Below are 230,686 nucleotides of genomic sequence, written 5' to 3' on the forward strand. Positions count from 1 at the left end.
AAAAGCTGACTCAGGCTGAACAGCGTGTCGAAATTTTGCTTCAGGCGGATGACAACGCACCACTAACCGACTTTGACCCAAGCGATGACTAACAGCCTTTCACAACAACTGGCCGCTTACGCGACCCGGAATAACGAACAACTGGAACGCTGGCTGGCCCAACTGCCGTTTGCCGATCAACCTTTAGTTCAGGCCATGCGTTATGGCGCGCTGCTGGGTGGAAAACGTGCCCGGCCATTCCTGACTTATGTCACCGGACAGATGCTGGGCGTGTCAGAAGCTGATCTGGATGCGCCGGCAGCGGCTGTTGAATGTATCCATGCCTATTCTCTGATCCATGACGATTTACCGGCCATGGATGACGATGAGCTGCGCCGTGGTCAGCCTACTTGCCACATTGCCTTTGACGAGGCCACCGCCATTCTGGCCGGAGATGCCCTGCAGACGCTGGCGTTTGAAATTCTGGCTTCCGGACAACTCAGCGATGCCGGCAACACCCAGCGCATTGCCATGGTCCGTGAACTGGCTCAGGCTGCCGGTGCTTCAGGCATGTGTGTCGGTCAGGCTCTGGATCTGGCTGCTGAAAAGAAAAAAGTGGGACTGGCACAGTTAGAGACGGTTCACCGCCACAAAACAGGCGCACTGATTCGCTGCGCCGTTCGGTTGGGGGCCCTGGCTGCCGGAGAGAAAGGGCTGGCGGTGCTGCCGCAACTGGATCAGTTCGCCAATGCAATTGGCCTGGCGTTTCAGGTGCAGGATGACATTCTGGATGTCATCAGCGATACCCAAACACTGGGCAAGCCGCAAGGATCTGATCTGGCGCTGGAAAAAAGTACTTATCCGGCACTGCTCGGTTTAGCCGGGGCGCAGGAAAAGGCACAGCAACTTTACCAAGAAGCCCTACACGCTCTGGAAGCTATACCCTACAATACAGATTCACTCGAAGTTTTTGCCCGATACGTTATCGAGCGCAACAACTAAAACAGTAAAAGCGCCGACTTGATATGACACTGGATATTTCAAAATACCCACATTTGGCTTTAGCCAATACACCGGATGAACTCCGCTTACTGCCTGTGGAGAGTTTACCTGCACTCTGTGAAGAGCTGCGGACGTATCTGCTCAACTCTGTGAGCCAGTCCAGTGGACACTTTGCCTCCGGGCTGGGCGCCGTCGAACTGACGGTCGCTCTGCACTATGTGTACAACACCCCTTTTGATCACCTGATCTGGGATGTCGGCCATCAGGCATATCCGCATAAAATTCTGACCGGACGTCGCGATCGTCTGAACACCATCCGCCAGAAAGATGGGTTGCACCCGTTCCCCTGGCGTGAAGAAAGCGAATATGACGTGTTGTCGGTCGGTCACTCCTCGACCTCGATCAGCGCAGGCCTGGGCATGGCGATTGCCGCAGAACATGAAGGCGCTGGCCGGAAAGTGGTCAGCGTGATCGGTGATGGCGCCATTACAGCAGGCATGGCATTCGAAGCCATGAACCATGCCGGTGATGTGCACCCGAACATGCTGGTGATCCTCAATGACAATGAAATGTCGATTTCTGAAAACGTCGGTGCACTGAATAACCATCTGGCCCGCCTGCTGTCCGGCAATTTCTACACCAGTATTCGCGAAGGCGGCAAAAAAGTCCTGTCGGGCGCGCCGCCGATCAAAGAACTGGTCCGCCGTGCAGAAGAGCACCTCAAAGGCATGGTCGTGCCCGGCACCATGTTTGAAGAACTCGGCTTTAATTATATCGGCCCGATTGACGGCCATGATGTCCAGGAACTGGTGCGCACCATCAGAAATATGCGTAACCTGAAAGGCCCGCAGTTCCTGCACATCATGACGAAAAAAGGCAAAGGCTATGCCCCGGCAGAAGCTGACCCGATTAACTACCACGCGGTGCCAAAATTCGATCTGAGCCAGAACCCGCTGCCGAAAGCAGCCAACAGCAAGCCGACCTTCTCGAAAATTTTCGGAGACTGGCTGTGCGATATGGCTGCGCAGGATGACAAGCTGATGGCGATCACGCCAGCCATGCGTGAAGGTTCAGGCATGGTTCGCTTCTCGAAAGAGTACCCGGATCAGTATTTTGATGTGGCGATAGCCGAACAGCACGCTGTCACACTCGCCACAGGGATGGCTATCGGTGGCTATCACCCTGTGGTCGCGATTTACTCCACCTTCCTGCAGCGCGGTTATGATCAGCTGATCCACGATGTTGCGATCATGGACCTGCCTGTGATGTTTGCCATCGACCGGGGCGGTCTGGTCGGTGCCGACGGGCAGACGCATCAGGGGGCTTTTGATCTGAGCTTTCTGCGATGCATCCCGAACATGGTGATCATGGCGCCAAGCGATGAAAACGAATGCCGTCAGATGCTCTATACCGGCCATCGCCATCAAGGGCCAAGCGCCGTGCGATATCCGCGGGGCAGTGGCACAGGCGTAACCCCCGACAGCATCATGACAGAACTGGACATCGGCAAAGGGATCATCCGCCGCGAAGGGGAGAACGTTGCGATCCTGAGCTTCGGCACCACGCTGAGCTATGCGCTGGAAGCCGCCGAGGCGCTCAATGCAACGGTTGCAGATATGCGATTCGTGAAGCCGCTGGATGAAGCTCTGATCCGTGAACTGGCATCAACGCATGATGTGCTGGTTACTGTGGAAGAAAATGCCATTGCCGGTGGCGCAGGTTCCGGAGTGATTGAGTATCTGATGCAAGAGAAACTGCTCAAGCCCGTGCTGCAAATTGGCCTGCCAGACCAATTTATTCATCAGGGCACCCAGGCAGAGCTGCACGCAGAACTGGAAATTGACGGTCCGGGGATCGAGGCGCAAATCCGCCGCTATCTGGCCAGATAATACCAATCAAAGTAAGTCAATGATCAGAAATAGCGCAGGGAAAATGTTTGAGAACAAGGCAGGTTTTTTAGATAAGTAGTTATTCTACAATCAAAAAATCTAACGCAGTGATCGAACATTTGAACAAGCTAGGATGACCAGTGATTGACTGCGATTGGTATACAACATCCGCTCGCTTGTGCAGGCATCCAAATAAACAAACGGACAGGTCTCGGCCTGTCCGTTGTTGTTTGTGGTGTACAAAGAGATTTGCTGGTCAGCAGCCAGTACGATTCATTCTCAGAACCAGCGCTCCAGGGATGCTCTGTCCAGCTGCTTGAACGCCCGGTTCAGCACTTGTGCCAGCTCCAGATAACGCGGCCGATCCTTCAAAGGTTGCATCGCGTGACCTTCACTCAAAATTTTATGATGAATTTCCCGGTACCAGTTTGCGAGCGACGGGGGCAAATCCGTTCGGCTCCGTTTCCCCAGCCACAACAGCCCTTGCAGCGGCATACTCAGCGCAAACAGGGCAACGGCCATCGCCAGCGGCAGGCCAGATGAATTATGAAAAGCCATCTGGCTCAGCACACTCATCACCGCAACAGCAGGCATCACCCGCACTGCAAATTTGGTCGCTTTAATATAGCGCTGCTCCGGGAACAAAACCGCCAGTTCTTTGCGCATCGGCCATACCGACATGTAGTGCTGGCCATGTTGGACCTGCTTCCAGATTTTTGTCTGATTCATATCGCACCAGCCTCAACAAATCTTATAAATTTTAAAATTAGGCAACAATCAATCTAACTCGAATTAATTTTTAAAAATTTTTTTGTGATATGACGCAACAAGGGCTATCCTATGCACGCCTTTGGTAATTGTTGGCCGATAACCCTGTTATCGCAACATTCAGGATGATTTACACCTCAGGTTCACATCCCTTCTACGGACAGAAGCGAATTTTACCTGGTTTAGCCGCCTTCAAAACAAGACGACTATTCTATGGGTAACGCTTATTCAATTGAATATCAACTTTCAGACAGATTATATAGGTAGTCACTCACATGTCTAAGCTGGTTCTAGTACTTAACTGCGGTAGTTCTTCACTGAAATTTGCAGTCGTTGACGCAGTCTCAGGTGATGAGCATCTGACAGGTCTTGCAGAATGTTTGCACCTCCCGGAAGCTCGTATCAAGTGGAAACTTGATGGCGCCAAACATGAAGCTCAACTGGGCAATGGTGCCGCACATGAAGAAGCACTGGCATTCATGGTAGAAACAATTCTGGCTTCCAAACCTGAACTGGCTGAAAACCTGAAAGCTATCGGTCACCGTGTGGTTCACGGTGGTGAGCAGTTCACTCAGTCTGCCCTGATTGACGACGCTGTTCTGAAAGGTATTGAGTCTTGTGCAACCCTGGCGCCTCTGCACAACCCAGCGCACATCATCGGCATCAAAGCGGCTCAGAAAGCTTTCCCAAGCCTGAAAAACGTGGCTGTATTCGACACGGCGTTCCACCAGAGCATGCCGGAAGAAGCTTACCTGTACGCACTGCCGTACAAGCTGTACAAAGAGCACGGCATCCGTCGCTACGGCATGCACGGGACTTCACACCTGTTCATCACTCGCGAAACGGCAAGCCGCATGGGCAAGCCAGAGAGCGAACTGAACATCATCAACTGCCACCTGGGTAACGGTGCATCGGTTTGTGCCATCAAGAACGGCAAATCCGTTGATACTTCAATGGGTCTGACACCGCTGGAAGGTCTGGTCATGGGCACCCGTTGTGGTGACATCGATCCTGCGATCATCTTCCACCTGCACGATACCCTGGGTTACACCGTTGATCAGATCAACACCATGCTGACCAAAGAGTCTGGCCTGGCCGGTCTGACCGAAGTGACTTCTGACTGCCGTTTCGTTGAAGACAACTACGGTGAGAAAGAAGAAGCGACCCGTGCAATGGACGTGTTCTGCCACCGTCTGGCGAAGTATGTTGCCAGCTACACGGCAACGCTGGATGGCCAGCTGGATGCCATCACTTTCACCGGTGGTATCGGTGAGAACTCTGCTCCAATCCGTGAAATGGTGCTGAACCGCCTGAAAATCTTCGGTATTGAAGTGGACAGCGAGAAGAACCTGAAGGCACGTTTCGGCGGCGAAGGTGTGATTACCACCGACAACAGCCGCATCCCAGCCATGGTGATCTCCACCAACGAAGAGCTGGTGATTGCTGAAGATACAGCGCGTCTGGCTGAAATCTAACAGACATCAAATGGCCGACTCTGTCGGTCATTTTCTATCCAGAAAGATGATAAGGAAGAAGGTTGCCCCGCAATCTATCTGACAACATTTTCTACCGTTTGCCATCAGTTTGAGGAATTGACTGTGTCACGTACCATTATGCTAATTCCGGTTGGTGCCGGAGTCGGCCTGACCAGCGTCAGCCTGGGTGTGCTACGCGCTATGGAGCGCAAAGGCGTCCGTGTTTCCTTTTTCAAACCTATCGCCCAGCCACGCCATGGCGGCGATCAGCCAGACCTGACCACCACCATCATCCGTGCGAACAGCGACATGCAAATCGCCGAGCCCGTTTCAATGGCGCAGGCGGACGAGCTGATTCGTAACGACCAGAGCGATGTGCTGCTGGAAGACATCGTTGCCCGCTTTAAAGAAGCGACCGAAGGCGCAGAAGTCGCTCTGATCGAAGGCCTGGTGCCAACCCGCACCCATCCGTTCGCGAACCAGATTAACTTCGAAATCGCGAAAACTCTGGATGCAGAAATTGTCTTCGTGGTTGCGCCTGGTACAGATAACCCGGCTCAGCTGAAAGAGCGTATCGAGATTGCCTGCTCGAACTTCGGCGGCATCAAAAACAAACACATCGCGGGTGTGATCGTGAACAAGCTGAACGCACCTGTCGATGCGGAAGGCCGGACACGTCCAGATCTGTCTGAAATCTTCGACGGTTCAGACTCTGTAATGCCAACACACGTTGAAGTCATGCAAGTGTTCAACTCCAGCCCGATTCGTGTGCTGGGTTGTGCGCCATTCAGCGCTGAACTGATCGCCTCCCGTGCGACCGACATCGCTCAGCACCTGAATGCAGAAATCATCAATGCAGGCGAAATCGACTCTCGTCGTATCAAGAGCATCACTTTCTGTGCCCGTTCGATTCCGAACATGGTTCAGCACTTCCGTCCTGGCTCACTGCTGGTGACTTCTGCCGACCGTCCGGACGTCGTGGTTGCGGCCTGTCTGGCTGCCATGAACGGTGTTGAAATCGGTGCCCTGCTGCTGACCGGCGGCTACGAGCTGCCAGAAGCGGTGAAAGCCCTGTGTAAGCGCGCTTTTGAAACCGGCCTGCCGGTGATGACTGCTCAGGGCAATACCTGGCAGACGTCTCTGAACCTGCAAAGCTTCAGCCTGGAAGTGCCTGCAGACGATAAAGAGCGTGTGGAAATGGTCAACGAATACATGGCCAGCCACATCGACGGTCAGTGGATCGAGTCTCTGTCTGAAGGGTCTGCCCGTGAGCGCCGTCTGAGCCCGCCAGCATTCCGTTACCAGCTGACTGAGCTGGCCCGTAAAGCGGCCAAGCGCATCGTGCTGCCAGAAGGCGACGAGCCACGTACCGTGAAAGCTGCAGCGATCTGTGCTGAACGTGGTATTGCGGACTGTGTGCTGCTGGGTAATCCGGCTGAAATCAAGCGTGTTGCTGAACAGCAAGGCGTCGTTCTGGGTGCGGGTGTTGAAATCATCGATCCGGAAAGCGTGCGTGAGCAATACGTTGCGCGTCTGGTTGAGCTGCGTAAGAACAAAGGCATGACGGAAGTTGTGGCCCGCGAGCAACTGGAAGACACCGTGGTGCTCGGCACCATGATGCTGGAGCGTGACGAAGTCCACGGTCTGGTTTCCGGTGCGGTTCACACCACAGCAAACACCATCCGTCCGCCGCTGCAGCTAATCAAAACGGCACCAAACGCGTCGCTGGTTTCTTCTGTGTTCTTCATGCTGCTGCCGGATCAGGTACTGGTTTACGGTGACTGTGCGATCAACCCGGATCCAAACGCAGAGCAACTGGCTGAAATCGCGATTCAGTCTGCCGATTCTGCCAAAGCGTTCGGGATTGAACCACGTGTGGCGATGATCTCTTACTCTACCGGTAACTCCGGTCAGGGTGCTGACGTTGATAAAGTGCGCGAAGCCACTCGCATCGCTCAGGAAAAACGTCCGGATCTGATCATCGACGGTCCGCTGCAGTACGATGCTGCGATCATGGAAAACGTTGCGAAATCCAAAGCGCCGGATTCACCGGTTGCCGGTAAAGCAACAGTCTTCGTGTTCCCGGATCTGAACACGGGTAACACCACGTACAAAGCGGTACAGCGTTCTGCAGATCTGGTTTCCATCGGTCCAATGCTGCAAGGCATGCGTAAGCCGGTGAACGACCTGTCCCGTGGCGCACTGGTTGACGATATCGTCTACACCATCGCCCTGACCGCGATTCAGGCGAAGCAAGCGGAAGAGCAGAAAAAAGCTTGATATAGCTTCGCTTAGATACAAATTTCAAACCCCGGTCTTCCGGGGTTTTTTACCTACAGATTTTCATTCTGAACTCACCTGCGCCATTATCGCGATCACATCAGCTCTGTCATACTCACTCAGAAGCATACAATCGTAATCAGAACGGCACCGAAAAAGCAAACCTATGCACCAACACACCAAACAAGTTGCATAATTCCAATTTGTTATAGCACGATAGAAACTTATCATTATACACCCCAATATATTTAGAATATATTCCTTCCGTCGTTAACAATAAAGTAAACTCTAATTTATATTATCAGTGGTTGGTAAAATTATATGTCTGCTATAACAAAAATCAATTTAGATGAATTTTCATGGGATATTATTAGCGACATCAAGTTATTACATAAAGAAAATGAAAGCGAGGTCTTTTTAAGAAAATGTAAATCCCTTAATGAGAATCATTTTTTATGTTCAGCATTTTTAAAAAACCAACATCCTTATTATAGTGATCACTCCATTCAGTCCTCAGATTTAATTTACCTTTTAGAGTGTGGGAGACAAGCTGAAACATACCTTGTACATCAGCACTACAACCAGCCATTAAACATAAATTTTATTCTTGAAGAGTGGTCTTTTAGCTTTGAAAATGAATTTCAACCAAACCGAAGTTTGGAAGGAAAAGAAATCCTAATTGAAGTGATTACAAAAAATCAAAGATGGGCAAAAGAAAGACTGCTCTATCAAGAATATGATATTTATTTCTTCATCAATCAGCTACAAGTGGCCAAACTCAATCTTCGTGTTAAATACATGAAAAGAGATGCTTACCTTGCCATTAGAGAGCGTACCAGAAAAAGTCGTCTCATCTATTCAAATCAGCTTAAATTTCAAGAGAGTGACCGAGTTGTCCCTAAAAACTCAAAATTTGGCCGAGAAAATAAATCCAATTTAACTCTCACAGACCTCAATAAGCATGAGGATAATATAACTGCGAGATTACTGATAGACTTTCATAACAAATCCTACTTCGATCACAAGCAGGATCATTATCCAGCGATGGTTTTAGTGGAAGCCGGTAAGCAAATTTCACATTATGTTTCATCGCTTGTTCATCAGGACAGTCAATTTGTACTCACTAGTATCAATTGTCATTTCAAGCTTTATGCCGAATTTGATCAGGATGTAAAAGTTATAGCAAAACTATTACATGAAGATCAAATCCAACAAAACACACATGTGATGGTTAATTTCATTCAAAATGAAAAAACCATTGCATGTGCAGAACTTAAACTTTCGAATTTAAAGGATTAAACCGATATGAAAAACAAGATTAAAGAGATCCTCATGAATGAATTTGGACTCAACGAAGAAAGCATCATGAAGAATGAAACTCTTGAAGATATGAATGTTGACTCAATTATCATGATTGAAGTCCAGTTAGAACTTGAAAGAGAATTTAATATCAGCGTACCTGATGGAGATATCTCACCTTCTTTCACGCTGACCGATTTAGTTCACTATGTCAGAGAAAAGGACGCAGTGAATGTCTGAAGCAGTGAATTTTACCGCTAAAAACCGAGCTGCGATTACTGGCTTAGGCTTGATCTCCGCAGGAGGTATTGGTGTACAAGAAAACTGGGAAACAGCTTGCAACGGCATTTCTACTGCTCAAAAAATTCCTGAACTGGAAGGCATGGAAGTCGAAATCGGTTGTCGCATTCCCAGCTTCGATCCGGACAAATTGCTAGGCAGAAGTGTAGCGAGACGAATCGACCGTTTTATTCAAATTGCAATGGTCGCTTACCGTGAAGCAATCAGCCACTCAGGACTTGATCCGAAAAACTGGAACGGAAAGCGTGTTGGGATTGTTGTTGGCAGTTCATTGGCAGGGATTGAGCGTTTTGTAGATGAGCAGCATGTCCTCGAAAATGAAGGCGACCGGATGGTTTCTCCATCAACCATTCCCGGGGCAATGATGAATATGGTCGCGGGTCAGATAGCAATTGATTGTCATGCGACTGGGCCCAGCTTAATTGTAAGTACAGCATGTGCATCCGGTCTGACAGCGCTTGGGGTTGGACGTGAGTGGATTAACAGCGGTCAATGTGATGTGGTCATCGCTGGCTCTTCGGAAGCACCGATTACGCCTTTAGTTGTCGCATCAATGAACCGATTGGGCGCGTTGTCGAAGCACCCGGATCATCGCCATGCAAGTAAGCCCTTTGATGAAGAAAGAGATGGCTTTGTGATTGCTGAAGGTGCAGGTTTCTTTGTACTTGAGCGCGAAGATTCAGCAATCAGCAGACAGGCTGAGATTCATGCTTTTGTCGATGGTTACGGGGCATCAACTGATGCCTACCATGTTACAACCCCGCGCCCGGATGGTGAAGGGCTCTCTGAAGCCATTCAAGCGGCTCTAAAAGATGCGGGAATTGAAGGCAAAGATATTCAGCATGTTAACGCGCATGGCACATCAACGCGTCTGAACGATATCACAGAATCTGGCGTGATTGCCGAAACTGTCGGCCTGCATCCGATTGTCACCTCGATTAAAGGCAGCATTGGCCATTCCTTAGCAGCCGCTGGGGCAGTAGAAAGTGTATTCACAGTAATGTCTTTAAAAAACAGCCTTGTTCCGCCCACTGTAAATCTTCAGAAAGTTGACGAGGGTATTCAACTGGATATTGCCATGCAACAGCCCAGAGAAATCAAAATTCAACATGCTCTCAAAGTTTCTCTGGGTTTTGGCGGTCATAATGCAGCTATCGTTTTCTCAAACAAAAATAGTTAACAGGAATAATAATGAAAGAGTTCAAAAAAATTCGCTTGATTGCACTCGATGTTGATGGGGTTTTATTGAATGATACCTATAGTCCAGCAATTCGATCTTTTGTGGAGTCGCATGGTGGTGTTTATACTGCTGAACTAGAGCGACAGGTTTGGGGGTCACCACATATTGCAGGCGGTCACAATATGGCACTAGCGTGTAAACTTCCCTGGTCTGCCCAAAAAACTATCGAAGCATTTTTTTCTCATCATGCGGAATATATAAAAAGCAATCCAATTCAAGTACTTCCCGGTGTAGAAGATTTTCTGAAAATGCTCAGTCAATATAATGTCAAAGTAACATCATACGGTGGAAGAACTAAAGAGTATATTTTTGATAACTACATGTCACACCTGAGACAATATTTCGACCACGACAAACCTTATATTGACACAAACTCTATTCGTCCAGGTGTGGACGAGATCACACGTGAGATCTTTGACTATAATTATGACGAAGTTCTGTTTATCGATGATATTAACCGAATGGCTGAAGTTGCAAAATACTTTAACACCGGATTTATTGGCACACCGGTGACTGAATTTCAGGTTAATCAAATGAAAGAAACTGGCACAAAATACATTGTTAATTCAATTTCAGAAATCACTGAAGACATGCTTCATGAAATTGATACTCATCTGGAAAAAAACACCACCTGGTAATACTTTATAAAATCAATCATGCCCATTTGTAAATTTATATGGGCATGCATTTCCATTCGAGCATTAGTATCGGTATTATCCTTTCAATTCACATAAAAGATATTATCTTATTCAAAGAGAGAGCGTATTATGTCGAAGGAACAAGTTTATAGCATTAATTATTCTGAAGACCGAATCCCAATCTTTAGCCTGTTAATTTTATCCACAGCACTATTCATTTCAATACTGACGGAAGCTCTTCCAGCTGGATTTTTATTAAGTATCCGAAATGAATTTTCTGTTTCCGAATCTGATGTTGGCCTTTGGGTGACTTTATATGCTATAGGATCACTCTTATCAGCAATTCCCTTGACGTTATTAACTCAACACTGGTCAAGAAAGAAATTACTGTTAGTAACTCTTTTAGGCTTTACTGTAAGCAATGGATTAACGTCTATTACTGAAAGTTTTGAAATCACTTTGATCGCTCGTTTAATTGCAGGGATTTTCGCTGGTCTATTGTGGGCTCTAGCGGCAGGTTATGCCAGTAGAATGGTAGCACCTGAACATCAGGGCAGAGCGATAACTATCGTAATGTTTGGTGTGCCAATTGCTTTATCTTTAGGTGTTCCAGCCGGAACCTTCCTAGGTAATATATATGGCTGGCGATTTACATTCCAATTAATTACTGTCATTTCACTGGCATTGGTTCTGATTGGATATTTTCTGCTTCCAGAAAAGGCCGGGACTAAACAAAGTAAATCATTTTCTGTCAACAAGGTTCTGGCATTACCCGGTATGAAGGCAGTGTTAGCTGTAAACTTTATGTTTGCCCTGGGACATAACATTCTGTACACATTTATTGCTCCATACTTGGATATGTCAGGCAATATCGGACAAGTTGAACCCTTCCTGCTACTCTTTGGCGTTATGGCTGTGGTTAGTATTTTTCTTGTTGGCTTGTTTATTGATAAACATCTCCGATTACTGGTGCTAATCAGCTTATTTCTGTTTACGGTCTCAAGCCTCATCTTATCCATTTTTTACATGAGCATCTATTCTGTGATGACAGGTGCACTTCTTTGGGGGCTCGCTTTTGGTGGTGGTGCAACACTATTTCAAACAGCATCCGCAAAAACATCAGGCGACGCTGCTGATGTTGCTCAGTCTTTAATGGTGACTGTATGGAATCTGGCGATTGCCGGAGGTGGCTTCTTTGGTGGTGTGATTCTGGAATCGTATTCAGCTTCAGCTTTACCTATCGCACTCACCGGTTTGCTGCTTGCATCTTTGGTGATTGTACTAAAGTCGAGACATCATGGTTTTACTCAAACAGAAATGGACTAAGTCTGGTATGAAAATCTACATTGATTTACATGCGCATACCCTAGCAAGTGATCACGCATACAGCACTGTTCATGAATATATTCAGGTCGCACAAAGTAAACAGCTGGAGATGATCGCCATCACCGACCATGGACCATCCCTACTGGATTCTCCACACGAATGGCATTTTTATAACATGAAATCCATCCCTCGTCGTCTAGATGGCATACGAATCCTGAAAGGAATTGAAGCGAACATTCAGCCAGATGGCACTATTGACTGTAATCCATCGATGGTGAAAGCATTAGACTTTGTCATGGCAGGATTTCATCCGCCGATTTATCCACCATCAGAGGATAAAGACAAAAATACCGATGTCTTACTCAAGGTTATTCAAAGCAATGAAGTGAGTATTATCACGCATCCAGGGAACCCACAATACCCGATTCATCATGAGATCATTGCTCAGGCAGCAAAAGAAAATCATGTCGCATTAGAAATTAATAATGCCTCAGATAATGCTAGACCTGGTAGTCATGATAATTGCAAAAGTATAATTGAAGCGGTGAAAAAAGTAGGAGGTTTAATTTCAATCGGATCAGATGCACATTACTGTAGTCAAATTGGCGAATTCAGCAATGCAATATCTTTATTAAATCATGCTGATTTCCCACATGAGCAAGTCGTCAATCATTCGTTAGAATTCACATTGGATTTTTTTAACATCCAATGAGAATCACCTCATTGGAAATATCCCATATCATCAGACTGGTGTTTTAAATCACCAGTCTGATCAAATCCGACCTTAGAATCAAAAACTAAATACTTCTTCATTACTCTGAATAATTTTCATGGAATGTCGAATAAAGTCTTGTCGAATCATACTATCTTTGTCATCATTCCATGAAAGCCCGAGTTTCCATTCACTATTCATACCCTGCAACTTGTTCTCTGACAAATCGATATTTAAAAAAGAGGTCAAACTATTCGGTAATATTGTAATACCTACCTGTGATTTTACTAAAGCCAGCACACTATAGATATTAGATACCTCCTGAACAACAAAGTTCTTTAAGTTACACTTATCTAAATAGTCGTTAATTGTTCGATTTAACTCAGAGTTATTACTTTCATTCAAAATAAAAAAAGAATGCTGTGAGGCAATTTCACTAAAACTCTGATTGACTGTATCAATATTTTTATGTGAAACAAGGCTGAGATGATCCGTACCTATGGGAGTAAAAAGTAAATTTTTATTATTTGGCGTTCTCATAAATCCGACATCAATACCACCTGCAAGCAGAAGTTCTTCTTGCTTATGAGAACTATGCTCTTCTATTTTCAGGTTCACATTTGGATAAAGGGAGCTAAAACTACTGATTATATCGGGAATGATATTTAGAAAGGAAGAAGTATAGGATATATTCAGATTACCTCTTTTACCAGCTCTTATTTTTCTGACAACACAAAGAAAATGACTCATTTGATGATCAAGCAATCGAGCATGCTGATATATCAAGTTCCCTTCTTCTGTTAAATGAGCCCCTTGATTATCCCTAAAAAAAAGTTTAACTTCTAACTCATCTTCAAGTTGTTTTATATGTTTAGTCAGCGTAGGTTGCGTAATAAATAATTTATTTGAAGCTTCATTATAGGTTTCACTTTCAGCCAATACTAAGAATGACTTCAGTCGACGGTTATCCATAATTCCTCTTTTCACTTGCAAGCTGTTTTTTCGTTATTTTGTTATTTATATATCAAATTGCTATATACTTTTAAATGGATAAAGCAATAACCACAATTTAACTTTGACAAAAACCAACGTAATTACTTGTCAAATATTTTTCAATAATATAATTTTACTCACTCATCAAATTACTCTCCTCTTTCAAAAATTGATTGGTTCTTATTGATAACATCCACTAAGAAATCTGCAACGGTTCTGACACGGCGAGAGTGAGCAAGATCTGCCTGAATAACTAAATAAATTGGCTGTTCGATTCCCATATCAGAACGAATACAAGAAAGTCCAGCCTTTTGAGCAATAAAGTGAGGTAAAACTGCTAGCCCTAAACCAGCCTGAGTCGCAGCAATCATCGAAGCAAGTGATGTTACTGTTAAGCTAGGTAAACGCCCTCTTAATTGCTTTTCAACCCATTCACCACCAGGCAAATGGCGATACTGCTCATCCCACATCACAAATTTTGTTTCCAGGTTTATTTCAGCATTTGTCTTATTTTTTCCATCATATAATCCAAACTCTAATCGACCTATCTGACGAAACGTAACGTGCCCCTGTGTAGGTCGAACCATACGAATCGCTAAGTCAGCATCATGACGGTGTAAGTTTGCCAATTGGGTATCAGTGACTAACTCAATCGCTAATTCTGGAAATTTAGACTGGAATTCAGGTAAAGCGGGCAAAATAATTTCATTCGCTAGATTCTCAGTTGTTGCCAGCCTAACTTTGCCAGAAATTTCAGTGCTTTTATTGAACCCGGAAGAAAGTAATGAAAAAACAGCTTGTTCAATAGTCTCTGCTTTTTCAACCAGACCACGCCCTTCTTCTGTCAGCTGATAGCCAGACTGTAACCGGATAAACAATGGTGCGCCTAAAGCATTTTCCAGCCGTTCTACTCTTCTGGATAACGTGGCAATCCCAACTTGGAGTAACTCCGCTGCCGCAGTCAGGGTGCCGAGCCTCGCAACAGCAAGGAATGCTCTCGTATCATCCCATATAAACGCTTTCGATTTTCCATCGATGAAAAATGGGTTCTGATTTTTATCTAAATATTTCATCTTTAGCGTATGGCATCCTTAACTATCGCTTAAGGAGGATTAATTATGAAATCTAAAATGCTTGGTAATACTTTAGAAGTGTCTTCTCTTGGTTTGGGATGCATGGGAATGAGTGAGTTTTATGGACCAAGAGATGATTCAGAATCATTAAAAGTATTAAGCAAATCGGTTGATCTCGGTATCAACTTTTTTGACACTGCTGATATGTATGGACCGCACCATAATGAAGAACTATTAGGTATCTTCCTAAAATCCACAAATACAAATGTTAAAATTGCAACAAAATTTGGCATTGTTCGTAAGCCGGGTGAGTATAATAGGAAATTAAACAACAGTGCAAGTTATGCCCAACAATCTTGTGAAAACTCACTGAAGCGGTTAGGCGTTGAACAGATTGATCTTTACTATGTTCATCGAATCAATCCCTCCCAACCGATAGAAGAAACAATCGAAGGCCTCGTCAAACTGAAAGAACAAGGAAAAATTGCACACATCGGTCTGTGCGAAGTGAGTGCTGAAACCCTACGAAGAGCCCATGCAGTTCATCCAATTACTGCTGTTCAGACGGAATACTCCTTATGGTCCAGAGAAGTTGAAAAGGATGTATTACCAACATGCCGTGAGCTTGGTATTGGTTTCGTTCCTTATTCACCGTTAGGCCGAGGCTTTCTGTCCGGACTATTTCAGACCCAGGCAGAACTGGCAAGCGGTGATGCCAGAATGAATTTACCCCGCTTCACATCAGATGCATTAAAAGCAAACCTCCCTATCGCACAGGCCGTCTCTGAGATGGCCAAAGTGAAAGGATGCACACCTGCCCAAATTTGCTTATCATGGTTGCTATCCAAAGGGGATGATATTGTGCCAATTCCCGGTACGAAGAGAGTGAGCTTCCTTGAAGAAAACGTTCAGTCCGTTGACATGAAATTAACTGATTATGAACAAACAGTTCTGGAAACAGCAGTTGAAAGATTTAAGGTCGTCGGTGACCGATACACACAAGAAGGAATGAAAGGCGTCAATGTATGACTCAGTAAAATCTTCTTACTTCGCCGCTGTATCATCAGCGGCTTTATCATCCTTACTTTATTTTCTCAAACACCTTCTGTCTTCCCCATCAGCACCGATGATCATGACACAAACAGTAAAGAACAGAACATCAAAGAATGGATTACTGACTTGTATGGCTGTTACCTTGACTTAAACACTGAATGAAGGCTGAATATCAATGATTCTGACCTGCTGAATATAACTACACTTTTTATGTAGTGTTCTCGAGAAAGCTGGCATCGAGGAATTGCATCAGTTGCTTCTTTAAAGAGATAATCATCGTCTATTTATGGTTGGCTCTGGTTGGTCGTTGGGCGACGATACGCAAATGATAAATGAAGCCTATTCTCTATCTAAAAAATGTGTCAGGAGTATAATTCTTGTCTATGTAACCCCTTTTAAAACCTGTAACCCGCTTAAACATCGGAACAAAACATCTTGCTCTCTGCAAGATTGTCTTTGGACTAAGATGCGTGAGAAGAGCTTAGATTTTCATCTTGAAATTATGTACTTCTCCGCTGTCATTTTTCCTATGGAATACATATTCTCAACATGGATGAACTCAATTCACTCGGGCTTTTCATCGGTTCCCTGCTTGCCAATACGCTGGCGTCATTGTCTGGCGGTGGTGCCGGACTGATTCAGTTTCCCCTGATCATTTTTCTGGGCCTGCCCTTTTCTGTGGCGCTGGCCACCCATAAAATTGCCAGTGTCGCGCTGGGACTGGGTGCAGCCATGAAGCATATCCGGACCGGCAAACTCAACTGGCCGATGACAATTTATGTCATCGCTGCCGGAACGCTTGGGGTTGTACTTGGTGCCAATGCCATTCTCTATGTCCCAGGCCGACTCGCAGAAGCAGCGCTGGGGCTGCTCATTCTGGGGCTTGGGCTGTATTCCCTGTATCAACCGAATCTGGGACAGGCGGAAACGCCCCGTCGGCGCGATACCACAGGTCTGCTTCTGGGCAGTCTTGGTCTGGCGGCGATTGGCATCGTCAATGGCTCTCTGACGGCGGGCAGCGGCTTGTTCGTCACACTATTTCTGATCCGCTGGTTTGGCTATGACTATAAACAAGCGGTCGCGCTGACCATGATCAGCGTCGGCCTGTTCTGGAATGGGACGGGAGCCATCGCCATGTATGCTGCCGGCGCGGAGATTTACTGGCCCTGGCTGCCCGTTCTGATCGCCGGGTCACTGCTTGGCGGCTATCTGGGCGCACATCTGTCGGTCCGACAGAGTAACAAACTGATCAAACGCTGTTTTGAAGTACTCACGTTCCTGATTGGGGCAAAACTATTATCTGGTCTTTGAGGTCATTTATGTCTGACAACATGCAAAACACGGCGCCTAAAGCCGTCATTGATATTTACTACTGCCGCCAGTGTAACTGGATGCTCCGGGCCAGTTGGATGTGTCAGGAACTGTTGCACACCTTCAGTGAAGATCTAAAAGCCGTCAGCCTGCATCCGGACACCGGCGGTCGCTTTGAAATCTTCTGTAACGGCACCCGGATCTGGGAACGGAAAGCCGATGGCGGTTTCCCCGATGCCAAGCAGCTCAAACAGCGGATCCGCGATATTCTGGATCCGGCTCGCGATCTGGGTCATGTCGATCGCTGAGGGGCAAAAACGCGACAGACTTCAATCCCTGCACCCCACTGAAAAGCAGTAGGGTTGTCTTTCCTTGGTTATAATTTATACAAAACAAGGATAAACCGACAATGACAACAGGAGAACGGCGATGAATATTCTGATCACAGGCGGCACCGGCTTTATCGGCAAAGCATTACTTCCGCATCTGAATCATGATCAGGTGACTGTTCTGAGCCGAAATCCCAACCGGGCCTATCAGCGCCTGGGACACCACATCAAAGTCCTCACCACACTCGATTCTCTGGACAATCTTGACGAGTTTGAAGTCGTCATTAATCTGGCCGGGGAGCCCATTGCAGACAAACGCTGGACAGACAAACAAAAAGATGAAATCTGCCGCAGTCGCTGGCAGCTGACCCGGCAACTGGTCGATAAGCTCAAAGCAGGTGCTGAACCACCGCATACTCTCCTCAGCGGTTCAGCCGTTGGCTATTACGGGGATCAGCAGCACACCGCTTTTGATGAGTCGCTGGAAGTTCAGGGCAACAAAAACAGCGACTTCGCCCACACAGTCTGTCGGAAGTGGGAAGAAGCGGCACTGGCTGCTCAGTCAGAACACACCCGCGTCTGCCTGCTCAGAACCGGTATTGTGCTCGGAAAAGGGGGCGGAGCTCTGTCGAAGCTGTTGCCGGTCTATAGAATGGGGCTCGGCGGCCCGATTGGTAGTGGCGAGCAATATTTCCCCTGGATTCACCTGCAGGACATGGTGAAAGGGATTCTTTTCCTGATGCGGCAGACTGATGCCAGAGGGCCTTATAACCTCACGGCTCCGAACCCGGTCACCCATAAAGAATTCAGCCAGACCCTAGCGAAAGTACTGCATCGGCCGCATATTTTAAGCACCCCGGAATGGTTGCTTCGGATTGGCATGGGCGAAGCGGCGCAGATGCTGCTCGACAGCCAGCGTGCACTCCCCGCTCGACTGGAAGCCCATGGCTTTCATTTTTGTTATCCAGAGCTGGAGCGCGCGCTGAAAAACACCCTGACTGAACAGGAAAGCCGGGTCACTCGCGTGGAATAACCCAGCCTTCGGTGCAGAACCATTGTGTTGCAGCCGTTATTTCCCCAGCGGGCGCAACAGTTGCTTCATCATGGAGCTGATAATCAGCAGGATCAGCAGTACAGACAACACCGGCAAGACCAGCCAGAGGCCCGGATGCAACGATACTGGCAGTTCAAATCCCCATTTGATCAGCGCGGCGACCAGCGCCTCGGCACCCACCACAGCAATCCCACCCGCCAGCACCGCCATCAGGCCATATTCACTCCAGATCGTTGAGCGGATGCGGCGACGGCTGGCACCGAGTGTGCGGTAAAGTTTGATTTCCTGCTGGCGCTGCGACAGGCTCAGACGAAGCAGCGTCAGAACCAGCAACAGCCCGCTGCATACCCCCAGCAAAGCCAGTACCGACAACGACAGAGACACTTGCTGCAAAATGGCCTGGATCCGGGTCGCCATAGTTCTCAGATCCAGCAGGGTGACTGTCGGATAGTCCCGGCCCAGCTGATTCACAATCTCACTCTGATCGGCAGCCACCCGGAAGCTGACCAGCCAGGTCGCCGGTAAATCCGCCATCACATCCGGCGTAAAAATGAAGTAAAAGTTCGGCCGCATGTTACGCCATTCAACCTCACGCAAGCTGGTTACCGTGGCGGTAAACGGCTGGCTGTTCACGTTGAATCCCAAGGTGTCACCAATCTTGATCCCGAGCCGCTGCGCGACCTCAGACTCGACAGAGACGCCGCCGGGTGTGTTCCGCCACTCACCTGCGACCAGCGTATTGTGGACCGGCAGCGTGTCGCGCCAGGTGAAATTCAGTTCACGGCGCAGCGATTCGTCGCCTTCCTGCTGATCATCCCCCGCCGCATCAGACGCCTGACCTTCCGCTCTCGGATTCACGCCGTTAATCGTCACCAGACGCCCCCGCACAATCGGATAACTGTCGGAGCGGATCAGGCCAGAGTCATCCAGCGCATCCACATACGGCTGCTGTTGCGTCGGACTGATATTGAGCGCGAACACATTCGGGGCATCCGGCGGAAGCGTCTGTTGCCAGTCTTGCAGCAAATCCGTGCGCAGCAACCAGATCACCGCCAGCAACATAAGAGAGCTGGTCAGTGCCGCCAGTTGCGCGCCGGTTGCCAGCGGGCTGCGTCCGATCCGGCTCAGTGCCAGCGTCATCGCCGGTCCCCAGTTGCGGCGACGCAGGCCCCTGACGATCAGTAACCCGAGTCCGGCCAGCACCACCAGTAATCCGGCCAGCCCCGCCAGTGTCAGCCACATCAGCGGATTGTCACCCACCCAGAGCAGCAAGGCGGCAACCGGCACCAAAATCAGCAAATAGCGGACGTTGGACGTTGCACCCATGGCCTGCTTCTGCATCACGGCCAGCGCGGGAGCGTCCAGCAGCCGCCATAGCGCGATGCCGATGCCCGGCACCGACACCAGAACCGCAACCAGCAAGCTGGCCAGCCAGGGCATGGCACCGGTATCTGGCAAAGGTTGTGGCAAAACATCGGTGAGCGGTAAACGAAGCAACCATTCCAGCAGCATGCCAAGGCTGAATCCGGCCACTGCTGCCATCGTAAATAGCAGGCCAAGCTGACGTGCCAGCCAGCGCCAGAGAAACCCTTTCCGGGCACCGAGACTTTTCATCATAGCCACGGTTTCGGTCCGGCTGGCGGTGTAATGCATGCAGGTCAGGACCAGCGTTGCGGTGGCCATCAAGATCACCAGAATCAGCGTCAGGGACAGATACTGCTGCACCCGTTCGATCATATCGCCGGTTCGCCCCTGTGAGGTTTCACTGATCCAGCGCTGATCCGGCGTCAGGGACACCTGCGCCTGCAACTGTTTCAGTTGGGCTTCATCGCCGTTAAAATAAGCCCGGTAACGCACCCGACTGCCCGGCTGAATCGCTTCGGTCGCCGCCAGATCAGACTGATGGATCAATACACCCGGCATCTGACTGAAGGGGTTAAAGGATAATTCAGGTTCAGAAACAATGGTCCCCGCCACGGTCAGTTCCGCATTCCCGATCGCAACCGGATCACCTGGTTTTACCGCCAGCAGCGCAAACAACCGCTCCGATAACCACAATTCACCGGGCTTTACTTCATGCTGCGTTTGCTGTGAGCTTTTCAGCACGAGTTCACCACGCAGCGGAAATGCACTCGATACCGCCTTCACACTGACGAGTTGCATCGCCTGATCACTGAACGCCATGGTGCCAAACCGGGTTTGCTCTGTGGTGGTCATCCCCAGTGCTCTGGCAGAATCCAGGACAGAATCCGGTACCGGATTGGCTGAACGCAGCACCAAATCCGCTGCAATCATGCTGCGTCCCTGATCAATCATGATTTTCTCAACCCGCACCACCAGCGATGCCAGCGCAAAGACACAGGCAATAATCAGCGTCAGGGCGACGGCTACCGGCCAGAGTTGTCCCTGCCATAACTCACGCCAGCTCCATTTCAGCAGCAGGGAGTGACCTTTCGGCTTCGCCGGGGTTTGGCTTTCACTCATCTCGGTCATGCCGCCTCCACACGTCCGCCATGAATCCGGATGACCCGATCGCAGCGCCCGGCCAACTGAGTATCGTGCGTGACCAGCACCAGTGTGGTGCCATGATCCCGGTTCAGCGCAAACAGTAAGTCAATGATGGTCGCGGCTGTGTGCTGATCCAGATTGCCGGTCGGTTCATCCGCAAACAGCACCTGAGGCGCTGTCATAAAGGCACGCGCGAGCGCAACACGCTGCTGTTCACCCCCGAGAGCTGGGCTGGCAAATGCGTTTCTCGCCCCTCAAGCCCGACCTGTCGTAAGAGTTCAGCGGCCCGGTCCGTATCGCCCGATTCTCCTTTGATGATGGCCGGTAGCGTGACGTTCTCCAACGCTGTCAGAGAAGGGATCAACAGGAAGCTCTGGAAGACAAAGCCGACAGCTTCACTGCGCAGCGCCGCTCTGGATTCGTCATCCATGGAAGCGAGCGACTGCCCCAGCAGTTCAATGTCTCCGTGACTCGGAATATCCAATCCGGCCAGCAGAGTCATCAGGGTTGATTTCCCGGCACCGGAAACGCCCACTAAAGCAATACTTTCCCCCTGCTCGACCTCAAGCGAAACATCCTGCAGAATGGTCAGAGTCGTGGTGGCTGTGGTCACCTGTTTGGAAACTGATTGCGCTTTTATCACGGATATAGACATGATGCGGATCCTTGCACTGTTATTACTTGTTATGACCCCGGTCAGCAGTTTTGCTGCGACCCTGATGGTCTTTGGAGACAGCCTGAGCGCTGGCTATCAGATGCGGGCCGAGCAAAGCTGGCCACGTCTGATGGAACCGATGCTGAATGGCGACGGATTGAAATTAAAAGTGGTCAACGCCAGTATTTCCGGCGATACCACAGGAAATGGACTGGCCCGTCTGCCTAAGTTACTGAAACAACATTCGCCAGATTACGTCATTATTGAACTGGGTGCGAATGATGGCTTGCGGGGTTTCCCACCAGCGACGGTGGAGAAAAACCTCACCGCAATCATTGACCTTATTTATAATAGCGGTGCTGAACCCATGCTGATGCAAATCCGCATCCCGCCCAATTACGGCAAACGCTATACCAGCCAGTTTGAAGCCATCTATCCGAAACTCAGTGCTTCCTTCGAATTGCCCCTGCTGCCATTCTTTCTGGAAGAAGTGATTTTACGGGATGAATGGATGATGTCAGATGGCCTTCACCCGACTGCCGAGGCGCAGCCTTGGATTGCACAATTCATGACAGAAGCCATCACACCTTTTTTGTAACCAGATTTTACAATCTCTGATTTTCCCGAGTAAGGACACAAGATGAAGCCTGCGATTCTCATTACCGGATGCAGCAGCGGTATTGGCTACCATTGCGCACACGCCCTCCATCAGGCGGGCTATCAGGTGGTGGCCAGCTGCCGCCAGCAAGCAGATGTCGACCGACTCCGACAGGAAGGACTGGCATGCGTCCGGCTGGATCTGGCCGATACCGCATCCATCGAACAGGGGCTCGCAAACACATTAGCCATCACAGACAATAGACTGGATGTGCTGTTTAACAACGGGGCTTATGGTCAGCCGGGAGCACTGGAAGATTTACCAACCGATGCACTACGCGAGCAGTTTGAAACCAATCTGTTTGGCTGGCATACCCTGACCCGTGCGGTCATCCCCGTGATGCTGCAACAAGGCCATGGCAAAATTGTCCAGAACAGCTCCGTACTGGGGTTAGTGGCTATGAAATATCGCGGGGCATACAACGCCAGCAAGTTTGCGCTGGAAGGATACACCGATACCCTGCGCCTCGAACTGGCCGACAGCCCGATTCAGATCAGTCTGATCGAGCCGGGCCCCATTGAAAGCCAGTTCCGGGCCAATGCCAAACGTCAGTTCGAAGCTCAGATTGACATGAACGCCTCGCGCCATCAGCAAAGCTATCAGAAAACACTCGACCGGCTGGGGAAGCCGTCACCATCCAACAAATTCACCCTGACACCTGAAGCCGTACTGAAACCCTTGCTGGAGATCCTTGAAAAAGACAAGCCAGCACCGCGCTATTACGTGACCCAGCCAACGTATATTTTTGGGTTCTTACGCCGAATCCTCCCCGTGCTATGGCTGGACAAAATTCTCGCAAAAAGCGATTAAATCTCAAACAATACGTTGAAAACTTGAGATTGATCCCACTTCACTGAAATCTGGGATCGCTTCCTACATTTTATTGCGCGATGTCATGAATGTGTCATCTGGGAATTCTACGCTTGTTCCCAAGTTGGTGCTTTCCTGCGCACGGGGGGGCCAGCGATCTCTATTCAAACCATTTTTCGGGGGAATCGGCATGACATTACGTCAGGTCAATGCGGTCTGTCTCTGTGTTGCTGTTGCTCTGCTTTTAACCTTCCACTTCTAGCGGAGAGCCAGGCTCTCCGTTTTTTTCAATGATCCCGGCGCTAACCCGCGTAATTCACCCTTTTCCCTTGATTTTCCTGCCAACAAGCCCAACATCTTGAACATCACTTTGTAAACGATCACGGAAACACCCGGTATGAATGACAAAACAGCGATTGAACTGAACGAATCCAATCTGCATCAGGTGATTGAGCAGTCAATGCAACAGTTGGTGGTGATCAGCTTTTGGGCGCCGTCAATGCCAGAAACAGCTGAAGTCAACACTGTGCTGGAACGTCTGGCCGCCCAGCGTCCCGGTCAGTTTGTGCTGGCAACCCTGAACTGTGAAACCCAGCAAATGGTCGCCGCTCAGTTTGGTGTCCGGAGCCTGCCGACGGTCGCCGTCTTCAGTAACGGACAGCCGGTTGACGGTGCTGCAGGACCACAAACGGAAGACAGCCTGCGCCAGATGCTGAACAAACATCTGCCCAGCGAAGAAGAAATGAAGCTTGATCAGGCCATTCAATTGGTCAGCCAGCAGGCTTACAACGAAGCCCTGCCTGTGCTGCGTGAACTGGCTGGCAGCCTGCCTGGCAACAGTCAGGTATTACTGGCGATGGCTGAATGTCTGCTGGAAACCGCACAGTTCGATGAAGCGGAAACCCTGCTGTCGCAGATCCCATTGCAGGATCAGGATGGTTACTACAAGAGCCTCATCGCGAAACTGGAATTACATCGTCAGGCCAGCGACTCCCCGGAAATTCGTCAGCTGGAAGAAAAACTGGCGGCAGATCCGGGCAATGGCCAACTGGCCTACGAACTGGCGATTCAGTACAGCCAGGTCAGCCGTCAGCAGGAAGCGCTGGACATTCTGATTGGCCTGCTGCGCAACGATCTGAACTTCGCCGATGGCAATGCCAAGAAAACCATGATGGATATTCTGGCCGCGCTGGGTCAGGGGAACGCGATCGCGGCTCAGTACCGTCGCCAGCTCTATTCTCTGCTTTACTGATCCAGACGTCCCTGCTGGCAGCAATCCTGCAGGGACGAAACTTCATCCGGTGCGTTGTCTTGCGTCAGCGCATCGATAATCGGACAGCCCGGCTGCTGATTCCCCGGACACTGACTGATCAAGCTCTGTAAACTTTGTTTCATCGCCAGCAGTTCCTGAATCTGATGATCAATCTCAGAGAGCTTCTGTTCCGCTTTGGCTTTCACATCCGCACTTTTTCGTTCCGGATCCCGGGATAAACTCAACAGCTCACGGCTTTCTTCAAGACTGAACCCTACCAGGCGGGAACGTTTGATCATTAGCAGCTCATTCACCTGCTTCTGACTGTATCGGCGGTAACCATTCTCGCCCCGCATCGGTTCACTGATCATCCCTTTGCTCTCATAAAAACGGATGGTCTTATTGGTCAGACCGGTCTGTTTTGAAACGTCACTGATGTTCATGTTCCCCCCCACTGAAAAAAGATGTATATGCGCCTTGACCTTCCATTAACTGGAAGCTTTATGCTTCAGCTTACATGAGATGACTGGTATAAAGGAAGCCCATGACAGTTTCAACACATTCCCCGACGCGCATTGAGATGACGCTGCCGCTCGGCAAAGTCCGTTGTATGAATTGCGCAGGTAAAATTACTCAGGCACTTCAGGCCCTTGAGGGTGTGGAGCAAGTCGATGTGAATACGCAGACAGCCCATATTACTGGCCCGGTTGCGCTCACAGAGGTGATCAGCACCATTGAGAAGCTCGGCTACGAAGCCGGCTATCATCACGACCTGCCGCTGGCTGGTTTATCCTGCGGCAAATGTGTCGCCAAGTTGACCAAAGCCCTGACAGAAGATAGCCGGATTGCCCGCGCAGAAGTCAGTAAAACACGAGCTCAGGTCGTCGGCGCCATCCCCCAAGATGAACTCATCGCTTTCATTCAGGCGACAGGGTATCAGGTGCCGGAAGTATCTGAAGAAGGCATCGCTTCTGAAGCAGCGCCTGACAATACCGTTGTTAGCGACACCTCTGCCCCGGCAGGCGTTACGCAACCGAAACCGGCGAACGCCCATGCTGCAAGCGATGCCGACAGCCGCTACTTCCTGATCTCCGGGATGACCTGTGCGAGCTGTGTCTCCTCCGTCGAGAAGGCAATCCGGCAAGTCGATGGCGTGACCCGTGTCAACGTGAACCTTGCGGAACGAACCGCGCTGGTTCAGGGCGAGATTGATCCGGAAACCGTTTCACAGGCCGTTTCAGATGCCGGATACGGCGCCGAACTCAGTGAAGATGAAGCCACCCGCAGAGAGCGTCAGCAGGCGCAGAATCAAGCCACTTACCGCCAACACCTGACCAATGCCACCCTCGGGCTGGCGCTGGGTGTACCTTTGATGGCCTGGGGCGTGTTCGGCGGCAGTATGATGATTGAATCAGCTACCAGCCAGTGGGCCTGGGGGGGATTGGTCTGCTGACGCTGGCATTGCTGGTTTACAGCGGCGGTCACTATTTCAAAGATGCCTGGAAAGCGTTCCGTCATCACAGAGCCAGCATGGATACTCTGGTGGCGCTGGGAACCGGTGCCGCCTGGTTCTACTCCATGTTCGTGGTGCTCAAGCCCGACTGGTTTCCGGCACAGGCGCGGCATGTGTATTTTGAAGCTTCAGCCATGATTCTGGGTCTGATTACGCTCGGTCACGCACTGGAAGCCAAAGCGCGGGGACGGACCTCAAGAGCGCTGGAAAAACTGATCGATCTTCAGCCGCAGACGGCCATTCTGGTTGACGCCTCCGGCGAACGCGAGGTGCCGCTGTCAGAAATCCAGCCCGGCATGCAGCTCAGATTACGCCCCGGCGCCAAAGTGCCGGTAGACGGCCTGATCGAAAGCGGCGAAAGCTATCTGGATGAATCCATGCTGACCGGTGAACCCGTGCCTGCCCATAAGAAACCGGGCGATAAATTACATGCCGGCACCATGAACCAGAGCGGCAGCCTGCTGTTTCGGGCTGAAGAAGTCGGGAATCAAACCCTGCTGGCCCGGATCATTGGCCTGGTTCGTCAGGCACAGAGCAGTAAGCCGGCACTGGCGAAAATGGCCGATACCATTTCAGCAATTTTTGTCCCGACCGTCATGATCATCGCGATCATCACGGCCACCCTCTGGTATTACCTGGGTCCGGATCCGGTCGCCATTTATATGCTGATCACCGCGACCACAGTGCTGATTATTGCCTGTCCCTGTGCGTTAGGCCTCGCAACGCCCATGTCCGTCACTGTCGGGCTGGGGCGGGCTGCTGAACACGGAATTCTGATCCGCCATGCCGATGCCATGCAGCTGGCTGCCAAAATCGACACTGTGGTGCTGGACAAAACAGGCACACTGACCGAAGGAAAACCGGTACTGACACACAGCCATTATTATGGCGAACACACTGAGGCAAAGGTGCTGACGCTGGCAGCCAGTCTTGAGCAGGGGGCCGAACACCCGCTTGCGAAAGCCATTGTGCAAGCCGCCAGAGACAAAGCACTGCAATTGCAATCCGCCGGAAACTTCGATGCAAAAGCCGGGTATGGCGTCATCGGTCAGGTCGGTACCGATCAGATTCTGCTGGGGAACCGAGCCCTGATGGTAAAATCAGGCGTGGAAACCGATGCCCACGAGGCCGATGCACACGCGCTGGCAGACGAAGGCGCCACGGCCATCTTCGTGGCCGTCAACGGACAGCTTGCCGCGATCCTCGGGATCAGTGATCCGCTGCGTCAGGATTCCAAAGCCGCGGTGGCACGTCTGAAAGACAAAGGGATTGACGTTATCATGCTCACGGGGGATACCGAGCGTACCGCGAAAGCCATCGCGCGTCAGGCTGGCATTGACCGTGTGATTGCCGGTGTGCTGCCAGACGGCAAATCAGAGCAGGTCGCTAGCCTGCAGCAATCCGGCAAGCATGTCGCCATGGTCGGTGACGGGATTAACGATGCACCGGCACTGGCACAGGCAGAGATCGGGATTGCCATGGGCAGCGGCAGTGATGTCGCAATCGAAAGCGCCCAACTGACGTTAGTTCGCCATTCACTGCACGGTGTGGCGGATGCACTGGAACTGTCTTCAGCCACGCTGCGCAACATGAAACAGAACCTGTTCGGTGCGTTTATCTACAACACTCTGGGTATTCCGCTGGCGGCCGGGATCCTGTTCCCGTTTACCGGCAGTTTACTCAGCCCGGTGATTGCGGGCGCGGCAATGGCGCTGTCCTCCATTACCGTCGTCAGTAACGCAAACCGGCTCCGGTTGTTCCGCCCCGGCAGTGCGACCACACAAACCCATTCAGCAAAGGAGGCCTGACATGATGGCATTACTTGCAGCCCTCGCCATTGGCTTGATTGTCTGGTGGTTCTGGCTCCATCCGGATAAATAAGCAAACTTGCGGCTGAAAGCTGATTTTCAGCCGCCTTTTCTCCTGTCAAAACTTGCCTGTCATCGCCGTTTTCCATACGCTGTCTGCACACCGGATCCAATGGACTGCATATGTTCAGATCGCTTCTTACCAAAGCCAGCCTGTTGCTGACTTTTTTCAGCACAGCAACCTCAGCAGAGCCGCAGGTCTGGCTGGCAAAAGACCCGCAACGTCAATTCGTCATGATGGGTTCCATCCATGTCGGCAATCATCAGCTTTACCCGCTGCCAACCGCATTCACCCGATACTGGCCGGATGCCGATGGCTTGATTCTGGAAGCCAATATTCAAAAGCACTTTGAAATGCCTGCGATCCCTGAAGCCCATTTCACCCGAAAGCTGCTGCCGCCGGACGATTTACGAAAGCTCAAAGATCTGGCTGCTGAATATCAACTGTCCACCTATCACTTACTGGAAGGTCCCCCCTGGCTGACCGCCATGCAACTGCAAATGGCGCAGTCGCTGAAATTGGGACTGACCCCGGATCAGGGCATTGACCAAACTCTCTTTTATCAGGCCCAGAAAGAGTCGCTTCCCATTTACGAACTGGAAGGTATTGCGGAACAATTCCGGATTCTGAACAGTTTGCCGGATCACGGGTTGGATCTGCTTCAGGTGACACTTCGGGAATGGCACTTGCTGGAAGAAGAGCTGCAATGCCTGCTCACCGCTTGGCAGACTGGGAATAACGCCGTTCTGACCGAGCTCAGTCAGGACATTGCCCTGTCTGACGACACTGAACAGCGACTGCTGATCCGTCGTAATCAGAACTGGGCCACGCAGTTAGCCCATGGATCACAATATCAGAAAGGGACATTTTTGGTCGTGGTGGGTGCGTACCACATGATAGGTGAATATGGATTACCGGCATTACTGAAAAAGCAGGGCTTCACCGTTGAGCAAATCAACACCGCGCAACCGGTCTCCTGCCAATCCGGCCTTGCTTCACAACCCCCACCCTAGCCGAGCCTCCCCTTGCCAAGGGGAGGGAAAAGTCACTGCGCGCATCAAACACGATCAGTTCCTCCCCCTTTTCAAGGGGGAGGTTAGGAGGGGGTTATCAGGCACCAACGCCAAAGCCAAATCTGTGCTCGCTTCGCGAACCCCACCCTAGCCCTCCCCTTGCCAAGGGGAGGGAAAAGTCACTGCGCGCAGCAAACACTATCAGTTCCTCCCCCTTTTCAAGGGGGAGGTTAGGAGGGGGGTTATCAGGCACCAGCGCCAAAGCCAAATCTGTGCTCGCTTCGCGAACCCCACCCTAGCCCTCCCCTTGCCAAGGGGAGGGAAAAGTCAGTGCTCACAGCAAACGCGATCAGTTCCTCCCCCTTTTCAAGGGGGAGGTTAGGAGGGGGTTATCAGGCACAAGTGCCAAAGCCGAATCCGTGCTCGCTTCACGAACCCCACCCTAGCCCTCCCCTTGCCAAGGGGAGGGAAAGTCAGTGCGCACAGCTAACGCGATCAGTTCCTCCCCCTTTTCAAGGGGGAGGTTAGGAGGGGTTATCAGGCACAAGTGCCAAAGCCGAATCCGTGCTCGCTTCACGAACCCCACCCTAGCCTTCCCCTTGCCAAGGGGAGGGAAAAGTCACTGCGCACAGCTAACGCGATCAGTTCCTCCCCTTTTCAAGGGGGAGGTTAGGAGGGGGTTATCAGGCACCAGCGCCAAAGCCGAATCCGTGCTCGCTTCACGAACCCCACCCTAGCCCTCCCCTTGCCAAGGGGAGGGAAAGTCAGTGCGCACAGCTAACGCGATCAGTTCCTCCCCCTTTTCAAGGGGAGGTTAGGAGGGGGTTATCAGGCACCAGCGCCAAAGCCGAATCCGTGCTCGCTTCACGAACCCCACCCTAGCCCTCCCCTTGCCAAGGGGAGGGAAAGTCAGTGCGCACAGCTAACGCGATCAGTTCCTCCCCCTTTTCAAGGGGGAGGTTAGGAGGGGGTTATCAGGCACAAGTGCCGAATCCTGCACATACAAAAAACCCGCTCAATGAGCGGGCTTTCTGAAAGTGGTCGGTGAAGAGGGATTCGAACCCCCGACCCTCTGGTCCCAAACCAGATGCGCTACCAAACTGCGCTATTCACCGATAATTCTGTTTTCGCCTTGAGACTGGTTCCAGAGGGGTCCTCTGGTCCGCTATTCCCAAGAGCCGGAGATGCGCGACCAAACTGCGCTATTCACCGATAATTCTGTTTTCAGCTTGAGACTGGTTCCAGAGGGGTCCTCTGGTCCGCTATTCCCAAGAGCCGGAGATGCGCGACCAAACTGCGCTATTCACCGATAATTCTGTTTTCGCTTTGAGACTGGTTCCAGAGGGGTCCTCTGGTCCACTATTCCCAAGAGCCGGAGATGCGCGACCAAACTGCGCTATTCACCGATAATTTGTTCAGACTGATGACAGCCTTAAAAACGAGACTTGTTACTATTGAAGTATAAGCCGACTTAACAGGCTAACCCAAGTCACGTTTGAAAGTGGTCGGTGAAGAGGGATTCGAACCCCCGACCCTCTGGTCCCAAACCAGATGCGCTACCAAACTGCGCTATTCACCGATAATTCTGTTTTCGCTTTGAGATTAGTTCCAGAGGGATTCCTCTGGTCCGCTATTCTCAAAATCCGGAGATGCGCTACCAAACTGCGCTATTCACCGATAATTCTGTTTTCACTTTGAGATTAGTTCCAGAGGGATTCCTCTGGTCCGCTATTCTCAAAATCCGGAGATGCGCTACCAAACTGCGCTATTCACCGATAATTCTGTTTTCGTTTTACCGATAATCATCAAAAAGCTGATTGCCCTTCGAGGTGGCCTATAATACTGCCAAATTTAACGAACGCAAGGGGATGGAAAAAAAATTTCCGCCCAAGCCTATCACTTGATTATGAAATCAACATTTCAGCCATTTTTTGTAGATGAATCACCAAATATGCATTCAAACGACCAATCGATAACGGACTTGATCCAGATCATCCAGCCGCTGTCCATGCTGATTTAAGCTTGGTTTTAGTTTCCTGACGGAGGATATCACATGGAATTTTGGCTAGATCTGCTCTTCGGTAACCCAGTCGGTTTGTCATCAATGATCGTGATTTTCGGCGCGTTGGGACTGATGATTTTTTATGGCGGCTATTTCGTCTATAAAGCAATGAAAGCTGATGCAAATCAGCAGTAATGTTCCCGTTATCTCCAACTTTGATTGAATCCTGCGGAAACTGACAGGCCCCAGGATTCTTTTTTTTCCCCGCCAGCCACGTATAATCGCTTTAAATTCCGCAGTAGAAAATACAGCACCATGTCTGATCAAGATGAACTGGATCTGTTCCGTGAAATGATGGCTGATGTCGCGCCTCTGGAACAGGACAAAGTGACCCTGGAAAAAAAGCATCACGTCTCTGAAGCTCAGCTTGCCCGTCAGGTCGCCGCGCAAAGTCTGGCAGACAGCGATCCGGAATATCTGTCGCTGGATTATGCCAACAGGGTCAAACCGGATGATATGCTGGATTTCAAACGCGACGGAGTTCAGGATGGCGTGATCCGCAAGCTGAGACTGGGAAAATACGACATTCAGGCCCGGCTTGATTTACACCGCAAAACCCTGAAAGAAGCCAGAGACGAGGTACTCAGTTTCCTGAAACAGTGTCAGCGAATGGATATTCGCACCGTGCTGATTGTGCACGGCAAAGGCGAACGTTCCAATCCACCTGCCCTGATGAAAAGCTATGTCGCGACCTGGCTGATACAAATCAGTGATGTGATGGGCTACCACTCTGCACTACGACAGCATGGCGGCAATGGTGCGCTTTATGTGATGCTGAAAAAAAGCCCGGAGAGAAAGCTGGAAAACAGAGAGCGACACCAGAAACGCCAGAGCTAAAACGCAGGCAATGATGCCTGCCAGATCACCCGCAACGCCAACGCCAGCAGCACGATGCCCGATAAACGGTCAATCAACTGTGCACGGTTTCGCAGCGCTTCCAGCACCGCAGGGCGCGATAATACCAGTGCAATCAGGGTGTACCACAGGCCATCAACCAGCAAAGGGGTGGCAACGATGATCGCGCGATCACTCAACTCACTGCCCACAGCCACAAACTGACTGAACAAAGCCAGAAAAAACAGGGCCAGCTTCGGATTCAGGATGGAAATCATCAGGCCATCCCGCGCGGCTTCTTTCAGACTGGCAGACTGACCCGCCGCCAGCTTCGCCGCGACGCCACCCTTGGAGCGCAATGCGTTCCAACCCAGATAGGCCAGATAAGCCGCGCCTGCGTACGTAATCACTTGAAATAACACCGGCGATTGCCTGAGTACGACAGCCAGTCCCAGCAAAGTGACCAGCGCATACACCCCGACTCCCAGCGCGTGCGCCCAGGACGTCGCTATCCCATGTAAACGGCCACCGGCCAGACTGTGTTTAGCCACCACAGCCAGGCTTGGTCCCGGAGACATGGCCCCCAGCATGCATATCATCAGCAACGATAGCCAGATCGATAAAGTCATCCGTGTCTCCTGTCAGGCAAGGGATGAAAAAATGAAACCGCTTCAGCGGGCCAGCGGGGCGAGTTCGCCGCCAGTCAGTTGCAACAGGTCGCCTGGTGCCAGCTCAATTTCAAGGCCGCGACGTCCGGCACTGACACAGATGGTGTCAAACTGCCCGGCCGAGTCATCCAGAAAGGTCGGCAGGCGTTTTTTCTGCCCCAGGGGACTGATCCCGCCGACAATGTAGCCCGTGGTTTTTTCCGCGATGGCCGGATCCGCCATGTCTGCTTTTTTGGCACCCGCTGCTTTTGCGGCAGCTTTGAGATCCAGCATGCCAGCGACAGGGACGATTGCCACCGCCAGCTGTTTCGGATCCCCATTACAGGCAAACAGCAGGGTTTTAAAGACTTTCGCCGGATCCTGTCCCAGCACTTCGGCCGCTTCCATGCCAAAGTTACTGTTATTGGGATCGTGCTGATACTGATGGACTTGATGAGCAATTTTATGTTTTTTAGCCAGATTAATTGCAGGTGTCATCCTTTCCTCCGACAGATTCATCGGCATCACTATATACCCAAGCGGCCTCACGGCGCCAGAATGAGCAGGAAATCGCTCGCGTCGCACCCATAAAAAAGCCCACCCGTCGACCGGATGAGCTTTCCCATTCAGGATGATACGCGATCAGCGGTAAACCACTTCACCTTTGGGTTCAAAAGCCTGAACATTGATTGGACGATTCGCCTCCAGATAATCTTTCAGCACTTCCGCATCCACAAAGCCTGTATTGACGTAACCGGCATGATTGGTCAGTTTCGGATAGCCATCCCCACCCGCTGCATTAAAGCTTGGTACGGTGAAACGGTATACCTGACTTGGGTTCAGCGCTTTGCCGCCAATTTTCACATGGTGAACCTGGCCGTCCTGAACTTCCATCGTCAGACCATAAAACTGCGCGTAAGCACCGGAATCCACCGGTTTGGTTGCCACTACATTCAGATAATCCAGCACTTCAGCACCGGTCATATCGGTATAAGTGACCATGTTGCCAAACGGCTGAACTTTCAGCACATCTTTATAGGTAATCGCACCCCCCGGAATCGAATCGCGCACACCACCGGAATTCATGACAGCAAAATCAGCTTTGGCACGCTGCATGTGTGATGCGGCAATCAAACGCCCCAGATTGGTTTGCTGGAACCGGACCACGTTACGATCCCCTTCCAGCTTGCCGTTCGACTCAGAAATCTGAATGTTGAGTTTTGCCTGGCCACGCTCCTGATAAGGGGTCAGGAACGCTTTAACGTCTTCATTCTGAGGGATTTCCTGCGCCACAAAGACTTTCTGAGAAGAGCCATCGGCCAGCTTAATCTTCTTCTTCAGATTCACCGGAATCAGGTTGTAGCTCACCAGATTCAGTTCACCATTTTTAAACTCGAAATCCGCACGACCGACGTACTTGCCCCATTCATAGGCCTGAACAATCCAGGTGCCGTTTTGCTGATCCGGCTGACATTCATCACCCGGTGCAAAGTTCGGCTTTGCCAGATTCTGGCCTTCCATGCACACCGGTTCCTGTGAGTGACCACCTACAATCAGATCCAGATCGCCTTCTTTCAGGAATCGGGCCAGAGCAACATCGCCCGGCGCATTCACGCCATGTTTGCCATTGGCGTAATGACCCATATGGGTTGTCGCAATAATCACATCCGGTTTTTCGTTCGCTTTCAGTTCAGCGATCACCTTTTGCGCTTCCGTTTTCGGATCGCGGAACTCGATGCTGCCGATGTACTCGGGGTTACCGATCTTGGCGGTATCTTCAGTTGTCAGACCAATAACGGCAATCTTGATCCCTTGCTGTTCAAAAATCTGGTACGGCTGAAACAGGCGTTCGCCTGTTGCCTTGTCATAAATATTGGCAGACAGCATCGGGAAGTTCGCCCAGCCTTGTTGCTTGCGCAGAACCTCAATTGGATTGTCGAACTCATGGTTACCCACCGCCATGGCATCGTAACCCAGCAGGTTCATGCCTTTGAAATCCGGTTCCGCATTTTGCAGGTCGGACTCAGGCACACCGGTATTGATATCCCCGCCGGATAACAGCAGGCTGGTGCCACCTTGCGCGGTTACATCAGTGCGAAGCTGATCAAGCAGCGTCTTGCGCGCCGCCATTCCATACTCGCCATCGCGGTTTGTCCAGAAGCGGCCATGGTGATCATTGGTATGCAGAATTGTAAATTGATAAGTTTGGTCTTGCTGCCAGCCGACAGCCTGCTCCTGACTTGCACACCCCGTCAGTGCCATGAACAGACCTGCAGCTAATGTTGTGCGGGTAAACAGTTTTTTTGTCATTTGTCTTCACCTTACGCAGTTTCAAGGTTGCCGCCCCTCCATGGTGGTGGCAGTACCAAAACAGCGCTCAGTGTAAAGGAATCACTCTTCGCGGTGGCAAGTGATTTCATCAGAGTGTTAGGGTGATCACTATGCAATCGATACCATTTTTTAATTTGAAGGAGATAGCAACAATATTACCCTTTTCAGGGATGATTTCATCGCGTTTATGAATCGAAATCACACTGCCTCAAGCTTCGCTCTCCGCAAGGTTATCCCAGCGGTTGGCAGAAATAGATAAGCACAAAATTGTACAAGTCACACATCTATCCGCAACCGTCCTGAAAATCGATGATTATTTGTGCAACTCAAAATTTGTGATTCATTTTTCTCAGGAAATCATCAGGTGTTTCACATCTTTCTAATGTATTGAATCAGGTGGAGTTATGCTCTGAAAGCACCGAAACATGCCTATGACATCACAACATTAGCCGCATCTAATATTTAAGTTTGGACATACAAGCGTCGTTTTACTCATTAGAATCTCTGCGTTGTTTCGTCTGTTTGTCACAGCTTTTGTGCAACCTGATGAGAAACACCGCCTATAGCATCCGTTCCTTCGTCGAGACCTAAAATGAAACTGACGCTCAAACAAAAACTCATTGGTGCCAGCTTGTCTGCCGTTGTGGTGATGGCCACCGCGCTGACCTGGCTGGCGGCAAGCCAACTTCATGAACAAACTCAAAACAGCATTTTTGACCGGGCGGACAGCCTGAGCAAAACTGCAACCAAAGGGATCAGTGACTGGATCCATATTCGCAGTAATATTACCGGGGCAATGAAGTCTTATATTGAGGCAGAAGATCCAGTGCCTTATCTGCAGCAAGCACGTGATGCCGGCGGGTTTGTCCTGACCTATTTCGGAACCCCCTCTGGCAACATGGTTCGTTCAAATCCAGAACGCAACCGTGCAGGTTACGATCCTCGTGTTCGTCCCTGGTATATCAGTGCTCAGTCTGAAAACAAACCGATCATCAGCGAGGCATATCATGATGCCGTGACCAATGCCCTGTTGGTCACACTGGCCGAGCCTGTGAAGAAAAACGGTCAACTGATTGCCGTCGTGGGTTCAGATGTTCTGATCGATCAGATGATTTCAGATGTCATCAGCCTGGATGTCGGTGAAAATGCTTATGCGATGTTGCTCAATACTCAGGACAACACATTCTTAGCACATCCCAACAAGTCGTTACTGCTGAAATCCATCAACGAATACGATTCAGCTTTAAATATGAGTATCATTCATCAGGCCGTCAGCACCCGGACCCTTGTGAATGAAACCATCAAAGGAAAAGAGAAGCTGCTCTACTTTACCGAAGTTCCCGGCACACCGTGGATTTTAGGTCTGGAATTGGACAAGGCGACGGAAGAAGCCAGCCAGAGCGAGCTGCTGACCCGGCTGATCCTTGCTTCAATCTTGATTACGCTGGCTGTACTGGCTGCGGTGGCCTGGCTGGTCGGTTACCTGTTCCGCGATTTGGGCCGGGTGTCTGAAGCGCTGGCGGAAATTGCCACCGGTGAAGGCGATCTGACCCAGCGCCTGGAGCCACGCAGCGATGATGAAGTCGGCCAACTGGCCCACAACTTCAACCGTTTTGTCGGTAACATGCACGGCATGGTGATGCGCCTGCGAGATGTCTCCCAGTCCCTGAATTCTCAGGCACATCAAACCGCTTCTCAGGCGGAAGAGCGCAGCACCCGCATCCGCCACCAGCAGGATGAAATCAATATGGTCGCCACGGCTATCAATGAAATGGCGGCCGCAACGCAGGAAATTTCCGGCAATGCCGATAACACCGCCCGCACGTCCACAGAAACTGTGCAAGCGGCGGAAGATGGTGCCGCACAGGTCGAACAGAGCCAGCATTCCACCACCAGTCTGGCCGGAGAAGTACAAACGGCAACCGGTGTGATTGGCGAGCTGAATCATCATGCGCAGAGCATCAACACCATTTTGTCGACCATTCAGAATATTGCAGAGCAGACCAACCTGCTGGCACTGAATGCGGCCATTGAGGCGGCCCGTGCCGGTGAACAGGGGCGTGGTTTTGCCGTGGTGGCCGATGAAGTGCGTGTGCTGAGCCAGCGCACTCATGCGTCCACGCAAGAAATTCAGCAGATGATTGAAACCCTGCAGCAGACGACAAGTCGTGCCGTCGGGATCATGGATGACAGCCGCCGTCTGGCGGAAACCAGTGTGGATGATGCCAACTCGGCTTCAGCCAGCCTGACTCAGATCATTTCTGCCATCACCAATATCAGTGATATGGCGACGCAGATTGCGTCGGCGGCGGAAGAGCAGTCTTCTGTAACTTCGGAGATCACCCGCAATACCGAAGGGATCCGGGATGTATCGAATGAGCTGGCGCAGGAAGCAACTGAAGCAGCCCAGCAGGCGGCGCAGTTGTCTGAACTGTCGCACGAACTGCAACAGGAAATCAGCCGATTCAAGCTCTGATTTCTGCCCTCGACGGCCAGTATTACGGATGATTCTGAACGTTTTGCAAAAACACCCCATATCGGGGTGTTTTTTTATGCCGGGTGATTCCGGCTTATGCTGTCGCGGCCATTCGCTGCTGATGCTTCACAAACACAGCAATCAAAGCGCTGGCTGCCAGGAAGAAGCAGTAATAAGAATGACTCACCACCGTCAGCGGTGACAACCCGAACACAGAGCCTAACAACAGCCCCTGTGCCCCATAGGGCAGGATTCCCTGAATCACGCAGGAGAAAATATCCAGCAGGCTCGCAGAACGACGCGGCGTGACGCTGTTTTGCTCCGCCAGCTCACGGGCAACGCTCCCGGCAACAATAATGGCGACCGTGTTATTTGCCGTACAGACATTGGTCAGGCTGACCAGGCCAGCGATGCCCAATTCACTGGCTCGCTGCGATGGCTCTCCGCCGTTGTTCTTGCTGAAAGCCCCAATCAGCTTGTTCATCAGTCGGGTCAGAAACGCCAGACCACCCTGACGACGCATCAGTTCCCCCAGCCCGCCAATCAGCATAGACAGCAGGAAAATTTCCTGCATATTGCCGAATCCGGCATAGATATCCTGCCCCCAGTTTGCCAGACCGTAATCGGACACCGAGAGTAATCCAACGCCCCCCGCCAGAATGAGTCCAAGGCTGAGCACCACAAACACATTCAGACCCGCGACAGCCAGAACCAGAATGGTCAGATACGGCATGACTTTCAGCCATTCAATGCGAGTAACCGTCGGCACTTCAGAAGGAGCTGAGTGAAACAGGAATAACAGAATCGCTGCTATCGCAGCCGGTATCGCAATGGCAATGTTCTCACGGAACTTGTCGCGCATTGCACATCCCTGCGAGCGCGTGGCTGCAATCGTGGTATCCGAGATGATCGACAGGTTATCGCCAAACATGGCGCCGCTCAGGACTACACCAGCCGTCAGGGCTTTATCCAACCCCGCGACTTCTGCAATCCCCAGTGCGACAGGGCCAACCGCCGCTATGGTTCCCATTGATGTCCCCATCGCCGTTGCAATAAAGGCCGCAATCACGAAAATCCCAGGCAGAATCAGACTGGCGGGTAACAGCGAAAGGCCCAGGTTTACCGTTGCATCCACACCGCCGGTGGCTTTGGCCACAGCGGCAAACGCACCCGCCAGCAGATAAATCATGCACATGGCAATGATGTCGCTGTGCCCGACTCCACGCATAAAACTTTCAATGCTCTGATTCAGCTTGTCTTTACTCAGCAAAATGGCCAGCAACACAGCCGGTAAAGCGGCAACCGGCGCAGGCAACTGATAAAAAGCAAAGTCAATACCCTGCCAGGTCAGATAACTCCCGACACCGATAAACAAAGCCAGAAAAACGGCCAGTGGCAATAACGCCAGCGCAGACGGTTTGATGGGGGCAGAAGAGGATTGTGTGTGGTCGTACGACATAATGACTACAGGGTATACTGATAAATGGGTCGCCTAGACTAATTGCTGCACTCACACGTGTCAACTTCTAGACGTCTAAACATCCATATGCATGGCATTGAAATTCACGCCGCCAAATTAACTTTTATGCATATCCCTCCGCATATATACAATACGCTGAATATCTGGCCGATTGACAGGAATGACAAATTTTTATCCTATTACTGTCAATTATCAGTCAGATCAAATCCTTAAATTTACATATACAACAGTCGTATAGCTATATAGAATTCTCAGGATTCTTTTTCTCCATTTGTCACATTTTTTGTGCAACAAATGAGAAAGCATCGATTTCAGCTTCCGTTCCATCCATCGAGACTCATCATGAAACTGACCCTAAAGCAAAAACTCATAGGTGCCAGCTTATCTGCCGTCGTGGTTATGGCAACCGCGCTGACCTGGCTGGCCGCGAACCAACTTTATCAGCAAACACAAAACAGTATTTTCAGCCGAGCAGACAGCCTGAGCAAAACAGCAACCGCAGGGATCAGCGACTGGGTAGAAATTCGCCGTGGCGTCACCAGCGCGATTAAACCCTATCTGGATACTGACGCGCCCGTGCCGCACCTTCAGCAAGCGCGAAACTCTGCTGGCTTTGATGAAATCTATTTCGGAACAGCGGAAGGCCGCATGGTACGTTCCTACCCGGAACGAAACCGTGCCGGATACGATCCCCGTCAGCGTCCGTGGTATATCGATGCACAAAAAGCCAACAAACCTATTATTACCACGGCTTACCGCGATGCCATTACCAATGCACTTTTGGTCACGCTTGCTGAACCGGTAAGCAAAAACGGGCGATTAACTGCTGTGATCGGCTCTGACGTTCTGATTGATCAACTGATTTCCGATGTGATCAGTCTGGATGCCGGCAAGAACGCGGAAGCCATGCTGATCAACACTCAGGACAACACGTTTCTGGCGCACCGCAATCAGTCTCTGCTGCTCAAACCAATCAGTGAATATGATGCTGCGCTCAGTATGAGCGTGATTCAAAAAGCTGTCAGCACCCGAACGCTTGTGAATGAAACCATTCAGGGGAAAGCCAAGCTGCTGTACTTCACAGAAGTGCCCGGTACACCATGGATTCTTGGGCTGGAAATGGACAAAGCGACAGAAGAAGCCAGCCAGAGCGAACTGCTGACCCGGCTCATCCTGACCTCAATCGTAATTACGCTGGCCGTGCTGGCCGCGGTGGCCTGGCTGGTCGGTTACCTGTTCCGCGATTTGGGCCGAGTGTCTGAAGCACTGGCTGAAATTGCTACCGGTGAGGGCGATCTGACCCAGCGTCTGGAGCCACGCAGCGATGATGAAGTCGGTCAGCTGGCCCACAACTTCAACCGTTTTGTCGGCAACATGCATGGCATGGTGTTGCGCCTGCGGGATGTCTCTCAGTCGCTCAGTTCTCAGGCGCACCAGACCGCTTCTCAGGCGGAAGAGCGCAGCACCCGCATCCGCCACCAGCAGGATGAAATCAACATGGTGGCCACAGCCATCAATGAAATGGCGGCAGCCACACAGGAAATTGCTGGCAATGCCGACAATACTGCCCGCACTTCAACAGATACCGTGAAAGCGGCCGAACATGGTGCGGAGCAGGTTGAACAGAGTCAGTCGTCAACAACCAGTCTGGCCGGTGAAGTGGAAACCGCAACGGATGTCATCAGCGAGCTGAATCATCACGCGCAAAGTATCACCACCATTCTGTCGACCATTCAGAATATCGCAGAGCAGACCAACCTGCTGGCACTGAATGCGGCGATTGAAGCGGCCCGTGCCGGTGAACAGGGTCGTGGTTTTGCCGTGGTGGCCGATGAAGTACGTGTGCTGAGCCAGCGCACTCATGCATCGACGCAGGAAATTCAGCAGATGATTGAAACCCTGCAGCAGACCACAGGCCGTGCCGTAGGCATTATGGATGACAGCCGCCGTCTGGCGGAGACCAGTGTGGATGATGCCAACTCAGCTTCAGCCAGCCTGACTCAGATCATTTCTGCCATCACCAATATCAGCGATATGGCGACGCAGATTGCGTCGGCGGCGGAAGAACAGTCTTCTGTGACGTCAGAGATCACCCGCAATACTGAAGGGATCCGGGATGTCTCGAATGAGCTGGCGCAGGAAGCCGGTGAAGCAGCCCAACAGGCCGCGCAGTTGTCTGATCTGTCTCACGAACTGCAACAGGAAATCAGCCGATTTAAACTGTAATGCCACAAGGCCGGTCAGTCACCGGCTTTCTGAACACAAAATAGAAAGGGGTGTCGTCAGACACCCCTTTTGTTTTTCTTGGCTTCACCTGTGTTTCAAGCGCGATTCGCACATGAAATTTGGGGCGATTTAGTCGATCTCAATCGCATCAAAGCCTTTGATCAGATCATCGAGCTGTTTGATTTGGCTCAGGAAAGGTTCCAGCTTGTCCAACGGGAATGCAGACGGGCCATCACAGCGCGCTTCATTCGGATTCGGATGCGCTTCCATAAACAGGCCAGCAATGCCAGCCGCCATTCCGGAACGCGCCAGCGTGACTGTTTGCTCACGACGACCACCGGATGCAGCACCCAGCGGATCACGGCATTGCAGTGCATGGGTAACGTCAAAGATAATCGGACTGCCTTTGGAAGCTTTCTTCATCACATCGAAGCCCAGCATATCAACCACCAGATTATCGTATCCATGCAGCGCACCACGCTCACACAGAATGATCTGATCGTTCTCACACTCAGCAAATTTCTCGACGATGTTGCCGACCTGCCCTGGACTCATGAACTGAGGTTTTTTCACGTTAATCACGGCACCGGTTTTTGCCATGGCTTCAACCAGATCAGTCTGACGGGCCAGAAACGCAGGCAACTGAATCACATCCACCACATCTGCCACGGGCTGGCACTGATACTGCTCATGGATATCGGTGATGATTTTCACGCCAAAGGTATCTTTCAGTTCCTGAAAAATTTTCAGGCCTTCTTCCATACCCGGACCACGGTAAGAATGAACCGATGAACGGTTCGCCTTATCAAAAGAAGCCTTAAATACATAAGGAATGCCCAGCTTTTCCGTCACTTTGACGTAATGCTCGCAGATCTGCATCGCCAGATCACGAGACTCCAGGACATTCATGCCCCCAAACAGGACAAAGGCTTTGTCATTCGCGACGTCGATATCGCCAATACGAACCACTTTCTGTTCCATGATGCTTCTCTTCTTTTCTTTGTGATTCTTTTCAGCCACCGGCACTTAGTGAAGCACCGGTGCCTGCGCATTCAATACTTTTACCTGAAGCTTCAACAGTTCCGCTGCGGGATCTTCCGGACACTGCTCAATGAAATAGCTGTAGTCCATCGCTGCGGCATGGCTGCATTCCAGTTGCTGATAAATATAGCCCCGATCACGGATTTCATGCGGATCACCAGGACGCAGCAGTAATGCCAGATCGCTGCAGCGCAGTGCATCGGCGTACTGTTCTTCACGCAGCAGCGCGCTTTTCAGCACCGTCAGCCAGCGAGCCAGCACATCGGTGTGGCTGGTCGGCGTCAGATAACTGTCGCGCCATGGCGCCAGCGGGCCTTTGTGGCCTTTCAGCCAGGACCCCAAGGTTTGCTGGCTCACGAACTCACCATCAAACGGATTGATGAACTGAACCGGTGCATCCGGCCAGTCGACACGCAAAATATACTGGGTCGGAAAAGCCACACCGGACACCGGCAATTCCAGATGCTGCGCAACATACATCAGCACTGCGCCCAGACTCACCGGAATGCCTTTACGACGTTCCAGAACCTTGTCGAGATAGGCATTTTCTGCCGCGTAATACTGATTGCGGTCCCCGCAAAAGCCCCATTCGTGATAGAAAAGGCGGATCAGCCCTTCCAAACGCAAATGCGGGTTGGTTTCCGTCATCAAAGCCGCTTCAGCTTCCTGAACCAGCTTATCCAGTTGCAGGCGAACCCACTGAGACGGAAAACCCGGCTCCAGATCCATCATGATATCGATGGCACCATCCACCAGCGTAATGGCTTCGTAATTGCGGCTGCTTACTTCAGTAAAGTGCATCTGTCTTACCCCAGCAGCGGCATTTTAGTGACCGCCAGTTTGCCGGCCATCGCCAGCCAGCCCAGTGCACCCAAAAAGGCAAAGGTCTTGAAGACTTTGTTCTTCCCAAACTTCAGCGCAAAAAAGCCCAATGCAATATAAGCCAGTACACAGGTCAGTTTCTCATTCAGCCAGTCCGCACCAGGGCTGAATGGCATGAAGCCGGTATAAACAATGAGTCCGACCCCACTGAGTAGCAGGAAGGTATCCACGACATGCGGTGTAACCTTCAGGACTTTTTTCTGCATCAGGGGCGAATCAGCCATCATCAGGCCAAAACGAACGACAAACAGCAGCACGCTCATCGCAATAATCGTTAAATGAAAATGTTTCAGTGCTATGTACATCTGGTTTTTCTCTTTATCGTTTCCATGAATGATATTGACCGGCAGGTCTCCATCAGTCCGACCAGCAACCTAAGCTTACTCTGTCCTGGCCTGCATAATCCTGAACGGTCATCACGTGCTGATAACCCAGTGTGTCAAATATTTCCCGGACGGCCGCGCCCTGCTGATAACCATGCTCCAGCAACAGCCAGCCCTCCGGATTTAAAAATCGTCTGCTATGGTCGCAGATCCAGCGAATATCCGCCAATCCGGCCTCTTCCGCCACCAGCGCACTGCGAGGTTCAAATCGAACATCACCCTGACTGAGATGCGGATCCGTTTCATCGATATATGGCGGGTTACTGACAATGACACTGAATCGCTCATCGTCAGGCAGCGGACTGAACCAACTGCCGCACAAAATCCGGACATGCTCATAGTGCAGACGCTGACGGTTTTCTTCTGCCAGTGCCGCCGCTTCCGGACGCAGATCAATGCCGGTAAAGCGACAATCCGGCCGCTCAGAAGCCAAAGCGAGCAAAATCGCCCCGGTCCCGGTGCCCAAATCCAGTACGGCAGCACCCGCAGGAATTTTCTCCAGTGCGAGTTCAACCAGCCGCTCGGTATCTGGTCTTGGTATCAGCGTATGCGGGGCCACTTTCAGGGGCAGCGACCAAAACTCGCGTTCCCCGACAATATAAGCCACCGGCTCACCTTGCTGACGGCGTGCCAGCAGCGCCTGAAATGCGGTATTTTCTGCATCCGTCAGCGCTTTTTCCGGCCAGGTCAGCAGGTAACTGCGCGGTTTGTCCAGAACATGGCAAAGCAAAACAGCCGCATCAATGTGCGGGCTGTCCGAACCGGATTGGGTCAGTTGGGTTGCAGCCTGTTTCAGGGCTGCTTCAATAGAAGGATTCATCAGCCCTGATCAGCCATCGCAGCCAGCAAGTCGGCCTGATGTTCCTGCAACACAGGGTCGATCAGACTGGCCAGCTCACCTTCCATGACTTCATTCAGGCGGTAGATGGTCAGGTTGATACGGTGGTCCGAGACCCGTCCCTGCGGATAGTTGTAAGTCCGGATCCGGTCTGAACGGTCACCAGAACCCAGCAGGTTGCGTCGGGTGCTGGCTTCTTCCGCCTGACGTTTCTCTTCTTCTGCTTTGATGATACGCGCTGCCAGCACAGACATCGCTTTTGCTTTGTTCTTATGCTGAGAACGCTCATCCTGACACTCCACCACAATGCCCGTTGGCAAGTGAGTGATCCGGATGGCTGAATCTGTAGTGTTGACGTGCTGACCACCGGCACCCGAGGCACGGAAGGTGTCGATTTTCAGATCACCGGCATTAATTTCAGGAATTTCGGCTTCCGGAATTTCCGGCAGCACAGCCACAGTACAGGCCGAAGTGTGCACACGGCCCTGCGATTCAGTTGCCGGAACACGCTGAACGCGATGACCACCGGATTCAAACTTCAGCACGCCATAGGCACCTTCGCCGCTGATCTTGGCAATCATTTCTTTATAACCGCCATGCTCCGCCTGACTGGCACTCATCACTTCGACACGCCAGCGACGGCTTTCCGCGTATTTGCTGTACATCCGGAACAGATCGCCCGCAAAGATCCCCGCTTCATCACCGCCCGCCCCGGCACGGATCTCAATAAAGCAGTTGCGCTCATCGTTGGGATCTTTCGGCAACAACAGCACTTGAAGCTCATCTTCCAGACGCTCAATCTCACTTTTGGCCTGTTTGAGTTCTTCCTGTGCCATCTCACGCAGCTCAGGATCATCCTCATCGGCCATTTCTTCTGCGGTGATCAGATCAGACTGAACCTGCTGGTAAGCCCGGAAACACTGGCTGACTTCTTCCAGCTGTGAATATTCACGGGACAGCGCACGGAATTTATCCTGGTTCGCAATAATGGTGGCATCACCCAGCAGGTGCTGCACTTCCTCGTGGCGTTCAACCAGAGATTCTAATTTCGCTAAAATGGACGGTTTCATCATGTTGACAACATCAGACCTAAATCACGGCCTGCGGCTGATCATCCAGCGGCAGGCCAATTTATCAATCAAATTCGGTTTACCGGCGTCAATCCGCCCGGTTAATCTTTCAGGACATCCAGCCCCAGGGTTTCGCGAATCACAGCCAGCTTTTCAGGCTCACCATCATGGGCGGCCTGCTGCATTGCTTTGGTTGGCGCATGAATCAGCTTATTGGTCAGCCGGTTACTGAGCTCAGCCAGAACCTTCTCAGGCGAAGTACCATTGGCCAGTGCCTGTAAGCTCCGGCTTAAGAGTTCGTTTTTCACATCATCCGCATAACAACGGTACTGACGGATGCTATCAACCGCTTCCAGTGAACGAAGCCAGCGCATAAAGGCTGCACTCTCTTCACTGACAATGGCCTCAGCCTGAATCGCCGCAACTTTCCGCTGTTCACGATTTCGTTCAACAATCGTTTGCAAATCATCCACCGTATACAGATAGGCGTCATCCAGTTCGCCAACCTCAGGTTCAATGTCTCTTGGCACTGCAATATCAACCAGCAGCATGGGCTGATGGCGACGCATTTTCAGTGCTTTTTCGACCATGCCTTTGCCAACAATAGGTAAAGGACTTGCCGTGGCACTAATCACAATATCTGCCCGATGGATATGCTCCGGGATTTCAGGCAGCGTCAGCACTTCGGCCCCAAACTCTTCGGCCAGTGCCTGTGCCCGCGACTGAGTACGGTTGGCAATCATCAGACTGCGACAACCATGCTCCACCATATGGCGTGCAACCAGTTCCGTGGTCTCACCTGCGCCAATGAGCAGCACGCGGGCTTCACTCATCGACTCAAAAATCTGTCGGGCTAACGTGCAGGCTGCAAAAGCAACCGACACCGCATTGCCACCAATTTCGGTTTCCGTCCGGACCCGCTTCGCCACGGAAAAGGCTTTCTGGAATAGTTTCTCCAGCATCCCGTCCATGGTGTCATAATCACGGGATTCAGAATAAGACTGCTTCACCTGCCCCAGAATCTGCGGCTCGCCTAGCACCAGAGAATCAAGCCCGCAAGCCACTCGCATCAAATGCCGGACTGCTGCCTGCTCTTCATGGTAATAAAGACTCGGCATCAGTTCTTCAGCAGAGATCTGATGAAAACGGCTGAGCCAGTCGATCATGATCCCCGGACCACGATGAGACACATCGCAGTAAATCTCCGTTCGGTTGCAGGTCGAAACGATCACACCGCCGTGAACCTCCGGGTGCTGAGCCAGCGTTTGCAGCGCTTCGGTCATTTTTTCCGGCGAAAAGGCAACACGTTCACGCAGGTCTACAGACGCTGTTTTGTGATTGATTCCTAATGCAAGCAAGGTCATGGAGATGGTGTTACCTACTTCTCGATGCGAAAGATCCAGCGGGGCATTTTACTTGATGACCCTGCGTAATAAAAGGATATGCGTTGATTCTGTCTGACTGAACACGTTTTCAGTGCATTCGCCAAGGATACAAAACCTGACTTTACAGACAATTTTCTAGAATGTCATGGTTGAACAAAGTGGAAAGATTCTGAAAAGAAAGTCATGTTATGATAACCACTTGATGCAATGATTAATCAAGAAAAATGAAATTCAGCATCGGCTGATCTTTCGGGGAAATGTATGCAATTGATGCAAAAAGTAACCGCACCTCTTTTTGCCCTCGCCGCTGGTTTTGTGGCAGGAAAACACCAATACACAAAAAGTGCAAGGGCGGGGAAAACACTCACCATCGGCAGTTTTCTGCTGATCTTATCGGGTTGCACCACCACCTCCCAATCCGGTCAGCCCGTCACGAGCTGGGACAGCCATCAACAAGCGCTTCAGACAATTTCTGGCTATCAGGCCACTGGCAAGCTGGGCTATATCAGTCCGGAACAACGGTTCACCGCCAATCTGAACTGGAAAAATGAGACCGGCGCGGATCACCTCCGGCTGACCAACTTTTTAGGAACCACTTTACTCAAACTGGATACGCAGCCGGGCCGGGCGGTCTTGATTGATAACGACGGCAAACGCTATCAGGGACCCGACGCCGCTGCACTGGTGCTGAAACTGACCGGCATTTCACTGCCCGTGAATCAAATGCGCGACTGGCTGATCGGCCTGCCGAGCGGTGCTGACACTTATCAGCTCAATGCGGAAAATCGTGTGGCTTATCTGGCCAAACAGGTCGGCAGTCAGCTCTGGCAACTGGATTACAACGTCTATGATGAATCCGCAACACCAGCCCTGCCGAGTCGTCTGGTCTTATCACAAGGCGACATTCGCATCACGCTGCTGATCAACCGCTGGCAAGTTCAACCTTAACCTTCATGGCATCCATCATGCATCTGACAACAACAACCTGGCCCTCACCCGCGAAACTGAACCTGTTCCTTTATATCACCGGGCGCAGGCCCAATGGCTATCATGAACTGCAAACCCTGTTTCAGTTTCTGGATTATGGCGACACGCTCACCATTACCCCCAGGGAAGATAACGTCATTACTTTGACGCCTGCAGTAGACGGGGTCAAACTTGAAGATAACCTGATTTACCGGGCAGCAGATGCGTTACGAAAGCAAGCCGGAATCACCGCTGGTGCCGATATTCAGCTCCATAAAGTACTGCCGATGGGCGGTGGCTTAGGCGGCGGTTCCTCCAATGCGGCCACCACGCTGGTTGCGCTGAACGCCTTGTGGCAAACCCGGTTTACCGCCGATGAACTGGCAGGGCTCGGGCTGGCGCTGGGCGCTGATGTGCCTGTGTTTGTCCGCGGTTTCAGCGCCTTTGCAGAAGGTGTCGGAGAATTATTGCAGCCTGCGGAACCGGAAGAAAAATGGTATCTGGTGGTGAAGCCACAGGTCAGTATCGCAACCGTAGATGTGTTCACTGCACCTGATTTAACGCGAAATACCCCGAAACGGCCGTTATCCGTGCTGTTGGACAGCCAATACGAAAACGATTGCGAAAAAATCGTGAGAAGAATTTACCCTGAGGTTGATATGGCGCTTTCGTGGCTGTTAGAATACGCGCCGTCTAGATTGACCGGCACTGGCGCTTGTGTTTTTGCTGAATTTAGCACTCAGCAAGCGGCTACTGCAACTCTGAACAAACTACCCGACTGGCTCCAAGGCTTTGTCGCCAAAGGGATGAATCAATCGCCATTGGTCCATGCCCTGAACGAACATGCTGCGGAAAGTCAGTAAATACAACTTGGACGCAACTGAGGTTTACCCCGTGCCTGATATGAAGCTGTTTGCTGGTAACGCTACACCAGAGCTAGCCCAACGCATCGCTGACCGTCTTTACATTTCACTTGGAGACGCGACAGTGAACCGTTTCTCCGATGGTGAAGTCTGTGTTCAGATTAATGAAAACGTTCGCGGCAGCGACGTCTTTATCATTCAATCGACCTGTGCCCCGACCAACGATAACCTGATGGAACTGGTTGTAATGATCGACGCCCTACGTCGAGCTTCCGCCGGCCGTATCACAGCAGTTATCCCTTACTTTGGTTACGCCCGCCAAGACCGCCGCGTTCGTTCTGCACGTGTTCCTATCACGGCTAAAGTTGTTGCTGACTTCCTGTCTAACGTGGGTGTTGACCGCGTCCTGACTGTTGATCTGCACGCAGAGCAGATTCAGGGCTTCTTCGATGTCCCTGTTGACAACATCTTCGGTTCTCCGGTTCTGCTGGAAGACATGCTGGCCAAAGACCTGCAAGATCCAGTCGTGGTTTCTCCGGACATCGGCGGCGTTGTGCGTGCCCGTGCAACGGCCAAACTGATGGACGACACGGACATTGCAATCATCGACAAGCGTCGCCCACGCGCCAACGTCTCTCAGGTGATGCACCTGATCGGTGACGTTGAAGGTCGCGACTGTATCATCGTTGATGACATGATCGATACCGGCGGCACGCTGTGTAAAGCTGCTGAAGCGCTGAAAGAGCGCGGTGCCAAGCGTGTATTTGCTTACGCGACTCACCCGGTTTTCTCTGGCAACGCACCGGAAAACATCAAGAACTCTGTGATCGACGAAGTGATCGTCACAGACTCGATTACGCTGTCTCAGGCAATGCTGGACACAGGCAAAGTGTCTGTATTGACCCTGTCCGGTATGCTGGCTGAAGCCATTCGCCGTATCAGCAACGAAGAGTCTATCTCTGCGATGTTCGAGCACTAATCGCTCAACCTCTGAGAAAGTTCTGTTACACGCCCCGCCCAGTGCGGGGCGTGTTTGTTTTTATTTATGCCCGCAGCAGTGGTAACATAGCGCGCGTTTTGATCCCGATGACATAGAGAGACCAGCGTGAGTCAAAAAATCCGTTTACTGGTTGGCCTGGCAAACCCAGGTCCGGAATATGCCAAAACCCGCCACAATGCCGGTGCCTGGGTTGTGGAAGAACTGGCAAGGATCCACAACATCACCTTGAAAAACGATCCGAAATATTTCGGTCTGACCGGCCGGATCCAATTAAATGGCGATGATCTGCGCCTGCTGGTTCCAACAACATTTATGAATCTGTCCGGGAAATCTGTGTCGGCGCTGGCCAACTTTTTCCAGATTTCACCCGAAGAGATTCTGGTTGCTCATGACGAGCTGGATCTTCCGCCGGGGATTGCGAAATTCAAACTGGGCGGTGGTCACGGGGGCCATAATGGTTTGCGCGATATCATCAGCAAACTGGGCAATAACAAAAACTTTTATCGTCTTCGGGTGGGCATTGGCCATCCGGGAGACAAAAACAAAGTCACAGGTTTTGTTTTAGGCAAAGCCCCGGTGGGCGAACAGTCAATGATTGACGCTGCCGTTGACGAATCTGTGCGCTGCCTTGATCTCTGGCTGAAAGATGGCCTGACCAAAGCACAAAACCGGCTTCATTCGTTCAAAGCCGAGTAAGATTAATCTGACTTTTTCACCATTCCGCAGCCATGCGGGATGCCGGAAGCATCACTATAGGGTTTCAAGCCATGGGTTTTAAATGTGGTATCGTGGGCCTGCCAAACGTAGGTAAATCCACACTGTTCAACGCGTTGACAAAAGCGGGCATCGAAGCTGCCAACTTCCCGTTCTGTACAATCGAACCAAATACAGGCGTGGTGCCTGTGCCGGATCTGCGTCTGGATAAATTGGCTGCGATTGTGAATCCGGAGCGGATTCTGCCAACCACAATGGAGTTCGTTGACATCGCTGGTCTGGTTGCCGGTGCGTCCAAGGGTGAAGGTCTGGGGAATAAGTTCCTGGCCAACATCCGTGAAACTGATGCGATCGGCCATGTTGTTCGTTGTTTTGAAAACGACAACATCGTGCACGTTGCCGGCAAGATCAATCCACTTGAAGATATCGAAGTCATCAACCTGGAACTGGCACTGTCGGATCTGGATACCTGTGAGCGTGCGATTCAGCGTTTAGCGAAACGTGCGAAAGGTGGTGATAAAGACGCAAAATTTGAAATCACGGTGCTGGAAAAAATGCTGCCAACCCTGACTGAAGGCGGCATGGCCCGTTCAGTTGAGCTGGCAAAAGAAGAAAAAGCAGCGATTGATTACCTGAACTTCCTGACGCTAAAGCCAACCATGTACATTGCCAATGTCAGTGAAGATGGTTTCGAAAACAACCCATATCTGGACACTGTCATTGAGCATGCCAGTAAAGAAAACGCGGTTGTTGTTGCTGTTTGTGCTGCCATCGAGTCTGAAATTGCAGAACTGGATGATGCGGATCGTGAAGAGTTTCTGGCTGATCTCGGCATTGAAGAACCGGGCCTGAACCGGGTGATCCGCTCGGGTTACGAGTTGCTGAACCTGCACACTTACTTCACCGCTGGTGTCAAAGAAGTTCGCGCATGGACCATTCCTGTCGGCGCAACTGCACCTCAGGCTGCCGGCAAGATCCACACCGATTTTGAAAAAGGCTTCATCCGCGCAGAAGTGATCGGCTACGATCACTACATCGAATTCAATGGTGAAAACGGTGCAAAAGATGCGGGTAAATGGCGTCTGGAAGGGAAAGATTACATCGTGAAAGACGGCGATGTGGTTCATTTCCGTTTCAACGTTTGATTCTGCTTCAAAAACGAACCGATTCAGGGCCAGCATTGCTGGCCCTTTTTCGATTCCGCACGTCGGATTGATGCTTTTTTACCCGCCAAATCACTCACCTAGCATGGCAATCGGCCATTTCGTCCAAATAAGCACCGAACAGGCAGATTTTGTAGGGATTCTTAAAAAAACTATTGACGCTCAAAGCTGGGGTAAGCATAATGCGCCCCGTTCCCGAGACAGTGCCAGTTCAATGGCAACAGCGAAATGCTGGCTGAATCGGCATGATGGCTACGTAGCTCAGTTGGTTAGAGCACATCACTCATAATGATGGGGTCACAGGTTCGAATCCCGTCGTAGCCACCATTCTCACTCAGTGAGAAACAAGATGTCATTCCATGCGGTGGTGGCGGAATTGGTAGACGCGCTAGCTTCAGGTGCTAGTGTCCGCAAGGACGTGAGAGTTCAAGTCTCTCCCTCCGCACCAATGACATCAGCCTGAAAGGCAACAATTTGCGGAAGTGGCGGAATTGGTAGACGCACCAGATTTAGGTTCTGGCGCCGCAAGGTGTGAGAGTTCAAGTCTCTCCTTCCGCACCATGTAGGGCTATCGCCAAGCGGTAAGGCAGCGGCTTTTGATGCCGCCATTCCCTGGTTCGAATCCAGGTAGCCCTGCCATATTCAAAACGTGGGTCTGTTGACCGGCGTTGGTACAAAATTGATGGCTACGTAGCTCAGTTGGTTAGAGCACATCACTCATAATGATGGGGTCACAGGTTCGAATCCCGTCGTAGCCACCATAAATTTGCTGAAAAGCAAATCGTTCACCCAGCGTATTGCGGTGGTGGCGGAATTGGTAGACGCGCTAGCTTCAGGTGCTAGTGTCCGCAAGGACGTGAGAGTTCAAGTCTCTCCCTCCGCACCAATCTCTGAGGTGGACAGAAAGAAATGGTTCTTAATCATTTCTTTCTTGAATTGCACAATTGTTTGTGACATTCTGCAGGGCTATCGCCAAGCGGTAAGGCAGCGGCTTTTGATGCCGCCATCCCCTGGTTCGAATCCAGGTAGCCCTGCCACATTTACAACGAAGGCAACGCCGGCGTTGAACACAAAGTGGCTACGTAGCTCAGTTGGTTAGAGCACATCACTCATAATGATGGGGTCACAGGTTCGAATCCCGTCGTAGCCACCATTCTCACTCAGTGAGAAACAAGATGTCATTCCATGCGGTGGTGGCGGAATTGGTAGACGCGCTAGCTTCAGGTGCTAGTGTCCGCAAGGACGTGAGAGTTCAAGTCTCTCCCTCCGCACCAATGACATCAGCCTGAAAGGCAAACAATTTGCGGAAGTGGCGGAATTGGTAGACGCACCAGATTTAGGTTCTGGCGCCGCAAGGTGTGAGAGTTCAAGTCTCTCCTTCCGCACCATTTAGGGCTATCGCCAAGCGGTAAGGCAGCGGCTTTTGATGCCGCCATTCCCTGGTTCGAATCCAGGTAGCCCTGCCATATTTTCAGATACCGAGTCTTACCAGCTCGATGTCTTTCCCGGTGAAACGGGATCAGGTGAGAAATCACCCAAACGAGAAGTTATTCACTGCGGTGGTGGCGGAATTGGTAGACGCGCTAGCTTCAGGTGCTAGTGTCCGCAAGGACGTGAGAGTTCAAGTCTCTCCCTCCGCACCAATAACTTTTCTGATGTCAGTGACATCCTACAATTTGCGGAAGTGGCGGAATTGGTAGACGCACCAGATTTAGGTTCTGGCGCCGCAAGGTGTGAGAGTTCAAGTCTCTCCTTCCGCACCATTTAGGGCTATCGCCAAGCGGTAAGGCAGCGGCTTTTGATGCCGCCATTCCCTGGTTCGAATCCAGGTAGCCCTGCCATATTTTGAAGGTACCGAGCGTTACCAACTCGATATCTTTCCTGCTTCGGCAGGAGAATGAATACCACGTGCGGTGGTGGCGGAATTGGTAGACGCGCTAGCTTCAGGTGCTAGTGTCCGCAAGGACGTGAGAGTTCAAGTCTCTCCCTCCGCACCAACTTTCGATCTGTTACAGATCACCTGCAGGGCTATCGCCAAGCGGTAAGGCAGCGGCTTTTGATGCCGCCATCCCCTGGTTCGAATCCAGGTAGCCCTGCCATTTTTCACTTCGTTCGGTTGAACGTTTGAAAATGGCTACGTAGCTCAGTTGGTTAGAGCACATCACTCATAATGATGGGGTCACAGGTTCGAATCCCGTCGTAGCCACCATTCTCATCCCCTGCCAAGGATTTGAATGGCAACAGAGTCAATACACGCGGTGGTGGCGGAATTGGTAGACGCGCTAGCTTCAGGTGCTAGTGCCCGCAAGGGCGTGAGAGTTCAAGTCTCTCCCTCCGCACCAATTGACTTCTGAAAATTTGAAATTTTAGGGCTATCGCCAAGCGGTAAGGCAGCGGCTTTTGATGCCGCCATTCCCTGGTTCGAATCCAGGTAGCCCTGCCATTTTGCTTCAGAAACACTTTTCAGGTGTTTTGAAAGCTCGAGAAGACCTTTGGGTCTGACTCACCATGTTGCGGTGGTGGCGGAATTGGTAGACGCGCTAGCTTCAGGTGCTAGTGTCCGCAAGGACGTGAGAGTTCAAGTCTCTCCCTCCGCACCAACTTTCTGGCTTTCCAGAGGTTGTAAAACAATCAGAAGTGACTCCGGTAACGTCGCAAAATGAGCCAGCATCATGCTGGTTTTTTTGTCCCTGAAATTTGCTGCCCCATAGAGTCATATCCGTCGCTCAACTTTCTTCGTTCACTGATCATAAAAAAAGCCACACGACGGTGGCTTTTCTGGCTGACGTTGTTGCGGTTTACAACCCAAGCGCGTATTTCAGAACCCGATGTTTTAACGGACCTGTATGGTCGGCCAGCTTCAATCCGACATTCCGTAACACGGCAAAAGGCAGCAAATCATTGCTGAACGCTTTGTAAAACACATCCATCCCCGTTTGCATTATCAGGTTATCTGGCCGGCGACGCCGCTCATACCGTTGCAGAACGCATGTCTCAAACCAGAAATCACCGCCATTGGCCATTTCATCCAGCAGAACATCGACATCTTTGAAGCCCAGATTCACACCCTGCCCCGCTAATGGATTGATGGTGTGTGCAGCATCGCCCAGCAGCACAATGCCGTTCTGAAAGTAAGTTTGCGCATGTCGCCGGGTCAGCGGGAAGCTGCCCTTGTTTTGCACCGTGATCTGGCCGAGTTCAGCCGGGAAAGTCTTTGCTATTTCCTGTGCCAGTTGCGGATTCGGCATCGCCGTTAATTGTTTGATGCGGGCCGGATGATCATACCAGACGAGGGATCCCTGATGGCCCGGCATGGGCAGAAACGAACGCGGCCCCTGCGGGGTAAATTGCTGCCAGGTGATCTCCTGCTGTGGCAGTTCTGTTTCAACACTGATCAACAGACAGTGCTGGCGGTAATCCCAGGCTGTGATGCCAATCTTTGCCAGTTGCCGGACTCTGGAATTGGCGCCATCGGCCCCGACCAGCCAGCGGCTTTTCAGACGCTGACCGTTATCCAGTTCGATTTCATAGCCGTCTTCCGCGGCCTGAAAATTTTCCAAACGCGCAGGACAAATCAGTGTCAGATTCGGCAGATCTTCAAATGCTTGCCACAAACCCAGCTGGATCAGGCGGTTTTCCACCATAAAACCCAATTCGGGCAATCCTAAATCTTTGGCGCTGAAACGGGTCCGGCATTCCGGGTGCTCCCAGGTCTCCAGACGCCGGAAAGGACACAAGCGCATCACCCGGATATGGTCCCAGGCTTTGAGTCGTTCCAGCAGTTTTACCGACTGGGCTGAAATCGCGGAAACCCGTAAATCCATCGGTTGCGATTCATGGTAAGCCTCGGGCTTTTCTCCTTCAATCACGGCGACTTTCCGGCCCTGACGGGCCATGCCCAGCGCTGCCGCTGCACCTACCATTCCGCCGCCGGCAATCACGACATCAAACTGTTCCATGCTGGTCTCTCAATGCTTAACGTTGACGACATTCTAACGGCTTTCCTCTGCTTGGCTACCTTCTGACATCAATCGACTGTTTTTTCCTGCTGAATCCATCCGTCCGGCCTTCATGTTTCAGCCACAAGACAGCCAGCCTGCCGATTTTATAATCAGCATTGATGATCTGGTCACACCGGGTCGAAAGCAGTACAATACGCGGCTTGCAATTTAAGCTGGCTAACAGAGAAGGGGCACAGCGCCTTCCAGGCACAGCCGACGCTGCATTCGCAGCATGAAATGCACCGAATTAACACACGAGTGAAGAGTGAGACATGGCGAAGAAACTGCTGATCAAAACCTGGGGCTGCCAGATGAACGAATACGATTCATCAAAAATGGCCGATCTTCTCAACGCGAATGGCGGTTATGAGTTAACAGAAGAACCAGAACAAGCAGATGTACTACTCCTGAACACCTGCTCCATCCGTGAGAAGGCTCAGGAAAAAGTTTTCCATCAGCTTGGCCGCTGGAAGACCCTGAAAGATAAAAAGCCAGATCTGGTGATTGGCGTCGGTGGCTGTGTTGCAACTCAGGAAGGCGACTCGATCCGCGAACGTGCGCCTTATGTGGATGTGATCTTTGGTCCGCAAACCCTGCACCGCCTGCCGGAAATGATTGCGAAGTCTCAGTCTGAAGAAGCGCCGGTGATGGACATCTCCTTCCCTGAAATCGAGAAGTTCGACCGCCTGCCGGAGCCCCGTGCAGAAGGCCCGACAGCTTTCGTTTCCATCATGGAAGGCTGTTCAAAATACTGCACCTTCTGCGTGGTGCCATACACTCGTGGTGAAGAAGTCAGCCGTCCGCTGGATGATGTCCTGTTTGAAATTGCACAGCTGGCAGAACAAGGCGTACGTGAAGTGAACCTGCTGGGTCAGAACGTGAACGCATACCGCGGTGTCACCCATGACGGTGAAATCGCTTCGTTTGCTGAGCTGCTGCGTCTGGTCGCCGCAATCGATGGCATTGACCGGATTCGTTACACCACCAGCCACCCCATCGAATTTACCGACGACATCATCGAAGTCTACGCAGACACGCCTGAAGTGGTCAGCTTCCTGCACCTGCCGGTCCAGAGTGGTTCCGACCGGATTCTGGCGATGATGAAGCGTCCGCACACGGCTATCGAATATAAGTCGAAAATCCGTAAGCTTCGCAAAGTCCGCCCGGAAATCACCATCAGCTCCGATTTCATCGTGGCTTTCCCGGGTGAATCCGATCAGGATTTCCAGGACACCATGAAGCTGATCCGCGATATCGATTTCGACATGAGCTTCAGCTTTATCTACTCTGCACGTCCGGGCACCCCGGCGGCGGATTACCCGTGCGATCTGCCGGAAGATGTGAAGAAGCAGCGTCTGTACGAACTGCAGCAACAGATCAACAGCCAGGCGATGCGCTACTCTCGCCAAATGCTGGATACCGAACAGCGGATTCTGGTAGAAGGTCCGTCGAAGAAGAACATCATGGAACTGCGCGGCCGGACCGAAAATAACCGTGTCGTGAACTTTGAAGGTTCAGTTGATTTGATCGGTCAGTTTGTCGATGTCAAAATCACAGACGTATTCAACAACTCCCTGCGTGGTGAGCTTGTCCGTACCGAAGCAGACATGAACCTGCGGATTGCCGTGTCTCCAAGCGAGATCATGGAGAAAACCCGTAAAGAAGATGAATTGGGTGTAGGCGTTTATACTCCTTAATGAGAGGACAGAAATCTCTGCCCATGCCCAATAATTTCGGCCGCCCGTTACAGTGGGCGGCCTACTGAGAGGCAAATCTTGAGCAAAATTATTACTGTAGAACTGAATCTCGAACCCGCCGATAATCACCGCCTGGCCAGCCTTTGCGGTCCATTCGACGACAACATCAAACAACTGGAACGCCGCTTGGGCGTTGAAATCAGCCACCGCAGCCACAGTTTCAGTATCGTCGGTCAACCCCATACAGCAGCAGCCACTGCCCATATCCTGAAGCATCTCTACGTGGACACCGCCCCGGTGCGCAATGTGATCCCGGATATTGAGCCGGAACAAATTCACTTGGCAATCAAAGAATCCGGTGCACTGGAACAAGACACCACCACCAGTATCCCTTATGGCAAAGAAGTGAACATCAAGACCAAGAAGGGCGTGATCAAACCACGGACCCCGAATCAGGCGCAGTACATTGCGAATATGATTGGTCATGACATTACTTTCGGGATTGGCCCTGCCGGTACGGGTAAAACCTATCTGGCGGTTGCTGCCGCGGTCGATGCACTGGAACGTCAGGAGATCCGTCGGATCCTGCTGACCCGTCCCGCAGTTGAAGCCGGTGAGAAGCTGGGGTTCCTGCCGGGCGATCTGAGCCAGAAAGTCGACCCTTATCTGCGCCCGCTGTATGACGCCTTGTTCGAAATGCTAGGCTTCGAGCGGGTTGAAAAGCTGATTGAGCGCAATGTGATTGAAGTCGCCCCGCTCGCTTATATGCGTGGCCGGACACTGAATGATGCCTTCATCATTCTGGATGAGAGCCAGAATACCACGGTCGAGCAGATGAAAATGTTCCTGACCCGGATTGGCTTTAATTCCCGTGCGGTGATCACCGGTGACGTCACCCAGATCGACCTGCCGCGAGGCGCACGTTCTGGTTTGCGCCATGCAATCGAAGTGCTGGCCGATGTCGAGGAAATCAGCTTTAACTTCTTCCAGGCTTCAGACGTCGTGCGTCACCCGGTCGTTGCCCGGATCGTTCAGGCTTATGAGATCTGGGAAACCGAAGATCAGAAACAACGCAAACTGGCCGAACAACGCCGTCGCGAGCAGCAAACGTCGCGACAGGCCAGCCCAGAAACGGAAGAATAAGCCCGATGGCGATTTATCTGGATTTACAGCTTGCCACTGCTGATGAAAGTGGCCTGCCGACAGAAGCCGACTTCCAGCGCTGGCTGGAAGCGGCTGTCACCCCGTTCCAAGCCGATGCGGAAGTGACGATTCGTTTGGTGGATACCGAAGAAAGCCAGGCGCTGAACCATGAATACCGTAGCAAAGACAAGCCAACCAATGTGCTGTCTTTCCCGTTTGAGGCACCGCCGGGCGTTGAACTGGAGCTGCTGGGCGATCTGATCATCTGTCGTCAGGTCGTTGAAAATGAAGCCCAGGCACAGGAAAAACCACTGTTTGCCCACTGGGCACATATGGTTGTACACGGCTCGCTTCATCTGCTAGGTTATGACCATATTGAAGATGACGAAGCCGAGGAAATGGAAGCGCTGGAAACTGAAATTATGCAGGGTCTGGGGTTTGCCAATCCTTACGAGGCTGACCAATACTAACATCAGCCCAGGCAGTCATTTTAAAGCAATCCGGTCGGCACCCAATCGCTTGGCGCCGGCTTTCCGTGGCTCTGGCCACTTATTTGAATAGAAAGCAATGAACGACGATAACCCCCAAAATTCTGACGGTCCGAGTCGAAAGACCTTCTTTGAACGTATTGGCCAGCTCTTTCAGGGCGAACCACAGAATAAGGAAGAACTGGTCGATGTGATCCGGGATTCCGAAGAAAATGATCTGATCGATCATCACACCCGCGACATGCTCGAAGGTGTGATCCAGATTTCTGAAATGCGCGTCCGGGATATTATGATCCCCCGCTCTCAGATGATCACCATAGAACGTTCACAGAAGGTTGAAGATCTGATTGATATCATTGTTGATGCCCAGCACTCCCGCTACCCGGTCATCAGCGACGATAAAGACCATGTCGAAGGCATCCTGCTGGCAAAAGATCTGCTGCGCTACCTGCGCCCGGATAGCGAGCCGTTTGAACTCGACGCCATTCTCCGTCCGGCGGTTGTTGTGCCGGAGAGCAAGCGGGTGGATCGCCTGCTGAAAGAATTTCGGGAAGAGCGCTACCACATGGCCATCGTGGTCGATGAATTTGGTGGCGTTTCCGGCTTAATCACCATTGAAGATATCCTGGAGCAAATCGTTGGCGAAATCGAAGATGAATTCGACGACGAAGAAGAGCAGGAAATCCGTCAGCTGAGCAAACACACCTGGAATGTGAAGGCATTAACAACCATTGATGACTTCAACAAAATGTTCCAGACCAGCTTCAGCGTCAATGACATCGACACCATCGGTGGTCTGGTCATGACCAGTTTCGGTCACCTGCCAACCCGTGGTGAAGTGGTCGAACTGGAAGGCTACGCGTTCAAAGTCACAGCAGCGGACAGCCGCCGGATCATTCAATTACAAGTGACGGTGCCGCAGGAGGCACACCAACCAACGATGACGCCCTGATGAGACGAATCGACAATTTAAACCTTTGGGGACGGCTGCTGTTAGCCGTCCCGGCAGGTGCGCTGGCAACCCTGTCTTTCGCGCCCTATCAATTCTGGTATCTTGCCCCGCTTTCCCTCATTGTTTTCTTTACCCTGCTGCAAAACCAACGTCCGAAAACGGCCTTCTGGACCGGACTGGCATGGGGTTTAGGCCTCTTTGGCAGTGGCGTGTGGTGGGTACATGTCAGCATTGCCGACTTTGGCGGCATGCCAATCGCCGCCGGCCTCTTCCTGATGGCTCTGCTCATCGGCTATCTCGCCCTCTTTCCGGCCCTGTTTGGTGCACTCTTTGCCAGACTCGGCCATGGACGCCCTTTCCACCAGCTCATGCTGATTGGCCCGGTACTCTGGCTATTACTGGACTGGCTGCGTGGCTGGCTGTTCACCGGATTCCCTTGGCTGTGGCTGGGGTACGGACAAATCCACGGCCCCTTTGCCAGCTTCGCGCCGATTCTCGGTGTAGAAGGACTGACGCTGGCCCTGGTGTTGAGCTGCGGTGCATTGGTTGCTGCGGGTTATTACCGTAACTGGAAACCGCTGATGCTGCCGGCCCTGATTTTTTTTCTGGCTTATCAGGCCAAAGGCATTGAGTGGGTTCAGCCGGATCCCTACAAGCCGGTGAAAGTTGCTCTGGTACAGGGAAATATCCCTCAGGCGATGAAATGGCGACCGGATCAGCAATGGCCAACCCTGATGAAATATCTGGATCTGACCCGTGAAAACTGGGACGCCGATGTCATTATCTGGCCAGAAGCAGCGATCCCTGCACTGGAGCAGCAGGTCGGCACTTTCCTGAGTCGTCTGGACGAAGCCGCACGCATGAATCAAAGCGCGGTGATCACGGGTGTTCTGGACAAAACCGAACAGGGCGAGTTTTTCAATAACATCCTGACGCTGGGTGTGAACCGGGATGGCGAATATCATTACGATACAGTCAGCCGGTACAGTAAACACCATTTACTGCCCTTTGGTGAATTCGTGCCGTTCGGAGACATTCTGCGCCCGATTGCGCCATTCTTTAATCTGCCGATGTCTTCATTCAGCCGCGGCGATTTCATTCAGCCCAACCTGGAAGCGAACGGTTACGCGCTAGCGCCAGCCCTATGTTATGAGATTGCCTTCAGCGAGCAGGTCCGCCAGAACGTAGGGATGGGCACGGATATGCTGTTAACCCTATCGAACGATGCCTGGTTTGGCCGCTCAATCGGCCCTCACCAGCACATGGAAATTGCGCAAATGCGGGCACTGGAAACAGGCAAACCATTGCTGCGTGCCACCAATACCGGCGTAACCGCTGTGGTCGATCATCACGGACAAATCATCGCTGAACTGCCTCAATTCGAGACAGGTGTACTGCGCGCCACGGTCACTCCGACCAAAGGCTTGACGCCTTATGTCTCTTTAGGCAGCTGGCCGCTGTACCTGTACATGCTGTGGGCGGTCACTCTGTCCTGGTTACTGGTGAAACGCCGCCGGGGAGATTTCCGGGATACCAATCCCCAGGAAGGCGTTCACTAATCAACATCCATCCATGACAGGGTGCAAATGCGCCCTGTCATGCGTATACATCAATCATCCTAAGGGGCCAGTGGCTGACGGGTAAACTGCTTTCCGCCGCACTTCATACAAGGCTCAATGGTCCGGACATGAGTATATTGCTCATGATGACCACATTTCTCGCAGACAAGATGACCCAGCCCGACGATTTCCCCGGCCTGATACACGCCCCGGTGTTTCAGATCATCCATGACTTCCACCCACTCCAGCTGCGTTTTGTCCGTCACCTCAGCCAGACCGCGCCAGATGGTTTCAGACACCAGATGATAAAACGGGCTTTCTGAAAACGGCGCCGGACTTTCCTGCACATTCTGCCCGAACTCCTGCACATCACGCTTCAGATACTGTCGGATCAGCGCCAGCTCGTCTTTGGTCATATCACTGGCCGCCTCCCGGTATTTTTCAGTGGTTTCAATCCAGTGCTTCAGCTCTTCCGGACTGTGCTTTAAGGTTTCCGTCATTTCTTCCAACATGGATTCATAGGCTGCTTTTTGTTTACCCATGTAAGATCTCCCTGGTCCTTGGACTCACTCAGCAGTGGCCGGGCTGAATTATCACAATATAACCTGCCCTATTCGGCCTCAGCTATTGTTGCTACCTTTACCTTTAGTTATTCTATGTCGATTATTTTGACTGTGTTTATGTAATTCACAAAGATTCCGGAAGTCATCGATGCAAGAACAATATCGTCCACAGGACATTGAACCGAAAGTTCAAGAACATTGGGACAACAACCAAACCTTTGTTGTAAGTGAAGACCCGAATAAAGAAAAATTCTACTGTCTTTCCATGTTCCCGTACCCGAGTGGACGCCTCCACATGGGGCACGTGCGTAACTACACCATCGGTGACGTGATTTCCCGTTATCAGCGCCTGCAGGGCAAAAACGTCATGCAGCCGATCGGCTGGGATGCTTTCGGTCTGCCTGCAGAAAATGCCGCGGTGAAAAACAACACAGCACCAGCGCCGTGGACTTACGAAAACATTGATTACATGAAGAACCAGCTGAAACTGCTGGGCTTCGGCTACGACTGGAAGCGTGAATTCGCAACCTGTACGCCAGAATACTATCGCTGGGAACAAGAGTTCTTCACCAAGCTGTACAACAAAGGCCTGGTATACAAGAAGACCTCTTCCGTGAACTGGTGTCCGAATGACCAGACCGTTCTGGCGAACGAGCAGGTCGAAGATGGTTGCTGCTGGCGTTGTGATACGCCGGTCGAGCAAAAAGAAATTCCACAGTGGTTTATCAAAATCACAGCTTATGCGCAGGAATTGCTGGACGATCTGGACAATCTGGAAGGTTGGCCTGACATGGTCAAAACCATGCAGCGCAACTGGATTGGTCGCTCTGAAGGCGTAGAGCTGGCCTTTGATGTTGAAGGTCAGGACGCACCGCTGGAAGTATACACCACGCGCCCGGACACCCTGATGGGTGTGACCTACGTGGGGATCGCTGCCGGTCACCCGCTGGCTGACAAAGCGGCACAGAATAACCCTGAACTGGCTGCCTTTATCGATGAGTGCCGCAACACCAAAGTTGCTGAAGCCGAACTGGCCACCATGGAGAAGAAAGGCATGGCCACGGGCCTGTATGCCATTCATCCGCTGAACGGCCGCCGTGTTCCGGTTTACGTCGCGAACTTTGTGCTGATGGACTATGGCACAGGTGCCGTGATGGCTGTTCCTGCGCACGATCAGCGCGACTTTGAATTCGCCACCAAATACGGTCTGGACATTGTGCCAGTCATCAAGCCTGCCGACGGCAGTGCTCTGGACATCAGCGAAGCGGCTTACACCGAAAAAGGTGTTCTGTTCGACTCGGGTGAATTCGACGGTCTGGCATTCCAGGCTGCGTTTGATGCAATTGCCGCCAAGCTGGAAACAGAAGGCAAAGGCAAGAAAACCGTGAATTTCCGTCTGCGCGACTGGGGTGTTTCCCGTCAGCGCTACTGGGGCGCACCGATCCCGATGGTCACCACAGAAGATGGTGAAGTGCATCCGGTCCCGGCGGACCAGCTACCCGTGATTCTGCCGGAAGATGTGGTGATGGACGGCGTAACCAGCCCAATCAAAGCAGACAAAGCATGGGCCGAAACCACCTTTGAAGGCAGACCTGCACTGCGTGAAACCGACACCTTCGACACCTTCATGGAGTCGTCCTGGTACTACGCACGCTACTGCTCGCCAAAAGCGGACGAAATGCTGGATTCCGATGCGGCCAACTACTGGCTGCCGGTAGACCAGTACATCGGGGGGATCGAGCACGCGTGTATGCACCTGCTGTATTCCCGCTTCTTCCACAAGCTGCTGCGCGACAGCGGTATGGTCACCAGTGACGAGCCGTTCAAGCAGCTGCTGTGTCAGGGGATGGTGCTGGCAGATGCCTTCTACTACACCAGTGACAAAGGCGCGAAAATCTGGGTGTCTCCGACAGAAGTCACTCTGGAACGCGACGAAAAAGGCCGCATTACGCAAGCGACGGACGAAGAAGGCAACGCGCTGATTCACTCCGGCATGACTAAGATGTCCAAGTCGAAGAACAACGGTATCGACCCGCAGGAAATGGTCGACAAATACGGTGCGGACACCGTCCGTCTGTTCATGATGTTTGCCTCTCCGGCGGATATGACTCTGGAATGGCAGGAGTCTGGCGTCGAAGGCGCAAACCGCTTCCTGAAACGTGTCTGGAAACTTGTTTTTGAACATACCGCAAAAGGCGCGGTCGAAGCTCTGGATGCTGCCTCTCTGACGGCAGATCAGAAAGCGCTGCGTCGTGATGTCCATAAGACAATTGCCAAAGTCAGCGATGACATTGGCCGCCGTCAGACGTTCAACACAGCGATTGCTGCGATCATGGAACTGATGAACAAGCTGGGTAAAGCCCCGCAGGATTCTGTCCAGGACCGCGCACTGCTGGACGAAGCCCTGAAAGCTGTAGTTCGGATGCTGTACCCAATCACCCCGCACGTCTGTTTTGAGCTGTGGGCTGCACTGGGTGAGTCTGACGTTGACCACGCTGATTGGCCTGTCGCAGACGACAAAGCGATGATCGAAGATGAGAAGCTCATCATCGTTCAGGTGAACGGTAAGCTGCGTGCCAAATTGACGGTGGCTGCTGACGCTGACAAAGCGCAGGTCGAAGCCATTGCGCTGGCGGACGAAAACGTGTCGAAATTTACGGATGATAAAACCATCCGGAAGGTCATTTTCGTCCCGGGCAAGTTACTGAATATCGTCGCCAACTAATCCGGCACACGAACAACGCCTTCCCACCGGGAAGGCGTTTTCTCTTGAATTCTTGATATGTTTGACAAGGAGTAGACACGGTGAGCACCGCTTCATCCCTGCTGTCCCGTTTTCGTCTGGTGATTGTTGTCCTGCTCGCGCTGGCAACAGCCTCTTGCGGCTTTCATTTGCGCGGCAACTATATGCTGCCCGACGACATCGCACGCCTGTCTCTGACCAGTTTCGATAAATACGGGCCACTGACCCGCATGGTTAAATCTCAGTTTAAGCTTCACGGTATTGAAGCCGTTCCGCCGTCGTCTCAGGTGCCAAACCTGCATTTGATCAGCGAGTCTCAGGGCGAGCGAACCCTGTCGCTGTATCAGAACAGCCGCGCAGCCGAATATGAGCTGACCTATACCGTGAGCTATCAGGTGGTTGTCCCGGAAAAAGGGGCCAAACGCTTTACCACCAAAGTGAATCGGAGCTTTCTGGACAACCCGTTAACGGCGCTTGCGAAGTCTGTAGAGCGCGACATGTTGCTTGACGAAATGCGTGAACAGGCTGCCCGTCAGATCATGCGCCAGCTTGCGCGCCTGACCGCAGATCTGAACCAGTTGGACGAAGACGAGACGCTGTCTGATGACGTTTCAGCTGTTGAAACTGAAACCGACCCGGATCAAGCAACCACGAATCAACGGTTTCAGGCCGGGGACACAGCGACACCATGAGGATTTACCCGGAACAACTGGGGGAACGCCTGAAACAAGGGCTGTCCTCGGCTTATCTGGTTTGTGGTAACGAGCCTTTACTGCTTCAGGAAACCTCAGATTTACTGAGGCAACATGGCAAAACAGCGGGGTTTCTGGAGCGCCACAGTTATTCGGTCGACAGCCAGCTTGACTGGACGGAAGTGCTGGATTGCTGTCAGGCGCTGAGCTTGTTTTCTGCCCGGCAAATCATTGAACTGACCCTGCCGGAAACTGGCCTCAACGCCAATCAGGCCAAATCCTTACAAACCGTCCTTGATGCTTTGCATCCGGATATACTGCTGCTGGTTTATGGCCCTCGCCTGAATAAAAAACAGGAGTCCGGCGCCTGGTTCAAAGCGCTGACTGCACAGGGCATCTATGTGCCTTGCAATACACCGGATGCCCGCCAGCTGCCACGATTTATTCAGCAGCGTTGTCAGCAGCTCGGCCTGAAAGCTGATGCAGAGTCCATCCAGTTACTGGCACAGTGGCATGAGGGAAACCTGCTGGCGTTATCGCAAAGCCTGCATAAGCTCACCCTGATTTACCCCGACGGCACCCTGACCGTCCCCCGGATTCAGGATGCGCTCAGTCGCCACAATCATTACACTCCATTTCAATTGCTCGACGCACTGCTGGCCGGACAGGCCAAACGCAGCCAGCGTATTTTGCGTCAGCTGGAAGCGGAAGGGGTTGAAGCCATCATCATTCTGCGGACCCTTCAGCGAGAGCTGACCCAGCTCTACCGAATGCAGGAAATGGGTAAGCAAGGCACTCCCCTGAACCGGATCTTTGAGAACTTTCGGGTCTGGCAGAACCGCCGCGAGCTTTACGTGGGCGCCCTGCACCGCTTACCACTGCCCCTGTTGCTGCAAGCCCTGCATCAACTGACTCAGTTGGAACGTCAGGTCAAAACAGATTTCGACAGCCATATCTGGCCGGGGTTAAGCACCTTGGCCACTCTGATGTGCGGCATGAGCCAAGGCTTACCCCGAGCGCAGTGAGGTAAATTATTGTTAAATCTGGCTGCTGCTCAAAAAATTCCGCTGAACTGCACGCCGCTCAAACCGCCGCACGGATTGAGCGTGCTATACTCCGGCGTTAAAATGTGAACCTGATCGATGCATCCGACGCTAATCTATGAATAGTGTCAGCCATCATGAATGACCAAAATAGAGGGAGTCCCTTTGCAGGTACAAGAATTACACGATTTTATTGTTGATAAAATTGATGACATGAAAGCGCAAGATATCGTCACCCTTGATGTGCGCGGCAAATCCAGCATTACGGATCTCATGGTCCTGTGCACAGGGACCTCAAACCGTCATGTAGCTTCAATTGCCGACAATGTCAGCAAAGCCTCCAAACTGATTGATTTCCCGCCTTTCGGGATCAGCGGTGAAGAAGATGCGGAGTGGGTTGTTGTGGACATGGGCAGTGTCATGCTGCACATCATGCAGGAGGATGCCCGAAAAATGTATCAGCTGGAAAAGCTTTGGGGCTAACTGACGGATGAAGTTACAACTGATTGCCGTTGGTACCAAAATGCCCAAATGGGTAGAAACCGGCTTTGAAGAATACCGCCGCCGCTTTCCGAAAGACATGCCGCTGGAACTGATTGAAATTCCAGCCGGAAAACGGGGGAAAAACGCTGACATTGCACGCATTCTGCAAAAAGAAGGCGAAGCCATGCTGGCTGCCGTCGCGAAAGGAAACCGGATTGTGACCCTGGATATTCCGGGCAAGCGCTGGGATACCGATCAACTGGCGGGTCAGCTGGAAAGCTGGAAGCTGGATGGCCGGGATGTCTCGATCCTGATTGGTGGCCCTGAAGGTCTGGCCCCGGCATGTAAAGCCGCGGCCGAGCAAAGCTGGTCTCTCTCTCCGCTGACTCTGCCGCACCCGCTCGTCCGCATTGTGATGGCCGAAAGTCTGTACCGGGCTTGGAGTATCACCGCCAATCATCCGTATCACAGGGAATAAGCCGGTATGCGCAAAAAGCGACTTCAGATCCGCGATCATCAGGCCGAATCCTCGTTGTTTTTCCGCCGGGCGATCGTGTCCTTTGCCGGTATTATTGCCCTGATCGGCGTGTTGATCGCCAATCTCTACCATATTCAGGTCAGCGAGTTTGAGGATTATCAAACTCGTTCCAACGATAACCGCATCAAGATTGTGCCTGTGGCGCCGAACCGCGGCCTGATCTATGACCGGAATGGTGTACTGCTGGCGGAAAACCGACCGGTCTACTCTCTGGAAGTGGTCACGGAAAAAGTTCCGGATCTGGAGGACAGTTTTACGCGCCTGAAATCTCTGCTGGGCATTACAGACGAAGAAATTGAACGGTTTGAGCGTGAGCGCCGCCGTACTCGCCGGTTTAATTCCGTGCCGCTGCGTAACCAGTTGACGGAAAAAGAAGTTGCCCTGTTTTCAGTCAATCAGCACCGTTTCCCTGGTGTCGAAGTCAAAGCTTACCTGAAACGCTACTACCCCTTTAGCGATGCTCTCACCCATGTGCTGGGTTATGTGGCGAAAATCAACGACCGTGATCTGGACACGCTGGATCGCAACGGTGTCCTCAATAACTACAAAGCGACACGGGATATCGGCAAGTTAGGGGTCGAAAAATATTATGAAGAGATGCTGCATGGCACCTCCGGCTATCAGGAAGTTGAAGTGAACAGCCGGGGTCGGATCATCCGCACCCTGAAGTATGTCCCGCCGATTCCGGGCAAAGATATCCGGCTGAATCTGGATATTGAGCTGCAATTGTATGTGAAGCAATTGCTCACGGAGAAGAAAACAGATCCGGAGACCGGTGAAGAATACATCAAGGTCAAACGGGGTTCTGTTGTCGTTCTGGATCCCAAAGATTCCGCCGTGCTGGCGATGGTTTCCAGCCCAAGTTACGATCCCAACCTGTTCGTACACGGCATCTCGTCCAAACAGTACAGCGAATTACTGAATGATAAAGATCGCCCGCTGGTGAACCGGGTGACGCTGGGGATCTATCCACCTGCGTCAACGATTAAACCGATTATTGCCGTAGCTGCTCTGGCAGAAGGGGTCATCACCACCAGCACCACCCGAAACGATCCGGGATACTGGAAAATTCCCAATACCAACAGCCGGCCATTCCGTGACTGGCTGCGCTGGGGCCATGGCCGGGTGAATATTCACAAAGCCATTGAAGAGTCGGTGGATACCTTCTTCTACCAGATTGCGTATGACATGGGGATTGATCGCCTGTCTTCCTGGATGAGCCGGTTTGGCTTCGGTGAATACACCGGGATTGATATCCATGAAGAAAGCAGTGCCAATATGCCGACCCGAGAGTGGAAGCAAGCCCGTTTCCGCCAGCCCTGGTATCAGGGTGATACCATTCCGGTTGGCATCGGTCAGGGATACTGGACAGCAACGCCACTTCAGATCGCCAAGGCAATCACGGTACTGGTGAACGACGGGGTTGTTCGTGCACCGCACTTACTGAAAGATATTATGGGTCCGGAGGGCGAAAAGCCCGGCATGTATGAAGTCTTCCCACCGATTACCGGCGTCGATCCAAAGTACTGGCAAGTTGCAAAAGACGGGATGTACCGGGTGCTTTTCGGAAACCGGGGAACCGCCCGCCGCGCCTTCTATGGTTCGGAATATAAAGCTGGCGGGAAATCCGGTTCAGCGCAAGTCTTTGGTCTGGCTGAAGATCAGGAATACAACGCAGAAGAACTGGAAGAACATCTGCGCGATCACGCCCTGTTCACCGCCTTTGCGCCTTTTGAAAACCCTCAGGTTGTCGTGGCGATGGTCCTGGAAAATGCCGGTGGCGGTTCCAGTAATGGGGGTCCGGTCGCCCGTAAAATTTTCGACCACATGCTGCTTGAACACAAGGAAGCACATGACACAAACACATCCGCACGTGCAGAGGTAGCACAATGAGTATCATGGCTGCAGCAGGCAGCAAAACCACCCTGAGTGATCGCCTGCATATTGATGTCCCTTTGCTGCTGGGCATTCTCACGCTGATGGGATTCGCCCTGGTGGTGATGTACAGCGCCAGCGGGCAGAACATGGCGATGATGGAACGTCAGGCTGTCCGGATGCTGCTGTCGCTGGCGATTATGTTCATTCTGGCGCAGGTTGCTCCAAGGCACTACGAGGCCTGGGCTCCCTATCTGTTCGGGGTCGGGCTGTTGCTGCTGGTTGGTGTGCTACTGTTCGGTGAGATCTCGAAAGGTGCCCAGCGCTGGCTGGATCTCGGTGTCGTCCGCTTCCAGCCCTCGGAGTTGATCAAACTGGCCGTGCCGCTCATGGTGGCGCGGTTTATCGGGAATCATCCGCTACCGCCCAGCTTGAAAAATATCATCATTGCCACCCTGATGATTTTCATCCCGACGATTCTGATTGCCAAACAGCCGGATCTGGGAACGTCGATTCTGATTGCCGCTTCCGGGGTGTTTGTGCTGTTTTTATCCGGGATCAGCTGGCGGATTATTATCTTTGCCGGCATGCTGATTGCCGCTTTCGTGCCGGTGCTGTGGTTCTTTCTGATGCATGACTACCAGCGGACTCGCGTACTGACCCTCTTCAATCCTGAGTCCGATCCGCTCGGCGCTGGTTATCACATCATCCAGTCGAAAATTGCCATTGGTTCTGGTGGGATTACCGGCAAAGGCTGGCTGCACGGCACTCAGTCGCAGCTGGAGTTTCTTCCGGAACGCCACACGGACTTTATTTTTGCCGTCATTGCCGAGGAATGGGGCCTGTCTGGTGTGATTGGCCTGCTGGCCCTGTATCTCTTTATCATCGGCCGCGGGCTGCTTCTGGCCAACCGTGCACAAACCGCCTTTGGCCGCATGATGGCTGGCAGTATCGTCCTGAGTTTCTTCGTTTATGTCTTCGTCAACATCGGCATGGTCAGCGGCCTGCTGCCGGTTGTTGGTGTTCCCCTGCCCCTGGTCAGTTACGGCGGGACCTCCATGGTTACCCTGATGGCTGGCTTTGGCATTCTGATGTCGATTCACACTCACCGAAAAATGTTGTCCAAGGCCAATTGATGCACACTGCTATCCGTATTCTCACGCTCACACTGGGCTTCACCCTGTTTCTGGCAGGGTGTAGCACAACCTCTACGTCTAAACGCTACGATATTCAAGATGATCATGCGCCGGAAAGCTCGCCTTCACTGGATCACATTGAAGATGCTCAGCCAAGGTACGAACCCAAAAGTCTGGCCGGAAACAGCAACTATACCCTGCGTGGCCAGCATTATCAGATTCTGTCTGCAGACCAGCCGTTCACCCAAAGCGGCCTGGCTTCATGGTACGGCAAGAAATTTCACGGACACCAGACGTCCAATGGCGAAATCTACGATATGTTCTCCATGACCGCAGCGCATAAAACGCTGCCCTTGCCCAGCTATGTCAAAGTCACCAACACCAGCAATGGCAAAACGGCTATTGTCCGGGTGAATGACCGCGGGCCGTTTCACGAAGGGCGTATCATCGATCTGAGTATGGCCGCAGCCACCAAACTGGATGTGATTGGCCACGGCACGGCGCCCGTGAGTATTGAGTTGCTCCAGATGCCCAAGCCAGATACAGAAGAATGGCAAAGCGCCAATCCGCAATGGTTTTTCGTTCAACTGGCCGCTTTCAGCGATCTGAACAAAGCACAGCTTGCTGCACAGAAACTGAAAGCGGAATTCCACACCCCGGTCGACGTTAAAAAAGCGGGCGCCGCCGCGATCTATCGCCTGCGGCTGGGACCTTATCTGGACTCCCAGGAAGCCGAGCAACACCGTGACCAAGCCAGAGAAAATCAGTTCCCCGAAGCTTTTATCGTTTCAGAGCAACGCGTATTGAACTAATTTGTCACTTAAAAGTCTAACAAAAGAATGTCAAAAATTCACAAGATTCCTGAAAGGCCCACTATTCACCGGGTTGAGCACTGTTTATCAGGGCTCAATCTGATATAGTGATTCCAACTTTTTTGTTATCCGCAATCCAAGTAACCAAGTATCATGAATAAATCTGCTGCATTTTTTCGCTCTGTCGCCGCCTCAGCCGTACTACTGGCAAGTATTTCGGTGACTGCGGCACCTGCCGTTATTCCAGACGCCCCGCAGATAGCCGCAAAAGGGTATATCCTGATGGACTACCATTCAGGCAAGATTCTGGCCGGGAATAACGAATACGAAAAACTTCCACCAGCCAGCCTGACCAAAATGATGACCAGCTATGTCATTGGCCAGGCAGTAAAAAGCGGTAAAATTTCGCTGGATGATACTGTCGTCATCAGTAAAAATGCCTGGGCGAAAAACTTTCCTGGCTCTTCCAAGATGTTCATCGAGGTGGGCACCGAAGTGAAAGTTGCTGATCTGAACCGCGGGATCATCATCCAGTCCGGCAACGATGCTTGTGTCGCAATGGCTGAACATGTGGCCGGATCTGAAGACTCTTTCGTGAGCCTGATGAATCAGTGGGCACAAGCGCTGGGCATGAATTCCACCCATTTTGCGAATGTGCACGGCCTGGACAACCCAGACCTGTATACCACGCCGTATGACATGGCACTGCTGGCCGAAGGCCTGATTCGTGATGTGCCGGACGAATTTGCCATCTATAAGGAAAAGTCATTCCGCTACAACGGCATTGAGCAGTTCAACCGCAACAGCCTGCTGTGGGACAAAAGCCTGAATGTTGATGGCCTGAAAACAGGTCATACCGACAACGCTGGTTACAGCCTGGTTAGTACCGCAACGGATGGTCAGATGCGTCTGATCGCTGTGGTCATGGGAACCCAGAATGCAAATTCACGAAAAGCCGAGAGCAAAAAGCTGCTGAACTATGGTTTCCGTTTCTTTGATACCGTTTCACCGCATAAAGCCAACGAAACCTTTGTGACCGAGAAAGTCTGGATGGGCGACAGCGATGAAGTCTCTCTGGGTGTGAGTCAGGATACTTACGTCACGCTGCCACGCAACTCAGTCAAAGACCTGAAAGCAAGCTTTGTGCTGGAAAAAGAACTGAAAGCACCGATCCGCAAAGGCGATGAAGTCGGTAAGCTGTACTATCGTCTTGGCGATGAAGATGTGGCTGAATACCCGTTACTGGCCCTGAACGATGTTGAACAGGGCAGTATCTTCAGCCGCCTGATCGATTATATCGCCTTGTTATTTAAAGGCTGGTTGAGCTAAAGCAACCCAAAAGATGAAAGGACAGCCATGCTGTCCTTTTTCTTTGGTCTGTCTGAGTTCTCTCAGAGAGTGCGCCCTCTCCCGAACCTCGACTTGAGTTATGGACAGCTTGCCATTAATATGCTGCCCTTACTTGTGATATACCGCATACCTTCCCGGGAGTTCAGCATGCAACAGCAAGAACAGCCAAAATTAAAAGACCTCTTAGAGTTCCCTTGCCAATTTACTTATAAGGTGATGGGTTTTAACAAGCCTGAGCTGCCTGATCTGGTCGTGGAAGTGATCCAGCGCCACGCTCCGGGCGACTATACCCCAAACGTGAAGCCAAGCGGTAAAGGCACTTACAGTGCCGTCTCTATCACGATCACGGCCACAAGTATTGAGCAGGTTGAAACCCTGTATCAAGAACTGGGCGACATTGAGATTGTCCGTCTCGTACTTTAAGGTCTGGTCTTACCGAACAATTGGCGGCTGAAATTTCAGCCGCCAAGCTTTATAATGCACCAATATGGGTATCCGCTGTATCTGGGCGGCTGCCGAAAGACAACATAGGTGTGAATGTGCAACAAAATCTCATTGTCCGTAATCTGGGCCTGATTGACTACGCTGTCACTTATGAGGCCATGCATGATTTCACCGCCGATCGCAACGACGACACTGTTGATGAGATCTGGCTGGTTGAGCATCTGCCTGTCTTTACTCAAGGCCAGGCCGGGAAAGCCGAGCATGTCCTGAATCCCGGTGATATACCGATTTTTCAGAGCGACCGTGGCGGACAAGTCACCTATCACGGCCCCGGGCAGCAAATGGTGTATCTGATGATCGATCTGCGCCGCCACAAGCTGGGCGTTCGTGAACTGGTCACACAGATTGAAAGCACAATCATCAACACACTATCCCGTTTTGGGGTAACCTCCAATGCCCGTCCAGATGCGCCTGGCGTATATGTTGACGGGAAAAAAATCTGCTCACTCGGTCTACGTATTCGTCGCGGCTGTTCTTTTCATGGCCTCGCCCTCAACGTCAACATGGATCTGTCGCCATTTCAGCGTATTAATCCCTGTGGCTATGCGGGCATGGAAATGACGCAGCTGGCTATGTTCAATGGCCCTACAGAACTGGCTGACGTGCAACCTGTACTTGTCGATGAGTTAGTGAAATTGCTCGATTATCAGAGCATAGAGTGGATAACGGAAAGCAATCAATCATGAGCAAACCGATCGTAATAGAACCTGGCGTCAAATACCGCGACGCCGAGAAAATGGCCCTGATTCCGGTACGAAATGTGGAACAGGAAGAAGCACCTCGCGAAATGCTGCGCAAGCCGGAATGGATGAAAATCAAGCTTCCGTCCGACACCCAGCGGATCCGGGACATCAAGGATGCGATGCGCAAAAACAACCTGCACTCGGTCTGTGAAGAAGCATCGTGTCCGAACCTTGCTGAGTGCTTCAGCCACGGTACGGCAACCTTCATGATTCTGGGTGCCATCTGTACTCGTCGCTGTCCATTCTGCGACGTTGCTCATGGCCGCCCGTTACCACCGAGTGCAGAAGAACCGGTTCATCTGGCACAAACCATTGCCGACATGAAACTGCGCTATGTTGTGGTGACATCTGTTGACCGGGACGACCTGCGTGACGGCGGTGCACAGCACTTTGCCGACTGTATCCGCGAAATTCGCGTGAAAAACCCGGAAATCACAATCGAAACTCTGGTTCCGGACTTCCGTGGCCGGATGGATCGTGCGCTGGATATCCTGCGCGACAACCCGCCAGATGTCTTCAACCATAACCTGGAAACTGCGCCACGCCTGTATCGCAAAGCTCGTCCGGGTGCGAACTACCAGTGGTCGCTGGATCTGCTGAAAAAATTTGGTGAGATGCACCCGAACGTTCCGACCAAGTCTGGTCTGATGATGGGTCTGGGTGAGACCAAAGAAGAGATCGTTGAAGTTCTGAAAGATCTGCGGGCGCATGGCGTTACCATGCTGACACTGGGCCAGTATCTGGCACCTAGCCGTCATCACCTGCCGGTTGAACGCTACGTGCCACCTTCTGAGTTTGATGAACTGAAAGAAATCGCACTGGAGCTGGGATTCACCCATGCAGCTTGTGGTCCGTTTGTCCGTTCTTCATACCACGCGGATCTTCAGGCCAAAGGCGAAGAAGTGAAGTAATTCTGAGCAGGCAGTACAGACTGCCTGTTTCATCGCCTCAGACACCCGTTCTGAAGACATAAAAAAAACGCTTCATCTGAAGCGTTTTTTTGTTTCTTTGTTTTTCGACGCGACCATCAACTCTGGTTTTCTTTATCAATCGCAGCAGCCAGTACAGGTGCAAAGCTTTGTAATGCTTCTTCAGTTACCGGTTTACCGTCTTCATCCGTCACCGTAATCGATGTTCGGTTGCCCAAATCGCCAAGCTGTAGCTGATACTCACGATTATTCAACTGAAGCGGCTGAATGCCCAGATCGATCCAGAACGGATCATCCGGCTCGCGGAAAGTGACATCCACGGTGCCCTGAGAGCGATTTCGCCCATCAACGGTAAAGCCCAGCGTCTGCAACAGACCCGGCAAACGTTCCCAGAAGACATTGTAAGGCGCACGTGCAATCACCACAGGCAAACCACTCCGGTCCTGAGCCATGGTGATCGGAATTTGTTTCACCAGCTCCTGAGCCCGCAGGCGCGCTTTCTCACGCTCATACGCATCATACTTCGCCATGACCAGATTGGTCATCAGAATGCTGTAGCGCTCCTGATTCACGAGACTGACCGGCTTCTCTGCACCACCTTCACGCCAGTCCAGGAGCTTAATGGTATACAAGTACTGACCATTTTCAGCAGAACGGCTGATTCGGTAACGGCTGCTGACTTCCGTATCCTCATCCTCGTTGTTCCAGTTGACCCAAGCTGTTTCCAGGGTCTGAGCCGTATCCACATCAAAAGCAATCTGACGCTCGCGACCAAGACGCTTGGTCAGCGTCCAGAGCTCATCCAGTTCTGCAGCACTCACCAATTGCAAGCTGACCGTACCATCAGTGTTATTGACCGTTCTGGCACCAGGGATCAACGCCAGGACCTGCTGCGGCGGACGGATATCGACAGCTTTGCCAATCGAACCCGGGTATTCCTTGGGGGGAATAGCATACTCATTGGAAACCGTTGCAACGCTCTCGCTGGGGCTGTTCCAACTGCCCAAGGCCGCAGTTTCCAGATAATTAAAGTCCTGATTTGCCTGACGTCGGCGCTCCGCGCCTCCTGAACAGCCAGCCAGTGCAGCAACCATGACAGCCGTAACTGCCAGCTTGTAATTTACATTCATGTAGCGCTCTTACGTTCCTATGCGGTGGCCAGTGAAGGCAGCAGTTTCGCATCTTTCAACGCTTGCAGCACAACAGGTTCAGCCTCTTTGCTCAACGGCGTCAGTGGCAGACGCAGTGTCGCATGCTGGATCAGTCCCAATTTGTGCGCTGCCCATTTCACCGGAATGGGATTCGACTCAACAAACAGGTTTTTGTGCAGTGGCATCAACCGGTCATCAATGGCTTTCGCTGCATCCAGCTCGCCATCCAATGCCAGTTTGAACATGGTTGCCATCTCCTGAGCCGCAATATTCGCTGTCACAGAGATCACACCGTGACCACCAAGAGCAACAAACTCTAAGCCACTTGCATCATCACCGCTGAATTGGAGGAAATCTTCACCACAAAGTTCCCGGGTTTTTTCCACACGAGACAAATCACCCGTCGCATCTTTAATGCCGATGATATTCTCAAGCTTCGACAGGCGTGCCACAGTTTCCGGCAGCATATCAACAGATGTACGACCCGGTACGTTATACAGAATTTGCGGCAAATCTGTCGCTTCAGAAATCGCTTTAAAATGCTGGTACAGACCTTCCTGAGTCGGCTTGTTGTAATAAGGCGTGACAGTCAGACAAGCGGCAACACCCGTACCCGAGAAAAGTTTGCTGAAAGTGATCGCTTCATGGGTGGCATTTGCGCCTGTGCCGGCAATAATAGGAATGCGGCCCTGAGCAAAATCGACAGTTTTCAGAACCACCTTGACGTGTTCTTCAACCGTCAGCGTGGCGGACTCACCTGTTGTTCCAACAGCAACCAGCGCATCTGTGCCTGCTGCAATATGATATTCAACCAAGGATTTCAGGCTGGCGTAATCTACCTCACCGACTTCATCCAAGGGCGTAACTAGCGCTACCATGCTACCAGTAAACATGTCGATCTCCCTTTTTTATTGATTTCTCATGGTACTTTTCAGTGACCGTAAACACAAGCGAGGAGAATGTAAAATAGCTGTCATACCTGAACAGAATATACCCGGTTTTTCTAAGGCTGTGATCCCTTGTCAAAAGTCGATAAAACCAATCATTTATGTCGTTCACAGCGTATTCCACAACAAAATACATCTTTGTTCACCATATTGTGATTTGCCCTTATTACGACATGGCCGGGAATAAGTTGGCTGTGCTACCATGCAATCATGTACGTCATCAATGTGAAACTGTATGGAACACTACCTCGTTATTACCGCGATAGGCACGGATCGGCCGGGCATCACCGATGAAATCACCCGGCATATTTCCCAGAGTGGCTGCAATATTGAAGACAGCAGACTGGCCATTTTCGGCAGCGAGTTTACCTTTATTCTGCTCCTGTCTGGTACAGCATCTGCCATTTCCCGGGTCGAGGCGACGTTGCCCCTGCAAGCACAGCAACTTGATTTGCTGACGATGATGAAGCGGACCACCCGGCATGAGCACCGTTTTTATCCTTATACAGCTGAGTTTCATATTGAGGGCACTGATGCGCCGGGGCTGATTGAAAAATTCACTCATTTCTGTGCAACCCGCCAGATAGATATCTCGGCGCTCAGTGCGCATTCTCAGGAAGATGAAAACCACGGTGAAGACGATCAACTCACGCTACAACTGAGCACAAACCTGCCTGAAGGTTGCAACCTGATGTCTTTACAGGAAGAATTTGAAGCCTTGTGCCAGGACCTTGACGTCCTCGGCACAGTGACATTTACCGGACATAACCCCAAAGAGAAAATAGAAAGGTAAGGAACAGACATGCAAACCTTGACTGCAGGAACACCCGCACCTGATTTCACCCTTCTGAATCAAAATGGCGAACCTGTCAGCCTGAACGATTTCAAAGGAAAAAAGGTTCTGGCTTATTTTTATCCGAAAGCCATGACACCGGGCTGCACCGTACAGGCCTGTGGCCTGCGTGACAGCAAAGCAGAACTGGATGCTCTGAATGTCGTCGTACTGGGGATCAGCATTGATCCCGTTAAACGCCTGCCGAAATTCATCGAACGAGACAACCTGAACTTTACCCTGCTTTCAGATGAAGACCATGCCGTCGCCGATCAGTTTGGCGTCTGGGGTGAGAAGAAGTTTATGGGCAAAGTGTACGATGGCCTGCACCGGATCAGCTTTCTGATCAACGAAGAGGGTGTGATTGAGCATGTCTTCAATAAATTCAAAACCAAAGATCACCACGACGTGGTTCTGAACTATCTCAACGAAAATCAATAATCCGATTCATTCCCTTCCCATCAGGCCGCACCTGCGGTCTGATGGATGAGCGACGTTTCTGTCACCGAGTCACCACAATAAGAACGACCTTATTTTTAAACCTTGGGTTTCCCAAATCTCTATGATTTGATTTGACTTGATTTGACTTGACTTGACTGAATATTTTACTTAGTCATCCTGTTTTTACTCACCTGCAAAATATTTTCCATCAACGCCAAAGTCATATTCAAATCTTTAATATTCAACTTACTTAATAAGTCAGACAAATCTGATTCAATAAGATTGTCAATCTGCTTGTGATATTGATCAACAATAACACCTTGCTCTGTTAATGATAGATTTTGCTTACGTTTATCATTTTGAGCAGGTACTTTACATACCAGTTGTAATTTTTCTAATTTTGAAATGGTCTGTGAAATTGCGCTTTTCGTTTTATTACAGATAATTGCTAAATCGGAAATGGTAATATCATCATTGTCTGCTATCGCACTGATGATATCTGCCTCAAATGAAAACAGCTCAGCATCTGTACCATAAGTACGTTTTTCTAATGAATAGTTTCTATAGAACTCAAACGTTTCCGTATGCTTAAGCAAAATAGCTGTAACAAGCCTATCCTTACTGATATTCACTTTAATTTCCTATTAAAATAGAATTAGACAGTGGGTTTGCCTAATTCATACAATTTGAGAAGATTAACCAAATAAAGTTAAGGGTGCAAGACTTATCACTGGGAAGAATGTGATAAGTAATAGACAAACCATCATACCGATTACAAATGGTGCCGATTCTTTAAAGATTTGTGTAACAGGCACCCCGGTCAGTGTCGAGGCTAAGAATACATTTCCTGCCATTGGCGGTGTCACAAAACCAAGTGCTAAGTTGATTGTAACCACAATACCGAAATGAACTGGATCAACGCCAAATTGTTGCACGATAGCCAGTAATATTGGTGAGAAAATTAAGTTTGCAGATGTTGGATCCAGAATCATACCAATAAATAACAAAAAGACATTAATAATGATCAAAATCACATATTTGTTATCTGTTACTGACATCAAATACTCACTGATCGTATATGGTATATCGATAATAGAAATAACGAATGATAACGACAGTGCGAAGCCAAACAGCAAGAACATCGTACCAATAATCGTCGCATTTTCATAAAGTGCCTCATAAATGGCCTTGACCGTCAGCTCCTTATAAATGAATAGCCCCATGATGATTGAATAGAAAGCACCAACAATTGAGGCCTCTGTTGGTGTAAATGTCCCACTATAAATACCACCTAAAATGATAACAGGCAATAATACAGCCCACTTCGCATCCCAAAATGTTCTTGAGATACTGCCAAATGATACCTTTCCTCCTGTCCCTTGATACCCTCTTTTCTTACCAATCACATAAGAGATAACCATCAGTACCATACCGATTAAGAGACCAGGAATTACGCCAGCAATAAAAAGATCGCCAATGTTTGTTGCCGTTGAAATACCATAAATAACGAGCGGTATTGAAGGTGGAATAATCACACCCAGTGATCCAGATGTTGTCACCAGCCCGGTCGCAAAAGGTTTCCCATAATTTGCTTTCACCATGTGAGGTATCATGATGCCACCGATAGCTGCGACTGTCGCTGGAGCCGAACCTGAAATTGCGCCAAAAAACATGCATGCAGTTACCGTTACAACAGCTAAACCAGAGGTCATATTACCAACGAGGCTATTCGCAAAATTAACTAACCTCTGCGATAACCCACCACTTTCCATGAGTATTCCGGTCAGAACGAAAAATGGGATTGCGAGCAACGGGAAAGACTCCGTGGCCGCAAACATATTTTGCGTAATAAAAGCTAAACTACCGATTGGAAAAATAGTACAAAACAATACAATACAGACACCTAAACCAATTGCCACTGGCATACCTGTCAGCATCATCACGAAGAATAGAATTAACAGTACAATTGCTTCCATGCCTATTCATCCCTATAAATTTTAATAAATTCAATAACCAATCTGATAGCTGAAACAAAAAATGCTAATGGTACACCAAGCAATGGTATCCATCTCGGTATATTCGATGCACTTGCTAATTGGTTCGTTTCATAAGCTTTCATCACTGTTGGTACGCTTTCAGCCACAATGTAAATACAAACAATAAAGAAGATAATGGTTCCTATTAATTCCATTATTTTTTGAACTTTTATTGGAAGCTTTTCAGTAATTAAAGTAATTCGAATATGCTTTCGCCTGTAAATAGCAATAGAAGAGCCAAAGTAAGCCAACCAGAGCATGCAAAAAAGTGCCACCTCTTCAGCCCAAGGAATCGAAATGTTTAATGCGTATCTTGACAAGACTTGTGCTATCAGCACAAGCCCCATGATTGCAGAGACGACAGCACATACGTACTTCTCAAAATTAACTATTTTCATATATTTGACTTACTCATCTATTGAGATGTATTTGCTGATTTGATCTCGCTCATAATCGTTGAGTAGTATTCAGCACCATCTGGATATCGTTCTGCCATAATTTTCTCAGATAAGTCCCAACTTTTAGAAACCGCTTTCTTAAATTTATCTAACTCCTGATCACTCAGATAAGTCACCGCCATTTTTCCATCTTTAAGAAACTCTAATTGCTGAGCCCAAGATTGATCAACAATGCCTCTAAAATAGAGTTGCGTTTTATCGAACGCTTGATCCCAAGAAGACTTCTCTTTATCAGTCAAACCTTGGTAAAACGCTTCATTTGTAAAATACCCAACGAAATCATATGCATGCCCACTCAATGTTAAATATTTTTGTGGCTCATATAGCCTTGCTTGTACAATGTTATCAAATGGGTTTTCTGCACCATCAATGACCTTTTGCTGTAATGATGTAAAGAGCTCTGCCCAAGATATCGGTGTGGGACTAGCACCTAATTCCTTAAATGCTTCAATATGAATGGGATTCGGTTGAACACGGATTTTTCTGTTTTTAATATCCGATAATTCTTCAATCGGTTTATCGATACTCGTTAAATGCCGATAACCCACTTCCATATACAGCTCTGCGCGCAATCCGGTTTCATCATTCATGCGTTTAGACATCATCTGTCCACCTTTACCATCAATGAATTTTCTGGGTGATTCAACATCGGGGTATTTGAACAGAAATAGATTTGATAAGGGGATGTAAGCCGGTGAAAACTCTGATACGGCTGGTAATGCAATGCCCGTTAATTGGAATAAATTATTTTGAATACCATTAATTTGACTTTGTGGGGATTTTGCAAGCCGGTTATCCCAGAAAACTTTCACCCGGAAGTCACCTGTTTTTTCAAGTTCATCCTTCAGGTACTGAATTGAGCGTACCGCTGGAAGATCAGGATTTGCATTCGGATTTCCATCAATACTCATTCGCACCATGGTCGTAGATGATACTGAAAAAGAAGTCATCAATGCGGCTGAAATGACTGAGATAGCAAAGCTTTTATTTTTAAACTGCTTGAAAGTCATGATCGTATCCTTTATGTCAAAATCACCATTATTGTTACCAACCTGTAACAAAATTAACCACTAAAAAAGCACATAAGCGTGACAAGGATCATTAAATTTAGTTAAGCACCTTAACCACAAATGCATTCAGATTTATATCATTTCGCTATAAAATACGATCAAATGTGACACCCAACACACAAAATAGTTAAGTGGCTTTACCTAATTAAACCTCACCCGTAATGTTAAACGGAAGTTAACAAATGGAGATTTAGCTCATGAAAATTACGAGTGTTGATGTAATTCAGTGCAAAGGTGAACCCTCTGTGAAGGATACGCCATGGAATCCAACCGTTATTAGAATAAACACAGATGCCGGAATTTCAGGCTACGGTGAAATTGGATTGGCTTACGGAAATAATCAAGAAGCGGCTTTCGGTATCCTCCAGGATTTCGGCAAAATAATTATCGGAATGGATCCATTTAAAATTGAAGCCATTTGGGAACATATTTACCGAAATACATTCTGGGCTATGGGTGGGGGGCCCTAAATTATGGTGGTATCTCTGCAATCGATATTGCATTATGGGATATCAAAGGAAAAGCATTAGGTGTACCGGTATATGAACTGCTGGGTGGGAAAACCAATGACAAATTGAGAACTTACGCTTCACAGATTCAGTTTGATTGGGGCTTGGAAGCTGCTGCAATGGTGACACCTGCTGACTATGCCAGAGCCACTGAAAAAGCAATGGCACAAGGGTATACCGCTGTAAAAGTAGACCCTGTCGGTTTTGACCTTGAAGGTCGATGGATGGATTGGTCAAACTACGGCCTTCTTGAAAATAAACAACTTGAGGTTGCTGTCGAACGGATTGCTGCTATCCGTCAAGCTGGCGGTAAAGACCTTGATATTATCGTTGAGTTACACTCTCTGACAGATACGAATACGGCGATTCAGCTAGGTAAACAATTAGAAAAGTTTAATTGTTTTTATTATGAAGAAGCCACAGCACCTGAAATGCCAAAATTATTCGATGAAATTGCTAATGCAGTAAATATTCCCATGGCGACAGGTGAGCGGGTTTATGGCCGACGTTCATATGCACAATTTTTTGAAGGGAGACGTTCATTGCAAATCATCCAACCTGATTTAGGGAACTGCGGTGGAATTACTGAAGGAAAGAAAATTTGTGACATGGCGAATGCATACGATATTGGCGTACAGATGCACATTTGTGGTGGCCCCATTGCAACAGCAGCAGCGTTACAGTTAGAAGCGGTGATTCCAAACTTTGTGATCCACGAACACCATGCTTGTGCCCTGCTTGAAGCGAACCGGGAACTTTGTATTCATGAGTATCAACCTGAAAATGGTTACTTTTCCATTCCAGACAAGCCAGGGATTGGCCAAGAACTCAGTGAAAAAGCTTTAAGAGAATCACGGATTGTCACGATCAAGTAAACAACAATTTTGAGTGACGAGTTCGAGCTCGTTTATGAAGTATCGAGTTTTCAGGTGAAACTGCCACAATCAACAGTTTCACCTTTTTCTATGCCGTGAAATATCCAGCCAAAATAATTAGATAGCGGTAGGGTCGTTCTTCCAATATCTCCTCCCATCAGGCCGCACCTGCGGTCTGATGGATGAGCACACCGCGACCATGCCCCCTCAGTCACTGCTGACGTGGAACAGATTTGAATCTCAGAACCAGTGCAATCCCGCCCAGAATGGCGAAAGACGCCATCAGTAACCGGAACGAGACGGCTTCCGACAAAAAGAGTACCCCGCCCAAAGCTGCCAGCACCGGCACACTTAACTGAATCGTTGCCGCAGTCATCGCAGTCAGTGATGGCAGCACCTGATACCAGATGGCGTAGCCAATCCCGGAAGCAATCGCACCAGATAGCACAGCATATAAGATGCCAGAACCATCAAAACGCATGTCACCCGCCAGAAACCAGCACAATACTGCCAGTGGGACCGCCCGGAGGAAGTTACCGGCAGTCGTTTGCAGTGGGTTTGAACTGCCCTTTCCCCACAAGGTATATAATCCCCACGAAACACCGGCAATCGCCATCAGTATGGCGCCATCCCAGGCGGGTGCAGAGACGCCAGGCAGCAACAAAACAACCAAACCACCGAGCGCAAGCGCACCCCCCGCCAGCTGCACCAATGTAAAATGCTCACCCCGGCACCATCCTGCCGTCATCAGGGTGATTTGAACGGCAGCAAAGAGTAACAATGCGCCGGTGGCAGCGGTGAGACTCTGGTAAGCAAATGAAAAGCCAGCGGCATAGATAAACAATGCTGCAGCCGACGGCCAGTGACCGATGCGGGCGATGAATCGAGGATTGATTCCGGATTGCACAGAAAGAATCAGCCACAAAAACAATGCGCCTGAAGCGATTCGAAGAAGCGTAAAACTGGCCGGGTCGATTTGCGTTTCGGATAAGGCGACCCGGTTCAGCAGCGAGTTCGCAGCAAAGAACAACATGGCCAGAGAGGTAAGTAGCAACACCTTCAGGGATGTATTCATCCTCGCCTCTCTGCCCTGCATCATTTAAGGTGTGTCCTCAAGATGATCTGTGGCCGGCAAGGCATGCCAGACAGCCTTCACCAGTGTCGCGAGCGGAATGGCAAAAAAGACGCCCCAGAACCCCCACAATCCACCAAAGACCAGCACGGAGACAATGATGGCCACCGGATGCAGGTTCACCGCTTCCGAGAACAGCACAGGCACAAGCACATTACCATCCAGCGCCTGAATGATGCCGTAAGCCACCAGCAGCCACCAGAAATCCGGGCTCAGCCCCCACTGGAACAGCCCGACCATGGCAACCGGCACCGTCACAGCCGCGGCACCGATATAAGGGATCAGCACCGAGAAACCAACCAGCACCGCCAGCAGCAACGAGTACCGCAAATCAAGCAATGCAAAGGTAATATAGCTGGCAATACCAACGATAATGATTTCGGTCACTTTGCCACGAATATAGTTGGAGATCTGCTCATTCATTTCGGCGCCAACTTTACTGGCAAGACGGCGATTTCGCGGCAACAGACGGCCAAGCGTCGCCATCATTTCCTCTTTGTCTTTCAGCAGGAAGAACACCAGCAGCGGCACCAGGATCAGATAAACGGCCAACGTCGCCAGGCTCAGCAACGAAGCGACAGACCCCTTCAGCGCGGTTTCGCCCATACCCAGTACTTTTTCGCGCAGACTGTTCATCACTGTGGTGATCTGCTCTGGCTGAACCAGTTCCGGATAACGTTCCGGCAGGCTGGAGACATAACGCTGCAGGTCATTGAACATACTGGGCACATCAGACAACAGGTTCGTAACCTGATGCCAGATCACCGGGATCAGGCCAAACACCGCCATCACCATCAGCCCGGAAAACAGCAGCAGTACCAGAGTGACAGCAAGGGTACGGGGCACCCGGAGCCGTGTCAGGTACATCACCGGCCATTCCAGCAGGTAAGCCAGCACGATGGCTGCAAGCAGGGGTGCAATCAGGTTGCCGAAAAAGTAAATGGTGATGAAACCCACCAAGAGGATCGCCACCAAACTGACCGCGTGCGGGTCAGAAAATCTGCGCTGATACCAGCGACTTATCATTTCCAGCATAAATGCGTCACAACCTTTTAGTTACGGTAATCACAAATAACCGTGAATTATCTGTCTGAACAAGCACCTCATAGCCCTGATTCAGCAGATAGCGGGGTATATCCTGTCGGGCGCCGGCATCACAGATTCGGAGCTCCAGAGACTGCCCAGACGCCAGTTCACGACACCCTCTCTTGGCCAGCAAAAGCGCCATCGGACAACGGGTTTGGGTTAAATCCAGAGCAGGTATTTCCATTCTTATGCACAGGCGGTTATTATCCAACAGGTTATTGTAAATAACATGATGACGACAAGAAAGAAACAGCGCAGAACTTTTGTTGTCATATCAAGTGTGACACCGACAAATGCAGCCGTCTTTTTGCTGCAATCGAGATTACAACGACACGGAATAAAGGCGACCACCATTTCTATGCTTCGATTTGTCAAAAAGCCAGTTTGTTTGCTGCTCTGTGCTTTGCTGAGCACCCCGACGATGTCCTGGGCCGATGCCTCGCTGGAAGATCTGCCTGAAATCGGCACGACTGCAGCCGCTACGCTGACCATCGAAAAAGAGCTGGAATACGGCGATGCGTATATGCGGATGCTGCGCGCCAGTAAACCCATCATTCATGACCCGTTGTTGTCTGAATATGTTCAGAACCTGGGCCATCAATTAGTGGCCAATGCACAGGATGTCCGCACGCCGTTCGAGTTTTTTCTGATCCAGAACCGCGAAGTCAACGCATTTGCATTCTTTGGCGGACATGTCGCACTACATTCCGGACTTTTCCTTCATGCGCAAAGTGAAAGTGAACTGGCTTCCGTAGTCGCGCACGAAATTGCGCACATCACGCAGCGCCATCTGGCCCGGAGCATGGAAGATCAGGCGAAGAAATCTCCGGCAACCATGGCCGCACTCATCGGCTCGCTGATGCTGGCCATTGCATCCCCCGAAGCTGGCATTGCTGCGATTCAAGCCACCACAGCCGCTTCAGTGCAAGGGCAAATCAATTACACCCGCAGTAACGAAATGGAAGCGGATCGGATCGGGATTGCAACACTGGCAAAATCTGGTTTCGATGTTCAGGCCATGCCAACTTTCTTTGGTCGTCTGGCCGATCAGTACCGCTATGCCAGCACGCCGCCAGCCATGCTGCTGACGCACCCCCTCCCCGAATCCCGAATTTCCGATACCCGAAGCCGTGCGGCACAATATCCGCCGCGCCGGGTGCCAATCTCTGAAACCTACTTGCTGGCACAGGCTCGCATCATTGCGCGATACGCCAATTTAGACAGCCGCAATGCAATGGACTGGTTAAACAGAAAAGGTAAAAATGCCAGCGGTGCGGAAAAAATGGCCGTCGATTACGGGAAAGCACTGGTTCTGATGGACAGCGGAAAATACGACGAAGCATCCGATTTACTGACGCCTCTCCTGTCGGCAGAGCCGGGCAATCGCTTTTTTATTGATTCGGCAACCGATCTGGATCTGTTCCAGAAACGCTATGACAGTGCCATCAACCGATTACAGCAGGCGCTCAAGTCAAACCCGGCCAATGCCGTGCTCAGACTGAATCTGGCCCATGCTTTTCTGGAAGCTGGCCGGGCTCAGGACGGCCTGTCTATCCTGAGTCGTTACAGCTACGACAACCCCAATGATGTGAATGGCTGGAGCATGATGGCTGAAGCCTATGCCACCATCGGACGCCGCGACGGCGAGCTGGCTGCCCGAGCCGAACTCATGGCACTGCGTGGCGACTGGGAAAAAGCGATTCAGAACTACATTCAGGCCAGCCAGATGGTCAAAGTCGGCTCGCTGGATCAGGCCCGATATGATGCCCGGATCGATCAGCTGCGGTTGGCGCGGGCCCGTTTTGCGGATTTATAAACCGCACGCGCCGCGTAAAACGGAGCCAGCTAACACTCTCACAGGAATTGCTTTTTCTGTCTTCCGACTGTCCACTACAATATCAGACATTTAGCCCGTCGCTTCCGGCGGGCATGATGATTCCGATCCGCTCAGGAGAACTTTATGCCGATTACGATTTACCACAATCCACGCTGCTCAAAAAGCCGCGAAACGCTGAACCTGCTCGAAAATCAGGGCATTGCTCCGGAAGTCATTCAATACCTGAACGACACACCAACGGCTGCTCAGCTGGCTGAATTACAACGGAAACTCGGGTTTGATTCTGCCCGTCAGATGATGCGGACCAAAGAAGACCTCTATAAATCCCTGAATCTGGGCGATGCGTCTGTCTCAGAGCAGGATCTGCTGGATGCCATGGCAGCCAACCCGAAACTGATTGAGCGCCCGATTGTTGTGAATGGTGACAAAGCCGCACTGGGCCGCCCTCCCGAGCAAGTGCTGGATATTCTGTAATGCATCAGATTCTGGTGCTTTATTACAGCCGTCATGGCAGTACCCGCCAGCTCGCCCGCCAGATTGCCCGGGGGATAGCTCAGATCCCCGGCTGTGAAGCGGTGCTCAGAACCGTGCCGGACATTGACGACCATGCCCAGCTGATGTCCCAGCCTTCCGGCGACCCTTTCGTCACGCAATCGGATCTGGAAAATTGCGCGGGTCTGGCGCTTGGCAGCCCGGTTCGGTTCGGGAACATGGCTGCCCCGCTGAAGCATTTTATCGACAGTACCAGCGCGCAGTGGTTATCAGGGACCCTGATTGGAAAACCCGCCTGTGTCTTTACCGCTTCCTCTTCCATGCATGGTGGCCAGGAAACGACGCTGCAATCGATGATGCTGCCGTTATTGCATCATGGCATGCTGGTGCTGGGGCTGCCTTATTCTGAACCCTTGCTGCACACCACCCAGTCTGGTGGAACGCCCTACGGCGCTTCACATCTGAATCAGAATGATGGCCTGACGCAGGAAGAATCTACACTGGCACAGGCACTCGGCAAAAGACTGGCACAAACCGCCAGACTGCTTGATCCCTAAGTGATGCACTGTGCACTGCCACAGTTAAGGAAACAATCATGAAACCAATGAGCCAGACCACGCAGAATCTGCGCTATTTTGCCCTGACCGCCAACCTGTCCCTGCTGCTTTGGGTCGTGCTGTGGCAAAGCGTGATTTCGCCGCACCCACACCTGAACAACTATGTGGTTGCGGGGATGTGGAGTTTGCCTTTACTGCTGCCTTTGAAAGGCATGTTGGAAGGAAAGCCCTATACCCACGCCTGGGCGAACTTCATCCTGATGTTCTATTTTCTGCATGCACTGACATTGCTTTGGACCGATGGCGGGGAACGCTGGCTGGCGCTGGTTGAACTGGGCCTGACGACTGCAGCCTTCTTCGGCAATATTTTATTTGCCAGGGCCAGAGGGCGCGAACTGGGCAATCAACTGAAAAAGCTGTCCCAGGTTGAGCGTGAAGAGCGAGAAGCTCACGGTGACAAGTAATACCAATCGCAGTCAATCACTGACTGACTTTGATTGATATAAACATCGGTGACAAAAAAACCCGGCATGGCCGGGTTTTTTATGACATTCGTTTATGAATTCGGATGCCAGACATACTGACTGATGCCAGATGCTGCCGATTCCCGAGTCGCACTGACATCCAGCTGAGGCAGTGGCTGAGACGCTGAACCTTCCCGGGAGGTCGGGGTAATGATCCCTTCCGTGACGGGTTGAGCGACGGAAGTTTCTTGCGGCATTTCACGAACCAGGGCTGAAACAGACTGTGTTCTCAGTCGCGGTTCCATCTCCAGCTCCCGGGCAAACGCCTGTTCGTTGCTCAGCAGCTTAATCGCAAAGCGAACCCGGTCTCCCTGCAAATGAGTGGCATCAACATCTGCCACAGAGCTCATCGCTTGCAGTAATTTTTCCAGTTGGAAAAAATCTTCAACATGGCGGATATTGGCAACTTCAATCGCAAAGCCGCCTTCCGTCGCACCGCCCAGCTGTACCGCATAACGCGCAGCCAGTTCATCTGCAAGGGTATTCATCATTCCCTGAATCGCATCCTGCCCCTGGCTGCGTCCTTCAATCGGCGCTGCATTACCTTCTAACATCTCGGCCGGGGTATTCGGGAATAATTGCCAGCTCACCTGGCTTTTCGCACCACTACCGCTCACGCGGGCAATCAGAACCGCTTCCGGCTGATATCGTGCACTGGCCTGAGCCACAGGCTGAGCGAACCCGCCCCACAAATCCGGTACACTGATTGCGGTGACATCTTCAAAATCACCAATCGGCAGCAACACAGGCAGACCCCGCATTGCTGCGAACTGATTCAAATTGCTCTGTAGCTGATTGCCAGACTGATCCCAAACAATATTCCGATCACGGCCCTGATCTTCCACCAGCCAGACCAGTATAGTCGGACGCTGTTCCGACCAGAACGTTGCATTCGCCTGTGTCAGCAAATCCCGGATTTTTCCGCGGTCAAAGCTGACTGCCAGTGCCGGTTGCCCGTTTACCGTACTTTGTCCCAGTTGGCTGACATAAGCACTGTTATTGTCCAGTGCTTTCTGAATCACATCATTCCCGGCGATATCACTCTGGCCAGACACTTTGATCAGCACCTGCTGCAAAGCCGTTGCCCGGGCGGCACGTTCCGTCTGATTGTCGGTATCCGGCAGCAACACCTCTGCCTGATATAGGGTATTCACGGTTGCAGCCTGCAGCGGTAAGGTCACCAGTGCTACAACGAAAAAAGCAAAACGCCACATAAGTCACTCGTCGTTTTTTCATGATCATTCACGGCTGTCAGACAACCGGAACATCATTTTTTATCCATCGAAGCCTCATCTTATCAGACGCGGGCTTAATTCTCGGGCCTTGCAGCCGCTGGGGCTAATATACCTCAGGCATCCGCAAATAACGTAAATTGTCATAAAAAAATCCTAAAAACGGGCAGCAGTTGGCGTTCCGCTGCGCACCGAATGATGCACATGATCGGATTCAGTCCGTTGCGTTATCCGCGATTGATAAAAACAAGACGCATAAAATCGGACATCCGGGATGCGTCGCAGTCAAATCACCTCAATCAGTAACAAGATTATCAAATTAATGTCCGGGATCGCTGGGGAATCGTTTGCGCTTGTGCTAGCATTGCGCGATTTTTTTTATACCGAGGGAGAATTGTGACAATGATGCAGATCTTACAAGGGGTCCAGATGCTGTTTGTGGCATTTGGTGCGTTAGTCCTGGTACCACTGTTAACCGGGCTTGACCCCAATGTTGCCCTGTTCGGCGCCGGTCTCGGCACTTTACTCTTTCAAATCATCACCAAACGCAGCGTTCCCATTTTTCTTGCCTCTTCTTTCGCGTTTATTGCTCCCATCCTTTACGGTGTTCAAACTTGGGGAATCCCCTCAACTCTCGGTGGCCTGATGATGGCCGGGATCGTCTATCTGATGATGGCTGCCGTGATTAAGGTCCGTGGCGTCGGCATCATTCACAAACTCTTGCCGCCTGTCGTTGTTGGTCCGGTCATTATGGTCATCGGTTTAGGGCTGGCTCCGGCGGCTGTCAACATGGCACTGGGAAAAAGCGGTGATGGCGCGATTCAGATTGTAGACGGCGATCCGGCTTTGTGGATTGCGGGGATCTCCCTGCTGGTCACGATTGTGGTCAGTGTGTTTGCCAAAGGGATCTTTAAGCTGGTGCCGATCATGGCAGGGATTCTTGCCGGTTATGGCGTCAGCCTGTTCTTTGGTGTGGTGGACTTTACACCCGTCCAGCAAGCCAGCTGGTTCGCGGTTCCCAACTTCACGCTGCCTGAGTTCAACATCAACGCCGTTCTGTTCATGATCCCGGTAGCGATTGCCCCTGCTGTCGAACATGTGGGCGATATGCTGGCGATTTCGAACGTCACGAACAAAGATTATCTGAAAAAACCTGGCCTGCACCGCACCATGGCCGGAGACGGTGTCGCAACCATCGCCGCTTCCATGGTTGGCGCGCCACCCAATACCACCTACTCCGAAGTGACAGGTGCCGTGATGCTGACCAAAGCATTCAATCCGGCCATCATGACCTGGAGTGCTGTGACTGCCATCGTGCTGGCTTTCGTTGGAAAACTGGGCGCAATTCTGCAAACCATTCCGGTGCCCGTGATGGGCGGTATCATGATTCTGCTGTTTGGCTCGATTGCGACCGTCGGGCTCAATACGCTGATCAAAAATCAGGTGGATCTGCACAAATCACGCAATCTGGTGATTGTCGCGGTCACGCTGGTATTCGGGATTGGTGGCATGGCGTTTGGCATTGGCGAGTTCAGCCTGCAGGGTGTCAGCCTGTGCGGTATCGTCGCGATCGTACTGAACCTGGTTCTGCCAAAAGATCTGGGTGAGAGCAATATTGTCGACAACGCCCAAATGGAATCAGACAACCATTAATGGACGTGCCTTCAGCCGCGATTGACGTCGCGGCATTCAAACATAAAAAAACCGGCAATCAGCCGGTTTTTTTGAATCGGTCGGATGACTGAATTATTTGGTCCCGAAGATTTTATCGCCAGCATCGCCCAGGCCCGGAACGATGTAACCTTTGTCATTCAATTTCTGGTCAATGGCAGCCGTGTACAGCTCAACATCCGGGTGCGCTTTTTCCAGCGCTGCAATCCCTTCAGGCGCAGCCACCAGCACCAGCACTTTAATGGAGTGACAACCGTGCTCTTTCAGCAGATCAATGGTTGCAATCATGGAACCACCAGTGGCCAGCATCGGGTCAACAACCAGCGCCATACGCTCATCAATGTTTGAAGCCAGTTTATGGAAGTAAGGCACAGGCTCCAGCGTTTCTTCATCACGGTAAATACCAACCGTGCTGATACGGGCACTTGGCATGTGCTCCAGAACGCCATCCATCATCCCCAGACCAGCACGCAGGATTGGCACGACAGTGACTTTTTTCCCTTTGATCTGATCCACGTCAACCGGGCCGTTCCAGCCTTCAATGGTAATGGTTTCTGTCTCGAAGTCTGAAGTCGCTTCATACGTCAGCAGGCTACCCACTTCAGTCGCCAGTTCACGAAACCGCTTGGTGCTGATATCCGCTTCACGCATCAGACCAATTTTATGCTTCACCAGCGGGTGTTTTACCTCAACGACTTTCATCTTGGACTCCTACACAACAAAATTTCAAAAAAATCGATCTATTATACACTAGTCCATTGTCTTGCAGGTAGGGAATAACCGTCCATCTGGTCAGGTTTCCGCCACACAGAATATTTGACGCAAACGTTTTCCTTTCCGCCCTGACTACTGTTATCATACTGCGGATTTTGCGATTTAACCGGTGAGGATCTGTTGTGAGCGGTAATCATTCTTCTCTAAGTTACAAAGATGCAGGTGTCGATATTGATGCAGGGAATGCTTTGGTTGATCGAATCAAAGGTGTAGTCAAGCGCACGACACGTCCGGAAGTCATGGGCGGTTTGGGCGGATTTGGCGCACTGTGTTCGCTGCCAACCAAGTATAAAGAGCCGGTTCTGGTTTCAGGGACAGACGGTGTAGGCACCAAGCTGCGTCTGGCGATGGATCTGAAAAAGCACGACACCATTGGCATAGACCTGGTGGCAATGTGTGTGAACGACCTGATTGTTCAGGGCGCAGAACCTCTGTTCTTCCTCGATTACTACGCCACAGGCAAACTGGATGTCGACACCGCCGCAAGCGTGGTGAGCGGAATTGGTGAAGGCTGCGTTCAGTCCGGTTGTGCACTGATTGGTGGTGAAACCGCAGAAATGCCAGGCATGTATCACGGTGAAGACTATGATGTCGCGGGTTTCTGTGTCGGTGTTGTTGAGAAATCTGAAATCATCGACGGCACCAAAGTCCAGGCGGGCGATGCGCTGATTGCTGTCGCTTCAAGTGGCCCTCACTCCAATGGTTATTCTCTGATTCGTAAAATCCTTGAAGTTTCTCAGGCCGACCTGAACCAGGATCTGGAAGGGAAGCCACTGTCTGAGCACCTACTGGAACCCACCCGAATTTACGTGAAACCTGTGCTGAAACTGATGGAAAGCTGCGAACTGCACGCGATTTCTCACATCACTGGCGGTGGTTTCTGGGAAAACATTCCACGCGTTCTGCCTCAGAACACCAAAGCCGTCATTGACGGTAAGAGCTGGGAATGGCCAGCGGTGTTCAACTGGCTGCAGCAAGCAGGCAATGTGGATACCCGTGAAATGTACCGGACCTTCAACTGTGGTGTTGGCTTGGTCATTGCCCTGCCGCAAGACCAAGCGACCAAGGCCGTTGAGTTACTGACCGCCGAAGGTGAAAACGCTTGGTTGCTGGGTTCAATTGCAGATGCTGCCGAGGGTGAAGCCCAGGTGGAGATTCGCTGAGCAATGAAAAATATCGTTGTGCTGATTTCCGGCAGTGGTTCGAATCTGCAAGCCATCATCGATGCCTGTGAAAGCGGGACGATCAGCCATGGTCGGATTGCTGCGGTCATTTCCAATAAGGCCGATGCATATGGCCTGGAACGCGCGCGCAATGCCGGTATTCCGACATCGCACCTCGCGGCAGCCGATTTTGCAGACCGTGACAGCTTTGACCGGGCTTTGGCTGATCTGATCGACGGCTATCAACCCGATCTGGTTGTCTTGGCGGGTTATATGCGGATCCTCAGTGGCGACTTCGTGCGCCACTATGAAGGCCGGATGCTGAATATTCACCCTTCCCTGCTGCCCAAGTATACGGGCCTGCATACGCACCAGCGAGCGCTGGATGCAGGGGATTCCGAGCACGGCACCAGTGTTCACTTCGTGACAGAAGAGCTGGATGGTGGCCCGGTTATCCTGCAGGCAAAAGTCCCCATCTTTGACGGCGATAGCGCTGAAGCAGTGATGGCACGGGTCCAGCAACAAGAACACCGGATTTACCCGCTGGTTTGTCAGTGGTTTCTGGAAGGACGCGTGGTCATGCAATCCGATGCAGCGGTTCTGGACGGAGAGCGCCTGCCACAGCACGGCTATGCTTCAGAAGAGTAAGTTGTGGGCAAGCACGCCTGACGATGCACACAAAAATGCGGCTTTGAAAGCCGCATTTTTTTATTGGGCAACACCCGAGCCCTATAATACCAATCGCAGTAAATAACTGGTCATCCTAGCTTGTTCAAATGTTCGATAACTGCGTTAGATTTTTTGATTGTAGAATAACTACTTATCTAAAAAACCCGCCTTGTTCTCAAACATTTCCCCTGCGCTATTTCTGATCATTGACTTACTTTGATTGGTATAAAACCTCTGGATTAACGGGGGGCTGGTGACGGAGGTGGATCCTCTGGCACTTCAAGCTTCCGCTGATTGATCAGCTCACCATAGTGGAACACGGCAAACTCACCGGTTTCCATTTTATGCCAGCGCTCATCATTGGTCAGCGGCTGTGTCGCGATCACAGTCACCACATCATTGGGGGTGGTTTCCTGCTGAAAATCAATCGTCACATCTTCATCAATCAGGGAGGCTTTACCAAAAGGCGCACGCCGGGTGATCCAGTGCAGGTTATTCGAACAGTACACCAGCACGAACTCGCCATCACTGAGCAGCATGTTATAAACCCCCAGCTTTCTCAGTTGATCACATTGCTTGGCGATCAGCTGGAATATCTGCCCCCAGTCCTGAGGCGGCTGCGGGAAGTGGGAATCGATTTGATTCATCAGCCAGCAAAAAGCGATTTCGCTGTCTGTGTCTCCGACTGGCTGATAGCGCCCCGTCTCCAGAGCCTCATATCCGGTCAGTTGGCCATTGTGCGCGAAGGTCCAGTAACGGCCCCAAAGTTCCCGGGTAAACGGATGTGTGTTTTCAAGGCACACACCACCCCGGTTTGCCTGTCGGATATGACTGATCACCGCACAACTTTTGATCGGATACTGCTGGACCAGCGCCGCGATTTGAGAATGGCAGCTCGGCTTGGGATCTTTGAAGGTCCGAAAGCCCTTTCCTTCATAAAAAGTGATCCCCCAGCCATCAGCATGCGGGCCGGTTCGGCCGCCCCGCTGCATCAGTCCGGTAAAGCTGAAGCAAATATCAGTTGGCACGTTTGCACTCATGCCAAGCAATTCACACATGTTTCCCTTTCCTCTGTCAGACGTCAGGCTTACGCGACGCCTTCCATTTCCTTCTCAACCAGCATGATCAGGATGTGAATGATCTTAATATGAATTTCCTGAATACGATCAGCATAGCCGAAATGCGGTACACGGATTTCAACATCCGCCAGCCCGGCCATCTTACCGCCGTCTTTACCGGTCAGCGCAATCACTTTCATGCCTTTGGCTTTCGCCGCCTCAATCGCTTTCAGAATATTGCCGGAGTTCCCTGAGGTCGACAGGCCGAACAGCACATCACCTTTGGCACCCACAGCTTCCAGATAGCGGGAAAAGACATACTCGTAGCCAAAATCATTACTCACGCAAGACAAATGGCTTGGATCTGAAATCGCAATCCCCGGATAGCCCGGACGGTTATCACGATAACGACCAGTCAGTTCCTCAGCAAAATGCATGGCATCGCAATGCGAACCGCCATTACCGCAAGACAGTACTTTACCACCCTGCTTGAATGAGTCCGCCAGCAGCTTTGCCGCTGCTGCGATATCCGCCAGATTCTTTTCATCACTGATAAATCGATTCAGTACTTCTGCCGCTTCCGTCAGCTCGGAACGAATGAGATCTTGGTACATAGGCTTTTCTCTGTGGATTATTGATGATGCAAGGCCATGCCTTGCTGAATATGCCCTGGCAGGCAGTTTACATAGAAACCCTAGGAAGTGTCGACTCGCACGTCGGGAAAACCAGTGATTTATCCCTCATATCGGCCGCTCTGCCGGGAAGGAAACCGTTTTCCCACCGATTTTTCATTCCATATGTTCCTCAATCGTTCAAATGACAATGCGAAGTTACTCAGCAATTCTCAAAAAAAGTTTTTACATTTTGGCAAACTTCATCTTACACTTAGTCCAAGTGGTATGACCTCTTACCTATTCGTTTTATCAAATAACAATACCCACAGAGAATATTCCTGATTAAGGAGAAGATAGAATGGCTACACTCGTGTACCTGCTCGGGTTACTGGGAATCGCAGGGCTGCTCGCCTATCACAGAGCCAGCCTGAGAACCTTTACGCTGGTGATTGCAGCCACACTGGCTGTCGGCACCTTGCTGGACATCACTGGTGAATTCAGTTGGCTGGCTTTTCTGGTCATCGCATTGCCACTGAACCTGCAGGCAATTCGTCAGAAACTGCTGAGTAAACCCGCTCTGAAAGCCTTCAAAGGCGTGATGCCTGAGATGTCTCGGACCGAAAAAGAAGCGATTGATGCAGGCACCGTCTGGTGGGAAGCTGATCTGTTTCGCGGTGCGCCAGACTGGAACAAACTCCACGACATTCCGGCCCCGCGCCTGAGTGCCGAAGAAAAAGCCTTCCTGGATGGTCCGGTCAATGAAGTCTGCCGCATGGTGAACGACTTTGAGATCACGCATGATATGGCCGATCTGCCTCCGGAAGTCTGGCAATATCTGAAGGACAAGAAGTTTTTTGCCATGATCATCAAGAAAGAATTTGGTGGTCTGGAGTTCTCTGCCTATGCGCAATCTCTGGTGCTGCAAAAACTCTCCAGTGTCTCCATGGTGCTTTCTTCAACCGTTGGTGTACCGAACTCACTGGGTCCGGGTGAGCTGCTGCAACACTACGGTACAGAAGATCAGAAAAATCATTACCTGCCTCGTTTAGCTGAAGGGAAAGAAATTCCGTGTTTCGCCCTGACCAGCCCGGAAGCGGGTTCAGATGCCGGTGCCATCCCTGATTTCGGGATTGTTCGCAAAGGCGAATGGCAAGGCGAAGAAGTGCTGGGCATGGAGCTGACCTGGAATAAGCGTTATATCACGCTTGCCCCTGTCGCGACTGTACTGGGCCTGGCTTTCAAACTATACGATCCGGAACACCTGTTAGGGGATGAGGAAGAACTCGGCATTACCTGTGCTCTGATCCCGACTGATCTGGAAGGCGTGAAGATTGGCCGCCGTCACTTCCCACTGAATGTACCGTTCCAGAATGGTCCGACACAGGGCGACAAAATTTTTGTGCCGCTGAGCTTTATCATCGGTGGTCAGGAGATGGCTGGTCAGGGCTGGCGGATGCTGGTTGAATGTCTGTCTGTTGGCCGTGGCATCACCCTGCCATCGAACACCACGGGTGGCCTGAAAACCACAGCGCTGGCAACTGGTGCCTATTCGCGCATTCGTCGTCAGTTCAAACTGCCCATCGGTAAAATGGAAGGCATTGAAGAGCCATTGGCTCGTATTGCAGGCAACGCTTACGTCCTGGATGCTGCCAGCAGCCTGACGGTTTCTGGCATTGACCTGGGTGAGAAGCCTTCAGTGATCTCGGCCATCGTGAAATACCATTGTACCCATCGCAGCCAACGCGGCATCATTGATGCCATGGATATCATCGGCGGAAAAGGGATCTGTCTGGGTCCGAATAACTTCCTGGCCCGTGGTTATCAGGGCGCACCAATTGCGATCACCGTTGAAGGTGCCAACATTCTGACCCGCTCGATGATCATCTATGGCCAGGGGGCGATTCGCTGCCATCCTTACGTGCTGACGGAAATGAATGCCGCTTATAACGAAGATCAGCGTCAGGCCCTGACCGACTTCGACAGTGCGCTCTTTGGTCACGTCGGCTTCGTCTTCAGCAATCTGGTTCGTTCATTCTGGCTGGGTCTGACTGATGGTCGCGGTTCGTCTGCACCCCGGAAAGATGCCACCAAGCGCTATTACCAGCAACTGAACCGCTACAGTGCCAACATGGCATTGCTGTCTGACATGTCAATGGCTGTTCTGGGAGGCTCTCTGAAGCGGAAAGAGCGTCTGTCTGCCCGTTTGGGTGACATTCTGAGTCAGTTGTATCTGGCTTCAGCCACCCTGAAACGTTATGCCGATGACGGGTGTAAGCAAGAAGATCTGCCACTGGTTCATTGGGGCCTGCAGGATGCGCTGTATCAGAGCGAGCAAGCCATTGATCAGTTCCTGCGTAACTTCCCGAGCCGAGCGGTGGCCGGACTGCTGCGCGTGTTGATTCTGCCGCGTGGTCTGTCCCGCGTCCAGCCAAGCGACAAACTGGACCACAAACTGGCCGTGATGCTGCAAACTCCTTGTGAAACCCGTGATCGTCTGGGCCGTGGTCAGTTCCTGGAAGCCATTGAGACGAACCCTGTCGGGATGATGGAAGAAGCGCTGAAAGACATTCTGGCCGCAGAACCGTTGTATGACCGCGTCTGTCAGGCAGCGGGTAAGAAACTGCCATTCATGCAGCTGGATAAAGTGGCCGATACCGGTCTGGAACTCAAAGCCATCAATGAAGATGAAGCCGCCCTGCTTCGCCGTGCTGAAGCCGGCCGTCTGCGGACCATCAATGTGGATGACTTTGACCCCCAGCGTTTGGTTGCAGGCGTGTCAGAGCCGCAGAAAGCAATTGAAAACGCTGCGTAAGCCGCTTGCTACACCATAAAAAACAAAGGGAAGCTTCTGGCTTCCCTTTTTGTTTTTCCGTATTCCGTCAGACTTTCATGTCCGGCGGAATTTCCAGTCTTGGTGTATCCGCTTCGCTGATAGCAGACTGATGACGGCGTCTGCGCAGGAACACCCAAACCGCAGCCAGCAGCACAATCACCGCATTCCCGCCCAGAATCATTTGCCAGGTCTGACTCCGGGCAGCCAGTTGCGCTTCAAGCCGACGCTTTTCTTCTTCCAGTCTGGCTTTCTCTTCCTGTTGTGCCCGATATTCGGCCAGATTTTTATCCAAATGCAGAATCGATGTGATTGCGAAATGACTTTTCTGCATCGGGAACACCAGCGCACGTTGCTGGTAAGTATCTGTGGCATATAACCATCCCGACCACGCATAGCTGCCCGGGTTGAGCAGATTCGGCACACTGACTTCAAGCCGGGTCGCATCCGGGGCAGCCTGCTCCTGACTCACCGTCACCGAGCCGTCTGGTGCCTCCTGATCCAGATGAACTGAGAGCGACCCGGGCTGAATCATGCCTTCATCCGAAGTCACAACAAGCGTATGATTTTCTTCGGTATTTCTAGCCTGAATAAAAGACGGTAACAGCGGCGGCGGATAGACCATGACCTCCTGCTCATACGTTCGCAGAAATATCCCGTTTCCGGAGGTCATTTTCACCCGGTAACGACCCGGCTGAATTTCAATGGGCAGGGCGACCGTAAAAACGCCATCTCCCGGCGCTTCATCCAGCTCCAGGCCGTCATCCGAAAATTCACCCAGCTTCAGCGGTGTAGGTAACGCATCTTCAGCCAGCGCCTCCGGATCGTCCACATACTCATAGAAGTACACCGACATCTTCACCCGATCGAGAAAATCCCGATCAGTCAGCAACTGATCATCCTGTGTCAGGCGCGCCGTAAACTTATAGGTTTCGGTCTGATAAAAGCGTTCCGGCAAAGTGGCAACGTCCAGCTTCAGGTTTGACAACACCTTCACCTGGTTCTTTGTGCTGACTTTACCCACCGCCTGCCAGGGCCCCGGCATCGGATTCTCAATCGTGATGATATCCATGCCTGCTTCTTCGTGCCAGGCGACATTCTCTGGATGGCGCCACGGATAATATTTCACGCCATCCGGACGCACCAAAACCACATTCTGGTTTTTGGCTTCTCTTTCTACCACGAAGGCCACCTGTTTGATGGTCGGATCCACCCGAAAGCGGTTATCCAACCAGGACTCCGCCGACGCACTTTGTGTGCCAAGCAGAGCCGGGATCAATGTCGACAGTAACGCTAGCCTTCGCATACTTCTCCTATTGACGCCAGAGTGTGACGTCGCCTTTCTTTTCGATGATATCTAAACGCGCTTCGTGCGCTTTTAGTTCATCGGCAGAAGCCCGGATAATCTTTAATGTTTTCCGTCCGCTGGTCAGACGACGGATACCACTTTCTGCACCACCGTCACTCTCTTCCCCGGCGGCATGCAGCGCCAGTGACGTCTGGCCGCCGGTCATCATCAGATAGACATCAGCCAGAATCTCGGCATCGAGCAAAGCGCCGTGCAGCGTTCGGTGGGAGTTATCAATGCCGTAACGTGAACAGAGCACGTCGAGGTTGTTCCGTTTCCCCGGGAAGATTTTCTTCGCCATATCCAGGGTATCGGTCACCGTACAGAAATCGGTGGTTTTGCCTATCGACGGATTGAGTTTCTGAAACTCATAATCCATAAAGCCGATATCGAAGGGCGCATTATGTGCGACCAGCTCGGCGCCACGGATAAAGTCCATAAACTCATGATGGATGTCCCCATAAGTTGGCTTATCGCGCAGAAATTCATCGGTGATCCCGTGAACCGCCACAGCTTCGGCATCAATCGGCCGATCCGGTTTGATATAGACATGGAAAGTCCGGCCAGTGAATTTACGGTTTATAATTTCAACCGCGCCGATCTCGACAATACAGTGCCCTTCGTAGTGAGGGCCGGTCATATTCATACCCGTTGTTTCGGTATCGAATACAATTATGCGTTCATTGGTGGCATTCATAGTGTTGGTTATGTCAGACTAAGTTTTTTATCCTAAGACGAATACTACCAAAGATGACCAAACAGGTAGAGATTTTCACCGATGGTTCTTGCCTCGGAAATCCGGGACCCGGTGGATACGGTACCCTTTTACGGTACAAAGGCCATGTGAAAGAGCTGAATGATGGCTTTTTTATGACCACAAACAATCGCATGGAATTACTGGCCGCTATTGTCGGACTGGCATCTCTGAAAGAGTCGTGCATTGTCGATCTGACCACAGACAGCCAGTACGTCCGTCAGGGGATCACACAGTGGATTCATAACTGGAAAAAACGTGGCTGGAAAACAGCCGACAAAAAACCCGTGAAGAATGCCGATTTATGGCAACGGCTGGACACCGAAACCCAGCGCCATCAGGTTCGCTGGCACTGGGTGAAAGGCCACGCCGGACATCCTGAAAATGAACGTTGTGATGAATTGGCACGCCAGGCCGCAGAATCGCCGACTCAGGATGATACAGGCTATCAGGAAGCCTGATTCTGTACTGTGTTACCCCCGGCGCTTTTCACTAGCCTGCGTCCGGCAATTGACTGAGATTGGCGTCAGTTGCCGGCGCAGTTTCCAGCTGGGTTTAATCGGTTTGAGCGGAAACGTCCGCTTTCTTGCAACGATCAGATAAATGCCGCCAACCCCGGAGAGTGAACCGGATAACATGCTTTCCGCCCATGCAGAGAAAGCCGGAGAGCGTGTCGGGGGCAAAATGGCAAGGTTTTCGTGAAACACCACTTCGTAATTCAGCACGCCCAGCCAGTCTTTCACACGCATCGGCATGAACATCCGCCCCGACCAGGGTGCCCGCTTGCGGTTCCAGGGGAGGAGACCTCGCAATCCGTGCAGACTCAACGGATTGTAACCGCTGATCAGTAAGTATCCGTCATCAACCAGCACCCGATCCACTTCCCGTAACAGTGTGTGAGGATCCGGACAGAAATCCAGTTGGTGCGCCAGTACACAGGCATCGAAAGATTTTTCCAGAAATGGCAGTGCCAGAGGATCGGCTTCCAGGTTCCGAAGCGGATTAACGCGGTCAATACAAACCTGATGCCGGATGTTACAATGCCCACTGACAAGTTCGCAGCTCAGGCCACCGAGCTTCAGCAGATGGTAGCCAAACAATCTCGGCCACCACTCATCCAGCTGCGCCTGCAGTAACTGCGCCGCCCATTCTCCCTGGACCAGCTGAGACCAGGCGTTGGGGGTGTCGATATGTTTTATCGTGCGGGCTGGCTTCATAAATGATGACTCACCACATCAAGGACCGGAGACAATTAGATGCTAACAATGAAGAGCATACCTGCATTTCACGACAATTACATCTGGCTGATTCAGGGCCCGGATAATCGCTGTGTTGTCGTTGATCCGGGTGATGCCACGCCAGTACTTTCCCGGTTGAAAGAAGAAGCGCTAACCCTGGACGCCATTCTCATCACCCACCACCACCACGATCACGTGGGCGGGATCAGTGAAATCAAACGCGCCTTCCCCAACTGTAATGTCGTCGGCCCCGGCGATGAAGCCATTCCGGGCCTGACCCAGTCAGTTGAAGACGGCGATCAGGTCGATATTTTCGGCGAACGTTTCATGGTACTGGGCGTCCCCGGTCATACCGCTGGTCATATTGCCTATGTCGGTGACGGTAAACTTTTCTGCGGTGATACTTTATTTTCTGCCGGTTGCGGTCGCCTTTTCGAAGGCACACCTGCACAAATGTACAATTCCTTACAAAAATTGTCCGCCCTGCCTGATGAAACAGAAGTTTTTTGCGCACACGAATATACCAGCAGCAATCTTGCATTTGCCCTCGTTGCAGAGCAGGACAACCCGCACCTGCAGCGTTACCGTGAAGATGTCAGCCAGCGCCGTGCCAGAGGGATCAGCACCATTCCAACAACACTCGGCCTGGAAAAAAGAGTAAATCCCTTCCTGCGCTGTGATCAGCCAAGCATCAAAAAAGCTGTTTCTAATAAAGCGGTTAATGAAAGTGACCTTGAAACCTTCGCTGCCCTGCGTCGGTGGAAGGATAATTTTTGAAGGGCTGTCACTTGTAACCTGCACCAATCGCCAAGTATTATCACCTGCGATTTTGGTTAAAGGCAGGTTACATGAAATCCCGATTTTTTTTAGCAAGTGCACTGCTGCTGGCTGGTTGCCAGATCACAGAAAACTCACAACAAGAAACTGTGGCAACCAATCAAGAAAGTGCAGGCACAACGCAAAACAACAAAAATGAAGTTCCGGGCAACACTCCGGCCAGCGCGACAGCGACTCTGGCTCCAGCAGCAGAACAGCTGATTCCTCCCCCGGCACCTGTCATCAGCCCGCAAGAACAAGATGACGTCTGGCAACGCATTGCTCTGCAACTTCAGTTAGACACCCCAAACAACAAGCAAATTAACTACTACCGGAACTGGTACTTAAAACATCCAGGCCACCTGACCATTGTGGCATCCCGTGCCGAACCTTTCCTTTATCACATCACTGAAGCGGTCGAAAAACGTGGCATGCCACTGGAACTGGCGCTTCTGCCGATAGTTGAAAGCTCATTTGATCAGTTTGCATACTCTCACGGCCGGGCAGCCGGTCTGTGGCAAATCATTCCTGGAACCGGCCGACAGTTTGGCCTTGAGCAAAACTGGTGGTACGACGGCCGCCGCGACGTGGTTCAGTCGACCGAAGCCGCTCTGGATTTGCTCGCCTACCTGAACCGCCGTTTCGATGGCAACTGGCTCCATGCACTGGCTGCTTACAACACCGGGGAAGGCCGTGTTTTCCGGGCCATTCGTGCAAACAAAAAAGCCGGTAAACCAACAGACTTCTGGTCACTTGATTTACCAAGGGAAACCAGTGGTTATGTCCCCAAACTGCTGGCCGTTGCGGATATCATTAAAAACCAGCGTAAATATGGGGTTGATGTCCCTTTCATCGCCAATGAACCCGCCGTTCAGACCGTCGATCCAAAAACCCAGATGGATCTGGCAATGGCAGCAAAGTACGCCGGCCTTTCGCTCTCTGAACTGAAAGCCCTGAATCCAGCCTACAACCAATGGGCGACAGCTCCGGACAACCAAACACATTTACTGCTTCCGGCAGATAAAGTCGATACGTTCAACCAGGCCTTTGAAAACAGTGGCCGCCAAGGCATGAAAGTCATTCGCTACCAGATTCAAACCGGGGACAGCCTGAGTGTTCTGGCGAAAAAACACCACACGACTGTTGATTTGATCCAGCGAGCAAACAAAATTTCCGGTTCAGGCATTCGTGCGGGCAAACACATCCTGATCCCAGTTGCATTAAACGGAGAAAACGCATTTCCGAGCCTGACCAGTCAAGTTCGCTCACAAGCCAAACACGGAGGCGGCTACCGCACGATTTACAAAGTCGAATCGGGTGACAGTCTCTGGACGATTGCGAAGAAGCAAAATGTCAGCATCAAAGAACTGATGAAATGGAACGGATTGAAGAAAAGCGCCACACTTCGGGTTGGTCAGAAACTGAACGTCTGGAAAACCAGCAAGAATGGCGGTGTCATTCGTACCGTCTATTATGAAGTTCGCTCAGGCGATAATCTAAGTGTGATCGCAGACAAATTTAAGGTGAAGCTGGCTGATGTGATTAAATGGAATCAACTCAACAACCAGAAATACTTGAAGCCGGGCCAGAAACTAAAACTCTATGTGGATGTGACGAAGGTAAGCGTATGACGGCACCAACCAATCCATTCATTGCACTTCTGGATACATTCCGCTCCCCCGTGGATTGTTTTACCGCAGTTCATCAGCGCCCGAAATGGGCGCTATTGCCTTATCTGCTGCTGATATTGGCCCCATTCGGCTTATGGGGAGCTTACTTCAATCAAGTCGATTTGGCCTGGCTGCAAGAAACACTCCGCAGTCAATTACCCATGATGTCAGAAGAGAATCAGCTGCAATGGCTGACCAAAGAAGTCTTACTGGCTGGTGAAGTCTTTGGCGATATCTTTGGCCGCACGGCTAACCTCTTGATGCTGGCCCTTTGGCTGAACCTGGCCACCAAAAGCAGCCAGATGCCGCAAAGTTTTGGCAAGTGGCTCGCCGCAAGCTGTTTTATCATGCTTCCCAGCCTAATCGGTGATATCGCCAGCTATCTCAACATTCTGTTTAATCCAGAGAACATCCTGCCGAATGCTGCGGATCTGAACAGCCTTAATGCTTTCCTTCAATTACCAATGGGACATCCATGGGCTGCATTTGCCGCCAGTATTCCTTTGCTGATGCCCTGGTATATCGCACTCACCTATATCGCCGTGAGTGTCTGGTGTGGGATTGAGCGCGCGAAGGCCATCGTCATCGCCGCCCTGCCGTGGCTCCTGGTTGTAATTGTCTGGCCATTACTTATTTGGTCAGCCTGAACCGTGCAATAATCGGATGATGATCAGAGGCGTCTGTAGCAGGCGCCTTTGCCGTTTCCAGAACCATGCCACGATAAAACAAATGATCCAACGGCCAGCCCAAAACACGGGTGCGCAAATCTTTTTCCAATGTGGCTTCATGCAGACCCAGCTGCGCTATGAAGTAATTGACAACGGCCATCCGCTCCTCCCGCCATGTATTAAAATCGCCAGCCAATAAAATTGGCCCTTGCGCTTCGTTGAGCTGTTCAGACAAAGCTTCAAACTGCGCACGGTATTCCTCAAGGCCCCATGCGAAATTAATTCCATGCAGATTGACCACGGTTAACTGTTGTCCATTGCTCAACGGATATCTGGCGAGCAGCGCGGATTTAGGAATTCGCAGCCAGGGTTCAACCGCAAGATACGCACAGGTTTGTGCCGCCTCTTGCCGGGAAAGATTCATCACGCCCGCAGGTGTATCCAGAAAAGCAAACGCATTTGCCATCGTGACCTGCCATGGGCTCTGCGCCAGATAATTGCTGAATGACTCACTCAACTTGGCTTCCTGAATCAAGACCAGATCGCTGTCTGCGCTGAATGTTTCCAGAGCGGACTGCCAGTTGTCACGTTGTTGTTTGTAAATATTCCAGACAGTGACCTGAAGTTTTCCATTCCGGTCAATTGTCGCTTTCGGCTTCGCATCAAGGCATTGAATACTGTATTGCTTCCCCTGCACCGTAGCTGTTACCTGCGCCTGCTCAGGAATATCAAAAGAGTAATAGGTTCCGCCTCCGGCAAAGAGCAGAATCAACACGATAACAACAAGGAGTCTTTTCAACATTCTGTACCTGCAACAGTTCTTGGCCAGAACAGCATGTTATCACTCTACGTTTTCAGCACCAAAGCGCTATCTCCGCGACTTTTATTCAAAAAGAAGACACATATCAGCATGAAGTTTGAATGGTTCACACTGACCTTCAGAAACGACAAAGCCCCGTCCTGAAGTGACCCCATAAAGTTGGACATTTCTGTTAAACGGCTTGTAAGGCCTGCTTCCGATATTCTATCGGTGTCAGGCCTTTTAGTTTCACCTTGATGCGTTTGGTATTGTAATACTCAATATATTCTTGGATTTTCTCTATGAGATCATTTGCGTCTTCAAAGTGCTGGTTATGGTACATCTCGGTTTTGAGCAGGGCAAAGAAGTTCTCAGCGATGGCGTTGTCTAAGCAGTTACCTTTTCTCGACATACTTTGCGTTAACCCTCTGGCAGCCACTGTCTGCTGGTATGTCCGGTGACGATACTGCCAACCTTGATCGCTATGTATGATTGGCTTTGCGTTTCGAGCTAGCTTCGAGATCGCTTCCGTCAACATGTCAGTAACGAGCGACAAGCGTGCATTCTTATCAACCTTATAAGCAACGACTTCTTGAGTAAACAAGTCAACCACGGGTGATAGGTAAACTCTCTGCTCTTTGACTTTGAACTCCGTAACGTCAGTTACCCATTTCTCATCTGGCTTGGTCGCCGTAAAATCTCTTTCAAGTACATTAGGAGCAACTTTTCCAGACTCGCCTCGGTAAGCGCGGTATTTCTTCGGCCTGACTATCGATTTCAGTTCAAGTTGAGCCATAAGCCGCTGTACGGTCTTGTGGTTCAGTATGATGCCTTGCTTTCTCAGCTCTAAGTGAATGCGGCGATAGCCATATCGTCCCTTATGTTCATGATAAATTGACGTTATCAGCTCCCGTTCATTCGCATAGCTATCAGGTCGCTTACTGGCTTGCATCTGGTAATAGAATGCACTTCTCGCAAGCTGGAGAGCTTGGAGTAGGTCTTTTAAGGAGTGCGTGTTTCTTAGAGTTAGAGCTATTGCCGTTTTTTCTTTGTTTGACGGCGCTTTTCCTGCTCTAACTCCTCCAACTTTTTTAGGACAGCATTCTCTGCTCTCAAGTAGGCTAACTCATCTTTTAGCTCCTCAAGCGTCATTTCATCATCTGATTTGGTCGTACGTTGAGGTTGCTGCTTCATGGGTGGCCTTCCTATTGCGTGAGGCTTAAGCCCTTTGATACCTTGCTCTTTATATCTTTTGAGCCAAACAGATAGTATCCCAGGGGTAGAGAGATTTAAGACTGCACTAGTGTGCGTCAGAGACCAGCCATTCGTCCACATTAAATTTAATGCTTGGAGCTTAGCTTCAGCCGTTGATGTATGAGCTGTTGGTAAAAATGAATCAGTACCGTGAATAGCAAAGACTTGAGTCCAGTACCTTATTTGCCTAGAAGAGATGGAATGTTGCTTGGATAAAAGACCGGATGGCACGCCACTCAAGCACTGCTTAGCAATGACGCACTTCAATTCGCGGCAATATTTGGACATAAAAGACCCCCAATAATTGGTGTCCAACTATTGGGGGTCAGTTCATCCGGAGACGAGGCTTTTGAAAAGTGGCAGGGGATGACGGATCGACCGGGCTGGCGTTCCAGCCGCCGACATCAGCGCCACACGCTGAACCTCAGAAACGACAAAGCCCCGTCCGGAGACGAGGCTTTTGAAAAGTGGCAGGGGATGACGGATCGACCGGGCTGGCGTTCCAGCCGCCGACATCAGCGCCACACGCTGAACCTCAGAAACGACAAAGCCCCGTCCGGAGACGAGGCTTTTGAAAAGTGGCAGGGGATGACGGATTCGAACCGCCGACATTCGGTTTTGGAGACCGACGTTCTACCGGGCTGAACTAATCCCCTGCAGAGCTATTTCTAGCTGTATAAGTGGCGGAGCGGACGGGACTCGAACCCGCGACCCCCGGCGTGACAGGCCGGTATTCTAACCAACTGAACTACCGCTCCGAAACTGGTTCTTTTCAATGTGGTCGTCGTTATTCTGCATTCTTCACTCAGTCACATACTTGATGTATGCTCCTTCGTTCATCTCTTGAATGCCTCGTTCACATCGAAAATTCCTGCGTTTCCCAGGAAAATATCGTTTCAACAAAGTCTTACGTTTCACGGCTTTGTTTTGATCATTTGTCGCTGTGCGATGACGATTTTGATGCGAGAAGCGCAGTGTACATTCAGTACATGAGCATCGCAGCACTCAAAAGCGGCAAGCTACAGTAGACAAATTGGAAATAAAAACCTGGCGATGTCCTACTCTCACATGGGGAGACCCCACACTACCATCGGCGCTGCTGCGTTTCACGTCTGAGTTCGGCATGGGATCAGGTGGGTCCACAGCGCTATGGTCGCCAGGCAAAATCGGTGTGATTATCCCGCTGGTGAGAATCAATCCTGACGGTATTGCCTGCCTCCTTCACTCAGTTATGTACTCATGTACACGCCTTCGTTCAGTGCGTGGGCGGCTTTGTCAGCCTTGATTCTTCCTGCGCTACCCTGGGCACGCAGTTCGGGACAATCTCTGGAAAACTGTCTAGTGTTCTCAGCACATCATTCAAGTGCTTATGGAGTCCGTACTTCAAACCCTTTGGGTGTTGTATGGTTAAGCCTCACGGGCAATTAGTACAGGTTAGCTGAGCGCCTCACAACGCTTACACACCCTGCCTATCAACGTTCTAGTCTCGAACAGCCCTTCAGGAGACTTAAAGTCTCAGGGATGACTCATCTCAGGGCCAGCTTCCCGCTTAGATGCTTTCAGCGGTTATCTGTTCCGAACTTAGCTACCGGGCAATGCGTCTGGCGACACAACCCGAACACCAGCGGTTCGTTCACTCCGGTCCTCTCGTACTAGGAGCAACTCCCTTCAATCATCCAGCGCCCACGGCAGATAGGGACCGAACTGTCTCACGACGTTCTAAACCCAGCTCGCGTACCACTTTAAATGGCGAACAGCCATACCCTTGGGACCGACTTCAGCCCCAGGATGTGATGAGCCGACATCGAGGTGCCAAACACCGCCGTCGATATGAACTCTTGGGCGGTATCAGCCTGTTATCCCCGGAGTACCTTTTATCCGTTGAGCGATGGCCCTTCCATTCAGAACCACCGGATCACTATGACCTGCTTTCGCACCTGCTCGAACCGTCATTCTCGCAGTTAAGCGGGCTTATGCCATTGCACTAACCTCACGATGTCCGACCGTGATTAGCCCACCTTCGTGCTCCTCCGTTACGCTTTGGGAGGAGACCGCCCCAGTCAAACTACCCACCAGGCACTGTCCGCACCCCGGATAACGGGGCGACGTTAGAACATCAACACGACAAGGGTGGTATTTCAAGGACGGCTCCACAGATACTGGCGTACCTGCTTCGAAGCCTCCCACCTATCCTACACATGTAGGGTCAATGTTCAGTGCCAAGCTGTAGTAAAGGTTCACGGGGTCTTTCCGTCTAGCCGCGGGGACGCAGCATCTTCACTGCGATTTCAATTTCACTGAGTCTCGGGTGGAGACAGCGTGGCCATCATTACGCCATTCGTGCAGGTCGGAACTTACCCGACAAGGAATTTCGCTACCTTAGGACCGTTATAGTTACGGCCGCCGTTTACCGGGGCTTCGATCAAGAGCTTCTCCGAAGATAACCCCATCAATTAACCTTCCGGCACCGGGCAGGCGTCACACCGTATACGTCATCTTTCGATTTTGCACAGTGCTGTGTTTTTAATAAACAGTTGCAGCCACCTGGTATCTGCGACTGCCAGCAGCTCCAAGAGCGAGTCTCTTCACCGCCGGCAGCGTACCTTCTCCCGAAGTTACGGTACCATTTTGCCTAGTTCCTTCACCCGAGTTCTCTCAAGCGCCTTGGTATTCTCTACCCGACCACCTGTGTCGGTTTGGGGTACGATTCCTTACTATCTGAAGCTTAGAGGCTTTTCCCGGAAGCATGGCATCAATGACTTCACCACCGTGGTGGCTCGACATCGGGTCTCAGCCTGAAGATGGTCCGGATTTGCCTAAACCATCAGCCTACACCCTTGAACCGGGACAACCGTCGCCCGGCCCACCTAGCCTTCTCCGTCCCCCCATCGCAATAGTAAGCAGTACGGGAATATTAACCCGTTTCCCATCGACTACGCCTTTCGGCCTCGCCTTAGGGGTCGACTCACCCTGCCCCGATTAACGTTGGACAGGAACCCTTGGTCTTCCGGCGTGGAGGTTTTTCACCCCCATTGTCGTTACTCATGTCAGCATTCGCACTTCTGATACGTCCAGCATGCCTTACAGCACACCTTCAGCCGCTTACAGAACGCTCCCCTACCCAATACGATAAATCGCATTGCCGCAGCTTCGGTGTATCACTTAGCCCCGTTAAATCTTCCGCGCAGGCCGACTCGACCAGTGAGCTATTACGCTTTCTTTAAATGATGGCTGCTTCTAAGCCAACATCCTGGCTGTCTGAGCCTTCCCACATCGTTTCCCACTTAGTGATACTTTGGGACCTTAGCTGGCGGTCTGGGTTGTTTCCCTCTCCACGACGGACGTTAGCACCCGCCGTGTGTCTCCCGGATAGTACTTACTGGTATTCGGAGTTTGCAAAGGGTTGGTAAGTCGGGATGACCCCCTAGCCTTAACAGTGCTCTACCCCCAGTAGTATTCGTCCGAGGCGCTACCTAAATAGCTTTCGGGGAGAACCAGCTATCTCCAGGTTTGATTGGCCTTTCACCCCTAGCCACAAGTCATCCGCTAATTTTTCAACATTAGTCGGTTCGGTCCTCCAGTAAGTGTTACCTCACCTTCAACCTGCCCATGGCTAGATCACCTGGTTTCGGGTCTAATCCCAGCAACTGTACGCCCAGTTAAGACTCGGTTTCCCTACGGCTCCCCTAGATGGTTAACCTTGCTACTGAAATTAAGTCGCTGACCCATTATACAAAAGGTACGCAGTCACCCCATCACTAAGCCACCTCTGCTTGATTTTGTGTGTTGACCAACGCTGCGCGTTGTTAACCACAGTCAAACTGAAGTTCTTGCTGTCACTAAACTGCAATAGCTTAGTGATGGGGCTCCTACTGCTTGTACGTACACGGTTTCAGGTTCTATTTCACTCCCCTCACAGGGGTTCTTTTCGCCTTTCCCTCACGGTACTGGTTCACTATCGGTCAGTCAGGAGTATTTAGCCTTGGAGGATGGTCCCCCCATCTTCAGACAAGATAACACGTGTCCCGTCCTACTCGTTTTCACGTTTAAGGTATCGTCGGTTACGGGGCTGTCACCCTGTATCGCGGCACTTTCCAGAGCCTTCACCTGACACAAAAAACGCTTAAGGGCTAATCCGGTTTCGCTCGCCGCTACTGCCGGAATCTCGGTTGATTTCTCTTCCTCGGGGTACTTAGATGTTTCAGTTCCCCCGGTTCGCCTCATCAGGCTATGTATTCACCTGATGATAACTGCTTATGCAGCTGGGTTTCCCCATTCGGAAATCGGTGACTCAAGTGGCTCTTACTGCCTCATCACCGCTTATCGCAAGTTAGTACGTCCTTCATCGCCTCTGACTGCCCAGGCATCCACCGTGTACGCTTAGTCACTTAACCATACAACCCCAAAGGGTCTGTATCGCAAACAACCAAGGTTTGATTTGTTTCGCCGGACTCACTTTGTGTTCACTTTTGAAAGTGAAGACAAAAAATACAAGACACTTGAATGTGTATTGCTTGAGAACTCTGTTTCTTTCGAAACAGTTTGATTCAATCGTCATATCGATTGAATTACTAGTCAGCTTTCCAGATTGTTAAAGAGCATTGTGAATTATCAAGTGATAACCACTTTTTAAAGATTCTTAAGGAAAAACCTTGAAAGAGTGGACCCAATGATTCTGAGACAAGGCGTGAGGTTCCGACGTTTAGGTTGCTAAACGAGGAATCGCACAACGCGGTATCAGAGAAATTGGTGGAGCTAAGCAGGATCGAACTGCTGACCTCCTGCGTGCAAGGCAGGCGCTCTCCCAGCTGAGCTATAGCCCCATCGAGTATTGCAAGAGTGTTCAACCACTGTGTTTGGGAAAACAGTGGTGGGTCTGAGTGGACTTGAACCACCGACCTCACCCTTATCAGGGGTGCGCTCTAACCACCTGAGCTACAGACCCTTCTCTTGCGCTCTTTACATTTTAACCAGGCAATCTGTGTGGACACTGCGTCAACAACGCAGTCTTTAGGTAAGGAGGTGATCCAGCCCCAGGTTCCCCTAGGGCTACCTTGTTACGACTTCACCCCAGTCATGAACCACACCGTGGTAAACGCCCTCCCGAAGGTTAAGCTATCTACTTCTGGTGCAGCCCACTCCCATGGTGTGACGGGCGGTGTGTACAAGGCCCGGGAACGTATTCACCGTGGCATTCTGATCCACGATTACTAGCGATTCCGACTTCATGGAGTCGAGTTGCAGACTCCAATCCGGACTACGACGTACTTTGTGGGATTCGCTCACTATCGCTAGTTGGCCGCCCTCTGTATACGCCATTGTAGCACGTGTGTAGCCCTACTCGTAAGGGCCATGATGACTTGACGTCGTCCCCACCTTCCTCCGGTTTATCACCGGCAGTCTCCCTGGAGTTCCCACCCGAAGTGCTGGCAAACAAGGATAAGGGTTGCGCTCGTTGCGGGACTTAACCCAACATTTCACAACACGAGCTGACGACAGCCATGCAGCACCTGTCTCAGAGTTCCCGAAGGCACCAAAGCATCTCTGCTAAGTTCTCTGGATGTCAAGAGTAGGTAAGGTTCTTCGCGTTGCATCGAATTAAACCACATGCTCCACCGCTTGTGCGGGCCCCCGTCAATTCATTTGAGTTTTAATCTTGCGACCGTACTCCCCAGGCGGTCTACTTAACGCGTTAGCTCCGAAAGCCAGTGTTCAAGACACCAACCTCCAAGTAGACATCGTTTACGGCGTGGACTACCAGGGTATCTAATCCTGTTTGCTCCCCACGCTTTCGCATCTGAGCGTCAGTCTTTGTCCAGGGGGCCGCCTTCGCCACCGGTATTCCTTCAGATCTCTACGCATTTCACCGCTACACCTGAAATTCTACCCCCCTCTACAAGACTCTAGCATGCCAGTTCCAAATGCGATTCCGAGGTTGAGCCCCGGGCTTTCACATCTGGCTTAACACGCCGCCTGCATGCGCTTTACGCCCAGTAATTCCGATTAACGCTCGCACCCTCCGTATTACCGCGGCTGCTGGCACGGAGTTAGCCGGTGCTTCTTCTGCAGCTAACGTCAAAGATGGTATCTATTAAACACCACCTCTTCCTCACTGCTGAAAGTGCTTTACAACCCGAAGGCCTTCTTCACACACGCGGCATGGCTGCATCAGGGTTTCCCCCATTGTGCAATATTCCCCACTGCTGCCTCCCGTAGGAGTCTGGACCGTGTCTCAGTTCCAGTGTGGCTGATCATCCTCTCAGACCAGCTAGGGATCGTTGCCTAGGTGAGCCGTTACCCCACCTACTAGCTAATCCCACCTGGGCCAATCTTAGCGCGCGAGGCCCGAAGGTCCCCGCTTTGCTCCCATCTCGTAAAAGAAAGGAGATTATGCGGTATTAGCCATCGTTTCCAATGGTTATCCCCCACACTAAGGCATGTTCCCAGGCATTACTCACCCGTCCGCCGCTCGCCGCCCATCAACGCACCCGAAGGATTGGTGATGTCGCTGCCGCTCGACTTGCATGTGTTAGGCCTGCCGCCAGCGTTCAATCTGAGCCATGATCAAACTCTTCAATTAGAATTTTGTTGCCTCTCCGAAGAGAAGCGGCTCAGTGATTACTGATGTTTCAACCGAAGTTGAAACGAATTGACTGTGCCGGTAACTCTTTCAAGAAAGTGCTACCAATTGGTCACTCAGTTCACTGATAAAATCTTTTGACTGTATCATTGTCGAGTGCCCACACAGATTGCATGGTCAAATTGTTAAAGAACGTTTTGTTATCCCGTGAACCCGTTCGGTTTATCGTGACAACGGAGGCGCATTATAGAGAGATGTTCTCAGAGCGCAATAGTTTTTTTTCGAATTTATTCCCACCTGAACACTTAATAAACAAAAAGAGACCTAATGCCTCTTTTTGTTTATTTTTCCCCCTGATTTGAAGGGATTTGTATCACCTGAAGACTTTAAGCTTGTCGCTGGTTCGGGTGAGTGATTGGAATGGCAGATAATAGCTTTCGGGTGTAATCAGCCTGGGGAGCTGTATAGATCGCTTCCGCGGTTCCCTGTTCAACAATTTTACCAAAGTACATCACAGCAACCCGATCCGAAACATGCTTCACAACCGATAGATCATGGGAAATAAAAATCACCGCTAAATCCATCTCTTTTTGTAAAGACAACAGCAGATTCAGAATCTGCGCCTGAACCGAAACATCCAGTGCCGAAACCGACTCGTCACAGATGAGGAGCTTCGGTTTCAAGGCGATTGCCCGGGCAATACCGATACGTTGCCGCTGCCCTCCTGAAAACTCATGCGGATATCTGTCGACTGAAGAAGCGGGTAAATCGACTTTATTCAGCAGTTCCAGCACCCACTGCTTACGTTCAGCCGGGGTGCCAATGCGATGAATAATGAAAGGCTCTTCCAGAATCATCCCAATGGTATGACGCTGATTCAGTGATTCAAGCGGATCCTGGAAGACAATCTGCATGTCTTTTCTTAAAGGGCGCATTTGCCTGGCTGACAAACGGGTAATGTCTTGCCCCTCAAAAATAATCTTGCCGTCTGTTGGCTCAAACAACTTTAAAATGGTCCGGCCAAGGGTGCTTTTGCCACAACCGGACTCACCAACCAGGCCGAGCGTTTCCCCGCGATTTAAAGAAAAAGACACGCCATCAACTGCTTTAATGACATACCCCTTCTTTAAAATCCCTTTCCCTGAAACAAAATGTTGTTTCAGGTTTTCAATACGTAAAATTTCGTCCATGACGTCACTCTGACTGCAAACAACAAAATAACCTGTCAGCTTTCTTTGAATTCAGGAAACAGGCTCGGGTCAATGGGCTCAAATGGAATCAGTTGCTTTCCGGGCCTGTCCAGACCCGGCATCAATCCCATCAATCGTTTGGTATATGGATGCTGTGGGCTGTCAAACAGTTCAAACACATCGGCTGTTTCCAGCACTTTGCCGCCATACATCACCGCAACATCATCACAGATTTCAGCCACGACCCCTAAATCATGGGTGATGAAAATCATCGCCATGCCCGTTTCAGCCTGAAGTAACTTCATTAATTTCAGGATTTCAGCCTGAATCGTGACGTCCAGTGCGGTCGTGGGCTCATCGCATATCAGAACATCCGGCTTACAGGCCAACGCCATTGCAATCATGACACGCTGACGCATCCCGCCAGACAGATTATGCGGATACTCATGCAAACGCTTTTCCGCCAGAGGGATCTGCACTTTCTTCAGCATCTCCAGAGAGTACTGACTGCGTTCTTTCTTACTGAGTTCCGGACGATGCAACGCCAGCACTTCATTCAATTGCTTGCCAATCGTCTGGACCGGATTCAGTGCCGTCATCGGATCCTGGAAAATCATGGAAATACGATTGCCGCGCATGGCATACATTTCGTTAGGAGACAGTCCCAGTAAATCTGTATCCCGATAGAGCACTTTACCTTGAGTGACCCGCCCATAGGGCTGCGGAAGCAGCCCCAGGATCGACATGGCGGTGACACTCTTACCCGAACCGGACTCCCCCACCAGCCCGAGCGTCCTTCCTTTTTTCACATCGAATGACACACCGTGGAGCACTTTGACTTTGCCATCATCGGTGCTGAATTCAGTTTCCAGATCCTGCACACGCAGGATGATTTCATGATGATTCATACAACACTCCAGCCCGGATCAGAGCTTATATTCCTCTTCCAGAATGGTCACAGGCGTGAAGCTTTTACCCGATTTCATCGCGGCCTTGGTTTCTTTTTTAAGGCTTTCATCAATCCAGTAAGTGCCCAGATCACGGAATGTGCCGGACGGAAACAAAAACTCAGTTGATTTTGTCATGGCAGGCTGCGGGATCTGTAACCAACGCCAAAAAGCTTCCCTTGCATAAGGACGCATATAACCGGGTACAATCACGCCAGCGTCAGCAACAATGGCTTGAATCTGCTTGGCATGGACTTTCTTCTTCTCCAGATCAAACTCTGTCCGATATGCCATGATCAGGCGATCCAGTTCAGGCGTGCTGAAGTTCGTGAAGTTGTTGTTCTGCGGCTTGTTCGCATTGGTGGAATGGAAATATTCCCAGTAAGCCGGAATTTCAGCGGTCCCCATTGAATGGAACGACAATTCATGCTTTTTCTCCAGCACATACTTAAAGGCTGAAGACCCATCAATCAGGTTCAGGGTGAATTCCAGGCCAGCCAGCTTCGCCTGCTCTTTCAGGTAAGCAATTTGCGGCGTTAAATAGCCATAGCTATAAGTTATCCCGAACGACAGGCGTTGCCCTTGTTCATTCACACGAATCCCGTCCGGCCCGATCTCGCCAAAGCCAGCTTTTTCAAAGTGCGCAATGGCCTTCGCCGGATCAAAGGACGGAGCTTTGATGGCTGCATTGGTGTAGTCACCGTGACCAATGCCCATCGGATTCGGCTTACGCACGACATCGCCGCGTAACACTTTCTCGATCAGACCATCGAAATCCGTCGCCAGGGCAATCCCTTTGCGGACTTCCAACTGATCCAGCAGAGGTTTTGCAGTGTTGAGCCAGAGCCCCCCGGCCCCAATAGGCACCTGGTTGTATCCCCAGAATTTGTGGATGTAGCCTTGCTCAAAGTTCGCGGTTTCGGTTTTCTCACGCCACAGCTCCGGGGTATCGAGCCAGAATGAATCCAGATTGCCTTTCTCAAAATGCTGGCGGGCAATGTCTTTGTCACGAATCACTTTGATTTGGATTTTATCGACATTGTACCGATGCAGATAATACGGGTTGCTGTACCCCCACCAATCTTTACCGACATGTTTGAAGGTGATGGACTTCCCTTTCTTCATGCCATCAACATAATAAGGTCCTGCAGATGGCTCAGGTTTAAAGTTGTAATAACGGACAAAGTTATCCTGAATGCCGTCGTGATTTTCATCTTTTTTCGGGCGGTAGAAATGCGCCGGAATTGGTCGCATGTTGGTATACAACATCAGCTCTTCAGCGTTACGCTTTTCTCCGGAGACAACAGCAAATGTGCGTTCATCGTACTGAATCACGTCCTCAATCTGCTGGGTATAAAAGGTGTTATACCAAGGCGCGACAATGTCCTTGGAACGCATGAAGGTCAGCACAAATGTAAAATCTTCAGACGTGATCGGCTCACCATCAGACCATTTTGCATTCGGGTTAATCCGGAAATACACCGTTTTATTGTCGTCGCCATAGGCCCATTCCGAAGCAATATCCGGGATCCAGGCTTTGGTGTCAGGATGGCGGGTCACCGCAGACGGACGACTGTCTAACAACCAGGGGCGGAAACGACCATTCGAATCCGGGCCCACCACCCGGAAAGTTTGCGGAAAACTTTCAATATAAGTGTGGAATGTACCACCGAATTTCGCCTGTGGTGACGCAAATCGAGGTTCGTGCAGATTCGATTGCCAGTTCAGATCAGCCGGTAAGTCGGCTGCCATCAGCAGTGAGCTGCCAAACGTCATTGCCAGAAGGGCAGATAGGCTTAGTGTCTTGTTCATCATACGTCCTTGTTGTATGGCTACTCTCTTAACTATAACGGGTAAATTTCTTGGGATCGAAAGCCGCTCGGACACTTTCGCCAATAAAGGTCACCATCACCAGCACGGCAACAATCGCGGTGACCACAGTGATCACAATCCATGGAGAATCCAGATTCGATTTCCCTTGCTGCAGCAAGTCGCCCCAGCTGGGTGTTGGCGGCATCAGGCCCAGCCCCAGATAATCCAGAGCCGTCAGTGCCGTGATATTTGCTGCAATCGTGAAAGGTGCCAGCGTCACAATCATGACCATCACATTCGGTAAAATATGCGCATACAGGATCCGCCAGTTCGAGGCTCCGATGGCTTTCGCAGCCATCACATACTCTCTGGCCACTTCTTTATAGGTCATGGTCCGCATGTACCAGGTCATCCCCATCCAGCCAAACAGCACATTGATGGCGACGAATAAGGTAAATGTAGGCTGTGTGATCGAGACCAGAATCATAATGACGTATAAAAAGGGCACCATGGACCAGATCTCAATGAACCGCTGGACCAGCAGATCGAACTTGCCGCCCCAAAACCCCATCGCACACCCAACGGCCGTCCCGATGGCATAAGAAATCGCCATCGTCAGTAACGCAAACCCCATGGTGATCCGAAAGCCGTAGACCAGCCGGGCCAGAATATCCCGGCCAATGGTGTCTGTCCCCAGATAATGCTGAGCGTCCGCATCCGGTGCTGTCGGGGGGAAATCACCACTGAAATCCTGCTCAAGCGGATTCCAGGGCACCAGTGGCATCACCACAAAATCGCCCTGGTTCTGCTGAGCAAACAATTGCTTTAATTCGCGGTATTGCGTTTCGCTTTGATAGTCCTGACCGAACTGGGTGCCGGGTAGTACATCACTGACAACCGGGAAATAATATTCCCCCTGATATTTCACCATCAAAGCTTTGCTGTTGATGAAAAATTCAGCAAAGAAAGAAAAAATCAGCAAGGTTGTTAAGATCAGTAAAGACCAATAACCACGTTTAATTTCTTTGAAACGGAGGATCTTTTTCTTCGTTAACGGGCTTAGGGATAACATTTTATTCTCCGAACTTCACACGCGGGTCAACCAAAGCAACACAGATATCGGAAATAATATTTCCCAGCATCAATAACACCGCATTAATGGCAACAATCCCCATCACAACCGGATAATCCCGCTCCATAATGGATTCATAACCCAGCAGCCCAATGCCATCGATATTAAAAATTACCTCTATCAGGAAAGAGCCTGTCATGAAAAACAGTAATGAATTTCCAAAATGGCTGGCAACCGGGATCAGACTATTTCTTAATGCATGGCGGCGAACAGCTGTCGGAAACGGTAAACCTTTGGCAATCGCTGTCCGGATATAATCGGCAGACAAGGTTTCCATCATATTATTTTTCATGGTCATCGTGAGTGTTGCGAAATCACCAATCAAATAACAAATGAGCGGTAAACAGGCATGCCAGAGAATATCTTTCATTTTCAGCCACAGACTGTCATAGTCATCAAAGTCATCCCCGACAAATCCCCCCATCGGAAACCACTCCAGCTGGTAACTGAACAACGTAATCAATAACACCCCGACCACATAACCGGGTAAGGCGTAGCCGATAAAAATGAGGATGGAAGAGGCCGAATCGAAATGGCTGCCATGTTTCAGGGCTTTATAATACCCCAATGGAATGGAGATAAAATAACTGAGGAAAAAGGTGACGCCACCATAGAACAGGGAAACCGGCAACCGTTCCATGATCATATCCCAGACCGGTTCGTAATAACGCGTCGACAAACCAAAGTCCAGATGAATCAGCTTTGACAGCCAGTCGGTGTAGGCTTCAAACACAGGTTTATCCAACCCGTAAAATGCATTCAGCTCTGCGAGCTGTTCTTCTGATAATGCGTTGCTTTGACCCGACATGGAAGGCGACATCGACATCCCCTGCTGGGCCTGAATGCTGGACAGCATCCGCTCAACCGGTCCACCGGGGACAAAGCGCGTTAACGCAAAAATCAGGACAGTAATACCAATAAAAGTTGGGATCACAAGCGCCAAACGGCGCAAAAAATACGACAACATCCCTGTTTATGACTCCCTGTCATCAAATTCCTTTCAGCCTTTAGCAGTATAGCAGTTGTTTTACCGGCTTTTTCAGCCTGAAATTCAGCGCAAACTTACTATAGACACGATGCAGCCCAATTTAACTCAACCACGATGACAATCAATAGACCGAGTTCAAAACTAACTCACACATAAATGAATAAAAGGGTCACATTCAACCCCGAGCACAAAAATGCATCTATCGGTTTTATATGCTCCATTTCAAATTATCCCACCATCATTCACACATCAAGCAGCATAAAAAATTAACTCCAATGAACCCCATACCAGAGAAGTCTGGAAAAACCATAAATAACAAACTTATCAGCAAAAACTGTAATTTGAAGAAGTTTTGGAATCAATATATCTAATTCAGCCATTCAAACAGGCAGGTTCCATGACCTGCAGATTTATTTGGTGAGACAAGGAAAGTCTTTATGCATCCCAGTACAAAAAAGTATTGTTATTGTTATTTCGGTATACCCGCCCTGATGTTTTCAGCATTCAGCTCAACCCAATCCTTTGCGGAAACGCCTCAGTTTCAATTGGGTGGAAAAATCACGCTCTCACATCTCACCAATGGTTATGAAAAAACAAGTTACAAGAGTGAGCGATCGAATCACTGGACAGGTACGCTGAGTGCTCGAGTTTCAGAGGATCATCTGTTTTACCTGTCCGGGGGTGGTTATAAGCAGCTGGAAGATAAAACAGGCACCTACCTGACGGATACTGTGCTCGGTTACACCCAGCCGGAACTGTTCAAAATCGGAGACAACACTGCTTCCAGCCTGAATCTGCAGTTCACAGTGCCAACATCTGAAACGTCGCAAAAACAGGAACTGATCACGGCATTGCGCCTGACGGTACCGCTGAGTTACCGCGATGGAAACTGGTCGGCCAGCATTGCGCCCAGGCTCAGAAAAAACCTGCATCAATACACCACCGCTGGCGGCAAAGCGCTCACCAGTTGGATCAGTTCGCTGCACCTGAGCAGCAGTTATTCATTCTATGACTTCACGCTGAGCGGCTCATTACTTGGCGGCACCAGCTGGTCGTATGAAGGCACCCGACGCAACTGGGACTACGGTGGCTCCGCAGCCCTCAGCTATCAGGCCATGAAAAATCTGGCTGCTTCCCTCTCTGTCTCCACTTCCGGTGTCTACTACGATGCCGAAAGAGGGACCCTGGGCAACATTGATCTCTTTGACGAGCGTAAGGCGACTTACACCATGTCATTGATTTTTTCGTTTTAATAAAAGGAATTGAAATGAAAACGCGTTTCATGCTTTCTGCACTGACCACGGCCTTGCTGGCCGGGTGCGGTGCAGATGACAACGACTACAAACTTGTCGACAAAAAACCGGAACAAATCACCCGGGATGCGCTGAAAACCGATCAGGTGTATTTATATATGCCGTCGATGGGGAAAGCACCCCGCTATGCCGTGAGTATGGCGCCTTTCATACAAGGGCAGGAAAAACTGGTTCGGGTGATCTATACCGAAGCCGGACTTGAGGTGCGTGAGATCAGCCCGGATGCCATTTCTCAGGCACAGCTTGAACAGCCAGAAAGCATTCGCTGGAATGATGTCGAAAGTCACCTGAGCCCGGTGCTAACCATTCCCGGCTCCTATCAGGCCTATCAGTGTAAAGAAGATGCTTTCGGGGATTGTACCAACCAGGAAGAAGAAAATAGCGATCCTAATGTTCAGTGGAAAGACAAGCCGTTCTTTACCCCAGACTTTACTCAGGTCAAAGTGACCGAACGTGTCATGGATGATCTCTTCACCTATTCCAATGGCTGCTATACACCCGTCGGCGCGCCTCGGCTTGCCCGTGAATGGCAAGGCTATGAAGTCAGCCCGGATGGCAGCATCAATCTTGAACTGGAACAGGATTATCAGATCACCAATAAACGTCGTTGCCTGCTCAACGCGCTGTTCGATCGCAATGATTTCAATTTCAGCAAACTGAGCTTTACGGTCAGTAATTTTTACTCTTTGGTGCCTTTGGATAACATTCGCAGCAAAGATTACGATCCGGTTCTGTATCCTGAAGGGGACGAAAATCAGTTCGGCATGTTCGCCACCTATGCTGCTCGTCCGAATCATCACGGCAACAGCTATCTGGACGACAGTAACCTGCAATACATGCACCGATTCAATCCGGCGATGAAGTCGATTGATTATCATCTGTCCGACAGCTTCAACCTCAACGAAAACACACGCTTTTATAAGCAAATCACGATTGATGTCGTGAACCGTATCAATCCGCAGCTTCAAAAAGTCGGTGTACCGCCAATCCGCCTGCATGAGCCCTCCGGCAAACACTCTGGTGACTTGCGTTATAACGTGATCAACCTGATTGATGAGCCCCTGGAAAACGGTCTGGCCGGTTATGGTCCATCTGCCGTCAACCCGGTGACCGGTGAAATCGTCCACGCACATGTCAACCAGTATTCCGGAGTGCTTGAAACCGGTGTCCATGCCATGTGGGATTTCATTGCAACGGCATACAATGGCGGTACGGTACAGGCGATCACTTTCCCTGCGCCTGCAGAGGCACCATCCGCAGAACCCGTTGCACCTGAAGAGACAAGTCACAGCGCAACCGCGATTGGTGATGTTCAGCACACCACCATGGATACATTGGACATCCCACCAGCCGAGCTCGCTAAACCGACTGCTGTCACACAGGATCTGATTGAAAAAGAGATGCAGCAGGTACTCTCGATGGACCAGAGCGATCTGAGTACCCATGAGTTACTGGTTCTGCAGGAAATCGAACAACGATTCTGGTCTGAAAACAATATGTATCCGGTGTCTGCCCTGTGGTCCAGCGCGACCCAGAAAGTACTGCCGGAAATGACCGTCGCCGGTCTGGCCATTGATTTCCGGAGCCCGAACGCATATGTCTGGCGTGATGAATCCCGTTCGACCCTGAAACAATGGAACGAGTTTGACCCTGCGCAGCAACATCATATCGGGCGTGTTCTGGCCGGTATTTTCTATGCGAAAACACTGGTCCATGAACTGGGACACAATCTGGGTCTGCGTCATAACTTCAAAGGCAGCAACGATGAGCCGAACTTCTTTACGCAGGAACAAGCGCATGATCACGGCCTAAAAACAGTTCCGGCCTACAGTTCCATCATGGATTACAACCCGTCCATTCTGGATGCCCTGCCCGTATTTGGCATGTATGACTTAGCGACACTGCGTTTTGCCTACAAGCGTGAGCTGGAATATGTCAAAGAAAGCAGTGACCCAGAGGCAACCCCAGCCGCGCAATACTTCTCTCTGCGCGATTACGACCAAAAACTGCACCAGCAATTTTTTGATCCAAACCAGAGCGTCGACTTCCACTTAAGTGATGGCGTGATCAACGCAGCGCTTCAGGAAGGCCAACTGCACAACCAACATTCAAAAGACAGTGAACGCAATCTGATGCGTAAGTTCAAGTTCTGCACGGATGGGCATGTCTCTCTAAATACCGACTGTAACCGTCATGATGAAGGCCGAAATCATGCCGAAATCAATGCCTTCAACTGGCAGCGTTATGATGAACAGCTGACGTACCGAACTACCCGCAGTGGCCGGAAAGACTTTGACGAAAATTCCTTATCCAACTATGCGCTGGGCCGGTACCGCACCTTCATGAGCTGGCGGGATGTCATTGAAACCTTTAACCGCCATAGCAAATACGTGAAAAAAAATGGTGCATCATACCGGATATTCACCGCATTGTATCATCCCGGCTGCACAACGGCACCGAAGTTCAAACCTTCAGACTTTGCCCACGACTTACACTGTGGTGTCCCAACTGCTGTCGATCAATTACGTCACCGACTGATGCGCGTGATCCTGGAACCGGATCATGTGTGTGAGCTGAAAGATACTGCAGAGAACACCTTCAGTTATCAGACACTGCAACAGATCCTCGAAACCAGAACACTGCGCTATCAATTTGAGCCGGGTGAAATACCACAAAGCTGCTTCCACCCCCTGATTCTCGCACACTTCGCTGACCAATCGCAGGAAGTAACCGCCGAAGCAGGCCGGATGCTGAACAGCGGAAAAGCGCCGGTTACCCGATACAACAAAATTGGCGAGTTCGACTACTACGGTTTCTGGCCGGATAAATTTGCCGCCATGGCGACTCTGGTTGAACGTCAGGGCTTGCGTCGGACCACCCAGCGTGCAGATCTGTCTTTAGCAGATTTACAAACACTCTATTTGGATGGCACCACAGTCCGCGATGAGGACGGCATGAAAGTATTGCTGGATGACATCCTTTTCGGTACAGCAACCAGCTATCAGAAATACCATGCTGATCTATTTACCGATCGCGATGGAAATCCGGTGACACCCCAAGGTGAATTCACATGGTTTGAAACCAACAGCATGATTGAAGAGGCCCCCCTGTATGCATCCCGGCTAAAACGTTTATATGATTTACCGGAAAGCGGAAAATACAGCCAGATTGAAGCGCTGCTGAATATTGTTGTGAAGTTCAGCCTGCGTCACGACAACCCATATTCGGATGGGATTCGTCTGGCGCGCTATATTTCCGTCAGAGGATCTGATAACAACCTGAAAGGCGAAGTGGAATATGAACGTAAAACAGGTGAGCTCGTATATGCGACCAGAGATAATGCCGCCGCATATAAGATGATTTCATCCATTCATGAATATGCAGATTTGATTGACGAATCCATTGATAATACAACACTCTCTTTGAAATACCTGAGTGTTGAAGATTTCAATGATCCAGAGCGCCGGGCTGTCATGGATAAAATGATGACCCGTTATCATGCTGTATTAGCAGTACTACCAACACTCAACCGCTAACCCAGCGCGATTCAGCGATAAGAGCGCCCCAAAAGCCAGTCAATCTTGACTGGCTTTTTCTTATTTATCATTAAGATAAAGCCAACCCGACTCAGTTCAACAAAGACAGTCAATACAAAAACCATTCGGGTTAAAAATATCTCAATTCGAAAAAGTCACGCCCTTTATCAATACAGACAAAAATATTAACCTCGCATCATATAAAAATAAAACATCGACAAAAGGACGACCCCATACTATCAGACATATCAAAATCACTAACGATTATCATATTTTTAGTATTTTATTAATTATTCGTTATTTCAGAAATGAAGAGTCTAAAAATATAATCCATTCGATGAACCATCTCCAAAAATATCTGGTTCCAGGAATGAATGTTGATAATCATCCGACATAAGATCATCAATTTATTTTTTCAATAACTTTCAACCAACGCTTGCTATTTTTTTAAACATAAGGATTTGTCATGAAATCGGGAAGATTTTTTCTCTCTCTGATCACAACCGCGATATTATCGGGTTGTGGTGCAGACGACAAAGCATACCAAACAGAAGATAAACCTCTTGAACAATTTCATCGCAGTGCGCTGAAAACCGATCAACTTTATTTATACCTACCCTCCATAGGTAAAGTGCCCCGCTATGCCGTCAGTATGGCCCCGTTTAAACAAGGTGAAGAGAAAGTCGTTCGCTTATTCTATGGCGAGGAGGGCGTGGAAGTCCGGGAGGTCAGCGCTGATCTCATTGCCCAGCATCAGGCCGAACAGGAAGACAGTATCCGCTGGGACAAGCTGCGCCACGAATTGCCGCCAGTTATTCTGATGAAAGGCAAGTACCAATCGTACCGCTGTAAAGAAGACAGCTATGGCGACTGTACAAATCAGGAAGAACTGAATACCGACGTCGATCTCAGTTGGACTGAGAAACCCTTTTTTACCCCGGATTTCAATCAGTTTCAGGTCATCGAGCGCGACCGAACCGACTATTTTGTTTTCTCCAAAGGCTGTATCACGCCGATTGGCGCGCCCCGACTGCCTGATCCCAGCGACTGGCAGGGTTATGAACTCAATGAAGATGGCTCACTCAATGTCGAACTGGAACAGGATTTTCAGGTCACCAACAGCCGTCGCTGCCTGATTAATGCCCTGCTCAAAGGCCATAACAAGTTTGATTACAGCAACCTGAGTTTCACCGTCTCTCATTTCTATTCACTGGTCCCGCTGGACAATATCCGCAGCCAGGATTATGAGCCCGTGTTGTACCCTAAGGGTGATGAAGATACCTTCGGCTTTTTTGCCAACACCATCTCCAGACCCGATCAGCTGGGCAATGCGCAACTTGACGGAAATGATATCAAGTACTTGCAGCGGTTCAATCCGAACTTAGCCACGATCGACTATCACCTATCGGACAGCTTCGATCAAAACGAAAAAACACGCTTTTATAAGCAAATCACTCAAGAAGTCGTGGCGCGGATCAACCCGCAACTGAAGAAAGTTGGTGTGCCAGAAATTCGCCTGATCGAGCCCTCGGGCAAGCACTCTGGCGATCTGCGTTATAACGTGATTAACCTGATTGACGATCCTCTGGAAAATGGTCTGGCTGGTTATGGTCCGTCGGCTGCCAACCCACTCACAGGTGAAATCGTCCATGCACATGTCAATCAGTATGCCGGGGTCCTGGAGGGACTTTCCCACTACTTCTGGGAAAAACTGGTGACGCAGTATAACCGGGGCGGTATTGTCCCGATGAGCACACCGGAAAAGCCCGAAGAGGATGCCACGACAGCGGCAGATACGCTGCACGCAGGAGCGATTGCGGAGACAGCCACACTGGAAGTCCATACACACGCGCCACATGAACTGACGGCACAGCCCTATGAGGATGAAGCCAGTCAGCAGCCCGCAATCCCGCTTGACGATCTGTTTCAGGAATTGGCCACTTATCATGACATCCATGATGAGGAACTGGATTTACCGACTCTGACCCGCTTGCAGGACCTTGAGCAGCAGTTCTGGTCGGAAAACAACATGTACTCCGTGGATAATCTTTGGGTGAGTGTGACGTCCAAGCAATTGCCGACAGCCACTGTGGCCGGGCGTGCCATTCAGTTCCAGGATCCCAGCCTCTGGCAGGACGGTGCCGTCGGCCAGCATCTGAAACACTGGCAGGATCTAACACTGACGCAGCAAAAAGACATTGGTGAGATCCTGACCGGGATTTACTATGCCAAAACGCTGGTCCATGAGCTGGGCCACAACCTTGGGCTACGTCATAATTTCAAAGGCAGCATTGATGAGCCCAATTACTTCACCCCGGCAGAAGCGCATCAGCACGGCCTGACCCATGTGCCGTCTTACAGCTCGATTATGGATTACAACGCATCGATCATGGACGCCTTGTCGGTCTTTGGCATGTACGATCTGGCAGCCCTGCGGTTCGCATACAAGCGTGAAGTCGAAGCCCGTACGTATTCTGAGGATACAAACGCCCCCCAAACTGCCAGTTATGTCTCGCTGGAAAAATACGATCGCCAGTTGTTTGAGGGCTTTTTTCATCCCAAAGCACATTATCTGGATCCGTCACTCAGCAACGGGACAATCCGGGCAGCCCTGAACGCTGGTGAGCTGGATAATCGCTGGAGCGATAAAACGGAAGGCGATAAAGTTATTCGCGAATTTGAATACTGCACCGACGGTCATGTCCGGCTGAACAGCGACTGCAACAAACACGATGAAGGACGCAATGTTGCCGAAATGCTGGCCTATCACTGGCAGCGATATGACGATCAGCTGGATTACCGCACCAACCGCAATCATCGGCTGAACTTCAAGGAAAGCACGTTAGAAAGTTATGCCATTGGCCGACTCAAGCACTTTATGTCTTGGCGCGAGGTACTCCAGACTTTTGCGGATCATCGCAAGTCGGGCAATTGGCCTGATCGTTGGACTGATCAATACCGGATCATCCATATTTACTTCAAAAATGATCCGGGTGAAGACTGCTCCGGGACTTCGACCAAAGCCAGCTATCAGCCGACCCAGTATCTGTATGAAAAATACTGCGCCGTGCCACGAGCGGTCGATCTGCACCGTCATCAACTGATTCAAGTGATTCTTCAGCCGGATCATCTCTGTGAGCTTGAAGATGCAGCAGGGGAAATCACCTATCGTCCACTCAAAGACATCATGTCGGTTTTTAGCGACCGCAAGTTATATCGTCAGGGAGATGTCCCGAGAAGCTGTTTCCACCCAGTGATCAAATCAGTCCTGGCGCAGCAGGGATTCACGGTAACCGCAGAAGCAGGACGATTCCTGAACAGCGGAAAAGCGCCGAATGTCAATCCGAAGTTTAACTATGTGGGTTACTATGACTATCTGGGTTACTGGCCAGACAAATTTGCCGCCATGGCCACACTCATGGACCGGAATGGTGTCCGCCGGAGTACCAATCGCGCGGAGCTGTCACTGGCTGATTTCCAGGGTGTGTATTACAATAACGGCAACAAAGTTTACACCAGCCCCATCATGGAATGGCTGTTGCGAGACATCGTGCTGGGCACCCAGCGGACCATCGGGACTTACTATCCGCAATTCTTTCAGGATGCTCAAGGCAACCCGGTGACGGCGCGAGGTGAATTCCCGTTATTTCGTCCGGACACCATGGTTGAACCCGCGCCTTACTATGCCCGCCAGTTGAAGCGGTACTATGACCTGCCGGAAAAAGGAGAATACAGCGAGATTTCAGCCCTGCTGAACATCGTGGTGAAATTCAGTGGCAGTGATACCGGCAACACCTCTTATGGGACTGAGCTGGCACAATATGTGTCTGTACAGGACTACCGCCACGATGTCGCAGGCGCACGTACCTATACCCTGCTCACCGGAGAAAAGCTCTATGCCTACAAAGAAAATGTTCTGGCCTATGAGATGATTGGCAGCATCATCGATTACACCAAGCTCAAAAATGCTGCGGAAGGGGAAACGCCAGCATTGTTCTACCTGAGCCAGGAAGCGTTCAATGACCCGGAAAAGCGTCAGGAAATGGATGCACTCATCCAGCGTTATCGCGACGTTCTACCGCTGCTCCCTAAGTTCCACCTGTAATCGCCATCCAAAAAACAAACAGGTCGCTCAGCGACCTGTTTTTTATTTGCTTTGGTGAGCGTGTCTTTACTGCTGTTGTAGCCATCTCGGGACATCAGCAATACTGTCGAGCACCACAGACGCCAGCGCTTCACCTTCACCGGTCACCGGTTTGCCGGTACGAACCAGAATTCGGGTGGCCACCTCTGCCGCTTCCGCAGCTTTCATGTCATCCGTTTTATCTCCGATCATCACGGAGCGCGCCATATCGATCTTCAGGAAATCACGGGCCGAAATGAACATGCCCGGCTTAGGTTTGCGGCAATTACAGTCCTGCAGATAATCTCCCTGGCCTTCAGTCGGGTGATGCGGACAATAATAGATCCCGTCAAATTCCACACCGTTATCGACAAAATTCCAGTCCATCCATTCGGTCAGCGTCAGGAATTCATCTTCGGTATACATCCCCCGGGCAATCCCGGCCTGATTGGTGACCAGCACCAGCAGATAGCCCATTGCTTTGAGCTTTTTACAGGCGTCAAACACACCCTCGACATATTCGAAATCATCTACGGTATGAACATAACCATGATCAACGTTAATCACGCCGTCACGATCGATAAACACTGCGGGCTTAGCCAAGCGATCACCTAACACAATCAAAAACGAAATTGGCTAAATTATGGCATGGCTGTGTAGTGGTTTCATCTGTTAATCCAGTTCACCTGAAGGCTTTGTGTGGCGATCTGGCGTGGCAGAATCTCTAAAAACCAGATTATGGACGTCTAGACGTAAAAATATCTATTGACTTGGCCATCTAGACACCCTAGCATCAGGCAACAGATGACACGGAGAAATTCCGTGTATACAAGTAAATGATAAGGTCATACGCCTGTTCGACACACAAAATCACTATTCTGGGCGAATAAATGACCACAACGCTATGCTGATTGACACATGGCAGTAAGCAGACAAGTAGTAGCAGGATACAGCATGATAGAGATTAACCGGGTCAATAAAGTCTTCCAGGTCGGGGAGAAACACATCCACGCCCTGCGCGATATCAACCTTAATATTGCTGAAGGAACCATTTTCGGCGTCATCGGCGCTTCCGGTGCAGGAAAAAGCACGCTGATCCGCTGCGTCAACCTGCTAGAAAAACCGACTTCCGGTCACCTGATTGTTGACGGCGTTGATTTGACGCAGTTGTCCAGTCAGGAACTGACACTGGCCCGCCGCAAAATCGGCATGATTTTCCAGCATTTTAATCTGTTATCCTCCCGGACCGTCTTTGAAAACGTCGCTTTGCCACTGGAACTGGCCGGCACCGATAAATCTGAGCTCAAACGTAAAGTCACGGAACTGTTGCAGCTGGTTGGGCTGGCCGACAAACACCATGCCTATCCGTCGAACCTGAGCGGTGGACAAAAACAGCGTGTTGCCATTGCCCGCGCACTGGCATCCGATCCGAAAGTTCTGCTCTGTGATGAAGCCACCAGCGCACTGGATCCGGCCACCACGCAGTCTATTCTTGAGCTGTTGCGCGAAATTAACAGCAAACTGAACCTGACCATCCTCCTGATCACCCACGAAATGGATGTAGTGAAAAGCATTTGCTCTGAAGTGGCTATCATCGGTAACGGTGAACTGGTCGAGAAGGGTCCGGTTGGTGATATTTTTGCTCACCCGAAAACAGAGCTGGCCCGCGAATTTATCCGCTCAACGCTGGATCTGTCGATTCCTGAAGATTATCAGGCTCGTCTGGAAACGACCCGGAACGCGCATAACTATCCGCTGATCCGTCTGGAGTTTACCGGCGCATCCGTCGATGCCCCGCTACTCAGCCAGGCGTCGCGTCAGTTTGGGATTGACGCCAATATCCTGAGCGCCGATATGGATTATGCCGGCGGTGTGAAGTTTGGCCTGATGCTGGCCGAGTTTTTTGGAACAGAAGAAGCGACTCAACAAGCCATCGCTTTCCTTCGTGAACACAAAGTGAATGTAGAGGTGCTGGGTTATGTTGCTTGATTCTATCGCCACCTGGTGGCAAACCAACGAACGTCTGGTCGGGCTGCTGACCGAAGCGCTGGGTGAAACCCTGGTGATGGTCTTCGCCTCTGGGGTCATCGGCTTTGCTGTCGGCATCCCGCTGGGTGTCGCGCTGCACCTGACGAAACCTAAAGGTCTTGTCGCAAACCCGGGTCTGAATAAAACACTGGGCGCTATCGTCAACATCGGCCGTTCGATCCCGTTCATCATTTTGCTGGTTGCGATTATTCCGTTTACCCGCTTCGTTGTGGGCAGTTCTATCGGGACTGCGGCGGCCATTGTTCCGCTCACCGTCGGTGCGATTCCTTTCATTGCCCGTCTGGTTGAAGGGGCACTGCTGGAAGTTCCGGGCGGGCTGGTTGAAGCCGCACAAGCCATGGGGGCAACCCCGGCTCAGATCATCCGGAAAGTTCTGCTGCCGGAAGCAATGCCAGGCATCATCAATGCCGCAACCATTACCCTGGTTACTCTGGTCAGCTACTCTGCCATGGCCGGTACTGTTGGCGGCGGCGGCCTGGGCGATGTCGGAATTCGTTATGGCTACCAGCGCTTTGACGGGACCGTGATGATGATTACCGTGGTCATGCTGGTTGTTCTGGTGCAACTGATTCAGTCCGCAGGGGACCATCTGGTTCGCCGGGTCGACCACAGATAAGCTTGACGAAAAGACAACACAAAGCTCACATTCGCCGGACATCGTCTTCAGGCGACAACGATAAGTTAGCGAAATACAACGACAACAAGTACAGGGATTCCCTGAATATAGGAGATGTACAATGGCACTGAATATCAAACATTTCTTCGCAGTGGCGGGATTGGCTTCAGCACTGGCTCTGACTGGCTGTGGCGAGAAAGAAGCGGCAGTCGACAACAACAAAATCAAAGTCGGCGTGATGGCGGGCTCTGAAGCTCAGGTTGCAGAAATTGCAGCCAAAGAAGCCAAAGACAAGTACGGTCTGGATGTAGAACTGATCACTTTCACCGACTATGTATCGCCAAACGCCGCTCTGGAAGAAGGTTCAATTGATTTGAATGCATTCCAACACAAGCCATACCTGGATCAGCAAGTGAAAGACCGTGGCTATAAATTTGCTGTTGCCGGCAACACATTCGTTTACCCGATTGCAGCTTACTCACACAAGATCACCTCCATTGACGAATTGCAGGAAGGCGACCAGATTGCAGTACCAAACGATCCAACCAACCTGGGCCGTTCACTGATGCTGCTTGAATCTCAGGGCCTGCTGAAACTGAAAGAAGGTGCTGGTCTGACTGCAACCGTACTGGATGTAGTCGAGAACCCGAAAAACCTGCAGATTGTTGAACTGGAAGCACCACAGCTGCCACGTTCACTGGATGATGTAAAACTGGCGATCATCAACAACACCTATGCCAGTTCCATCAACCTGTCACCGGATCAGGATGGTATCTTTGTTGAAGGCAAAGAGTCCCCTTACGTGAACCTGATTGTTGCCCGTGAAGACAATGTGAATGCAGAAAATGTGAAGACATTTGTGAAGGCGTATCAGTCTGATGCCGTCAACGATGCTGCCATGGAAATCTTCAAAGGTGGCGTGGTGAAAGGCTGGTAATCTCGACCGCCTCCCCACTTTCCAGAACGACAAAAAGCCCCATATCGGGGCTTTTTGTCGTTCTGGATGGGAACCCTAAAGCAGCCAGAAACCTGGCAAAGATTTATTTCTTTTTCTTCACGCCGCCCTGAACGGCTTTGAAGCGAGGATTCGTTTTACAAATCACGTAAATACGGCCACGACGCTTCACCACCTGACAATCGCGGTGACGCTGCTTGGCACTTTTCAATGAACTTAAAACCTGCATAAAAACCCCTTATGCCAATCAAAGTCAGTCAGTGATCAAACATAGCGCCGGAAAAATGTTTGAGAACAAGGCAGATTTTTTAGATAAGTAGTCATTCTACAATCAAAAAATCTAACGCAGTGATCGAACATTTGAACAAGCTAGGATGACCAGTGATTGACTGCGATTGGTATTACTTACTGAATGCCGCAAAACGGCGGTTAAAGTTTGCCATCCGGCCTTCAGACTTAATCACACGCTGCTTACCGGTATAGAACGGGTGAGACTCAGAAGAAACATCCAGTAAAAAATACGGATACTCTTTACCGTCTTCCCAAGTGATCGTTTTGTCGGTTTTCAACGTTGAGCCGACCACGAAGTATTTGTCCACACTGGTGTCGTGAAACACCACTTTGCGATATTCGGGATGAATGCCTGCTTTCATAACCACCTCTCAATTAACGTTATAATATAACATAACACTTGATAGTTGTTCTCAACAAGCGGTTTTTATCAGGTACTCATACAGACTCTTGTGGTATGGTCTGCAAATCTCTGATTCAGCCTGAAAAGATCATGACATCCCAACAACAATTTCAGATTGAGCCCGTCGGCTTTATCCGCTCGCCCTACAAAGAAAAGTTCGCTGTTCCCCGTCAGCCCGGCCTTGTCCCCAGCGCAAAAGCAACCCTGGTCTTACAGGGCGATGCCAACACGCCGGAATCCGTTCGCGGCATTGAACAATTCAGTCACCTGTGGCTGTTGTTTTTGTTTGATCAGAACTTATCTGCTGGCTGGCGTCCGACAGTTCGACCGCCCCGGCTGGGCGGCAATGACCGGATTGGCGTGTTTGCCAGTCGGGCGACATTTCGGCCGAATGGCATTGGGATGTCGGCCATTCAGTTACTCGGCGTGCGTCAGGCACAGGGACAAATTCTGCTGGATCTCGCTGGCGTGGATCTGGTCGACGGGACACCCGTGATTGATATCAAGCCTTATATCCCCTACTCCGACAGCCTGCCGCAGGCAACAGGCGGGTTTGCTGCAGAATCTCCGGCACTGCTGCCGGTCGAATTCACGGCACATGCGCACAGTCAGCTCAGTCATCAGGAAGCGGACTACCACAAAGCGGTCATCACAGAGGTGCTGGCACAGGACCCACGCCCGGCCTACAAAAAAGGCAAGCCGGACGACAAGGAATATGGCGTACTGCTCTTTGACTACAATGTCCGTTTTCAGTTTGAAGAAGACCGGGTTGTGGTCAAAAATTTAGAGTCAGCCTGAAAAAATGAAGGCTTTTCCGGTGATTGAACGCACCGATAAGCGCTTCCAGAACGGCTGACCGAACAGTTTCCTGAAGGGTTCTCTTTGGCGAAAGGCGGATACGCTGCTAATATAGCCCTTTCCAAATTCATCCTCATTATTACCAACGGATACCATCAATGCGTACCAGTAAATATCTTCTTTCTACCCTGAAGGAGACTCCAAACGACGCAGAAGTCATCAGCCACCAGCTGATGCTCCGTGCAGGCATGATCCGTAAGCTGGCTTCAGGTTTGTACACCTGGCTGCCTACAGGTCTGCGTGTGCTGCGTAAGGTCGAAACGATTGTTCGCGAAGAAATGAACAAAGCCGGTGCAGTGGAAACCCTGATGCCTGTCGTTCAGCCGTCTGAGCTGTGGCAGGAAACAGGCCGCTGGGACAAATTCGGTCCCGAACTGCTGCGAATTGCCGACCGTCACGACCGACCGTTTGTACTGGGCCCGACGCACGAAGAAGTGATCACCGACATGGTGCGTAACGAGGTGAAATCATACAAACAGCTGCCGCTGAATCTGTATCAGATCCAAACCAAATTCCGCGACGAAGTTCGCCCTCGTTTTGGTGTGATGCGTTCTCGTGAGTTCATCATGAAAGATGCTTACTCGTTCCATCTGGACAAAGAGAGCCTGCAGGATACTTATCACGACATGTACCGCGCGTACAGCAACGTGTTCAGCCGCATGGGTCTGGATTTCCGTGCTGTACTGGCCGATACCGGTTCTATCGGTGGCAGCGGCTCGCATGAATTCCACGTCCTAGCAGAAAGTGGTGAAGACCTGATCGCGTTCTCAACTGAGTCTGATTACGCAGCAAACATCGAAAAAGCGGAAGCGCTGGCACCAACCACTGAGCGTGCTGAACCCGCTGAAGACATGAAGCTGGTCGATACGCCGAATGCTAAAACCATTGCAGAACTGGTGGAACAATTTGGTCTGCCTGTTGAGAAAACCGTGAAGACGCTGTTTGTCAAAGCGTCTGAAGAAGCCGATGCAGCACTGATTGCACTGATCGTGCGTGGCGATCACGAACTGAACGAAGTGAAAGCTGAAAATCTGGACTGTGTTGCGAAACCACTGGAATTCGCAACAGAAGAAGAAATCCGTGCCGTCGTGAATGCGGGTCCGGGCTCTCTGGGTCCTGTCGGCCTGCCTGTTGAATTCATTGTCGACCGCAGCGTTGCTGTCATGAGCGACTTTGGTGCGGGTGCCAACGTCGACGGTAAACACTACTTCGGCATCAACTGGGGCCGTGACGTAGCACTGGGCCGTGTCGAAGATCTGCGGAACGTGATGGAAGGCGACCCAAGCCCATGCGGAAAAGGCACCATCCTGCTTAAGCGTGGCATTGAAGTCGGTCATATTTTCCAGCTGGGAACCAACTACTCAGCATCCATGAACGCAACAGTCCTGGATGCCAACGGCAAACAGGCCGTCATGGAAATGGGCTGCTACGGCATTGGCTGTACCCGTGTGGTTGCGGCGGCGATTGAGCAGAACAACGACGACAACGGAATTATCTGGCCAGACGCAATTGCGCCATTCCAGGTTGCGATTGTTCCGATGAACATGCACAAGTCTGAAGAAGTCCAGCAGGCCGCTGAAACCCTGTACGCAGATCTGACTGCAGCGGGAGTTGAAGTCCTGTTTGATGACCGAAAAGAGCGTCCGGGCGTGATGTTTGCCGACATGGAACTGATTGGTGTCCCACATACCGTCGTGATTGGCGACCGCAGTCTGAAAAACGGCGAAGTCGAGTACAAAGATCGCCGGACCGGCACCAAAGCACCGGTTGCAGCCGACAGCATTGCTGACTTCATCAAGCAAAAACTGGCTTAAGACTGAGGTTGGGCTCCCGAATCAGAGCCTGACTAAGTGGCTCAAAATAAATCATAAAAGCCTCCGCTGTGAGGCTTTTTTCATATCTGTGCCACAGAAATACAGACTAAGATAGGAATAAACTGAGTCGAACGCACCACTGCGACGCCATTGACATCTGAATTCTCTGTTTCTTTCCGGGGTAAAACACTGCATGGGCAAGGAAAAGCCAAAAATCAGTTTGCTGTTATCTGGTGGCGGAGCCCGTGCCGCGTATCAGGTCGGTGTGCTCAAAGCCATGTCCGAATGGTATCCCAGAAACCATCACAGCCCGTTCAGCATATACTGCGGCACTTCCGCAGGGGCCATCAATGCAACCGCCATTGCCAGCTATGCTTCCTGCTTCCGGCTCGGGGTCAAGAAACTTGAATGGATTTGGGCACGTTTGCACAGCCGCAGTGTATTCCGTGCAAGCAGTTGGGGGATCACCAAACACCTGTCTCATCAGTTGCTGGCCCGGCTTCAGGCTGTCCATCATCCCAGGCCTCCCTTCGGGCTGCTGGATAACCGTCCGCTCCGGCAACTGCTCAATCAGGTTAACAATTATGATCGCCTCGAACAGCAGATTCTGGCAGGCAATCTTCATGGCATTTCTGTCACAGCGTCCAGCTACAAAAGCGGAAAAACGGTCAGCTTTTTTCAGGGACAGCAGAATATCGCCCCCTGGACCTTTTCCAAGTCCAAAGGCCGACGTTCCCTGATTACGACCGAGCACTTGCTGGCCTCGTCCGCCATTCCTTTTGTTTTTCCTGCCAGCCGCATTGGGCAGGCTTACTATGGCGATGGCTCTATCCACCAGCTGACGCCTTTACGGCCATCCATGAAGATGGGCGCGGATAAAATTCTGATCATCGACCTGATCAACCAGCGACTAACCCCCAGAGATCCCACACAAGCCCCCGGGCTGGGGATGCTGACCGGCCATTTGATGGACACCATTTTCAGCGACACCATGGCCGCCGAGCTGGAACATTTGGCCTACACCAATAACCTGCTGAAAAAATTACCCGATGCTGAACGGCAGCAAATGGCAGTCAAGACAGTGGATACGCTGCACCTCTATCCAAGTCAGTCCTTCGAGCCGCTGGCTCAGGCCTTCTACCATCATATGCCCCTAGCCGCTCGAGGCCTGATGCGCATGCTTGGGATCAGCCCGAAAGACGATGCCGCCCTGACCAGTTATATCCTTTTTGAACCAAATTACATTCACGCACTCATTAATTTAGGCTATATCGATGCCTTAGAGCGAGAAAGTGAGCTACGTTCGTTTTTAGAATAAAAACAAGGGGAGATTTTCATTTTGTTCCATTTTCTATTGATCTGGCTTCAAAATCTCCTATATTAAAACCCTTACTTATCAATGACATTAACCATGGATCCGATTTTCTGGCAAAAATCTCAGGCTGATGCTGTCCCGACCCGCACCAAGCCTTTGGGTGCGGATCAGCGTCTGTTGATCCTGCAAAAGTTGCAGGGGAAGCCAGAACTGTCCACGCTATTGGAAGTCTTTGCGATGGAAGTGGAAAAACAGGTTGATGTCAGCCGGATGCTTTGGCGTCAGGAGACGACAACGACATTGATCCGCCACGGGCCCGGCACCGAGAACCGCCAATGCTTCTTACTGCGTTATTCGGATCACCCGTTAGGTGAACTGCAGTACGACACACCCTACGCGTTAGATCAGGATGAGATCAACCTGCTCCATACCTATCACCGGCTGCTGGCCGGCCCGCTATTCAGTGCCATGGAATATCGCCGGGTCAAAGAAATGGCCATGCGCGATCACCTATCTAGCCTGCGCAACCGCAGTTGCCTGGATCAGGATATTCTCCATGCAATTGCCATGAGTGAGCGCCGGCAGGTCGGTTTGGTTTTGCTGCTATTTGATCTGGATAACTTCAAGCAAGTGAATGACAAATATGGCCACCTGGACGGTGATAACGTCATACGCCGGTTTGCTGCCATTTTAAAACAATCGGTTCGTACATCCGATCGCTGCTATCGTCTTGGCGGGGATGAGTTTGTCCTGCTGCTGCAGCCCGCGTCAGAGCAATCCGCCCGCAAAGTCATTCACCGGGTCCTCACCCGCATGGAGCAGGATCATACCTTACGCACCCTGGAAATCGGGACCTCGATTGGCGCCAGCCAATATTGCCGGGGCGACTCCCCGACGAGTCTGCTGGAAAGAGCAGACCGACAGCTCTATCAGCACAAGCGTTCAAAATAGCCGGTCACCGCTCGATCTTCATTCCTGATAGCGGTAAGCTCTGAATCAGTTCACTTTCCCGCTTGAATTTCTTATCAAACCCCAGGAGCTTCCATGAAAGTCACTGACTGTTGTGATCGTGTACGCCAGAGTTACAGCCAGATTGGCAGCGGAGAGCAGGGCTATATTCCTGCCGCGATTGCCTGTGCTGTCCGTGCCCTCAACGAGATTGCCGCCAATACAGCATTACCCGATACTGTCAGAGATCAGGCTGCCTTTGCAGCAGCAAACCTGCTCATCAGTGATCACGAGGATACCCAATGAATCTGAAGCAGTTTGAAACCATGGATCCTGTGATGCTGATGAGCATCGTGAACATGAAGATTCGGGATGAGTTTGGCGATTTGGACAGCCTGGTCCGATTTTATGAAATCGATAAAGATCAGTTGGTCGCAAAACTGGCCGGTGCCGGATTTGATTACCTGCCCCAAGCCAAACAGTTCCGCTGAAACTTTTCGCCGCGAAAAACAAAACGGAAAGCCTGAGCTTTCCGTTTTTGTCTTCAGATGAAGGTTGAAACCAGGACTGCGGTCACCAGCAGCGGACAGACAAACTTTACATAGACTGGCCAGATTTTCCAGAACAGCGACTGTTGCAGTGCCGGGCTGCCAGCCGACAGCTCCTTGAGTTTACTGTGACGCGACCAGACCCATCCGCCAAACAACGTGAACAGCAGCGCAGCAACCGGCTGGAAGTATTGCGTGGCAATGGTAGCAACCAGACCAAACAGCTGACCAAAGTTAAAAATAATGACAGCACTGAATACCGCAATCACACATCCCAGCACCCAACTGGTTGGTTTACGGCCTGTATTCAGCCGCTCACTCACCAGTGCCACCGGACATTCCAGCATTGAAATTGAAGACGTCAGTGCCGCAATGGTCATCAGCACGAAGAACACCAGCGCAATCAGCTGACCTGCAAATCCCAGGCTGTCAAACAGCAGTGGCAAAACGGTAAAGACCAGCGTATCGGAACTGAGCAGCGAACCGTCTTCTGCATAAATTGCGACGCCTTTTTGCATCGCAACAAACATGGCTGGTAACACGACCAGACCCGCGATAAACGCAACAGCCGAGTCAACCAGCGTGACGCTGAGCGCCATCTTAGGCAGGCTCTCTTTTTTGCTCAGATAAGAGCCGTAAATCAGCATCGAACAGCCACCGATTGTCAGCGAGAAGAAGCCTTGCCCCATCGCCGCCAGCAGTAATTTCGGCTCGAACACCTTACTGAAATCCGGGATCAGATAATGTTTCAGACCATCCATCGCCCCATCCTGCGTCATGATGTAAACGAACATCAGCAGGAAAAGCGCAAACAAAGCGGGCATCAGTCGCGTCGACCACTTTTCAATGCCCTGCTTCACGCCACTTTGCACGATCAGAATGGTCAGCAGATAAAAGATTGCCGCGCCAAAGAGGTTACGGGAAACAGAAAAGCCTTTCAGCCAGACCGTCAGGTCGGTCATGCCAAGAATATCGGTGATTGCAGCCAGAAGGAAAGTCACTAACCAGCCAGCGACAATGCTGTAAAAGGCCAGCACTAAACAAGGCACCATCAGGCCAATCCAGCCGACCATCGCACCAGTGCGCTTGGCCGTGGCGTTGGCACTCAGGCTGCGCATACTGTCAACCGGGTTCGCCTGGCCGTGACGTCCAATCGCCATTTCGACAATCAGCATCGGAAAAGCGACGACCAGAATCATGAATAAATAGACCAGCAGAAATGCCCCGCCACCATTACTGGCAGCCTGAGTCGGGAAGCCCCAGATATTGCCTAACCCAACTGCAGCCCCTGCCGCAGCGAGGATAAAGCCCATCCGTGAGCCGAAGTGTTCGCGTGTTCCTGCCATGTTACCCAACCTTAATGTATCAGCGAACTAGTACGATATATTGATTGGGGATTCCGATCAATGGCAGCGAATCTAACTGATTAAAAACAAAGCAACAAGAAGATAATTCAAACATGCTTGCTCTGATAACAAATCATCCGCCCCAAAAGCGGATGATTTGATCGGGCTATCACATTTGTGCGAAATAAGCCGCCAGGTTTTCCATGTCCGTATCGCTGAGCATCGCAGCCTGGGGTTGCATCACGGCTGCATTGCCACCGTTCCGATCTTTGTTCTTGTAAGCTTTGAGTGCGTTCACAATATACTGTGCGTTCTGGCCTTTTAAATTGGGGTAGCCCGGAATGACAGCCACGCCATCAGCGCCATGACAGGCAGCGCAAATCGCAGCTTTGGCTTTACCGGCTTGGGCATCTCCGGCGGCCATTGCAGGCAGTGAAAACAAAGTTACAGCCAGTGTCAGCGTCAGTGCTTTTTTCATAGGATCCTCATTTTTCTATTGTTATCGACATTCAAACACTGACTGACTATCTATATTCCTGACTCCGGTGTCAGTGTAGGTGATCACATTTCCAGACCAACTGACACGTATTCCCTTCAAAACCTTTGACGACAAAAAGCCCGGCAACGGCAGCCAGTTGATCACCATAAAATACCAGCGGCATCTGTCGACGGCGCCAGCTGGGCACCTGAGATTCCTGAAACAGTTTTTTCAGTTTCCGGCGACCGGCACGGCCCACTGGCTGTGCACTCAAGCCGCTGGGGTCAAAAGTGATCCGGACAGGCTCATCCACAGCCGGCAGTCGTAGCAGCAGACCCACCCGCGTCCCGGCTTCCAACCTGCTCAGCCTGAGTTGACCTAAGCCCGCCGGTAAAGCGCACCACGCATCCAGCGCCATCTCTGCGTGCCACTGTGTGAGATCCGGCAAAGGCCGAACCACATACAAGTGATGACGAAAGCGGCGAATATCATATCCGGCCAACGAAACGCAGGGGTTCGCATCCACACGGGCCTGACAGATACTGAGCCAGATCTGCTCCATCTGTGCTTTCGACGGTAACGGCAGTTGCTGCTGCTGCAACCACAACCGAATCAACGCCTTTCCCTGAACAGCATCCTCAATGACTGCGATATTCAAACTGCCGTCCGGCTGGCTCAGCAAGCTCAGTTTCTCGGATAACAGCGCAGCTAACAGCGCTTCCTGTTCGCCGCACAGCGCCGCACTGCGTGCGACAGACTGACGTAATCCCGGCCAGCGTTCATTCAGAGCAGGCAATACAGTCTGACGCAGAAAATTCCGGTCAAACCGGGTGTCCTGATTACTTTCGTCCTCAACCCACTGCAACTGGTGTGTTTCAGCATAAGCTTCCAGCGTTGCACGGCTGATATCCAGTAAGGGGCGAACATGACTTCCTCCGGCAAAGGGTTTCATTTCCGGCATCGCCGCCAGTCCGGCAGGCCCACTGCCACGTTTCAGTGCAAGCAGCACGGTTTCAAGCTGGTCATCCGCGTGCTGAGCCGTAAGTAAACATTCACCTTTCCGGACATATCCCGCGAGGGCCTGATACCTTGCATCGCGGGCAGACTGCTCGAGACTCAGGCGGCTGCCTTTTTGCACCTCAACCCGGACCGTTTCGAACGGGATACCGTCCTGAGCAGCCCACACTGCGCACTGTTTCTGCCAGTGATCAGCATTCGGACTCAGCCCATGATGCACATAGACTGCCTGGACGGAATAATCCGGAAACTCTCTGATGAAACGGCTCAGTAAATGCAGCAATACCCGGGAATCCAGGCCGCCACTGAAGGCCAGTACCAAAGGAACCGGGGTCGGACACAAGCGGCGGAGCGTAAGTGAGAATTGATGAAACAGCATGATTGCGGGCCGTACCTGAAGAAACACACGGAAAGAAAGGAGTATCTTATCGCACCGCCTGTCAGATTGTCAGCTTGCGAATTGCAGCTGACAAAAACGACAACGGGCCGCATAAAGCGACCCGTTAAGGACTGATAGCAGTTCAGATATCAGCAGTAGCCGTAGCTCAGCAGACGCTGGTAGCGACGCTCCAGCAGGCTTTCTTCATCCAGCCCATCCAGTTCATCCAGCACATTCAGCAGTTGCTGCTTGATGTTGGCAGCCATCGCCGGAACATCACGATGGGCACCGCCCAGAGGCTCAGAGATAATGTTATCAATCAGACCCAGCTCTTTCAGACGATCGGCTGTCATTCCCATGGCTTCTGCTGCCTGAGGTGCTTTGTCAGAATCACGCCACAGAATTGATGCACAGCCTTCCGGAGAAATCACAGAGTAAGTCGAATATTGCAGCATGTTCACGCAGTCACCTACGCCGATCGCCAGTGCGCCGCCAGAGCCGCCTTCACCCACCACGTTACAGATCACCGGTACAGTCAGACCCGCCATCACTTTCAGGTTCATCGCGATCGCTTCAGACTGACCACGTTCTTCTGCACCCACGCCAGGATAAGCACCAGCGGTGTCAATAAAGGTGATGATTGGCATGCGGAAACGCTCCGCCATACGCATCAGACGCAGGGCTTTACGGTAACCTTCCGGTCTTGGCATGCCGAAATTACGCAGGACCTTTTCACGGGTTTCACGGCCTTTCTGGTGACCAATCACCATCACCGGACGCCCTTCCAGGCGGGCAATGCCACCCACCAGTGCTTTGTCATCGGCGTAAGCACGATCACCCGCCAGCTCATCAAACTCAGTGAAGATCTGGTCAATATAATCCAGTGTATACGGACGCCGAGGGTGACGGGCCAGTTGCGCGACCTGCCATGCACCAAGGTCACCGAAGATTTTCTTGGTCAGTTCCAAGCTCTTCTGCTCAAGCTGGGAAATTTCTTTATCGAGATCAACTGAGGCCGACTTGTCACGATGCGACACATCGCGCAGTGCTTCAATTTTGGCTTCTAGCTCGGCAATCGGTTGTTCAAAATCAAGGAAGTTCAGGCTCATACCACTTGTAATCCTTTGTCCATGTTTAGCATCCTGTCAGCCCAGGTGCCGGACACATTAATTAAACTCAAATTCGACTTGCTGCTCGCCCAAAAGCACTTTGAGATCAGTGATTAACTCATCATTTGGCGTAATTCGCCATTCTGTGCCCAGGGTAAGTTTAGCGCGAGCATTCGAACGCTGATAATAAATATTCACCGGGACAGTACCAGCCCGGTACGGTTCCAGCGCTTTGCTGAAACGCTCAAAAAATGTTTTATCAATTTGCCTTTCGGTCAGCGAGATAGCAAGACCACGCAGATGCTTTTCTCGAGCGTCTGAGATATCAAGGACTTCACGTGCCGACATTTTAAGGCCGCCGTTAAAATCATCAAAGCTGACCTGTCCGGAAACGACCAGAATCCGGTCTTTTTCAACCAAATCGAGATATCGATCCAAAGCATCAGAGAACAGCATGACTTCCATCCGCCCGGATCGGTCATCCAGCGTCAGAATCCCGATGCGGGTTCCGCGTTTGGTCGTCATCACCCGGGCCGCAATCACCAGTCCCGCGACCGTAACCACCTTATCCCGGCCTGTCGGATGTGCATCTTTCAACCGCCAGGTCACATAATGCTTCAATTCACGCACATAGCTGTTAATCGGGTGCCCGGTCAGATAGAGACCTAAGGTATCCCGCTCCCCTTCCAGCCAGACTTTTTCCGGCCATTCAGGGATATTGGCGTAAGCACGCTCAACCGCTTCCGGTTCATCCGTCAGCACGCCGAACATATCTGCCTGACCAAAAGCTTCGGCCTGATGGTGCTGGCCAGCGGCTTTCAGCGCATCATCCAGTGTTGCCATCATAGCTGCACGGTTCGGCCCCAGCCGATCCATCGCACCCGCTTTGATCAAACGCTCCAGCACGCGTTTATTGACTTTCTTGGTGTCTATTCTGGCACAGAAATCAAACAGATCCTTAAAATATCCGCCTTTTTCCCGCGCAGCGATCAGATTTTCAATCGGCCCTTCACCCACGCCTTTAATTGCGCCGATACCATAAACAATGGCCCCCTCATCATCAACGGTGAAACGATACAGGCCTTTGTTCACATCCGGCGGCAGCATTTTCAGATTCATGCGCTGACATTCTTCGACCAGCCCGACCACTTTATCGGTGTTGTCCATATCTGCAGTCATTACTGCTGCCATGAACTCAGCCGGATAATGTGCTTTCAGCCACAGGGTCTGGTAAGAAACCAGTGCATACGCGGCGGAGTGCGATTTGTTGAAGCCGTAACCTGCGAATTTCTCTACCAGGTCGAAGATCTTCATCGCCAGTTCGCCGTCGACGCCGTTGTTCACCGCGCCACTTTCAAACGTCGCACGCTGCTTGGCCATCTCTTCCGGCTTTTTCTTACCCATGGCACGACGGAGCAAGTCCGCGCCCCCCAGGCTGTAGCCAGCCAGAACCTGCGCAATCTGCATCACCTGCTCCTGATAGAGGATGATGCCGTAGGTCGGTTCCAGAATTTCTTTCAGCGATTCATGCTGATACGTCGCATCCGGGTAAGAAATATCTTCACGGCCATGCTTCCGGTCGATGAAGTTATCCACCATGCCCGATTGCAGCGGACCCGGCCGGAACAGGGCAACCAGTGCGATCATGTCTTCAAAGCAGTCCGGTTGCAGACGCTTGATCAGATCTTTCATCCCGCGGGATTCAAGCTGGAAAACCGCTGTCGATTCAGAGCGCTGCAGCATCGCAAAGGATTTGGCATCATCCATCGGAATTGCAGCAATGTTGATCGGTGCTTTCCCCTGACTTTCCAGACGCGGATTGATCATGCCCAGCGCCCAGTCAATGATGGTCAGTGTCCGCAGCCCCAGGAAGTCGAATTTGACCAGCCCGGCGGTTTCCACATCGTTCTTGTCAAACTGGGTCACCGGATGATGGCCTTCCGCATCACAGTAAAGCGGGGCGAAGTCTGTGATCGTCGTCGGTGAAATCACGACACCACCCGCGTGTTTACCTGCGTTTCGGGTCACCCCTTCCAGCACCCGGCACATGTCGATCAGCGCTTTGACTTCTTCGTCCGCTTCGTACACTTCGCCCAGTTGCGGCTCTGCCTCAAAGGCTTTGGCCAGCGTCATCCCCGGCTCTGCCGGGACCAGCTTAGAAATTCGATCCACGAAGCCATACGGGTGACCCAGCACCCGGCCCACGTCCCGGATCACCGCCTTCGCGGCCATGGTCCCGAAGGTAATGATCTGAGACACCGCATCCCGGCCGTACATTTCTGCAACGTGATCAATCACCTGATCCCGTTTATCCATACAGAAGTCGATATCGAAATCGGGCATGGAAACCCGTTCCGGGTTCAGGAAACGTTCGAACAGCAGATCAAATGCCAGCGGATCGAGATCCGTAATGTCCAGCGCATAAGCCACCAGCGATCCTGCACCGGATCCCCGGCCTGGGCCAACCGGCACCCCGTTTTCTTTCGACCACTGGATGAACTCCATGACGATCAGGAAGTAGCCGGGGAACCCCATCTGGTTAATAACTTGTAACTCAATATCCAGACGTTCGTCGTACTCAGGGCGGCGCTGCTTGCGCTCTTCTTCATCCGGAAACAAAAATTCAAGACGTCGCTCCAAACCTTCTCTGGATTTCAGAACCAGAAAGTCTTCCGTGGTCATCTCTCCGGTCGGGAAATTCGGCAGGAAATACTCACCCAGACGAACCGTCACATTACAGCGCTTGGCAATTTCAACTGAGTTTTCGAGTGCTTCCGGGATATCGGCGAAGAGCGCGCACATCTCGTCTTCGCTACGCAGGTATTGCTGAGGACTGTAGTTTTTCGGACGACGGGGATCAACCAGCGTATAGCCGTCATGGATACAGACCCGGATTTCATGGGCATCGAATTGATCCGGGCTGATAAAGCGCACATCGTTGGTGGCCACCACAGGTAAGCCGGCTTCCGCCGCCAGTTCCACGGCAAAGTGCAGATAAGCTTCTTCATCCGGGCGACCGGTTCGTACCAGCTCAAGATAATAGCTGTCCGGGAAATGTTCCTGATAGAAGGCCACACAACGCTCAACCGCAGCACTGTTACCTTTCAGCAGCGCCTGACCCAAATCGCCGCTTTTACCACCGGAAAGCAGAATTAACCCTTGCTTGTGATCAATCAGCCAATCGCGATCAATCACCGGCATATGCTGGATATGCCCCCGCTGGTAAGCGTGAGAGATCAGCAACGTCAGATTTTTATAGCCATCGTTATCGGCAGCCAGAATCGTCAGATCCGTCAGCTCTTCACTGCCTTCATCCGCCCGGACCTTAAAATCTGCGCCGATAATGGGTTTCACGCCAGCCCCGTGCGCGGCGAAATAAAATTTCACCAGACCACACAGGTTGTTGAAATCCGTCAGCGCCATGGCGGGCATGCCCAGCTCCGCCACTTTTTTCACCAGCGGCGGTACCTTACTCAGGCCATCGACCATGGAAAAGTCACTGTGAATCCGGAGGTGTATAAAGCGAGGTTCTGCCATGATGATGTCGTTATTCAGCCGTTAATATGCGAGGTCGTATTCTGCTGGAGCGATCAGTGATTGTCGCGATTCAGCACATGAATCCCAGAGTCTAAAATGATTTCCCGGCAACGCAAGTACCGGGGAACTGTTACTTCAAATTTTGTGCAATTCGCTCTCGAACTGGCTTGAAGCTTTTCCGGTGTTCATCAATGGCACCGAACTGCTCCAGCGCAGCAAAATGCGCCTTGGTCGGGTACCCTTTATGCTGGGCAAAGCCATACTCCGGATGTTGGGTATCCAATGCTTCCATCTCACGATCCCGGGTGACTTTTGCCAGAATCGAAGCGGCACTGATTTCGGCAACCCGTAAATCACCTTTCACAACCGCCTGAGCTGCCATGGGCAACTGGGGCACTTTGTTGCCATCAATCAGCACATAATCGGGCTGAACGGACAAACCCGCCACGGCGCGCTGCATGGCGACCATCGTGGCCTGCAGAATATTCAGTTCATCAATTTCAGCAGGCTCGCAACGCCCCAGCGACCAGCTCAGTGCTTTGGCTTTGATTTCGTCAAACAGTGCCAGGCGCTTTTTCTCGCTCAGCTTTTTGGAGTCGGTTAACCCTTCAATCGGGTTGGCCGGATCCAAAATCACTGCGGCGGTTACAACGGCGCCAACCAGCGGACCGCGACCGACTTCATCCACGCCAGCAATCAGGTTGGCTTCAGGGTAAACAAATGGTTCGTATTGCATTTTGGAATTCACTCAGGCCGACCGTTCTGCCGGCCATGATGGGGTTATCTTCCGATCAGCTTCAGGACCGCATCAGCGGCCTGTCTGTCAGCATCACACCGAATCAGCTGATGCAGGCGGGTAAATTCAGTCAGCAAGGCACTGTTGTCTGAAGACAAGGCTTGCTCGACTGCTGCGGCCAGTTTCTCCGGCATACAGTCTTCCTGTAACAACTCAGGCACCAGTTCACGGTCAGCCAGAATATTTGGCAGAGACACATACTTGGTTTTCAGCATTCGTTTCGCCAGCCAGGCCGTCAGCGGCTTGACCTTATAGCCAACCACCATCGGACGTTTCACCAGCATACATTCAAGTGCCACCGTACCGGATGCCAGCAGGACGGCATCAGAGGCTGTCATCACATCCCGCGCAGTATCGTCGACCAGAACAAAGTCCAGATCCGGCGCTGTATTTTTCCAGGCTGCCTCAAACTGTTCCCGACGCTTTGCATTCACCAGCGCAACCACAAAACCCAGCTCCGGGTATGTCGACTTCAGGCGTTGGCATGTTTCGATGAAAGGTTCAGCCAGTAAGCTCATTTCACCGCCACGGCTGCCCGGTAAAACCGCCAGCCAGCGTTTGTTCGGATCCAGGCCCAATTTTTCCTGCGCTGCCGCTTGGTCTGTTTCCAGCGGAATCGCATCGGCCATGGTATGGCCCACAAACTCACAAGGCACCCTGAATTTGTCGTAAAAAGCTTTTTCAAACGGCAGAAAAGCCAGCACCAGATTGGTTGCCGCTTCAATTTTGAAGATACGTTTTTGCCGCCAGGCCCAGACAGACGGGCTGACGTAGTGGACGGTTTTGATCCCTTTCTGCTTCAGATCGCGCTCCAGGCGCAAGTTGAAGTCCGGAGCATCAATACCGACAAACACATCCGGCGGATTGTTGGTGAAATACTTCACCAGCTCTCCCTTGATGTGGAACAAGCGGGGCAGACGACCGACGACTTCGACGATCCCCATCACAGCCAGCTCTTCCATATCAAATAAGGCTTCACAGCCCAGCGCCTGCATGCGCGGACCGGCAACGCCGACGAACTCTGCATCCGGATATCGAGCTTTGACGGCTTCAATAAAGCCAGCGCCTAAAATATCGCCGGAGATCTCCCCGGCGACAATTCCTATTCGAAGTGGCTTCGTCATATCAGCGAATAATTCCACGCGTTGTCGTATTCAGCATATCCAGAAACAGGCCAACGGATGGCCAGTCTTTGGCCATTTCTTCCAGAACAGGTTTGACTTCTGCCTGAGTTTTACCGGAACGGTAAATTTCTTTGTAGGCACGACGCAACGCATGCAGTTCAGGCTTTTCAAACCCGTTGCGTTGCAGGCCGACCAGGTTCAGACCAAACGGTGTCGCGTGGTTGCCCTGAGCCAGCACATACGGCGGAACATCCTGAACCACAGCAGAACAGCCACCCACATAGCTGTACGCACCCACAGTACAGAACGGATGAATCGCGGACAGTGCCATCACGCCGGCATGATTGCCAACCGTCACATGGCCACCCAGAATCGAGTTATTCCCGATATGGGTATGATCGCCAATCACAACATCGTGCGCAACGTGTGCGTTCACACAGAGCAGGTTGTCGTTGCCAACAATGGTGACGCCTTTGTCCTGAACCGTGCCACGATGGATTTGTACGCTTTCGCGAATCACATTGCGGTCGCCGATTTCCAGGCGGGTTGGCTCACCGTTGTACTTCTTGTCCTGACACTCTTCGCCAACGATGGCGTAAGGGAAAATCCGGTTGTCCTGACCAATGGTTGTCGGACCTTTGATCACAACATGGGACATGATCTCATTGCCATCACCAATCTCGACATCTTTGCCGATATAAGTAAATGGACCGACCGTCACATTGGCACCGATCTTCACACCGTCTTCAATGACTGCAGACGGATGGATCTTTGCAGTTTCGTGAATCATGAAAACTCTCGTCTTGCGCATTTCAGCTCAGCCGAACATACGACTTCGCCGTCTACTTTCGCCACGCCATTGAACATTGCAATGCCACGACGTTCTTTCAGGAATTCGACTTCAATCACCAGTTGATCCCCAGGACCCACTGGCTTGCGGAATTTTGCATTATCAATACTGGCAAAGTAATACAGTTCATTTTCCGCTGGCGCACCAAAGGTTTTAAATGCAAGCAGCCCTGTCGCCTGTGCCATCGCTTCCAGAATCAGTACGCCCGGGAAAACAGGCATTTTCGGAAAGTGGCCGGTGAACTGCGGCTCGTTAACAGAAACGTTTTTAATCGCTGTCAGCGTTTTGCCTTCTTCATAGTTTACAACCTTATCGACCATCAGAAACGGATAACGGTGTGGAAGAAGTGCCTGGATCTCGGTGATATTCAGCGTTTTGTTCTCGCTAGTCAAAACTGCATTCCTGTCTAAAAAGTGAACAAAGCGCCGCGGCGATCTGAGAAATTGCGAAACGTCTGTCAACGTCGCCCCCGTCCCACGGCGCAGAAACATTCAAAAACGGTTACTTACCTTCTTCTTCGAGTTTTTTCTCTACAGATTTCAGGCGCTTATTCATATCTTCGATTTTCAGTACCCGTGCGGCTGTCTTACGCCACTCCCGGTTCGTCTGAAGCGGGATACCGGAAGAATACACTCCCGGCTCAGTAATTGGGCGCATGACCATTCCCATGCCGGTCACAGTCACCCCATCCGTGATTTCCATGTGGCCATTGAACACACTGGCTCCACCGATGAAGCAGTGTTTACCGACTTTCAGGCTGCCAGCCATCACAGTGGCGCCTGCAACAGCAGTGTTTTCGCCAATGGTGACGTTATGCGCGATCTGGCACTGATTATCAATAATAACACCATCTGCAATGATGGTATCTTCAAGGGCACCCCGGTCGATTGTGGTACAAGCCCCGATCTCAACCCGGTCGCCCACACGAACCGTGCCCAACTGCGGGATCTTCACCCAGCGGCCTTTATCATTGGCATAACCGAAGCCATCTGCACCAATCACGGTACCCGACTGAACCAGACAGTCATCGCCCAGAACCACATTGTGGTAAATACTGACATTGGCCCACAGCTTGGTACGGTGACCAATCTGTGCATTTTTCCCGATGAAACATCCCGGACCAATCTGAACGTTATCGCCCAGCACAACACCCGACTCAATCACGGCGTTGTGGCCCACAGCCACACCCTGGCCAACCACAGCATCAGAAGCAATGTAAGCAGAAGGGGCAATCTCAGTCGCGCTGGCCGGTGTGCTGTCCAGAATCTGTGCAACTTTGGCGTAAGACAGATAAGGGTCTTGAACAATCAAGGCATTACCACCGAAGAACTCGGCGTCTTCGGCTTTCAGCATGACCGCTGTCGCCTGACATTCTTTCAGATGCTGGCGATATTTACTGCTGGAAAGGAAAGTGATCTGACCGGGAGCTGCCTGTCCCAGTCCTGCGATTGCGGTGACTTCCGCGTCTGCGTCACCGCGCAGCTCCGCACCTAATTTCTCTGCTAATGCAGCAAGCGTCAATGCAGCCATTGTTTACCTTATTATTTCGTTTTTATACGTCACTGCACCTTATTATCTGTGGTGAACGAGACAATGCAAAGTGTAAGCGCAGGAACGTTTATAATTTGAACAATGTTCACATAATACTGTCATTTTGGGTCCCGGCAGACCCTACCAGATGCGCCAGCGAGTTTTGGGCCCGCTGGCGCAACGATTGAGTCTCACCTGTGACAGTGCGTAGACGTGATTACTTCACCGCAGACAGTACTTTTGTGGACAGATCATCTTTTGGGTTGGCAAACAGGATTGCCTGACCATCAACGATCATGTCATATCCTTCGCGTTTTGCCACATCCTGAATCGCTGTACGCAGTTTTTGCGCCAGTTTCTGCTGTTCCTCAGCACCGCGACGGGCCTGATCTTCCTGCAATGCCCGTGCTTTTTGTTTGAACTGGCCATCCAGCGTCTGCAGTTCGTTCTGCAGCTTGCCTCTGTCACTGGCGCTCATCAATTCACCATCGCGCTTGAGCTTATCCAGCTTCGACTTGATGTTCGTTTCCAGTGTGCGCAGTTCAGTAATACGGCCCTGAAACTCGTTCCGCAGCTTGTCTTTCACATTGTAACGCTGAGCCAGTTGCGCCATCGCCTGAGCCGTTGCGACATAGCCAACTTTCTCTGCTGCCGCAGCAGTATGAGCGTACATGGAAGATGACATCACCATCAGGCCAAAGCCGGCTGCTTTAATCCACTGTTTCAAAAGCTCTCTCCTTCAAGGGTTAGAATGTGCGTCCGATGGTAAATGTGAAGAATTCCTCATCATCGCCATCGTATTTCTTAAGTGGTTTCGCCACCGAGAAGACCAGAGGTCCCATCGGCGACATCCACTGGAGTGCAGCACCATAGGAAGCCCGGATCAGGAAAGGATCGGAGTAGTCATATAAAAACTCACCGTCTTCACCGGTCAAATCGTATTCGGTGTCCCACACATTACCAGCATCAATAAACAAGCTGGTTCGAATCTGGTTTCTGGCTTCATCCGAAGCAAATGGGGTCGGTACGATCAGCTCCATACTCGCCAGAGCGACCGCATTACCACCCGCAGCATCATCCGAGCCGGTCGCACAGCTGTTGTTGCCGCCGATACTACTGCCGGTGTCACAGCCACCGACGTACACCGCTTTCGGGCCGACGGTATTAGACCGGAAACCACGCAGGGTCGAAAAACCACCCGCATAGAAATTTTCATAGAACGGCAACAGCTGATCACTGCCGTTATCTGTTGTCCCGTAACCATTACCATAGCCCAGACGGCCGCGGAGCAACAAGGTAAAGTCCTGATCTTCGGTCAGCGGGAAGTACTGACGTACGTCATACTGAGCTTTGAAGTATTGGGCATCAGAACCCGGAATCGTCATCCGGAATGTTGCCCGCTGATGATTACCGGCAGTCGGGAAGAAGCCCCGGTTCAGGTTGTTGCGCGTCCAGGAAACCGACCAGTCAAAATCATCCAGTTCGATGGAAGTATTGGCCTCGTCAAAGTCATGAATACGCTTGAATTTTTCTATCTGGTAATACTCTTCGGTATTCGAGATTTTGTTATGGTCGTAACCGACGCCGAATTCAAAGAAGTTCAGTTCGTCATAAGGGAAACCCCAGGTCAGACTGGCGCCGTAACTCTGGTTGGTATAGTCCGAAATGTTCGCGTCCGAAGCTTCAAATTCGTTGTAGTAAACTTTTCCGCCCAGGCTGATGCCATCCAGCGTGAAGTACGGGTCGCGGTATTCGACACTGACGTTCTTCTGGTAATCATTCATCATGGCGCTGATGCCGAACCGGTTCCCGGTTCCCAGGAAGTTATCCTGCTGGATCCCCGCCTGGAAAGACACGCCGGACTCTGTGCCATAGCCAACACCAAAGTTGATATTACCGGCGTTGGCTTCTTTTACCTTGTACTGAACATCAACCTGATCTTCAGTGCCCGGCACACGAACAGTCTGCACATCGACGGTTTCAAAGAATCCGGTCCGGTTCAGACGTTCTTTGCCTCGCTCAATCGATTTCGAGTTCAGCCAGCTGCCTTCCATCTGCCGCATTTCACGACGCAGCACTTCATCTTTGGTCGAAGTATTCCCCGAGAACGAGATATTACGAACATAGATCCGCTTACCCGGTTCGACATTCACCAGCAGGGAGACCTGCTGATTCTCATCATCAAATTCCGGAATCGTGTTGACCTGCGGGTAGGCATAGCCCAGTTCACCCAGACGACGTTTAATCGACTCTTCCAGCGCAGTGACTTTGGCGCCATTGTAAATATCGCCGTCTTTAAAGGTCACCAAGCTTGCCAGTTCGCCTTGCTCACCGACCAGATTACCGCGGAATTTCACCCCTTTGACGGTGTATTGCTGACCTTCGTCAATATTCAACGTGATGTACACGCCTTTCTTGTCGGGTGAGATCGAGACATGCGTCGATTGCAACTTGTATTTCAGGTAGCCGTTATTGAGGTATTGGGAGCGAAGTGTTTCCAGATCCCCGGCCAGAACCTGCTTCTGATACTTCTCATCCGCCAGAAAGTTCCACCAAGGCACATCAGCCTGCAGGTTGAATTTGTCCCGCAGTTCTTCGTTACTGAACACGGTATTGCCAATGAAGTTGATCTGCTGAATTTTTGCAGAAACCCCTTCAGTGAAGACGAACTTCAGGTCAGCACGATTTCGTGGTAACGGTGTGACGACCGCTTTCACACTGGCATTGTACTTTCCGACACTGTAATAAAAGTCTTCCAGACCTTTTTCAATCTTGCTCAGTGTCGTCCGGTCCAGCGCTTCACCCACACGAATTTTCGACGCGTTCAGGTTTTCCTGAAGCTGCTCGTCTTTAATGGCTTTATTGCCTGAAAACGTAATGCTGGCAATGGTCGGACGTTCAATCACTTTCACGACCAGTGCATTGTTGTCCCGGAAAACCTGAATATCTTCAAAGTTACCCGAAGCGAACAATGCCTGAATCATATCCGCAACATCCCGCTCATCGACAGTGTCGCCAACTCTGACCGGCGTTTTCAGCAACGCCGCACCTAACGCGACGCGCTGTAGTCCCTCAAAGCGGATATCGTCCACCACAAATTCTTCCGCATGTGCCACACTGCTGCCAAGCAAGAGGGATGCGACTAACAGTTTCTTCATCGCCATTACTGTTCTGATTATTCCTTGCTAAATACGCACTTATTAAAGGCGGGTAAAATCATTGAGAAGCGCGACAGCCATCAAAACGACCAAAATCGCAGAACCCAGACGATAGCCAATCTCCTGAATACGCTCCGATACCGGACGACGGGTCACCGCTTCGATTGCGAAGAACAGCAGATGACCACCATCCAGTACCGGTAGCGGCAACAGGTTCACAATCCCCAGGTTGACGCTGATCAAGGCCAGAAACCCTAAAAAGTACACAATGCCATAGTCAGCCGTTGTACCTGCGCCTTTCGCGATAGAAATCGGCCCGCTCAGGTTTTTCAGTGCCACATCACCGGTCACCAGCTTGGTCACCATGTCAAAGGTCAGTGTCACCAGTTGCCAGGTTTTCTCCGTTGCCTGGCCAATTGCTTCAAAAGGTCCGTACTTCAGCTGAAAACGCTGATCAGCCGGCCAGGCTTCCACAACAGGTGCAAATCCGGCATAGCCTACCAGCTCTCCGCTGGACAGTTCTTTTGTTTTCGGTGTCAGCGACACCTCAATCTGCTCTCCTGCCCGATTGAGCTGAACCTTCAGCGCAACCTCAGGGTTGGAACGAATGATATCAACCACCTGTTCCCAGTTCACAATCGGTTGGTCATTGATGGATACAATCGTGTCACCCACAGCAAAACCAGCCTTCTGGGCTGCACCCTTATCCACCAGTTGGCCGATCTCCAAAGTGATCGGCGGTGAAAACGGCGTGATCCCCAGGGTTGTGAGTATACGCTCACTTTCCGGATCAAACGACCAGTCCCGTAAATCCAACCGCAAGGTTTCTTCATAGGACTCATCCGGCGGAACAACGGTCAGGGTCATGACATCATCCCCGATATGACCAATCATCGCCATATTGACCGATTCCCAGTCCGGAGTTTTGATACCGGAAACCGACTTAAGTTCCATGCCGGATTCAATCCCTGCCTGTGCAGCAATGGACTGTGGTGCAACTTCGCCAACCATAGGTTTTACAGCAGGGACGCCAATCAGATACACAACCCAGTATGCAAAAATCGCGAACACAAAGTTGGCAATCGGTCCGGCTGCAACAATCGCACTGCGTTGCCAGAGTGCTTTACGATTAAAGGCCTGATGACGACGCTCCTCCGGAACGGTATCCACCCGCTCATCCAGCATTTTCACGTAGCCACCCAGCGGGATCATCGCCAGTGTATATTCTGTGCCCTGCTTATCAACACGACGCCATAAGGCTTTACCAAAACCGATGGAAAAACGTTCCACATACACGCCGCAACGACGTGCAACCCAGAAATGTCCGAATTCATGTACCGCGATCAGAATGCCCAATGCAACCAGAAAGGCACCCAAATTCCACAAAATTCCCATCATTTCGCTACCTTCTGAATCACTTGCTGTGCCAGTTGGCGTGCTGCGGCATCCAATGCGAGCACACAATCCAGGCTATGCGGTTCTGTCATATCGGCCTGGGCCAAAACCTGCTCGTTTACACGGGCAATGTCGGTAAAGCGGATTTCTCCCGCCAAAAACGCTGCCACAGCCATTTCGTTTGCGGCATTCAGTGTTGTTGTCGCAGCCTGACCACTGTAACACGCATCAATCGCCAGCTGCAGACATGGATAACGCGACATATCCGGCGCAATGAATGTAAACTCACCCACCTTGGTAAAGTCAAGCGGCGGGACACGGGTACCCACACGCTCAGGGTAAGCCATCGCATATGCGATAGGCGTCTGCATGTCGGGTAATCCCATCTGAGCCAGCACGGAACCATCTTTATACTGCACCATCGAATGAATCACAGACTGCGGGTGAATCAGTACCTCAAGCTGCGCACGAGAAGCATTGAACAACCAGCGCGCCTCAATATATTCCAGCCCCTTATTCATCATAGTGGCCGAATCCACAGAAATCTTCGGTCCCATGGACCAGTTTGGATGAGCAATGGCCATTTCCGGTGTCACCTCATCCAGTTCACGCACATCAGTGTAACGGAAAGGACCACCTGAACCGGTTAACAAAATCTTGCTGACACCGGCTTTCGTCAGATCACACCTGCCCGGTTTTTGCTGCACGTCTAAGGGTAGACACTGAAAAATCGCATTATGTTCACTATCAACCGGTAATATTTCCGCACCATATTTCTCAACGGCATCAATAAACAGCTGGCCCGACATCACCAGCGCTTCCTTATTCGCCAGCAAAATGCGTTTTCCGGCTTTCACTGCCGCCATGGTGGGTAATAGTCCGGCTGCGCCGACAATAGCAGCCATCACGGTATCCACTTCTTCCAATGCCGCAACATGGCACAGCCCGGCTTCACCAGAGAGGACCTGTGTCTTCAGACCTTCAGTCGACAGGCGCTGAGTCAGGTCTTTGGCTGCCGACTCACAAGCCATCACTGCATACTTCGGCTGCCACTGGCAGCACAGGGCAAACATTTTCCGGCTGTCGCTGCCAGCAGCCAGCGCCACGATTTCAAATTGTTCAGGATTCGTTTCCGCGACAGATAAGGTGCTGGAGCCAATCGACCCTGTCGCTCCCAGAATGGTTAACTTACGCATAGTTTCACTACTTCACGAAGACCGCTCAAGTCAGCGGTCATCCAAATATTGCTTGTCCACTTGATGCGGAGAATCTCAGACTCACACATTAAGTAAACTATCAAAATCAAAACGGGGGAAGTGGTTACCCGCTTCCCCCGAATCAGGCATCAAATCAGCCAGAGATAGAGCAATGCAAACACCGGCAATGCGGCTGTCAGGCTGTCTATTCGGTCAAGAATACCACCATGGCCCGGTAAGATCTGTCCGCTGTCTTTAATTCCTGAGACGCGCTTGAACATACTTTCCACCAGATCGCCAAAAACCGAAGCGATCACGGTCAGGACGACGGTCGACAGCAGCGCACCTGCACCATGGAAAGGAATGCCCAGCACCTCGGCTGCCCCCCAGGCGACAATCACGGCCAGCAACACACCACCCGCCAGGCCTTCCAGCGTTTTATTCGGGCTGACTTTCGGTGCCATTTTACGACGGCCAAAGCGTTTCCCCGCAAAGTATGCGCCACTGTCGGCCGCCCAAACCATCAGGCACACCAGCATCACCAGTTTAGCGCCGTAATAAGGCGCTTCAGCATAGTTCACCGCACGCAGCATCAGGACACCCCAGAAGAATGGGATCAAGGTCAGCAGACCAAAACAGTATCGGAGTACAGTTGAGCGCGTCCAGAACCCGGACTTTTCCGGATAGGTCACCACCAGAAGGCAAGCCAGCAGCCACCAGACGCCTCCCACGGTCAGCATGGTGTGATGGGATGTTGTCAAAGCCCCCAACGCCATGGCATCTGTGGGCAACACAAAACAGGAAGCCAGCAGGATCAATGCCGGTGGCACCATCGCCAACGCGCGAGAGCGCGTATTCACAAACTGGGTCCACTCCCAGAAACCGGCCAGAGTAATCCCGGCTAATGCCAGCATAAATCCCGAAAAAGGTAACAGGAAGATTCCGGCAATCACAATCGGAGCCAGAACCAATGCAGTCAAAATTCGTTGCTTAAGCAAGCTTGTTCCTCTCGTTATAATTTATCTTTGTCGCTTCTCAGCAATATCTTGCTTGGTCGCAATCCAACAAGCTATGAGCTTGTCATCAGAATGGCAGCGGGATTCCAGTTTCCGCCACCTGATTTCCGTTACTGGCGATTCAATAACAGTTTGATTTGTTCACCTGTACAGCCAAAGCGGCGTTCCCGGTCCATAAACCAGGCAATGGCTTCGGAAAATGTATCTTCATCAAAATCCGGCCAGAGCAGCGGGGTGAAGTACAATTCGGCGTAGGCAGCCTGCCACAGCATAAAGTTGCTGATGCGGCATTCACCACTGGTTCGGATGAGCAGGTCGACATCGGGCAGGCCATGGGTCGATAAGCGATCGGCCAGCATGTCTTCAGTGATAGCGTCAGGAGTCAGTCCCTTCTCTGCCACGTCACGGGCGAGCGACTGCGCAGCCTGAATAATGTCCCATTGTCCGCCATAATTGGCAGCCACGTTCAGGACCATTCCGGTATTGTTCGCGGTCAGCGATTCTGCAGCATGGATTTTATCTTGCAGACGCTGGCTAAAACGGCTGGTATCGCCAATGATTTTCAGGCGAATGTTATTCTTGTGCAGACGCTTAACTTCGCGGCCCAGTACGGTCAGAAAAAGCTCCATCAATAAAGAGACTTCATCTTCCGGACGACGCCAGTTTTCGCTACTGAATGCAAACAGGGTCACAACCTGAATGCCAAGACGACTTGCAGCAGAGACAGTTTTACGTACGGCTTCCACACCGGCTTTATGGCCAAACACCCGCGCCTTGCCCTTCGCTTTGGCCCAGCGTCCATTTCCATCCATGATGATGGCCACGTGCTTAGGCAGCTTCTGAGCATACCACTCAGTGTTGGTTGTAGGCTCTGCCATACATTTCCCTCAACAAAAAAGCGCCGTGCTGCACGCACAGCGCTTCAGAGCTTACTTGTTGTTCTGAAGTCAGGCGAACCTTAAACTTCCATCAACTCTTTTTCTTTCGCTTCCAGAATGGCATCGATTTTCTTCACCGCCGCATCCGTCAGCTTCTGGATGTCGTCTTGTGCACGACGGTCATCATCTTCTGAAATTTCTTTATCTTTCAGCAACGCTTTCACGTCTGCGTTCGCATCACGACGGATGTTACGCACAGCAACTCGGCCTTGCTCAGCTTCTGCACGAACAACCTTCACCAGATCTTTACGACGCTCTTCTGTTAGCGGTGGCAGTGGTACACGAATCACAGTACCCGCAGAAGATGGGTTCAGACCCAGGTCAGACATCATGATTGCTTTTTCAATCTTAGGCGTCAGCTCTTTGTCAAAGACAGTGATCGCCAGGGTACGTGCATCTTCAGCAATCACGTTCGCTACCTGACGCAGCGGCGTGTTCGAACCGTAGTATTCCACCTGAATACCGTCCAGCAAACTTGGATGTGCACGACCAGTACGCACTTTTGCCAGTTGAGTTTTCAGTGCTTCAACACTTTTTTCCATGCGCGTTTGCGCATCAGTTTTAATCTCGTTAATCACGTTTGTACCCTTGAATAGTCGGTCTTAGTGGAGAATGTGATTTTCCCCACCCTATCAATCTATTGCAGCCTTATTCGCTGTGTGCGATCAAGGTGCCTTCAACTTCACCCATGACAACTTTACGCAGTGCGCCCGGCTTGTTCATGTTAAAGACACGAATTGGCATGCCGTGGTCACGCGCCAGAGTGAATGCCGCAAGATCCATTACTTTCAGTTCTTTTTCCAGAACGTCTTGATAACTTAGCTTATCATAAAGAACTGCTTCTGGATTTTTTACTGGGTCTTCGCTGTAAACGCCGTCGACTTTTGTGGCTTTCAGCACAACATCGGCTTCAATCTCAATGCCACGCAGACAGGCAGCAGAGTCAGTCGTGAAAAAAGGATTCCCGGTACCGGCCGAGAAAATCACAACACGACCCTGACGAAGCTGGCTGATCGCTTCAGCCCAGTTATAGCTGTCACAGACGCCATTCAATGGAATCGCTGACATCACTTTCGCGTTCACATAGGCACGGTGCAGCGAGTCACGCATGGCCAAGCCATTCATCACTGTTGCCAGCATACCCATGTGATCGCCCACAACTCGGTTCATACCCGCAGCAGCCAGACCTGCACCACGGAAAAGGTTACCACCACCGATAACCAGACCCACTTGTACGCCCAGTTCTACCAGTTCTTTGATTTCCTGAGCCATGCGATCCAGAACATGGGCATCAATACCAAAACCTTCGTCACCCTGCAGCGCTTCGCCACTCAGTTTCAGCAGGATCCGTTGATAAATCGGTTTAGGATTCGTGGTCATTTATTGTACCTTCCAGGCTTACGATAGAGAGATGGAGTTGTAAAAAGACCGCAGCCTTGGCCACGGTCTTCTATAAGCAATGTGCGAAAGATTAACCTTTCTGCGCCAGAGCAACTTCTTCAGCGAAGCTCAGGCCTTCTGCTTTCTCGATACCTTCACCAACTTCCAGGCGAATAAAGGTAGAAACAGAAGCACCGCTTTCTTTCAGGAAATCACCAACAGATTTCTTCGGTTCCATGATGAAAGGCTGACCAGTCAGAGACACTTCGCCAGTGAACTTCTTCATGCGGCCTTCAACCATCTTCTCAGCGATTTCTTGAGGCTTGCCTTCGTTCATCGCGATTTCAACCTGAACTTCACGCTCTTTTGCAACAACGTCAGCAGGTACATCTTCTGGGTTCACGTACTCTGGACGTGAAGCCGCAACGTGCATTGCGATGTGCTTCAGGGTTTCGTCTTCGCCGTTACCTGCAACAACAACACCGATGCGGTCGCCGTGACGGTAAGAAGCTACTTTTTCGCCTTCGATGTAAGCAACACGACGGATAGAGATGTTCTCACCGATTTTCGCAACCAGTGCAACACGCTTCTCTTCGAACTGAGCTTGCAGCTCAGCGATGTCTGCTTTGCTTGCCAGTGCAACATCTGCAACTTCGTTTGCGAAAGCCAGGAAGTTACCGTCTTTAGCAACGAAGTCAGTCTGGCAGTTTACTTCAACCAGAGCAGCTACGCCGTCAGTGTTCTTGATGATGATAGAACCTTCAGCAGCAATGTTACCTGCTTTTTTAGCCGCTTTTGCAGCACCGCTCTTACGCATGTTCTCGATGGCCAGCTCGATGTCTGCATTTGCTTCAACCAGAGCTTTTTTACATTCCATCATGCCTGCGCCAGTACGCTCACGCAGTTCTTTAACCAGGGCAGCTGTAACTGTTGCCATTGTTATATCCTCAGTTTTTAAATCTTGGTGTAAAAATCAGGGGCCTGTGAGCGGCCCCTGTTAACCATACTTAGTTTACACAAGGTAACTTAAGATGCTCAAAGGAGCGGACTGATTACTCAGCTTCTACGAAACCGTCTTGCTCAGCCTGGACAACGATGTCCTGGTTGCGAGCTTCAGTAACAGTCGTTGCAACAGCACCTGTGTACAGCTGGATTGCGCGGATTGCGTCATCGTTACCTGGGATAACGAAATCAACGCCGTCTGGGTTAGAGTTAGTATCTACGATAGAGAATACTGGGATACCCAGGTTGTTCGCTTCTTTGATTGCGATGTGCTCGTGATCAGCATCGATAACGAACATTGCGTCTGGCAGACCGCCCATGTTCTTGATACCGCCCAGAGATTTCTCCAGTTTTTCCATTTCACGAGTACGCATCAGCGCTTCTTTCTTAGTCAGCTTGTCAAAAGTACCGTCAGTAGACTGAGTTTCCAGGTCTTTCAGGCGCTTGATTGACTGGCGAACAGTTTTCCAGTTAGTCAGCATACCGCCCAACCAACGGTTGTTCACGTAGTACTGATCACAGCTGATTGCAGCTTCTTTGATAGATTCGCTGGCTGCACGCTTCGTACCAACGAACAGGATTTTACCCTTGCGAGCAGCGATCTTGTTGATCTCAGCCAGCGCGTCGTTGAACATTGGTACAGTTTTCTCAAGGTTGATGATGTGCACACGGTTACGAGCACCGAAGATGAATGGCTTCATCTTAGGGTTCCAGTAACGGGTTTGGTGACCAAAGTGAACACCAGCCTTCAGCATGTCGCGCATTGATACAGTTGCCATTGAATATTCCTCAATTGGGGTTAGGCGTCCACATATCCCATGCTACCGACCCTGGACTGATAACAGTCGGCTTCATCAAAAGCCTTGGGCACCCCGGAGCACGTGTCGATATGTGTGAGTGATTAATAAAATAACGTTTTTTATGTAACCTGACCGACGGGTCGATTTTCATCAACGCACATTCTGGCAAATTACGGCGCGCTTTATACCATATTTTGACTGTTAAAATCCAGCCTAAATGTCCCCGGAGACCGAAGCCAGTTTCCATCCGGGGCGTGCGCTGATACCATAGAAAGCATAGAGACTGATAAGGTTGAGAAGTTTGCATGAGCATTAAAATCAAAACGGCTGAAGAAATCGAAAAAATGCGTGTGGCGGGCCGTCTGGCTGCCGAAGTGCTGGAAATGATTGAGCCACATGTCAAACCCGGGGTATCCACAGAAGAACTGGATCGGATTTGTCATCAGTACATTACCGACACTCAGGGCGCGATCCCGGCACCGCTGAACTATCACGGTTTCCCGAAATCCATCTGTACCTCCATTAACCATGTGGTCTGTCACGGGATTCCAAGTGAATCAGACATTCTGAAAGATGGCGATATCATCAATATTGACATCACAGTAATCAAAGATGGTTATCATGGTGATACTTCGAAGATGTTCGAAGTCGGTGACGTCTCTCTGGAAGACAAACGCCTGTGTCGCGTGGCTCAGGAAAGCCTGTATCAAGCCATGAAGAAAGTGAAGCCCGGCGCCAAACTGGGTGAAATCGGCACCACGATTCAGAAGTTCGTGAAGAATGGCAACAGCCGCTTCAGCATTGTCCGCGACTACTGCGGTCACGGCATTGGTGACGAGTTCCACGAAGAGCCGCAGGTTGTTCACTACAAAAACGCAGACCGCACCGTCCTGAAAGCCGGCATGTGCTTCACCATCGAGCCGATGATCAATGCGGGTAAATTCGGTTGTGAGCTGGATGAGAACGACGGCTGGACTGTCTATACCGTCGACGGCAAAAAATCAGCCCAGTGGGAACATACGCTGCTGGTGACCGAGGATGGCTGTGAAGTTCTGACCCTGCGTCAAGAAGAGTCTTTACCGCGCGTGATGAAAAACGCCTGATTCGCCCCCGTCGCTTTCAGCAATGAATCAATCCCTCAAAGCCAGCATTCTGCTGGCTTTTTTGTTCCTGTGTTTCAAGCTAGAGTAAAAGGAAATCCGACCGAGAGCATGGACAGCAATGACACAAGCACATTCAGAGACCGCCAGCGGCGAAAACATCAACCAGCTGCGTTTAGCACTCAAGCAAGAGCTGGAGCAATTTAACGAGCAACAACAGCTGCTGTTTGCCCAGCATGTGCCCGTCACTGAACTGGTCGCCAGCCGTTCTGACTGTATGGACGAAATGTTACGTCACTTATGGCCGGTTTTTGGTTTGGACCAGCGGGATGATCTGGCGCTGGTTGCCGTCGGCGGCTATGGTCGCGGGGAGCTGCATCCTTTGTCGGATGTCGACATTCTGCTGCTGAGTGCAACATCACTGGACACCCAGATCGGGAAACAGGTCAGCGAGTTCCTCACCCTGCTCTGGGATCTGAAGCTGGAAGTGGGTCACAGCGTCCGCACCATTGAAGAATGCATCAATATTGGTCTGGAAGATCTGACCGTCGCCACCAACTTGCAGGAAGCCCGCTGGCTGTGCGGCAGCGAAGACAGCTTTCAGCAACTGCAGGAACAGGTGAACTCCGGCAAGTTCTGGCCCAGTGAGGTGTTTTACCGCGCTAAAGTGGAAGAGCAGCGCGTGCGCCATGCCCGCTATCATGACACCACCTACAACCTGGAACCTGATATTAAATCCAGCCCGGGCGGATTACGCGATATTCACACGTTGAGCTGGGTGGCCCGCCGCCACTTCGGAGCGACTAACCTGCTGGAGATGAGCCGGTTTGGATTTCTGACCGATGCGGAATACCGGGAGCTCTATGAGTGTCAGGCGTCACTATGGCGGATTCGGTTTGCGCTGCACTGTGAACTGAAACGATACGATAACCGCCTGACCTTTGAACACCAGGCGTCCGTCGCTCAGAAGCTGGGCTATACCGGTGAAGGCAACAAACCCGTCGAAATGATGATGAAAGAGTTCTACCGGACCCTGCGCCGGGTTGCCGAACTCAACAAAATGCTGTTGCAGCTTTTCGATCAGGCCATTCTGAAAAACGGTCAGGAACAAGCCACTGTCGATCTCGACGAGGATTTCCGACTGGCGGGGCATCTGATTGAAGCCCGCAAACCTGCGCTGTTTCAGGCCAGGCCGGAGACCATTCTGGATATGTTCCTGCACATCGCCCGGAATTCAGAAATTGATGGGATTGCAGCCCCCACCCTGCGCCAGCTCCGGACGGCACGACGTCGTTTGAATCGTTTCCTGGTCGATATCCCGGAAGCCAGAGAAAAATTCATGGAACTGGCCCGCCAGCCCAACGCTCTGAATAAAGCCTTCCGTCTGATGCATCGCCATGGCGTGCTGGCAGCCTATCTGCCGCAATGGAGCCAGATTGTCGGTCAGATGCAGTTCGATCTTTTCCACGTCTACACCGTCGATGAGCACAGTGTTCGGCTGCTGAAACATCTGAATAAATTCAGCGATCCGGCCAACCGGGAAGTTCACCCGATCTGTTGCGAGGTTTACCCCAGAATTCAGAAAAAAGAGCTGCTGATCCTGGCGGCGATTTTCCATGATATCGCCAAAGGGCGCGGCGGGGATCATTCCGAGCTGGGCGCAGATGACGCCTATCAGTTCTGTATCAATCACGGTTTATCCCGCCCGGAAGCGAATCTGGTGACCTGGCTGGTGAAAAATCACCTGCTGATGTCCGTGACTGCACAGCGTCGCGATATTTATGATCCGGATGTGATCACCGAGTTTGCCAAAATCGTTCGGGATGAGGAACGGCTCGATTATCTGATCTGCCTGACCGTCGCAGATATCTGCGCCACCAATCAGGAACTATGGAACAGCTGGAAACGGACTTTACTGGCAGAACTTTACTATTCGACCCAAAAAGCACTGCGCCGCGGACTGGAGAATCCACCAGATGTCCGTGAACGTATCCGCCACAATCAGCAAATGGCCTCTGCTGTGTTACGAAGTCAGGGATTTACCCAACGTGAAGTCGAGGTCCTGTGGCAGCGGTTTAAAGCGGATTATTTCCTGCGCCACACCCACCAGCAGATCGCCTGGCATGCAGAAGCCTTGCTGCAACATCACGATCCAGACACCCCGCTGATCCTGATCAGCAAAAAGCCCACCCGCGGAGGAACCGAGGTGTTCGTCTACAGCAAGGATAAAGCCAAGCTGTTTGCGATTGTGGTTGCTGAGCTGGATAAGAAAAATCTCAGTGTGCATGACGCCCAGATCATGACCAGCAAAGACGGCTACACGCTGGACACCTTCATGGTGCTCGATCCCAATGGCGATCCGCTGACAGAAAACCGTCATGCCATGGTCCGGGCGGATCTGATCCAGGCACTGGAAACCATGTCTTCAGAACGACGCAATAAACGGCCCCCCCGTAAACTGCGGCATTTCCATGTCAAAACTCAGGTGGACTTCCTACCCACCAAAACCGGGAAAAAGACCATGATGGAACTGGTCGCACTGGATATGCCAGGCCTGCTGGCCCGGATCGGATCCGTTTTTGCCGAACAGAATGTCAGTTTGCAGGCCGCTAAAATTACCACCATCGGCGAGCGGGCAGAAGACTTTTTCATTCTGGTCAATGAATCGGGTCAGCAACTGACTGAAGTGCAGGAGCAAACCCTGAAATCGGCGCTGATTGAGCGGATTAACGACGCAGCCTGAATTGATAAATTCATCAGCCGTCATCAAAAAGTGACGGTTGTATCTTTTCATTGACGCAGATTCTGCGCTGGGTTCAAGACTTCGGCCAGACGAATTGCTAGAGTAGCAAAGAATTGCCTCTATCAACGCGCGGTTGATCTGTCATTAGCCACATTTTGTTGTATCGAGTGCATCCGCTTATCAGACCACCATCTATGAGGCCGCCATGTATCCGAATTTGACCAGTCTGGGGATTGAGCACCCTGAGCGTATTGAAAGCTATAGTCTGCGCCAGGAAGCTGCAAACGATATTCTGAAAATTTACTTCGCCAAACAAAAGGGCGAGCTGTTTGCCAAAAGCATGAAACTGAAATTTCCCCGTCACAAAAAGTCTGTGGTGGTGAACAGTGGCAACCGCGAAGCGAAAGAGATTTCCGAAATCAACCGGAATCTGACGTTTGTGACTGAAGAGCTGGATAAGATCACCCGGAAGCGGCATCAGGATGTGGATATCAAGAAAAAGATCCTGTCGGACTTAAGGCATCTGGAGCAAGTCGTCACACACAAGATCGCCGAAATTGAAGCGGATTTGGCAAAGCTGAAATAACCTTGATACAAAAATGCCGCTGTTCAGGCAGCGGCATTTTGTTAACTCACTTGCTTCATGAAGGTTTGGAGCCAGGGCAACGCTGCTTCAGTGGCATCAAAATTCACACAGGCATCAATGTCCAGCCGCTCTGTGACCGGCTTCGCCTGCAATTCCTGCAATAAAACATCAAACTGACGACCGCCCCCGCAATACCTGTCTTCCCCATAGCTGGAATCCCCCATAGCAATCACACCATAGTTCAGCGCAGGCATCAGCGGAAACTGATCGTTGAGCGCTGTATACAGAGGCAGCAGGTTTTCCGGAATCTCTCCCTGCCCTGTCGTCGAAGTGATCACCAGTGCAACATCATCCCGGTAAGTCAGAAAGTCATCGAGATTCGGCTCAACAAAGAGTTCAGCCTGATGACCATTGGCTTTGAGTTCGCTGACGATTTCCTCTGCGACTTCTTCTGCTCCGCCAAAAACAGAGCCCACAAACACACCAATATTCGCCATCCCAGTCACACCCCACTCCTTGTCTGAATTTCTATCATCTGCGTTTACTTTGGCGTGTGTCCGGCACAGATGCAAATCGGAAAAACAATTGCGGGATCCGCCTGTCAATTTTCTTCCGGGGCTTGCGTCAGCAGTGACAACGGCCAGTCAAATGCGTCCATCACCCGCAGCCAGCTGTCATCGACGTCAGCCCGGATCCTCAATGGCTGGCCGGAAACCGGGTGGATAAATTCCAGTGCAGAGGCATGTAACATCAGCCGGTGACAGTCGTAATGCTCCCGAAACATCCGGTTGTGGCGCCCATCGCCGTGGTTCACATCACCAATAATATGATGGCTGAGGTGGTGCATATGCCGGCGCAACTGATGTTTACGGCCGGTTTCAGGCTTCATTTCCACCAGCGAGTAACGGCTGGTTGCATAGCGGCCCACGGGGATCTGAGTTTCAACCGTGGCCAGCGGCCAATACGCAGTCACGGCCTCTTGCGGCGCTTTATCCTGATCCGTTCGTTTGTCATCCAGCTTATCCAGCTCTTCTTTCAACGGATAATCCAGCACAGCAGCTTCTTTCACCCAGCCACGTACCACGGCATGATAGGTTTTCTTCACTTCCCGTCCGGCAAACTTCGGCATCATTTCTGCAGCCATCTCGCTGGAGAGCGCAAACAGCAGCACACCGGACGTAGGCCGATCAAGGCGATGTAAAGGGAAGACATGCTGTCCGCCTAGCTGATCTCTGAGCGTTTGCATGACAAAGCGGGTTTCATGACGATCCAGCCAGGAGCGATGAACCAGCATGCCCGCCGGTTTGTTCACGGCAACCAGCACGTCATCCTGATACAGAATCTCTAACACAGGGGCTGTTTCTGTCATGCGTTCGCGCCTCCTAACCAATCGTCCAGCGCACTGATGACCGGTAAAACAGCGTCCAGCCCCGGCTCCTGGCGCGCTGCTTCTTCGACATAAGGATAAATGCAGAATGCCGTCGGCAATGGCAGACGTTCAGACAAAACATGATACATATTCGGCAGGAAGATCCACTGCAGCCACTCAGCACAAGTCAGCATATCGACCGCAAATGGCAGAGTGCTCGACAGCGCCGCTTCACTGGGCGGTTCGGACTGCCACAGGCCCTGCTCGTGCAACTGCAATTCAAGTGCTGCCAGTAAGCTGGCGGTTTTCTCATAAGGATCCAATGCAGTACTCCTGAATCTAGATGGGCGCAAAGCGTGGCCCGTGACCGGACACCGACGGGCAAGGATACCATCTTCGGCCTCAACTCCCTATAATGCGCCCCAGATGCCGAAAAAATCGAGGAACCTGCTCCATGTCCAAGGATAAATTTCACACCCTGACCCAATTACTGGATAACGCGGGCTGCCAGTACAGAATTTTTGATCTGGGCCGCCGGGTGTGCGAGATCGACCGCGATACCTTCAAGGCCGTTGAAGAGAACCGCCAGCCTTATCCATGGCCGTTACAGCAGCATGCCCATTTATCGATTTCATTCTGGCAGGCGGGGAATCCACCGTGGATCTGGTTTCTGAAACTACCGCTTGATGAGCGCGGGTTGTTGAAGCAGGCTGCTGTCGGTGATTTCATCAAGTATGTGATTGAAGCCATGGGTGCGACGCTGAATGCCGTCCCCACGGAAGAAGAACAGCAGAAACTGGCGGCAAACCCATATACCTTCAAACCCAAAGACGACAAGATGGCGATTTTCCACGCGCATCTGCGTCATCAGCTGGCCTTACCTGCCAGCCAGTATTACGAGCATGCGCAGCTCTATCTGAGTGGTCAGTTAGCGTGGGATCAGTGGCAGGGCGTTGGCCTGCAGGGACTGGCCGATGTCTGTGCGCGGATGAAACAGGAAAATAATGCGACACTGCTGCGTAAAGCCCTGAACCATCTGCCGATGACCCCGCTCTATGCGCTGTTGGGCTGTCTGGAACACTGCACGCTGCCTGATGCACTGGCTGCTCGACTGGCTGAACGCATTGAGCAGGAGCTGGCTGCTGAAGAAAGTGATATTTTTCTGCTGACGGCTCTGGTTCGTGCCTTATCCGGTGCTGATGCTTCCATCCTGAACCCGGTGATTCGTGTGATACTGAATCAACCGCAACTCTGTCATCCTGAAATGCTGGTCGCTATTGCAGGCCGTTGCTGGACAGGACTGGCAGACACTGACACAGCCAGCCTGTACCTACTCCGTCTGGCGCAAACCCAGGATCAGACCCTGTTCAACCAGCTGTTTGCCGATCTGGTGATGCTGCCAGCACTGCGTGGTGTGATGCTGCAAGTCCTGCACAGCCCGGCGAACCCCGAGCTGACAGAAGCCATTACCCGCTTACAGCAAGCAGCACGCGGACAATAACCCGCCGACTCAAAAGGATGATTTCAAAGGATGGATAATTTACTCGGCATTCTGGCAATTGCCATTCTGGGCTGGCTGTTCTGGCAACAACGCCGGCAAAGTGAGCTCGCGCAGCAGTACATCGGCCTGAGATGCAAGCAATTGGGTCTTCAGGTGCTGAGTGTGGCCCGGGGGTCACACCAATTCAAAGATAAACATGGCCGCTGGCGCTGGCAAACGGTGTATCTGTTTGAGTTTTCAGCGAATGGTGCCGATGCTTATCAAGGGTATGCCACCTTCAAAGGGATGCGTCCGGTACAGTTTGACGTTCCGCCGCATCACATGCCGGATTAGTCCGGCTTTTACAGCGATAAACATTTGATCAAGGCAGAAAAAAGAACGGGCGCAACTTTCGTTGCGCCCTTAGGTCTTACTTGCAGCAATCCAGCTACTGAGTGGCTCCCTGCCTCATTCCGTTGATGCGCCGGAATCCGTCGGCGTTCATCCTTTTGGCGTTCTTCCTGAACGTGTCCGTGATCTCCTGATCCGTTACTTCATCCTGAAATAACTCTCTTCGACCTTCCTGGCGGTGTCCTTCCTTTCGTACTGAAAGTGTCCTTCACTCTTCCTGAGCAGCCCCATCCTGGTGACTGCAACCGGCAATCCTGCCTTGTCCTGAACTATCCTTAGCGCAAGAGCTGTCCTCGCTCTCACTATCGTCCCTAACCGACCCTGCTCCCTGGCCGTTTTCCTGTTCCAAACTGTCAATTCCTTCGACACTTCTAAGACTACGACAAAAATGAGACGAACACAGCAGGGCAAAGCAACATCAAACGTCTCTCAAAATACCGCACACCCAAAACAAAACCTAACCAACTGTTTTATAGACGTTATTTTGTGTTCCATACGTTGAAAGATGAATCGTGAAACTCATTTTTCTCACGCATTTGTAAGCGATCTCGCACAAGCGGTCTGGTAAATTCCGAAATTTTTTTATGATTGGTCAATTTACCTGAGGATTTTGCCCATACTCAACATTGAAATCATTTGCGCACACATGAGACAACCCGTGATGTTGTGTGACAAAAGTCACGCCAGTTCACGCAGCAAATCAGTGCATCTATCGGGAACAACGGGAAGGAAGGAGATATAAAAAGAATGGGCGCAACTTGCGTTGCGCCCTTAGGTCTTACCTGCAACATCCTGCTGCGACGGTGCTCCCTGCATCATTCCTTTGTAAGCTGAATCCTTCAGCACTTCCCTTATTGAACTTCGTCCTGAAGTGTTCCCAGGTCTCCTGACCCGTGAATCCATCCTGAATTCACTCTCAACAGCCTTCCTGGCGGTGTCCCTGACTTCATCCTGAAACATCATCCCTGGTCATCCTGACGGCAAACATCCGTTTGCACTGATTGCTTCCCGCAATCTCCGAACCTTCCCTGAGTATTTTCATCCTGAAAATACAATCTCATCCTGAGATAGCCAGCTCCATGGCTCCAGTTCCTGTTCCGTGTCAGCTCCCTGCGACAGAGTTAAGATTACGCGAAATCCTGTTCAGAACAAGCGATTGCCAGCGCCGAAATTTATTATTGCGAACAATATCAGAAAAGAATAATAAACCTAACCGATTGAATTTCATTGATTTAAAGAATGCACATTCAGTTTCTTCTCTACCATGATTTCTGAATTTCCTACACATCTGTAAGCGATCTCTCACAAAGCCCTCAGACGAATTGACCAGAGTTCCCCACTATACTTAAGACATACACCAATCGGGGGATGCTCATATGGAAACGTTTAACCATGATTTACCAAGCCTTTTCAATCAATTAGGATTGAATTCATCCAAGGATTCTATTGAAGGTTTTATTCGGGAACATCACCTGCAGCAAAATGAAAACATTGCTCAGGCCGATTTCTGGGCCCCGGCACAACGCCGTTTTCTGAAAGAATCGATCGCAGAAGATGCCGATTGGTGCGAAGTGATTGATCAATTGGATGCCTTGCTACGAAAATAACCTATCCATCTAATTTAGGAAGAATGATGTCCTCTGCTATCACTGATGCGCTGGAGCGCGCCATCCAATCTCTGATCTCTGAAGGTAAGGAACCCAGCGTTGCGCTGGTCAAAGCCCGCCTGCGAGAGCCGCTGCCCATGCCTGTCATCATACAGGCGCTAAAAAGCTGGAAACAGCATGCGCAGTTACCAGACATTCCTCAGGCCAAAGCAAAGCCACTCAGCGATCAGGCGCGCATTGCACAACTGGAATCGCAGGTGGCTGAACTGACTGAGAGACTGACAGCCTTAGAGCAACGGATAGCGAGCTAATCCGCCTGAGCTGCACGATGTAAAACGCCTGCGGATTACCGCAGGCGTTTTTTATGAGGACTGATAATCCCAGGACAAATTGGACACCAGACGACAAGGGTCGCATTTAAAATGGAAGATGCCGTGTAACGGTTCTTCCTGCCGCCAGGGCAGACCACATTTCGGACAAGGCCGGTGACTTTCTTCTGCCAGGCTCGCACCACCCACCCGATACTGATAATAATAAGTCGGGATGTGCGTCAGATACTCAATCCGGCCTCGCAAATCCCAGCCCCGACGGAATAAATCGCTGTCAGCATCCCGGATTTCCCGCAGAGCAGCATGTTCTGCCTGGCAGCCTCCGGCCATCTGAATTTCATCGCAGGCCTGCCATTCGGTCTGCCATTTCACCACCGCCTTGTGATCCCCGTTAAAGGTGGCCGGAATTCGATATAAAGGGATCGGCAGCAGGGTCTCACCACTGCGCAGTGGCGAACAGGTATGAACATAAGTGGTATACAGCACCTGCCATGTCGGCGATTCTTCCGCCGTGGCTTCCGAGTTCATATCCCGGCCAAGTACTTTGACTTTCGGAGCCAGCAGGCTGGCCTGTGTCAGACGACTCATGCAACTTTTGACCTGCGGACTGTGAAACTGACTGTGCAGGCTTTCTTTTTCCGGGCACACCGCCCTCACCTTGAACACCGCCTCATCCATCACAATCGGAAATTCCCGCCCCAGTACCTGACCGTTATAACGGAGCGCGTCCATCAGTCCGTTGATGGCCTGTTCCACAGCTGAGATCGTGGTATTGTCAAAACATTCAAATTGCAACTCAATGACATACATGATTTATCGGACCCTGACCACTGGCTCAAGCTGACGAATAAAGCTGGCCACATCTTCCGCCAAGACCTGATGATTCGGCTTGCCCAGCGTTTCCAGCACGACATTCCCGCTCAGGTTACAAATAGAAATCACCCGATCTTCTGCATCCATCACGCCGATAAACACTGTTGGCTTCAGCTTTAACCGCCGCTGCGTCACCAGATGCCCCAGCACATTTTCCTGCAGACGCTGCAGATCCGCTGCACTGAACACCTGTAACAGGTCAAACTCCAGATCGGCAAAGCGGGCTGTCATATCGCCGCTATAAAAACTGCCGTAAAACGCCGTAATGTCTGAATGCAGGCGAAGCTCAATGCCGTTTTCAACCGCAGCCAGACTGCCCATCGGCTCCTGAACGACCGGCTGCCAGTACACCGTGTCGCCATTGTCGCTGTCCACACAGGGCGACGTCAGGCCGATCAAATCGCTGCTGCAAGGTAAACTGGCCCGCTCTTCAGACCAGACATTCATAAAACGGGAGGAAAAATCGGCCAATGCGGCCGTAACAGGATGATTCATTCGCAACCTCAAGCAAGATTCAGTAAACTTTGCCTATTCTAATCCAAGTGTGTGTGTCCAGGACAATATGAGCAAATACAAAGACGCGAAAGAACTCGCCGGTTTAACTCTTGGCCAAAAAAGTGAGTATAAGGATCAGTACGATCCATCCCTGCTGCAGGCGGTCCCCCGTCAGCTCAATCGCGATGATCTGGCTCTGGGTGATGACCTGCCGTTTACCGGATACGACATCTGGACCCTGTATGAGCTGTCCTGGCTCAACAGCAAAGGGCTGCCGCAGGTCGCGATCGGTGAAGTGCGCCTGCCCGCCAGCAGTCCGAACCTGATCGAATCCAAATCCTTCAAGCTCTATCTCAACAGCCTGAACAATACCCGGATTGACAGCTGGCAAGCCGTTGCCGACATGTTGCAAAAAGACCTGTCCGGCTGCGCAGGCGCCGATGTCGATGTGACCATTCAGCCCCTGAGCGATTTCACCGATCAGCCGATTGTTGATTTTGGTGGTGACTGTATTGATGATCAGGACATTGAGATCATGGATTTTGATTTCAATCCGAATCTGCTGGAAAACGCCGCTGAAGGCGCTGAAATTCACGAGATTCTGCACAGCCATCTGCTGAAATCTAACTGTCTGATCACCAACCAGCCAGACTGGGGCAGTGTGCGTATCGCCTACCAGGGCAAGCAGATTAACCGCGAGAAACTGCTGCGTTATCTGGTGTCTTTCCGCAATCATAACGAGTTCCACGAGCAATGTGTGGAACGCATCTTCACCGACATCATGCGATTCTGTCAGCCAACACTGCTGACCGTTTATGCCCGGTATACCCGCCGCGGTGGTCTGGATATTAACCCGTACCGGACCAATCAGGGAAAAACGCCAAGCAATAACGATCGTCTGGCGCGTCAGTAATGACTCACAAGTCCGGCAAATCGCTTTAGTTTGCTGGACTTGAGCACCTGAGCCAGTAATATGAGGGCCGTGTTTCCTGATGGATAAGTGCTCTATGAACTGTCATTACTGGCTCTTCAGCATTCTTCTCTGCATTCTGACAGCCCTGCCTGCTCAGGCAAAAATTTACGCAACGCCACTCCTGGCGGATGCTAATCTGCTGCTGGAAACCAGCCCTGAAAAAGCACTGGAAATCACGAACCGTTATTTGAGTCAGCGCCGGATGAGCACGCCTGTGGATGCCTCACGCGTCCATGTCAGTGAAGAAACAGATCACTCCATTCGCACGCCCTTAAGCACAATCAACGCCCTGCAAATCAAAGCCAAAGCTTTATCACTCCTGAACCGGCAGCCCGAATCCATTCAAACCATCCGGGAAGCCGAGTCATTAGCCATTGAGAATAAATTCAGTTACACCCTGCTGGAAACACAGTTTATTCAGGCCGATATCCTTTGGCAGGGCCTCAGGGATGCTGCCACAGCAACCAACTTGCTCAACAAGATTGATCAGATCCTCGCCGGAGACGAGAAACTGCAAAGCAGTGAACAGGTAAAAGTACTGCAATATCACCTGCTGATGCTGCGGGCGGATATGGAATCAGTACAAGGCGACGAACGCAAAGCCGAAAAAATGTTTATCCGGGCTAAACGGGATTTATCAGAAATTGCCGATATGAAAGCGGAAATCAACTTCCTGTTGAACCATGGCCGGCATTACTTGCGCCATCAACATTATGATCTCGCGCTGGACCGTCTCCTGAGTGCCTACTGGCTGGCTCAGGAGCAGGAAGACCACGGTAAAATGGCGCTGGCAAACCTTGAGCTGGCCACCTTGTATGAAGAACGCAAAGTCTTTGATAAAGCGCTGGAACATGCCACCCAGGCGGGTGAATTCTTTGAACATTTTAACCGCACCTTACCCCTGGCCAGAACACTGGCCCTGATTGCCAGTATTTATGAGCAACAAGGGCGATATAACCTGGCATTGGTGCACTATTTCAACGCACTGGATCAGGAAAACCTGCTCCGTATGCAGCCGCGTTCTTCCCGGTTACGCCTGAGTATCGCCAGAGTGTATCTCAAGCTGTATAACTATCCGAAAACCGAACAGTATCTGCATCACGCCCGCCAACTGGCGCAGGAAAATGATGATGAAGTCACCCTGATTCAGTCTCAATTGTTACTGGGTCAGTTAGAACTCGCCGAAGAAAAAAACGAACAGGCCATTACCACCCTGCAATCAGCATTACTGGCAGCCAGCCGCTTACCGAAACCGCAACCGGTCTTGCAAATGCAGGGAGAAGCCAGCCTGTCGGCGGCATTTGAGAAGCAAAAAGATTATTACAACGCCCTGCTCAGCCAACGTCGTTATGAACAGTTGCATGCTTCGATACAGGAATCTCAAGTCCAAAGTAATGCAGAGGTCTTCCGCCAGCAGCAGCGGATCATGGCACGCTCCCTCAAACTGGAAGAACTGGAACGGCAACAGTTCACTCAGGAAAAAGCCCTGTATCAGCAAAAAAATATGACGACCGTCTTGCTGATCGGCCTACTGATGGCGCTTTTTCTGCTCTGGTACCGAAACCGGGCTGCGCGTCAGTGGCGTGAACGCCTGACGTTGCTCCGTGATGAGTTCTATACCCATCCGCGCAGCGGCCTCCGCAATCTGCGCATGCTCAATGAAAGGCTCTCGAGTTCACTGGAGCAAAGCAGTGCTCACTTTGAACAATGGCATCTGGGTGAAATCATCAATGAGCCGCTGAGCGACCGATTGCGCTTTGCCTTATTTGAAGTCCCCCTGCTGAAGCATGTCTACCTGCAGCATGGTTATCAGCAAGGGCTGGAACTGGAACGACAGTTTGGCGATTACCTGAAAGCACAAATTTGTGAACCTGCCCGGCTGTACCATTTTTCAGATGCGATGTTCTTATATATTGAACCCAACTCGCGGCTGGAAAGTGCTCCCCGACAGCTGGCTGATTCTGTTCAGCAGTTGGTGGATAACTTTATGCGGGAAAAACAGCTCGACAGCCGGGTGCGGATCGGGATGGCGGAATACCCCTTTTTGCCTCGCGCCTATACTGCGATTAATGCGCAGGAGCTGATTGATATTCTGCTGATGGCGACTCAGGCTGCCCGGCAAATCAGTAAACGTGAATCCGGCAGTCAGTGGGTGCACCTGAGTGCCATTGATGCCGCCCCGGCAGCCAGCTTTGCCGGCGATAATATTCGTCGGGCCTGCATTCAGGGGATGGACAAAGGTCTAGTCAAAGTTCAGACATCAAGCTGTCAGGAATATGACTGGAGCAAGCACCTCTGAGGAAAAAAACAGCGCTGTTGCTGTTGATTAGGTACACAAAGATCACGAAACTGTATAAAAAGACCTCGAGCATTTGTGCTTCAGAAAACAAGGCGTTAATAATGTTCAACCCGGCTGGAAAATTTTGCTAACATCCGGGATTGCTCGGCCTTTCAGGGCTGAGCTGAAGGATGTTCAGATAAGGTAATCATTGGTCAACGTGGCAACGAATGTTGATGCAGCTTCTGAAATGAGTAGTTTGAAGCTGTGTTTGGATCAGGCTCAATTGTCATACCGCGACGCGTCTCTGAAGTCACGTCGTGAGATTGTGATTTTAAAACGCCTGATCATCAGAATGGCTGTCGCCTGTCGGGGACTGGATGCCGATCTGGATAAGCAGCTGGAAACACTCCGCGCCGATCTGGAGCAGAACAAAGACATCAGCAAGATTGTGCCGCATCTCGCGCAAGTCGAACGCCTGTTACTTCGGCAACCTCCGACAGATAGCACGATGACACGTCTGTCCGATCTGATCCGACAGAGCTCAGAAAGTCTGAAACGCATTCCCGCCCTTCCGGTTCAGCTCAAACGTGATCTTCATGATTTGCTTGCCCACTCTCCCAAGAGCATCAATCAGAGCCATTGTCAGATCACAGAACTGTTCAGTCTGTATGATCGCGCACTGAAATTACTGACGGTGCCTGTGAGTGTTGATCGCACATCCAGAGCCCGTAACGATGATCTGCTCCGGAAGCTCTGCAGCGAACTTCAGCAACTCATCACAGAGCTGGATGCAGAAGGAGAAGCCGGGGCGCAACTCATGGCCATCCGACATCAGCTACTTGAAAGCGTTGAGCCGCTCATGCTGGTTGAGCATGCTCTGGATGTATTGCGGCTGGCAATGGATAATTTTGTTCATGAACGGCGTTATTCCCAGAAGTTTCTGGATGTCCTCAGCGGCGAGCTCGCAGCGCTGGAACAAACCACCCGACAAGCAAGCGAGCAAGGACAAACACTCAGTCAGCACCGCAGTGAATTAACGACTGAACTGAGCCAGTTGTCGGATCGCTTTCATTTCGGGCTGGCACAGCATGCCAATCTGGAACAGTGGCGTAGCACTGCCCAACAACTGGATATCTCTCTCAAACAGCTGGTTGAGCGACAGCGTGCACTGGAGAGCCGTGATTTAACGCTGGTCGAGCAACTTCAGTACCATCAGAGCCGGGCGGAGCAACTCTATCAGCAAACCCGGGATCAGCATCGTCAGATCGAAGATCTCCAGCGCCGGATTTTTCTCGACCCGCTCACCCGCGTCTATAACCGGGCCGCCTTTCAGGATCGGCTTGAGCATGAGTATCGCCGCTGGATCCGTTATCAGCATCCCTTGTGCCTTGCCGTCTTGAATCTGGACCATTTTGACGATCTCAATGAGCGCTATGGATTTGTCGCCGGGGATAAAGTCCTGAAAATTATTGCGCGAACCCTGAGACAGCATCTGCGGGATACTGATTTTGTTGCACGAGTTCAAAATGATGAGTTCATGCTGATTTTGCCGGATGTGCATGAAACGGAGCGTCAGCGTCGCCTGACGGAAATCCGGGAAGCCATCAGCCAGCTCCCTTTCCGCTTCCGCGACAAAAATGTCACCGTCACAGCCTCTGTCGGCGCAACGCTGTTTGATGACAGTGATCATCCAAGCACGGTCATTGAACGCAGTCAGAAAGCTCTCAGTAGCGCGAAGCATGCCGGACGCAACCATCTGATCTGGATCGCTTAGCAACTGATTCCACACTCAACACCGACCAAATCAAAAGTCTAACCTACTGCTACACAACTGCTTTTTTTTATCTCGTCCCTAGTCAAACCCCCATTGCCTGTGTATGTTGAATAATACGGGCAAGCAATAATGCCCGGCCTTTTCACCTGCCATCCCGGCCCTTGATGGGATTCGGGCAGAGGAAAAGCGCTGACATGCAGGTCATTGGTTACCTGCATTTATCTCCAGGGAGGTAAGCATGATTACACATATCAGTCCGGTTGGTGCCATGACTCTGCTGTCGCAACTGGAAGTCGACAGCCTGAAAGCCACAGCGGCCAGCGATCTGTACCGCTTATACCGCAATTGTTCTCTGGCCGTACTGAACTCGGGCAGTAACAGTGACGATTCCAGCGCCCTGCTGGAAAAGAACAAAACTTTTGATATCAATGTCCTGCGCAGAGAACGGGGCATCAAACTCGAACTCAAAGATCCCCCCGAACATGCCTTCGTCGATGGAAAGATCATCCGCGGGATCCAGGAACACCTGTTCTCAGTGTTAAGGGATATTATCTATGTGAACGTTCACGTACAGCAGCGCAACGATCTCAATCTGACCAGTGCGCCGCACATCACGAATTTTATATTCAGTATTCTTCGTAACGCCCAGACCGTTCGCTCACGCGAAGACCCGAATATCGTGGTGTGCTGGGGCGGCCATTCCATTAATCCAGAAGAGTATCAGTACACCCGGGATGTCGGCCATCAGCTGGGACTGCGTGAAATGAACATCTGTACGGGATGTGGTCCGGGTGCGATGGAAGGTCCGATGAAAGGGGCTGCAATCGGTCACGCTCAGCAGCGCTATGGTAAAAGCCGGTTCATCGGGCTGACTGAGCCCTCTATCATTGCGGCTGAACCCCCCAATCCAATTGTGAATGAGCTGGTGATCATGCCCGACATCGAAAAACGGCTGGAAGCTTTTGTCCGGGTCGGCCACGGAATCATTATTTTCCCCGGTGGCGCAGGTACTGCAGAAGAACTGCTGTATATCATCGGGATTCTGATGCATCCGGAAAATCAGGATCAGCCTTTACCTGTGGTCCTCACCGGGCCAAAGAGCAGTGAACCGTATTTCAGAACACTGGACAGTTTCATTCGCGATACGCTGGGTGAAGAAGCAACCAAACGGTATGAAATCATCATTGATGATCCGGCCAGAGTCGCGCGCATTATGAAAGCGGCGATGCCGAGCACCAAAGAATACCGGCAGGAAACCGGCGATGCCTATTGCTACAACTGGTCGCTGAAAATTCCGCCGGAATTTCAGTTACCATTCGAGCCCACGCATGATGCGATGAGCAGCCTGGACCTTCATTACAATCAGCGACCGGAGCAACTGGCAGCCAATCTTCGCCGGGCCTTCTCGGGCATCGTCGCCGGGAATGTGAAAGAAGAAGGCATTCGGGAAATTGAACGCAAGGGGCCATTCCTGATCAACGGCGATCCATCTCTCATGAAACGCATGGATAAGTTGCTGAAAAGTTTCGTCGCTCAGCAGCGCATGAAACTGCCGGGCAGCGAGTATATTCCCTGCTACCGCATCCTCACCCACCCCGACATGGTGAAATAATTTGCAATGACACGTAGAATACAGGGCCAATTGGTCCTGTATTCTGCGTTGAAAGCTATGTCTATTCACCTTGTCGTCATCGATGCCCTCAATTTAATCCGCCGCGTGCATGCTGCCCAGCCGGATGAAACAGAGATTACCAATACCAGTAAGGTCTGCTGTCAGGCACTGAGCAAAATCATTGCGATGAGCAAGCCCACACATATTGTTGCGGTATTTGACCATCAGGGTGAGGACCGGGCTGGCGGGCCGAACTGCTGCCCAATTACAAAGAAGGCCGGAAACCCATGCCTGAAGCTTTGCAGGCCGGTATGGAACAAATTCAGGATGACTTCATGACCCTGGGTGTGGACTCTTTGCTTTCTGATGGCGACGAAGCCGATGATCTGATTGCCACACTGGCCCTCAAAGTCGCGGAGCACGGAGGCCAGGTGACCATTGTTTCGACCGACAAAGGCTATTGCCAGTTGTTACGACCAACGGTGATGATCCGGGATTACTTCCAGCAACGCTGGCTGGACAGCCCCTTTATTGAAAAAGAATTTGGCGTGCGACCGGAGCAACTCCCGGATTACTGGGGATTGGCAGGAATCAGTTCCAGCAAGATTCCGGGCGTACCGGGTATTGGTCCGAAAGCGGCATGCGAGCTGCTGAGTATGTTTCCGGATCTGGAGCGTATTTTGTCGGCAGAAGAACTGCCGGAGAAATGGCGGAAGAAAATCGAACCCGCGAAAGCCAGTGCCATTGCCAGCAAAGCCGTTGCCCGGCTGAAAACCAATCTGGAGCTGGGATTTAATCTGCAGGACATCCGATATCAGGTAGCGGGATAAACCCCGCCACCTGTCTCCGGAATCATGACTGCGGGCTGCGGTTGTCCAGCGCCTGAATATGAACCGTAATTTCTTCACGGTCATGGTACAGATGCTTGGCCTGCAGACGGAATTTCAGACCATTCTGGATCAGAAAGACTTTCAGGTTTTCAATATCCTGCAGCACTTCATCATAACGGCCTTTCATCGGCAGCTTCAGGTTGAAAATCGTTTCCTTGGCCCAGCCTTTAATCAGCCACTGTCCCATCAGGTGAGCGACCCGCGCAGGTTTCTCGACCATATCGCAGATCAGCCAGGTCACATTTTTACGCGGTGGCTCAAACTTAAAGCCGTCAGCCATGTGGTGTTTCACCTGTCCGGTATCCATCAGGCTCTGCGCCATCTGGCCGTTATCCACGGCATGAACAAACATAGAGCGTTTCACTAACTGATAGGTCCAGCCGCCCGGGCAGGCCCCTAAATCCACGCCCCACATGCCAGAGGCCAGTCGCTCATCCCACTCTTCTCGCGGAATAAAGACATGAAAGGCTTCTTCCAGTTTCAGGGTTGAACGGCTTGGCGCATCCGCCGGGAACTTCAGGCGCGGGATCCCCATAAAGAACTGCGAGTTGTTGTTGCTGTATGAGTAACCCATCAAACAATGGCCCGGCGCCGTGAAGCACAAATGCAGCACTGGCTTTTTCGGGTTGTCTTTCTGATACAGGACACCGGTTTTACGCATCGCCTGACGCAGCGGCACAGTAAACTTACGGCAGAACTTCAGCAGCTCTTTGGCTTCATTGGTATCCGGGGTCTCGACCCGTAGATCACCGCAGCGCGGTAAATCTTCCGCCACGGCAAGAATCGGACTGATCCTGTCCTCTGCCGGCAAATCTTCCAGATGCGCCGTCACCGCCAGCATCTGGCGTGCAAAAATCAGCTGTGAAAATGGCTGTAACTGAATAAATTTGTCCGCATCGCCAGGCTGGTAAAACTCAAACAGCACGTAGCCAGTATTTTTTCTGGCGCGCGGAAAGCCGAACAGTTCCAGTGCATTGGCTTTATCCTGCACTTCACCGGCACATTCATTTTCAAAGCCCTGACGGCAGTACAACAAAACCTGATTCACCACGAGTCCTCATTGAGAGCGCCAGGCAGCCACTGCAAGTGACAGCCAGGCAAGAATAAAACACAGTCCCCCCAGTGGTGTTACGGGACCAAACCACTTGATGCCTGTTAACGCCAGTGCATAAAGGCTACCGCTGAACAAACAAATGCCCGCAGCAAATAACAGGGCCGCGTATGATAGCGCTTTTGCAGAAAAATTGCGTGCCCAAATCCCGCACCCGAACAGCGCGAGGCTGTGCCAGAGCTGATAATCGACGCCGGTTTTAAAAACATCCAGTAAATTCGGACTCAGCTGTCCTTTCAGGCCATGAGCAGCAAAGGCTCCCAGACCAACACCGATAGCACCGCTGACAGCGGCAAAAAGAATCATGCTGCGGCTTTGCATTCAATCTATCCTTTTGTTTTTAAACTGGTGAAACACACTGATTGATAAAATCTGCCAGTAACGCAACAGCCAGCTGTCGGTTCCCGGCTTCCGTATGACCGGATGCTTTACGCGGTTTGAAGCTGTGATCGCCATCCGGCACAAAGGCCAGACGCACGGTATCAGCATAGGTCCAGCCTTCCACCTCGCTTCGGGTACCAAAAGTGTCCCGTTCCCCCTGCAGAATCAACGTCGGAACCGCAATCGTCTTCAGATGATCCCCCCGGAAATTCTCCGGTTTACCCGGTGGATGAAACGGAAAGCCCAGACAGGCAACGCCTTGCACCCATGCCTGACAATTGCTGACCTCTGGTGCGCTCTCCGCTTCATCGGTGACCAGCAAACTCGCCATCCGCCCGCCCATCGATTTGCCGCCAATCACCAGCGGGCCTTCTTCTGCAAACCGCATCAGATGACGCTGGAAATCCAGCAGCAATTTTGGCTGACGATCCGGCGGACGCTTTTTACCGTCCTCCCGACGTTGAACCATATAAGGGAAATCGAAACGCACCACGCGGATCCCTTTAGCCGTTAACCCTTGGGCAATTGCCGTCATAAATTCATGATCCATGCCGGCACCCGCACCATGTGCAAACAAGAACGTAGCGTCAAACTGGCCATTTTCCGGTGTATCAATACGGTATTCCACGCGCTTTCTCAACCTGTTGTATTGCGAGAGACTGCGACAGGCAAGTCGCAGCAGTCCCTGTCTAAGATTGGACAATATCTTAACACTTTCGCGGAATGAACATCCAAAATTGCCCGCCAGTCCGGCACTTATTGCAGCAAAATGACGTGATACTGGCTGTGCGGATCACTCAGATCCCGGCTGTTCACCGCAAACAGCTGCTGAAAATTAAACCAGGAAGCGTCGTGCATTCCCATCAGCACTGTCGTCACATCATAATCGGCCTGCAGACTTTTCAGCTGCAATTCACAGCTGTGAGCTTTACAGCGCACCTGCTCTGGCACCAGCACTCCCGATGGCGCATGCAGCAGAAGAAAATCCAGAACCTGCTGAGATTTAACGATGGCCTCTGCCCCGCCATCATCCTCAAGTTCAAACGTCTGATAGGCATCGGTAAAGGATTTCCGGCGGGTCTGATGTTTCTGAATTTCCTCACGGATCAGACGTGCATAGGGTGTCTCCGCCGCATTTGCCTCGTCAGTCCCAAGCGTCTCAGCGCTCCCCGTCCCTGTGTGCGACACGGCTGCCGAATCGGCCTGCACCGGCTCCCTGAATACCGGTGAAGATTGCGACATCGGGGGTGCTGAGGCAGAAAGCGTTGTCTCCGGGCCGCCCTTATTTTGCGTAGACTGAGATGCCGAACCATTCCGGGCTGCCATTTCCGTTGTCGTGATCGGCCGGTCAGCCTGCGCTGAAGGCTCTCCAGCCAGTCCCAACGGATTGAGCCAGTCCCCCAGAAAAAGACCCACGCCAGCGCCGGACAAAAACAGAAGTAAACCGCCCCGAAGAGGTGCATATCGCATCAGAGTTCTCCTTGAGAAAAAGCCCTCAAGCTACAGGAGACAATGAACCTGATGTGATCAGAAAAGGCGAATGCTCGGAAGAATTGAGTGGTGAGAGAAAATTATCCGTGCACTACAGCGAGGATAACATCAGGATGTGTGAGCGCCAGCACAGGTGGGAGTGGGCAAACGGAGGCCTCAGTGCCTGGAAAGACACTGAGACTCAGGCTTAAGCCATTTCTTCAACCGGCATCTCTGGCTGGCGCAGTGGGCCGTCTTCCTGCTCTTTGCGGGCTTTTTCCAGAACCCAGTCGCGGAAAATCTGAATACGGCCGGTTTCGGCCTGCTTTTCCTGGCACACCAGATAAAAAGCATTCTTGCTCATCAGCACCTCTTCAAACGGACTGACCAGGCGGCCGGCCTCCAGCTCAGGTTGTGCCAGCACATTATTTGCCAGCGCGATTCCCTGACTGTGGATCGCAGCCTGCAGCACCATGGTGGAATGGCTGAAAATCGGGCCCTGATTGACATTGGTGCCGGGAATCTCAAATTCACGGACGTAATTCTTCCACTCTTTCCGGGAACTGTCATGCAACAGGGTGTGATACTGCAGATCATGCAAACTGTCGAGGGGTTTCGGCCCGGTCAGCAGCATGGGGGAACAAACCGGGACAAGAAATTCCTGATACAACTTATCGCAACGTAACCCCGGCCAGTTGCCACGCCCGTAATAGATGGCCACATCCACATCATCCGTCAGTGAGCCTTCATCTAAATCAACCGCTTTAATTCTGACATCAACATCCGGATGTAACTGATTGAAATCGGACAACCGCGGAACCAGCCACTGGATCGCAAAACTCGGAGATAAACTAATGGTCAGTGCACCTTTTGAACCGCGTTCCAAAACTTTATCAGTCGCATCCGAAATCGCACTGAAGATATCTTTCAGATCAAGAAAATAGCTTTGCCCTTCTTCCGTCAGCAATAAAGAGCGGTTCCGGCGACGAAATAATTTCAGGCCCAGAAATTCCTCCAGCGCCTTGATCTGATGGCTCACAGCAGCCTGAGTCACAAAGAGTTCTTCTGCAGCGCGGGTAAAGCTCAGGTGGCGGGCGGCGGCCTCGAATACTTTCAGAGAATTAAGGGGTGGAAGTCGTCTCGACATAATGTCCTGCCATACTGGTTGCATTAGTTTTTTTTATCCAGGTCATTATAATTTGTCGATTGTCCCAGTACCACAGAAACCCTAAGATTGGCGCCGCAATCTCAGGATAAACTGTGTAATTGAGGCCTAGGTCCTCCTTTCTGGTGTCTGTTCCAGAGATTGCATGTTGTGTTTGCATATTGCCCGGCCTCTGCTGGGCGGGTAGCCGGAGTGCTACCAATTTACTTCCTGTTTTTTGACCTGTCTGTCAAAACTTTTTGATGGCACTGCGCCCCAACGCGGTGCCATTTTTTTATAAATTCTCCCCTTCTGTGCTTGCCTCTGTGACGGATAATAAGGAAGATCCCCCCATCCACCAGAACATGAGCCCAGTATGACCACCCCATTTGATATTCAGGCGATCCGTTCGCAATTTCCGGCCTTGGTTGATGCAGCACACCCCATCACTTTTCTGGACAGTGCTGCCACCACACAAAAGCCATTGGCGATGATTCAGTCTCTTGACAGTTTTTACCGTCAGCACAGTGCCAATGTTCACCGGGGCAGCCATCAGCTCACTGCCAGCCTGACCCAACGATTCGAACAGGCACGCGACACGGTCAGAGATTTGCTGAATGCCCGGGATCGAAAAGAAATCATCTGGACACGCGGTGCAACAGAGGCCCTGAATCTGGTTGCCCAATCCTGGGCACGCAGTACCTTGCAACCCGGCGATGAGATTCTGGTCAGCGAACTGGAACACCACGCCAATATCGTGCCCTGGCAGATAGTCGCGGAGCAGACCGGCGCCGTCGTGGTCAAAATTCCCATGACATCAGACTGTACGCTGGATATGGACGCCTTCCATCAGCGTCTGACCGCAAAAACACGGATTGTCGCGGTTGCCCACATAACCAATGTCACCGGCACCCGGAACCCGATTGAAACCATCATTGCTGCGGCGCATGCCCGTGGGGCGATCGCTGTCATTGATGGTGCGCAGGGAATCGTGCATGAAACCGTGGATGTTCAGGCGCTGGATGCCGATTTCTATGTCTTTTCCGGCCACAAGCTCTTTGGCCCCTCAGGCATCGGAGTGCTCTATGGCAAACAGGCCCTGCTTGAAGCCATGCCCCCCTGGCACGGCGGCGGCAAAATGGTCGAAAAAGTTTCCTTTGAAGGCACCCAGTACACCGGATTACCGGGCAAGTTTGAGGCTGGCACACCGAATATCGCCAGCACCATCGCGCTGGCAGAAAGCATTCACTGGCTAAACGGCATCGACCGTCAGGGTGCCGAGCGACATATCCACGCACTCCGCCAGAAAGCACTGGATGGGATCAAAGACATCGACGGCCTGAGAATCATCGGCCTGCAGCCAGAGGCCAGCCTGTTTTCCTTTGTGGTGGACGGTATTCATCATCATGATATCGCCACTCTGCTGGATGAACAGGGCGTAACGCTGCGCGCCGGGAATCACTGCGCCCACCCAATGCTGGATGCACTGGGACTGACCGGCACTTTGCGGGTCTCTCTGGCTCTCTATAATACCGAAGAAGATATTGAGCGCTTCGTGGCTGCGCTGCACAAAGCCTGTGATTTGTTGTAAAAAAGAGAAAGATCATGACCTCAGTTTCGTTCCCTTCTCACCCGTTTGGCAGCTCGATTTCTGCTGAAGACATTCAGGAAAAAATGGTTCAGGCCAACAGTTGGGAAGACAAATACCGGCTGGTTATTCAGTGGGGAAAACAGTTACCTGCCCTGCCGGATGCACTCAAGCAGGATAAAGTGAAAGTCAGTGGCTGTGAAAGTCAGGTCTGGCTGGTACAGCGTTGTGAAGCCGGGGTGTACCATTTTGCCGCGGATTCTGATGCCCGGATTGTCAAAGGCCTGATCTGTCTGGTGCTGGCCGCCTACGAAGGCAAAACGGCAGCACAGATTCAGCAGTTCGACATGGAAGCTTACTTTGAACGTTTAGGCTTACTGGGACACCTGAGCCCGTCACGCAGTAACGGACTCAAGGCGATTATTGAAGCGATTCAAACCTTCGCCAGTCGATAGTTCCCGACCCGGCGAAGGGGATGATTACTGGCGGTGTTTTTCAATCAGTTTTTGCAGAATGCGGGAAGCGGCCACAAAACCAAAGGTGGCCGTCACCATGGTCGCAGCCCCGAATCCGGTCGCACAATCCATCCGTTTCGGCCCTTCTGCAGTCGCTTTCGCTTCGCAGACGCTGCCATCGGCCTGCGGGTATTTGAGTTGTTCGGTTGAGAACACGCAGTCAATGCCAAACTTCCGGGCCGGATTTTTACTGAAGTTGTAAAAACGACGCAGCATATTGCGGATTTTCGCCGCCAGCGGATCCTGAATCGTCTTCGCCAGATCTGCAATCTGAATCTGGGTCGGATCGACCTGCCCACCGGCACCGCCTGTTGTCACCACTTTAATTTTGTGGCGCTTGCAGTAGGCCAGCAGTGCAGCTTTCGGCTTCACACTGTCGATAGCATCCAGCACGTAGTCAAACTGCGGACCGATATATTCGGGAATATTCTCCGGTGTGATGAAATCATCAATCAGATTGACGCGGCAGTCCGGGTTGATCAGCGCAATGCGCTCGGCCATGACCTCAATCTTGCTGCGCCCGACCGTGCCGGACATGGCATGGATCTGACGGTTAATATTCGTGACACAGACATCGTCCATATCGATTAAAGTCAATTCACCAACGCCGGAGCGGGCCAGCGCCTCTGCAGCCCAGGAACCGACGCCGCCGATGCCAATCACACAGACATGCGCAGCTCTCAGGATTTCCACTTCCTGATGACCATACAAGCGGCGGGTGCCGCCAAAACGTTGGTTATAGTGATCGGATGCCGGGGTATCGAGTTGTCGCATATCGGTCTGTCTGTGTTGAGAATGAGCGCGTTTTTATACGCGCTCTCCTGTCAGTTGTCCAGTCCCTGAGCTTGAGTCTTAGCCCCCTGGACGGGCGTCTCCCGGAAGCGCATCTTTCCCTGAACAGGCGTCGCAACCGTTGTGCTGGCAGCAGCCCGCGCTTCCGTCAGTGCTTCATCGGTCTGCGGCGTCAGCCCCAGCTTCCACACCCGGCCAAAATGCTTGTAGTGCCCGGCATCGATGCCTGCCTGTGCGCCCATGCCATGGTAAAGATCCAGATGATTTCGCTTCACGGCACCGCCGGTATCCAGCGCCATCAGCAAGGTCAACACATGCTTACCATTCCAGTTGCCTTCCGCGTCCAGCTGCGGCACTTCGGCCAGCAACACGCTGCCCATGGGCAGGAAGTCGCGATCCGCAGCAACCGAAGCCATCGGCAGCAATGGAATTCCGGCAGTGCCCAGCACATCCAAATCATCACGCGGACTGAAGAAGACATAAGACGGGTTCTGCTCGAGCAATTCACGAACCGTGGCATCATCTTGCTGCGCCACCCATTCTGCGATTGCTTTCAGCGACATTTTCTCCCGCGGCACTTCCCCGCGTTCAATCAGAATCCGGCCAATACTCACATAAGGATGGCCGTTTTTGCCACCGTAAGCAAAGTACTGCAACTGGTCATTATCTTCGAAATGCACAAATCCACTGCCCTGAACTTCCATCATGAAGACATCCAGTTTAGAGGCGGAGAAGCCCAGCTCCAGTCCTTGGCCGGCCAAAGCACCACCGTAGATCTCGGCCCGGGTCGGACATTGCTTTCCACACTCCGGCATCGCATACACCGGATATTGAAAGGTCTCGTCTCTTTCGTGGCGCAGTTCGATGACCGGTGAGAAATAGCCGGTAAACATGACGTTGCCGTAACTGTCTCCACCGCCCATCTGTGCAGTCGTCAGCCCGAACTGCGACAACAGCGTCGGATCCCCGCCGGCTTCAGCCCAGTTTGTTACCTGCTGATACAAATTTTGATAACGCAGCATCATCGAAGGAGACCGGCTCAGTACTTTTTCAGCCTGTGCTTCAAACCGGGTGTAATCCCTGGGTTTATCCGATACCACCGTTTCGACGGGATTCAGGACTTGGTCAAACTCACCATCCAGATATTGCTGGCCCCGGTCCACAGGTCGGGCACAAGCCACCAGCCCCAGTACACAGGAGGCAAGCGTCAGTTTTTGAATCAGGGAAAATTGTTGAAACACAGATCAGCCTTCATGATATTAACAAAAAACAAAAGATTATCCTGCGATAAACCAGAACAATATCCGGACGCAGGAAAAAGTCATCGTCATACCAATCAAAGTAAGTCAGTGATCAGAAATAGCGCAGGAAAAATGTTTGAGAACAAGGCAGATTTTTTCGATCAGTCGTGATTCTACAATCAAAAAATCTAACGCAGTGATCAAGCATTTGAACAAGCTAGGATGACCCGTTATTTACTGCGATTGGTATAAGCCCAAGATACGCGAGCCGACTTCAACGCACAATCTTAGGGCTTTTTATCATAACCAATGTCAAAGTCTTGTTTTGATTGTCACGAAAGTTTAATAATAAGCACTGATTGTCATATAACTGTCACAGTCTGTCGGTTTAATAAAAACGTCACACAAACGACATCATTCAGTCTGGTAACCTATACTTTCGGGTTACGGACAACCATTTCGATCAGCAATGCGAGCACCTTTTATAGTGATTTTCTCAGGATGAGGCACAGACTGGCTGCAAGATAATCATGGAATAGGCAGTCAATCGTACGAGTGAATCGCTTTGGAACGTGACGTCTCAGGAAGGACTGGCATGAACAAGCAATTTAAAATTGGAAAAGAAACCTTACTCAATCCAAACGCTGTTGAATATCAGTGGATCAGAAATCTGGACAGCGACGGCAACTCAACACAGCAAATCAACACTGTGATTCAGCGCTGTCTGGGCGGCAGTCCCCAGACAGCAGATACATTCAGAAAAGTGGCACTGAACAAAATCCCTGTTCATCAGCTGTTTGCCCGGCTAAAAGAAGAAGAGTAACCGGCAAAAGTTGATGGATCAGGACCCTTGTTTCAATGACTGATCAAGGGTCTGTGTGGCACTTTGTTTGAGCTCAGGATTTACTCTGGCCGCCTGGCGGGAAAACGTTGACACATAGTGCGCGGGTTTCTGGCGAATGAATTGCCCTTCTTCGAACGTATACTGATACGTTTCACCGCCCATCTGATAACTCAGACGGCTACCGTCCCAATCATAAGTGGTGCTGATCAGACGCCCGGAAACATAAACGCCATTCTGACGCACTTCGAACTTGTCCGCAGCGTAAGGCGCAACATCCTGTTCCACCCAGATGCCAAAAATACTGGGCTCAGGCGAGGGTGTAAACAATTCACCTTTTGCCGCACCCACCGCAAGAAAACCACTCAGCGCCAGACCCGTCCCAAGAATGGTCAGCATAGTGGCGGTTTGCCATTTCGTGTATTTATTAAATGCCATGAGCAGCATCACTCACTATCCCCACGTCCTACAACTATACGCTTATCGGGCGTCCACAGAATCTGCCGACTAAGTACAGAATGTCAGAACGGGATCTCGACTCAATAAATAAAAATCTGCCAGACTCACCCGAATGCGCTTCACACTTGCCGAGTAGTGTATAAACAGGCAATATGCTGACATATTTAATCATCAGGGTTGATGAACCCGAATCACGGAAAACAGAGTGAAATTCAGAAGTACAGCCTTGGTCAAAGGCTTTCGCCAATCCGCACCTTATGTGAATGCACACCGGGGAAAAACGCTGGTGATCATGCTCGGTGGCGAAGCCATTGCGGATCAGAACTTTCGAAGTATTGTGAATGATATCGCCCTGCTGAATTGCCTGGGGTTGCGCATCGTTCTGGTGTATGGTGCCCGCCCGCAAATCTCTCAGTTACTGGAACTCCACGGCTATGGGACGCCTTACCATAAAGGCGTTCGTATCACCGATGAGCGAGCACTGGAAATTGCCAAGCAAGCCGCAGGACAACTGCATCTGGACATTACAGCCCGGTTTTCCATGGGCCTGAACAATACTCCCATGGCCGGTTCGCAAATCAATGTGGTCAGCGGCAACTTTGTGGTCGCACAGCCGCTGGGCGTTGATGATGGCATTGATTACTGCCACAGCGGCCGGATCCGAAGAATTGATGTGGAGGGCATCCGGCGCCAGCTGGATCAGCACAGTGTCGTGTTGCTGGGCCCCATTGCCAGTTCAGTGACCGGTGAGTGTTTCAACCTGACTTCTGAAGAAGTCGCCACTCAGGTCGCCATTCGGCTGGAAGCCGATAAGCTGATTGGTTTCTGCTCGCACCAAGGGGTGCGGAATGAAGACAATGAGATTGTGTCTGAGATGCTGCCCGTTGAGGCAGAAGCCGTTCTGCAGCGCCTGACAGCGCAGAAAAAGTCCGATTCCGGTACAGCCCGTTTCCTGCGGGGAGCCATCACCGCCTGCCGCGCCGGTGTGCCCCGGAGCCACCTGATCAGCTATAAAGATGATGGCGCGCTGATTCAGGAGCTCTTTTCTTTTGACGGCATCGGCACGCAAGTTGTCATGGCGAGTGCTGAAAAAGTTCGCGGTGCCCACATTGACGATATCGGCGGCATTCTGGCCCTGATCCGTCCGCTGGAACAGGAAGGAATTCTGGTCCGGCGTTCCCGTGAACAACTGGAGCAAGAGATCAAACTCTTCACCGTGATCGAGCGGGACGGCCTGATCATCGGGTGCGCCGCCATGTATCCCTTCCCGGAAGAACACATGGGGGAAATGGCCTGCGTCGCGGTCCATCCGGATTACCGGGATGGCGATCGGGGAGCGATGCTGCTGAACCGGATCCGGCATCAGGCGCGTTCTCAGGGGCTCAGACAACTCTTTGTCCTGACCACACGCAGTCTGCACTGGTTCCGGGAGCATGGTTTTATTGAGATTGATGTGTCTGAATTACCGATGGCGAAACAGGCACTCTATAACCTGCAACGCCGTTCGAAAATTCTGACCCTGACGCTATAAGGGTTGTCGGTCCGGTCATACTCCCTGCAACAGCGCAACGCCAGCCCGCTTCGGCTGGCGTTTGTTTACGCCTGACTTAACCCGGCTTCCAGACCACTGGCCCGCTGAATGCAGCGCTGAATACCACGCTGGATAATATCGGGCTGTGCATAGAGATAGAGCCGGGATTTCGCCCGCGTCACACCGGTATAGATCAGCTCCCGGGTGAGAATCGGACTGAAATCCGGCGGCAGAATCATCAAGGTTTCCGCGAACTCAGAACCCTGAGATTTGTGAATCGTCATCGCGTACACCAATTCATGCTCGGGCAAACGGCTGGGCAGAAAACTCCGGATACTGCCATCTGGCATATCGAAATAGACCCGTAACGCTGGTCGTCCCCGCACATCCTTCCCTCCGGCCGGGTCCGGCATCGCAATCCCGATATCCCCGTTATACAGGCCGAGACCATGATCGTTTCGGGTGATCATCACCGGACGTCCGACGTACCAGGTTTCTTCTCCCGGCGCGATCAGGCCATCTCTGACCAACTGACGCTCAATACGCTGATTCAGCCCTTTCACGCCAAAGTCCCCTTCCCGTAAGGCACATAGCAGCCGCACATTTGCGAACGCCTGCAGGACCTCCGCTGGCGGCTGCCCCTTTTCAATCGCTTCCAGATACGCGCGATAGAACACCGACATCTGTTTGATCAGGCGCTGATAATGTTCCGCACTCAGCGGATACTGATGGATATCGGTAAAGCCCTGTTGCCAGACTGCAGCCAAGCGGTCGGGTTGCCCGCTGTTGATTGCCTTCGCCAGTTGTCCGATCCCGGAGAGCGCATGAAAACGGTAACTCTTTTGCAGTACACACAAACAGTCAGCCACCGGGCTGGGCGCAGTCGCCTGTCCGGCTGAGAGTGCGTACCCTGTCATCTCGCTCAGTTGCCGGGCCTGTGCCAGGCTGTAACCCTGCCGGGCAAACGCACAGATATCTCCCAGCACCGCGCCAGCTTCCACCGAGGCCAGCTGATCTTTATCGCCCAGCAGGATCAGCTTGGTCTGCGGAGGCAGCGCTTCCAGCAATCGGGCCATCATCGGCAGATCCACCATGGAGGCTTCATCCACCACCAGCACATCTGCGTGCAGCGGGTTCCCGGCATGATGACGAAAAGCCGCGCGACCCGGAATCGCGCCCAGCAGGCGGTGTAAGGTACTGGCCTGTGTCGGGATCTCGGCCTGAACCGCGGGAGACACCGGCAGCGACTGGACCGCTTTACCAATGGATTCTGTCAGCCGGGCGGCTGCTTTTCCGGTCGGCGCAACCAGAACGATATGCGGCACCAGCGCTGGATCGATATGCTCAGCGTCAGGCTGATGCTGCACCACCAGTGCAGCCAGCAGTTTGGCAACTGTGGTGGTTTTACCGGTTCCGGGTCCGCCGGAAATCACCGCAAACTGACGGCTCAGTGCAGTGGCAGCCGCGACTTTCTGCCAGTTCAGACAAACCGCATCCGGGATCAGGCCCGCCAGCGGCGCCAGATCAGAAAATCGCTGGGCGCTGCTCAGCACCTGGTCAATCGCAGGCCAGTCGAGCGCATCCGGGGCAACGATATCCAGCTGATCACACACCAGTGTTCGCCGCTGCGACGGTGTATCGGCCGCCGTTTTTCTCAGCGCTGCCAAGGCCTGAAACAAAGCCACATCATTGCGGCAGAAAAGTTCGTTGAGGATCCCGATCTGCTGCACCGCTTCCGCAGCGGCCCCCCCCTGCCCGGCAGACGCCAGCAAACGCATCGCAACCGTCTGTTCATCCTGCCAGTACCGATGCAGATAAAGCCGGTCTTCCCTGAGCACCAACGGCGTCGGCTCCGAACCATCAGACACCGCTACCGAACGGTTCAGCGCCTCGGGCCAGAGTTCAGGCTGATGCCAGACTTCCGGCAACAGAGACAGCAATGGTGCAGCATTCGCCTGAGACAGCCCGAGCAAGGGGCCTTTCTGCGCCGACAGGGGCAAACAGACATGGCCGCGTCCCAGCTCCTGGCTGACCCAAACGGCAGCCAGTGCCAGCAAGGGCATCGTGTCCTGTGTTTCCTGTCCGTCCACAGAGTCACAGATAAACTTGGCAAACTGAACGTCCAGCGCGCGAAGCACTCCCCGTTGCACCAGCCCATCAAGTGCGCTCAGCATGCCGGCAGATTCAGTGAGCGGATTTGTCATCAGCAGGGTCATCAGGCGGTTTCTCCCGTCTTCATTTTTCCGTCGATCAGCATTTCCAGTTCCGTCAGCAGCGCCAGACTCGGGCGGGCGTGAAAAATACCGCTGTTATCTTCACTGCGCACCCCGCGCAGAAACAGGTAATATACGCCGCCAAAATGCTGTTCATAATCATAATTTGCCTGACGGCTTTTCAGGAAGCGGTGCAGCGCGAGTGCATACAACTGATACTGAAGATCGTATCTGTGCTCACGCATCGCCGTATTCAGTGCTTCACCGCGGTAGTCATCGTGGCTGTCGCCCAGCCAGTTCGATTTCCAGTCCAGCACGTAGTATTTTCCCTGATGCTCAAACACCAGATCGATAAAGCCTTTCAGCATGCCACTGACCGTTGCAAAGCCCAGCTCCCCGGCTTTGGCCGACAGAGTGTCGTGCCGGGCCAGTGTTTTATTCAGTAATGCAGACGAGAGCAATTGAATCGGCAGCATGAATTCCATTTCAACCAGACGCTGTGCCGGTGTCAGCGCAGACAAGCGAAGGTGTTCGCCATCCAGCGCACAGTTCAGCACCTGAGCCAGCAGTTCCTGTAAGACCGGCAACCAGTCGGCGTCGTAGTTTTCCTGTCGCAGCAGTTCGAGAATCACCGCTTGAGTGGCCTCGCTGTCCGGGGCTTCGGTAAATTCAATCTGCTCAAACAGGGTGTGCAGGAAAGTGCCGGGACGCGCCCCTTTCGGGAAAGTAAAAATGCTGCGCGCCGGTTCGCTGTACTCTTGCTCGCCTTCATCCTCCCGCTGACTGTCCTGCGCTGAATCCGTATCAAACCCCGGCAGTTCACTGGTGGCATCCAGCGCCGTATGCCCCTGTTTCACCAGAGATGAATAGCTGGTGATCCACCAGCGATGTTCGACCGGATGTTCAAAAACAGATGCCACCGGGTCGGGCTGTTCGTCCGCCACCGGCTCCCAGAGATGCTCTGGCCGTGCCGGGGGTTCAGCGACACAGATATCCTCACTTTCCGCCAGTTGATTGAGTGCAGCGGCCAGTTCTGCCAGACCGCCCTGCTGCCCGTTCTGAACCAGGTGACCAATGGCAGACAGATGCAGGCCGGTCGGCTCTTTGGTGCTGCGACCATTGCGCAGCGGTGCCATGCCGACATAACAACCATAAACCGCACGGGTCAGTGCCACATAAATCAAACGTAAATCTTCTGCCAGCCGCTCCTGTTCCGCCAGTGCCAGACTAGCTTCCGCACCGCTGACATCCAGCACGGCCTGCTGTGATTCCGCATCATGAAACAGGGCCGTTTCGGTACTGCGGTAACTGCAGACAAAAGGCAGGAACACCAGATCGTATTCCAACCCTTTGGATTTATGGATGGTGACGATTTGCACCAGATTGCTGTCGGATTCCAACCGAAGCTGCTGTTCATCACTGTTGCCATTGGGCGTTTCAATGTGTTCTGCCAGCCAGCGGATCAGGGCCTGATCACTGTCCAGGGTCTGGCTGGCCTGTTGCAGCAGTTCGCCGAGGTGCAGCACATCGGTCAGCCTGCGCTCACCGCCGTTTTCTCCCAGCAGCCGCTCGGCAATCTGACGCCGGGTCAGCACATGACGCAGCATCGGCAGCACCCCTCGCCGCAGCCACAAGGTCCGGTAATCCCGGAATTCTGCAATCCAGCGTTCCCACTCATCTTCTTCATTGTTCAGCCGGTCCAATTGCCGGGCACTGAGCGCAAACAAAGGCGTCGCTACCGCAGCACGCAATGTGCTTTCCTGCTCCGGGTGCTGCACGGCGATCAGCAGACGAAACAGATCTGTCGCTTCCTGGCTGGCAAACACACTGTCACGATTCGACAAATAAACACTCGGGATGCCTTGCGCGGCCAGTGCCTCACGCACCCGCGCTGCTTCTGCGCTGGTCCGGACCAGTACGGCAATATCTCCGGCAGCGACCGGATGAGCCGTTTCGCCGTTCACCAGCATTGCATCGCCTTGCGCAGCCTGCGTCAGAATTGTCTGGATCTGCGCTGCGGTTGCCTCTGCCATCACAGACAGATAATCGCCTTTGCTGACGGGTGCATCCGCTGACTGATGCCAGAAACAGAGCGCGGGTTGCCGCTCACCATGCAGCAGCCAGTGACGCCCGGCGGCTTTAGGACTGGGCTGAACCGGCAAAAATGCAATGTCGCTGTCGTACACAAAGGGGCTGTCGGGCCGCTCAAACACCCGGTTGGCTGCCGCAACCATGCCTGCGGTCGAGCGCCAGTTGGTTCCCAGTGTGTAATGCGCGCTGACCTGCCGCCGGGCGCGGATATAAGTGAAAATATCCGCCCCCCGGAAAGCATAAATCGCCTGTTTGGGATCCCCGATCATGAAGAGCCCGGAACAGGATGCCGCCGGAGCCTCAGGCTCAGCCGGTGGCATATAGACCGTGCTGAAAATCTGATACTGCAAGGGATCCGTATCCTGAAACTCATCAATCATGGCGACCGGATACAAATGTCGAATCCGGGCTGCCAGTGCTCCCTGACCGGATTCAGCATCGGTTTGCAGCGCTGCGGCAAGCTGAGTCAGCAGATCATCAAACGACAACCAGCCCTTGCGTTTTTTCGCCTCGGTCAGCAATTCCCGGCAAGCCTGGATCGCATGGGCCAGCACGGGTTCCCGCACACTGGGCGGTGATGCCAGCAGATCGTGAATCGCAGTAAAAACCGGATGCTCAGGCAGCACGCCTTTGGGCGTTTTCTCAGCCAGTACCGTCTGATCAAACTTTTCCAGCGCTTTCGGCAGGCTGTAGTCCATCGTCGGCTGTACCGCCCACTGCCCAACCTCATCCAGCGCTTTCGGCAGGCTGATTTTGGTATAACTGCGCTTGTTCACCCCTGAGTTCTGGATCAGATCAAGAAAATCTGCAGCATGGGTCTGCCAGCCTTGCTTCACGGCTTCAATCCGTTGCAGGTTCTGCTGATGCAGCTGTGCCAGATCGCCCGACAAAGGGGGCGCCTTTAATGTGACTGGAGCGCCAGATAAAAAGGGATTAATTTCTTTCAGCAGCGCATCAGGCGCTGGCCAGCAGCGGCGGATTTCATTGGCCAGTTCACGGGTTAACGGATAAAAATTTCGCCGCCAGTAGTCTGCCGCGACCTGTGCCCGCAACTGGCTTTCTTCCGTGATGAATTCGTTGGTGAACAGACTGCCGGACTCAAATGCATTCTGAGTCAGCATCCGCTGACAAAAGCCGTGAATGGTGAAAATCGCCGCTTCATCCATCTGACGTTCGGCCTGTAATAAAATCGCCGCTGATCGGGCATGATCCGGCAGATCAGCCAGTAAGTGATTCAGAACGGGATCATCACTCGCCCCCCGGCTGAATGCCAGACGAGCCTCGTGGATCCGGCGGCGGATCCGATCCCGCAACTCCGCGGTGGCCGCTTCAGTAAACGTCACCACCAGAATCTGATCCACGGTGAGCGGATGCGGAAAAGCGGCGTCATGCTGGCCATGCCCCAGCAGTAAACGCAGATACAGACTGGCGATGGTAAATGTTTTTCCTGTGCCCGCAGAGGCTTCAATTAAGCGTGTCCCGTGCAGCGGAAAATGCATCGGCTCCAGCGGCTGAGGTACGATTACCGGATTTTCTGTCATTGGGGTCGCTGTCATTTCGTCAACCTGTCTCTGAACTTGCCCGCTACGCTCGTCAAATGGACTCGTTGTAAAGCCATACCATGTCGACCTGACCAGCATAAATGTTGGAATTCATGTATTTCATACCGATGATTTTGTGATCACGAACCGGTTCGTCTTCGGATCGCCACATTTACTTCTGACTCATCTATCACTATGGGAGGTGTTTCACATTTTCGGCCAAGCGCTTTCTGTAGTATCGCTGCCAAGAAATTTGGTCTACCTCTGGACCTTGTGGCCGACCGGTGAACACCCTACACCTCATAATGATTTTGCCGGCGGCCACCTCGCTCTCTGACCCTTTCAGCTTCAGCTAGTCCACTTTTTCCAGTCGCTGTAACACTGGCAGCAAAACACGCTGTGCCCAGTGCATCGCTTCCTCCGCCAGACCTTCAGACCACACCGGCCAGACCCGGGCGATATAGGCGTTACTGCCTTCACCACTGAACAGATAACTGTCCTGAAATGCTGCTGCCATCTTGGTGAACGCTTTTGCCTGACTGTCTTCATCGGTCAGCCAGTTGCCCTGCTTGTCCTGAAGGGCCTCCAGCCCCGCCAGTGCTGTTCTTGGAAAGTACGGGAAGGGATAAGACTGTCCGGCCAGATAACCATCCGTCAGAACCGACAAATGCTCCCGGGCTTCCGCCGGAGAAACCGGCCTGATCCGATAGTGGGTGTCGATGCCCAGCAGATGCGTCGGGGCTTCACTGCGCTGTGCCGCCAGAGCCAGATGTTCAATCCAGGCTTGCAGCAGATCCTGTGCCCGGATTTTCCCCGGTCTGAAATGAATCAGGCCGTCCTGTGTCAGGTGGCGCAGCCATCCCTGCAACTGCACCGGTCCGGAGGCAAGGGTCAGCGGGAGATCAATTTCCGCATCCTCAAGCGGATTGGACAGCAGCGCCAATACCTGTTCTGCCAGCGGCAGGATCTGTTGTTTTTCCTCTTCCAGCGTCAGCTCTCCGAAAGCCGCAATCGGGAGCGCGCCCGCAGCATGCTGCCAGGCCTGAAAACGGGCCAGAGCATCCGGCTGGCGGTGCTGCGACAACAAAGTCGTCAGTAAATTTTCGCGCAGCTGATACCGTTGCAGTCCGTCCAGCGCGAACGGCTCTTCATCGGTCATCGCCCCTTCTGATGCTTCAAAATAGACTTTCAGCCGTCGATTGAAAAAGTACTGCACCGGTAAACGCCAGAAACGCTGCAACTCAGCCAGCTCCATCACAGACAGTTGGTTGGTGGATCCTTCAGAAGCCTCAAGGGAAAAAGCTGCCAGCGGCTCAGTCAGGAAGGTTTCCTGCCGGATCGGTTCGCGCCGGGCGGCTGGCAACCATTCCGAAGCATAGCTGGCCTGCGCCCCCAAAAACGCCTGCGGACTGAATGGTGTCAGCGAGTGATGGCGAGTCAGCCATTGCACCAGCCGTTGCCCGGATTCATCCGGCGATAACGCTTCATCACCGGCCACACAGAATCCCTGCTGGCAATAATCCAGTAACTCACTGAGCAGCACGGATGGCATTTTTTCACTGTTGTCCTGAATCGAGCGACCGACATAACTGATGTAAAGCTGCTGCTGTGCAGACAGAATCGCCTCCAGAAACAGATATCTGTCGTCATCCCGGCGAGATCGGTCTCCGGCGCGCTGGCGGCCCACCATGAGATCAAACCCTTCCGGGGCGATGGTGCGCGGATACACGCCGTCATTCATGCCCAGCAGACACACCACCTGAAAAGGAATCGAACGCATGGGCATCAGCGTACAGAAGTTAATCTGGCCCGCGAGGAAACGCTGACTGACCCGTTCGCCACTGAGTTTTTCGTTCAGATAGTCGCGCATGATGGCAGGCGTCAGCGGCTCGCCGTATCCGGCATCCCCCAGCTGTAGCTCCAGCTGTTGCAACTTTTCCCGGATCAGACGCAGCACCAGTTCCCCTTCGGTATCAACCTCGAAAAAGTCGTCCAGCAACTGATTCAGAACGGCAAACCAGTCGCGGGCAGCATGAGACTGATTCAACACCCGGCGGTAACGGATCAACTGGTCCACAAACACGCTGAGTTGCCCGGCCAGCTCAGCCGCCATCCCCTGAACTTCATCGTACGCCAGCATGCCCTGATACAGTCCGGCCTGCTGTGGCATGGCATAGCCCAGCAGCATCCGCTGCAAGCCAAACAGCCAGGTATTCTGCTGTTGTGACGGCAACGCAAACTCGGGCGCGGTATTGCTGTCCAGCCCCCAGCGAATCCCCGCTTCCTCAATCCAGCGTTTGACCTGAACAAAGCGGGTACTATCCAGTCCAAACCGACGCATGATGGCCGGGACTTCCAGCATTTCTGTCAGCTCAGAAGCATGACAACGGCTGTTGGGTAGATCCAGCAGACGCAGGAACGCCAGCAGAACCGGGTTTTCCTGATCCGCACTGCGATCCGAGATCGAGAAAGGCAGGTAACGATCCGGCGGGGCATTGCCGAACACGGCCTGGATATAAGGGCTGTACGCATTGATGTCCGGCACCATGACCACCATGTCCCGGGGGGACAACGCCGGATTGGCATCCAACATCGCCAGCAGGTTGTCATGCAAAACTTCCACCTCCCGCATGGGTGAATGGCAAACCTGCACCGAAAGCGAACGATCCGCCGGACTCAGAGCCATCTTGTGCTGACTGTCCGCCAGCAGCTGATCCTTCACCCGGTCATCCAGATTGAGAATATCGGACTGAATGGCGTGCAGCAGGCTGTCCGGCGTCACATCAACAAAGGCGTCGACTTCAAACGCTTCCAATTCAGAAAGCAGAAAAAGGTTATCCCGGCCAAGCTTGCCCAGAGACGCCAGCAAGGTATTCCCCACGGCGGCGTCCTGCAGGGTCTCGTCGGTGACATTATCTTCCAGCGTACCTTTCAGCATCCCCACTTCACCGGCAACCTCACTGTGTTCCTGCTGCCAGATCACCTGCTGTCGCTGCCGTGCCGCCAGACGCGCAAGATACTTGCGATCTCGCACATCGCCCCAGTAATGGCGGCAGGGGTTGGTAAACATCAGATGTACGTCAATGTGTTTGCCAAGCGCCGCCAAGGCATCCATATACCGGGGCGGTAAGGCAGAGATTCCGAAGACGAATAAGCGTTTGGGCAGTGAATCCGGCAAGGAAGTGCCTGAGCGAGCGTAGCCTGCCAGCGTCTCTATGAATTGTTCATAAAGGTTTGCCCGGTGATACGGCGATTGTCCCTGTCCCAGAATATGGTCATACAGCGCCTGCCAGAGGATCGGCTGCCAGGGATGTTCTGCCGTCAGTTCCGGATCCACCTCCCCGGACTCCCAGGCCTGAATCCACTCCGGACGGTACACCAGATACTGATCAAAAATATCGGCAATTTTGGCCGACAGCTGATAGCGGCGCTGCTGATCATCATCCGATTCCAGATAGCGTTTTAAGGGCAGGAATTCAGGTTTGTCCAACTGGCCGGGCAACACGCTCATCAGGGCCCAGGTCATGGCTTCTTTGTTGAAGGCGCTTCGTGCAGGCACATCCGGCAAGACTTTGGTGAACATATCCCAGATAAAGGTAGCTGGCAGCGGGAATGCAATATTGGCAGCCACGCCCAGTGACTGTGCCAGCTCCAGTTTCAGCCATTGCGACATGCCCGGACTCTGGACCAGTATCTGTTCCGGTATGAAAGGGTTCGACAGAGGATCACGACGAACCAGCTCAACAAGCAGCGATTTCAGCAGGTCCAGTTGATTGGAATGGTAGACAGTAAACACGCATCAGGCTCGCTTTCAGACAAGAATGACACGATTGTCTATCAAGGATGGCAGGGTGTAAACAGCGGCGCCTGTGACGGCCGCCGCCCTTTAGGTTCAGCCCGTTACATGCGGACGCCAAAGCCCGGTCAGCGCTGAACAATAAAACGTCAGATACCGCACAATCACATATCCGACCACCACAGTGGCGATAAAGAGCTCAGCCAGCGCGAGTGTTTCGATCTGCCCTGCATAGTCCGATAATACCGACTGAGTGCTCATCCATTGCGCGGTTTTATACAAGGCTGTTGCCCCGATCACCATCGGAAACGTAAAAGCGGCATAGGCGGGCGTGAATGGCAGCCGCAGCAAGCGGACCAAAGCCAGATAGATAACCATTGTCATCAGCAGACCGATACTTGCCAGCAAAGCAACCATGAGGACTGACGGTTGTGCAGTCACCGTCAGATACCCCGCCAGCGACAGACTCGCAGGCGCGGCCAGAATCGCGATGGTTGGTTTTGCCGCATCCGGCACCTCGTGACAGAAAATCAGACGATAGATCATCACGGGCAGCATCAGGGCATAAGCACTCAGCCCGAACACCAGCAGCCCATGTGCCAGCGGCGACATGATTCCACCCGGAAAGGCCACATCCGCCACAATGATCCCGACAGGCGGCACGAACCAGCTTGGCACCATGTGATGAAGCGAAAACCCGGACAAGCGATGATAAATAAAACAAACCAGAAAAATCAGATGCATGACCACAGCCCCCAGCCAGATGATCTGACCGGTCAACGGCAGGAACGGCCCCATCGCATGAGAAATCACCATCAGGGCCATCGAGAAGGTCGGCACGACACTTCCGACGACCGGGTGCTTGAGATCCTGCCATAACAGGTTCGGATGCAGCACAAACTTCACGGCCAGTCCCAGCAAGAGGGCCGCCGCAATCATGGCACCACCAAGTTGTGCGAACCCGTGAAAGGGCAACGCGTTTTCCCAGCACCAGCCCAGACTGGCGATCGCCAGTGCCAGACCAGCCATCGGCGTCGGTACTGCTGCAATCTTTTCTTTCCAAACCTGACCCATGGCTTCACTCCTCATGTCAGAGCACTATTAATTTTTCTGTTGATAAAGCCAGTGTACTGAAGCAGGATGATTTAGAATAATTGAATAAATTGAAACTCAGGTTAAATTTTACTGAACACATATCGAGGTCTGATGAATATTGCCCTGAAGCAGCTCAGAGTGTTTGTCGCTGTCGCACAGGAAAAGACGGTCACCGCTGCGGCGAAGCGGCTTTTCCTCACCAAGCCAGCGGTCAGCATGGCGCTTGCCGAACTGGAAAAACAACTCGGCCAGCCGTTGTTTGATCGCCATCACAATCGGCTCACGCTTAACAGTGAAGGCCGGCGCCTGTTGCCGCTCGCCGATGAACTGCTGCATCGCACGCAGAGTATTGAGCAACTGTTTCAGCGCAGCGGTCCGCTGACCGGGCACCTTGCCATCGGATCCAGCGATACCGTCGGCAACCAGCTCACCCCTTTCCTGCTACGGGATTTCAGGACACGAACCGCGCATACCGACCAGTCACTGCTAATCGGCAATACGGCAGCAATCGTCGAAAAGTTATGTGATTTTGAGCTGGATATCGGACTGGTCGAAGGGCGGATTTCTGAAAAACGCCTGATCAGTCAACCCTGGCTTCAGGATGAGATGGTGATCATCTGCCATCCCAAACATCCCTTACTGAACCAGCCTGTACTGACTTTTTCTGATCTGTCCGGCACAGACTGGGTGCTGCGGGAAAGCGGCTCTGGTACGCGGGACTACTTTCTGAATCATCTTGCTCCCGAACTGAAAACCTGGCAACTGGCTTTCGAACTCAATACCACCGAATCGATTCTCAACAGTGTCGCTGCCGGTCTGGGCATTACTTGCCTGTCCCGCCGCGCCACGACCCACGCAGTCAGGGACTGTCGCGTGGCGGAGCTTCCCCTGCACCTGTCCAAACCGCGTCAATACTGGCTTGCATATCACAAAGACAAATACAGCAGCCCGTTGCTGGCCGCCTTCATTGATTTCTGTCTGCGCTGGCGGCCGGGTTCAGACCCGGTTGTCCCCGCCACTGAACGCAATGATCTGACTGATCTGACATAAAGGCCGTCCGGACTCCTGCTGCCAGTCGTTAAACGCAGCCTGTGCTGCCGCCAGCGACCGTTGTGTGTCCCGGCCTCCCTCCATCATACCAGTGCTGCGCAGGTAAGCTTCAACATCCTGACTGAGAATAAAAGTATCTTTGCCCATCACTCGCAATGTATTGGGTCCGGTATTGCCGCCCAAGCGCTTTCCTTTGGTTTTCAGATATTTCCACAGACCAATGATATCTTCCGATGGCCAGTCCGCCACCATGGCAGCAAACGATCCGAATTCCCTGGCCGCACGGTGAATCATGTAAGTATTTTCGGGAATCGTCATGACCTTGCCAAGATGGCGGATTATGGCCGGGTCCGTCGCTTTTCGCTCCCACATTTCGTTCGGCACCAGCAGCAGTTTTTCAATATCAAACCCAAAGAATACGGATTCAAAACCCGCCCATTTCTGACGCACCACTTTCCAGCTCATGCCCGACTGAAACACCTTCTGCGTAAAAGCGGCCAGCCAGCGATCATCCGGAATAGCACTCAGGTCTGTCGGGGATAAGGGGTGACTTAACAAACTTTCCAAAGCGACTTCGCCGCCTTTGCGATCGGCAGCACGGGCATAAATTTGATCAAATTTTTCTCTCATGCTCACAAGAACTCCTATTCACCGGAAACAGCACTGGACTCTGCACCTATCCTACTGTATAAAAAACCAGTTAATCAATATTCGGAGAGGGTGACCATGGCAGTTATCGTCAAATACGTAGTTGAGCGCAACGGAGAAGAGAAGATGACTTTTACCTCTAAATCTGAAGCTGATGCCTACGATAAAATGTTGGATATGGCAGACGAGCTGTTTACTGTGTTAAGTGAAAGCAAGCTGCTTGAAGACGAAGCCAAACAGGAAGAACTGGCACTTTTCCTGGCTCAGGAACGTGAAAAAGTACTGGTTGCGCTGGGCGCCAAAAAAGCCAAGCCGGCAGCCAAGAAAAAGCCGACTAAGCCTGAAGCCGTTCAGGATGAAGCGGACAGCGAAGCTGCCTGACAGATTCCCTGCTGACATGCACTGAAGAAACCTCCTGCGGGAGGTTTTTTTGCGCCATATTTTTATGCAAAAATACTGACTTTCTATAAGGCTAAAGCGCTATTTTCACCATTTCTCAGTCAATTTCCGGTGAATGACAGATTTCCCCTTCAATATCCGGTTCAGTCTCTTTATGATGGGGATATCAGAATTTTTGAATCATCAAACAGACTGTTGAAGATCCGCAGTCGTTTTCCCTTTTGATATGGAGACCATTTCACCATGGCCACATTTTCTTTAGCCCTGGGTACCGCGACCAAAAACCGCGACGGCAAAATCATTGAATCTTTTTTCCCAACGCCATTACTGAACCCGGCGCAAGCGCTGGTTGACGCGATTGCAACCCTCGTTGAATACCAAGGCGGAAATCAGGCGATTGAGATCACGGCATCCCAGGCTGCTGATCTGGCCCGCGCTTTTGCATCCCATGATGAGCAAGCCAGTGCCCGTTTTGCGGAAAAGGCAGCACAATCTTCACAGCCGCTGGTTCTGGTGATTCTGGCAACCGACGAAGCGCCTGCTTCTGTGGCTGAAGGTTTCCTGAAGCTTCAGCTGATCTCTCACCGTCTGGTTCAGCCGCACGGACTGGTTCTGGATGGCATTTTCGGTCTGCTTCACAATATCGCATGGACCAATCAGGGCCCGATCGATCTGCCTGAGCTGGCGGAGCGTCAGATGGAAGCCCGCCTGAATGGTGAAGTGCTGAGCGTCGACTGTGTCGATAAATTCCCGAAAATGGTGGATTACATTGTTCCTGCGGGTGTCCGTATCGCCGATACATCGCGCGTGCGTCTGGGCGCTCATGTGGGTGAAGGTACCACAGTCATGCACGAAGGTTTCATCAACTTCAACGCAGGTACCACAGGTGTGAGCATGGTCGAAGGCCGTATCTCGGCTGGTGTTGTGGTTGGGGACGGTTCTGATATCGGCGGTGGCGCCTCCATCATGGGGACCCTGAGTGGCGGCGGTAAAGTTGTGATTTCTATCGGCGAAAACAGCCTGCTGGGTGCTAACGCCGGTCTGGGCTTCCCGCTTGGTGACCGTTGTACCATTGAATCCGGTTTGTATGTGACAGCAGGCACCAAAGTGACCATGCTGGATGCAGACGGTCATGTGGTTGAAACCGTGAAAGCGCGTGATCTGGCCGGTAAAGCGGACCTGCTGTTCCGTCGTAACTCAGTGAGTGGTGCGATTGAGTGTCTGACCAACAAAACAGCCGTGGAACTGAACAGCGAGCTGCACAGCAATAACTAATTGCTGATTCACCGTCTGTCATTCAAAAGGCTGCTTCTGGCAGCCTTTTTGTTTCACACTCATTTCACTAAAACCCGCGCTCAGCCAGCCCTAGCTGACTGGGATCCTGACGGCATTCATCGGGATAAGCCGGGTTAATCGCTGTCGTGACTGTTTTTTTGCCACTGCAGTATTCATATCGCCCCTGCAGATAACCCGCCCGGTATTTTTCATAGTCAGATTCAGACATCACTCCCAGCCGGTCCAGCCGCTTTTTACCCCACTCCTGATAGCCATATTCGCCATGATAGGCCCCAAGTTCCTGCCACTCTCCTTGCTGGGATAACTGCGCTTCATACTGACTGACACAAGCGGCTATCATCAGGACAGCCGTCACACAGAAAAGCTGACGCATACGACCTCCTCTGCCAACGTCATCTGTGTCTTAAGTATGGAAGATTCTCTGATTCCTGAGAGAGTTTCGCATTCAAGGGAATTGCCCTGGTACCTAACTCAGTTCCAGCGCGGCCTGCCGGCCCGATTCACTCCGAACCCCCTGATAAACGAGCACCATCCCCAAAACAGAAGCCCCCAGTAAAACACCTCCCAGATGCCAGGGCTGATGAATCCCAAACTGCAGCAGGAAATGGCTGACCAGTGACGCGACAACCATCTGGCAGGCACCGGATAGCGCTGAAACTGTGCCTGCTTTTTCACTGTATGGGATCAGTAACATCGACTGCGCACAAGGAAAAGCAATGCCGTTGGTCACCGCCAGCATAAAATGCGCGGCCGACATCCAGACCGGATCAACCGGCGCCAGTACGTATAACGCCGCTGAGATCAGCTGCATGCATGGCGCCAATTGCAGCATTCTTGCCGTCCCGAGCTTTGGCCTGAGCCGCTGGCACAATAAGCCGCCAAAGAGCAGGCCACATGCTGGTATCATCGCCCAGAGTGCATACTGGTCCGAACTTAACCCAATCTGAACCTGCATGATATAAGGCATCAGAGAGATCGCCAGAATCACCATGGCAAAATTGATCCAGCCAATCCCTGCAAAGGTCATGAAATGACGTTCGCGAAATAACGACAGATAGTTTCCGGCGAGCTTTTTCATCGAGGGCGCCTGAACAGATTTGCTCAGGGTTTCCCGAAAACTGAACATAAGCAGCAGCCAAATCAGAGCGATATAAACTACCAGTCCGATAAATGCAGACAGCCAGCCCAGATAGTGATTGATCATCCCGCCGATCACAGGGGCCATAATCGGCGTGAAGGCGGCAACAATCGCCAGCCAGGTCATTGCCTTCGCCAGATTTTGTTTTTGGTAACTGTCACGAATGGTCGCTCTGGCCAGCACGGAAACACTGCCCGCACCACAGCCCTGAATAAAACGGCCGATCAATAACCCGGAAAAAGAGTCCGACAGGAAAAGAACAACGCTAACACCGATGAGTGCTATGAAAACACCGGCCAGTAAGACCGGCCGGCGGCCAAAGACATCGGACAAGGGGCCATAGACAAGCTGAGAGGGACCAAATCCAAGTAGATAAATGGCGACCAGCAATTGCGTCTGATCGGAAGAAATTGCCAGGTCATGCCCAATCCAGGGCAATAAGGGAAACACCAGACCAAGACTCAGTTGACCAATACTGACGATTAAGCAGGCAAATAACAGGGGTTTCCAATTGAATGCTGGCATAGATTCCTCTACTTCGATAACAATGCAGATATTATGCCTGTTATCAATGCAGGAATAAGCCACCATTGGCTACAGGAGCTATGTCCTGTCAGGAAAGAATAGCCGTCAGTGCATGTCGGCTATTCCTCCATCAAACCTCAGGATTCGGTTTCCTGAGGCTTGCGGATGATATAGCGGAAGGGGTTCCGGAAAGAAAACTTGCTGCCCTGTGTCTCTACACGGCCTTGCTTCATCGCAACAATCACTTCCCGTTGGACACGCACCAAGGAGAAGAAACGAACCACCATAAAGACAATAAACACAGGCATGACGATCTGCGCCATCGGGGCTGATTTTAAGATCAGATCATTCCCCAACCAAACGGCCAGCATCCCCAGCATTAAATAGAGGGAGTGCGGCTTCAGTGTGATCGTCACGGTGTCTGCGGCTTCTTTCCGCTCGTAGAAAAAACTCATAGCTTTCAATCGATATCATCCCGGTAAAAGAGTAGCTCACCCTCTCACAGCGCAGAATCGAAGGCAAGCTTCTACATCAGCAAATTGTAACCAGCTGAAAATATTCGTTCATCTGCGCTTTCAAAGCGAAAAGGAATGGATTCGGAAGTCGTCCCGCCGGAGGAAAGGGTGTGATGTTCAAACGAAAAAAGCCCCAGTCTTTCGACGGGGACGCCCAGTCTGAGGCTTCTGAGAAGTGGCGGACGGCTGAGGTCGCACACGACCGGGACTCGATGGTCCGGCATTCCGGCCCGCGGCCAAAGTGCGCAGTACTTTTCGGGGATGCTGATATGAAAAAAGCCCCAGTCTTTCGACTGAGGCTTCTAAGAAGTGGCGGAGCGGACGGGACTCGAACCCGCGACCCCCGGCGTGACAGGCCGGTATTCTAACCAACTGAACTACCGCTCCGAAACTGGTTCTTTTCAATGTGGTCGTCGTTATTCTGCATTCTTCACTCAGTCACATACTTGATGTATGCTCCTTCGTTCATCTTTTGAATGCCTCGATCACATCGAAAATTCCTGCGTTTCCCAGGAAAATATCGTTTCAACAAAGTCTTACGCGTCACTGCTTTGTTTTGGTCATTTGTCGCTGTGCGATGACGATTTTGATGCGAGAAGCGCAGTGTACATTCAGTACATGAGCATCGCAGCACTCAAAAGCGGCAAGCTACAGTAGACAAATTGGTAATCAGAGCCTGGCGATGTCCTACTCTCACATGGGGAGACCCCACACTACCATCGGCGCTGCTGCGTTTCACGTCTGAGTTCGGCATGGGATCAGGTGGGTCCACAGCGCTATGGTCGCCAGGCAAAATCGGTGTGATTATCCCGCTGGTGAGAATCAATCCTGACGGCATTGCCTGCCTCCTTCACTCAGTTATGTACTCATGTACACGCCTTCGTTCAGTGCGTGGGCGGCTTTGTCAGCCTTGATTCTTCCTGCGCTACCCTGGGCACGCAGTTCGGGACAATCTCTGGAAAACTGTCTAGTGTTCTCAGCACATCATTCAAGTGCTTATGGAGTCCGTACTTCAAACCCTTTGGGTGTTGTATGGTTAAGCCTCACGGGCAATTAGTACAGGTTAGCTGAGCGCCTCACAACGCTTACACACCCTGCCTATCAACGTTCTAGTCTCGAACAGCCCTTCAGGAGACTTAAAGTCTCAGGGATGACTCATCTCAGGGCCAGCTTCCCGCTTAGATGCTTTCAGCGGTTATCTGTTCCGAACTTAGCTACCGGGCAATGCGTCTGGCGACACAACCCGAACACCAGCGGTTCGTTCACTCCGGTCCTCTCGTACTAGGAGCAACTCCCTTCAATCATCCAGCGCCCACGGCAGATAGGGACCGAACTGTCTCACGACGTTCTAAACCCAGCTCGCGTACCACTTTAAATGGCGAACAGCCATACCCTTGGGACCGACTTCAGCCCCAGGATGTGATGAGCCGACATCGAGGTGCCAAACACCGCCGTCGATATGAACTCTTGGGCGGTATCAGCCTGTTATCCCCGGAGTACCTTTTATCCGTTGAGCGATGGCCCTTCCATTCAGAACCACCGGATCACTATGACCTGCTTTCGCACCTGCTCGAACCGTCATTCTCGCAGTTAAGCGGGCTTATGCCATTGCACTAACCTCACGATGTCCGACCGTGATTAGCCCACCTTCGTGCTCCTCCGTTACGCTTTGGGAGGAGACCGCCCCAGTCAAACTACCCACCAGACACTGTCCGCACCCCGGATAACGGGGCGACGTTAGAACATCAACACGACAAGGGTGGTATTTCAAGGACGGCTCCACAGATACTGGCGTACCTGCTTCGAAGCCTCCCACCTATCCTACACATGTAGGGTCAATGTTCAGTGCCAAGCTGTAGTAAAGGTTCACGGGGTCTTTCCGTCTAGCCGCGGGGACGCAGCATCTTCACTGCGATTTCAATTTCACTGAGTCTCGGGTGGAGACAGCGTGGCCATCATTACGCCATTCGTGCAGGTCGGAACTTACCCGACAAGGAATTTCGCTACCTTAGGACCGTTATAGTTACGGCCGCCGTTTACCGGGGCTTCGATCAAGAGCTTCTCCGAAGATAACCCCATCAATTAACCTTCCGGCACCGGGCAGGCGTCACACCGTATACGTCATCTTTCGATTTTGCACAGTGCTGTGTTTTTAATAAACAGTTGCAGCCACCTGGTATCTGCGACTGCCAGCAGCTCCAAGAGCGAGTCTCTTCACCGCCGGCAGCGTACCTTCTCCCGAAGTTACGGTACCATTTTGCCTAGTTCCTTCACCCGAGTTCTCTCAAGCGCCTTGGTATTCTCTACCCGACCACCTGTGTCGGTTTGGGGTACGATTCCTTACTATCTGAAGCTTAGAGGCTTTTCCCGGAAGCATGGCATCAATGACTTCACCACCGTAGTGGCTCGACATCGGGTCTCAGCCTTAAAGATAGTCCGGATTTGCCTAAACCATCAGCCTACACCCTTGAACCGGGACAACCGTCGCCCGGCCCACCTAGCCTTCTCCGTCCCCCCATCGCAATAGTAAGCAGTACGGGAATATTAACCCGTTTCCCATCGACTACGCCTTTCGGCCTCGCCTTAGGGGTCGACTCACCCTGCCCCGATTAACGTTGGACAGGAACCCTTGGTCTTCCGGCGTGGAGGTTTTTCACCCCCATTGTCGTTACTCATGTCAGCATTCGCACTTCTGATACGTCCAGCATGCCTTACAGCACACCTTCAGCCGCTTACAGAACGCTCCCCTACCCAATACGATAAATCGCATTGCCGCAGCTTCGGTGTATCACTTAGCCCCGTTAAATCTTCCGCGCAGGCCGACTCGACCAGTGAGCTATTACGCTTTCTTTAAATGATGGCTGCTTCTAAGCCAACATCCTGGCTGTCTGAGCCTTCCCACATCGTTTCCCACTTAGTGATACTTTGGGACCTTAGCTGGCGGTCTGGGTTGTTTCCCTCTCCACGACGGACGTTAGCACCCGCCGTGTGTCTCCCGGATAGTACTTACTGGTATTCGGAGTTTGCAAAGGGTTGGTAAGTCGGGATGACCCCCTAGCCTTAACAGTGCTCTACCCCCAGTAGTATTCGTCCGAGGCGCTACCTAAATAGCTTTCGGGGAGAACCAGCTATCTCCAGGTTTGATTGGCCTTTCACCCCTAGCCACAAGTCATCCGCTAATTTTTCAACATTAGTCGGTTCGGTCCTCCAGTAAGTGTTACCTCACCTTCAACCTGCCCATGGCTAGATCACCTGGTTTCGGGTCTAATCCCAGCAACTGTACGCCCAGTTAAGACTCGGTTTCCCTACGGCTCCCCTAGATGGTTAACCTTGCTACTGAAATTAAGTCGCTGACCCATTATACAAAAGGTACGCAGTCACCCCATCACTAAGCCACCTCTGCTTGATTTTGTGTGTTGACCAACGCTGCGCGTTGTTAACCACTGTCAAACTGAAGTTCTTGCTGTCACTAAACTGCAATAGCTTAGTGATGGGGCTCCTACTGCTTGTACGTACACGGTTTCAGGTTCTATTTCACTCCCCTCACAGGGGTTCTTTTCGCCTTTCCCTCACGGTACTGGTTCACTATCGGTCAGTCAGGAGTATTTAGCCTTGGAGGATGGTCCCCCCATCTTCAGACAAGATAACACGTGTCCCGTCCTACTCGTTTTCACGTTTAAGGTATCGTCGGTTACGGGGCTGTCACCCTGTATCGCGGCACTTTCCAGAGCCTTCACCTGACACAAAAAACGCTTAAGGGCTAATCCGGTTTCGCTCGCCGCTACTGCCGGAATCTCGGTTGATTTCTCTTCCTCGGGGTACTTAGATGTTTCAGTTCCCCCGGTTCGCCTCATCAGGCTATGTATTCACCTGATGATAACTGCTTATGCAGCTGGGTTTCCCCATTCGGAAATCGGTGACTCAAGTGGCTCTTACTGCCTCATCACCGCTTATCGCAAGTTAGTACGTCCTTCATCGCCTCTGACTGCCCAGGCATCCACCGTGTACGCTTAGTCACTTAACCATACAACCCCAAAGGGTCTGTATCGTAAACAACCAAGGTTTGATTTGTTTCGCCGGACTCACTTTGTGTTCACTTTTGAAAAGTGAAGACAAAAAATACAAGACACTTGAATGTGTATTGCTTGAGAACTCTGTTTCTTTCGAAACAGTTTGATTCAATCGTCATATCGATTGAATTACTAGTCAGCTTTCCAGATTGTTAAAGAGCATGTGCATCTTTTCTCCAGAGAGAAAAAACCACTTTCTAATCACACTCGTAAGTGCAGTTAGAAAGTGGCGTCCCGTAGGGGAGTCGAACCCCTGTTACCGCCGTGAAAGGGCGGTGTCCTAGGCCTCTAGACGAACGGGACACGATGCGTCTTTACATTTTAACCAGGCAATCTGTGTGGACACTGCGTCAACAACGCAGTCTTTAGGTAAGGAGGTGATCCAGCCCCAGGTTCCCCTAGGGCTACCTTGTTACGACTTCACCCCAGTCATGAACCACACCGTGGTAAACGCCCTCCCGAAGGTTAAGCTATCTACTTCTGGTGCAGCCCACTCCCATGGTGTGACGGGCGGTGTGTACAAGGCCCGGGAACGTATTCACCGTGGCATTCTGATCCACGATTACTAGCGATTCCGACTTCATGGAGTCGAGTTGCAGACTCCAATCCGGACTACGACGTACTTTGTGGGATTCGCTCACTATCGCTAGTTGGCTGCCCTCTGTATACGCCATTGTAGCACGTGTGTAGCCCTACTCGTAAGGGCCATGATGACTTGACGTCGTCCCCACCTTCCTCCGGTTTATCACCGGCAGTCTCCCTGGAGTTCCCACCCGAAGTGCTGGCAAACAAGGATAAGGGTTGCGCTCGTTGCGGGACTTAACCCAACATTTCACAACACGAGCTGACGACAGCCATGCAGCACCTGTCTCAGAGTTCCCGAAGGCACCAATCCATCTCTGGAAAGTTCTCTGGATGTCAAGAGTAGGTAAGGTTCTTCGCGTTGCATCGAATTAAACCACATGCTCCACCGCTTGTGCGGGCCCCCGTCAATTCATTTGAGTTTTAATCTTGCGACCGTACTCCCCAGGCGGTCTACTTAACGCGTTAGCTCCGAAAGCCAGTGTTCAAGACACCAACCTCCAAGTAGACATCGTTTACGGCGTGGACTACCAGGGTATCTAATCCTGTTTGCTCCCCACGCTTTCGCATCTGAGCGTCAGTCTTTGTCCAGGGGGCCGCCTTCGCCACCGGTATTCCTTCAGATCTCTACGCATTTCACCGCTACACCTGAAATTCTACCCCCCTCTACAAGACTCTAGCATGCCAGTTCCAAATGCGATTCCGAGGTTGAGCCCCGGGCTTTCACATCTGGCTTAACACGCCGCCTGCATGCGCTTTACGCCCAGTAATTCCGATTAACGCTCGCACCCTCCGTATTACCGCGGCTGCTGGCACGGAGTTAGCCGGTGCTTCTTCTGCAGCTAACGTCAAAGATGGCATCTATTAAACACCACCTCTTCCTCACTGCTGAAAGTGCTTTACAACCCGAAGGCCTTCTTCACACACGCGGCATGGCTGCATCAGGGTTTCCCCCATTGTGCAATATTCCCCACTGCTGCCTCCCGTAGGAGTCTGGACCGTGTCTCAGTTCCAGTGTGGCTGATCATCCTCTCAGACCAGCTAGGGATCGTCGCCTAGGTGAGCCGTTACCCCACCTACTAGCTAATCCCACCTAGGCCAATCCTGACGCGCGAGGCCCGAAGGTCCCCCGCTTTGCTCCCATCTCGTAAAAGAAAGGAGATTATGCGGTATTAGCCATCGTTTCCAATGGTTATCCCCCACATCAGGGCATGTTCCCAGGCATTACTCACCCGTCCGCCGCTCGCCGCCCATCAACGCACCCGAAAGATTGTTGATGTCGCTGCCGCTCGACTTGCATGTGTTAGGCCTGCCGCCAGCGTTCAATCTGAGCCATGATCAAACTCTTCAATTAGAATTTTGTTGCCTCTCCGAAGAGAAGCGGCTCAGTGATTACTGATGTTTCAACCGAAGTTGAAACGAATTGACTGTGCCGGTAACTCTTTCAAGAAAGTGCTACCAATTGGTCACTCAGTTCACTGATAAAATCTTTTGACTGTATCATTGTCGAGTGCCCACACAGATTGCATGGTCAAATTGTTAAAGAACGTTTTGTTATCTCGCTAACCGTTCGGTTTATCGTGACAACGGAGGCGCATTATAGAGAGTTCTCGAATCTTGGCAAGCCTAAAAACGACAAATATCTCCAACCGCTCACAAAACACACAACCAATCGATTTACGCTCAAAACAAACACACTTTCAATCCAAAAGCATAAAAAAAGCCTGCGATGAAGCAGGCTTTTTCCAGTGAAAGAGCATCAGAGAATTACTGGCTGGCAGAAATTTTTTCATCTTTCGCAGAAAGCACGATTGGTTTTCCAACGTTCAGGCTTCCAGACAAGATATCCTGCGCCAGTGGGTTTTCTATATATTGCTGAATTGCGCGTTTCAAAGGCCGGGCACCATATACAGGGTCGAAACCAGCGCTTGCAATCAGATCAAGCGCAGAGTCCTCGACCTTGAGTTCAAAACCTTTTTCTTCCAGGCGCTTGCTCAGACGAGCAATCTGAATCCGGGCAATATTCTTAATATGTTTATCGCCCAGCGGGTGGAAGACCACGGTTTCATCAACCCGGTTGATAAACTCAGGGCGAAAGTGATGACTGACAACTTCCATCACCGTCGCTTTCATGCCTTCATAATCCAGTTCACCGAAATGCTCCTGAATCCGATCAGATCCCAGATTCGACGTCATGATGATGACACTGTTCCGGAAGTCCACCGTTCTGCCTTGTCCATCGGTCAGTCGGCCATCGTCGAGAACCTGAAGCAGGATGTTAAATACATCCGGGTGCGCTTTTTCAACCTCATCCAGCAAAATGACGGAATAAGGACGACGACGCACCGCTTCTGTCAGGTAACCCCCTTCTTCATAACCGACATAACCCGGAGGTGCCCCCACCAGACGGGCAACAGAATGCTTCTCCATGAATTCGGACATATCAATCCGTACCATGGCATCATCACTGTCAAACATGAAGTTCGCCAGCGCTTTACACAGCTCGGTTTTCCCCACCCCGGTCGGGCCAAGGAACAGGAATGAACCAATCGGACGATTCGGATCGGAAAGGCCAGCACGGCTGCGACGAATCGCATTGGATACAGAACTGACCGCTTCATCCTGGCCAATCACCCGGGCATGGAGCGCTTCTTCCATCCGCAGGAGCTTATCCCGTTCGCCTTCCAGCATCCGGGAAACAGGAATCCCCGTCTGACGGGACAAGACTTCCGCGATTTCAGCATCCGTGACCCGGTTTTTCAGCAGCGTCATTTCCTGCATTTCGGCCTGAGCCGCCAGGTCCAATTGCTTTTCAAGTGCAGGAATCTTGCCGTACTGCAATTCCGACATTCGATTCAGGTCACCGGCACGGCGGGCAATTTCCATATCGGTACGCGCCTGCTCGAGTTCAGCTTTAATGTGCTGAGTACCGGATAGCGCTGCCTTTTCAGCATTCCAGACTTCTTCCAGTTCCGCGTATTCTTTTTCTTTTCCTTCCAGCTCTTCGCTCAACACAGCCAGTCGCTTCTGGCTGGCATCATCATTTTCTTTCGATAATGCCTGCTGTTCGATTTTCAACTGGATGATCCGGCGCTCAAGTCTGTCCAGCGATTCAGGCTTAGAATCAATCTGCATCCGGATACTGGATGCCGCTTCATCGATCAGATCGATGGCCTTGTCCGGTAACTGCCGGTCAGAAATATAACGATGAGACAAGCTAGCTGCCGCAACAATTGCCGGATCGGTAATCTCGACATGGTGATGCAGCGCGTAACGTTCTTTCAGGCCTCGCAAAATCGCAATGGTGTCTTCGACGTTTGGCTCATCCACCAGCACTTTCTGGAAACGACGTTCCAGCGCGGCATCTTTTTCAATAAACTGACGATACTCATCCAGCGTTGTGGCACCCACGCAATGCAGTTCGCCGCGCGCCAGTGCAGGTTTGAGCATGTTCCCGGCATCCATGGCGCCTTCACCTTTCCCGGCACCAACCATGGTATGCAGCTCATCAATAAAGAGGATGACACTGCCCTCTTCCTGAGCCAGTTCATTCAGAACAGCTTTTAAACGCTCTTCAAACTCACCGCGATATTTTGCGCCGGCAATTAAAGCGCCCATATCCAGAGACAGCACACGCTTATTGCGCAAGCCTTCCGGCACTTCGCCGTTGACGATTCGTTGTGCCAATCCTTCAACAATGGCGGTTTTACCGACCCCAGGCTCACCAATCAGCACCGGGTTGTTTTTGGTCCGGCGCTGCAGGACCTGAATTGTCCGGCGAATTTCCTCGTCACGGCCAATCACAGGGTCGAGTTTGCCCTGCTCAGCTCGTTCAGTCAGATCAATCGTGAATTTTTCGAGTGCCTGACGATTTTCTTCCGCATTCGGATCATCCACTTTCTGGCCGCCGCGAATTTTTTCAATGGCTTCTTCAACCTTCTGAGCCGTGAGGCCAACTTTTCGCAGCAGTTCTCCCAGCGGGCCTTTGTCATCCACTGCCGCCAAAATAAACAATTCGGAAGAGATAAATTTGTCTTTGCGTTTCTGGGCCAGCTTGTCACACATGTTGAACAATACGCCCATGCTGTGAGACAACTGAACGTCGCCACCAATTCCGCTCACTTTGGGTAAGCGATCTAACTGTTCAGCCAGACTGGAACGCAACTGAGTCATGTCGACATTGAGCAAAGTCAGCAACGGACGAGTGGTGCTGCTGTCCTGATTCATCAGTGCCATCATGAGATGTACGGGCTCGATATACTGATGATCGCGACCTAAAGCCAGCGACTGCGCATCAGAAATCGCTAATTGAAATTTGCTTGTAAACCGGTCCAGACGCATAAGTCCTCCACGCTCAATATGACCCTGTCATTCTCTTGATATATGGTTACGGCGCTGTTGCTTTTCAAGCATCAATTGTAGGGATATAAAAAGCGGCCGAAGCCGCTTTTCTAAAATGGGAAAGAATTATTGAGACAGCCAAATCAGACTAGCTTGCCGGCCGGTCACACCATCCCGTCGGTACGAATAAAAGCGGGCAGGGTCTGCATAGGTACATTCAGTCCCGCCAAAGATCTGGGTGATCCCCGCTCGCTGTAACCGAAGTCTTGCCAGCAGATAAAGGTCAGCCAGCCATTTCTCACCTTTGGGCGTGAATGCTGATGCGGCGTCTGGTTGCTCGGATACAAAACGCTCGCGGACCTCGCCGCCCACCTCAAAAGCAGCCGGGCCGATTGCAGGGCCGAGCCAAGCCAACATCTGGTTGGGCTCAGCAGAAAATGTCCTGACCGTTTTTTCCAGAATGCCGTCAGCCAGTCCGCGCCATCCAGCGTGCACCGCTCCCACTTGCGTGCCCTGACGGTCACACAGCAATACAGGCAAACAATCGGCGGTCATCACTGTGCACGCAATGCCCGATTCACGGGTGACGCTGGCATCCGCATTCGGGGCCGGAGAAAGCGGCCCGTGCAGATCCAGCACGATCGTACTGTGGGTTTGTGTTAACCAGGCAGGCGCATGGACGAGTCCCAGTTGCTGTTGCAACCACTGACGATTATGCGCAACCGCTGCTGGTTCATCACCGACATGATCCCCCAGATTCAGCCCTTCATACGAACCCTGGCTGATACCGCCGGAACGCGTCGTACTCATGGCTTTCACATGTGCCGGAGCTGGCCAGTCTGGGGTAATCCACATCTCAGTAATCGTCCTCTGGGTGGTCAAGTTTGTCCTGACGCAAAATTTCAACGAGTTCCACCATATCATCCGGTGTCTTCGCATGCCATTCCATCAGCTCACCCGTGATCGGGTGCTCCAATCGCAGCATCCGCGCATGCAGTGCCTGACGGTCAAACGCACGCAGCGCCTGAATCAATTCCTGTGATGCATGACGCGGCGGACGCGGACGTCCCCCATACAAAACATCCCCCACCAGCGGATGAGACAAATAAGCCATGTGCACACGGATCTGATGTGTCCGTCCGGTTTCCAGACGCAGCACCAGGCGCGTGTGCTCCCGGAAGTGCTCTGCAACCCGATAATGCGTGATCGCTGGCTTACCCAGTTCATGCACGGCCATCGACGTTCGCTTGGTTGAATGACGCCCGATTGGTTTTTCCACCACACCGCCACCGGTCATTTTGCCCATGGCAACGGCTTCATATTCACGGGTGATTTTCCGCTTTTGCAGCGCACGGACCAGACGCGTCTGACACTGGATGGTTTTCGCAACCACCATCAGACCTGTGGTGTCTTTATCCAGACGATGCACAATCCCGGCACGCGGCACTTCTGCCAGCGACGGGCAGTGATGCAGCAGTGCATTCAGTACCGTCCCATCCGGGGTGCCTGCCCCCGGATGAACGACAAAATCCCGCGGCTTGTTCATCACCAGCAGGTGCTCATCTTCGTAGACAATGTTGAGCGGAATATCCTGTGCAATCCAGCGCTCTTCATCTTCGATTTCAGCGACGACATTCAGATGTTCACCGCCCATCATCTTGGTACGCGGTTTGGTAATGACTTCGCCATCCACCTTCACATTGCCGTTCAGAATCCAATCTTTGATGCGGGACCGGGAATAATCCGGGTACAACTCTGCCAGTGCCTGATCCAGACGCTGACCTAATTGGCTATCGTTTACTATGTTGCTTAACTCTATTTGCTGTGCCATAAAGAACTTTTTCAAAAAGCGTGAGACTAAAGCTCAAACGCTGCGTAAAATGACAGAGATTAGCTGTCATTGTATCCGTTAACGGCTCTGACCGTAATGGATCACAGAAATAAATTATGACCAAGGAAACTGACGCCGTAATGAAACGCCTGATAATCCCGACATTTCTTGCCGCTGCGATTCTCTCTGGATGTTCCAGTACAGAGGAAGTCGTCCCGGATATTCCACCATCCGAGCTTTATTCCAGTGCACAGGAAGCGCTGCAAAGTGGTAGTTGGGTCACAGCGATCGAACGGTTGGAAACGCTGGATTCCCGATATCCGTTTGGCGCTTACTCGGAGCAGGTACAGCTCGATCTGATTTACGCGTATTACAAGAATGATGATTTAGCACTGGGTGAAGCCACCATTGATCGCTTTACGCGGCTCAATCCTACGCACGAAAAAGCGGACTGGGTGCTTTATATGCGTGGCCTGACCCACATGGCGCAGGATCGCTCCTTTATGCATGATGTTTTTAACATCGATCGCCACGACAGGGATCCGGAACCGGTCCGTCAGGCATTCCGGGATTTCAAACGTCTGCTGGAACGATACCCGTCAAGCCAGTATGCCGCGGATGCCAAAGCCCGTTTGGTTTACTTGAAAAATCGTCTGGCCGATTATGAACTGGCCACTGCTGATTTTTACGTTCGCCGTGAGGCCTGGGTGGCCGCGATAAACCGCTGCCAGCAGATCCAGCGTCTGTATCCAGACACAGAAGCAGCCAAGAAATCACTGCCATTGATGCTGACCGCTTATGAGAAGCTCGGACTGGACACGCCGGCGCAGCATACGCAACGATTGATCGACCTCAATCCGGCGTAACGCACTCTATTCATTCTCTGCAAACAAAAAACGGCAGCTCATCCGGCTGCCGTTTTTTGTTTCACTTTTTTCGTCCAGGGTCTGTAACAGCTCAGGCTTCAGCACCTCATGTTCCCACTCAGTCGCCGGCTTTCTCTGCCACCCTTGATCTGCTGGCCGAAAAAAATCCCTGAGCAGCACAGGCCGCCAGTCACGATATTTCTTCATACTGCCGTAATGTTGAGTCGCTCGACAAGGCTTTTGTCGTCATTTTCTTGTCACAAAGCAGAGCAAATCACAGAAATAAATTGGTGGATTAATTTACTTCGCAAAGTTGATCAAGATCACTTTTTTTCAGTTTGAGAAGCGTAATCTGAACTTAACCCACCAAGGGGTAGCAAAACAGGAGAGAGACTATGCAAGTAGAAGTCACAGGCAAAAACATTGATGTCACCCCTGCTATCCGTGAGCGCATTGAAGAGAAATTCAATAAGCTGGAGCGCTTCCAAGTCCCACTGATTGGCAAACATGCTGTCATCAGTAAAGAACCAAACCGGCACTTCAAGGTGGAAGCAACAGCCGGCATTCCTGGGGGTAATATTGTGGCGTCCTCTGAACAGGAAAACATGTATGCAGCCATTAAAGACATGTATCAGAAACTGGAACGACAACTGAGTAAACAAACGCATAAACCAGAAGCACGTCGCGCCAGTCACAGCCAGAAGCCTGTCGCCATTCAGCAGGAAGAGACCGCTGAAGACTTCGAAGCTTAACCCCATCACACGGCCCTGCCCAACGGCGGGGCCGATTTATTCTTGACATGATCCCGGATTCACCATAGGTTGATTCCTGAACAACGAAACAATCATTCATTACACAGAGTTCAAATTGCCATGATGCACATTCGCCTGTTTTTCTTTCGCTTCTTTTTTCGCTCGCCATAACCGGGGGCTCTCGTTACGCAAGAAATAAGCGAAAGACGAACAGCAAGCCTCCCAACCGGGAGGCTTTTTTTATTCAGGCCGTGGCCCGATCATGCAAGCACAACAAAAAAATAAAACAGACAGGGAATCCGAATGACCAAAAGTTATCACTCACTGGACGAGATCCGAACCCAAGTAACCCGGATTGATAATGAAATTCTGGCGCTTCTTGGTGAACGGCGTCAACTCAGTCTGGAAGTCGCCAAAAGTAAGATCAAAACAGCCAAACCCGTCCGGGATTTAGAACGGGAACAGGCGCTGCTGCTCCGGTTAATTGAGGAAGGTAAAACACGTCAGTTAGATGCCAATTACGTGACTCAGATTTTCCATACCATCATTGAAGATTCGGTGCTGTTTCAGCAGGCTTATCTGCAGAAACTGACCAACCCTGAAAGTCTCCAGCCGGTTGCCCGTGTCTCTTTTCTGGGGGCAAAAGGTTCCTATTCGAATCTGGCCAGTCGTCAGTATTTCAGTCGCAAACAGACCCGGCTTGTCGAAATCGGCTGTGACAATTTCCGCGAAGTGGTGAATGTGGTGGAAACGGGTCAGGCAGATTATGGTGTGTTGCCAATCGAAAACACCAGCTCGGGCTCCATCAATGAAGTCTACGATCTGCTCCAACATACCAGCCTGTCGATTGTCGGTGAAATCACGCAACCCATTGAGCATTGCCTGCTGACGGCTGTGCCCACAACACTGGCACAAATCGATACGCTGTACTCACATCCCCAGCCACATCAGCAATGCAGCGAGTTTTTGCACACTCTGGGTGACATCAGGCAGGAATATACCTCCAGTACTGCTGATGCCATGCAGCAGGTCGCCGAGCTCAAGCAGCCGAATATTGCGGCTATCGGCAATGCTTCCAGCGGTGAAATCTACGGTCTGACCCCGCTCAAAGCCAATATTGCGAACCAGCAGGAAAACTATACCCGGTTCATTGTGGTGGCCCGAAAAGCAGTCGATGTGACGCCTCTGATTCCGGCCAAAACGACACTGATCATGTCCACCGGTCAGAAGCCGGGCTCATTGGTGGAATGCCTGCTTGTATTACGCAACCTCAATATCAATATGGCGAAACTGGAATCCCGTCCTGTGATTGGCAATCCATGGGAAGAAATGTTCTATGTAGATGTGGAAACCAACCTCAAATCAGAAGCCATGCAAGTGGCGCTGGAAGAGCTGACCAAACTGACCCGTTTCATTAAAGTTCTGGGCTGTTACCCGAGTGAGAACGTGAAACCAGCCGAAGTCGACACACTGGAGTAATCACGCAAAAGGCCAGCAATCGCTGGCCTTTGATTTGAATCGGAAGAAAAAATCAGCTGCGGTGTGCAGCGTCATTGGCCTGCCGCAACAGAGACTGACTCTCTTTCATAAAGCGGCCCGCATAATCACCAAACCAGCTTTCGACCTGGTCAAACGCCTTTTTAAAACCGGCTTTATCCTGATTTTCCAAAATCTGAATCGCTTCACCAAAACGCTGATGGAAACGCTTAATCATCGCGATATTCTGTGGTGAAGACATAATAATGTCACCATACAACTGGCCATCCTGCGCAAACAGCCTGCCGACCATCGCCAGTTCCAAACGGTAAATCGGTGAACTCAGCGACAATAATTGATCCAGCCGCGGATCTTCTTCCGCCAGATGCACCCCATACACAAACGAGGTGAAATGTCGCAGCGCCTGAATCAGCGTCATCCCCTGATCATGTTCGATCGCACTGATCCGGTTCAGACTGGCCCCCCAGATCTGGATCTGCTCCAGCAGCCACTGGTAGTGTTCCGGGTTACGGCCATCACAGTACACGACCACCTGTTTGGCCAGACTACTGATATCCGGGCCAAACATCGGATGCAGACCAACAACAGGACCCGAGTGCACTTCCAGCATCGTTTGCAGCGGACCGCTCTTAATGGAGGTCAGATCGGCAAGAATGCAGTCATCCGGCAAAGTCGGCAGACGACGAATCACCTGCTCGGTCAGATGAATCGGCACCGTCACCACAACCATACCGGCATCAGCAACTAAGGCCTCGGCCTGATCCCAGTCCTGACTGCCCAGTTGACGAACCTGATACCCGGAGAGTTCAAACAGGCGACAGAACAGGCTGCCCAACTGACCATACCCCCCCACAACCACAATCGGCCGGAGTTCAGGGTTCAGACATTTGAATCCCGAGTCATTCTCGCTGGCGTAAGACTCGCGCATCGTACGGCGAAGAATATCTTCAATCAGATCAGGCGGTACGCCTTGATCTGCCGCTTCCTGACGGCGCGACGCCAACATGGCTGCTTCGCGATCCGGGGCATAAATCGGTAATCCGTGCTGACTTTTCACATGCCCGACTTCTTCCACTAAAGCCAGACGGCGCGCCAGCAGTGCCACCATCTGCTTGTCTACTTCATCAATTTGATCACGGAGCGTGCTCAGTTCAGCAACCATACGTCTGTTGTTCCTTTATTGAATGCGATCCTGAAGAAAAGGAATCAATTCCTGATGCGCATGACGCAGCAGAGTTTCTGTGCTTTCCCAGTTGATACAGGCGTCGGTAATGGACACACCATAAGCCATGTCACTGCGATCCAGATCCGCACTCTGATTGCCTTCATTCAAATGACTTTCCAGCATCAGGCCAATCACAGAGCGGTTTCCTTCACGAATCTGGTGAATCACATCTTCTGCCACCAGCGGCTGACGACGGTAATCTTTACGGGAATTGGCATGCGAGCAGTCTACCATCAAGGCCGGACTGAGGCCCGCCGCATTCATCTCATTTTCGCATTCAGCGACAGAGACAGAATCATAGTTGGTTTGCTTGCCGCCCCGTAAAATCACGTGACCGTCCGGGTTGCCTTGTGTGTTCAGCAGGGCAACCTGACCTTCCCGGTTAATGCCCATAAAACGGTGACCGGAAGCTGCAGCCTGCATCGCATTAATTGCAGTGCCCAAGCTGCCATCGGTCCCATTTTTGAAACCGACCGGCATCGACAAACCACTGGCCATTTCCCGGTGCGTCTGAGATTCAGTGGTCCGGGCGCCAATCGCGGCCCAGCTGAACAGATCACCAATGTACTGCGGGCTGATCGGATCCAGCGCTTCGGTCGCAATCGGAATCCCCATTTCGACCAGATCAATCAGCAACTGACGGGCAATGTGAAGGCCTTCTTCGATTTCAAAAGAGCCATCCAGATGCGGGTCGTTGATCAGGCCTTTCCAACCCACCGTCGTTCTTGGTTTTTCAAAATACACACGCATCACAAGATAAAGCTGATCACTCACCTCTTCTGCCAGCTCTTTAAATCGACGGGCATAATCCTTGGCAGCTTCAACATCATGAATCGAACAGGGGCCACACACCACCAGCAGGCGGTGATCTCGTTTATGGATAATGTCAGCAACCGTTTTTCTTGATTGCTCAATAAATTTCAGGGCTGAGTCACTGACCGGCAGCTTATCCTTCAATTGCTGCGGGGTAATCAAAACCTGCTCATCCTGAATATGGACATTATTCAATACATCTTTCTGCATGGGGCCATCCTGATCTTGTGATTGCTTGGTGTAAATTTATAGTTACAACAGGATTTCCCCTGTCTGTTGAAAGACAATAACAACTGACTTTTCATGGGGCAATAGCGTGTAAAGAAAAAATACCATTCGTAAATTAAAATTTACACACAAAGCCAAAGATTGCCTTTCAACGAAAGAAAGCTACCATAAACGCCAATTTCCCGAATCCGGCATCTTCATGGAACTCATCCTCTCTTTACTGCAACAGCTGAGTGTTTATCTGGTTCTGGCATACCTGCTGAGCAAGACGCCTCTCTTCATGCCGATTACAACGGTGTCCGGCAGACTGTCTCAGCGCTTTGCCTGCTACATCCTGTTTTCGCTGTTCTGTATTCTGGGCACCTATTTTGGGTTGCACATTGAAGATGCCATTGCCAATACCCGTGCCATCGGGGCTGTCATGGGTGGCCTGCTGGGTGGCCCCGTGGTCGGTTTTGCCGTGGGGCTGACCGGCGGCCTTCATCGTTACAGTATGGGCGGTTTTACCGACGTTGCGTGTGCGATCTCTACGACAGTCGAAGGGGTGATCGGTGGGATCATGCACAGCTACTTCGTCCGGCGCAGTAATTTTGATGCGATTTTCCGTCCGCTGACAGTGTTTGCAATTACGCTGGTAGCAGAAATTCTGCAAATGCTGATTATTCTGATGGTGGCTGAACCCTTTGATCAAGCTTACAGCCTGGTCAGCGCGATTGCCCTGCCGATGGTTATCGCCAACTCTGTGGGTGCAGCTTTGTTTATGAGCATCATCCGGGACAAGAAAACCATCTACGAGAAATACTCGGCTGCCTTTTCCAGCCGGGCACTGAAAATTGCTCAGCGATCCGTGGGTATACTCAGCCAGGGGTTCAATCAGGAGAACTCCAAACAAATCGCACGAATTGTTTATGAAGAAACAGGCGTCGGTGCGGTTTCGATTACCGACCGAGATAAAATTCTGGCCTTTATCGGGATTGGTGATGACCATCATATACCGGGCACCCCCATTTCATCTCAACATACCAAACAAGCAATAGAGAACTGCGAGCTGGTCTATGCCGATGGTTATGAAGTGCCTTACTGCTGCTCGCTGTATGATAAATGCAAACTCGGTTCGGCACTGGTGATCCCACTGATTGGGGGCAATCACGAGGTCATCGGGACCATTAAGCTCTACGAACCCAAGCGCAAGCTGTTCTCGACCATTAACCTGACGCTGGGCGAAGGGATCGCCAAATTGCTGTCCAACCAAATTCTGACCGGCCGATATAACCGTCAGCAAACGCTGCTGACACAAGCCGAACTGCGCTTGCTGCAGGCTCAGGTCAATCCGCATTTCCTGTTCAACGCGCTCAACACCATCAATGCCGTGGTCCGGCGTGACCCGGATAAAGCCCGGCAGTTGATTCAGCACCTGTCCCAGTTTTTCCGCCGCAACCTGAAGCAGAATATTGAAACCGTCACGCTCGAAGAAGAGCTGCAGCATGTCCATGCTTATCTTGAAATCGAACGGGCACGGTTTGCCGATCGGTTGCAAGTCGAAATCAGGATTGACGATGCGCTGTTGCCGATCAGAATTCCGACCTTTACCCTGCAGCCTCTGGTTGAAAATGCCATTAAACACGGCACCTCAAATCTGCTGGAAAACGGGCAACTGACCGTCAGTGCCTATGAAACTTCCGGGCGGATTATCCTTGAAGTGCGGGATAATGCCGGACTTTATCAGCCCGTCAGCGAAGAAAGCGGACTCGGGATGAAAATCGTCGATAAGCGACTCAAAAATCAGTATGGCCAGGAATATGGGCTGCAAATGACCTGGGAGCCCGATCAATGGACTCTGGCGACCATCACTCTGCCGAAGGAGAACGGACAGTCATGATCAAAGCACTCGTTATTGATGACGAACCTTATGCCCGTGAAGAACTGATTGATCTGCTGCTCGACAGCGGCCATGTCGAGATCATCGGCAGTGGTGCCAATGCGATTGAAGGGCTGAAACTGATCAACACCCTGAAGCCCGAGGTCGTATTTCTGGATATTCAAATGCCCAAAATCACCGGGATTGAATTGCTCAGCATGCTGGATCCGGACACCATGCCCAAAGTGGTTTTCGTCACGGCTTATGATGATTACGCCATCAAGGCATTCGAGGACAACGCCTTCGATTATCTGCTCAAGCCCGTAGAACCGTCCCGGCTGGATAAAACGCTGAATAAACTCAAGCGGGAATTGCGCCAGCCGGATTATACGCCCCTGTTGAGCGACATGCTGGAACTGATCCCCTGCAGTGGTCATCACCGGATCCTGCTGCTGAGTCCGGCAGAAATTACGTACGCCTGCTCGGATTTATCCGGCGTGCATGTGGTCACCAAAGACACCCGAGCCACCACGCAACTGACCCTCAAAGTACTGGAAGAAAAAACGCCGCTGATCCGCTGCCACCGTCAGTATCTGGTTCATCCGCAGGCCATTCGTGAAATCAAGCTACTGGAGAATGGTCTGGCCGAAATCACCACACTGCACGGACATCCCGTCCCGGTCAGCCGTCGGTTCCTGAAAGAAATTAAAGACAGGTTTGGCCTGAGCTGATTCCCACATCTCAATCACTGGCTCCGGGGCATACCGCTTGCTCCGGTTGTCATGCCACTCAGGCGGGAAAGTCTGCCCCTTCATCTCCACCGCTGCCGTTCAGCGCTGTATACGACCGCCCGGCATTCTGGCCCGCCACTTAACCGGACAATCGACCACTCAGCATCGCTATAGCGCCACTCACTGATTTCCAGCGTGCGTCTGTCCGGCCAGTCGCTATGATGCCAGCGTTGATAAACCACTAACTTAACCCTACACGAGTGAGGCACAGATATGGCCTGGTTTTTGATTTGTGTGGCTGCGCTGATTGGCGGCTACTTTATCTACGGTGCATTCATTGAAAAGATCTTTGGCATTAACGAACAACGTCAGACGCCAGCTTTCAGTAAGCAGGATGGTGTTGACTATGTCCCGATGTCGAAGAAAAAAGTGTACCTGGTACAGCTGCTGAACATTGCCGGTGTCGGTCCGATCTTCGGCCCGATCATGGGTGCCCTCTATGGCCCTGCAGCCATGCTCTGGATTGTTCTGGGCTGTATCTTTGCCGGTGCCGTGCATGACTACTTCTCGGGGATGCTGTCTGTGCGCAACGGCGGTGCTTCCGTGCCGACACTTTCCGGCAAATACCTGGGCAATGGCGCCAAACATTTCATGAACATCTTCGCCATTGTGCTGCTGTTGCTGGTTGGGGTGGTTTTCGTTTCAGCGCCCGCTGGGATGATCACGAGTCTGGTAAATGAGCAAACCGACCTGACGGTCAGCATGGGCACCATGGTTGCCATTATCTTTGCTTATTACATCATCGCGACCATTGTTCCGGTAGATAAGATCATCGGTCGCTTCTACCCGCTGTTTGGCTTCCTGCTGATTTTCATGTCGGTTGGTCTGATCACTGCGATTGCTTTCTCCAGTGAATACACACTGCTGGGTGATTACGAAGTCAGCCAGATGCTGACCAACATGAACCCGAATGACATGCCACTGTGGCCTGCGCTGTTCATCACCATTGCCTGCGGTGCAATCTCCGGCTTCCACGCCACTCAGTCTCCGCTGATGGCGCGCTGCATGGAAAACGAAAAGAACGGCCGCTTTGTCTTCTACGGTGCGATGATCGGTGAGGGTGTGATTGCCCTGATCTGGTGTGCACTGGCGCTGTCTTTCTTCGGCTCAGTTGAAAGCCTGTCGGATGCGGTTGCAAACGGTGGTCCGGGTAACGTGGTTTACAGCGCGTCTTTCGGCCTGCTGGGTGTGGTCGGTGGCGTGGTTGCCTTCCTGGGTGTGGTGATTCTGCCAATTACCTCGGGGGATACGGCTTTCCGCTCAAGCCGCCTGATCCTGGCTGAGTATTTCAACCTGGAACAAAAGAGCCTGCGGAACCGTCTGATGATGGCCGTACCGCTCTTTGTGATTGGTGGCATTCTGACACAGGTCGACTTCGGTATTATCTGGCGTTACTTCGGCTTTGCAAATCAGGCTACCGCTGTGATGATGCTGTGGACCGCCTCGGCTTACCTGCTGCGCCATAATAAACTGCACTGGGTAACCACAATACCGGCTATCTTTATGACTTCCGTGGTCATCACCTTTATCCTGAATAACAGTCAGCTGGGCTTCGGAAGGGAGATGATGGAATCGACAATCATTGGTGTGGTCGCATCTCTGGCGATTACCGTCTACGTCATCATGATTTCCAAAGGAAAAGGCGATCTGACCGAAGACGATGCACAAGCGAAGCCAGTGAAGTCAAATACCAAGGCGACGACCACAGCTTAATTGCGGTCCCCGCCCAACATAAGAAAGCCAGCATTCCTTGCTGGCTTTTTGATTGGGATTTCGTCATCACTTTTCGATGGAATTAATCCAGTACTTTCGCAATGTGCGTGATAGAGGCTCTGCCTTCACGTGGTTTATAAATGGTCACCATTGCGGGATAGGTGACTGAACCCGGGATCACAACTTCGGCATTACAGAAAAACTTAAAGTTCACGCCGTTGACTACTTGTTGTGCAAACGCCACCGGCTGATATTTCACCCCCACAAACCCCTGAAAGGCTTCATCAAAAGCCAGCTTTGCTTCAGATGATAATTGATCTTTAAATGGGCTGTATGCACCAACTGCACTCAATGTTTCGCTCATCGTTTTATCCTTCGAAAGTTTCTACTGAAGATAGATGTGACGTGAAACTAAAACATGGTGATTTCACGTTATCACAAGCCTAGACCCGCTGGAGAAGAATACTTTGATTCGCACGGTTTTAATGCAAAAACCAGACTACGCACCACTTTTTGATGAACCGTTGATGAAAGCCATCCGGCATCGGTGAGATTCAAAGTGCTGAAGCTTGTCAGTATCTGAGTGCTCGCCAGGTCACTCGACAGCCTCAGCCTGACGGGGTTGCCCGTTTCACGAAGAAGTGTCTCTAACGCCTTTCGCCAACCGCCGGTTTCTGGCCTTCCCTTTCAACAGTCTCGTTGGCAATTGCTCTTCTGGTACCCACCGGAGCACTTGAGGGGCGGCAGCTTCCATATAGTGAACATTGCCATCGTTCGTGGGCGACCACCATTTCCCACTGCTCAGTTGCACTGGCTGATAAATATAGCGATCACGTTCCGCATTCAGCACACACATCGAGACCGGACCATCACGCGTCATGGTCATAAATGAACAGGCTTCCACCCGCTCGCAATCCAGACAATCACCAGGCATAAAACTATGCGTAAAGACAGAAAGCGTCGATATTTTTCCCCGGCAGGCAAACAAGTCACGTCGCATCTGCCAGGCTTTTTTCAACGCCCATCGTGTTAAACGCACGGCTAATTTAGGATTGAAACACAACCATTTCATGAAGCCTAACATGGATCTCAACGGTTGATTCCGGTGCCAAAGCAGTGCTGTGGAATGCCGTAAAACGTCCCCGGTCAGCGCAGAGTCATCATAGAAATTCCAGATCTTACCGTTGACGACCAAAGTTAATGCGTAGCGATTACAGTCCGGATGGCCAATTTCAGCCGCCTGATAGTTTAACGGACTGGCACATGCCGAATTGATCAACGCCAGTACCGTGTCCCGGGAAAGCTGGTTTTCGACCGAATGGACACCTCGGCCTGTGTCTGCTTCCAACTGGAATGACACCGTTCGGATCTGCTGAGCATGACGCGCAAAAAAATGCATTAAGTCAGGGATCTGCTTGATATTTCCCGGATGGATCGTGGTATTGAACATCACCGTGAGGGGCAAGCCAGCCACTCTTTCCAGGTAACGGGCTCTCAATTGATTCAGGGAGACTTCATCCGGGTATTTTTTATAACCTTGCGTGGTATCCACATGAAACGCCACATCCACGAGTCCTGCTTCGCAAAGCTTTGTTAATAAAGCTCTGGAGGCACGAATACCATTCGTCATCAGCGTCGGTCGCATCTTTTTTTCTGCGATCCAGCGAACGATCAGTTCTAATTCATCCGGATCACGCAGGGTCGGATCCCCGCCAGTCACCTGTACGTCTGTCCCCTCACCATACCAGGTATAAATCGCATCAATCCGCCGTTTGATTTCTTCTAAGGGGATATCCTGAACCGCCTGAGAGTGTTCCGATAAATAGCACAATGAACAGTCAAGATTACAGCGTTGCGTGATTTCCAGTGCCACACATCCCACAGCCCAGCGCCGTCCCAATTGCTGATTATGATGCCACAAACCCAATCGCTTCAGCGTGTTCCGCATATCCGCTAACGGGGTGGCCGACCACTTTTTAGGGCGGTACGGGGGTGGAAATACCTGTGTTTCTTTCTGTTCACTCATGCTTTCTGTGCCTCGAATTTTCAGCAATAAAGCCTGGCGTCGCTGGTCTGAGTCATGACAACACCGACATGATGGCAATGAGGAGACCGGAAATGATGAAAAAATTATACAGAATGGCTGTTTTATTCTTGCTCCTGTTAAGTGGCTGTAGCAGTAAAATCCCACTGGAGCATGTCTCGGAAGCTTCAACGAATCACCTCGAGGAAGCCAAAGAAGGCTGGCGGCTCGTTCTCCATCAGCATGTGAATGAATTTGGCAGGGTCGATTTTCAAGGTGTGGCAGGGGAGATTGCACAACTCGAAAAATGGCTCAGCTATGTTGCTGCCCATAGTCCCGATCAGTCTCCCCAGGCGGAACAATTCAACAGTAAAGAAAAACGATTAGGCTACTACATTGATGCTTATAACGCGCTCGCGATGTATGGCGTCCTGCGGTCTGGCGTTTTACCTGAAGACAAGATTCAGTTCTTCCTGCTCCGCAAGTATCAGGTTGGCAACGAGTGGATGTCTCTTTACGAACTTGAAAATGAACTGATTCGCAAAGAGCACGACTTACGAATTCATTTTGCGCTGAATTGTATGTCGGCAAGCTGTCCGCCGTTACAG

General features: G+C 51.5%; 190 protein-coding genes, 28 tRNA genes, 6 rRNA genes, 4 pseudogenes and 1 other annotated feature (2 of these 229 cut by a window edge). Of the genes and pseudogenes, 120 read left to right on the plus strand and 108 right to left on the minus strand.

Features of this window, described 5'->3' with window-relative positions:
- The 3 genes in view from xseB to dxs are tightly spaced (at most 23 nt apart) and all read left to right on the plus strand, a layout consistent with a single transcriptional unit that may run on beyond the window.
- Positions 1–92 carry the 3' end of an exodeoxyribonuclease VII small subunit gene (gene xseB, locus KDD30_RS11575; protein ID WP_211646020.1) on the plus strand. It extends 151 nt beyond the left edge of the window, so only the last 92 of its 243 coding nucleotides appear in the window; the start codon falls outside the window, past its left edge; it ends in the stop codon at positions 90–92.
- Positions 85–981, plus strand: a complete 897-nt coding sequence (ispA, locus tag KDD30_RS11580) for a (2E,6E)-farnesyl diphosphate synthase (RefSeq protein WP_211646021.1) — start codon at positions 85–87, stop codon at positions 979–981. Before xseB ends, ispA begins: the two co-directional genes overlap by 8 nt.
- Before the next feature lie 23 nt (positions 982–1,004).
- Positions 1,005–2,870, plus strand: coding sequence for a 1-deoxy-D-xylulose-5-phosphate synthase (gene dxs / locus KDD30_RS11585; protein ID WP_211646022.1), 1,866 nt, complete (start codon positions 1,005–1,007; stop codon positions 2,868–2,870).
- 279 nt (positions 2,871–3,149) lie between these two features.
- Here dxs and yfbV read toward each other — a convergent pair whose 3' ends face one another.
- Positions 3,150–3,599, minus strand: a complete 450-nt coding sequence (gene yfbV, locus KDD30_RS11590) for a terminus macrodomain insulation protein YfbV (RefSeq protein WP_211646023.1) — start codon at positions 3,597–3,599, stop codon at positions 3,150–3,152.
- A 314-nt stretch (positions 3,600–3,913) separates the two neighbouring features.
- On the opposite strand from yfbV, the gene KDD30_RS11595 reads away from it, so the two are divergent.
- The 8 genes from KDD30_RS11595 to KDD30_RS11630 all read left to right on the plus strand — a co-directional run bounded on the left by KDD30_RS11595 (position 3,914) and on the right by KDD30_RS11630 (position 12,908).
- Positions 3,914–5,113, plus strand: a complete 1,200-nt coding sequence (locus KDD30_RS11595) for an acetate kinase (protein ID WP_211646024.1) — start codon at positions 3,914–3,916, stop codon at positions 5,111–5,113.
- A 123-nt stretch (positions 5,114–5,236) separates the two neighbouring features.
- A complete protein-coding gene (gene pta, locus KDD30_RS11600) occupies positions 5,237–7,393 on the plus strand; it encodes a phosphate acetyltransferase (RefSeq protein ID WP_211646025.1) in 2,157 nt (718 codons plus the stop codon).
- Positions 7,394–7,714: 321 nt separating this feature from the next.
- Positions 7,715–8,692: an AfsA-related hotdog domain-containing protein gene (locus KDD30_RS11605; RefSeq protein ID WP_211646026.1), complete on the plus strand. Its 978-nt coding sequence runs from the start codon at positions 7,715–7,717 to the stop codon at positions 8,690–8,692.
- 6 nt (positions 8,693–8,698) lie between these two features.
- On the plus strand, positions 8,699–8,932 hold the full coding sequence (locus KDD30_RS11610; protein ID WP_211646027.1) for an acyl carrier protein: 234 nt from the start codon (positions 8,699–8,701) through the stop codon (positions 8,930–8,932).
- Positions 8,925–10,172: a beta-ketoacyl synthase gene (locus KDD30_RS11615; protein ID WP_211646028.1), complete on the plus strand. Its 1,248-nt coding sequence runs from the start codon at positions 8,925–8,927 to the stop codon at positions 10,170–10,172. The genes KDD30_RS11610 and KDD30_RS11615 overlap by 8 nt, the downstream gene beginning before the upstream one ends.
- A gap of 11 nt (positions 10,173–10,183) precedes the next feature.
- Positions 10,184–10,870, plus strand: a complete 687-nt coding sequence (locus KDD30_RS11620) for an HAD family hydrolase (protein ID WP_211646029.1) — start codon at positions 10,184–10,186, stop codon at positions 10,868–10,870.
- Positions 10,871–10,999: 129 nt separating this feature from the next.
- A complete protein-coding gene (locus KDD30_RS11625; protein ID WP_211646030.1) occupies positions 11,000–12,196 on the plus strand; it encodes an MFS transporter in 1,197 nt (398 codons plus the stop codon).
- A 7-nt stretch (positions 12,197–12,203) separates the two neighbouring features.
- Positions 12,204–12,908 carry a PHP domain-containing protein gene (locus KDD30_RS11630; protein ID WP_211646031.1) on the plus strand — a complete coding sequence of 235 codons (705 nt, stop codon included), beginning with the start codon at positions 12,204–12,206 and terminating at the stop codon, positions 12,906–12,908.
- A gap of 78 nt (positions 12,909–12,986) precedes the next feature.
- On the opposite strand, the gene KDD30_RS11635 is transcribed toward KDD30_RS11630, so the two are convergent.
- Positions 12,987–13,880, minus strand: a complete 894-nt coding sequence (locus KDD30_RS11635; RefSeq protein WP_211646032.1) for a LysR family transcriptional regulator — start codon at positions 13,878–13,880, stop codon at positions 12,987–12,989.
- A gap of 170 nt (positions 13,881–14,050) precedes the next feature.
- Entirely contained in the window at positions 14,051–14,974 is a 924-nt protein-coding gene (locus KDD30_RS11640; protein ID WP_211646033.1) for a LysR family transcriptional regulator, read from the minus strand.
- Between the two features lie 45 nt (positions 14,975–15,019).
- Between KDD30_RS11640 and KDD30_RS11645 the strand changes: the two genes are divergently transcribed.
- From KDD30_RS11645 to KDD30_RS11660, 4 genes are all read left to right on the plus strand, one after another.
- Positions 15,020–16,003 (plus strand): aldo/keto reductase, encoded by a 984-nt coding sequence (locus tag KDD30_RS11645; RefSeq protein WP_211646034.1) that lies wholly within the window; start codon positions 15,020–15,022, stop codon positions 16,001–16,003.
- A 573-nt stretch (positions 16,004–16,576) separates the two neighbouring features.
- On the plus strand, positions 16,577–17,338 hold the full coding sequence (locus KDD30_RS11650; protein WP_211646035.1) for a sulfite exporter TauE/SafE family protein: 762 nt from the start codon (positions 16,577–16,579) through the stop codon (positions 17,336–17,338).
- 8 nt (positions 17,339–17,346) lie between these two features.
- The gene (locus tag KDD30_RS11655; protein WP_249199134.1) at positions 17,347–17,646 is read left to right on the plus strand and encodes a SelT/SelW/SelH family protein; all 300 of its coding nucleotides are present in this window, start codon (positions 17,347–17,349) and stop codon (positions 17,644–17,646) included.
- Positions 17,647–17,767: 121 nt separating this feature from the next.
- The gene (locus KDD30_RS11660; RefSeq protein WP_211646036.1) at positions 17,768–18,700 is read left to right on the plus strand and encodes a TIGR01777 family oxidoreductase; all 933 of its coding nucleotides are present in this window, start codon (positions 17,768–17,770) and stop codon (positions 18,698–18,700) included.
- A gap of 36 nt (positions 18,701–18,736) precedes the next feature.
- Here the strand turns inward: KDD30_RS11660 and KDD30_RS11665 are convergent, their stop codons facing one another.
- Both KDD30_RS11665 and KDD30_RS11670 read right to left on the minus strand, forming a co-directional pair.
- Positions 18,737–21,214, minus strand: a complete 2,478-nt coding sequence (locus tag KDD30_RS11665) for an ABC transporter permease (protein WP_211646037.1) — start codon at positions 21,212–21,214, stop codon at positions 18,737–18,739.
- Positions 21,211–21,884, minus strand: a pseudogene (locus tag KDD30_RS11670) (ABC transporter ATP-binding protein). Before KDD30_RS11670 ends, KDD30_RS11665 begins: the two are co-directional and overlap by 4 nt.
- On the opposite strand from KDD30_RS11670, the gene tesA reads away from it, so the two are divergent.
- The 3 genes from tesA (at position 21,883) to KDD30_RS11685 (ending at position 24,604) form a co-directional block, all read left to right on the plus strand.
- Positions 21,883–22,482, plus strand: coding sequence for a multifunctional acyl-CoA thioesterase I/protease I/lysophospholipase L1 (gene tesA / locus KDD30_RS11675; protein WP_211646038.1), 600 nt, complete (start codon positions 21,883–21,885; stop codon positions 22,480–22,482). The pseudogene KDD30_RS11670 and the gene tesA sit on opposite strands and share 2 nt — an antisense overlap.
- Positions 22,483–22,524: 42 nt before the next feature.
- The gene (locus KDD30_RS11680; protein ID WP_211646039.1) at positions 22,525–23,352 is read left to right on the plus strand and encodes an SDR family oxidoreductase; all 828 of its coding nucleotides are present in this window, start codon (positions 22,525–22,527) and stop codon (positions 23,350–23,352) included.
- A 397-nt stretch (positions 23,353–23,749) separates the two neighbouring features.
- Positions 23,750–24,604, plus strand: a complete 855-nt coding sequence (locus KDD30_RS11685; RefSeq protein WP_211646040.1) for a co-chaperone YbbN — start codon at positions 23,750–23,752, stop codon at positions 24,602–24,604.
- Here KDD30_RS11685 and cueR read toward each other — a convergent pair.
- A complete protein-coding gene (gene cueR / locus KDD30_RS11690; protein WP_211646041.1) occupies positions 24,598–25,047 on the minus strand; it encodes a Cu(I)-responsive transcriptional regulator in 450 nt (149 codons plus the stop codon). The genes KDD30_RS11685 and cueR overlap by 7 nt on opposite strands.
- Before the next feature lie 167 nt (positions 25,048–25,214).
- Here cueR and KDD30_RS11695 point away from each other — a divergent pair.
- Positions 25,215–27,925: pseudogene (locus tag KDD30_RS11695) on the plus strand (copper-translocating P-type ATPase).
- Between the two features lie 183 nt (positions 27,926–28,108).
- The gene (locus KDD30_RS11700) at positions 28,109–28,999 is read left to right on the plus strand and encodes a TraB/GumN family protein (protein WP_211646042.1); all 891 of its coding nucleotides are present in this window, start codon (positions 28,109–28,111) and stop codon (positions 28,997–28,999) included.
- A gap of 1,038 nt (positions 29,000–30,037) precedes the next feature.
- Here KDD30_RS11700 and KDD30_RS11705 read toward each other — a convergent pair.
- Together KDD30_RS11705 and KDD30_RS11710 are read right to left on the minus strand one after the other, a co-directional pair.
- Positions 30,038–30,114 (minus strand) — tRNA-Pro (locus KDD30_RS11705).
- 387 nt (positions 30,115–30,501) lie between these two features.
- Positions 30,502–30,578: transfer RNA gene (locus KDD30_RS11710), tRNA-Pro, on the minus strand.
- Positions 30,579–31,052: 474 nt separating this feature from the next.
- Here KDD30_RS11710 and KDD30_RS11715 point away from each other — a divergent pair.
- A complete protein-coding gene (locus KDD30_RS11715) occupies positions 31,053–31,196 on the plus strand; it encodes a DUF3149 domain-containing protein (RefSeq protein WP_211646043.1) in 144 nt (47 codons plus the stop codon).
- 120 nt (positions 31,197–31,316) lie between these two features.
- A complete protein-coding gene (gene smrA, locus KDD30_RS11720; protein ID WP_211646044.1) occupies positions 31,317–31,898 on the plus strand; it encodes a DNA endonuclease SmrA in 582 nt (193 codons plus the stop codon).
- On the opposite strand, the gene KDD30_RS11725 is transcribed toward smrA, so the two are convergent.
- From KDD30_RS11725 to ushA, 3 genes are all read right to left on the minus strand, one after another.
- Positions 31,895–32,524 (minus strand): LysE family translocator, encoded by a 630-nt coding sequence (locus KDD30_RS11725; protein ID WP_211646045.1) that lies wholly within the window; start codon positions 32,522–32,524, stop codon positions 31,895–31,897. The genes smrA and KDD30_RS11725 overlap by 4 nt on opposite strands.
- Positions 32,525–32,566: 42 nt before the next feature.
- On the minus strand, positions 32,567–33,040 hold the full coding sequence (ybaK, locus tag KDD30_RS11730) for a Cys-tRNA(Pro) deacylase (protein WP_211646046.1): 474 nt from the start codon (positions 33,038–33,040) through the stop codon (positions 32,567–32,569).
- 144 nt (positions 33,041–33,184) lie between these two features.
- The gene (gene ushA, locus KDD30_RS11735; protein ID WP_211646047.1) at positions 33,185–34,852 is read right to left on the minus strand and encodes a bifunctional UDP-sugar hydrolase/5'-nucleotidase UshA; all 1,668 of its coding nucleotides are present in this window, start codon (positions 34,850–34,852) and stop codon (positions 33,185–33,187) included.
- A gap of 613 nt (positions 34,853–35,465) precedes the next feature.
- On the opposite strand from ushA, the gene KDD30_RS11740 reads away from it, so the two are divergent.
- Positions 35,466–37,349 carry a methyl-accepting chemotaxis protein gene (locus KDD30_RS11740; protein ID WP_211646048.1) on the plus strand — a complete coding sequence of 628 codons (1,884 nt, stop codon included), beginning with the start codon at positions 35,466–35,468 and terminating at the stop codon, positions 37,347–37,349.
- A gap of 94 nt (positions 37,350–37,443) precedes the next feature.
- Here KDD30_RS11740 and KDD30_RS11745 read toward each other — a convergent pair whose 3' ends face one another.
- The gene (locus KDD30_RS11745; RefSeq protein WP_211646049.1) at positions 37,444–38,808 is read right to left on the minus strand and encodes a Na+/H+ antiporter NhaC family protein; all 1,365 of its coding nucleotides are present in this window, start codon (positions 38,806–38,808) and stop codon (positions 37,444–37,446) included.
- A 363-nt stretch (positions 38,809–39,171) separates the two neighbouring features.
- Between KDD30_RS11745 and KDD30_RS11750 the strand changes: the two genes are divergently transcribed.
- Positions 39,172–41,055, plus strand: a complete 1,884-nt coding sequence (locus KDD30_RS11750; RefSeq protein ID WP_211646050.1) for a methyl-accepting chemotaxis protein — start codon at positions 39,172–39,174, stop codon at positions 41,053–41,055.
- A gap of 129 nt (positions 41,056–41,184) precedes the next feature.
- On the opposite strand, the gene kdsA is transcribed toward KDD30_RS11750, so the two are convergent.
- The 6 genes from kdsA to hemA form a co-directional block, all read right to left on the minus strand.
- Positions 41,185–42,039 (minus strand): 3-deoxy-8-phosphooctulonate synthase, encoded by an 855-nt coding sequence (gene kdsA / locus KDD30_RS11755; protein WP_211649892.1) that lies wholly within the window; start codon positions 42,037–42,039, stop codon positions 41,185–41,187.
- A 42-nt stretch (positions 42,040–42,081) separates the two neighbouring features.
- A complete protein-coding gene (locus KDD30_RS11760; RefSeq protein WP_211646051.1) occupies positions 42,082–42,897 on the minus strand; it encodes a SirB1 family protein in 816 nt (271 codons plus the stop codon).
- Between the two features lie 5 nt (positions 42,898–42,902).
- A complete protein-coding gene (locus tag KDD30_RS11765) occupies positions 42,903–43,283 on the minus strand; it encodes a SirB2 family protein (RefSeq protein WP_211646052.1) in 381 nt (126 codons plus the stop codon).
- A gap of 52 nt (positions 43,284–43,335) precedes the next feature.
- On the minus strand, positions 43,336–44,181 hold the full coding sequence (gene prmC / locus KDD30_RS11770; protein WP_211646053.1) for a peptide chain release factor N(5)-glutamine methyltransferase: 846 nt from the start codon (positions 44,179–44,181) through the stop codon (positions 43,336–43,338).
- On the minus strand, positions 44,181–45,269 hold the full coding sequence (gene prfA / locus KDD30_RS11775) for a peptide chain release factor 1 (protein WP_211649896.1): 1,089 nt from the start codon (positions 45,267–45,269) through the stop codon (positions 44,181–44,183). The genes prmC and prfA overlap by 1 nt, the downstream gene beginning before the upstream one ends.
- A gap of 101 nt (positions 45,270–45,370) precedes the next feature.
- The gene (hemA, locus tag KDD30_RS11780) at positions 45,371–46,633 is read right to left on the minus strand and encodes a glutamyl-tRNA reductase (protein ID WP_211646054.1); all 1,263 of its coding nucleotides are present in this window, start codon (positions 46,631–46,633) and stop codon (positions 45,371–45,373) included.
- Between the two features lie 291 nt (positions 46,634–46,924).
- Between hemA and lolB the strand changes: the two genes are divergently transcribed.
- The 25 genes from lolB to KDD30_RS11905 all read left to right on the plus strand — a co-directional run bounded on the left by lolB (position 46,925) and on the right by KDD30_RS11905 (position 53,960).
- Positions 46,925–47,602, plus strand: coding sequence for a lipoprotein insertase outer membrane protein LolB (gene lolB / locus KDD30_RS11785; protein ID WP_211646055.1), 678 nt, complete (start codon positions 46,925–46,927; stop codon positions 47,600–47,602).
- Between the two features lie 17 nt (positions 47,603–47,619).
- The gene (gene ispE, locus KDD30_RS11790) at positions 47,620–48,483 is read left to right on the plus strand and encodes a 4-(cytidine 5'-diphospho)-2-C-methyl-D-erythritol kinase (RefSeq protein ID WP_211646056.1); all 864 of its coding nucleotides are present in this window, start codon (positions 47,620–47,622) and stop codon (positions 48,481–48,483) included.
- A 31-nt stretch (positions 48,484–48,514) separates the two neighbouring features.
- Complete coding sequence (locus tag KDD30_RS11795) at positions 48,515–49,462, plus strand: ribose-phosphate pyrophosphokinase (RefSeq protein ID WP_211646057.1); 948 nt, start codon at positions 48,515–48,517, stop codon at positions 49,460–49,462.
- 126 nt (positions 49,463–49,588) lie between these two features.
- Entirely contained in the window at positions 49,589–50,179 is a 591-nt protein-coding gene (gene pth / locus KDD30_RS11800; RefSeq protein ID WP_211646058.1) for an aminoacyl-tRNA hydrolase, read from the plus strand.
- Between the two features lie 71 nt (positions 50,180–50,250).
- On the plus strand, positions 50,251–51,342 hold the full coding sequence (ychF, locus tag KDD30_RS11805) for a redox-regulated ATPase YchF (protein WP_211646059.1): 1,092 nt from the start codon (positions 50,251–50,253) through the stop codon (positions 51,340–51,342).
- Between the two features lie 268 nt (positions 51,343–51,610).
- A tRNA-Met gene (locus tag KDD30_RS11810) sits at positions 51,611–51,687 on the plus strand.
- A 34-nt stretch (positions 51,688–51,721) separates the two neighbouring features.
- Positions 51,722–51,808 (plus strand) — tRNA-Leu (locus KDD30_RS11815).
- 28 nt (positions 51,809–51,836) lie between these two features.
- Positions 51,837–51,921: transfer RNA gene (locus KDD30_RS11820), tRNA-Leu, on the plus strand.
- A gap of 3 nt (positions 51,922–51,924) precedes the next feature.
- Positions 51,925–51,999: transfer RNA gene (locus KDD30_RS11825), tRNA-Gln, on the plus strand.
- Between the two features lie 45 nt (positions 52,000–52,044).
- Positions 52,045–52,121, plus strand: a tRNA-Met gene (locus KDD30_RS11830).
- A 38-nt stretch (positions 52,122–52,159) separates the two neighbouring features.
- Positions 52,160–52,246 (plus strand) — tRNA-Leu (locus KDD30_RS11835).
- Positions 52,247–52,322: 76 nt separating this feature from the next.
- Positions 52,323–52,397: transfer RNA gene (locus KDD30_RS11840), tRNA-Gln, on the plus strand.
- A 39-nt stretch (positions 52,398–52,436) separates the two neighbouring features.
- Positions 52,437–52,513: transfer RNA gene (locus KDD30_RS11845), tRNA-Met, on the plus strand.
- Positions 52,514–52,547: 34 nt separating this feature from the next.
- Positions 52,548–52,634, plus strand: a tRNA-Leu gene (locus KDD30_RS11850).
- Between the two features lie 29 nt (positions 52,635–52,663).
- A tRNA-Leu gene (locus KDD30_RS11855) sits at positions 52,664–52,748 on the plus strand.
- Positions 52,749–52,751: 3 nt separating this feature from the next.
- Positions 52,752–52,826, plus strand: a tRNA-Gln gene (locus KDD30_RS11860).
- A gap of 90 nt (positions 52,827–52,916) precedes the next feature.
- Positions 52,917–53,003: transfer RNA gene (locus KDD30_RS11865), tRNA-Leu, on the plus strand.
- A 35-nt stretch (positions 53,004–53,038) separates the two neighbouring features.
- Positions 53,039–53,123, plus strand: a tRNA-Leu gene (locus KDD30_RS11870).
- A 3-nt stretch (positions 53,124–53,126) separates the two neighbouring features.
- Positions 53,127–53,201: transfer RNA gene (locus KDD30_RS11875), tRNA-Gln, on the plus strand.
- A gap of 69 nt (positions 53,202–53,270) precedes the next feature.
- Positions 53,271–53,357, plus strand: a tRNA-Leu gene (locus tag KDD30_RS11880).
- A 27-nt stretch (positions 53,358–53,384) separates the two neighbouring features.
- A tRNA-Gln gene (locus KDD30_RS11885) sits at positions 53,385–53,459 on the plus strand.
- 33 nt (positions 53,460–53,492) lie between these two features.
- A tRNA-Met gene (locus tag KDD30_RS11890) sits at positions 53,493–53,569 on the plus strand.
- Between the two features lie 46 nt (positions 53,570–53,615).
- A tRNA-Leu gene (locus KDD30_RS11895) sits at positions 53,616–53,702 on the plus strand.
- Between the two features lie 26 nt (positions 53,703–53,728).
- Positions 53,729–53,803, plus strand: a tRNA-Gln gene (locus tag KDD30_RS11900).
- A gap of 70 nt (positions 53,804–53,873) precedes the next feature.
- Positions 53,874–53,960: transfer RNA gene (locus tag KDD30_RS11905), tRNA-Leu, on the plus strand.
- Between the two features lie 198 nt (positions 53,961–54,158).
- Here KDD30_RS11905 and KDD30_RS11910 read toward each other — a convergent pair.
- Complete coding sequence (locus KDD30_RS11910) at positions 54,159–55,319, minus strand: 2-octaprenyl-3-methyl-6-methoxy-1,4-benzoquinol hydroxylase (RefSeq protein ID WP_211646060.1); 1,161 nt, start codon at positions 55,317–55,319, stop codon at positions 54,159–54,161.
- A 314-nt stretch (positions 55,320–55,633) separates the two neighbouring features.
- Here KDD30_RS11910 and miaB point away from each other — a divergent pair, with 314 nt between their 5' ends.
- The 5 genes from miaB to lnt all read left to right on the plus strand — a co-directional run bounded on the left by miaB (position 55,634) and on the right by lnt (position 61,200).
- On the plus strand, positions 55,634–57,058 hold the full coding sequence (miaB, locus tag KDD30_RS11915) for a tRNA (N6-isopentenyl adenosine(37)-C2)-methylthiotransferase MiaB (RefSeq protein ID WP_211646061.1): 1,425 nt from the start codon (positions 55,634–55,636) through the stop codon (positions 57,056–57,058).
- 75 nt (positions 57,059–57,133) lie between these two features.
- Positions 57,134–58,201: a PhoH family protein gene (locus tag KDD30_RS11920; RefSeq protein ID WP_211649898.1), complete on the plus strand. Its 1,068-nt coding sequence runs from the start codon at positions 57,134–57,136 to the stop codon at positions 58,199–58,201.
- A gap of 5 nt (positions 58,202–58,206) precedes the next feature.
- Entirely contained in the window at positions 58,207–58,671 is a 465-nt protein-coding gene (gene ybeY / locus KDD30_RS11925) for an rRNA maturation RNase YbeY (RefSeq protein ID WP_211646062.1), read from the plus strand.
- Positions 58,672–58,768: 97 nt separating this feature from the next.
- On the plus strand, positions 58,769–59,641 hold the full coding sequence (corC, locus tag KDD30_RS11930) for a CNNM family magnesium/cobalt transport protein CorC (RefSeq protein WP_211646063.1): 873 nt from the start codon (positions 58,769–58,771) through the stop codon (positions 59,639–59,641).
- The gene (gene lnt, locus KDD30_RS11935) at positions 59,641–61,200 is read left to right on the plus strand and encodes an apolipoprotein N-acyltransferase (RefSeq protein WP_211646064.1); all 1,560 of its coding nucleotides are present in this window, start codon (positions 59,641–59,643) and stop codon (positions 61,198–61,200) included. Before corC ends, lnt begins: the two co-directional genes overlap by 1 nt.
- A 59-nt stretch (positions 61,201–61,259) precedes the next feature.
- Here lnt and KDD30_RS11940 read toward each other — a convergent pair whose 3' ends face one another.
- Positions 61,260–61,742, minus strand: a complete 483-nt coding sequence (locus KDD30_RS11940) for a zinc ribbon-containing protein (protein WP_211646065.1) — start codon at positions 61,740–61,742, stop codon at positions 61,260–61,262.
- A gap of 169 nt (positions 61,743–61,911) precedes the next feature.
- Between KDD30_RS11940 and leuS the strand changes: the two genes are divergently transcribed.
- The 12 genes from leuS to lipA all read left to right on the plus strand — a co-directional run bounded on the left by leuS (position 61,912) and on the right by lipA (position 74,593).
- The gene (leuS, locus tag KDD30_RS11945; protein WP_211646066.1) at positions 61,912–64,488 is read left to right on the plus strand and encodes a leucine--tRNA ligase; all 2,577 of its coding nucleotides are present in this window, start codon (positions 61,912–61,914) and stop codon (positions 64,486–64,488) included.
- 80 nt (positions 64,489–64,568) lie between these two features.
- A complete protein-coding gene (gene lptE, locus KDD30_RS11950) occupies positions 64,569–65,198 on the plus strand; it encodes an LPS assembly lipoprotein LptE (protein WP_249199136.1) in 630 nt (209 codons plus the stop codon).
- Positions 65,195–66,223 carry a DNA polymerase III subunit delta gene (gene holA / locus KDD30_RS11955; RefSeq protein WP_211646067.1) on the plus strand — a complete coding sequence of 343 codons (1,029 nt, stop codon included), beginning with the start codon at positions 65,195–65,197 and terminating at the stop codon, positions 66,221–66,223. The genes lptE and holA overlap by 4 nt, the downstream gene beginning before the upstream one ends.
- Before the next feature lie 183 nt (positions 66,224–66,406).
- Positions 66,407–66,724: a ribosome silencing factor gene (gene rsfS, locus KDD30_RS11960; RefSeq protein ID WP_211646068.1), complete on the plus strand. Its 318-nt coding sequence runs from the start codon at positions 66,407–66,409 to the stop codon at positions 66,722–66,724.
- 7 nt (positions 66,725–66,731) lie between these two features.
- Positions 66,732–67,202 carry a 23S rRNA (pseudouridine(1915)-N(3))-methyltransferase RlmH gene (gene rlmH / locus KDD30_RS11965; protein WP_211646069.1) on the plus strand — a complete coding sequence of 157 codons (471 nt, stop codon included), beginning with the start codon at positions 66,732–66,734 and terminating at the stop codon, positions 67,200–67,202.
- Between the two features lie 6 nt (positions 67,203–67,208).
- On the plus strand, positions 67,209–69,155 hold the full coding sequence (gene mrdA / locus KDD30_RS11970) for a penicillin-binding protein 2 (protein ID WP_211646070.1): 1,947 nt from the start codon (positions 67,209–67,211) through the stop codon (positions 69,153–69,155).
- Positions 69,152–70,273 (plus strand): peptidoglycan glycosyltransferase MrdB, encoded by a 1,122-nt coding sequence (gene mrdB / locus KDD30_RS11975; protein ID WP_211646071.1) that lies wholly within the window; start codon positions 69,152–69,154, stop codon positions 70,271–70,273. Before mrdA ends, mrdB begins: the two co-directional genes overlap by 4 nt.
- The gene (locus tag KDD30_RS11980; RefSeq protein WP_211646072.1) at positions 70,273–71,085 is read left to right on the plus strand and encodes a septal ring lytic transglycosylase RlpA family protein; all 813 of its coding nucleotides are present in this window, start codon (positions 70,273–70,275) and stop codon (positions 71,083–71,085) included. Before mrdB ends, KDD30_RS11980 begins: the two co-directional genes overlap by 1 nt.
- A gap of 153 nt (positions 71,086–71,238) precedes the next feature.
- Positions 71,239–72,414 carry a serine hydrolase gene (locus KDD30_RS11985; protein ID WP_211646073.1) on the plus strand — a complete coding sequence of 392 codons (1,176 nt, stop codon included), beginning with the start codon at positions 71,239–71,241 and terminating at the stop codon, positions 72,412–72,414.
- Positions 72,415–72,582: 168 nt separating this feature from the next.
- Positions 72,583–72,858 (plus strand): DUF493 family protein YbeD, encoded by a 276-nt coding sequence (gene ybeD / locus KDD30_RS11990; protein WP_211646074.1) that lies wholly within the window; start codon positions 72,583–72,585, stop codon positions 72,856–72,858.
- Positions 72,859–72,974: 116 nt separating this feature from the next.
- On the plus strand, positions 72,975–73,625 hold the full coding sequence (gene lipB, locus KDD30_RS11995; RefSeq protein WP_211649903.1) for a lipoyl(octanoyl) transferase LipB: 651 nt from the start codon (positions 72,975–72,977) through the stop codon (positions 73,623–73,625).
- The gene (gene lipA / locus KDD30_RS12000; protein ID WP_211646075.1) at positions 73,622–74,593 is read left to right on the plus strand and encodes a lipoyl synthase; all 972 of its coding nucleotides are present in this window, start codon (positions 73,622–73,624) and stop codon (positions 74,591–74,593) included. The genes lipB and lipA overlap by 4 nt, the downstream gene beginning before the upstream one ends.
- A 116-nt stretch (positions 74,594–74,709) precedes the next feature.
- On the opposite strand, the gene bamC is transcribed toward lipA, so the two are convergent.
- Entirely contained in the window at positions 74,710–75,741 is a 1,032-nt protein-coding gene (bamC, locus tag KDD30_RS12005; RefSeq protein WP_211646076.1) for an outer membrane protein assembly factor BamC, read from the minus strand.
- Between the two features lie 17 nt (positions 75,742–75,758).
- Positions 75,759–76,655, minus strand: a complete 897-nt coding sequence (dapA, locus tag KDD30_RS12010) for a 4-hydroxy-tetrahydrodipicolinate synthase (RefSeq protein ID WP_211646077.1) — start codon at positions 76,653–76,655, stop codon at positions 75,759–75,761.
- 289 nt (positions 76,656–76,944) lie between these two features.
- Between dapA and KDD30_RS12015 the strand changes: the two genes are divergently transcribed.
- Both KDD30_RS12015 and bcp read left to right on the plus strand, forming a co-directional pair.
- Entirely contained in the window at positions 76,945–77,502 is a 558-nt protein-coding gene (locus tag KDD30_RS12015; RefSeq protein WP_211646078.1) for a glycine cleavage system protein R, read from the plus strand.
- 9 nt (positions 77,503–77,511) lie between these two features.
- A complete protein-coding gene (gene bcp, locus KDD30_RS12020) occupies positions 77,512–77,982 on the plus strand; it encodes a thioredoxin-dependent thiol peroxidase (RefSeq protein WP_211646079.1) in 471 nt (156 codons plus the stop codon).
- A 164-nt stretch (positions 77,983–78,146) separates the two neighbouring features.
- Here bcp and KDD30_RS12025 read toward each other — a convergent pair whose 3' ends face one another.
- The 4 genes from KDD30_RS12025 to KDD30_RS12040 all read right to left on the minus strand — a co-directional run bounded on the left by KDD30_RS12025 (position 78,147) and on the right by KDD30_RS12040 (position 81,486).
- Positions 78,147–78,614, minus strand: coding sequence for a MarR family winged helix-turn-helix transcriptional regulator (locus tag KDD30_RS12025; RefSeq protein ID WP_211646080.1), 468 nt, complete (start codon positions 78,612–78,614; stop codon positions 78,147–78,149).
- A gap of 63 nt (positions 78,615–78,677) precedes the next feature.
- A complete protein-coding gene (locus KDD30_RS12030; RefSeq protein WP_211646081.1) occupies positions 78,678–79,958 on the minus strand; it encodes a TRAP transporter large permease in 1,281 nt (426 codons plus the stop codon).
- Between the two features lie 2 nt (positions 79,959–79,960).
- Positions 79,961–80,416 carry a TRAP transporter small permease gene (locus tag KDD30_RS12035; RefSeq protein WP_211646082.1) on the minus strand — a complete coding sequence of 152 codons (456 nt, stop codon included), beginning with the start codon at positions 80,414–80,416 and terminating at the stop codon, positions 79,961–79,963.
- A 17-nt stretch (positions 80,417–80,433) separates the two neighbouring features.
- Complete coding sequence (locus tag KDD30_RS12040) at positions 80,434–81,486, minus strand: TRAP transporter substrate-binding protein (protein WP_211646083.1); 1,053 nt, start codon at positions 81,484–81,486, stop codon at positions 80,434–80,436.
- A 257-nt stretch (positions 81,487–81,743) separates the two neighbouring features.
- Between KDD30_RS12040 and KDD30_RS24570 the strand changes: the two genes are divergently transcribed.
- Positions 81,744–82,016, plus strand: a complete 273-nt coding sequence (locus KDD30_RS24570) for a hypothetical protein (protein WP_256449219.1) — start codon at positions 81,744–81,746, stop codon at positions 82,014–82,016.
- Positions 81,965–82,930, plus strand: coding sequence for a mandelate racemase/muconate lactonizing enzyme family protein (locus KDD30_RS24575; RefSeq protein WP_256449220.1), 966 nt, complete (start codon positions 81,965–81,967; stop codon positions 82,928–82,930). Before KDD30_RS24570 ends, KDD30_RS24575 begins: the two co-directional genes overlap by 52 nt.
- Positions 82,931–83,141: 211 nt before the next feature.
- Here the strand turns inward: KDD30_RS24575 and KDD30_RS12050 are convergent, their stop codons facing one another.
- Genes KDD30_RS12050 through KDD30_RS12060 form a run of 3 tightly spaced genes read right to left on the minus strand, consistent with a single transcriptional unit; the run spans position 83,142 to position 85,332 of the window.
- Entirely contained in the window at positions 83,142–84,005 is an 864-nt protein-coding gene (locus tag KDD30_RS12050; RefSeq protein ID WP_249199137.1) for a DMT family transporter, read from the minus strand.
- A 24-nt stretch (positions 84,006–84,029) separates the two neighbouring features.
- A complete protein-coding gene (locus tag KDD30_RS12055; RefSeq protein WP_211646084.1) occupies positions 84,030–85,097 on the minus strand; it encodes an AI-2E family transporter in 1,068 nt (355 codons plus the stop codon).
- Positions 85,098–85,104: 7 nt separating this feature from the next.
- Positions 85,105–85,332, minus strand: coding sequence for a sulfurtransferase TusA family protein (locus tag KDD30_RS12060; protein ID WP_211646085.1), 228 nt, complete (start codon positions 85,330–85,332; stop codon positions 85,105–85,107).
- 174 nt (positions 85,333–85,506) lie between these two features.
- Here KDD30_RS12060 and KDD30_RS12065 point away from each other — a divergent pair, with 174 nt between their 5' ends.
- The 4 genes from KDD30_RS12065 to KDD30_RS12080 all read left to right on the plus strand — a co-directional run bounded on the left by KDD30_RS12065 (position 85,507) and on the right by KDD30_RS12080 (position 88,498).
- Positions 85,507–86,964, plus strand: coding sequence for a M48 family metallopeptidase (locus KDD30_RS12065; RefSeq protein ID WP_211646086.1), 1,458 nt, complete (start codon positions 85,507–85,509; stop codon positions 86,962–86,964).
- Between the two features lie 144 nt (positions 86,965–87,108).
- Positions 87,109–87,459: an arsenate reductase (glutaredoxin) gene (gene arsC, locus KDD30_RS12070; protein WP_211646087.1), complete on the plus strand. Its 351-nt coding sequence runs from the start codon at positions 87,109–87,111 to the stop codon at positions 87,457–87,459.
- On the plus strand, positions 87,459–88,034 hold the full coding sequence (gene wrbA, locus KDD30_RS12075) for an NAD(P)H:quinone oxidoreductase (protein ID WP_211646088.1): 576 nt from the start codon (positions 87,459–87,461) through the stop codon (positions 88,032–88,034). Before arsC ends, wrbA begins: the two co-directional genes overlap by 1 nt.
- A 38-nt stretch (positions 88,035–88,072) precedes the next feature.
- Positions 88,073–88,498 carry a DUF2069 domain-containing protein gene (locus tag KDD30_RS12080; RefSeq protein ID WP_211646089.1) on the plus strand — a complete coding sequence of 142 codons (426 nt, stop codon included), beginning with the start codon at positions 88,073–88,075 and terminating at the stop codon, positions 88,496–88,498.
- A gap of 92 nt (positions 88,499–88,590) precedes the next feature.
- Here KDD30_RS12080 and KDD30_RS12085 read toward each other — a convergent pair whose 3' ends face one another.
- Positions 88,591–89,772: a DUF2066 domain-containing protein gene (locus KDD30_RS12085; protein ID WP_211646090.1), complete on the minus strand. Its 1,182-nt coding sequence runs from the start codon at positions 89,770–89,772 to the stop codon at positions 88,591–88,593.
- Between the two features lie 420 nt (positions 89,773–90,192).
- Between KDD30_RS12085 and KDD30_RS12090 the strand changes: the two genes are divergently transcribed.
- The gene (locus KDD30_RS12090) at positions 90,193–91,443 is read left to right on the plus strand and encodes a uracil-xanthine permease family protein (RefSeq protein WP_211646091.1); all 1,251 of its coding nucleotides are present in this window, start codon (positions 90,193–90,195) and stop codon (positions 91,441–91,443) included.
- 93 nt (positions 91,444–91,536) lie between these two features.
- Here KDD30_RS12090 and upp read toward each other — a convergent pair whose 3' ends face one another.
- Positions 91,537–92,163, minus strand: coding sequence for a uracil phosphoribosyltransferase (gene upp / locus KDD30_RS12095; protein ID WP_211646092.1), 627 nt, complete (start codon positions 92,161–92,163; stop codon positions 91,537–91,539).
- A 194-nt stretch (positions 92,164–92,357) separates the two neighbouring features.
- Between upp and purM the strand changes: the two genes are divergently transcribed.
- Together purM and purN are read left to right on the plus strand one after the other, a co-directional pair.
- Positions 92,358–93,398 carry a phosphoribosylformylglycinamidine cyclo-ligase gene (purM, locus tag KDD30_RS12100; protein WP_211646093.1) on the plus strand — a complete coding sequence of 347 codons (1,041 nt, stop codon included), beginning with the start codon at positions 92,358–92,360 and terminating at the stop codon, positions 93,396–93,398.
- 3 nt (positions 93,399–93,401) lie between these two features.
- Positions 93,402–94,046, plus strand: coding sequence for a phosphoribosylglycinamide formyltransferase (gene purN, locus KDD30_RS12105; protein ID WP_211646094.1), 645 nt, complete (start codon positions 93,402–93,404; stop codon positions 94,044–94,046).
- 260 nt (positions 94,047–94,306) lie between these two features.
- Here the strand turns inward: purN and KDD30_RS12110 are convergent, their stop codons facing one another.
- Entirely contained in the window at positions 94,307–95,125 is an 819-nt protein-coding gene (locus KDD30_RS12110) for a class II glutamine amidotransferase (protein ID WP_211646095.1), read from the minus strand.
- Positions 95,126–95,154: 29 nt separating this feature from the next.
- Positions 95,155–95,739 carry a D-sedoheptulose 7-phosphate isomerase gene (gene lpcA, locus KDD30_RS12115; protein WP_211646096.1) on the minus strand — a complete coding sequence of 195 codons (585 nt, stop codon included), beginning with the start codon at positions 95,737–95,739 and terminating at the stop codon, positions 95,155–95,157.
- A gap of 358 nt (positions 95,740–96,097) precedes the next feature.
- Here lpcA and fadE point away from each other — a divergent pair, with 358 nt between their 5' ends.
- On the plus strand, positions 96,098–98,551 hold the full coding sequence (gene fadE, locus KDD30_RS12120; RefSeq protein ID WP_211646097.1) for an acyl-CoA dehydrogenase FadE: 2,454 nt from the start codon (positions 96,098–96,100) through the stop codon (positions 98,549–98,551).
- A gap of 67 nt (positions 98,552–98,618) precedes the next feature.
- Here fadE and KDD30_RS12125 read toward each other — a convergent pair whose 3' ends face one another.
- Positions 98,619–99,875 carry a TIGR03503 family protein gene (locus tag KDD30_RS12125; protein WP_211646098.1) on the minus strand — a complete coding sequence of 419 codons (1,257 nt, stop codon included), beginning with the start codon at positions 99,873–99,875 and terminating at the stop codon, positions 98,619–98,621.
- Positions 99,876–99,882: 7 nt separating this feature from the next.
- Positions 99,883–100,614, minus strand: coding sequence for a DNA polymerase III subunit epsilon (gene dnaQ, locus KDD30_RS12130; RefSeq protein WP_211646099.1), 732 nt, complete (start codon positions 100,612–100,614; stop codon positions 99,883–99,885).
- Between the two features lie 53 nt (positions 100,615–100,667).
- Between dnaQ and rnhA the strand changes: the two genes are divergently transcribed.
- Complete coding sequence (rnhA, locus tag KDD30_RS12135; RefSeq protein ID WP_211646100.1) at positions 100,668–101,132, plus strand: ribonuclease HI; 465 nt, start codon at positions 100,668–100,670, stop codon at positions 101,130–101,132.
- 12 nt (positions 101,133–101,144) lie between these two features.
- Here rnhA and KDD30_RS12140 read toward each other — a convergent pair whose 3' ends face one another.
- Complete coding sequence (locus KDD30_RS12140; RefSeq protein WP_211646101.1) at positions 101,145–101,888, minus strand: class I SAM-dependent methyltransferase; 744 nt, start codon at positions 101,886–101,888, stop codon at positions 101,145–101,147.
- 39 nt (positions 101,889–101,927) lie between these two features.
- On the opposite strand from KDD30_RS12140, the gene gloB reads away from it, so the two are divergent.
- From gloB to KDD30_RS12155, 3 genes are all read left to right on the plus strand, one after another.
- Positions 101,928–102,686 carry a hydroxyacylglutathione hydrolase gene (gene gloB, locus KDD30_RS12145; RefSeq protein WP_211646102.1) on the plus strand — a complete coding sequence of 253 codons (759 nt, stop codon included), beginning with the start codon at positions 101,928–101,930 and terminating at the stop codon, positions 102,684–102,686.
- A gap of 71 nt (positions 102,687–102,757) precedes the next feature.
- Positions 102,758–104,356 (plus strand): LysM peptidoglycan-binding domain-containing protein, encoded by a 1,599-nt coding sequence (locus KDD30_RS12150; protein ID WP_211646103.1) that lies wholly within the window; start codon positions 102,758–102,760, stop codon positions 104,354–104,356.
- On the plus strand, positions 104,353–105,042 hold the full coding sequence (locus KDD30_RS12155) for a YIP1 family protein (protein WP_211646104.1): 690 nt from the start codon (positions 104,353–104,355) through the stop codon (positions 105,040–105,042). Before KDD30_RS12150 ends, KDD30_RS12155 begins: the two co-directional genes overlap by 4 nt.
- Here KDD30_RS12155 and KDD30_RS12160 read toward each other — a convergent pair.
- From KDD30_RS12160 to KDD30_RS12230, 15 genes are all read right to left on the minus strand, one after another.
- Positions 105,026–105,865, minus strand: a complete 840-nt coding sequence (locus KDD30_RS12160) for an endonuclease/exonuclease/phosphatase family protein (RefSeq protein ID WP_211646105.1) — start codon at positions 105,863–105,865, stop codon at positions 105,026–105,028. The genes KDD30_RS12155 and KDD30_RS12160 overlap by 17 nt on opposite strands.
- Positions 105,866–106,055: 190 nt before the next feature.
- Positions 106,056–106,898: an IS3 family transposase gene (locus KDD30_RS12165; RefSeq protein ID WP_211649390.1), complete on the minus strand. Its 843-nt coding sequence runs from the start codon at positions 106,896–106,898 to the stop codon at positions 106,056–106,058.
- Positions 106,895–107,404, minus strand: a complete 510-nt coding sequence (locus KDD30_RS12170; protein WP_211645636.1) for a helix-turn-helix domain-containing protein — start codon at positions 107,402–107,404, stop codon at positions 106,895–106,897. The genes KDD30_RS12165 and KDD30_RS12170 overlap by 4 nt, the downstream gene beginning before the upstream one ends.
- A 291-nt stretch (positions 107,405–107,695) precedes the next feature.
- Positions 107,696–107,772, minus strand: a tRNA-Trp gene (locus tag KDD30_RS12175).
- A gap of 25 nt (positions 107,773–107,797) precedes the next feature.
- Positions 107,798–107,874, minus strand: a tRNA-Asp gene (locus KDD30_RS12180).
- 287 nt (positions 107,875–108,161) lie between these two features.
- Positions 108,162–108,277: ribosomal RNA gene (rrf, locus tag KDD30_RS12185) — 5S ribosomal RNA — on the minus strand.
- A gap of 242 nt (positions 108,278–108,519) precedes the next feature.
- Positions 108,520–111,510: ribosomal RNA gene (locus tag KDD30_RS12190) — 23S ribosomal RNA — on the minus strand.
- A gap of 353 nt (positions 111,511–111,863) precedes the next feature.
- Positions 111,864–111,939 (minus strand) — tRNA-Ala (locus KDD30_RS12195).
- A 45-nt stretch (positions 111,940–111,984) separates the two neighbouring features.
- Positions 111,985–112,061, minus strand: a tRNA-Ile gene (locus KDD30_RS12200).
- Between the two features lie 70 nt (positions 112,062–112,131).
- Positions 112,132–113,696, minus strand: a 16S ribosomal RNA gene (locus tag KDD30_RS12205).
- Together the 16S, 23S and 5S rRNA genes with 4 tRNA genes alongside form the textbook arrangement of a ribosomal RNA operon.
- A 386-nt stretch (positions 113,697–114,082) precedes the next feature.
- Complete coding sequence (locus tag KDD30_RS12210; protein WP_211646106.1) at positions 114,083–114,886, minus strand: ABC transporter ATP-binding protein; 804 nt, start codon at positions 114,884–114,886, stop codon at positions 114,083–114,085.
- Positions 114,887–114,921: 35 nt separating this feature from the next.
- Positions 114,922–115,794, minus strand: a complete 873-nt coding sequence (locus KDD30_RS12215) for an ABC transporter ATP-binding protein (protein WP_211646107.1) — start codon at positions 115,792–115,794, stop codon at positions 114,922–114,924.
- Positions 115,795–115,812: 18 nt separating this feature from the next.
- Positions 115,813–117,645, minus strand: a complete 1,833-nt coding sequence (locus KDD30_RS12220; RefSeq protein WP_211646108.1) for an extracellular solute-binding protein — start codon at positions 117,643–117,645, stop codon at positions 115,813–115,815.
- A gap of 28 nt (positions 117,646–117,673) precedes the next feature.
- A complete protein-coding gene (locus tag KDD30_RS12225; protein WP_211646109.1) occupies positions 117,674–118,717 on the minus strand; it encodes an ABC transporter permease in 1,044 nt (347 codons plus the stop codon).
- A gap of 1 nt (position 118,718) precedes the next feature.
- Entirely contained in the window at positions 118,719–119,744 is a 1,026-nt protein-coding gene (locus KDD30_RS12230) for an ABC transporter permease subunit (RefSeq protein WP_211646110.1), read from the minus strand.
- A gap of 458 nt (positions 119,745–120,202) precedes the next feature.
- Between KDD30_RS12230 and KDD30_RS12235 the strand changes: the two genes are divergently transcribed.
- The 3 genes from KDD30_RS12235 (at position 120,203) to KDD30_RS12245 (ending at position 128,719) form a co-directional block, all read left to right on the plus strand.
- Positions 120,203–121,018, plus strand: a complete 816-nt coding sequence (locus tag KDD30_RS12235) for a hypothetical protein (protein WP_211646111.1) — start codon at positions 120,203–120,205, stop codon at positions 121,016–121,018.
- Positions 121,019–121,032: 14 nt separating this feature from the next.
- On the plus strand, positions 121,033–124,614 hold the full coding sequence (locus KDD30_RS12240; protein WP_211646112.1) for a zinc-dependent metalloprotease: 3,582 nt from the start codon (positions 121,033–121,035) through the stop codon (positions 124,612–124,614).
- 466 nt (positions 124,615–125,080) lie between these two features.
- Entirely contained in the window at positions 125,081–128,719 is a 3,639-nt protein-coding gene (locus tag KDD30_RS12245) for a zinc-dependent metalloprotease (protein WP_211646113.1), read from the plus strand.
- A gap of 66 nt (positions 128,720–128,785) precedes the next feature.
- Here KDD30_RS12245 and gmhB read toward each other — a convergent pair whose 3' ends face one another.
- Positions 128,786–129,340: a D-glycero-beta-D-manno-heptose 1,7-bisphosphate 7-phosphatase gene (gmhB, locus tag KDD30_RS12250; protein WP_211646114.1), complete on the minus strand. Its 555-nt coding sequence runs from the start codon at positions 129,338–129,340 to the stop codon at positions 128,786–128,788.
- Between the two features lie 351 nt (positions 129,341–129,691).
- Here gmhB and metN point away from each other — a divergent pair, with 351 nt between their 5' ends.
- The 3 genes from metN (at position 129,692) to KDD30_RS12265 (ending at position 132,339) form a co-directional block, all read left to right on the plus strand.
- Positions 129,692–130,726 (plus strand): methionine ABC transporter ATP-binding protein MetN, encoded by a 1,035-nt coding sequence (gene metN / locus KDD30_RS12255; RefSeq protein ID WP_211646115.1) that lies wholly within the window; start codon positions 129,692–129,694, stop codon positions 130,724–130,726.
- Positions 130,716–131,402, plus strand: coding sequence for a methionine ABC transporter permease (locus KDD30_RS12260; protein ID WP_211646116.1), 687 nt, complete (start codon positions 130,716–130,718; stop codon positions 131,400–131,402). The genes metN and KDD30_RS12260 overlap by 11 nt, the downstream gene beginning before the upstream one ends.
- Positions 131,403–131,523: 121 nt before the next feature.
- Positions 131,524–132,339: a MetQ/NlpA family lipoprotein gene (locus tag KDD30_RS12265; protein ID WP_211646117.1), complete on the plus strand. Its 816-nt coding sequence runs from the start codon at positions 131,524–131,526 to the stop codon at positions 132,337–132,339.
- Between the two features lie 103 nt (positions 132,340–132,442).
- Here the strand turns inward: KDD30_RS12265 and ykgO are convergent, their stop codons facing one another.
- Together ykgO and KDD30_RS12275 are read right to left on the minus strand one after the other, a co-directional pair.
- A complete protein-coding gene (gene ykgO / locus KDD30_RS12270) occupies positions 132,443–132,586 on the minus strand; it encodes a type B 50S ribosomal protein L36 (RefSeq protein ID WP_211646118.1) in 144 nt (47 codons plus the stop codon).
- Between the two features lie 172 nt (positions 132,587–132,758).
- On the minus strand, positions 132,759–133,010 hold the full coding sequence (locus tag KDD30_RS12275) for a type B 50S ribosomal protein L31 (RefSeq protein WP_211646119.1): 252 nt from the start codon (positions 133,008–133,010) through the stop codon (positions 132,759–132,761).
- Positions 133,011–133,141: 131 nt separating this feature from the next.
- Between KDD30_RS12275 and tsaA the strand changes: the two genes are divergently transcribed.
- From tsaA to KDD30_RS12305, 6 genes are all read left to right on the plus strand, one after another.
- Entirely contained in the window at positions 133,142–133,849 is a 708-nt protein-coding gene (tsaA, locus tag KDD30_RS12280; protein WP_211646120.1) for a tRNA (N6-threonylcarbamoyladenosine(37)-N6)-methyltransferase TrmO, read from the plus strand.
- 158 nt (positions 133,850–134,007) lie between these two features.
- Positions 134,008–135,723: a proline--tRNA ligase gene (locus KDD30_RS12285; RefSeq protein ID WP_211646121.1), complete on the plus strand. Its 1,716-nt coding sequence runs from the start codon at positions 134,008–134,010 to the stop codon at positions 135,721–135,723.
- Between the two features lie 193 nt (positions 135,724–135,916).
- Positions 135,917–137,041: a patatin-like phospholipase family protein gene (locus tag KDD30_RS12290; protein WP_211646122.1), complete on the plus strand. Its 1,125-nt coding sequence runs from the start codon at positions 135,917–135,919 to the stop codon at positions 137,039–137,041.
- 93 nt (positions 137,042–137,134) lie between these two features.
- On the plus strand, positions 137,135–137,989 hold the full coding sequence (locus KDD30_RS12295) for a GGDEF domain-containing protein (RefSeq protein ID WP_211646123.1): 855 nt from the start codon (positions 137,135–137,137) through the stop codon (positions 137,987–137,989).
- A 93-nt stretch (positions 137,990–138,082) separates the two neighbouring features.
- On the plus strand, positions 138,083–138,292 hold the full coding sequence (locus KDD30_RS12300) for a YaeP family protein (protein ID WP_211646124.1): 210 nt from the start codon (positions 138,083–138,085) through the stop codon (positions 138,290–138,292).
- Positions 138,289–138,477, plus strand: a complete 189-nt coding sequence (locus tag KDD30_RS12305) for a DUF4250 domain-containing protein (RefSeq protein ID WP_211646125.1) — start codon at positions 138,289–138,291, stop codon at positions 138,475–138,477. The genes KDD30_RS12300 and KDD30_RS12305 overlap by 4 nt, the downstream gene beginning before the upstream one ends.
- Positions 138,478–138,530: 53 nt before the next feature.
- Here the strand turns inward: KDD30_RS12305 and KDD30_RS12310 are convergent, their stop codons facing one another.
- The 20 genes from KDD30_RS12310 to rpsB form a co-directional block, all read right to left on the minus strand.
- Entirely contained in the window at positions 138,531–139,880 is a 1,350-nt protein-coding gene (locus KDD30_RS12310) for a sodium-dependent transporter (RefSeq protein ID WP_211646126.1), read from the minus strand.
- A 169-nt stretch (positions 139,881–140,049) separates the two neighbouring features.
- On the minus strand, positions 140,050–140,358 hold the full coding sequence (locus KDD30_RS12315; protein WP_211646127.1) for a c-type cytochrome: 309 nt from the start codon (positions 140,356–140,358) through the stop codon (positions 140,050–140,052).
- A gap of 70 nt (positions 140,359–140,428) precedes the next feature.
- Complete coding sequence (gene tilS, locus KDD30_RS12320; RefSeq protein ID WP_211646128.1) at positions 140,429–141,754, minus strand: tRNA lysidine(34) synthetase TilS; 1,326 nt, start codon at positions 141,752–141,754, stop codon at positions 140,429–140,431.
- A gap of 149 nt (positions 141,755–141,903) precedes the next feature.
- Complete coding sequence (gene accA / locus KDD30_RS12325) at positions 141,904–142,863, minus strand: acetyl-CoA carboxylase carboxyl transferase subunit alpha (RefSeq protein WP_211646129.1); 960 nt, start codon at positions 142,861–142,863, stop codon at positions 141,904–141,906.
- Between the two features lie 57 nt (positions 142,864–142,920).
- The gene (gene dnaE, locus KDD30_RS12330; protein ID WP_211646130.1) at positions 142,921–146,400 is read right to left on the minus strand and encodes a DNA polymerase III subunit alpha; all 3,480 of its coding nucleotides are present in this window, start codon (positions 146,398–146,400) and stop codon (positions 142,921–142,923) included.
- Between the two features lie 130 nt (positions 146,401–146,530).
- Entirely contained in the window at positions 146,531–147,136 is a 606-nt protein-coding gene (rnhB, locus tag KDD30_RS12335; protein ID WP_211646131.1) for a ribonuclease HII, read from the minus strand.
- A 44-nt stretch (positions 147,137–147,180) separates the two neighbouring features.
- Positions 147,181–148,320, minus strand: a complete 1,140-nt coding sequence (gene lpxB / locus KDD30_RS12340) for a lipid-A-disaccharide synthase (protein ID WP_211646132.1) — start codon at positions 148,318–148,320, stop codon at positions 147,181–147,183.
- Between the two features lies 1 nt (position 148,321).
- Entirely contained in the window at positions 148,322–149,110 is a 789-nt protein-coding gene (gene lpxA / locus KDD30_RS12345) for an acyl-ACP--UDP-N-acetylglucosamine O-acyltransferase (RefSeq protein ID WP_211646133.1), read from the minus strand.
- Positions 149,107–149,562 (minus strand): 3-hydroxyacyl-ACP dehydratase FabZ, encoded by a 456-nt coding sequence (gene fabZ, locus KDD30_RS12350; protein WP_211646134.1) that lies wholly within the window; start codon positions 149,560–149,562, stop codon positions 149,107–149,109. Before fabZ ends, lpxA begins: the two co-directional genes overlap by 4 nt.
- Positions 149,563–149,671: 109 nt before the next feature.
- Entirely contained in the window at positions 149,672–150,700 is a 1,029-nt protein-coding gene (gene lpxD, locus KDD30_RS12355) for a UDP-3-O-(3-hydroxymyristoyl)glucosamine N-acyltransferase (RefSeq protein ID WP_211646135.1), read from the minus strand.
- 217 nt (positions 150,701–150,917) lie between these two features.
- Positions 150,918–151,427, minus strand: coding sequence for an OmpH family outer membrane protein (locus KDD30_RS12360; RefSeq protein ID WP_211646136.1), 510 nt, complete (start codon positions 151,425–151,427; stop codon positions 150,918–150,920).
- 19 nt (positions 151,428–151,446) lie between these two features.
- Positions 151,447–153,864 (minus strand): outer membrane protein assembly factor BamA, encoded by a 2,418-nt coding sequence (bamA, locus tag KDD30_RS12365; protein ID WP_211646137.1) that lies wholly within the window; start codon positions 153,862–153,864, stop codon positions 151,447–151,449.
- Positions 153,865–153,900: 36 nt separating this feature from the next.
- Positions 153,901–155,256, minus strand: a complete 1,356-nt coding sequence (gene rseP / locus KDD30_RS12370; RefSeq protein WP_211646138.1) for a sigma E protease regulator RseP — start codon at positions 155,254–155,256, stop codon at positions 153,901–153,903.
- A complete protein-coding gene (gene ispC, locus KDD30_RS12375) occupies positions 155,253–156,449 on the minus strand; it encodes a 1-deoxy-D-xylulose-5-phosphate reductoisomerase (protein WP_211646139.1) in 1,197 nt (398 codons plus the stop codon). Before ispC ends, rseP begins: the two co-directional genes overlap by 4 nt.
- A 149-nt stretch (positions 156,450–156,598) precedes the next feature.
- Complete coding sequence (locus KDD30_RS12380; RefSeq protein ID WP_211646140.1) at positions 156,599–157,447, minus strand: phosphatidate cytidylyltransferase; 849 nt, start codon at positions 157,445–157,447, stop codon at positions 156,599–156,601.
- 128 nt (positions 157,448–157,575) lie between these two features.
- A complete protein-coding gene (locus KDD30_RS12385; protein WP_211646141.1) occupies positions 157,576–158,343 on the minus strand; it encodes an isoprenyl transferase in 768 nt (255 codons plus the stop codon).
- 80 nt (positions 158,344–158,423) lie between these two features.
- Positions 158,424–158,981 (minus strand): ribosome recycling factor, encoded by a 558-nt coding sequence (gene frr / locus KDD30_RS12390; RefSeq protein ID WP_036755937.1) that lies wholly within the window; start codon positions 158,979–158,981, stop codon positions 158,424–158,426.
- Between the two features lie 70 nt (positions 158,982–159,051).
- Complete coding sequence (gene pyrH / locus KDD30_RS12395) at positions 159,052–159,783, minus strand: UMP kinase (RefSeq protein WP_211646142.1); 732 nt, start codon at positions 159,781–159,783, stop codon at positions 159,052–159,054.
- Positions 159,784–159,874: 91 nt separating this feature from the next.
- Positions 159,875–160,720: a translation elongation factor Ts gene (gene tsf / locus KDD30_RS12400; RefSeq protein WP_211646143.1), complete on the minus strand. Its 846-nt coding sequence runs from the start codon at positions 160,718–160,720 to the stop codon at positions 159,875–159,877.
- 115 nt (positions 160,721–160,835) lie between these two features.
- Positions 160,836–161,564: a 30S ribosomal protein S2 gene (gene rpsB, locus KDD30_RS12405; protein WP_211646144.1), complete on the minus strand. Its 729-nt coding sequence runs from the start codon at positions 161,562–161,564 to the stop codon at positions 160,836–160,838.
- A gap of 326 nt (positions 161,565–161,890) precedes the next feature.
- On the opposite strand from rpsB, the gene map reads away from it, so the two are divergent.
- The 3 genes from map to KDD30_RS12420 all read left to right on the plus strand — a co-directional run bounded on the left by map (position 161,891) and on the right by KDD30_RS12420 (position 166,014).
- Positions 161,891–162,688, plus strand: a complete 798-nt coding sequence (gene map, locus KDD30_RS12410; protein WP_211646145.1) for a type I methionyl aminopeptidase — start codon at positions 161,891–161,893, stop codon at positions 162,686–162,688.
- A 118-nt stretch (positions 162,689–162,806) separates the two neighbouring features.
- A complete protein-coding gene (gene glnD, locus KDD30_RS12415) occupies positions 162,807–165,428 on the plus strand; it encodes a bifunctional uridylyltransferase/uridylyl-removing protein GlnD (protein WP_211646146.1) in 2,622 nt (873 codons plus the stop codon).
- 205 nt (positions 165,429–165,633) lie between these two features.
- Entirely contained in the window at positions 165,634–166,014 is a 381-nt protein-coding gene (locus KDD30_RS12420; protein WP_211646147.1) for a DUF3461 family protein, read from the plus strand.
- Positions 166,015–166,055: 41 nt separating this feature from the next.
- Here the strand turns inward: KDD30_RS12420 and KDD30_RS12425 are convergent, their stop codons facing one another.
- From KDD30_RS12425 to KDD30_RS12435, 3 genes are all read right to left on the minus strand, one after another.
- Positions 166,056–166,511, minus strand: coding sequence for a flavodoxin (locus tag KDD30_RS12425; protein WP_211649916.1), 456 nt, complete (start codon positions 166,509–166,511; stop codon positions 166,056–166,058).
- Positions 166,512–166,615: 104 nt separating this feature from the next.
- Entirely contained in the window at positions 166,616–167,383 is a 768-nt protein-coding gene (gene truC / locus KDD30_RS12430; protein ID WP_211646148.1) for a tRNA pseudouridine(65) synthase TruC, read from the minus strand.
- Positions 167,380–167,706, minus strand: a complete 327-nt coding sequence (locus KDD30_RS12435; RefSeq protein WP_211646149.1) for a YqcC family protein — start codon at positions 167,704–167,706, stop codon at positions 167,380–167,382. The genes truC and KDD30_RS12435 overlap by 4 nt, the downstream gene beginning before the upstream one ends.
- Positions 167,707–167,837: 131 nt before the next feature.
- Between KDD30_RS12435 and KDD30_RS12440 the strand changes: the two genes are divergently transcribed.
- Positions 167,838–168,884, plus strand: a complete 1,047-nt coding sequence (locus tag KDD30_RS12440; RefSeq protein ID WP_211646150.1) for a DUF3549 family protein — start codon at positions 167,838–167,840, stop codon at positions 168,882–168,884.
- Between the two features lie 30 nt (positions 168,885–168,914).
- On the plus strand, positions 168,915–169,217 hold the full coding sequence (locus KDD30_RS12445) for a DUF3301 domain-containing protein (protein WP_211646151.1): 303 nt from the start codon (positions 168,915–168,917) through the stop codon (positions 169,215–169,217).
- 828 nt (positions 169,218–170,045) lie between these two features.
- Here KDD30_RS12445 and KDD30_RS12450 read toward each other — a convergent pair.
- Positions 170,046–170,237 carry a hypothetical protein gene (locus KDD30_RS12450; RefSeq protein WP_211646152.1) on the minus strand — a complete coding sequence of 64 codons (192 nt, stop codon included), beginning with the start codon at positions 170,235–170,237 and terminating at the stop codon, positions 170,046–170,048.
- A 413-nt stretch (positions 170,238–170,650) separates the two neighbouring features.
- Between KDD30_RS12450 and KDD30_RS12455 the strand changes: the two genes are divergently transcribed.
- Together KDD30_RS12455 and KDD30_RS12460 are read left to right on the plus strand one after the other, a co-directional pair.
- Positions 170,651–170,881 carry a DUF2789 domain-containing protein gene (locus KDD30_RS12455; RefSeq protein ID WP_211646153.1) on the plus strand — a complete coding sequence of 77 codons (231 nt, stop codon included), beginning with the start codon at positions 170,651–170,653 and terminating at the stop codon, positions 170,879–170,881.
- A 26-nt stretch (positions 170,882–170,907) separates the two neighbouring features.
- Positions 170,908–171,192 carry a hypothetical protein gene (locus tag KDD30_RS12460; protein ID WP_211646154.1) on the plus strand — a complete coding sequence of 95 codons (285 nt, stop codon included), beginning with the start codon at positions 170,908–170,910 and terminating at the stop codon, positions 171,190–171,192.
- 51 nt (positions 171,193–171,243) lie between these two features.
- On the opposite strand, the gene KDD30_RS12465 is transcribed toward KDD30_RS12460, so the two are convergent.
- Positions 171,244–172,020, minus strand: coding sequence for a Zn-ribbon-containing protein (locus KDD30_RS12465; RefSeq protein WP_211646155.1), 777 nt, complete (start codon positions 172,018–172,020; stop codon positions 171,244–171,246).
- A gap of 3 nt (positions 172,021–172,023) precedes the next feature.
- A complete protein-coding gene (gene syd, locus KDD30_RS12470; RefSeq protein WP_211646156.1) occupies positions 172,024–172,578 on the minus strand; it encodes a SecY-interacting protein in 555 nt (184 codons plus the stop codon).
- 67 nt (positions 172,579–172,645) lie between these two features.
- Between syd and queF the strand changes: the two genes are divergently transcribed.
- The 5 genes and pseudogenes from queF to xni all read left to right on the plus strand — a co-directional run bounded on the left by queF (position 172,646) and on the right by xni (position 180,048).
- The gene (queF, locus tag KDD30_RS12475) at positions 172,646–173,491 is read left to right on the plus strand and encodes an NADPH-dependent 7-cyano-7-deazaguanine reductase QueF (protein ID WP_211646157.1); all 846 of its coding nucleotides are present in this window, start codon (positions 172,646–172,648) and stop codon (positions 173,489–173,491) included.
- Positions 173,492–173,585: 94 nt separating this feature from the next.
- Positions 173,586–175,850, plus strand: coding sequence for a GGDEF domain-containing protein (locus KDD30_RS12480; RefSeq protein WP_211646158.1), 2,265 nt, complete (start codon positions 173,586–173,588; stop codon positions 175,848–175,850).
- Positions 175,851–176,049: 199 nt separating this feature from the next.
- Positions 176,050–177,606 (plus strand): diguanylate cyclase domain-containing protein, encoded by a 1,557-nt coding sequence (locus KDD30_RS12485; protein ID WP_371826044.1) that lies wholly within the window; start codon positions 176,050–176,052, stop codon positions 177,604–177,606.
- Between the two features lie 238 nt (positions 177,607–177,844).
- Positions 177,845–179,218 (plus strand): nucleotide 5'-monophosphate nucleosidase PpnN, encoded by a 1,374-nt coding sequence (gene ppnN / locus KDD30_RS12490; protein WP_211646160.1) that lies wholly within the window; start codon positions 177,845–177,847, stop codon positions 179,216–179,218.
- A 57-nt stretch (positions 179,219–179,275) separates the two neighbouring features.
- Positions 179,276–180,048, plus strand: a pseudogene (gene xni / locus KDD30_RS12495) (flap endonuclease Xni).
- Between the two features lie 22 nt (positions 180,049–180,070).
- On the opposite strand, the gene rlmM reads toward xni, so the two are convergent.
- The 5 genes from rlmM to KDD30_RS12520 all read right to left on the minus strand — a co-directional run bounded on the left by rlmM (position 180,071) and on the right by KDD30_RS12520 (position 184,217).
- On the minus strand, positions 180,071–181,156 hold the full coding sequence (rlmM, locus tag KDD30_RS12500; RefSeq protein ID WP_211646161.1) for a 23S rRNA (cytidine(2498)-2'-O)-methyltransferase RlmM: 1,086 nt from the start codon (positions 181,154–181,156) through the stop codon (positions 180,071–180,073).
- Positions 181,157–181,165: 9 nt separating this feature from the next.
- Positions 181,166–181,540 (minus strand): DUF423 domain-containing protein, encoded by a 375-nt coding sequence (locus KDD30_RS12505; protein WP_211646162.1) that lies wholly within the window; start codon positions 181,538–181,540, stop codon positions 181,166–181,168.
- Positions 181,541–181,559: 19 nt separating this feature from the next.
- Complete coding sequence (locus KDD30_RS12510; protein ID WP_211646163.1) at positions 181,560–182,228, minus strand: alpha/beta family hydrolase; 669 nt, start codon at positions 182,226–182,228, stop codon at positions 181,560–181,562.
- 128 nt (positions 182,229–182,356) lie between these two features.
- Positions 182,357–183,070: a hypothetical protein gene (locus tag KDD30_RS12515; protein WP_211646164.1), complete on the minus strand. Its 714-nt coding sequence runs from the start codon at positions 183,068–183,070 to the stop codon at positions 182,357–182,359.
- A 208-nt stretch (positions 183,071–183,278) separates the two neighbouring features.
- A complete protein-coding gene (locus KDD30_RS12520) occupies positions 183,279–184,217 on the minus strand; it encodes a transcriptional regulator GcvA (RefSeq protein WP_211646165.1) in 939 nt (312 codons plus the stop codon).
- 373 nt (positions 184,218–184,590) lie between these two features.
- On the opposite strand from KDD30_RS12520, the gene csdA reads away from it, so the two are divergent.
- Together csdA and csdE are read left to right on the plus strand one after the other, a co-directional pair.
- Complete coding sequence (gene csdA, locus KDD30_RS12525) at positions 184,591–185,805, plus strand: cysteine desulfurase CsdA (RefSeq protein ID WP_211646166.1); 1,215 nt, start codon at positions 184,591–184,593, stop codon at positions 185,803–185,805.
- A gap of 14 nt (positions 185,806–185,819) precedes the next feature.
- Positions 185,820–186,257 carry a cysteine desulfurase sulfur acceptor subunit CsdE gene (gene csdE, locus KDD30_RS12530; RefSeq protein WP_211646167.1) on the plus strand — a complete coding sequence of 146 codons (438 nt, stop codon included), beginning with the start codon at positions 185,820–185,822 and terminating at the stop codon, positions 186,255–186,257.
- A 24-nt stretch (positions 186,258–186,281) separates the two neighbouring features.
- Here csdE and tcdA read toward each other — a convergent pair whose 3' ends face one another.
- Together tcdA and mltA are read right to left on the minus strand one after the other, a co-directional pair.
- A complete protein-coding gene (gene tcdA, locus KDD30_RS12535) occupies positions 186,282–187,091 on the minus strand; it encodes a tRNA cyclic N6-threonylcarbamoyladenosine(37) synthase TcdA (protein ID WP_211646168.1) in 810 nt (269 codons plus the stop codon).
- 170 nt (positions 187,092–187,261) lie between these two features.
- Positions 187,262–188,320, minus strand: a pseudogene (gene mltA, locus KDD30_RS12540) (murein transglycosylase A); the annotation flags it as partial.
- A gap of 625 nt (positions 188,321–188,945) precedes the next feature.
- Here mltA and KDD30_RS12545 point away from each other — a divergent pair.
- A complete protein-coding gene (locus KDD30_RS12545; RefSeq protein WP_211646169.1) occupies positions 188,946–189,173 on the plus strand; it encodes a hypothetical protein in 228 nt (75 codons plus the stop codon).
- A gap of 18 nt (positions 189,174–189,191) precedes the next feature.
- Here the strand turns inward: KDD30_RS12545 and KDD30_RS12550 are convergent, their stop codons facing one another.
- The gene (locus tag KDD30_RS12550; RefSeq protein ID WP_211646170.1) at positions 189,192–189,629 is read right to left on the minus strand and encodes a DUF2850 domain-containing protein; all 438 of its coding nucleotides are present in this window, start codon (positions 189,627–189,629) and stop codon (positions 189,192–189,194) included.
- Positions 189,630–189,855: 226 nt separating this feature from the next.
- On the opposite strand from KDD30_RS12550, the gene argA reads away from it, so the two are divergent.
- Positions 189,856–191,181: an amino-acid N-acetyltransferase gene (gene argA / locus KDD30_RS12555; protein ID WP_211646171.1), complete on the plus strand. Its 1,326-nt coding sequence runs from the start codon at positions 189,856–189,858 to the stop codon at positions 191,179–191,181.
- A 65-nt stretch (positions 191,182–191,246) separates the two neighbouring features.
- Here argA and recD read toward each other — a convergent pair whose 3' ends face one another.
- From recD to KDD30_RS12575, 4 genes are all read right to left on the minus strand, one after another.
- Positions 191,247–193,355, minus strand: coding sequence for an exodeoxyribonuclease V subunit alpha (gene recD, locus KDD30_RS12560; RefSeq protein WP_211649920.1), 2,109 nt, complete (start codon positions 193,353–193,355; stop codon positions 191,247–191,249).
- Between the two features lie 41 nt (positions 193,356–193,396).
- Positions 193,397–197,041: an exodeoxyribonuclease V subunit beta gene (gene recB / locus KDD30_RS12565; protein ID WP_249199139.1), complete on the minus strand. Its 3,645-nt coding sequence runs from the start codon at positions 197,039–197,041 to the stop codon at positions 193,397–193,399.
- Positions 197,042–197,378: 337 nt separating this feature from the next.
- Complete coding sequence (recC, locus tag KDD30_RS12570) at positions 197,379–200,822, minus strand: exodeoxyribonuclease V subunit gamma (RefSeq protein WP_211646172.1); 3,444 nt, start codon at positions 200,820–200,822, stop codon at positions 197,379–197,381.
- Between the two features lie 96 nt (positions 200,823–200,918).
- The gene (locus KDD30_RS12575; RefSeq protein ID WP_211646173.1) at positions 200,919–201,896 is read right to left on the minus strand and encodes a TDT family transporter; all 978 of its coding nucleotides are present in this window, start codon (positions 201,894–201,896) and stop codon (positions 200,919–200,921) included.
- A gap of 132 nt (positions 201,897–202,028) precedes the next feature.
- Between KDD30_RS12575 and KDD30_RS12580 the strand changes: the two genes are divergently transcribed.
- Entirely contained in the window at positions 202,029–202,967 is a 939-nt protein-coding gene (locus tag KDD30_RS12580; protein ID WP_211646174.1) for a LysR substrate-binding domain-containing protein, read from the plus strand.
- Here the strand turns inward: KDD30_RS12580 and KDD30_RS12585 are convergent.
- Positions 202,914–203,597, minus strand: coding sequence for a DNA-3-methyladenine glycosylase I (locus KDD30_RS12585; protein WP_211646175.1), 684 nt, complete (start codon positions 203,595–203,597; stop codon positions 202,914–202,916). The genes KDD30_RS12580 and KDD30_RS12585 overlap by 54 nt on opposite strands.
- A 96-nt stretch (positions 203,598–203,693) precedes the next feature.
- On the opposite strand from KDD30_RS12585, the gene KDD30_RS12590 reads away from it, so the two are divergent.
- The gene (locus KDD30_RS12590) at positions 203,694–203,996 is read left to right on the plus strand and encodes a YebG family protein (protein WP_211646176.1); all 303 of its coding nucleotides are present in this window, start codon (positions 203,694–203,696) and stop codon (positions 203,994–203,996) included.
- Positions 203,997–204,257: 261 nt separating this feature from the next.
- Positions 204,258–205,289, plus strand: a complete 1,032-nt coding sequence (gene dapD / locus KDD30_RS12595) for a 2,3,4,5-tetrahydropyridine-2,6-dicarboxylate N-succinyltransferase (protein ID WP_211646177.1) — start codon at positions 204,258–204,260, stop codon at positions 205,287–205,289.
- 67 nt (positions 205,290–205,356) lie between these two features.
- On the opposite strand, the gene KDD30_RS12600 is transcribed toward dapD, so the two are convergent.
- The 11 genes from KDD30_RS12600 to rluD all read right to left on the minus strand — a co-directional run bounded on the left by KDD30_RS12600 (position 205,357) and on the right by rluD (position 218,312).
- Positions 205,357–205,683, minus strand: a complete 327-nt coding sequence (locus KDD30_RS12600; RefSeq protein WP_211646178.1) for a DUF2799 domain-containing protein — start codon at positions 205,681–205,683, stop codon at positions 205,357–205,359.
- 93 nt (positions 205,684–205,776) lie between these two features.
- Positions 205,777–206,973 carry a multidrug effflux MFS transporter gene (locus KDD30_RS12605; protein ID WP_211646179.1) on the minus strand — a complete coding sequence of 399 codons (1,197 nt, stop codon included), beginning with the start codon at positions 206,971–206,973 and terminating at the stop codon, positions 205,777–205,779.
- Positions 206,974–207,110: 137 nt separating this feature from the next.
- On the minus strand, positions 207,111–207,428 hold the full coding sequence (locus KDD30_RS12610; protein ID WP_211646180.1) for a hypothetical protein: 318 nt from the start codon (positions 207,426–207,428) through the stop codon (positions 207,111–207,113).
- A gap of 370 nt (positions 207,429–207,798) precedes the next feature.
- Positions 207,799–207,875, minus strand: a tRNA-Asp gene (locus tag KDD30_RS12615).
- A 287-nt stretch (positions 207,876–208,162) separates the two neighbouring features.
- Positions 208,163–208,278 (minus strand): 5S ribosomal RNA (rrf, locus tag KDD30_RS12620).
- Positions 208,279–208,520: 242 nt separating this feature from the next.
- Positions 208,521–211,512 (minus strand): 23S ribosomal RNA (locus KDD30_RS12625).
- 273 nt (positions 211,513–211,785) lie between these two features.
- Positions 211,786–211,861, minus strand: a tRNA-Glu gene (locus KDD30_RS12630).
- Positions 211,862–211,928: 67 nt separating this feature from the next.
- Positions 211,929–213,494, minus strand: a 16S ribosomal RNA gene (locus KDD30_RS12635).
- Positions 213,495–213,907: 413 nt separating this feature from the next.
- Positions 213,908–216,481, minus strand: coding sequence for an ATP-dependent chaperone ClpB (gene clpB / locus KDD30_RS12640; protein ID WP_211646181.1), 2,574 nt, complete (start codon positions 216,479–216,481; stop codon positions 213,908–213,910).
- Between the two features lie 126 nt (positions 216,482–216,607).
- The gene (pgeF, locus tag KDD30_RS12645; RefSeq protein WP_211646182.1) at positions 216,608–217,336 is read right to left on the minus strand and encodes a peptidoglycan editing factor PgeF; all 729 of its coding nucleotides are present in this window, start codon (positions 217,334–217,336) and stop codon (positions 216,608–216,610) included.
- A gap of 1 nt (position 217,337) precedes the next feature.
- Positions 217,338–218,312: a 23S rRNA pseudouridine(1911/1915/1917) synthase RluD gene (gene rluD / locus KDD30_RS12650; RefSeq protein WP_211646183.1), complete on the minus strand. Its 975-nt coding sequence runs from the start codon at positions 218,310–218,312 to the stop codon at positions 217,338–217,340.
- 140 nt (positions 218,313–218,452) lie between these two features.
- Here rluD and bamD point away from each other — a divergent pair, with 140 nt between their 5' ends.
- The 3 genes from bamD (at position 218,453) to pheA (ending at position 221,409) form a co-directional block, all read left to right on the plus strand.
- Positions 218,453–219,178 carry an outer membrane protein assembly factor BamD gene (bamD, locus tag KDD30_RS12655; RefSeq protein WP_211646184.1) on the plus strand — a complete coding sequence of 242 codons (726 nt, stop codon included), beginning with the start codon at positions 218,453–218,455 and terminating at the stop codon, positions 219,176–219,178.
- A gap of 395 nt (positions 219,179–219,573) precedes the next feature.
- Positions 219,574–219,930 (plus strand): ribosome hibernation-promoting factor, HPF/YfiA family, encoded by a 357-nt coding sequence (gene hpf / locus KDD30_RS12660; protein ID WP_211646185.1) that lies wholly within the window; start codon positions 219,574–219,576, stop codon positions 219,928–219,930.
- Positions 219,931–220,052: 122 nt separating this feature from the next.
- Positions 220,053–220,174 (plus strand) — a sequence feature (Phe leader region).
- A gap of 59 nt (positions 220,175–220,233) precedes the next feature.
- Complete coding sequence (gene pheA, locus KDD30_RS12665) at positions 220,234–221,409, plus strand: prephenate dehydratase (RefSeq protein WP_211646186.1); 1,176 nt, start codon at positions 220,234–220,236, stop codon at positions 221,407–221,409.
- A gap of 52 nt (positions 221,410–221,461) precedes the next feature.
- Here the strand turns inward: pheA and tyrA are convergent, their stop codons facing one another.
- A complete protein-coding gene (tyrA, locus tag KDD30_RS12670; protein ID WP_211646187.1) occupies positions 221,462–222,589 on the minus strand; it encodes a bifunctional chorismate mutase/prephenate dehydrogenase in 1,128 nt (375 codons plus the stop codon).
- Positions 222,590–222,604: 15 nt separating this feature from the next.
- The gene (locus KDD30_RS12675; RefSeq protein WP_211646188.1) at positions 222,605–223,675 is read right to left on the minus strand and encodes a 3-deoxy-7-phosphoheptulonate synthase; all 1,071 of its coding nucleotides are present in this window, start codon (positions 223,673–223,675) and stop codon (positions 222,605–222,607) included.
- Between the two features lie 217 nt (positions 223,676–223,892).
- Between KDD30_RS12675 and KDD30_RS12680 the strand changes: the two genes are divergently transcribed.
- The 3 genes from KDD30_RS12680 to KDD30_RS12690 all read left to right on the plus strand — a co-directional run bounded on the left by KDD30_RS12680 (position 223,893) and on the right by KDD30_RS12690 (position 228,055).
- Entirely contained in the window at positions 223,893–225,572 is a 1,680-nt protein-coding gene (locus KDD30_RS12680) for a sensor histidine kinase (RefSeq protein WP_211646189.1), read from the plus strand.
- A complete protein-coding gene (btsR, locus tag KDD30_RS12685) occupies positions 225,569–226,282 on the plus strand; it encodes a two-component system response regulator BtsR (protein ID WP_211646190.1) in 714 nt (237 codons plus the stop codon). The genes KDD30_RS12680 and btsR overlap by 4 nt, the downstream gene beginning before the upstream one ends.
- Positions 226,283–226,555: 273 nt before the next feature.
- Positions 226,556–228,055 (plus strand): carbon starvation protein A, encoded by a 1,500-nt coding sequence (locus KDD30_RS12690; protein ID WP_211646191.1) that lies wholly within the window; start codon positions 226,556–226,558, stop codon positions 228,053–228,055.
- An 82-nt stretch (positions 228,056–228,137) separates the two neighbouring features.
- Here the strand turns inward: KDD30_RS12690 and KDD30_RS12695 are convergent, their stop codons facing one another.
- Together KDD30_RS12695 and KDD30_RS12700 are read right to left on the minus strand one after the other, a co-directional pair.
- Positions 228,138–228,419, minus strand: a complete 282-nt coding sequence (locus KDD30_RS12695) for a hypothetical protein (RefSeq protein WP_211646192.1) — start codon at positions 228,417–228,419, stop codon at positions 228,138–228,140.
- A 267-nt stretch (positions 228,420–228,686) separates the two neighbouring features.
- The gene (locus KDD30_RS12700) at positions 228,687–230,081 is read right to left on the minus strand and encodes a radical SAM protein (RefSeq protein ID WP_211646193.1); all 1,395 of its coding nucleotides are present in this window, start codon (positions 230,079–230,081) and stop codon (positions 228,687–228,689) included.
- A gap of 92 nt (positions 230,082–230,173) precedes the next feature.
- On the opposite strand from KDD30_RS12700, the gene KDD30_RS12705 reads away from it, so the two are divergent.
- Positions 230,174–230,686, plus strand: partial view of a DUF547 domain-containing protein gene (locus tag KDD30_RS12705; protein WP_211646194.1) — the 5' portion only. The gene runs 249 nt beyond the window's last position; the window shows 513 of its 762 coding nt (coding positions 1–513); its start codon is at positions 230,174–230,176; its stop codon lies off the right edge, out of view.

The organism is Photobacterium sp. GJ3, assembly GCF_018199995.1.
In the GTDB taxonomy this organism is placed as follows: domain Bacteria; phylum Pseudomonadota; class Gammaproteobacteria; order Enterobacterales; family Vibrionaceae; genus Photobacterium.

Excerpts from the sequence above, each read along its gene's own strand:
- KDD30_RS12170 (WP_211645636.1), bottom strand. The coding sequence starts at position 107,404 with ATGTCCAAATATTGCCGCGAATTGAAGTGCGTCATTGCTAAGCAGTGC.
- lnt (WP_211646064.1), top strand. The coding sequence starts at position 59,641 with ATGAGACGAATCGACAATTTAAACCTTTGGGGACGGCTGCTGTTAGCC.
- KDD30_RS12235 (WP_211646111.1), top strand. The coding sequence starts at position 120,203 with ATGCATCCCAGTACAAAAAAGTATTGTTATTGTTATTTCGGTATACCC.
- dnaQ (WP_211646099.1), bottom strand. The coding sequence starts at position 100,614 with ATGAATGCCACCAATGAACGCATAATTGTATTCGATACCGAAACAACG.
- tyrA (WP_211646187.1), bottom strand. The coding sequence starts at position 222,589 with ATGGTTGCTGAACTGAGCACGCTCCGTGATCAAATTGATGAAGTAGAC.
- cueR (WP_211646041.1), bottom strand. The coding sequence starts at position 25,047 with ATGAACATCAGTGACGTTTCAAAACAGACCGGTCTGACCAATAAGACC.
- KDD30_RS12055 (WP_211646084.1), bottom strand. The coding sequence starts at position 85,097 with ATGCTGGAAATGATAAGTCGCTGGTATCAGCGCAGATTTTCTGACCCG.
- KDD30_RS12420 (WP_211646147.1), top strand. The coding sequence starts at position 165,634 with ATGTATCCGAATTTGACCAGTCTGGGGATTGAGCACCCTGAGCGTATT.
- KDD30_RS12090 (WP_211646091.1), top strand. The coding sequence starts at position 90,193 with ATGATGCAGATCTTACAAGGGGTCCAGATGCTGTTTGTGGCATTTGGT.
- wrbA (WP_211646088.1), top strand. The coding sequence starts at position 87,459 with ATGCATCAGATTCTGGTGCTTTATTACAGCCGTCATGGCAGTACCCGC.
- yfbV (WP_211646023.1), bottom strand. The coding sequence starts at position 3,599 with ATGAATCAGACAAAAATCTGGAAGCAGGTCCAACATGGCCAGCACTAC.
- KDD30_RS12315 (WP_211646127.1), bottom strand. The coding sequence starts at position 140,358 with ATGAAAAAAGCACTGACGCTGACACTGGCTGTAACTTTGTTTTCACTG.
- gloB (WP_211646102.1), top strand. The coding sequence starts at position 101,928 with ATGCTAACAATGAAGAGCATACCTGCATTTCACGACAATTACATCTGG.
- KDD30_RS12445 (WP_211646151.1), top strand. The coding sequence starts at position 168,915 with ATGGATAATTTACTCGGCATTCTGGCAATTGCCATTCTGGGCTGGCTG.
- pheA (WP_211646186.1), top strand. The coding sequence starts at position 220,234 with ATGACCAAAAGTTATCACTCACTGGACGAGATCCGAACCCAAGTAACC.
- KDD30_RS12035 (WP_211646082.1), bottom strand. The coding sequence starts at position 80,416 with ATGAAAATAGTTAATTTTGAGAAGTACGTATGTGCTGTCGTCTCTGCA.
- ispE (WP_211646056.1), top strand. The coding sequence starts at position 47,620 with ATGCATCTGACAACAACAACCTGGCCCTCACCCGCGAAACTGAACCTG.
- rpsB (WP_211646144.1), bottom strand. The coding sequence starts at position 161,564 with ATGGCAACTGTATCAATGCGCGACATGCTGAAGGCTGGTGTTCACTTT.
- KDD30_RS11985 (WP_211646073.1), top strand. The coding sequence starts at position 71,239 with ATGAATAAATCTGCTGCATTTTTTCGCTCTGTCGCCGCCTCAGCCGTA.
- ybaK (WP_211646046.1), bottom strand. The coding sequence starts at position 33,040 with ATGACACCTGCAATTAATCTGGCTAAAAAACATAAAATTGCTCATCAA.
- KDD30_RS12440 (WP_211646150.1), top strand. The coding sequence starts at position 167,838 with ATGTCCAAGGATAAATTTCACACCCTGACCCAATTACTGGATAACGCG.
- KDD30_RS12155 (WP_211646104.1), top strand. The coding sequence starts at position 104,353 with ATGACGGCACCAACCAATCCATTCATTGCACTTCTGGATACATTCCGC.
- mrdA (WP_211646070.1), top strand. The coding sequence starts at position 67,209 with ATGCGCAAAAAGCGACTTCAGATCCGCGATCATCAGGCCGAATCCTCG.
- KDD30_RS11615 (WP_211646028.1), top strand. The coding sequence starts at position 8,925 with ATGTCTGAAGCAGTGAATTTTACCGCTAAAAACCGAGCTGCGATTACT.
- KDD30_RS12290 (WP_211646122.1), top strand. The coding sequence starts at position 135,917 with ATGGGCAAGGAAAAGCCAAAAATCAGTTTGCTGTTATCTGGTGGCGGA.
- KDD30_RS11910 (WP_211646060.1), bottom strand. The coding sequence starts at position 55,319 with ATGGAACAGTTTGATGTCGTGATTGCCGGCGGCGGAATGGTAGGTGCA.
- corC (WP_211646063.1), top strand. The coding sequence starts at position 58,769 with ATGAACGACGATAACCCCCAAAATTCTGACGGTCCGAGTCGAAAGACC.
- KDD30_RS11635 (WP_211646032.1), bottom strand. The coding sequence starts at position 13,880 with ATGGATAACCGTCGACTGAAGTCATTCTTAGTATTGGCTGAAAGTGAA.
- clpB (WP_211646181.1), bottom strand. The coding sequence starts at position 216,481 with ATGCGTCTGGACCGGTTTACAAGCAAATTTCAATTAGCGATTTCTGAT.
- KDD30_RS12125 (WP_211646098.1), bottom strand. The coding sequence starts at position 99,875 with ATGCGAAGGCTAGCGTTACTGTCGACATTGATCCCGGCTCTGCTTGGC.
- KDD30_RS12450 (WP_211646152.1), bottom strand. The coding sequence starts at position 170,237 with ATGATGTTTCAGGATGAAGTCAGGGACACCGCCAGGAAGGCTGTTGAG.
- KDD30_RS12610 (WP_211646180.1), bottom strand. The coding sequence starts at position 207,428 with ATGAGTTTTTTCTACGAGCGGAAAGAAGCCGCAGACACCGTGACGATC.
- KDD30_RS12575 (WP_211646173.1), bottom strand. The coding sequence starts at position 201,896 with ATGGGTCAGGTTTGGAAAGAAAAGATTGCAGCAGTACCGACGCCGATG.
- ykgO (WP_211646118.1), bottom strand. The coding sequence starts at position 132,586 with ATGCAGGTTTTAAGTTCATTGAAAAGTGCCAAGCAGCGTCACCGCGAT.
- KDD30_RS11620 (WP_211646029.1), top strand. The coding sequence starts at position 10,184 with ATGAAAGAGTTCAAAAAAATTCGCTTGATTGCACTCGATGTTGATGGG.
- rlmH (WP_211646069.1), top strand. The coding sequence starts at position 66,732 with ATGAAGTTACAACTGATTGCCGTTGGTACCAAAATGCCCAAATGGGTA.
- KDD30_RS11665 (WP_211646037.1), bottom strand. The coding sequence starts at position 21,214 with ATGACCGAGATGAGTGAAAGCCAAACCCCGGCGAAGCCGAAAGGTCAC.
- KDD30_RS12260 (WP_211646116.1), top strand. The coding sequence starts at position 130,716 with ATGTTGCTTGATTCTATCGCCACCTGGTGGCAAACCAACGAACGTCTG.
- KDD30_RS12550 (WP_211646170.1), bottom strand. The coding sequence starts at position 189,629 with ATGGCATTTAATAAATACACGAAATGGCAAACCGCCACTATGCTGACC.
- KDD30_RS11740 (WP_211646048.1), top strand. The coding sequence starts at position 35,466 with ATGAAACTGACGCTCAAACAAAAACTCATTGGTGCCAGCTTGTCTGCC.
- rluD (WP_211646183.1), bottom strand. The coding sequence starts at position 218,312 with ATGGCACAGCAAATAGAGTTAAGCAACATAGTAAACGATAGCCAATTA.
- ispC (WP_211646139.1), bottom strand. The coding sequence starts at position 156,449 with ATGCGTAAGTTAACCATTCTGGGAGCGACAGGGTCGATTGGCTCCAGC.
- KDD30_RS12515 (WP_211646164.1), bottom strand. The coding sequence starts at position 183,070 with ATGCGATATGCACCTCTTCGGGGCGGTTTACTTCTGTTTTTGTCCGGC.
- KDD30_RS12300 (WP_211646124.1), top strand. The coding sequence starts at position 138,083 with ATGAAAGTCACTGACTGTTGTGATCGTGTACGCCAGAGTTACAGCCAG.
- KDD30_RS12240 (WP_211646112.1), top strand. The coding sequence starts at position 121,033 with ATGAAAACGCGTTTCATGCTTTCTGCACTGACCACGGCCTTGCTGGCC.
- KDD30_RS12210 (WP_211646106.1), bottom strand. The coding sequence starts at position 114,886 with ATGGACGAAATTTTACGTATTGAAAACCTGAAACAACATTTTGTTTCA.
- KDD30_RS12275 (WP_211646119.1), bottom strand. The coding sequence starts at position 133,010 with ATGAAAGCAGGCATTCATCCCGAATATCGCAAAGTGGTGTTTCACGAC.
- bamD (WP_211646184.1), top strand. The coding sequence starts at position 218,453 with ATGAAACGCCTGATAATCCCGACATTTCTTGCCGCTGCGATTCTCTCT.
- dxs (WP_211646022.1), top strand. The coding sequence starts at position 1,005 with ATGACACTGGATATTTCAAAATACCCACATTTGGCTTTAGCCAATACA.
- dapD (WP_211646177.1), top strand. The coding sequence starts at position 204,258 with ATGGCCACATTTTCTTTAGCCCTGGGTACCGCGACCAAAAACCGCGAC.
- arsC (WP_211646087.1), top strand. The coding sequence starts at position 87,109 with ATGCCGATTACGATTTACCACAATCCACGCTGCTCAAAAAGCCGCGAA.
- csdE (WP_211646167.1), top strand. The coding sequence starts at position 185,820 with ATGACCTCAGTTTCGTTCCCTTCTCACCCGTTTGGCAGCTCGATTTCT.
- KDD30_RS12140 (WP_211646101.1), bottom strand. The coding sequence starts at position 101,888 with ATGAAGCCAGCCCGCACGATAAAACATATCGACACCCCCAACGCCTGG.
- KDD30_RS12580 (WP_211646174.1), top strand. The coding sequence starts at position 202,029 with ATGAATATTGCCCTGAAGCAGCTCAGAGTGTTTGTCGCTGTCGCACAG.
- KDD30_RS11655 (WP_249199134.1), top strand. The coding sequence starts at position 17,347 with ATGTCTGACAACATGCAAAACACGGCGCCTAAAGCCGTCATTGATATT.
- KDD30_RS11760 (WP_211646051.1), bottom strand. The coding sequence starts at position 42,897 with ATGCACTTTACTGAAGTAAGCAGCCGCAATTACGAAGCCATTACGCTG.
- upp (WP_211646092.1), bottom strand. The coding sequence starts at position 92,163 with ATGAAAGTCGTTGAGGTAAAACACCCGCTGGTGAAGCATAAAATTGGT.
- bamC (WP_211646076.1), bottom strand. The coding sequence starts at position 75,741 with ATGAATGTAAATTACAAGCTGGCAGTTACGGCTGTCATGGTTGCTGCA.
- KDD30_RS11625 (WP_211646030.1), top strand. The coding sequence starts at position 11,000 with ATGTCGAAGGAACAAGTTTATAGCATTAATTATTCTGAAGACCGAATC.
- KDD30_RS11750 (WP_211646050.1), top strand. The coding sequence starts at position 39,172 with ATGAAACTGACCCTAAAGCAAAAACTCATAGGTGCCAGCTTATCTGCC.
- truC (WP_211646148.1), bottom strand. The coding sequence starts at position 167,383 with ATGACAGAAACAGCCCCTGTGTTAGAGATTCTGTATCAGGATGACGTG.
- KDD30_RS12230 (WP_211646110.1), bottom strand. The coding sequence starts at position 119,744 with ATGTTGTCGTATTTTTTGCGCCGTTTGGCGCTTGTGATCCCAACTTTT.
- leuS (WP_211646066.1), top strand. The coding sequence starts at position 61,912 with ATGCAAGAACAATATCGTCCACAGGACATTGAACCGAAAGTTCAAGAA.
- smrA (WP_211646044.1), top strand. The coding sequence starts at position 31,317 with ATGTCTGATCAAGATGAACTGGATCTGTTCCGTGAAATGATGGCTGAT.
- KDD30_RS12295 (WP_211646123.1), top strand. The coding sequence starts at position 137,135 with ATGGATCCGATTTTCTGGCAAAAATCTCAGGCTGATGCTGTCCCGACC.
- prmC (WP_211646053.1), bottom strand. The coding sequence starts at position 44,181 with ATGAATCCTTCTATTGAAGCAGCCCTGAAACAGGCTGCAACCCAACTG.
- KDD30_RS11745 (WP_211646049.1), bottom strand. The coding sequence starts at position 38,808 with ATGTCGTACGACCACACACAATCCTCTTCTGCCCCCATCAAACCGTCT.
- KDD30_RS11645 (WP_211646034.1), top strand. The coding sequence starts at position 15,020 with ATGAAATCTAAAATGCTTGGTAATACTTTAGAAGTGTCTTCTCTTGGT.
- pyrH (WP_211646142.1), bottom strand. The coding sequence starts at position 159,783 with ATGACCACGAATCCTAAACCGATTTATCAACGGATCCTGCTGAAACTG.
- KDD30_RS12585 (WP_211646175.1), bottom strand. The coding sequence starts at position 203,597 with ATGAGAGAAAAATTTGATCAAATTTATGCCCGTGCTGCCGATCGCAAA.
- KDD30_RS12085 (WP_211646090.1), bottom strand. The coding sequence starts at position 89,772 with ATGTGGCGTTTTGCTTTTTTCGTTGTAGCACTGGTGACCTTACCGCTG.
- KDD30_RS12385 (WP_211646141.1), bottom strand. The coding sequence starts at position 158,343 with ATGGCAGAGCCTACAACCAACACTGAGTGGTATGCTCAGAAGCTGCCT.
- tilS (WP_211646128.1), bottom strand. The coding sequence starts at position 141,754 with ATGCTGTTTCATCAATTCTCACTTACGCTCCGCCGCTTGTGTCCGACC.
- KDD30_RS12695 (WP_211646192.1), bottom strand. The coding sequence starts at position 228,419 with ATGAGCGAAACATTGAGTGCAGTTGGTGCATACAGCCCATTTAAAGAT.
- KDD30_RS12455 (WP_211646153.1), top strand. The coding sequence starts at position 170,651 with ATGGAAACGTTTAACCATGATTTACCAAGCCTTTTCAATCAATTAGGA.
- KDD30_RS12700 (WP_211646193.1), bottom strand. The coding sequence starts at position 230,081 with ATGAGTGAACAGAAAGAAACACAGGTATTTCCACCCCCGTACCGCCCT.
- KDD30_RS12065 (WP_211646086.1), top strand. The coding sequence starts at position 85,507 with ATGCTTCGATTTGTCAAAAAGCCAGTTTGTTTGCTGCTCTGTGCTTTG.
- purN (WP_211646094.1), top strand. The coding sequence starts at position 93,402 with ATGAAAAATATCGTTGTGCTGATTTCCGGCAGTGGTTCGAATCTGCAA.
- tsaA (WP_211646120.1), top strand. The coding sequence starts at position 133,142 with ATGACATCCCAACAACAATTTCAGATTGAGCCCGTCGGCTTTATCCGC.
- KDD30_RS11610 (WP_211646027.1), top strand. The coding sequence starts at position 8,699 with ATGAAAAACAAGATTAAAGAGATCCTCATGAATGAATTTGGACTCAAC.
- KDD30_RS11660 (WP_211646036.1), top strand. The coding sequence starts at position 17,768 with ATGAATATTCTGATCACAGGCGGCACCGGCTTTATCGGCAAAGCATTA.
- mrdB (WP_211646071.1), top strand. The coding sequence starts at position 69,152 with ATGAGTATCATGGCTGCAGCAGGCAGCAAAACCACCCTGAGTGATCGC.
- KDD30_RS12150 (WP_211646103.1), top strand. The coding sequence starts at position 102,758 with ATGAAATCCCGATTTTTTTTAGCAAGTGCACTGCTGCTGGCTGGTTGC.
- KDD30_RS12680 (WP_211646189.1), top strand. The coding sequence starts at position 223,893 with ATGGAACTCATCCTCTCTTTACTGCAACAGCTGAGTGTTTATCTGGTT.
- KDD30_RS11980 (WP_211646072.1), top strand. The coding sequence starts at position 70,273 with ATGCACACTGCTATCCGTATTCTCACGCTCACACTGGGCTTCACCCTG.
- KDD30_RS11715 (WP_211646043.1), top strand. The coding sequence starts at position 31,053 with ATGGAATTTTGGCTAGATCTGCTCTTCGGTAACCCAGTCGGTTTGTCA.
- ybeY (WP_211646062.1), top strand. The coding sequence starts at position 58,207 with ATGGCGATTTATCTGGATTTACAGCTTGCCACTGCTGATGAAAGTGGC.
- KDD30_RS12225 (WP_211646109.1), bottom strand. The coding sequence starts at position 118,717 with ATGTTATCCCTAAGCCCGTTAACGAAGAAAAAGATCCTCCGTTTCAAA.
- KDD30_RS12265 (WP_211646117.1), top strand. The coding sequence starts at position 131,524 with ATGGCACTGAATATCAAACATTTCTTCGCAGTGGCGGGATTGGCTTCA.
- pgeF (WP_211646182.1), bottom strand. The coding sequence starts at position 217,336 with ATGTGGATTACCCCAGACTGGCCAGCTCCGGCACATGTGAAAGCCATG.
- ispA (WP_211646021.1), top strand. The coding sequence starts at position 85 with ATGACTAACAGCCTTTCACAACAACTGGCCGCTTACGCGACCCGGAAT.
- KDD30_RS11940 (WP_211646065.1), bottom strand. The coding sequence starts at position 61,742 with ATGGGTAAACAAAAAGCAGCCTATGAATCCATGTTGGAAGAAATGACG.
- btsR (WP_211646190.1), top strand. The coding sequence starts at position 225,569 with ATGATCAAAGCACTCGTTATTGATGACGAACCTTATGCCCGTGAAGAA.
- csdA (WP_211646166.1), top strand. The coding sequence starts at position 184,591 with ATGACCACCCCATTTGATATTCAGGCGATCCGTTCGCAATTTCCGGCC.
- KDD30_RS11640 (WP_211646033.1), bottom strand. The coding sequence starts at position 14,974 with ATGAAATATTTAGATAAAAATCAGAACCCATTTTTCATCGATGGAAAA.
- KDD30_RS12060 (WP_211646085.1), bottom strand. The coding sequence starts at position 85,332 with ATGGAAATACCTGCTCTGGATTTAACCCAAACCCGTTGTCCGATGGCG.
- KDD30_RS12305 (WP_211646125.1), top strand. The coding sequence starts at position 138,289 with ATGAATCTGAAGCAGTTTGAAACCATGGATCCTGTGATGCTGATGAGC.
- ppnN (WP_211646160.1), top strand. The coding sequence starts at position 177,845 with ATGATTACACATATCAGTCCGGTTGGTGCCATGACTCTGCTGTCGCAA.
- tcdA (WP_211646168.1), bottom strand. The coding sequence starts at position 187,091 with ATGCGACAACTCGATACCCCGGCATCCGATCACTATAACCAACGTTTT.
- rseP (WP_211646138.1), bottom strand. The coding sequence starts at position 155,256 with ATGATGGGAATTTTGTGGAATTTGGGTGCCTTTCTGGTTGCATTGGGC.
- KDD30_RS12110 (WP_211646095.1), bottom strand. The coding sequence starts at position 95,125 with ATGTGTGAATTGCTTGGCATGAGTGCAAACGTGCCAACTGATATTTGC.
- bcp (WP_211646079.1), top strand. The coding sequence starts at position 77,512 with ATGCAAACCTTGACTGCAGGAACACCCGCACCTGATTTCACCCTTCTG.
- rnhB (WP_211646131.1), bottom strand. The coding sequence starts at position 147,136 with ATGCAATACGAACCATTTGTTTACCCTGAAGCCAACCTGATTGCTGGC.
- bamA (WP_211646137.1), bottom strand. The coding sequence starts at position 153,864 with ATGGCGATGAAGAAACTGTTAGTCGCATCCCTCTTGCTTGGCAGCAGT.
- tsf (WP_211646143.1), bottom strand. The coding sequence starts at position 160,720 with ATGGCAACAGTTACAGCTGCCCTGGTTAAAGAACTGCGTGAGCGTACT.
- syd (WP_211646156.1), bottom strand. The coding sequence starts at position 172,578 with ATGAATCATCCTGTTACGGCCGCATTGGCCGATTTTTCCTCCCGTTTT.
- rnhA (WP_211646100.1), top strand. The coding sequence starts at position 100,668 with ATGACCAAACAGGTAGAGATTTTCACCGATGGTTCTTGCCTCGGAAAT.
- KDD30_RS12605 (WP_211646179.1), bottom strand. The coding sequence starts at position 206,973 with ATGCCAGCATTCAATTGGAAACCCCTGTTATTTGCCTGCTTAATCGTC.
- lpcA (WP_211646096.1), bottom strand. The coding sequence starts at position 95,739 with ATGTACCAAGATCTCATTCGTTCCGAGCTGACGGAAGCGGCAGAAGTA.
- KDD30_RS12050 (WP_249199137.1), bottom strand. The coding sequence starts at position 84,005 with ATGAATACATCCCTGAAGGTGTTGCTACTTACCTCTCTGGCCATGTTG.
- miaB (WP_211646061.1), top strand. The coding sequence starts at position 55,634 with ATGGCGAAGAAACTGCTGATCAAAACCTGGGGCTGCCAGATGAACGAA.
- lipA (WP_211646075.1), top strand. The coding sequence starts at position 73,622 with ATGAGCAAACCGATCGTAATAGAACCTGGCGTCAAATACCGCGACGCC.
- KDD30_RS12015 (WP_211646078.1), top strand. The coding sequence starts at position 76,945 with ATGGAACACTACCTCGTTATTACCGCGATAGGCACGGATCGGCCGGGC.
- KDD30_RS12590 (WP_211646176.1), top strand. The coding sequence starts at position 203,694 with ATGGCAGTTATCGTCAAATACGTAGTTGAGCGCAACGGAGAAGAGAAG.
- ychF (WP_211646059.1), top strand. The coding sequence starts at position 50,251 with ATGGGTTTTAAATGTGGTATCGTGGGCCTGCCAAACGTAGGTAAATCC.
- ybeD (WP_211646074.1), top strand. The coding sequence starts at position 72,583 with ATGCAACAGCAAGAACAGCCAAAATTAAAAGACCTCTTAGAGTTCCCT.
- KDD30_RS11685 (WP_211646040.1), top strand. The coding sequence starts at position 23,750 with ATGAATGACAAAACAGCGATTGAACTGAACGAATCCAATCTGCATCAG.
- KDD30_RS12460 (WP_211646154.1), top strand. The coding sequence starts at position 170,908 with ATGTCCTCTGCTATCACTGATGCGCTGGAGCGCGCCATCCAATCTCTG.
- KDD30_RS11605 (WP_211646026.1), top strand. The coding sequence starts at position 7,715 with ATGTCTGCTATAACAAAAATCAATTTAGATGAATTTTCATGGGATATT.
- KDD30_RS12520 (WP_211646165.1), bottom strand. The coding sequence starts at position 184,217 with ATGTCGAGACGACTTCCACCCCTTAATTCTCTGAAAGTATTCGAGGCC.
- accA (WP_211646129.1), bottom strand. The coding sequence starts at position 142,863 with ATGAGCCTGAACTTCCTTGATTTTGAACAACCGATTGCCGAGCTAGAA.
- KDD30_RS11725 (WP_211646045.1), bottom strand. The coding sequence starts at position 32,524 with ATGACTTTATCGATCTGGCTATCGTTGCTGATGATATGCATGCTGGGG.
- hemA (WP_211646054.1), bottom strand. The coding sequence starts at position 46,633 with ATGACCTTGCTTGCATTAGGAATCAATCACAAAACAGCGTCTGTAGAC.
- KDD30_RS12245 (WP_211646113.1), top strand. The coding sequence starts at position 125,081 with ATGAAATCGGGAAGATTTTTTCTCTCTCTGATCACAACCGCGATATTA.
- recB (WP_249199139.1), bottom strand. The coding sequence starts at position 197,041 with ATGACAGCGACCCCAATGACAGAAAATCCGGTAATCGTACCTCAGCCG.
- KDD30_RS12675 (WP_211646188.1), bottom strand. The coding sequence starts at position 223,675 with ATGCAGAAAGATGTATTGAATAATGTCCATATTCAGGATGAGCAGGTT.
- KDD30_RS11630 (WP_211646031.1), top strand. The coding sequence starts at position 12,204 with ATGAAAATCTACATTGATTTACATGCGCATACCCTAGCAAGTGATCAC.
- KDD30_RS11595 (WP_211646024.1), top strand. The coding sequence starts at position 3,914 with ATGTCTAAGCTGGTTCTAGTACTTAACTGCGGTAGTTCTTCACTGAAA.
- lpxA (WP_211646133.1), bottom strand. The coding sequence starts at position 149,110 with ATGATTCACGAAACTGCAAAGATCCATCCGTCTGCAGTCATTGAAGAC.
- fadE (WP_211646097.1), top strand. The coding sequence starts at position 96,098 with ATGGCTACACTCGTGTACCTGCTCGGGTTACTGGGAATCGCAGGGCTG.
- KDD30_RS12080 (WP_211646089.1), top strand. The coding sequence starts at position 88,073 with ATGAAACCAATGAGCCAGACCACGCAGAATCTGCGCTATTTTGCCCTG.
- recD (WP_211649920.1), bottom strand. The coding sequence starts at position 193,355 with ATGCTGAGCGCACTTGATGGGCTGGTGCAACGGGGAGTGCTTCGCGCG.
- KDD30_RS12215 (WP_211646107.1), bottom strand. The coding sequence starts at position 115,794 with ATGAATCATCATGAAATCATCCTGCGTGTGCAGGATCTGGAAACTGAA.
- map (WP_211646145.1), top strand. The coding sequence starts at position 161,891 with ATGAGCATTAAAATCAAAACGGCTGAAGAAATCGAAAAAATGCGTGTG.
- KDD30_RS12480 (WP_211646158.1), top strand. The coding sequence starts at position 173,586 with ATGAACTGTCATTACTGGCTCTTCAGCATTCTTCTCTGCATTCTGACA.
- queF (WP_211646157.1), top strand. The coding sequence starts at position 172,646 with ATGAGCAAATACAAAGACGCGAAAGAACTCGCCGGTTTAACTCTTGGC.
- KDD30_RS12310 (WP_211646126.1), bottom strand. The coding sequence starts at position 139,880 with ATGGCAGGAACACGCGAACACTTCGGCTCACGGATGGGCTTTATCCTC.
- prfA (WP_211649896.1), bottom strand. The coding sequence starts at position 45,269 with ATGAAACCGTCCATTTTAGCGAAATTAGAATCTCTGGTTGAACGCCAC.
- KDD30_RS12160 (WP_211646105.1), bottom strand. The coding sequence starts at position 105,865 with ATGTTGAAAAGACTCCTTGTTGTTATCGTGTTGATTCTGCTCTTTGCC.
- glnD (WP_211646146.1), top strand. The coding sequence starts at position 162,807 with ATGACACAAGCACATTCAGAGACCGCCAGCGGCGAAAACATCAACCAG.
- tesA (WP_211646038.1), top strand. The coding sequence starts at position 21,883 with ATGATGCGGATCCTTGCACTGTTATTACTTGTTATGACCCCGGTCAGC.
- KDD30_RS12505 (WP_211646162.1), bottom strand. The coding sequence starts at position 181,540 with ATGCAAAGCCGCAGCATGATTCTTTTTGCCGCTGTCAGCGGTGCTATC.
- KDD30_RS12220 (WP_211646108.1), bottom strand. The coding sequence starts at position 117,645 with ATGAACAAGACACTAAGCCTATCTGCCCTTCTGGCAATGACGTTTGGC.
- KDD30_RS11700 (WP_211646042.1), top strand. The coding sequence starts at position 28,109 with ATGTTCAGATCGCTTCTTACCAAAGCCAGCCTGTTGCTGACTTTTTTC.
- KDD30_RS11680 (WP_211646039.1), top strand. The coding sequence starts at position 22,525 with ATGAAGCCTGCGATTCTCATTACCGGATGCAGCAGCGGTATTGGCTAC.
- KDD30_RS12425 (WP_211649916.1), bottom strand. The coding sequence starts at position 166,511 with ATGGCGAATATTGGTGTGTTTGTGGGCTCTGTTTTTGGCGGAGCAGAA.
- dapA (WP_211646077.1), bottom strand. The coding sequence starts at position 76,655 with ATGTTTACTGGTAGCATGGTAGCGCTAGTTACGCCCTTGGATGAAGTC.
- KDD30_RS11650 (WP_211646035.1), top strand. The coding sequence starts at position 16,577 with ATGGATGAACTCAATTCACTCGGGCTTTTCATCGGTTCCCTGCTTGCC.
- KDD30_RS12545 (WP_211646169.1), top strand. The coding sequence starts at position 188,946 with ATGAACAAGCAATTTAAAATTGGAAAAGAAACCTTACTCAATCCAAAC.
- KDD30_RS12690 (WP_211646191.1), top strand. The coding sequence starts at position 226,556 with ATGGCCTGGTTTTTGATTTGTGTGGCTGCGCTGATTGGCGGCTACTTT.
- KDD30_RS12465 (WP_211646155.1), bottom strand. The coding sequence starts at position 172,020 with ATGTATGTCATTGAGTTGCAATTTGAATGTTTTGACAATACCACGATC.
- KDD30_RS12030 (WP_211646081.1), bottom strand. The coding sequence starts at position 79,958 with ATGGAAGCAATTGTACTGTTAATTCTATTCTTCGTGATGATGCTGACA.
- hpf (WP_211646185.1), top strand. The coding sequence starts at position 219,574 with ATGCAAGTAGAAGTCACAGGCAAAAACATTGATGTCACCCCTGCTATC.
- KDD30_RS24570 (WP_256449219.1), top strand. The coding sequence starts at position 81,744 with ATGAAAATTACGAGTGTTGATGTAATTCAGTGCAAAGGTGAACCCTCT.
- dnaE (WP_211646130.1), bottom strand. The coding sequence starts at position 146,400 with ATGGCAGAACCTCGCTTTATACACCTCCGGATTCACAGTGACTTTTCC.
- lpxD (WP_211646135.1), bottom strand. The coding sequence starts at position 150,700 with ATGGCTGCATTGACGCTTGCTGCATTAGCAGAGAAATTAGGTGCGGAG.
- KDD30_RS11765 (WP_211646052.1), bottom strand. The coding sequence starts at position 43,283 with ATGTACATAGCACTGAAACATTTTCATTTAACGATTATTGCGATGAGC.
- KDD30_RS12600 (WP_211646178.1), bottom strand. The coding sequence starts at position 205,683 with ATGCGTCAGCTTTTCTGTGTGACGGCTGTCCTGATGATAGCCGCTTGT.
- lolB (WP_211646055.1), top strand. The coding sequence starts at position 46,925 with ATGCAAAAAGTAACCGCACCTCTTTTTGCCCTCGCCGCTGGTTTTGTG.
- metN (WP_211646115.1), top strand. The coding sequence starts at position 129,692 with ATGATAGAGATTAACCGGGTCAATAAAGTCTTCCAGGTCGGGGAGAAA.
- holA (WP_211646067.1), top strand. The coding sequence starts at position 65,195 with ATGAGGATTTACCCGGAACAACTGGGGGAACGCCTGAAACAAGGGCTG.
- KDD30_RS12285 (WP_211646121.1), top strand. The coding sequence starts at position 134,008 with ATGCGTACCAGTAAATATCTTCTTTCTACCCTGAAGGAGACTCCAAAC.
- KDD30_RS12040 (WP_211646083.1), bottom strand. The coding sequence starts at position 81,486 with ATGACTTTCAAGCAGTTTAAAAATAAAAGCTTTGCTATCTCAGTCATT.
- lpxB (WP_211646132.1), bottom strand. The coding sequence starts at position 148,320 with ATGACGAAGCCACTTCGAATAGGAATTGTCGCCGGGGAGATCTCCGGC.
- ushA (WP_211646047.1), bottom strand. The coding sequence starts at position 34,852 with ATGACAAAAAAACTGTTTACCCGCACAACATTAGCTGCAGGTCTGTTC.